The 225,651-nt window shown below is 57.0% G+C and carries 226 protein-coding genes, 5 tRNA genes, 1 other RNA gene and 10 pseudogenes (2 of these 242 only partly in view); 129 read left to right on the plus strand and 113 right to left on the minus strand.

Features of this window, described 5'->3' with window-relative positions:
- A protein-coding gene (locus tag MMW58_RS05785; RefSeq protein WP_241722891.1) for an MFS transporter crosses the window boundary here: on the minus strand, positions 1 to 293 show its beginning. The gene continues 922 nt to the left of window position 1, outside the view; 293 of the gene's 1,215 nt are visible here — the first part of the coding sequence; the start codon lies at positions 291 to 293; its stop codon lies off the left edge, out of view.
- Between the two features lie 109 nt (positions 294 to 402).
- Here MMW58_RS05785 and MMW58_RS05790 point away from each other — a divergent pair, with 109 nt between their 5' ends.
- Positions 403 to 1,290, plus strand: a complete 888-nt coding sequence (locus MMW58_RS05790) for a LysR family transcriptional regulator (RefSeq protein ID WP_241722892.1) — start codon at positions 403 to 405, stop codon at positions 1,288 to 1,290.
- An 84-nt stretch (positions 1,291 to 1,374) separates the two neighbouring features.
- On the opposite strand, the gene mutS is transcribed toward MMW58_RS05790, so the two are convergent.
- From mutS to MMW58_RS05820, 6 genes are all read right to left on the minus strand, one after another.
- The gene (mutS, locus tag MMW58_RS05795) at positions 1,375 to 3,936 is read right to left on the minus strand and encodes a DNA mismatch repair protein MutS (protein ID WP_159236153.1); all 2,562 of its coding nucleotides are present in this window, start codon (positions 3,934 to 3,936) and stop codon (positions 1,375 to 1,377) included.
- A 184-nt stretch (positions 3,937 to 4,120) separates the two neighbouring features.
- On the minus strand, positions 4,121 to 4,900 hold the full coding sequence (locus MMW58_RS05800; RefSeq protein ID WP_241722893.1) for a heme ABC transporter ATP-binding protein: 780 nt from the start codon (positions 4,898 to 4,900) through the stop codon (positions 4,121 to 4,123).
- Positions 4,893 to 5,888, minus strand: coding sequence for a FecCD family ABC transporter permease (locus MMW58_RS05805; protein WP_133600376.1), 996 nt, complete (start codon positions 5,886 to 5,888; stop codon positions 4,893 to 4,895). The genes MMW58_RS05800 and MMW58_RS05805 overlap by 8 nt, the downstream gene beginning before the upstream one ends.
- The gene (locus MMW58_RS05810) at positions 5,888 to 6,706 is read right to left on the minus strand and encodes a heme/hemin ABC transporter substrate-binding protein (RefSeq protein WP_241722894.1); all 819 of its coding nucleotides are present in this window, start codon (positions 6,704 to 6,706) and stop codon (positions 5,888 to 5,890) included. The genes MMW58_RS05805 and MMW58_RS05810 overlap by 1 nt, the downstream gene beginning before the upstream one ends.
- Positions 6,703 to 7,743, minus strand: coding sequence for a hemin-degrading factor (locus MMW58_RS05815; RefSeq protein WP_241722895.1), 1,041 nt, complete (start codon positions 7,741 to 7,743; stop codon positions 6,703 to 6,705). Before MMW58_RS05815 ends, MMW58_RS05810 begins: the two co-directional genes overlap by 4 nt.
- 72 nt (positions 7,744 to 7,815) lie before the next feature.
- On the minus strand, positions 7,816 to 10,188 hold the full coding sequence (locus tag MMW58_RS05820) for a TonB-dependent receptor domain-containing protein (RefSeq protein ID WP_241722896.1): 2,373 nt from the start codon (positions 10,186 to 10,188) through the stop codon (positions 7,816 to 7,818).
- A gap of 241 nt (positions 10,189 to 10,429) precedes the next feature.
- Between MMW58_RS05820 and MMW58_RS05825 the strand changes: the two genes are divergently transcribed.
- Positions 10,430 to 10,711, plus strand: a complete 282-nt coding sequence (locus MMW58_RS05825) for an Rdx family protein (RefSeq protein WP_133600372.1) — start codon at positions 10,430 to 10,432, stop codon at positions 10,709 to 10,711.
- 76 nt (positions 10,712 to 10,787) lie between these two features.
- Positions 10,788 to 11,132 (plus strand): nitrous oxide-stimulated promoter family protein, encoded by a 345-nt coding sequence (locus tag MMW58_RS05830; RefSeq protein ID WP_095098513.1) that lies wholly within the window; start codon positions 10,788 to 10,790, stop codon positions 11,130 to 11,132.
- A gap of 24 nt (positions 11,133 to 11,156) precedes the next feature.
- Here MMW58_RS05830 and sitD read toward each other — a convergent pair whose 3' ends face one another.
- The 11 genes from sitD to hypA all read right to left on the minus strand — a co-directional run bounded on the left by sitD (position 11,157) and on the right by hypA (position 21,302).
- On the minus strand, positions 11,157 to 12,011 hold the full coding sequence (gene sitD / locus MMW58_RS05835) for an iron/manganese ABC transporter permease subunit SitD (RefSeq protein ID WP_133600371.1): 855 nt from the start codon (positions 12,009 to 12,011) through the stop codon (positions 11,157 to 11,159).
- Positions 12,005 to 12,853 (minus strand): iron/manganese ABC transporter permease subunit SitC, encoded by an 849-nt coding sequence (gene sitC, locus MMW58_RS05840; RefSeq protein ID WP_133600370.1) that lies wholly within the window; start codon positions 12,851 to 12,853, stop codon positions 12,005 to 12,007. Before sitC ends, sitD begins: the two co-directional genes overlap by 7 nt.
- Positions 12,850 to 13,671: a manganese/iron ABC transporter ATP-binding protein gene (locus tag MMW58_RS05845; RefSeq protein ID WP_241722897.1), complete on the minus strand. Its 822-nt coding sequence runs from the start codon at positions 13,669 to 13,671 to the stop codon at positions 12,850 to 12,852. Before MMW58_RS05845 ends, sitC begins: the two co-directional genes overlap by 4 nt.
- Positions 13,668 to 14,585: a metal ABC transporter substrate-binding protein gene (locus tag MMW58_RS05850; protein WP_095098502.1), complete on the minus strand. Its 918-nt coding sequence runs from the start codon at positions 14,583 to 14,585 to the stop codon at positions 13,668 to 13,670. The genes MMW58_RS05845 and MMW58_RS05850 overlap by 4 nt, the downstream gene beginning before the upstream one ends.
- A gap of 220 nt (positions 14,586 to 14,805) precedes the next feature.
- Positions 14,806 to 15,234, minus strand: coding sequence for a TOBE domain-containing protein (locus tag MMW58_RS05855; RefSeq protein WP_095098499.1), 429 nt, complete (start codon positions 15,232 to 15,234; stop codon positions 14,806 to 14,808).
- 36 nt (positions 15,235 to 15,270) lie between these two features.
- On the minus strand, positions 15,271 to 17,343 hold the full coding sequence (gene flhA / locus MMW58_RS05860) for a formate hydrogenlyase transcriptional activator FlhA (RefSeq protein ID WP_241722898.1): 2,073 nt from the start codon (positions 17,341 to 17,343) through the stop codon (positions 15,271 to 15,273).
- A 257-nt stretch (positions 17,344 to 17,600) separates the two neighbouring features.
- Positions 17,601 to 18,611, minus strand: coding sequence for a hydrogenase expression/formation protein HypE (gene hypE, locus MMW58_RS05865; protein WP_159236145.1), 1,011 nt, complete (start codon positions 18,609 to 18,611; stop codon positions 17,601 to 17,603).
- Positions 18,608 to 19,729: a hydrogenase formation protein HypD gene (gene hypD, locus MMW58_RS05870; RefSeq protein ID WP_241722899.1), complete on the minus strand. Its 1,122-nt coding sequence runs from the start codon at positions 19,727 to 19,729 to the stop codon at positions 18,608 to 18,610. The genes hypE and hypD overlap by 4 nt, the downstream gene beginning before the upstream one ends.
- Entirely contained in the window at positions 19,729 to 20,001 is a 273-nt protein-coding gene (locus MMW58_RS05875) for a HypC/HybG/HupF family hydrogenase formation chaperone (protein ID WP_095098487.1), read from the minus strand. The genes hypD and MMW58_RS05875 overlap by 1 nt, the downstream gene beginning before the upstream one ends.
- Positions 19,992 to 20,864 (minus strand): hydrogenase nickel incorporation protein HypB, encoded by an 873-nt coding sequence (gene hypB / locus MMW58_RS05880; RefSeq protein ID WP_241722900.1) that lies wholly within the window; start codon positions 20,862 to 20,864, stop codon positions 19,992 to 19,994. The genes MMW58_RS05875 and hypB overlap by 10 nt, the downstream gene beginning before the upstream one ends.
- 87 nt (positions 20,865 to 20,951) lie before the next feature.
- Complete coding sequence (hypA, locus tag MMW58_RS05885; RefSeq protein ID WP_241722901.1) at positions 20,952 to 21,302, minus strand: hydrogenase maturation nickel metallochaperone HypA; 351 nt, start codon at positions 21,300 to 21,302, stop codon at positions 20,952 to 20,954.
- Between the two features lie 214 nt (positions 21,303 to 21,516).
- Between hypA and hycA the strand changes: the two genes are divergently transcribed.
- From hycA to hycI, 9 genes are all read left to right on the plus strand, one after another.
- The gene (gene hycA, locus MMW58_RS05890) at positions 21,517 to 21,966 is read left to right on the plus strand and encodes a formate hydrogenlyase regulator HycA (RefSeq protein ID WP_095098478.1); all 450 of its coding nucleotides are present in this window, start codon (positions 21,517 to 21,519) and stop codon (positions 21,964 to 21,966) included.
- Positions 21,967 to 22,048: 82 nt separating this feature from the next.
- A complete protein-coding gene (locus MMW58_RS05895) occupies positions 22,049 to 22,657 on the plus strand; it encodes a 4Fe-4S dicluster domain-containing protein (protein WP_095098475.1) in 609 nt (202 codons plus the stop codon).
- The gene (hycC, locus tag MMW58_RS05900) at positions 22,654 to 24,480 is read left to right on the plus strand and encodes a formate hydrogenlyase subunit 3 (protein WP_241722902.1); all 1,827 of its coding nucleotides are present in this window, start codon (positions 22,654 to 22,656) and stop codon (positions 24,478 to 24,480) included. Before MMW58_RS05895 ends, hycC begins: the two co-directional genes overlap by 4 nt.
- Positions 24,481 to 24,482: 2 nt before the next feature.
- Complete coding sequence (locus tag MMW58_RS05905) at positions 24,483 to 25,406, plus strand: respiratory chain complex I subunit 1 family protein (RefSeq protein ID WP_133600359.1); 924 nt, start codon at positions 24,483 to 24,485, stop codon at positions 25,404 to 25,406.
- An 18-nt stretch (positions 25,407 to 25,424) separates the two neighbouring features.
- Entirely contained in the window at positions 25,425 to 27,134 is a 1,710-nt protein-coding gene (gene hycE / locus MMW58_RS05910) for a formate hydrogenlyase subunit HycE (protein ID WP_133600358.1), read from the plus strand.
- A 9-nt stretch (positions 27,135 to 27,143) separates the two neighbouring features.
- Positions 27,144 to 27,686, plus strand: a complete 543-nt coding sequence (locus MMW58_RS05915; RefSeq protein WP_241722903.1) for a formate hydrogenlyase complex iron-sulfur subunit — start codon at positions 27,144 to 27,146, stop codon at positions 27,684 to 27,686.
- Positions 27,686 to 28,453, plus strand: coding sequence for an NADH-quinone oxidoreductase subunit B family protein (locus tag MMW58_RS05920; protein WP_241722904.1), 768 nt, complete (start codon positions 27,686 to 27,688; stop codon positions 28,451 to 28,453). The genes MMW58_RS05915 and MMW58_RS05920 overlap by 1 nt, the downstream gene beginning before the upstream one ends.
- Complete coding sequence (locus MMW58_RS05925) at positions 28,450 to 28,860, plus strand: formate hydrogenlyase maturation HycH family protein (protein ID WP_133600356.1); 411 nt, start codon at positions 28,450 to 28,452, stop codon at positions 28,858 to 28,860. Before MMW58_RS05920 ends, MMW58_RS05925 begins: the two co-directional genes overlap by 4 nt.
- Positions 28,853 to 29,323: a hydrogenase maturation peptidase HycI gene (hycI, locus tag MMW58_RS05930; RefSeq protein ID WP_095098452.1), complete on the plus strand. Its 471-nt coding sequence runs from the start codon at positions 28,853 to 28,855 to the stop codon at positions 29,321 to 29,323. The genes MMW58_RS05925 and hycI overlap by 8 nt, the downstream gene beginning before the upstream one ends.
- Positions 29,324 to 29,367: 44 nt before the next feature.
- Here hycI and MMW58_RS05935 read toward each other — a convergent pair whose 3' ends face one another.
- A complete protein-coding gene (locus tag MMW58_RS05935) occupies positions 29,368 to 30,792 on the minus strand; it encodes a 6-phospho-beta-glucosidase (RefSeq protein ID WP_241722905.1) in 1,425 nt (474 codons plus the stop codon).
- Between the two features lie 27 nt (positions 30,793 to 30,819).
- Positions 30,820 to 32,262 (minus strand): PTS cellobiose/arbutin/salicin transporter subunit IIBC, encoded by a 1,443-nt coding sequence (ascF, locus tag MMW58_RS05940; protein WP_241722906.1) that lies wholly within the window; start codon positions 32,260 to 32,262, stop codon positions 30,820 to 30,822.
- 265 nt (positions 32,263 to 32,527) lie between these two features.
- Here ascF and MMW58_RS05945 point away from each other — a divergent pair, with 265 nt between their 5' ends.
- The 5 genes and pseudogenes from MMW58_RS05945 to MMW58_RS05965 form a co-directional block, all read left to right on the plus strand.
- Complete coding sequence (locus MMW58_RS05945) at positions 32,528 to 33,541, plus strand: LacI family DNA-binding transcriptional regulator (protein WP_095098445.1); 1,014 nt, start codon at positions 32,528 to 32,530, stop codon at positions 33,539 to 33,541.
- Between the two features lie 134 nt (positions 33,542 to 33,675).
- Positions 33,676 to 34,203 carry an electron transport protein HydN gene (gene hydN / locus MMW58_RS05950; RefSeq protein WP_095098443.1) on the plus strand — a complete coding sequence of 176 codons (528 nt, stop codon included), beginning with the start codon at positions 33,676 to 33,678 and terminating at the stop codon, positions 34,201 to 34,203.
- A gap of 12 nt (positions 34,204 to 34,215) precedes the next feature.
- Positions 34,216 to 36,450, plus strand: a complete 2,235-nt coding sequence (hypF, locus tag MMW58_RS05955) for a carbamoyltransferase HypF (RefSeq protein WP_241722907.1) — start codon at positions 34,216 to 34,218, stop codon at positions 36,448 to 36,450.
- Entirely contained in the window at positions 36,447 to 37,460 is a 1,014-nt protein-coding gene (locus tag MMW58_RS05960) for a HoxN/HupN/NixA family nickel/cobalt transporter (RefSeq protein ID WP_241722908.1), read from the plus strand. The genes hypF and MMW58_RS05960 overlap by 4 nt, the downstream gene beginning before the upstream one ends.
- A 26-nt stretch (positions 37,461 to 37,486) precedes the next feature.
- Positions 37,487 to 37,721 (plus strand): annotated as a pseudogene (locus MMW58_RS05965) (IS630 family transposase); the annotation flags it as partial.
- A gap of 115 nt (positions 37,722 to 37,836) precedes the next feature.
- Here MMW58_RS05965 and MMW58_RS05970 read toward each other — a convergent pair.
- Positions 37,837 to 38,298: a SymE family type I addiction module toxin gene (locus tag MMW58_RS05970; protein ID WP_241722909.1), complete on the minus strand. Its 462-nt coding sequence runs from the start codon at positions 38,296 to 38,298 to the stop codon at positions 37,837 to 37,839.
- A gap of 556 nt (positions 38,299 to 38,854) precedes the next feature.
- Here MMW58_RS05970 and MMW58_RS05975 point away from each other — a divergent pair.
- Positions 38,855 to 39,610: a hypothetical protein gene (locus tag MMW58_RS05975; protein WP_241722910.1), complete on the plus strand. Its 756-nt coding sequence runs from the start codon at positions 38,855 to 38,857 to the stop codon at positions 39,608 to 39,610.
- A 588-nt stretch (positions 39,611 to 40,198) separates the two neighbouring features.
- Here the strand turns inward: MMW58_RS05975 and MMW58_RS05980 are convergent.
- From MMW58_RS05980 to norV, 5 genes are all read right to left on the minus strand, one after another.
- The gene (locus tag MMW58_RS05980) at positions 40,199 to 42,529 is read right to left on the minus strand and encodes a YecA family protein (protein WP_241722911.1); all 2,331 of its coding nucleotides are present in this window, start codon (positions 42,527 to 42,529) and stop codon (positions 40,199 to 40,201) included.
- 179 nt (positions 42,530 to 42,708) lie between these two features.
- Positions 42,709 to 43,737, minus strand: coding sequence for a DUF5677 domain-containing protein (locus MMW58_RS05985; RefSeq protein ID WP_241722912.1), 1,029 nt, complete (start codon positions 43,735 to 43,737; stop codon positions 42,709 to 42,711).
- A gap of 415 nt (positions 43,738 to 44,152) precedes the next feature.
- Positions 44,153 to 44,377 carry a hypothetical protein gene (locus MMW58_RS05990; protein WP_241722913.1) on the minus strand — a complete coding sequence of 75 codons (225 nt, stop codon included), beginning with the start codon at positions 44,375 to 44,377 and terminating at the stop codon, positions 44,153 to 44,155.
- Between the two features lie 601 nt (positions 44,378 to 44,978).
- Positions 44,979 to 46,112 (minus strand): NADH:flavorubredoxin reductase NorW, encoded by a 1,134-nt coding sequence (norW, locus tag MMW58_RS05995; protein ID WP_241722914.1) that lies wholly within the window; start codon positions 46,110 to 46,112, stop codon positions 44,979 to 44,981.
- The gene (gene norV / locus MMW58_RS06000; RefSeq protein ID WP_241722915.1) at positions 46,109 to 47,560 is read right to left on the minus strand and encodes an anaerobic nitric oxide reductase flavorubredoxin; all 1,452 of its coding nucleotides are present in this window, start codon (positions 47,558 to 47,560) and stop codon (positions 46,109 to 46,111) included. Before norV ends, norW begins: the two co-directional genes overlap by 4 nt.
- A 187-nt stretch (positions 47,561 to 47,747) precedes the next feature.
- On the opposite strand from norV, the gene norR reads away from it, so the two are divergent.
- Positions 47,748 to 49,292, plus strand: coding sequence for a nitric oxide reductase transcriptional regulator NorR (gene norR, locus MMW58_RS06005; RefSeq protein ID WP_241722916.1), 1,545 nt, complete (start codon positions 47,748 to 47,750; stop codon positions 49,290 to 49,292).
- Here the strand turns inward: norR and gutQ are convergent.
- From gutQ to srlA, 7 genes are all read right to left on the minus strand, one after another.
- A complete protein-coding gene (gene gutQ, locus MMW58_RS06010) occupies positions 49,255 to 50,220 on the minus strand; it encodes an arabinose-5-phosphate isomerase GutQ (protein ID WP_133600339.1) in 966 nt (321 codons plus the stop codon). The two genes, norR and gutQ, sit on opposite strands and share 38 nt — an antisense overlap.
- Positions 50,213 to 50,986, minus strand: coding sequence for a glucitol operon DNA-binding transcriptional repressor SrlR (gene srlR, locus MMW58_RS06015; RefSeq protein ID WP_095098414.1), 774 nt, complete (start codon positions 50,984 to 50,986; stop codon positions 50,213 to 50,215). The genes gutQ and srlR overlap by 8 nt, the downstream gene beginning before the upstream one ends.
- A gap of 68 nt (positions 50,987 to 51,054) precedes the next feature.
- The gene (gutM, locus tag MMW58_RS06020) at positions 51,055 to 51,414 is read right to left on the minus strand and encodes a transcriptional regulator GutM (protein ID WP_159874045.1); all 360 of its coding nucleotides are present in this window, start codon (positions 51,412 to 51,414) and stop codon (positions 51,055 to 51,057) included.
- 64 nt (positions 51,415 to 51,478) lie between these two features.
- Positions 51,479 to 52,258, minus strand: coding sequence for a sorbitol-6-phosphate dehydrogenase (gene srlD, locus MMW58_RS06025; RefSeq protein WP_095098409.1), 780 nt, complete (start codon positions 52,256 to 52,258; stop codon positions 51,479 to 51,481).
- A 17-nt stretch (positions 52,259 to 52,275) separates the two neighbouring features.
- Entirely contained in the window at positions 52,276 to 52,638 is a 363-nt protein-coding gene (srlB, locus tag MMW58_RS06030; RefSeq protein WP_241722917.1) for a PTS glucitol/sorbitol transporter subunit IIA, read from the minus strand.
- A 13-nt stretch (positions 52,639 to 52,651) separates the two neighbouring features.
- A complete protein-coding gene (gene srlE / locus MMW58_RS06035) occupies positions 52,652 to 53,623 on the minus strand; it encodes a PTS glucitol/sorbitol transporter subunit IIB (RefSeq protein WP_241722918.1) in 972 nt (323 codons plus the stop codon).
- On the minus strand, positions 53,620 to 54,183 hold the full coding sequence (gene srlA / locus MMW58_RS06040) for a PTS glucitol/sorbitol transporter subunit IIC (protein ID WP_076946057.1): 564 nt from the start codon (positions 54,181 to 54,183) through the stop codon (positions 53,620 to 53,622). The genes srlE and srlA overlap by 4 nt, the downstream gene beginning before the upstream one ends.
- Positions 54,184 to 54,481: 298 nt before the next feature.
- On the opposite strand from srlA, the gene mltB reads away from it, so the two are divergent.
- The 20 genes from mltB to MMW58_RS06140 all read left to right on the plus strand — a co-directional run bounded on the left by mltB (position 54,482) and on the right by MMW58_RS06140 (position 70,404).
- Positions 54,482 to 55,558, plus strand: coding sequence for a lytic murein transglycosylase B (gene mltB, locus MMW58_RS06045; RefSeq protein WP_241722919.1), 1,077 nt, complete (start codon positions 54,482 to 54,484; stop codon positions 55,556 to 55,558).
- 215 nt (positions 55,559 to 55,773) lie between these two features.
- Positions 55,774 to 56,472 carry a metal ABC transporter ATP-binding protein gene (locus tag MMW58_RS06050; RefSeq protein WP_370525550.1) on the plus strand — a complete coding sequence of 233 codons (699 nt, stop codon included), beginning with the start codon at positions 55,774 to 55,776 and terminating at the stop codon, positions 56,470 to 56,472.
- Positions 56,469 to 57,332, plus strand: a complete 864-nt coding sequence (locus tag MMW58_RS06055; protein WP_095098396.1) for a metal ABC transporter permease — start codon at positions 56,469 to 56,471, stop codon at positions 57,330 to 57,332. The genes MMW58_RS06050 and MMW58_RS06055 overlap by 4 nt, the downstream gene beginning before the upstream one ends.
- Before the next feature lie 10 nt (positions 57,333 to 57,342).
- Entirely contained in the window at positions 57,343 to 58,221 is an 879-nt protein-coding gene (locus tag MMW58_RS06060; protein WP_159236297.1) for a metal ABC transporter substrate-binding protein, read from the plus strand.
- Between the two features lie 136 nt (positions 58,222 to 58,357).
- Entirely contained in the window at positions 58,358 to 58,855 is a 498-nt protein-coding gene (gene pncC, locus MMW58_RS06065; RefSeq protein WP_241722920.1) for a nicotinamide-nucleotide amidase, read from the plus strand.
- Positions 58,856 to 58,935: 80 nt separating this feature from the next.
- A complete protein-coding gene (recA, locus tag MMW58_RS06070) occupies positions 58,936 to 59,994 on the plus strand; it encodes a recombinase RecA (RefSeq protein ID WP_095098387.1) in 1,059 nt (352 codons plus the stop codon).
- Between the two features lie 135 nt (positions 59,995 to 60,129).
- Complete coding sequence (gene recX, locus MMW58_RS06075) at positions 60,130 to 60,630, plus strand: recombination regulator RecX (RefSeq protein ID WP_241722921.1); 501 nt, start codon at positions 60,130 to 60,132, stop codon at positions 60,628 to 60,630.
- A 254-nt stretch (positions 60,631 to 60,884) separates the two neighbouring features.
- The gene (gene alaS, locus MMW58_RS06080; protein WP_241722922.1) at positions 60,885 to 63,512 is read left to right on the plus strand and encodes an alanine--tRNA ligase; all 2,628 of its coding nucleotides are present in this window, start codon (positions 60,885 to 60,887) and stop codon (positions 63,510 to 63,512) included.
- A 239-nt stretch (positions 63,513 to 63,751) separates the two neighbouring features.
- Complete coding sequence (csrA, locus tag MMW58_RS06085) at positions 63,752 to 63,937, plus strand: carbon storage regulator CsrA (protein ID WP_000906486.1); 186 nt, start codon at positions 63,752 to 63,754, stop codon at positions 63,935 to 63,937.
- A 323-nt stretch (positions 63,938 to 64,260) separates the two neighbouring features.
- Positions 64,261 to 64,353: transfer RNA gene (locus MMW58_RS06090), tRNA-Ser, on the plus strand.
- 4 nt (positions 64,354 to 64,357) lie between these two features.
- Positions 64,358 to 64,434, plus strand: a tRNA-Arg gene (locus MMW58_RS06095).
- A 194-nt stretch (positions 64,435 to 64,628) separates the two neighbouring features.
- Positions 64,629 to 64,705 (plus strand) — tRNA-Arg (locus MMW58_RS06100).
- 95 nt (positions 64,706 to 64,800) lie between these two features.
- Positions 64,801 to 64,877, plus strand: a tRNA-Arg gene (locus MMW58_RS06105).
- Between the two features lie 225 nt (positions 64,878 to 65,102).
- A tRNA-Arg gene (locus MMW58_RS06110) sits at positions 65,103 to 65,179 on the plus strand.
- Positions 65,180 to 65,804: 625 nt separating this feature from the next.
- Positions 65,805 to 66,119 carry a BON domain-containing protein gene (locus tag MMW58_RS06115; RefSeq protein WP_095098381.1) on the plus strand — a complete coding sequence of 105 codons (315 nt, stop codon included), beginning with the start codon at positions 65,805 to 65,807 and terminating at the stop codon, positions 66,117 to 66,119.
- A 126-nt stretch (positions 66,120 to 66,245) separates the two neighbouring features.
- Positions 66,246 to 66,812 (plus strand): fructose-1-phosphate/6-phosphogluconate phosphatase, encoded by a 567-nt coding sequence (yqaB, locus tag MMW58_RS06120; RefSeq protein ID WP_241722923.1) that lies wholly within the window; start codon positions 66,246 to 66,248, stop codon positions 66,810 to 66,812.
- Positions 66,809 to 67,237: a YqaA family protein gene (locus MMW58_RS06125; RefSeq protein ID WP_041146862.1), complete on the plus strand. Its 429-nt coding sequence runs from the start codon at positions 66,809 to 66,811 to the stop codon at positions 67,235 to 67,237. The genes yqaB and MMW58_RS06125 overlap by 4 nt, the downstream gene beginning before the upstream one ends.
- 115 nt (positions 67,238 to 67,352) lie before the next feature.
- Positions 67,353 to 68,909 carry a glutamate--cysteine ligase gene (gene gshA / locus MMW58_RS06130; protein ID WP_133600331.1) on the plus strand — a complete coding sequence of 519 codons (1,557 nt, stop codon included), beginning with the start codon at positions 67,353 to 67,355 and terminating at the stop codon, positions 68,907 to 68,909.
- A 163-nt stretch (positions 68,910 to 69,072) separates the two neighbouring features.
- On the plus strand, positions 69,073 to 69,588 hold the full coding sequence (gene luxS, locus MMW58_RS06135) for an S-ribosylhomocysteine lyase (protein ID WP_072051859.1): 516 nt from the start codon (positions 69,073 to 69,075) through the stop codon (positions 69,586 to 69,588).
- 51 nt (positions 69,589 to 69,639) lie between these two features.
- Positions 69,640 to 70,404 (plus strand): AraC family transcriptional regulator, encoded by a 765-nt coding sequence (locus MMW58_RS06140; RefSeq protein WP_241722924.1) that lies wholly within the window; start codon positions 69,640 to 69,642, stop codon positions 70,402 to 70,404.
- Here MMW58_RS06140 and leuA read toward each other — a convergent pair.
- The 12 genes from leuA to MMW58_RS06200 form a co-directional block, all read right to left on the minus strand.
- On the minus strand, positions 70,386 to 72,062 hold the full coding sequence (gene leuA / locus MMW58_RS06145) for a 2-isopropylmalate synthase (RefSeq protein WP_241722925.1): 1,677 nt from the start codon (positions 72,060 to 72,062) through the stop codon (positions 70,386 to 70,388). The two genes, MMW58_RS06140 and leuA, sit on opposite strands and share 19 nt — an antisense overlap.
- Before the next feature lie 147 nt (positions 72,063 to 72,209).
- A complete protein-coding gene (emrB, locus tag MMW58_RS06150) occupies positions 72,210 to 73,748 on the minus strand; it encodes a multidrug efflux MFS transporter permease subunit EmrB (protein ID WP_241722926.1) in 1,539 nt (512 codons plus the stop codon).
- 15 nt (positions 73,749 to 73,763) lie between these two features.
- Positions 73,764 to 74,936: a multidrug efflux MFS transporter periplasmic adaptor subunit EmrA gene (gene emrA, locus MMW58_RS06155; RefSeq protein WP_241722927.1), complete on the minus strand. Its 1,173-nt coding sequence runs from the start codon at positions 74,934 to 74,936 to the stop codon at positions 73,764 to 73,766.
- Between the two features lie 123 nt (positions 74,937 to 75,059).
- Positions 75,060 to 75,596 carry a transcriptional repressor MprA gene (gene mprA / locus MMW58_RS06160; protein ID WP_133600324.1) on the minus strand — a complete coding sequence of 179 codons (537 nt, stop codon included), beginning with the start codon at positions 75,594 to 75,596 and terminating at the stop codon, positions 75,060 to 75,062.
- A 293-nt stretch (positions 75,597 to 75,889) separates the two neighbouring features.
- Positions 75,890 to 76,885 carry a glycine betaine/L-proline ABC transporter substrate-binding protein ProX gene (proX, locus tag MMW58_RS06165; RefSeq protein ID WP_133600323.1) on the minus strand — a complete coding sequence of 332 codons (996 nt, stop codon included), beginning with the start codon at positions 76,883 to 76,885 and terminating at the stop codon, positions 75,890 to 75,892.
- Between the two features lie 71 nt (positions 76,886 to 76,956).
- Positions 76,957 to 78,021 carry a glycine betaine/L-proline ABC transporter permease ProW gene (gene proW / locus MMW58_RS06170; protein WP_076946065.1) on the minus strand — a complete coding sequence of 355 codons (1,065 nt, stop codon included), beginning with the start codon at positions 78,019 to 78,021 and terminating at the stop codon, positions 76,957 to 76,959.
- On the minus strand, positions 78,014 to 79,216 hold the full coding sequence (gene proV, locus MMW58_RS06175; RefSeq protein ID WP_133600321.1) for a glycine betaine/L-proline ABC transporter ATP-binding protein ProV: 1,203 nt from the start codon (positions 79,214 to 79,216) through the stop codon (positions 78,014 to 78,016). Before proV ends, proW begins: the two co-directional genes overlap by 8 nt.
- 355 nt (positions 79,217 to 79,571) lie before the next feature.
- Positions 79,572 to 80,534, minus strand: coding sequence for a class 1b ribonucleoside-diphosphate reductase subunit beta (gene nrdF, locus MMW58_RS06180; protein WP_123708537.1), 963 nt, complete (start codon positions 80,532 to 80,534; stop codon positions 79,572 to 79,574).
- A gap of 10 nt (positions 80,535 to 80,544) precedes the next feature.
- Positions 80,545 to 82,689: a class 1b ribonucleoside-diphosphate reductase subunit alpha gene (gene nrdE, locus MMW58_RS06185; RefSeq protein ID WP_241722928.1), complete on the minus strand. Its 2,145-nt coding sequence runs from the start codon at positions 82,687 to 82,689 to the stop codon at positions 80,545 to 80,547.
- Positions 82,662 to 83,072 (minus strand): class Ib ribonucleoside-diphosphate reductase assembly flavoprotein NrdI, encoded by a 411-nt coding sequence (nrdI, locus tag MMW58_RS06190; RefSeq protein WP_045857737.1) that lies wholly within the window; start codon positions 83,070 to 83,072, stop codon positions 82,662 to 82,664. Before nrdI ends, nrdE begins: the two co-directional genes overlap by 28 nt.
- Entirely contained in the window at positions 83,069 to 83,311 is a 243-nt protein-coding gene (gene nrdH / locus MMW58_RS06195) for a glutaredoxin-like protein NrdH (protein ID WP_045857739.1), read from the minus strand. Before nrdH ends, nrdI begins: the two co-directional genes overlap by 4 nt.
- A 184-nt stretch (positions 83,312 to 83,495) precedes the next feature.
- The gene (locus tag MMW58_RS06200) at positions 83,496 to 83,927 is read right to left on the minus strand and encodes a carboxymuconolactone decarboxylase family protein (RefSeq protein WP_133600318.1); all 432 of its coding nucleotides are present in this window, start codon (positions 83,925 to 83,927) and stop codon (positions 83,496 to 83,498) included.
- A 169-nt stretch (positions 83,928 to 84,096) separates the two neighbouring features.
- Between MMW58_RS06200 and pdxR the strand changes: the two genes are divergently transcribed.
- The gene (pdxR, locus tag MMW58_RS06205; RefSeq protein WP_159236122.1) at positions 84,097 to 85,458 is read left to right on the plus strand and encodes a MocR-like pyridoxine biosynthesis transcription factor PdxR; all 1,362 of its coding nucleotides are present in this window, start codon (positions 84,097 to 84,099) and stop codon (positions 85,456 to 85,458) included.
- 67 nt (positions 85,459 to 85,525) lie between these two features.
- Here the strand turns inward: pdxR and MMW58_RS06210 are convergent, their stop codons facing one another.
- A complete protein-coding gene (locus MMW58_RS06210) occupies positions 85,526 to 85,852 on the minus strand; it encodes a DUF883 family protein (RefSeq protein ID WP_041146846.1) in 327 nt (108 codons plus the stop codon).
- A gap of 215 nt (positions 85,853 to 86,067) precedes the next feature.
- Between MMW58_RS06210 and MMW58_RS06215 the strand changes: the two genes are divergently transcribed.
- Positions 86,068 to 86,430, plus strand: coding sequence for a DUF2002 family protein (locus MMW58_RS06215; RefSeq protein WP_041146845.1), 363 nt, complete (start codon positions 86,068 to 86,070; stop codon positions 86,428 to 86,430).
- A gap of 120 nt (positions 86,431 to 86,550) precedes the next feature.
- Here MMW58_RS06215 and alaE read toward each other — a convergent pair whose 3' ends face one another.
- The gene (gene alaE, locus MMW58_RS06220) at positions 86,551 to 87,000 is read right to left on the minus strand and encodes an L-alanine exporter AlaE (protein WP_041146844.1); all 450 of its coding nucleotides are present in this window, start codon (positions 86,998 to 87,000) and stop codon (positions 86,551 to 86,553) included.
- Positions 87,001 to 87,789: 789 nt separating this feature from the next.
- Between alaE and stpA the strand changes: the two genes are divergently transcribed.
- Positions 87,790 to 88,185 carry a DNA-binding protein StpA gene (gene stpA / locus MMW58_RS06225; protein WP_159236120.1) on the plus strand — a complete coding sequence of 132 codons (396 nt, stop codon included), beginning with the start codon at positions 87,790 to 87,792 and terminating at the stop codon, positions 88,183 to 88,185.
- Between the two features lie 67 nt (positions 88,186 to 88,252).
- On the opposite strand, the gene MMW58_RS06230 is transcribed toward stpA, so the two are convergent.
- The 4 genes from MMW58_RS06230 to MMW58_RS06245 form a co-directional block, all read right to left on the minus strand.
- Positions 88,253 to 88,432: a hypothetical protein gene (locus MMW58_RS06230; RefSeq protein WP_128877381.1), complete on the minus strand. Its 180-nt coding sequence runs from the start codon at positions 88,430 to 88,432 to the stop codon at positions 88,253 to 88,255.
- A gap of 129 nt (positions 88,433 to 88,561) precedes the next feature.
- Entirely contained in the window at positions 88,562 to 89,083 is a 522-nt protein-coding gene (locus MMW58_RS06235; RefSeq protein WP_133600315.1) for a rhodanese family protein, read from the minus strand.
- A gap of 9 nt (positions 89,084 to 89,092) precedes the next feature.
- On the minus strand, positions 89,093 to 89,392 hold the full coding sequence (locus MMW58_RS06240; protein WP_241722929.1) for an ArsR/SmtB family transcription factor: 300 nt from the start codon (positions 89,390 to 89,392) through the stop codon (positions 89,093 to 89,095).
- A gap of 114 nt (positions 89,393 to 89,506) precedes the next feature.
- Positions 89,507 to 91,288, minus strand: coding sequence for a sigma-54-dependent Fis family transcriptional regulator (locus tag MMW58_RS06245; protein ID WP_159236119.1), 1,782 nt, complete (start codon positions 91,286 to 91,288; stop codon positions 89,507 to 89,509).
- Between the two features lie 262 nt (positions 91,289 to 91,550).
- Here MMW58_RS06245 and exaC point away from each other — a divergent pair, with 262 nt between their 5' ends.
- Entirely contained in the window at positions 91,551 to 93,071 is a 1,521-nt protein-coding gene (gene exaC, locus MMW58_RS06250; protein WP_133600313.1) for an acetaldehyde dehydrogenase ExaC, read from the plus strand.
- A 72-nt stretch (positions 93,072 to 93,143) separates the two neighbouring features.
- Here the strand turns inward: exaC and MMW58_RS06255 are convergent, their stop codons facing one another.
- Genes MMW58_RS06255 through MMW58_RS06285 form a run of 7 tightly spaced genes read right to left on the minus strand, consistent with a single transcriptional unit; the run spans position 93,144 to position 100,111 of the window.
- Positions 93,144 to 94,106 (minus strand): oligopeptide/dipeptide ABC transporter ATP-binding protein, encoded by a 963-nt coding sequence (locus MMW58_RS06255; protein ID WP_241722930.1) that lies wholly within the window; start codon positions 94,104 to 94,106, stop codon positions 93,144 to 93,146.
- Positions 94,099 to 95,085, minus strand: a complete 987-nt coding sequence (locus MMW58_RS06260; RefSeq protein WP_133600311.1) for an ABC transporter ATP-binding protein — start codon at positions 95,083 to 95,085, stop codon at positions 94,099 to 94,101. The genes MMW58_RS06255 and MMW58_RS06260 overlap by 8 nt, the downstream gene beginning before the upstream one ends.
- Complete coding sequence (ddpC, locus tag MMW58_RS06265) at positions 95,085 to 95,978, minus strand: D,D-dipeptide ABC transporter permease (RefSeq protein WP_371822975.1); 894 nt, start codon at positions 95,976 to 95,978, stop codon at positions 95,085 to 95,087. Before ddpC ends, MMW58_RS06260 begins: the two co-directional genes overlap by 1 nt.
- Entirely contained in the window at positions 95,979 to 96,998 is a 1,020-nt protein-coding gene (locus MMW58_RS06270; protein WP_045857765.1) for an ABC transporter permease, read from the minus strand.
- Positions 96,999 to 97,057: 59 nt separating this feature from the next.
- Entirely contained in the window at positions 97,058 to 98,614 is a 1,557-nt protein-coding gene (locus tag MMW58_RS06275) for an ABC transporter substrate-binding protein (protein WP_241723696.1), read from the minus strand.
- A gap of 2 nt (positions 98,615 to 98,616) precedes the next feature.
- Positions 98,617 to 99,201 (minus strand): D-alanyl-D-alanine dipeptidase, encoded by a 585-nt coding sequence (ddpX, locus tag MMW58_RS06280; RefSeq protein ID WP_241722932.1) that lies wholly within the window; start codon positions 99,199 to 99,201, stop codon positions 98,617 to 98,619.
- Positions 99,202 to 99,238: 37 nt separating this feature from the next.
- Positions 99,239 to 100,111 (minus strand): MurR/RpiR family transcriptional regulator, encoded by an 873-nt coding sequence (locus MMW58_RS06285; RefSeq protein WP_133600309.1) that lies wholly within the window; start codon positions 100,109 to 100,111, stop codon positions 99,239 to 99,241.
- 315 nt (positions 100,112 to 100,426) lie between these two features.
- Between MMW58_RS06285 and MMW58_RS06290 the strand changes: the two genes are divergently transcribed.
- The gene (locus tag MMW58_RS06290; protein WP_241722933.1) at positions 100,427 to 101,188 is read left to right on the plus strand and encodes a transporter substrate-binding domain-containing protein; all 762 of its coding nucleotides are present in this window, start codon (positions 100,427 to 100,429) and stop codon (positions 101,186 to 101,188) included.
- 75 nt (positions 101,189 to 101,263) lie between these two features.
- Positions 101,264 to 102,448: an MFS transporter gene (locus MMW58_RS06295; RefSeq protein WP_241722934.1), complete on the plus strand. Its 1,185-nt coding sequence runs from the start codon at positions 101,264 to 101,266 to the stop codon at positions 102,446 to 102,448.
- Between the two features lie 5 nt (positions 102,449 to 102,453).
- Here the strand turns inward: MMW58_RS06295 and MMW58_RS06300 are convergent, their stop codons facing one another.
- Genes MMW58_RS06300 through MMW58_RS06315 form a run of 4 tightly spaced genes read right to left on the minus strand, consistent with a single transcriptional unit; the run spans position 102,454 to position 109,015 of the window.
- Complete coding sequence (locus MMW58_RS06300; protein WP_241722935.1) at positions 102,454 to 104,046, minus strand: cyclic peptide export ABC transporter; 1,593 nt, start codon at positions 104,044 to 104,046, stop codon at positions 102,454 to 102,456.
- A gap of 40 nt (positions 104,047 to 104,086) precedes the next feature.
- Entirely contained in the window at positions 104,087 to 106,063 is a 1,977-nt protein-coding gene (gene fhuB, locus MMW58_RS06305; protein ID WP_241722936.1) for a Fe(3+)-hydroxamate ABC transporter permease FhuB, read from the minus strand.
- Positions 106,056 to 106,913 carry an iron-siderophore ABC transporter substrate-binding protein gene (locus MMW58_RS06310; RefSeq protein ID WP_241722937.1) on the minus strand — a complete coding sequence of 286 codons (858 nt, stop codon included), beginning with the start codon at positions 106,911 to 106,913 and terminating at the stop codon, positions 106,056 to 106,058. The genes fhuB and MMW58_RS06310 overlap by 8 nt, the downstream gene beginning before the upstream one ends.
- A 2-nt stretch (positions 106,914 to 106,915) precedes the next feature.
- Positions 106,916 to 109,015: a TonB-dependent siderophore receptor gene (locus MMW58_RS06315; RefSeq protein ID WP_241722938.1), complete on the minus strand. Its 2,100-nt coding sequence runs from the start codon at positions 109,013 to 109,015 to the stop codon at positions 106,916 to 106,918.
- A gap of 214 nt (positions 109,016 to 109,229) precedes the next feature.
- Between MMW58_RS06315 and MMW58_RS06320 the strand changes: the two genes are divergently transcribed.
- The 5 genes from MMW58_RS06320 (at position 109,230) to MMW58_RS06340 (ending at position 112,612) form a co-directional block, all read left to right on the plus strand.
- The gene (locus MMW58_RS06320) at positions 109,230 to 109,982 is read left to right on the plus strand and encodes an AraC family transcriptional regulator (RefSeq protein ID WP_133600303.1); all 753 of its coding nucleotides are present in this window, start codon (positions 109,230 to 109,232) and stop codon (positions 109,980 to 109,982) included.
- Positions 109,983 to 110,133: 151 nt separating this feature from the next.
- On the plus strand, positions 110,134 to 110,415 hold the full coding sequence (locus MMW58_RS06325; RefSeq protein WP_241722939.1) for a PTS sugar transporter subunit IIB: 282 nt from the start codon (positions 110,134 to 110,136) through the stop codon (positions 110,413 to 110,415).
- Between the two features lie 3 nt (positions 110,416 to 110,418).
- Positions 110,419 to 111,783, plus strand: coding sequence for a PTS galactitol transporter subunit IIC (locus MMW58_RS06330; RefSeq protein WP_045857789.1), 1,365 nt, complete (start codon positions 110,419 to 110,421; stop codon positions 111,781 to 111,783).
- On the plus strand, positions 111,780 to 112,235 hold the full coding sequence (locus MMW58_RS06335; protein WP_241722940.1) for a PTS sugar transporter subunit IIA: 456 nt from the start codon (positions 111,780 to 111,782) through the stop codon (positions 112,233 to 112,235). The genes MMW58_RS06330 and MMW58_RS06335 overlap by 4 nt, the downstream gene beginning before the upstream one ends.
- Positions 112,236 to 112,285: 50 nt before the next feature.
- A complete protein-coding gene (locus MMW58_RS06340; RefSeq protein WP_133600300.1) occupies positions 112,286 to 112,612 on the plus strand; it encodes a MerR family transcriptional regulator in 327 nt (108 codons plus the stop codon).
- A 22-nt stretch (positions 112,613 to 112,634) separates the two neighbouring features.
- Here the strand turns inward: MMW58_RS06340 and MMW58_RS06345 are convergent, their stop codons facing one another.
- The 8 genes from MMW58_RS06345 to speB all read right to left on the minus strand — a co-directional run bounded on the left by MMW58_RS06345 (position 112,635) and on the right by speB (position 120,469).
- On the minus strand, positions 112,635 to 113,429 hold the full coding sequence (locus MMW58_RS06345; RefSeq protein WP_241722941.1) for an SDR family NAD(P)-dependent oxidoreductase: 795 nt from the start codon (positions 113,427 to 113,429) through the stop codon (positions 112,635 to 112,637).
- Positions 113,430 to 113,513: 84 nt separating this feature from the next.
- Positions 113,514 to 114,446, minus strand: a complete 933-nt coding sequence (locus MMW58_RS06350) for a 2-hydroxyacid dehydrogenase (protein WP_241722942.1) — start codon at positions 114,444 to 114,446, stop codon at positions 113,514 to 113,516.
- A 5-nt stretch (positions 114,447 to 114,451) separates the two neighbouring features.
- The gene (locus MMW58_RS06355) at positions 114,452 to 115,180 is read right to left on the minus strand and encodes a class II aldolase/adducin family protein (RefSeq protein ID WP_133600297.1); all 729 of its coding nucleotides are present in this window, start codon (positions 115,178 to 115,180) and stop codon (positions 114,452 to 114,454) included.
- Positions 115,181 to 116,701, minus strand: coding sequence for an amino acid ABC transporter permease/ATP-binding protein (locus MMW58_RS06360; RefSeq protein WP_133600296.1), 1,521 nt, complete (start codon positions 116,699 to 116,701; stop codon positions 115,181 to 115,183).
- A gap of 33 nt (positions 116,702 to 116,734) precedes the next feature.
- Positions 116,735 to 117,538, minus strand: a complete 804-nt coding sequence (locus MMW58_RS06365; RefSeq protein ID WP_133600295.1) for an ABC transporter substrate-binding protein — start codon at positions 117,536 to 117,538, stop codon at positions 116,735 to 116,737.
- Between the two features lie 9 nt (positions 117,539 to 117,547).
- On the minus strand, positions 117,548 to 118,624 hold the full coding sequence (locus tag MMW58_RS06370) for an isopenicillin N synthase family dioxygenase (protein WP_133600294.1): 1,077 nt from the start codon (positions 118,622 to 118,624) through the stop codon (positions 117,548 to 117,550).
- A complete protein-coding gene (locus MMW58_RS06375) occupies positions 118,621 to 119,484 on the minus strand; it encodes a sugar phosphate isomerase/epimerase family protein (RefSeq protein ID WP_241723697.1) in 864 nt (287 codons plus the stop codon). The genes MMW58_RS06370 and MMW58_RS06375 overlap by 4 nt, the downstream gene beginning before the upstream one ends.
- Positions 119,485 to 119,518: 34 nt before the next feature.
- The gene (gene speB / locus MMW58_RS06380; protein WP_132513215.1) at positions 119,519 to 120,469 is read right to left on the minus strand and encodes an agmatinase; all 951 of its coding nucleotides are present in this window, start codon (positions 120,467 to 120,469) and stop codon (positions 119,519 to 119,521) included.
- A 112-nt stretch (positions 120,470 to 120,581) separates the two neighbouring features.
- Between speB and MMW58_RS06385 the strand changes: the two genes are divergently transcribed.
- Entirely contained in the window at positions 120,582 to 121,493 is a 912-nt protein-coding gene (locus MMW58_RS06385) for a LysR family transcriptional regulator (RefSeq protein ID WP_095098241.1), read from the plus strand.
- Positions 121,494 to 121,523: 30 nt separating this feature from the next.
- On the opposite strand, the gene MMW58_RS06390 is transcribed toward MMW58_RS06385, so the two are convergent.
- Positions 121,524 to 122,144 (minus strand): transporter, encoded by a 621-nt coding sequence (locus MMW58_RS06390; protein ID WP_241722943.1) that lies wholly within the window; start codon positions 122,142 to 122,144, stop codon positions 121,524 to 121,526.
- 135 nt (positions 122,145 to 122,279) lie between these two features.
- Entirely contained in the window at positions 122,280 to 123,155 is an 876-nt protein-coding gene (gene surE, locus MMW58_RS06395; protein WP_241722944.1) for a 5'/3'-nucleotidase SurE, read from the minus strand.
- A 516-nt stretch (positions 123,156 to 123,671) separates the two neighbouring features.
- Here surE and MMW58_RS06400 point away from each other — a divergent pair.
- Positions 123,672 to 124,460, plus strand: a complete 789-nt coding sequence (locus MMW58_RS06400) for a histidine phosphatase family protein (protein ID WP_241722945.1) — start codon at positions 123,672 to 123,674, stop codon at positions 124,458 to 124,460.
- Positions 124,461 to 124,745: 285 nt separating this feature from the next.
- On the opposite strand, the gene MMW58_RS06405 is transcribed toward MMW58_RS06400, so the two are convergent.
- On the minus strand, positions 124,746 to 125,285 hold the full coding sequence (locus MMW58_RS06405; protein WP_241722946.1) for a helix-turn-helix domain-containing protein: 540 nt from the start codon (positions 125,283 to 125,285) through the stop codon (positions 124,746 to 124,748).
- Between the two features lie 164 nt (positions 125,286 to 125,449).
- On the opposite strand from MMW58_RS06405, the gene MMW58_RS06410 reads away from it, so the two are divergent.
- From MMW58_RS06410 to MMW58_RS06450, 9 genes and pseudogenes are all read left to right on the plus strand, one after another.
- The gene (locus MMW58_RS06410; RefSeq protein ID WP_016807483.1) at positions 125,450 to 125,698 is read left to right on the plus strand and encodes a helix-turn-helix domain-containing protein; all 249 of its coding nucleotides are present in this window, start codon (positions 125,450 to 125,452) and stop codon (positions 125,696 to 125,698) included.
- A 2-nt stretch (positions 125,699 to 125,700) separates the two neighbouring features.
- On the plus strand, positions 125,701 to 127,794 hold the full coding sequence (locus tag MMW58_RS06415) for a Mu transposase C-terminal domain-containing protein (RefSeq protein WP_241722947.1): 2,094 nt from the start codon (positions 125,701 to 125,703) through the stop codon (positions 127,792 to 127,794).
- Between the two features lie 36 nt (positions 127,795 to 127,830).
- Positions 127,831 to 128,778, plus strand: a complete 948-nt coding sequence (locus MMW58_RS06420; RefSeq protein WP_044348533.1) for an AAA family ATPase — start codon at positions 127,831 to 127,833, stop codon at positions 128,776 to 128,778.
- A gap of 4 nt (positions 128,779 to 128,782) precedes the next feature.
- Entirely contained in the window at positions 128,783 to 129,022 is a 240-nt protein-coding gene (locus tag MMW58_RS06425; protein WP_004114539.1) for a hypothetical protein, read from the plus strand.
- A 2-nt stretch (positions 129,023 to 129,024) separates the two neighbouring features.
- Positions 129,025 to 129,312: pseudogene (locus MMW58_RS06430) on the plus strand (hypothetical protein).
- Positions 129,313 to 129,327: 15 nt separating this feature from the next.
- Complete coding sequence (locus tag MMW58_RS06435) at positions 129,328 to 129,945, plus strand: DUF3164 family protein (protein WP_044348544.1); 618 nt, start codon at positions 129,328 to 129,330, stop codon at positions 129,943 to 129,945.
- 80 nt (positions 129,946 to 130,025) lie between these two features.
- Positions 130,026 to 130,514, plus strand: a complete 489-nt coding sequence (locus tag MMW58_RS06440) for a nucleoside triphosphate pyrophosphohydrolase family protein (RefSeq protein ID WP_241722948.1) — start codon at positions 130,026 to 130,028, stop codon at positions 130,512 to 130,514.
- A gap of 1 nt (position 130,515) precedes the next feature.
- Positions 130,516 to 130,827 carry a hypothetical protein gene (locus MMW58_RS06445; RefSeq protein WP_200143526.1) on the plus strand — a complete coding sequence of 104 codons (312 nt, stop codon included), beginning with the start codon at positions 130,516 to 130,518 and terminating at the stop codon, positions 130,825 to 130,827.
- The gene (locus tag MMW58_RS06450) at positions 130,820 to 131,125 is read left to right on the plus strand and encodes a hypothetical protein (RefSeq protein ID WP_185928566.1); all 306 of its coding nucleotides are present in this window, start codon (positions 130,820 to 130,822) and stop codon (positions 131,123 to 131,125) included. Before MMW58_RS06445 ends, MMW58_RS06450 begins: the two co-directional genes overlap by 8 nt.
- Here the strand turns inward: MMW58_RS06450 and MMW58_RS06455 are convergent.
- Positions 131,090 to 131,341, minus strand: a complete 252-nt coding sequence (locus tag MMW58_RS06455; protein WP_142515406.1) for a hypothetical protein — start codon at positions 131,339 to 131,341, stop codon at positions 131,090 to 131,092. The genes MMW58_RS06450 and MMW58_RS06455 overlap by 36 nt on opposite strands.
- A 66-nt stretch (positions 131,342 to 131,407) precedes the next feature.
- Between MMW58_RS06455 and MMW58_RS06460 the strand changes: the two genes are divergently transcribed.
- The 38 genes and pseudogenes from MMW58_RS06460 (at position 131,408) to MMW58_RS06645 (ending at position 159,517) form a co-directional block, all read left to right on the plus strand.
- A complete protein-coding gene (locus tag MMW58_RS06460; RefSeq protein ID WP_238971783.1) occupies positions 131,408 to 131,962 on the plus strand; it encodes a gp16 family protein in 555 nt (184 codons plus the stop codon).
- A complete protein-coding gene (locus tag MMW58_RS06465) occupies positions 131,959 to 132,351 on the plus strand; it encodes a Mor transcription activator family protein (RefSeq protein ID WP_064342233.1) in 393 nt (130 codons plus the stop codon). The genes MMW58_RS06460 and MMW58_RS06465 overlap by 4 nt, the downstream gene beginning before the upstream one ends.
- 5 nt (positions 132,352 to 132,356) lie before the next feature.
- Complete coding sequence (locus MMW58_RS06470; protein ID WP_064342234.1) at positions 132,357 to 132,680, plus strand: hypothetical protein; 324 nt, start codon at positions 132,357 to 132,359, stop codon at positions 132,678 to 132,680.
- Positions 132,681 to 132,783: 103 nt separating this feature from the next.
- A complete protein-coding gene (locus MMW58_RS06475) occupies positions 132,784 to 133,362 on the plus strand; it encodes a glycoside hydrolase family 108 protein (RefSeq protein ID WP_241722949.1) in 579 nt (192 codons plus the stop codon).
- Positions 133,363 to 133,364: 2 nt separating this feature from the next.
- The gene (locus MMW58_RS06480; protein WP_016807470.1) at positions 133,365 to 133,583 is read left to right on the plus strand and encodes a hypothetical protein; all 219 of its coding nucleotides are present in this window, start codon (positions 133,365 to 133,367) and stop codon (positions 133,581 to 133,583) included.
- Positions 133,576 to 133,980, plus strand: a complete 405-nt coding sequence (locus tag MMW58_RS06485) for a hypothetical protein (RefSeq protein WP_064342237.1) — start codon at positions 133,576 to 133,578, stop codon at positions 133,978 to 133,980. The genes MMW58_RS06480 and MMW58_RS06485 overlap by 8 nt, the downstream gene beginning before the upstream one ends.
- Complete coding sequence (locus tag MMW58_RS06490) at positions 133,968 to 134,579, plus strand: hypothetical protein (RefSeq protein WP_064342238.1); 612 nt, start codon at positions 133,968 to 133,970, stop codon at positions 134,577 to 134,579. Before MMW58_RS06485 ends, MMW58_RS06490 begins: the two co-directional genes overlap by 13 nt.
- A complete protein-coding gene (locus MMW58_RS06495; protein WP_071830635.1) occupies positions 134,576 to 134,806 on the plus strand; it encodes a TraR/DksA family transcriptional regulator in 231 nt (76 codons plus the stop codon). The genes MMW58_RS06490 and MMW58_RS06495 overlap by 4 nt, the downstream gene beginning before the upstream one ends.
- A complete protein-coding gene (locus MMW58_RS06500) occupies positions 134,787 to 135,089 on the plus strand; it encodes a DUF2730 domain-containing protein (protein ID WP_016807466.1) in 303 nt (100 codons plus the stop codon). The genes MMW58_RS06495 and MMW58_RS06500 overlap by 20 nt, the downstream gene beginning before the upstream one ends.
- Positions 135,090 to 135,098: 9 nt before the next feature.
- Positions 135,099 to 135,386 carry a VpaChn25_0724 family phage protein gene (locus MMW58_RS06505; RefSeq protein ID WP_064342239.1) on the plus strand — a complete coding sequence of 96 codons (288 nt, stop codon included), beginning with the start codon at positions 135,099 to 135,101 and terminating at the stop codon, positions 135,384 to 135,386.
- Positions 135,387 to 135,388: 2 nt separating this feature from the next.
- Positions 135,389 to 135,664: a hypothetical protein gene (locus MMW58_RS06510; protein ID WP_064342240.1), complete on the plus strand. Its 276-nt coding sequence runs from the start codon at positions 135,389 to 135,391 to the stop codon at positions 135,662 to 135,664.
- Complete coding sequence (locus MMW58_RS06515) at positions 135,654 to 136,232, plus strand: DUF3486 family protein (RefSeq protein WP_064342241.1); 579 nt, start codon at positions 135,654 to 135,656, stop codon at positions 136,230 to 136,232. The genes MMW58_RS06510 and MMW58_RS06515 overlap by 11 nt, the downstream gene beginning before the upstream one ends.
- Positions 136,229 to 137,818 (plus strand): terminase large subunit domain-containing protein, encoded by a 1,590-nt coding sequence (locus tag MMW58_RS06520; protein WP_064342242.1) that lies wholly within the window; start codon positions 136,229 to 136,231, stop codon positions 137,816 to 137,818. The genes MMW58_RS06515 and MMW58_RS06520 overlap by 4 nt, the downstream gene beginning before the upstream one ends.
- Entirely contained in the window at positions 137,818 to 139,389 is a 1,572-nt protein-coding gene (locus tag MMW58_RS06525; RefSeq protein WP_241722950.1) for a DUF935 domain-containing protein, read from the plus strand. The genes MMW58_RS06520 and MMW58_RS06525 overlap by 1 nt, the downstream gene beginning before the upstream one ends.
- Complete coding sequence (locus tag MMW58_RS06530) at positions 139,382 to 140,224, plus strand: phage head morphogenesis protein (RefSeq protein ID WP_064342244.1); 843 nt, start codon at positions 139,382 to 139,384, stop codon at positions 140,222 to 140,224. Before MMW58_RS06525 ends, MMW58_RS06530 begins: the two co-directional genes overlap by 8 nt.
- A 232-nt stretch (positions 140,225 to 140,456) precedes the next feature.
- Positions 140,457 to 141,428 (plus strand): phage protease, encoded by a 972-nt coding sequence (locus MMW58_RS06535; RefSeq protein WP_241722951.1) that lies wholly within the window; start codon positions 140,457 to 140,459, stop codon positions 141,426 to 141,428.
- 2 nt (positions 141,429 to 141,430) lie between these two features.
- A complete protein-coding gene (locus MMW58_RS06540; RefSeq protein WP_135716797.1) occupies positions 141,431 to 142,333 on the plus strand; it encodes a Mu-like prophage major head subunit gpT family protein in 903 nt (300 codons plus the stop codon).
- A 75-nt stretch (positions 142,334 to 142,408) separates the two neighbouring features.
- Positions 142,409 to 142,969 carry a hypothetical protein gene (locus MMW58_RS06545; RefSeq protein WP_241722952.1) on the plus strand — a complete coding sequence of 187 codons (561 nt, stop codon included), beginning with the start codon at positions 142,409 to 142,411 and terminating at the stop codon, positions 142,967 to 142,969.
- Positions 142,969 to 143,409: a gp436 family protein gene (locus tag MMW58_RS06550; RefSeq protein WP_064371164.1), complete on the plus strand. Its 441-nt coding sequence runs from the start codon at positions 142,969 to 142,971 to the stop codon at positions 143,407 to 143,409. Before MMW58_RS06545 ends, MMW58_RS06550 begins: the two co-directional genes overlap by 1 nt.
- Positions 143,409 to 143,951 (plus strand): phage virion morphogenesis protein, encoded by a 543-nt coding sequence (locus MMW58_RS06555; RefSeq protein ID WP_241722953.1) that lies wholly within the window; start codon positions 143,409 to 143,411, stop codon positions 143,949 to 143,951. Before MMW58_RS06550 ends, MMW58_RS06555 begins: the two co-directional genes overlap by 1 nt.
- Positions 143,948 to 144,559, plus strand: coding sequence for a hypothetical protein (locus tag MMW58_RS06560; RefSeq protein ID WP_112070392.1), 612 nt, complete (start codon positions 143,948 to 143,950; stop codon positions 144,557 to 144,559). The genes MMW58_RS06555 and MMW58_RS06560 overlap by 4 nt, the downstream gene beginning before the upstream one ends.
- A 2-nt stretch (positions 144,560 to 144,561) precedes the next feature.
- Positions 144,562 to 144,771, plus strand: coding sequence for a DUF2635 domain-containing protein (locus tag MMW58_RS06565; RefSeq protein ID WP_154964244.1), 210 nt, complete (start codon positions 144,562 to 144,564; stop codon positions 144,769 to 144,771).
- A 1-nt stretch (position 144,772) separates the two neighbouring features.
- Positions 144,773 to 146,254: a phage tail sheath subtilisin-like domain-containing protein gene (locus MMW58_RS06570; RefSeq protein ID WP_154964242.1), complete on the plus strand. Its 1,482-nt coding sequence runs from the start codon at positions 144,773 to 144,775 to the stop codon at positions 146,252 to 146,254.
- Positions 146,255 to 146,263: 9 nt separating this feature from the next.
- Positions 146,264 to 146,617: a phage tail tube protein gene (locus tag MMW58_RS06575; protein WP_154964240.1), complete on the plus strand. Its 354-nt coding sequence runs from the start codon at positions 146,264 to 146,266 to the stop codon at positions 146,615 to 146,617.
- Positions 146,618 to 146,620: 3 nt separating this feature from the next.
- Positions 146,621 to 147,004 (plus strand): phage tail assembly protein, encoded by a 384-nt coding sequence (locus tag MMW58_RS06580; protein ID WP_154964238.1) that lies wholly within the window; start codon positions 146,621 to 146,623, stop codon positions 147,002 to 147,004.
- Positions 147,005 to 147,102: 98 nt separating this feature from the next.
- Positions 147,103 to 148,896: a phage tail tape measure protein gene (locus MMW58_RS06585; RefSeq protein ID WP_154964236.1), complete on the plus strand. Its 1,794-nt coding sequence runs from the start codon at positions 147,103 to 147,105 to the stop codon at positions 148,894 to 148,896.
- Positions 148,896 to 150,152 (plus strand): DNA circularization protein, encoded by a 1,257-nt coding sequence (locus MMW58_RS06590; RefSeq protein ID WP_154964234.1) that lies wholly within the window; start codon positions 148,896 to 148,898, stop codon positions 150,150 to 150,152. The genes MMW58_RS06585 and MMW58_RS06590 overlap by 1 nt, the downstream gene beginning before the upstream one ends.
- Positions 150,145 to 151,224 (plus strand): phage baseplate assembly protein, encoded by a 1,080-nt coding sequence (locus MMW58_RS06595; protein WP_154964232.1) that lies wholly within the window; start codon positions 150,145 to 150,147, stop codon positions 151,222 to 151,224. The genes MMW58_RS06590 and MMW58_RS06595 overlap by 8 nt, the downstream gene beginning before the upstream one ends.
- Positions 151,215 to 151,754, plus strand: a complete 540-nt coding sequence (locus MMW58_RS06600; RefSeq protein ID WP_154964230.1) for a phage baseplate assembly protein V — start codon at positions 151,215 to 151,217, stop codon at positions 151,752 to 151,754. Before MMW58_RS06595 ends, MMW58_RS06600 begins: the two co-directional genes overlap by 10 nt.
- Positions 151,751 to 152,203 carry a phage GP46 family protein gene (locus MMW58_RS06605; protein ID WP_019704449.1) on the plus strand — a complete coding sequence of 151 codons (453 nt, stop codon included), beginning with the start codon at positions 151,751 to 151,753 and terminating at the stop codon, positions 152,201 to 152,203. Before MMW58_RS06600 ends, MMW58_RS06605 begins: the two co-directional genes overlap by 4 nt.
- Complete coding sequence (locus tag MMW58_RS06610) at positions 152,190 to 153,266, plus strand: baseplate J/gp47 family protein (RefSeq protein ID WP_241722954.1); 1,077 nt, start codon at positions 152,190 to 152,192, stop codon at positions 153,264 to 153,266. Before MMW58_RS06605 ends, MMW58_RS06610 begins: the two co-directional genes overlap by 14 nt.
- Positions 153,251 to 153,835, plus strand: coding sequence for a YmfQ family protein (locus MMW58_RS06615; RefSeq protein WP_044348627.1), 585 nt, complete (start codon positions 153,251 to 153,253; stop codon positions 153,833 to 153,835). The genes MMW58_RS06610 and MMW58_RS06615 overlap by 16 nt, the downstream gene beginning before the upstream one ends.
- 638 nt (positions 153,836 to 154,473) lie before the next feature.
- Positions 154,474 to 154,593: pseudogene (locus tag MMW58_RS30415) on the plus strand (phage tail protein); the annotation flags it as partial.
- Positions 154,593 to 155,468: a tail fiber assembly protein gene (locus tag MMW58_RS06625; protein WP_241722956.1), complete on the plus strand. Its 876-nt coding sequence runs from the start codon at positions 154,593 to 154,595 to the stop codon at positions 155,466 to 155,468. The pseudogene MMW58_RS30415 and the gene MMW58_RS06625, both read left to right, overlap by 1 nt.
- Before the next feature lie 9 nt (positions 155,469 to 155,477).
- Positions 155,478 to 157,106, plus strand: a complete 1,629-nt coding sequence (locus MMW58_RS06630) for a hypothetical protein (RefSeq protein WP_241722957.1) — start codon at positions 155,478 to 155,480, stop codon at positions 157,104 to 157,106.
- A 9-nt stretch (positions 157,107 to 157,115) separates the two neighbouring features.
- Positions 157,116 to 157,310, plus strand: coding sequence for a hypothetical protein (locus MMW58_RS06635; RefSeq protein ID WP_241722958.1), 195 nt, complete (start codon positions 157,116 to 157,118; stop codon positions 157,308 to 157,310).
- On the plus strand, positions 157,294 to 157,962 hold the full coding sequence (locus MMW58_RS06640; RefSeq protein WP_241722959.1) for a hypothetical protein: 669 nt from the start codon (positions 157,294 to 157,296) through the stop codon (positions 157,960 to 157,962). The genes MMW58_RS06635 and MMW58_RS06640 overlap by 17 nt, the downstream gene beginning before the upstream one ends.
- A gap of 211 nt (positions 157,963 to 158,173) precedes the next feature.
- On the plus strand, positions 158,174 to 159,517 hold the full coding sequence (locus MMW58_RS06645) for an OprD family outer membrane porin (RefSeq protein ID WP_241722960.1): 1,344 nt from the start codon (positions 158,174 to 158,176) through the stop codon (positions 159,515 to 159,517).
- 45 nt (positions 159,518 to 159,562) lie between these two features.
- On the opposite strand, the gene MMW58_RS06650 is transcribed toward MMW58_RS06645, so the two are convergent.
- The 3 genes from MMW58_RS06650 to MMW58_RS06660 form a co-directional block, all read right to left on the minus strand.
- Entirely contained in the window at positions 159,563 to 160,525 is a 963-nt protein-coding gene (locus tag MMW58_RS06650; protein ID WP_045857819.1) for a sugar-binding transcriptional regulator, read from the minus strand.
- A 136-nt stretch (positions 160,526 to 160,661) separates the two neighbouring features.
- Positions 160,662 to 161,441 (minus strand): triose-phosphate isomerase family protein, encoded by a 780-nt coding sequence (locus tag MMW58_RS06655; RefSeq protein WP_241722961.1) that lies wholly within the window; start codon positions 161,439 to 161,441, stop codon positions 160,662 to 160,664.
- Positions 161,432 to 163,192 (minus strand): dihydroxyacetone kinase family protein, encoded by a 1,761-nt coding sequence (locus tag MMW58_RS06660; protein WP_159236098.1) that lies wholly within the window; start codon positions 163,190 to 163,192, stop codon positions 161,432 to 161,434. Before MMW58_RS06660 ends, MMW58_RS06655 begins: the two co-directional genes overlap by 10 nt.
- A gap of 330 nt (positions 163,193 to 163,522) precedes the next feature.
- On the opposite strand from MMW58_RS06660, the gene MMW58_RS06665 reads away from it, so the two are divergent.
- The 6 genes from MMW58_RS06665 (at position 163,523) to MMW58_RS06690 (ending at position 170,600) form a co-directional block, all read left to right on the plus strand.
- Positions 163,523 to 164,002: an RpiB/LacA/LacB family sugar-phosphate isomerase gene (locus MMW58_RS06665; RefSeq protein ID WP_045857825.1), complete on the plus strand. Its 480-nt coding sequence runs from the start codon at positions 163,523 to 163,525 to the stop codon at positions 164,000 to 164,002.
- 13 nt (positions 164,003 to 164,015) lie between these two features.
- A complete protein-coding gene (gene tal / locus MMW58_RS06670) occupies positions 164,016 to 164,996 on the plus strand; it encodes a transaldolase (RefSeq protein ID WP_159236097.1) in 981 nt (326 codons plus the stop codon).
- The gene (gene tkt, locus MMW58_RS06675; RefSeq protein WP_241722962.1) at positions 164,983 to 166,977 is read left to right on the plus strand and encodes a transketolase; all 1,995 of its coding nucleotides are present in this window, start codon (positions 164,983 to 164,985) and stop codon (positions 166,975 to 166,977) included. Before tal ends, tkt begins: the two co-directional genes overlap by 14 nt.
- Before the next feature lie 107 nt (positions 166,978 to 167,084).
- A complete protein-coding gene (locus MMW58_RS06680) occupies positions 167,085 to 167,936 on the plus strand; it encodes a sugar phosphate isomerase/epimerase family protein (RefSeq protein WP_133601468.1) in 852 nt (283 codons plus the stop codon).
- Positions 167,937 to 168,291: 355 nt separating this feature from the next.
- On the plus strand, positions 168,292 to 169,614 hold the full coding sequence (locus MMW58_RS06685) for an MFS transporter (RefSeq protein WP_045857833.1): 1,323 nt from the start codon (positions 168,292 to 168,294) through the stop codon (positions 169,612 to 169,614).
- 50 nt (positions 169,615 to 169,664) lie between these two features.
- The gene (locus tag MMW58_RS06690; protein WP_241722963.1) at positions 169,665 to 170,600 is read left to right on the plus strand and encodes a 2-hydroxyacid dehydrogenase; all 936 of its coding nucleotides are present in this window, start codon (positions 169,665 to 169,667) and stop codon (positions 170,598 to 170,600) included.
- Positions 170,601 to 170,707: 107 nt separating this feature from the next.
- Here the strand turns inward: MMW58_RS06690 and MMW58_RS06695 are convergent, their stop codons facing one another.
- Together MMW58_RS06695 and MMW58_RS06700 are read right to left on the minus strand one after the other, a co-directional pair.
- A complete protein-coding gene (locus MMW58_RS06695) occupies positions 170,708 to 171,616 on the minus strand; it encodes a sugar phosphate isomerase/epimerase family protein (RefSeq protein ID WP_133601466.1) in 909 nt (302 codons plus the stop codon).
- A gap of 502 nt (positions 171,617 to 172,118) precedes the next feature.
- Complete coding sequence (locus tag MMW58_RS06700) at positions 172,119 to 172,973, minus strand: PA4780 family RIO1-like protein kinase (protein WP_045857838.1); 855 nt, start codon at positions 172,971 to 172,973, stop codon at positions 172,119 to 172,121.
- A gap of 549 nt (positions 172,974 to 173,522) precedes the next feature.
- Here MMW58_RS06700 and MMW58_RS06705 point away from each other — a divergent pair.
- Together MMW58_RS06705 and oqxB are read left to right on the plus strand one after the other, a co-directional pair.
- Positions 173,523 to 174,698, plus strand: coding sequence for an efflux RND transporter periplasmic adaptor subunit (locus MMW58_RS06705; protein ID WP_095098194.1), 1,176 nt, complete (start codon positions 173,523 to 173,525; stop codon positions 174,696 to 174,698).
- Positions 174,699 to 174,721: 23 nt separating this feature from the next.
- A complete protein-coding gene (gene oqxB, locus MMW58_RS06710; RefSeq protein WP_133601465.1) occupies positions 174,722 to 177,874 on the plus strand; it encodes a multidrug efflux RND transporter permease subunit OqxB in 3,153 nt (1,050 codons plus the stop codon).
- Positions 177,875 to 177,958: 84 nt separating this feature from the next.
- On the opposite strand, the gene MMW58_RS06715 is transcribed toward oqxB, so the two are convergent.
- The gene (locus tag MMW58_RS06715) at positions 177,959 to 178,438 is read right to left on the minus strand and encodes an RrF2 family transcriptional regulator (protein ID WP_241722964.1); all 480 of its coding nucleotides are present in this window, start codon (positions 178,436 to 178,438) and stop codon (positions 177,959 to 177,961) included.
- 587 nt (positions 178,439 to 179,025) lie between these two features.
- Positions 179,026 to 180,096, minus strand: a complete 1,071-nt coding sequence (gene uxuA / locus MMW58_RS06720) for a mannonate dehydratase (protein ID WP_241722965.1) — start codon at positions 180,094 to 180,096, stop codon at positions 179,026 to 179,028.
- A 474-nt stretch (positions 180,097 to 180,570) separates the two neighbouring features.
- On the opposite strand from uxuA, the gene uxaC reads away from it, so the two are divergent.
- The 3 genes from uxaC (at position 180,571) to MMW58_RS06735 (ending at position 185,076) form a co-directional block, all read left to right on the plus strand.
- Positions 180,571 to 181,986, plus strand: a complete 1,416-nt coding sequence (gene uxaC / locus MMW58_RS06725) for a glucuronate isomerase (RefSeq protein ID WP_241722966.1) — start codon at positions 180,571 to 180,573, stop codon at positions 181,984 to 181,986.
- A 14-nt stretch (positions 181,987 to 182,000) separates the two neighbouring features.
- Positions 182,001 to 183,548: an MFS transporter gene (locus MMW58_RS06730; RefSeq protein WP_241722967.1), complete on the plus strand. Its 1,548-nt coding sequence runs from the start codon at positions 182,001 to 182,003 to the stop codon at positions 183,546 to 183,548.
- Positions 183,549 to 183,612: 64 nt separating this feature from the next.
- A complete protein-coding gene (locus MMW58_RS06735; RefSeq protein WP_241722968.1) occupies positions 183,613 to 185,076 on the plus strand; it encodes a mannitol dehydrogenase family protein in 1,464 nt (487 codons plus the stop codon).
- Positions 185,077 to 185,237: 161 nt separating this feature from the next.
- Here the strand turns inward: MMW58_RS06735 and MMW58_RS06740 are convergent.
- From MMW58_RS06740 to MMW58_RS06775, 8 genes and pseudogenes are all read right to left on the minus strand, one after another.
- Positions 185,238 to 185,330 (minus strand): annotated as a pseudogene (locus MMW58_RS06740) (DUF932 domain-containing protein); the annotation flags it as partial.
- A 243-nt stretch (positions 185,331 to 185,573) separates the two neighbouring features.
- A pseudogene (locus MMW58_RS06745) lies at positions 185,574 to 185,669 on the minus strand (integrase arm-type DNA-binding domain-containing protein); the annotation flags it as partial.
- A gap of 523 nt (positions 185,670 to 186,192) precedes the next feature.
- Positions 186,193 to 186,993: a hypothetical protein gene (locus MMW58_RS06750; protein WP_064150707.1), complete on the minus strand. Its 801-nt coding sequence runs from the start codon at positions 186,991 to 186,993 to the stop codon at positions 186,193 to 186,195.
- A gap of 199 nt (positions 186,994 to 187,192) precedes the next feature.
- Entirely contained in the window at positions 187,193 to 189,526 is a 2,334-nt protein-coding gene (locus tag MMW58_RS06755) for a primase-helicase zinc-binding domain-containing protein (protein WP_241722969.1), read from the minus strand.
- An 11-nt stretch (positions 189,527 to 189,537) separates the two neighbouring features.
- A complete protein-coding gene (locus MMW58_RS06760) occupies positions 189,538 to 189,858 on the minus strand; it encodes a DUF5375 domain-containing protein (RefSeq protein ID WP_004185276.1) in 321 nt (106 codons plus the stop codon).
- Entirely contained in the window at positions 189,855 to 190,082 is a 228-nt protein-coding gene (locus tag MMW58_RS06765) for a hypothetical protein (protein ID WP_004098168.1), read from the minus strand. Before MMW58_RS06765 ends, MMW58_RS06760 begins: the two co-directional genes overlap by 4 nt.
- Complete coding sequence (locus MMW58_RS06770; protein ID WP_241722970.1) at positions 190,079 to 190,627, minus strand: host cell division inhibitor Icd-like protein; 549 nt, start codon at positions 190,625 to 190,627, stop codon at positions 190,079 to 190,081. Before MMW58_RS06770 ends, MMW58_RS06765 begins: the two co-directional genes overlap by 4 nt.
- On the minus strand, positions 190,624 to 190,890 hold the full coding sequence (locus tag MMW58_RS06775; RefSeq protein ID WP_064143418.1) for a helix-turn-helix transcriptional regulator: 267 nt from the start codon (positions 190,888 to 190,890) through the stop codon (positions 190,624 to 190,626). Before MMW58_RS06775 ends, MMW58_RS06770 begins: the two co-directional genes overlap by 4 nt.
- Before the next feature lie 550 nt (positions 190,891 to 191,440).
- Here MMW58_RS06775 and MMW58_RS06780 point away from each other — a divergent pair.
- From MMW58_RS06780 to MMW58_RS06800, 5 genes are all read left to right on the plus strand, one after another.
- Positions 191,441 to 192,178 carry a hypothetical protein gene (locus tag MMW58_RS06780; protein ID WP_064143419.1) on the plus strand — a complete coding sequence of 246 codons (738 nt, stop codon included), beginning with the start codon at positions 191,441 to 191,443 and terminating at the stop codon, positions 192,176 to 192,178.
- Positions 192,175 to 192,420 (plus strand): ogr/Delta-like zinc finger family protein, encoded by a 246-nt coding sequence (locus MMW58_RS06785; RefSeq protein WP_241722971.1) that lies wholly within the window; start codon positions 192,175 to 192,177, stop codon positions 192,418 to 192,420. Before MMW58_RS06780 ends, MMW58_RS06785 begins: the two co-directional genes overlap by 4 nt.
- A gap of 17 nt (positions 192,421 to 192,437) precedes the next feature.
- On the plus strand, positions 192,438 to 193,004 hold the full coding sequence (locus MMW58_RS06790; RefSeq protein ID WP_241722972.1) for a phage polarity suppression protein: 567 nt from the start codon (positions 192,438 to 192,440) through the stop codon (positions 193,002 to 193,004).
- Between the two features lie 258 nt (positions 193,005 to 193,262).
- Complete coding sequence (locus tag MMW58_RS06795; protein WP_241722973.1) at positions 193,263 to 194,450, plus strand: DUF262 domain-containing protein; 1,188 nt, start codon at positions 193,263 to 193,265, stop codon at positions 194,448 to 194,450.
- A 10-nt stretch (positions 194,451 to 194,460) separates the two neighbouring features.
- Entirely contained in the window at positions 194,461 to 194,994 is a 534-nt protein-coding gene (locus MMW58_RS06800) for a HEPN domain-containing protein (protein ID WP_080177293.1), read from the plus strand.
- Positions 194,995 to 195,019: 25 nt separating this feature from the next.
- On the opposite strand, the gene MMW58_RS06805 is transcribed toward MMW58_RS06800, so the two are convergent.
- The 3 genes from MMW58_RS06805 to smpB form a co-directional block, all read right to left on the minus strand.
- Positions 195,020 to 196,216 (minus strand): integrase domain-containing protein, encoded by a 1,197-nt coding sequence (locus MMW58_RS06805; protein WP_127719206.1) that lies wholly within the window; start codon positions 196,214 to 196,216, stop codon positions 195,020 to 195,022.
- Between the two features lie 184 nt (positions 196,217 to 196,400).
- Positions 196,401 to 196,764, minus strand: a transfer-messenger RNA (tmRNA) gene (ssrA, locus tag MMW58_RS06810).
- Positions 196,765 to 196,907: 143 nt separating this feature from the next.
- Entirely contained in the window at positions 196,908 to 197,390 is a 483-nt protein-coding gene (gene smpB, locus MMW58_RS06815; RefSeq protein ID WP_045855711.1) for an SsrA-binding protein SmpB, read from the minus strand.
- A gap of 153 nt (positions 197,391 to 197,543) precedes the next feature.
- Between smpB and MMW58_RS06820 the strand changes: the two genes are divergently transcribed.
- Entirely contained in the window at positions 197,544 to 197,981 is a 438-nt protein-coding gene (locus MMW58_RS06820; RefSeq protein WP_041146800.1) for a type II toxin-antitoxin system RatA family toxin, read from the plus strand.
- Positions 197,971 to 198,264: an RnfH family protein gene (locus MMW58_RS06825; protein ID WP_045855709.1), complete on the plus strand. Its 294-nt coding sequence runs from the start codon at positions 197,971 to 197,973 to the stop codon at positions 198,262 to 198,264. The genes MMW58_RS06820 and MMW58_RS06825 overlap by 11 nt, the downstream gene beginning before the upstream one ends.
- 80 nt (positions 198,265 to 198,344) lie before the next feature.
- Here the strand turns inward: MMW58_RS06825 and bamE are convergent, their stop codons facing one another.
- The 3 genes from bamE to nadK all read right to left on the minus strand — a co-directional run bounded on the left by bamE (position 198,345) and on the right by nadK (position 201,460).
- Positions 198,345 to 198,686: an outer membrane protein assembly factor BamE gene (gene bamE, locus MMW58_RS06830; RefSeq protein WP_041146798.1), complete on the minus strand. Its 342-nt coding sequence runs from the start codon at positions 198,684 to 198,686 to the stop codon at positions 198,345 to 198,347.
- 147 nt (positions 198,687 to 198,833) lie between these two features.
- Positions 198,834 to 200,495 (minus strand): DNA repair protein RecN, encoded by a 1,662-nt coding sequence (gene recN, locus MMW58_RS06835; RefSeq protein ID WP_241722974.1) that lies wholly within the window; start codon positions 200,493 to 200,495, stop codon positions 198,834 to 198,836.
- 86 nt (positions 200,496 to 200,581) lie between these two features.
- Entirely contained in the window at positions 200,582 to 201,460 is an 879-nt protein-coding gene (gene nadK, locus MMW58_RS06840; protein ID WP_041146796.1) for an NAD(+) kinase, read from the minus strand.
- A gap of 123 nt (positions 201,461 to 201,583) precedes the next feature.
- Between nadK and grpE the strand changes: the two genes are divergently transcribed.
- Entirely contained in the window at positions 201,584 to 202,174 is a 591-nt protein-coding gene (grpE, locus tag MMW58_RS06845; RefSeq protein ID WP_076948147.1) for a nucleotide exchange factor GrpE, read from the plus strand.
- Between the two features lie 124 nt (positions 202,175 to 202,298).
- On the opposite strand, the gene MMW58_RS06850 is transcribed toward grpE, so the two are convergent.
- Complete coding sequence (locus tag MMW58_RS06850; protein ID WP_159237987.1) at positions 202,299 to 203,585, minus strand: HlyC/CorC family transporter; 1,287 nt, start codon at positions 203,583 to 203,585, stop codon at positions 202,299 to 202,301.
- A 156-nt stretch (positions 203,586 to 203,741) separates the two neighbouring features.
- Complete coding sequence (locus MMW58_RS06855) at positions 203,742 to 204,533, minus strand: cytochrome C assembly family protein (RefSeq protein ID WP_133601454.1); 792 nt, start codon at positions 204,531 to 204,533, stop codon at positions 203,742 to 203,744.
- Positions 204,534 to 204,700: 167 nt separating this feature from the next.
- Between MMW58_RS06855 and ffh the strand changes: the two genes are divergently transcribed.
- The 6 genes from ffh (at position 204,701) to MMW58_RS06885 (ending at position 209,234) form a co-directional block, all read left to right on the plus strand.
- Positions 204,701 to 206,065, plus strand: a complete 1,365-nt coding sequence (gene ffh / locus MMW58_RS06860; protein ID WP_041146792.1) for a signal recognition particle protein — start codon at positions 204,701 to 204,703, stop codon at positions 206,063 to 206,065.
- A gap of 240 nt (positions 206,066 to 206,305) precedes the next feature.
- The gene (gene rpsP, locus MMW58_RS06865; RefSeq protein ID WP_041146791.1) at positions 206,306 to 206,554 is read left to right on the plus strand and encodes a 30S ribosomal protein S16; all 249 of its coding nucleotides are present in this window, start codon (positions 206,306 to 206,308) and stop codon (positions 206,552 to 206,554) included.
- Positions 206,555 to 206,572: 18 nt separating this feature from the next.
- A complete protein-coding gene (rimM, locus tag MMW58_RS06870; protein ID WP_045855721.1) occupies positions 206,573 to 207,121 on the plus strand; it encodes a ribosome maturation factor RimM in 549 nt (182 codons plus the stop codon).
- 31 nt (positions 207,122 to 207,152) lie between these two features.
- Positions 207,153 to 207,920 (plus strand): tRNA (guanosine(37)-N1)-methyltransferase TrmD, encoded by a 768-nt coding sequence (gene trmD / locus MMW58_RS06875; protein WP_045855697.1) that lies wholly within the window; start codon positions 207,153 to 207,155, stop codon positions 207,918 to 207,920.
- A 39-nt stretch (positions 207,921 to 207,959) separates the two neighbouring features.
- Positions 207,960 to 208,307, plus strand: coding sequence for a 50S ribosomal protein L19 (gene rplS, locus MMW58_RS06880; RefSeq protein WP_041146788.1), 348 nt, complete (start codon positions 207,960 to 207,962; stop codon positions 208,305 to 208,307).
- 204 nt (positions 208,308 to 208,511) lie between these two features.
- Positions 208,512 to 209,234, plus strand: coding sequence for a hypothetical protein (locus MMW58_RS06885; protein WP_241722975.1), 723 nt, complete (start codon positions 208,512 to 208,514; stop codon positions 209,232 to 209,234).
- Between the two features lie 122 nt (positions 209,235 to 209,356).
- Here MMW58_RS06885 and MMW58_RS06890 read toward each other — a convergent pair.
- From MMW58_RS06890 to MMW58_RS06900, 3 genes and pseudogenes are all read right to left on the minus strand, one after another.
- Positions 209,357 to 209,542: pseudogene (locus tag MMW58_RS06890) on the minus strand (IS3 family transposase); the annotation flags it as partial.
- A gap of 7 nt (positions 209,543 to 209,549) precedes the next feature.
- Positions 209,550 to 210,620 carry an IS110 family RNA-guided transposase gene (locus MMW58_RS06895; RefSeq protein WP_241722976.1) on the minus strand — a complete coding sequence of 357 codons (1,071 nt, stop codon included), beginning with the start codon at positions 210,618 to 210,620 and terminating at the stop codon, positions 209,550 to 209,552.
- 211 nt (positions 210,621 to 210,831) lie between these two features.
- Positions 210,832 to 211,182: pseudogene (locus MMW58_RS06900) on the minus strand (IS3 family transposase); the annotation flags it as partial.
- Positions 211,183 to 211,261: 79 nt separating this feature from the next.
- On the opposite strand from MMW58_RS06900, the gene MMW58_RS06905 reads away from it, so the two are divergent.
- Positions 211,262 to 212,373, plus strand: a protein-coding gene (locus tag MMW58_RS06905) for an IS3 family transposase (RefSeq protein WP_241722977.1) whose coding sequence is annotated in 2 segments (ribosomal slippage) — positions 211,262 to 211,523 and positions 211,523 to 212,373 — 1,113 coding nt in all. Because the reading frame shifts where the segments join, the coding sequence is not laid out codon by codon here.
- 17 nt (positions 212,374 to 212,390) lie between these two features.
- On the opposite strand, the pseudogene MMW58_RS06910 reads toward MMW58_RS06905, so the two are convergent.
- Together MMW58_RS06910 and MMW58_RS06915 are read right to left on the minus strand one after the other, a co-directional pair.
- Positions 212,391 to 212,492, minus strand: a pseudogene (locus MMW58_RS06910) (transposase); the annotation flags it as partial.
- A gap of 138 nt (positions 212,493 to 212,630) precedes the next feature.
- Positions 212,631 to 212,798 (minus strand): annotated as a pseudogene (locus MMW58_RS06915) (phage tail protein); the annotation flags it as partial.
- A gap of 106 nt (positions 212,799 to 212,904) precedes the next feature.
- On the opposite strand from MMW58_RS06915, the pseudogene MMW58_RS06920 reads away from it, so the two are divergent.
- The 3 genes and pseudogenes from MMW58_RS06920 to MMW58_RS06930 all read left to right on the plus strand — a co-directional run.
- A pseudogene (locus MMW58_RS06920) lies at positions 212,905 to 213,522 on the plus strand (phage portal protein); the annotation flags it as partial.
- A gap of 105 nt (positions 213,523 to 213,627) precedes the next feature.
- On the plus strand, positions 213,628 to 215,013 hold the full coding sequence (locus tag MMW58_RS06925) for an AAA family ATPase (RefSeq protein ID WP_241722978.1): 1,386 nt from the start codon (positions 213,628 to 213,630) through the stop codon (positions 215,011 to 215,013).
- The gene (locus tag MMW58_RS06930) at positions 215,013 to 215,906 is read left to right on the plus strand and encodes a DUF4435 domain-containing protein (protein ID WP_241722979.1); all 894 of its coding nucleotides are present in this window, start codon (positions 215,013 to 215,015) and stop codon (positions 215,904 to 215,906) included. Before MMW58_RS06925 ends, MMW58_RS06930 begins: the two co-directional genes overlap by 1 nt.
- A 435-nt stretch (positions 215,907 to 216,341) precedes the next feature.
- Here the strand turns inward: MMW58_RS06930 and MMW58_RS06935 are convergent, their stop codons facing one another.
- Together MMW58_RS06935 and MMW58_RS06940 are read right to left on the minus strand one after the other, a co-directional pair.
- Positions 216,342 to 216,524, minus strand: coding sequence for a hypothetical protein (locus tag MMW58_RS06935; protein WP_241722980.1), 183 nt, complete (start codon positions 216,522 to 216,524; stop codon positions 216,342 to 216,344).
- Positions 216,525 to 216,700: 176 nt separating this feature from the next.
- Positions 216,701 to 216,943 carry a hypothetical protein gene (locus MMW58_RS06940; protein WP_241722981.1) on the minus strand — a complete coding sequence of 81 codons (243 nt, stop codon included), beginning with the start codon at positions 216,941 to 216,943 and terminating at the stop codon, positions 216,701 to 216,703.
- Positions 216,944 to 217,006: 63 nt separating this feature from the next.
- Here MMW58_RS06940 and MMW58_RS06945 point away from each other — a divergent pair.
- A protein-coding gene (locus tag MMW58_RS06945; RefSeq protein WP_241722982.1) for an IS3 family transposase occupies positions 217,007 to 218,232 on the plus strand; the annotation gives its coding sequence in 2 pieces (ribosomal slippage) (positions 217,007 to 217,322 and positions 217,322 to 218,232; 1,227 coding nt in all).
- A 487-nt stretch (positions 218,233 to 218,719) separates the two neighbouring features.
- Here MMW58_RS06945 and MMW58_RS06950 read toward each other — a convergent pair.
- The 9 genes from MMW58_RS06950 to MMW58_RS06990 form a co-directional block, all read right to left on the minus strand.
- Positions 218,720 to 218,938: a DNA-binding transcriptional regulator gene (locus MMW58_RS06950; protein WP_019704610.1), complete on the minus strand. Its 219-nt coding sequence runs from the start codon at positions 218,936 to 218,938 to the stop codon at positions 218,720 to 218,722.
- Positions 218,939 to 219,014: 76 nt separating this feature from the next.
- Positions 219,015 to 220,172 carry a phage late control D family protein gene (locus MMW58_RS06955; RefSeq protein ID WP_025987643.1) on the minus strand — a complete coding sequence of 386 codons (1,158 nt, stop codon included), beginning with the start codon at positions 220,170 to 220,172 and terminating at the stop codon, positions 219,015 to 219,017.
- Positions 220,172 to 220,651 carry a phage tail protein gene (locus MMW58_RS06960; protein WP_019724795.1) on the minus strand — a complete coding sequence of 160 codons (480 nt, stop codon included), beginning with the start codon at positions 220,649 to 220,651 and terminating at the stop codon, positions 220,172 to 220,174. The genes MMW58_RS06955 and MMW58_RS06960 overlap by 1 nt, the downstream gene beginning before the upstream one ends.
- 11 nt (positions 220,652 to 220,662) lie before the next feature.
- A complete protein-coding gene (locus tag MMW58_RS06965; RefSeq protein ID WP_241722983.1) occupies positions 220,663 to 223,101 on the minus strand; it encodes a phage tail tape measure protein in 2,439 nt (812 codons plus the stop codon).
- Complete coding sequence (locus MMW58_RS06970; protein WP_014343413.1) at positions 223,094 to 223,213, minus strand: GpE family phage tail protein; 120 nt, start codon at positions 223,211 to 223,213, stop codon at positions 223,094 to 223,096. Before MMW58_RS06970 ends, MMW58_RS06965 begins: the two co-directional genes overlap by 8 nt.
- A 32-nt stretch (positions 223,214 to 223,245) precedes the next feature.
- A complete protein-coding gene (locus MMW58_RS06975) occupies positions 223,246 to 223,521 on the minus strand; it encodes a phage tail assembly protein (RefSeq protein WP_004195711.1) in 276 nt (91 codons plus the stop codon).
- A gap of 60 nt (positions 223,522 to 223,581) precedes the next feature.
- Positions 223,582 to 224,097 (minus strand): phage major tail tube protein, encoded by a 516-nt coding sequence (locus tag MMW58_RS06980; RefSeq protein WP_014343412.1) that lies wholly within the window; start codon positions 224,095 to 224,097, stop codon positions 223,582 to 223,584.
- 13 nt (positions 224,098 to 224,110) lie between these two features.
- Positions 224,111 to 225,292, minus strand: coding sequence for a phage tail sheath protein (locus MMW58_RS06985; RefSeq protein WP_241722984.1), 1,182 nt, complete (start codon positions 225,290 to 225,292; stop codon positions 224,111 to 224,113).
- Between the two features lie 110 nt (positions 225,293 to 225,402).
- Positions 225,403 to 225,651, minus strand: partial view of a phage tail protein gene (locus MMW58_RS06990; protein ID WP_241722985.1) — the end only. 915 nt of this gene lie beyond the right edge of the window; 249 of the gene's 1,164 nt are visible here — the last part of the coding sequence; the start codon falls outside the window, past its right edge — the gene reads right to left on this strand; its stop codon occupies positions 225,403 to 225,405.

Raw genomic sequence — 225,651 nt, forward strand, 5'->3', positions numbered from 1 at the left:
ACCAGCGCGCTCAGCGACTCCGCTATTCCGGATCCCAGCGCCGCCGCGCTGAACAGCAGCAGCGACAGCAGAAAAACGCGGCGGGTGCCAAACCGCTGCGCAAGCCAGGCGCTGAAGGGGATCACCAGCGTGAGCCCGGCAATATAGCCGTTGCTGACCCAGGTGAGTTCCCCCACGGAGGCGTTAAGCGCCCGGCTCATGTCGGGAAAGGCAACGCTGGCGATGAACATATTGATTAAGTCGAGAAAAAAACCGAGCAGAAAAACGGTGGCAACCTTGCTGCGATACGTCATGGCGATCTCCGGTAAAGAAGGTCGCTACTCTAAACCCCTGCGTCGGGGGGATAAACGCGGCGAAGCGGGATATACTGTCTGATAATTTTTGACAATAAGCTGAATTAGCATGCTGAATCTGCAACGTATGGCGATGTTTGTGGCGGTGGTGGACTGCGGAAGTTTTACCGCGGCGGCGGTCGCCCTGGCCCAGACCAAGGCGGTGGTGAGCTTTAACGTGCGGCAGCTGGAGAGCGAGCTTGGCGTGACGCTGCTTTTACGCTCCACGCGGCGGCTGACCCTGACGGACGCGGGGACGGTGTTCTATCAGCGCGGCGTCGGGCTGCTGAAGGCGGCGGAAAATCTCCAGGATGAGGTGCGGGCCAGCCACGCCGGGTTGAGCGGCGAGCTGCGCATCACCACCACTCCGGAGTACGGGACGCGGGCGATCGTTCCCGCCCTGGCCGAATTTAGCCAGCTGCATCCGGCGCTGCGCGTGCGCCACGTTTCATCCTCGCACCACGCCGATTTAATCTCCGAACGCTTTGATGTCGCCATTCGTCTCGGGACGCTGGCGGACTCGCGCTACCGCGCGGCGCTGATCTCGCGTTTCGCGATCCTGCCCGTTGCCGCACCCGCGTGGCTGGCGCAGCATCCGCTGACAACCCTTGAAGAGCTGGCCCAGGCCGAGTGGATTATTCACGAGCGTCTGCAAACCCCGCTGCGCTGGCAGCTCAGCGGTCGGGATCGCAAGGCTATCGACTTTGAAATTAAAAAGCCCCCGCGCCTGTCGGCGGATAGCGCCAGTGCGCTAATGGCCTTCGCCCTGGCAGGCAGCGGCGTGGCGCTGCTGCCGGAGTGGCTGGTGGCCTCAGCGCTGGCTCAGGGGCGTTTGGTTCATCTGCTGCCGGAGCTCAGCTTTCCGCCGCAGGGAGTCTATGCGGTCTACCCGGACGCGCGGCACGTGCCGACCCGGGTGCGGGCGTTTATCGATTTTTTACGTCAGCGGGCGGGGTAACATACCGGTTTCTGCGGCCATTTCTGCGGTTCACTCCCGGGCGAAGCATTGCCGCCCGGGAGTGACGTTCAGAGGATAAGAGGATTACGCCAGGCTTTTAAGCCGATAGATCCACTCCAGCGCCTGACGCGGCGTCAGCGTATCGGGGTCAAGATGCTCCAGCGCTTCGAGAGCCGGGGAGGTCTCTTCCGGAGCCGACAGCAGCGACATCTGCGTACCGTCAACCTGGGTCGCCGCGGCGTTGGGCGAAATGCTCTCGAGCTCGCGCAGCTTCTGCCGCGCGCGCTTGATCACCTCTTTCGGCACCCCCGCCAGCGCTGCGACCGCCAGGCCGTAGCTTTTGCTCGCCGCGCCGTCCTGAACGCTGTGCATAAAGGCGATGGTGTCGCCGTGCTCCAGCGCGTCCAGATGGACGTTAGCCACTCCTTCCATTTTCTCCGGCAGCTGGGTGAGCTCGAAGTAGTGGGTGGCAAACAGGGTCAGCGCTTTTATCTTATTCGCCAGGCTCTCGGCGCAGGCCCACGCCAGCGACAGGCCGTCGTAGGTTGAGGTGCCGCGGCCAATTTCGTCCATCAGCACCAGGCTGTGCTCGGTGGCGTTATGCAGAATATTGGCGGTTTCGGTCATCTCGACCATAAAGGTTGAGCGGCCGCTTGCCAGATCGTCCGCCGCGCCGACGCGGGTGAAGATGCGGTCGATAGGGCCGATGTCGACCTTTTGCGCCGGAACGTAGCTGCCGATCCAGGCCAGCAGCGCAATCAGCGCGGTCTGGCGCATATAGGTACTTTTACCGCCCATATTCGGACCGGTAATAATCAGCATCCGCCGCTGCGGCGACAGGGTGAGCGGGTTGGCGATAAACGGCTCTTTTAGCACCTGCTCTACCACCGGATGGCGGCCTTCGACAATGCGGATGCCCGGCTTATCGCTAAAGGTCGGGCAGCAGTAGTTAAGGGTTTCGGCCCGTTCGGCGAGGTTAATCAGCACGTCCAGCTCCGCCAGCGCGCTCGCGCTCTGCAGCAGGTCGGCAAGATGCGGCAACAGCATATCAAACAGGCGGTCGTAGAGCTGTTTCTCCAGCGCCAGCGCCTTGCCCTTCGAGGTCAGCACCTTATCTTCATACTCCTTGAGCTCAGGAATAATGTAGCGCTCGGCGTTTTTTAGCGTCTGGCGACGCACGTAGTGAATCGGCGCGTGCTGGCTCTGGCCGCGGCTGATCTGGATGTAGTAGCCGTGGACCGCGTTGTAGCCCACTTTAAGCGTATCCAGCCCCAGCCGTTCGCGTTCGCGAACCTCCAGCTTATCGAGATAGTCCGTGGCGCCATCGGCCAGCGCACGCCACTCGTCGAGCTCTTCGTTATAGCCCGGGGCAATCACGCCGCCGTCGCGCACCAGCACCGGAGGCGCGTCGATAATGGCCTTTTCCAGCAGCTCGCGCAGCTCGGCGAACTCGCCCATTTTATCGCGCAGCTGCTGCACCGGGGCGCAGGGGACGTCGGCCAGCATGTCGCGCAGCGCCGGCAGCTGCTGGAAGGCGTGACGCATGCGGGCTAAATCGCGCGGCCGCGCGGTGCGCAGCGCCAGGCGCGCCAGAATACGTTCGAGATCGCCGACCTGACGCAGCACCGGCTGCAGTTCGCTGTAGCGCTCCTGCAGGGCGCCGATGGTCTGCTGGCGCTCGATCAGCACCTCGCTGTTGCGGATTGGCATATGCAGCCAGCGCTTAAGCATCCGGCTGCCCATCGGGGTGACGGTGCAGTCGAGTACCGAGGCGAGGGTATTGTCGGTGCCGCCGGCCAGGTTCTGGGTGATCTCGAGGTTACGGCGGGTGGCGGCATCCATAATGATGCTGTCCTGCTCGCGCTCCATGGTAATCGAGCGGATATGCGGCAGGGAGGTGCGCTGGGTATCCTTGACGTACTGCAGCAGGCAGCCCGCCGCGCACAGGCCGCGCGGGGCGTTTTCGACCCCGAAGCCCACCAGGTCGCGGGTGCCAAACTGTAAATTCAGCTGCTGGCGCGCGGTGTCTATTTCAAATTCCCACAGCGGACGGCGGCGCAGGCCGCGGCGGCCTTCAATCAGCGCCGCTTCGGCAAAATCTTCGGCATACAGCAGCTCTGCCGGGTTGGTGCGCTGCAGCTCCGCCGCCATGGTTTCGCGATCCGCCGGCTCGCTGAGGCGAAAACGCCCGGAGCTGATATCCAGCGTCGCATAGCCGAAGCCCTTGCTGTCCTGCCAGATGGCGGCCAGCAGATTATCCTGACGCTCCTGCAGCAGCGCTTCATCGCTGATGGTGCCGGGCGTGACGATGCGCACGACCTTCCGTTCGACCGGTCCTTTGGTGGTGGCCGGATCGCCAATCTGTTCGCAAATCGCCACCGACTCGCCCTGATTCACCAGCTTCGCGAGGTAGTTTTCCACCGCATGGTGCGGGATCCCGGCCATCGGGATCGGCTCGCCCGCCGAGGCGCCGCGTTTGGTCAGCGAGATATCAAGCAGCTGCGAGGCGCGTTTAGCGTCGTCATAGAACAGCTCGTAAAAGTCGCCCATGCGGTAGAACAGCAGGATCTCCGGATGCTGCGCTTTCAGCTTCAGATACTGCTGCATCATCGGGGTGTGGGCGTCGAGATTGTCGATTGTACTCATAGAAAGTTATCCAGCTCCCTGGGTTTTAATGGGTTGCGATCTTTTTTGTTTTCGTTGGTATCACATGGGAGAGACATCATAACGGAGATACGACTTTCAGGGAAAGTGACGAAACAAGATGTAGCGATCCGCGTTCCAGTTGCTAAAGCGGGTAGCGCGGACGAGCGCGCTACCCACGGCGGAATTATGGCGCCAGATAGACCTGGGGGATCGGGTGATCGGGGTGCTGGCCGGTGCGCACGTCGGCGCCGTACCAGCGGCTGATGATCGGCTGCTGTATCACCTCATGCGGCGTGCCTTCCGCCACCAGCTTTCCCTGATGCATCAGCAGGATATGGTCGGCCCACAGCGCGGCGAGGTTAAGATCGTGCAGCACGATGCAGACGTGCAGCAGGCCGCTGCGGGTCAGCCGTTTCAGCAGGCGCAGCAGGTGCTGCTGATAGTAAAGATCCAGCGCCGAGGTCGGCTCATCAAGAAACAGCCAGCCCTGCGGAGCGTCGTCGTGCCACAGCTGGGCGAGACAGCGGGCCAGCTGCACCCGCTGCTGCTCGCCGCCGGAGAGCGAAGGGTAGCGCCTGCCGGCCAGATGGTCGCAGCCGGTCTCCGCCATCACCCTGCGGACCGCCTGGAGGTCCGGGGTTTTGCCCCACGGGGAGCGTCCCATAGCGATCACCGTCTCAACGGGCCAGTCGGCGTGAAGCTGGGTACGCTGCAGCATCACCGCCCGACGGCGGGAGAGCGCCTCCGGCGTCCAGCTTTCCAGCGGTCGGCCCTCTACGCGCCGTTCGCCGCTGTCCGGGGTTAAAAAGCCGGTCAGCAGGCGGAGCAGAGTCGATTTGCCCGCGCCGTTCGGGCCAATCAGCGCCGTCATTCCGGCCGCGCTCAGCTGGAGAGAAATGTCGTCAATCAGCAGGCGTTGGCCGACGCGCAGCGACAGCGAGCGGGCGATATAGCTGTTATCCATTGATCGTCCTTTGCTGGCGGAAAATAAGCCATAAAAACCACGGGGCGCCGAGCATGCTGGTCAGCAGGCCGACCGGCATTTCGGCGGGCGCGGCGACGGTGCGGGCGAGGGTATCGGCGAGGAGCAGTAAAATCGCGCCGGCGAGCAGCGAGCCGGGGACCAGGCCGCGATGGTCCGGCCCCAGCCACATCCGCATCAGATGCGGAACCACCAGGCCAATAAAGCCGATCACTCCGCTGATGGCGACCGATGCCGCCACCAGCAGCGCGCTGCACAGCAGCAGAAGCCGCTGCAGCGCCCGGACGTTGACCCCGAGATAGTGCGCTTCCTCATCGCCAAGCTGCAGCAGATTGAGGCGCGATGCCATCAGCCATACCGCCGCTGACGCCGGGACCATCAGCGTGGCCGCCACCAGCAGCGTAGACCACTCCGCCTGGCCGAGGCTGCCCATCCCCCACAGGGAGAGCTGGCGCAGTTGGGTATCGTTGCTTATCCACGCCAGCGCGCCCACCAGCGCGCTGCACAGCGCGTTGATGGCAATCCCCACCAGCAGCAGGCGCGACAGCGAGCCGTCGCCGGCCCGGCTGAGGATAAAAATCACCACCATCACCGCCATGCTGCCGATAAAGGCCGCCAGCATCGGCGCATACAGCGCCACCAGTACCGGCACCGACAGCGGCAGCACCAGCCAGCAGGCCACCGCCAGCGCCGCGCCGCTGCTGATCCCCAGCAGGCCCGGGTCGGCGAGCGGGTTGCGAAACAGCCCCTGCATCACGCAGCCGGAGAGCGCCAGCGCGGCGCCGACCAGCAGCGCCAGCAGCACGCGGGGCAGACGGATCGTCAGCCAGATATGGCGCAGCACCTCATCTCCTGACGGCCACAGGCTGGCGAGCGGCAGACGCATCGCCCCGAGGGTGGTGGCGAACAGCGTCAGCCCAGCCAGCAGCAACAGCATTAGCCACAGAGTACGGGCGGGAGCGGCACGCATCAGGGCAGCTGCTCCGCTTTTTGCCGCAGCGTGATGACCGCCTGCGGCGTGCGTGGGCCAAACCCGAGCAGCGCCATATCGTCAATCACCAGCACCTGCTTATGGCGGCCCGCCGGGGTTTGCGCCAGGCCGGGGAGTTTCCACAGTCCCGCTTCGCCCCCCATGCCCTTAAGCCCGTCGGCGGAGATGACCACCAGGTCCGGCAGGCTGGCGACCACGCCCTCCTGGGACATGCTGCGGTAGTGGTCGAAGCCCTGCATCGCGTTCTGCAGGCCGGCGGCGCGGATCGCGCCATCGGCCGCCGTCTGCTTCCCGGCAACCAGCGTGTTCATCCCGCCGTGGCTGAGAATAAACAGCACCCGCTTGTTAAGGGGCTGGGTGGGGATCTGCGCGATCTGCTGGTGCAGCTTCTGCAGCAGCGCATCGCCCTGTTCCTGTTTGCCTAAGGCATCGGCAATCGTGGCGACCTTTTTATCAATTGACGCCAGGCTGTAGCCCCCCGGTACGTCAATAACCTTCACGCTGCTTTCCTGCACCTTTTTTAGCACCAGCGAAGGCTGGGCCTGGGCGCTGGCCAGCACGAGGGTCGGACGCAGCGAGAGGATCCCTTCGGCGTTGAGCTGGCGCAGATAGCCCACGTCCGGCAGCGACTGCGCCTCGGCGGGCCAGGTGCTGGTGCTGTCCTTGGCGACCAGCTGCTGCTGGGCATTGAGAGCGTAAACCACTTCGGTGACGTCGCCGCCGAGAGAGATGATGCGTTCGGCGGCGGCGCTGGCAAACAGCGGCAAGACCGTCAGCAGTACGAGCCAGCGTTTCATGCGGTCTGTCCTTCCGTCGTCAGACGGTCAACCTGGCTGCGCCACTGCTCCTGCTCCGGGTGGCCTTCGCTGCGCTGGCCGAAGAGCTGGGCGATCTGCGTGCCGTCTTTGGCGAACAGCTCGACGCTGGTAACGTGACCGTCAGCGGTCGGCTTGCGGGTCACCCAAACCTCGTCAACGCTGTCTTCGCGCAGGTGCAGCGTAAAGGTGCTGTTGAAAATATTGAGCCAGCCGCGCATCGGCAGCAGCTTTTCGATCGCGCCGGTAAAAATTTGCACGCAGCCGCGGTTGCCGACGAAAATCATAATTTCGTTGCCCTCTTCGCGGACGGTGCCCAGCAGGCGCGGCAGGGCATCGTTTTCAATGCGGCAGGCGAGGTCGTCGCTCACCGCCCGGAAAGCCTGCTGGCGCGACAGGTTATGCTTTCTCAGCAGGACGAAGAACTGGTGCACGTCGGTCATCGCGCGCCACTCGCTCTCCAGCGCGGCGCCGTCGACGGTATCTGCATATTTTGCTGCCTCGACCGGACGGATCGCCAGCGGCGTCGGCGCGTTCTGGGTGTGCTCAGCAATCAGCGCGTCCCAGGCGGCCATATCGGTTTGTTCGGTGGCGTAGACCTTCAGCAGCGCGTCGCCGTGATGATCGAAGAACTGAATGCTCTGGCGATCGTTGTCGGTCAGGTGGAACGCGCTGGCCCACTGGCTGAGAAACAGGCGCAGGTCGAGAGCCCGCGGGTTGAGCACCAGCCCGGCGTGGCCGTTGAGGTGCTGGTGGGTAAATTCGCCGACCTGCTCGTGGACCGCGTATTCGTTGCGGCAGATACACTTCGTTTCGCCGACGGCTTCCAGCGCGGCCAGGATAGCGCGCGCGTCGTCCTGCAGGCGCACGGCATCGTAGCCGAGGCGGGCTTCGGTCAGTTCGGCTTCGCTAATCCCCATTTCGGCGGCGATATCGCGGGCGTATTTGGCGGAGGATTGCGCTTTAGTGGTCAGATAGCGCTGCCACAGCGGGGCAGGTTGATGTTGAGCGTCTCGCATAATTCACATCCTTCTCTACGATGAGTATCCCCGGCACGATGGCCGGGGGCAGGTTTCTTATTATTGGATCTATCAAAAATCGACGTTCACGCCCAGCTGCCAGGTACGGCCAGGCATCGTCGCCAGCGCTTTGTCATTGGCATCCTGGTTGGTCGATGTCTCGATATTACGGCTACTCAGGTAATCCCAGTATTTACGATCGGTAATGTTGTAAACCCCGCCGTTCAGGCGCACGTTCTTCGCCACCTGCCAGTAAGCGGTCCAGTCGAGCATGCCGTAGCCAGGCACGCGCATATATTCGCTGGTGGAATCGGTGATCGCCGAGCCGGTGTTGGTATAGCTTTCGCGGTTGGTGGTGCTGGCGCGTTTACCCTTAACAAAGGTCGCGGTCAGCGCGGTACCGTACACTTTTGCCGGGTCGTCCCAGGCCACGCCGACGATAGCCTTCATTGGCGCGACGCTATCGAGGTCGACGTACTTGTCGCCGTTATAGCTGGACTTCGATTTCCCTTCGCTATAGCCGTAGGCAAGGGTGGCGCTCAGGCCGTTAACCTCTTCAAACCAGGTGCCAAAGTTAAATTTGGCGCTGATTTCGCCGCCGTAGATATAGGCCTTATCGCGGTTTTCCGCCTGATAAATGGTATAGATATTCGACGGTACGTTGGTGAATTGGTCCGGGTTGCCGGAGCGCGTGTAGCGGCTATAGGCGATAAAGTTTTTATAGCTGTTGTAGAACAGCGCGGTACGCATGGTGATGCCTTCCGTCACCTCGCCCTTCATCCCCCACTCGAAGTTATCGCTGGTTTCGGTTTTCAGATCGGTATTGCCGATCAGCGCGTACTGCGCCCGTCCGGCATAGCTGGAGCCGAGGTTCCATGAGCCGTACAGCTGGCTGGCGTTCGGGAACTGCGCGCCGCGCTGGTACTGCAGGTAGGTCATCAGGCGCGGAGTCATATCGTACTGCAGGGTCAGCGACGGCAGCGCCTGGGTATCGGAGTTCTTACCGTACAGCGTCGAGACGGCGGAGCCGGTCAGCACGCTGCTGTTGGTGGTCAGATCCGAGAGGTTCTCAGGTTTGGTCGATTGGTGCACTACGCGAATGCCCGGGATCACGGCGAAGTTATGGCTGTCGAGATCGAAGTTAATCTTATCCTGCACGAAGCCGGCGATGACGTAGCCGCGGCTATCCGCTTCCGGCTGCATGATCGCGCTGTAGACGCTCGGTACCGGCGACTGGCTGAACGGACGCTGGGTTTTGGTGGTGCTGGCGTTGAGGCCACCGCTCAGGTCATGACGGCCCACGGATTTGGCCAGCGCGGTCTGGAACCCCCAGGTGTCGGTGTCAAAGTTCGAGTTCACGGTCTCCATGGAGAGGGCGGTGCTATCCGGCATCCAGGTCCAGTCGTGGGCCTCGGTATGCTGGTAGTAGACCTTAGTCGACACGCTATCGATATAGTCGTTCATCGGCGTCCAGTCGTCTTTCAGGCTCAGCCCCCAGCGGCGCGTCTGGCTGGTCTGGTTGGCGGTACCGATAACGCTGCCGCCGCTGGAGTCCCAGGCGTCGTAGTGCGTATGGTTGGTTTTATGGTAGTAATCAAAGGTGCCGGTCAGCTTATGCTCTTCATTTGGCTGCCAGATCCCGGAGGTCATGAAGGCGTCGGAGTGCCAGTTAGCCGGATATGAATCGACGGTTCCGCTGTTATTTTCCGTTTCCTGGCCGTCGCGACGGCTGTAGACGAAGATCCCGCGCAGGGTCTCGTCGCCGCCGGCGATGGTGACGCCGTTGTGCCAGCTGCGGTCGGCGGAGTCGTAGCCGCTCTGGTAGCCGAAGGCGCTGGTTTTGCCAGGACGCAGGTAGTCATCGGCAGATTTCGGACGGAAAGAGACGTTACCGCCGATGGAGCTGTTGGCCGTTTCGCTGGAGGTGGCGCCGGACTGAATATTGATGCTGCCGTACATGTACGGGTCAATGTAGTCGCGGCCGATGCCGAAGGTGTTGAGGCCCGCTCGGCTGACGTAACTGCGTCCGGTGGCGTTTGGCTGGGCGATGCCGTCGACGTCGATCCCGACGCGGTTGCTCTCCATGCCGCGAATGTTGTAGCCGGTGTAGCCGCCGCGGTCGAAGCCGCTTTTACCGTTGCCCGAACCGCCGCTGGCGCCGGTGGCGCCAATCAGCGGCTCATAGCGCATGATGGAGCCAAAATCTTTCGCGCCTTTATCCTGCAGATCCTGAGCGCTAATGGTGTGTTCGCTGCCTGCTTTCAGCTCGGGCGCGGGTGCGGTCACGGTCATCAGCTCCGAACTATCATCGGATGATGCATCGCTGGTGAGATTTTTATTGGTGCTGTCAGCCGCCCCGGCGGAGGTCTGATAAATTGCTGCGAGCAAAGAAGTCACCAGCAGGCTTTTTTTAAACCATGCTGTTGATTGAGTGGATTTGTACATAGTAGCCACGCCTTGATAATTATTAGTATCGGCTCACGCGTTACTTCCAGATTTGTCGATTCACCCCGTTATTTCCCTGCGCTGGCGAATTCATTCCCTGTAATTTTGCGAATACTAATGATAAGTATTACCATTTGCAACTAATTCATTATATCTCCACATTTTATTCATAAAGTTGCTTACAATTCGGCTTAACGATTAACGAACCTGATCATTCGGGTGGAAACTATTGAGGATAACAATGACTAAGCGCGCCATTACCATCACCTACTGCTCCCAGTGCAACTGGATGCTGCGTGCCAGCTGGATGGCGCAGGAGCTGCTGCACACCTTCAGCACCGACATCGGCTCGGTCACGCTGGTTCCGGGAACCGGGGGAATATTCACCATCACCGTAGACGATGTGCAAATCTGGGATCGCAAACAGGACGACGGTTTCCCCGATGCGGCGGAGCTTAAGCGTCGGGTACGCGACGTCTGCTTCCCGGAAAAACCGCTGGGGCACGTGGATAAGCCGGCCTAATCCTCAGGGAGTAACCGGCTGCACCGCGCCGCCTTAAGGTGTATTATAGGTGCATCTTTGTTGCCGGGGGCAGGCTATGGCGGGTAAACGTATCGATCGCGAAAAAGAGACCATCAGCAGGATGATTTCGCTCTATCGGCGCCGCTGCCCGGAGGCTACAGGCGACGCGGAGCACTATCAGGCGCTCAATGCCTATGCCGACAAGCGGCTGGATAAATGCGTGTTTGGTGAAGAAAAGCCGGCCTGCAAGCAGTGCCCGGTGCACTGCTATCAGCCGGCAAAACGCGAAGAGATGAAGCAGATCATGCGCTGGGCGGGGCCGCGAATGCTCTGGCGCCACCCGATATTAACCATTCGTCATCTGATTGATGACCGGCGCCCGGTACCCGAGCTGCCGGAAAAATACCGGCCAAAAAAATAGCCGGCGCTTTTCCGGGCCCTGGCGCTATCCGCGGCCCTCGACCTCTGCGGAGTCGGCCTGCGTCCGGCTATCGCGCATCGAAGTATAAACGAACGTAATGATGAACAGCGCGGTGAACAGCACCACGATGGTGGGTGCCGGGGCGCTATCGAGATAAAACGACAGCCAAACGCCGCCCAGCGAACAGCTCACGGCGAGCGCCACCGCCAGCAGCAGCGCGCTGATAAAGCGCCGCGTCAGCAGCAGCGCGATAGCGCCCGGCGCTATCAGCAGCGAAATCGACAGAATAATCCCCACCGCTTTCAGCGTCGCGACGATCGTCAGCGCAATCATACACAGCAGCCCGTAGTGCAGCAGCCCGCAGCGTAAACCGCTGGCCTTGGCCTGATGCGGGTCGAAGGCGTGCAGCAGAAAATCGCGCCACTTCAGCCCAATAATCAGCGCAATAGCCAAGGCGATCAGAGACGTTTGCGCGATATCGCTCGCGGAGATGCCCAGCATATCGCCGAACAGAATATGGTCGAGATGAATCTCGGACTGAATGGCGACGTATAGCACCAGTCCTGCACCAAACATGCCGGAAAAGACGATCCCCATGATCGTGTCGCGCTTGATGCGGCTATTGTCATCAAGATAGCCGGTGGCAATGGCGCAGAACAGCCCGGCAATAAAGGCGCCGATGGCGAATGGAATGCCGACGATGTACGCCACCACCACCCCCGGAAACACCGCGTGGCTCATGGCATCGCCCATCAGCGCCCAGCCTTTAAGCACCAAAAACACCGACAGCAGGGCGCAGGGGACGGCAACGATAGCCGCCACCAGCATGGCGTTAATCATAAAAGAGAACTGGAAGGGTTCGAGCAGAGCGGTCAGCATGAGGCCTCCCTGGCGCGACGGCGGCTGGCAAGCAGGCCGTGCTTTGGCGCGAAGATAAATGCCGCCAGAAACAGCAGCGTTTGGGCCACCACGATAATGCCGCCGGTGGCGCCGTCCAGATAGTAGCTCAGCCAGGCGCCGAAGAAGCTGGTCAGGCTGCCGATGGCGACGGCAATCGCCAGCAGGCGCGGAAAGCGGTCGGTGAGCAGCCAGGCGGTGGCGCCGGGGGTGACCACCAGGCAAATCACCAGAAACGCGCCCACGGTTTGCAGCGCCGCAACGGTACAGGCCGCCAGCAGGGTGAAGAACAGCAGCTTGAGTCCGGTGGTGTTCAGGCCGATGGAGCGAGCGTGGCTTTCATCGAAAAAGGTCACCATCAGATCTTTCCATTTCAGCAGCAGGATGATTATCGAAATAAAGCCAATCGCCGCCAGCTGGATAATATCCTCCGGGGCAATCGCCAGAATATTGCCAAGGATAATGGTCTGAATATTTACCGAGGTCGGGTTGAGCGACACCATAAACAGCCCGATACCGAAGAAGGAGGAGAAAATCAGCCCGATAATGGCATCCTCCTTGAGCTTTGAGCGCTGGTTGAGAAACAGCATGCTGCCCGCCGCCAGCCCGCCGGAGAGAAAGGCGCCCAGCGCAAAGGGCAGGCCGAGCATATAGGCTCCCGCCACGCCGGGGACGATCGAGTGGGAAAGGGCATCGCCAATCAGCGACCAGCCTTTAAGCATCAGGTAGCACGAGAGAAATGCGCACACGCCGCCGACCAGCGCGGAGACCCACATCGCGTTCAGCATATACTGATAGCCAAACGGCTCGATCAGCCAGTTCATCCTTCGCCTCCCGTCGCCCGGCGGCTGATAAACGGCCGTTCATCGTCGGTAATGATGCGATCCTCGCCGCCTTTCAGCACCACGTGGCGCAGCACGCCGCTAAAGGCAAGCTCCAGATTCTCGGCGGTAAAGGTGGTCTCGGTCGGGCCGCTCGCGAGAACGGTGCCTTTGACCATCACGGTGTAGTCGCAAAACTCGCTGACCGAACCGAGATTGTGGGTTGAGACCAGCATGGTGCAGCCTTCATCGCGCAGCTCCCGCAGCAGGGCGATGATCCGCGCTTCGGTCTGCACGTCGACGCCGGTAAAGGGTTCATCCAGCAGGATCACCTTGCCCTGCTGGGCGATGGCTCTGGCAAGGAATACGCGCTTCTTCTGCCCGCCGGAGAGTTCGCCGATCTGCCGCTGGCGGTATTCGCTCATCCCTACGCGCGCCAGCGCCGCGTCAACGATCTCGTGGTCGCGAGCCTTTGCCCGCCGCAGCCAGCCCATATGGCCGTAGCGTCCCATCATCACTACGTCCTCCACCAGCACCGGGAACGACCAGTCGACCTCTTCGGACTGTGGGACGTAGGCCACCAGATTTTGCCGCAGCGCCTGGTTGACCGGCCGGCCGAGAATCGCAATCTCGCCGCGCGCCAGGCGCACGAAGCCCATCAGCGCTTTAAACAGGGTCGATTTCCCCGAGCCGTTGACGCCAACCAGCGCGGCAATCGAACCCTGCGGGATGCTGAAGGAGGCATCCCGCAGCGCGGTATGGCCGTTGCGGTAGGTTACGCTGACCCGATCGATGACCAGCCCCACCGTCCCTGCGCTCATGGCTGTTTCCTCAGGCCATCATTGATGCCCTGGACGATGGTTTGCGTGGTCACCCGCAGCAGATCGAGATAGGTCGGTACCGGGCCGTCGGCGGTGCTCAGGGAGTCAACGTAGAGCACGCCGCCGTAGTGGGCGCCGGCTTCGCGCGCGACCTGGCGCGCCGGCTTATCGGAGATGGTGCTTTCGCTGAAGATGGTCGGGATATGCTCTTTTTTCATGGTGTCGATGGTTTTACGCACCTGCTGCGGCGTGCCCTGCTGGTCGGCGTTAATCGGCCATAAATAGCGCTCCTGCAGGCCGTTATCGCGGGCGAGGTAGGAGAATGCGCCTTCGCTGGTGACCAGCCAGCGCTTATCCTCCGGCAGTTTCGCCAGCTGCGCTTTCAGCGGCGCCATGGTCTGGCGGATTTTTTCCTTGTAGGCCTCAGCGTTGCGGCGATAGACGTCGGCGTTGTCCGGATCGTATTTCACCAGCGCGTCGCGGATGTTATCGACGTAGATTAAGGCGTTGTCCGCCGACATCCACGCATGCGGGTTGGGCTTGCCGTTATAGGGGCCGTCGCTGATGCCCATCGGCTGAATACCGTTGCTGACCACCACTTCCGGCACGCCGTTTAAATGCTGGTAGAAGCGGGCGAACCACAGTTCGAGATTCAGACCGTTGGCGAGAATGAGCTGCGCTCCCTGGGCGCGCTTGATATCACCGGGCGTGGGCTGATACTCATGGATCTCGGCCCCCGGTTTGGTAATTGAACTCACCTCGGCGGCATCGCCGGCCACGTTCTGCGCCATATCGGCGATCACCGTAAAGGTGGTGATGACCTTAAATTTATCTTTCGCCTGCGCGGGGGCGACGGCGAGGATCGCCAGAGTAGCGGCAAACATCAGGTGTTTCAGCGGTGGCAGGTGCAGCATAGGTTCCCTCACAACGTTGCGATTAATTAATCATCATTTATAGCCTGTGCTATGTTATATAGCACAAGCTATTGCTAAATGAAAATGATTATTATTTAGGTGATAGGGTAATAATGAGCGTGGGAAGGATAGATCGGTGCAGCGCCGCCGATTAGCGGGCGTTCTTAATGAATAACGCCGCTTCACGCAACGTAGAGTGAAGCGGCGCTTTGAGTCTGACTCAGGCGCGGGTTGCGAGGAGGATCGCCGATGCTTTGATCAGCGCAATCACGCGGCTGCCCTGCGCGAGCTTCATTTCCTGCTGGCTTTCGTTGGTGACGACAGCGACAATCTCAAAACCCGCATCGGTTTTAATATGTACGGTGTCGTTGACCGCGCCTTCCGTTACGCGGGTCACGCTGCCGGCAAACTGGTTGCGTGCGGAGAACTTCAGGCCGCAGTCTTCGGTCGCGAGGGTGACCCACGGCGCTTTAATTAGCGCAATGGCCTCTTTTCCTGCGACCAGGCCCAGCGCTTCCTTGCTGCTGTGGGTGACAATTGCCACCAGCTTTGCGCCGCCCGCGAGGGTTAATTCAACCTCATCGTTAACTGCGCCCGTGGCTACCGCGCTGACCGTGCCGGTGAGCTGATTACGTGCTGATACCGCCATAGAATCTCCTTGTACCTGGTTGAGTGCGTGTCGGACCTATACTAGCTCATCTTTGGTAATGCCCAATCTTTTCATCCGCGACAGCAGGGTCGTGCGCTTTAGGCCAAGACGCTGGGCGGCGCCTTTGGGGCCGGCAACCACGCCGTTGCTCTCTTTCAGCACGCGGACGATAAGCTGATACTCGTCTTCGCCCTCCTGCGGCAGAATTTCTGCCGCCATCGGTTCTGGATCGCAGTTCAGCTCGGGCATGGATAGCTGCAGCACGCTGCCGCGGGTCAGCAGCACCGCGCGCTCAATGACGTTTTCCAGCTCGCGGACGTTGCCCGGCCACTCCATGCGGCTTAGGGTGCGCAGGGTTTCAGCCGGAATGCTGTCGATATTGCGCCCAAGACGGCGGGCAATTTTAAAGGTGAAGGCTTTGACCAGCAGCGGAATATCATCCGGACGTTCGCGCAGCGGCGGGATATGGATCGGGAAAACGTTGAGCCGGTAGTAGAGATCGCTGCGGAACTCGCGATCGGCGACCATCTGCTTGAGATCGCGGTTGGTCGCGGCGATCAGCCGCACGTCGGTGCGGATCAGCTTATTGCTGCCGAGGCGCTCAAACTCCTGCTCCTGCAGCACGCGCAGCAGCTTCGGCTGGAGCTCAACCGGCATATCGCCGACCTCATCGAGAAACAGCGAGCTTTTGTCCGCCAGCTCAAAACGACCGATACGCTGGGCGCTGGCGCCGGTAAAGGCCCCGCGCTCGTGGCCGAAGAGGTCGCTTTCCAGCAGCCCGGCGGGCATCGCCGCGCAGTTCATTTTCACCATTCGCCGGGCGTTGCGGCCGCTGAGGTTATGGATCGCGCGGGCAATCAGCTCTTTACCGGTGCCGGTTTCGCCGAGGATCAGCACGGTGCTGTCGCTGTGCGCCACCATTTCGACCTGCTTGAGCACGCTGTGCATCGCTTCGCTGCGGCCGATTATCTCGCCAAACTCGCTCTCGACGTTGTTCAACTGCTCGGTCAGCGCGAGGTTCTCATCAACCAGCCGCTCTTTCAGGCGCTGGATCTCGCGATACGCCAGCGCGTTATCGACGGCGATTGATACGCGCTCGGCAATCTGGCGCAGCAGCTTGAGGTTGGTGGTGGTGAAGACCTTCTCATCGCACTGCGCCAGCTTCAGGACCCCAAGCAGGGTATTGCCGGACATCAGCGGCAGCAGGCACAGGGTCTGAATCTGGTTACCCCACATCTCGAAGAGCATTTTTTCGTACGGCGCCAGGGAGTCGTGTTCGTGCAAATTGAGCAGCAGCATCTCTTTGCTTTTAAACACCCGCTCGGTCAGCGTTCCGGCCTCGTTGACCTCGCTTTGGTCGTGCACCGGATGGCTGGCGTCGAGGTAGTGGGTCGAGTAGATATTCAGCTTGCCTTTGCGGCCGCTGCGCAGCACCACGCTAATGGCGTCGATGCGGAAATAGCGGTGGATCTCTTTGGCGACCTCGCTGACCAGCTCATCGATATCCAGCCGGGAGAGCACGGCGTTGGTGATGGCAACCAGAATGCGGAAGTTATCGCGCTCGTGGCACAGCAGATCGTAATCAACGTTATTGCTGACCCGGCTCTGGATCTGCTCGGTGACCACGGCGACGATCTGCGTGAAGGTGTGCAGGCGCTGATACTCTTTTTCCGTCCACGGACGGGCATCGTTGCGGATAAACTCGCAGCCGCCGAAGATGCGGCCTTCTGCCGCCAGCGGCAGCAGGCAGTAATGGCCGAACGACGGGTAGAGGCTGCTATCGGCCAGCTGCGGCCAGGCTTCGACAAAGGTGGCGCGGTCGCAGTGCAGCGCGTCGGGGCGCGAGAGCAGGCGCCGCACCGGCCCGTGGGCCAGCACGGTTTCATCTTCGTAGCTCACCGGCAGGCCCGCTTCGTCGCAGGCGTATCTGGCCGCGCGGTGGTTGCCGGCGTTCCAGAGAATAATAGCGGCGCGATCCGCCAGCGCAGATTGCCGGACCAGACGCGTCAGCGTTTCGCTCAGCGCGGCCAGATCGGGCTGCTGTAATAAAACACGGGTGATGTCGAACAGACCCTGCTGCCCGAAATCGCCCAACGGTGTATACGACATTGCTTACGTCCAAAAAGCGCCGACAAAGCAGCGCATAAGAAAGTGATGACATAAATATACCCGTCATACTTCAAGTTGCATTTGCGTGGGTTGCGTTCAGTCACCTGAATCACTTACCTGAGTAAGCTCATCGGGATCCCCTCGCTTGCCGCCTTCCTGCAACTCGAATTATTTAGGATGTAATAGTATGTTAATAAAGCATTTTTGCGCCAGTCGGGCGCTTTCCGCCGCAACGCTACCCCGGAGGCCAGAGGCGACTAGCAAATTCGCGGCAGCGGCTCGGCGTGAGGAAGATCGAGGGTGCGTTTCACGCCGTACAGGCCGACGGACCGCACGCCGCTGCGCTCAACCACTTCGCCGACTATCGCCGCGCGGCGGCCGAGCGGGTGCGCCCGCAGCCGGGTCAGCGCCGCTTCCGCCGCATCGCGAGCGACGGCGATAACCAGCTTGCCTTCATTGGCAAAGTTGAGGGCATCGAGCCCAAGCAGTTCGCAAACGCCGCGTACGGTATCGTTGACCGGCAGCTCTCGTTCGTGCAGCTCAATCCCGCAGCCGCTGGCCGCGGCAAATTCATGGGCCACCGCGTTAACGCCGCCGCGGGTGGCATCGCGCAGCGCTTTCACGCCGGGAAGGTCGCGCAGCGTCTGAATCAGCGGCGTTAATACCGCACAGTCGCTGGAGAGCGCGCCGTCCAGCCCGAGCCCTTCGCGCAAATTCAGAATGGTGGCCCCGTGATCTCCCAGCGTGCCGCTGACCAGCAGCACGTCGCCGGGCGTAATCTGCCGTGCTCCCCAGCGGATCTCGGGAGGAATCGCGCCAATCCCGGCGGTATTGATAAACAGCTTATCCGCCGCCCCGCGCGGCACGACTTTGGTATCACCGGTGACGATAGCGATATCCGCCGCCTGAGCGGTCTGCGCCATGCTGTTCACCACCTTCTCAAGGGTGGCTATCTCCAGCCCCTCTTCGAGGATAAAACCGCATGAGAGGTAGCGCGGCAGAGCGCCGCTTACCGCCACGTCGTTAGCGGTGCCGCATACCGCCAGCTTGCCGATATCGCCGCCGGGAAAAAACAGCGGATCGATAACGTAGCCGTCGGTGGAGAAGGCGAGGCGATCCCCCTGGGCGGCAAGCTGCGCCAGGTCAAGCCGCGCCTGATCCTCCTGCTCCGCCAGCCACGGATTGGCGAAGGCCTGCATAAACAGGGAGGCGATCAGCTGCTGCATCGCCTGACCGCCGCTACCGTGGGCTAACTGGATGCTTTTCATGCTTCGTTTTCCTGACTGCGATATTGATACCAGGCGGCGCAGGCGCCTTCTGATGAGACCATCAGCGCGCCGAACGCGCTTTGCGGATTACAGACCTGCCCGAATAACGGGCACTGATGCGGTTTGCAGCGGCCGGTCAGCACCTCGCCGCAGCGGGCTCGCGGGTCGTCACAAACGCGCTGGGGCGCCGGGCGAAAATGGGCTTCGGCGTCGAAACGCTGATACTCAGGCGTCAGCCCTACGCCGGAATCGCTGATGACCCCAAGCCCGCGCCATTCGCTGTCGCCGGAGAGACAGAACACGTCGGCAATCGCCTGCTGCGCCAGCGGATTACCTGCATCGGGTACCACGCGACGATACTGGTTCTCGACCCGGCTGCACCGCGCTATTGTCTGCTCAACCAGCATCACCGCGCCTTGCAGTAGATCAAGAGGTTCGAATCCAGCAACCACTAAAGGCCGGCGGTAGTCGCTGGCGATAAACCCATAGGCTTCGGTACCAATGACCATGCTGACGTGACCGGGGGCGAGGAAGGCGTCGATACCGTTGTCCGGAGTATCGAGCAGGCTGCGCAGGGTCGGGAGCAGGGTAATGTGCTGGCAGAAAAAGAAGAAGTTATCGACGCCGCGGTCGCGCGCCTGGCGTAGGGTCAGCGCGGTGGCGGGCATGGTCGTTTCAAAGCCCAGCCCGAAGAACACCACCTCGCGGTCGGGGTTTTGCTGCGCCAGCTTCAGGGCATCGACCGGCGAATAGACGATGCGCACGTCGGCTCCGCGCGATTTTGCCTGCAGCAAGGAGCCGTTTTTCCCCGGTACGCGCATCGCGTCGCCGAAGGTGCAGAAAATGACGCCCGGGCGGCCGGCAATTTCAATGCAGGCGTCAATGCGGCCCATCGGCAGGACGCAGACCGGGCACCCGGGGCCGTGGATAAATTCAATATTTTCCGGCAGCAGCTGGTCGAGGCCGAATTTAAAGATGGCGTGGGTATGACCGCCGCAAACCTCCATAATCCGCAGCGGACGGGCGGCGGTATGCGGTAGCAGGCGAGCGCGCTCCCGCAGGCGATCCACCAGCTGCAGCACCTGCTCCGGCGCGCGGTATTCATCAACGAAACGCATTATCGCTCCTCGCCGAACAGCAGGGCGCCGACGTCCGGCTCGACCTCAAACATATTTTGCAGCGCCGCGAGGGTATCGCGGGCTTCGGCTTCATTAATGATGCTCATGGCGAAGCCGACGTGCACCAGCACCCACTGGCCGAGCCGCGGCCGGCCCTGCTCATCGACGGCGCCCACCAGCGTTAAGTCGACCTCGCGCTGGATGCCGCAGATCTCGACCCTGGCCTGGTTGCCTTCAATGGCGCAAATTTGTCCCGGGACGCCTATGCACATTGCTGCGCCTCCAGCCAGTTAAGCCACTGCTCCATGCCCTCTCCGCTGGTGGCGGAAAGCAGGATGATTTCAATATCAGGGTTTACCTCCCGCGCGCAGGCGAGGCACTGCTCAACGTCAAAATTGAGGTACGGCAGGAGATCGATTTTGTTCAGCAGCATCAGGCTGGCGGCGGCGAACATATGCGGGTACTTCAGGGGCTTGTCTTCACCTTCGGTCACCGACAGGACCGCGACCTTGTGCCGCTCGCCGAGATCGAAGCCCGCCGGGCATACCAGGTTGCCGACGTTTTCAATAAACAGGATGCCGCTATCGGCAAGTTCCAGGCGTGGGGCGGCCTCGGCGATCATCTGCGCGTCGAGGTGACAGCCCTTGCCGGTGTTGACCTGAATGGCCGGCGTGCCGGTGGCGCGGATGCGCGCCGCATCGTTGACCGTTTGCTGGTCGCCTTCAATCACCGCGCAGGCGGTTTTCGCCTTCAGGCGCAGCAGGGTTTCGGTCAGCAGGGTGGTTTTGCCGGACCCGGGGCTGGAGACCAGGTTCAGCACCAGCTGGCCTTTGGCCGCAAAGCGGGCGCGGTTGCGGGCGGCCAGACGGTTGTTCTTCTCCAGCACGTCAATTTCAACGTCCAGCATTTTACGCTGGCTAATGCCCGGCGCATGGGTACCCGCCTCGCCGTGGCCGTAGTGCAGGTCGCCCTCAGCGGAGCGGCTGGGGATAAAGCCGTCGGTTTTGACGCCGGTAATGGTCATCGGCCGGCGCGTAGCCGGCGCGAAGGGGGCGCTGCGAAACGCCGAGTGGGGGTTACGTTCGTCACCTTCTATATAAAGGTTGCCTTCTCCACAGCCGCAGGTGGTACACATAATTTTACTCCTGGTCTATCCCGTCATACTGCGCGTTGTTTCTCTGCTGGCGGCGCTCGCGCGCCTGCCGCCGCGATCCCAGGCGCACTATGCGGGGATCACTTCTATTCTCTGAATCTGTAAGCCATCGTCCGCCACGATCTGCAGCCTGTCGCTCTGGCACTGCGGGCAGCGCCGCACGTGCTGAGAGATCAGGCGCACGTACTGCTGGCAGGACTCACACCAGCATTCGGCCTGCTGTTCGGCGATATGCAGCTCGCAGCCTTCGGCCAGCGTGCCGCGGCACACCAGTTCAAAGCAGAAGGTCAGCGCGCTGGCCTCCACGCAGGAAAAGGCCCCGACCTTGAGCCACACGCCGGTGACCCGACGCGCGCCGGCCTGCTGCGCCTGCTGTTCAATAATTTCCAACGCCCGCTGGCTAAGCGTGATTTCGTGCATGGTGGCCTCCACATCGCCGCAATGGGCCATATATGCAATAACGATGCCAGGGCATCGGTACTGTCGGAGAAACTGTCGATGACGATGGCCTGATGACGTCGTCGACATGTCGCTGAAGGCCCCGGCCTTTATTAATTTCAATAAATATCAATAAGATAAAATTTGGCATAGAAAATGCTAGTGCAGTGCATCTCATGCAACCGGGAGATCCGAGATGACTATTTGGGAAATAAGTGAAAAGGCGGACTACATCGCCGATCGTCACCGCCAGCATCAGGAGCAGTGGCATACCTACTGCAACTCGTTGGTTCAGGGCATCACCTTGTCGAAGGCGCGCCTGCATCATGCGATGAGCTGCGCGCCGGACAAAGAGCTGTGCTTCGTGCTGTTCGGCCACTTTCAGGTTTTTGTCGCGCTGGCGGAAGGCTTTAACAACCACACCATCGAATACTACGTACAAAGCAAAAATGGCGAAGATAAGCGCTTGATCGCGCAGGCGACGCTGGCTTCTGACGGCACCATCGACGGGCGCATCAGCAACCGCTCCCGCGAGCAGGTGCTGGAGCATTATCTGGCGATCGTGGCGACCGTATACGACCGCCTGTACGACGCCATGGAACAGGACCAGCCGGTGGATTTAAGCCATCTGCAGCTGGACGACTAAGCGCAAGGTGTCGACGGGTGTCGAAAATGACATCTGCACCACCTGATTTCGTCAAAAATGACTTTCACCCGAGGAAGACCCGGTGAACCGTTTTGTAATTGCTGACTCCACCGTCTGTATCGGCTGCCGCACCTGCGAAGCCGCATGCGCTGAGACGCATCGCCAGCAGGGCCTGCAGGCGATGCCGCGACTGCAGGTCATGCGTAATGAAAAAGAATCCGCGCCGCAGATGTGCCACCACTGCGAAGACGCCCCCTGCGCCGCAGTATGCCCGGTTAACGCGATTAACCGCATCGACGGCGCGGTCCAGCTAAACGAAAGCCTGTGCGTAAGCTGCAAGCTGTGCGGCATCGCCTGCCCGTTTGGCGCGATCGAATTTTCCGGCAGCCGGCCGTTGGATATTCCGGCAAATGCGAATACGCCGATGGCGCCCGCCGCGCCGCCCGCGCCCGCCCGCGTCAGCTCGCTGCTCGACTGGGTACCGGGCGTACGCGCCATCGCGGTGAAATGCGATCTGTGCCATTTCGATGAGCAGGGACCTGCCTGCGTGCGTACCTGCCCGACAAAAGCGCTGCTGCTGGTTGATATCCGCGACATCGCCCTGGCCAGCAGGCGTAAGCGCGAGCTGACTTTTAACACCGACCTCGGCGATTTGTCGCTGTTTCAGGCGCAACAAGGGGGCGTGAAGTGAACATTATCTCTTTAGTCAATCAGGCGGTGGTTTGGTACGCCGTCAGCGCCGTGCTGGCGCTGCTCTTTAGCCTGAGAAAACCGCTAAGCGGCGCGATCGCCGGGATCGGCGGGGCGGTTGCCAGCGCGATGCTGATCGTCGCCGGGATGGTGACGCTGCTGATGCCGGGTCGGGTGAGCACCGGCGTGCTGCAGATGATCTCGCTGCCCGTGCGGGTTAGCGGGGTTAACGCCCTGTGGCTGCTGGCCATCGGCCTCTCGGCATTACCGATTTCGCTATTTAATATCTCCTGGCACCGCCATCCGCAGGTAAAAGCTAACGGTCTGCTGGTCAACCTGCTGCTGGCGGCCGCCACCTGCGCCGTCGTGACGACCAGCTTTGGCAGCCTGGTGGTGATGGCGGAAATTATGGCCCTGTGCGGAGCCTTCCTTACCGGCTGCGCCCAGTCCGGCAAACTGTGGTTTGCGCTGGGCCGCTTCGGCACGCTGCTGCTGGCGTGGAGCTGCTGGCTGGTGTGGTCGTTTTACGGCACGCTCGATCTGACGCAGATTAGCCTGCTGGCCGCCGGAGCCCCGCAGCAGATGCTGCTGTGGCTCCCGGCGCTGGTCGGTTTTGCGCTGCTGGCGGGGATTATTCCGCTGCACGGCTGGGCGCCGCAGGCCCATGCCGGCGCCGGCGCGCCGGCCGCCGCGCTGTTCTCCACGGTGGTGATGAAGGTTGGCCTGTTCGGCATCCTGACGGTCTCCCTTGCCGGCGGCGTACCGCCGCTGTGGTGGGGCGTACTGCTGCTGGTGCTGGGGATGATCACCGCGTTTATCGGCGGGCTCTACGCGCTGATGGAGCACAATATCCAGCGCCTGCTGGCGTACCACACTCTGGAAAATATCGGCATCATCCTGCTGGGCCTCGGCGCGTTTGTCACCGGCGTGGCCCTCGATAACGCCAGCCTGATGGTGCTGGGATTTATCGGCGGGATGTATCACCTGATCAACCACAGTCTGTTTAAAACCACGCTGTTCCTTGGCGCCGGGGCGGTGTGGTTCCGCACCGGCCATCGCGATATCGAAAAGCTGGGCGGTATCGGCAAAAGAATGCCGCTGATTTCGCTCTCTATGCTGGTTGGCCTGATGGCTATGGCGGCGCTGCCGCCGCTGAACGGCTTTGCCGGCGAGTGGGTTATCTATCAGTCGTTCTTTAGGCTCAGCACCGGCGAGGCGTTTATCGGCCGCCTGCTCGGGCCGCTGCTGGCGGTAGGCCTGGCGATTACCGGCGCCCTGGCGGTGATGTGCATGGCTAAAGTCTACGGCGTCACCTTCCTCGGCGCGCCGCGGAGCCAGCAGGCGGAAAACGCCACCAGCGCCCCGTGGCTGATGACCTTCAGCGTGGTGTTTTCCGCGCTCTGCTGCGTGATTGGCGGCGTGGCAGCTCCGTGGCTTCTGCCGCTGGTGAGCGGCGTGGTCCCGGCCCAGGCTCAGGTATCGAGCGTGGTGTCGCAGCCGCTGATTGCCATTCTGCTGATCGCCTGTCCGCTGCTGCCGCTGCTGCTGATGATTTTCTACAAAGGCGACCGCCTGCCCGCGCGCTCCCGCGGCGCGGCCTGGGTCTGCGGCTACGACCATGAAAAATCGATGGTAGTGACCGCCCACGGCTTCGCGATGCCGGTCAAAGAGGCCTTTGCTCCGCTGCTCAAACTGCGCCACTGGCTGAACCCGGTACGCCTGATCCCCGGCTGGCAGAACGGCTCCGCGCCCGCGCTGCTGCGCAGCGTTGCGCTGATTGAGCTGGCGGTGCTGGTCGTTATTGTCATTTCACGAGGAGCCTGAAAATGAGCGTATTCGTTGCATTGTTGCAGGCGCTGGCGCTGTTTGCCGCCGCGCCGCTGCTGTCCGGCATCACCCGCGTCGCCCGCGCCCGTCTGCATAACCGCCGCGGGCCGGGCGTGCTGCAGGAGTATCGGGACATTATCAAGCTGCTGGGGCGCCAGAGTATCGGCCCCGACGCCTCCGGCTGGGTATTCCGCCTGATGCCGTACGTGATGGTCGGCGTGATGCTGACCATCGCCACCGCGCTGCCGGTGGTTACCGTTGACTCGCCGATGGCGGGGCTGGGCGACCTGATTACGCTGATCTATCTCTTCGCCATCGCCCGCTTCTTCTTTGCGATCGCCGGTCTGGATACCGGCAGCCCGTTTACCGCCATCGGCGCCAGCCGCGAAGCGATGCTCGGCGTGCTGGTTGAGCCGATTCTGCTGCTGGGACTGTGGGTGGCGGCGCAGGTTGCCGGCTCGACCCATATCAGCAGCATCACCGACACCATCTACCACTGGCCCGCCGCGCGCAGCATTCCGCTGATCCTCGCGCTGGCCGCCTGCGCTTTTGCCACCTTTATCGAAATGGGCAAGCTGCCGTTCGACCTCGCGGAGGCGGAGCAGGAGCTGCAGGAGGGGCCGCTGACCGAATACAGCGGCAGCGGTTTCGCGGTGCTGAAATGGGGGATTAGCCTCAAGCAGCTGGTGGTCCTGCAGATGTTTGTCGGCGTGTTTATGCCGTGGGGGCAGATGACCAGCTTTAGCGTCGGTGGGCTGCTGCTGGCGCTGGTGGTCGCCGTCGTCAAGCTGGTGGCCGGCGTCCTGATTATTGCCCTGTTTGAAAACAGCATGGCGCGCCTGCGCTTTTGTGCCACGTCCCGCGTTACCTGGGCCGGTTTTGGCTTTGCCTTTTTAGCCTTCGTCTCCTTGCTGGCGGCGTGATTTAAGAGAGTTTTATATATGAACGAAGAAAAACCGGGTCAACGCTATCTCGCCGCGCTGCATCAGACCTTCCCGGGCGTGGTGCTGGACGAGGCCTGGCAGACCAACGATCAGCTCACCGTCACGGTGAAGATCAACTATCTCCCGGAAGTGGTGGAGTTTCTCTACTACCAGCAGGGCGGCTGGCTGTCGGTGCTGTTCGGTAACGACGAACGCAAGCTCAACGGCCACTATGCCGTTTACTACGTGCTGTCGATGGAGCAGGGGACGAAGTGCTGGATAACCGTGCGCGTGGAAGTGGACGCCAATAAGCCGGAATATCCGTCGGTGACGCCGCGGGTGCCCGCTGCGGTATGGGGCGAGCGCGAAGTGCGCGATATGTACGGCCTGCTGCCGGTTGGCCTGCCGGATGAGCGCCGTCTGGTGCTGCCGGACGACTGGCCGGACGAACTCTATCCGCTGCGCAAAGACAGCATGGATTACCGTCAGCGTCCGGCGCCGACCACCGATGCGGAAACCTACGAGTTCATTAACGAGCTGGGCAGTAAGAAAAACAACGTGGTGCCGATTGGCCCGCTGCACGTCACCTCCGATGAACCCGGCCATTTCCGCCTGTTCGTTGACGGGGAGAATATTATCGACGCCGACTACCGTCTGTTCTACGTCCATCGCGGGATGGAGAAACTGGCGGAAACCCGGATGGGCTACAACGAAGTGACCTTCCTCTCCGATCGGGTGTGCGGCATCTGCGGCTTTGCCCACAGCACCGCCTATACCACCTCCGTAGAAAACGCGATGGGCATCGTGGTGCCGGAACGCGCGCAGATGATCCGCGCCATTCTGCTGGAGGTGGAGCGTCTGCATTCGCATCTGCTCAACCTCGGCCTCGCCTGCCACTTTACCGGCTTTGACTCCGGCTTCATGCAGTTCTTCCGCGTGCGCGAGACGTCGATGAAGATGGCGGAGATCCTCACCGGGGCGCGTAAAACCTACGGCCTGAACCTGATTGGCGGCATCCGTCGCGACCTGCTGAAAGAGGATATGATCCAGACCCGCCAGCTGGCGCAGCAGATGCGCCGCGACGTGCAGGAGCTGGTGGAGATGCTGCTCAGCACGCCGAACATGGCGCAGCGTACCGTCGGCATTGGCCGTCTCGATCCGCAAATCGCCCGCGACTTCAGCAACGTTGGCCCGATGGTGCGCGCCAGCGGCCACGCGCGCGATACCCGCGCCGACCATCCGTTTGTCGGCTACGGCCTGCTGCCGATGGAAGTGCACAGCGAGCAGGGCTGCGACGTGATTTCGCGCCTGAAGGTGCGCATCAACGAGGTCTACACCGCGCTAAATATGATCGACTTCGGCCTCGACAATCTGCCGGGCGGCCCGCTGATGGTGGACGGCTTCACCTATATTCCTCATCGTTTTGCGCTGGGCTTCTCGGAAGCGCCGCGCGGGGATGATATCCACTGGAGCATGACCGGTGACAATCAGAAGCTCTACCGCTGGCGCTGCCGGGCGGCGACCTACGCCAACTGGCCGACCCTGCGCTATATGCTGCGCGGCAATACCGTTTCCGATGCGCCGCTGATTATCGGCAGCCTCGATCCCTGCTACTCCTGTACCGACCGAATGACCGTGGTCGACGTGCGGAAGAAGAAAAGCAAAGTGGTGCCGTACAAAGAGCTGGAGCGCTACAGCATCGAGCGTAAAAACTCGCCGCTGAAATAAGGAGCCGCCATGTTTACCTTTATTAAAAAAGTTATTAATACCGGCACCGCGACGCACGCCTATCCGCTGGAGCCGATGCCGGTGGATAAAAACTTCCGCGGCAAGCCGGAACACACTCCCCAGCAGTGCATCGGCTGCGCGGCCTGCGTTAATGCCTGCCCGTCGAATGCCCTGACGGTGGAGACTGACCTCGCCGCTAACCAGCTGGCGTGGCAGTTCAACCTCGGGCGCTGCATCTTTTGCGGCCGCTGCGAAGAGGTGTGCCCGACGGCGGCGATTAAGCTCTCGCAGGAGTACGAGCTGGCGGTGTGGAAGAAAGAGGATTTCCTCCAGCAGTCGCGCTTTGATATGTGCCACTGCCGGGCGTGCGCGCGTCCCTTCGCCGTGCAGAAAGAGATCGATTACGCCATCGCGCTGCTGGAGCACAACGGCGATACCCGCGCCGGGATGCGCCGCGAAAGCTTCGAAACCTGCCCCGAGTGCAAGCGCCAGAAGTGTCTGGTGCCGTCCGATCGTATTGAACTGACTCGCCATATGAGAGAGGCCAGCTGATGAGTAATTTACTGGGCCCGCGCGATGAAAACGGTATTCCTGTGCCGATGACGGTAGACGAGTCTATCGCCAGCATGAAGGCATCGCTGCTGAAGAATATTAAGCGTTCCGCCTACGTGTACCGCGTGGACTGCGGCGGCTGCAACGGCTGCGAGATTGAGATTTTCGCCACGCTTTCGCCGCTGTTTGACGCCGAACGCTTTGGAATAAAGGTCGTTCCGTCGCCGCGTCACGCCGATATCCTGCTGTTCACCGGGGCGGTGACCCGCGCCATGCGCTCACCGGCGCTGCGCGCCTGGCACTCCGCGCCGGACCCGAAAATCTGTATCTCCTACGGCGCCTGCGGCAACAGCGGCGGCATCTTCCACGATCTGTACTGCGTATGGGGCGGCACCGATAAAATTGTGCCGGTCGACGTTTATATTCCCGGCTGCCCGCCGACGCCAGCCGCGACGCTGTACGGTTTTGCGATGGCGCTGGGCCTGCTGGAGCAGAAAATTCATGCCCGTCTGCCGGGCGAGCAGGATGATAAGGCGGCGGAAATTCTGCATCCGAATATGGTCCAGCCGCTGCGGGTGCGCGTCGACCGCGAAGCGCGCCGCCTGGCGGGCTATCGCTACGGTCGGCAGATTGCCGATGACTATATGCGCCTGCTCGGTCAGGGCGACAGCCAGGTCGTGCGCTGGCTGGAGGCGGAAAAAGATCCGCGTCTGACCGAGATCGTTACCCATCTCAATCAGGTGGTTGAGGAGGCGCGCATCCGATGAGTGAAACGGTGGTGTTCAGCCAGCTGAGCCGTAAATTTATTGATGAGAACGACGCCACGCCTGACCAGGCGCAGCAGGTTGTCTATTACAGCCTGGCGATTGGTCACCATCTTGGGGTTATCGACTGTCTGGAAACGGCGCTGAGCTGTCCGTGGGACCAGTACCTGGCGTGGATTGCGACCCTTGAAGCGGGCAGCACCGCCCGGCGTAAAATGGAAGGCGTGCCGAAATATGGCGAAATCGTTATCGACAGCAATCACGTGACGATGCTGGCCAACGCCTTTGATAACGCGCAGGTTGCGCAGACGCCGCAGCAGCAGGCGTGGAGCAGGCTGATGCTCAGCATGCTGCATGATATTCACCAGGAAAGCGCCATCTATCTGATGGTGAGGAGACTCCGTGACTGACGTTTTACTCTGCGTGGGCAACAGCATGATGGGCGACGACGGCGCGGGTCCGCTGCTGGCGGAAACGTGCGCGGCAAACCCGACGGGCCGCTGGGTGGTCATTGACGGCGGCAGCGCCCCGGAAAACGACATCGTCGCGATCCGCGAGCTGCGCCCCGATCGCCTGCTGATCGTCGACGCGACCGACATGGGGCTCAGTCCCGGCGCGATCCGCATCGTCGATCCTGACGATATCGCCGAAATGTTTATGATGACCACCCACAATATGCCGCTCAACTATCTGATCGATCAGCTGAAAGAGGACGTCGGCGAGGTGATTTTCTTAGGCATTCAGCCGGATATCGTCGGCTTCTACTATCCGATGACCCAGCCGATTAAAGACGCGGTGGCCGAGGTTTACCGGCGGCTGAACGGCTGGCAGGGCCTCGGCGGGTTTGCTCCGCTGGAAGCGGTGGCGGAGTGAGGTTTCCCCGGAGAGGCGTCAGCGCCGCTATCCGGGGATTGCCGTTACGCCAGGTCTTCGCCGTTGCTGGCAATGACCTTTTTATACCACCAGAACGACTTCTTGCGCTTACGGTCGAGAGTGCCGTTGCCGGCGTCATCGCGGTCAACGTAGATGAAGCCGTAGCGTTTGCTCATCTCGCCGGTGGAGGCGGCCACCAGGTCAATGCAGCCCCAGCTGGTATAGCCCATCACCGGAATACCGTCTTCGATAGCGTCGCCCATCGCTTTGATGTGCTCGCGCAGATAGCTGATGCGATAGTCGTCGTTAATCTCGCCGTTGGCGTCGATTTCGTCCCGCGCCCCGAGGCCGTTTTCCACGAGGAACAGCGGCTTCTGGTAGCGGTCATACATCATATTCATGGTGATGCGCAGGCCGAGGGGGTCGATTCCCCAGCCCCATTCGCTGGCCTGAATATGCGGATTTTTTAACGACTTCACGATATTGGCCGCGTTGGTGTTGCTGGCGTTCATCTCCGCCGAGGCGCAGCGCGAGGCGTAGTAGCTGAAGGAGACAAAATCGACGGTGTTGCGCAGGATCTCGTCGTCGCCCGGCTGTTTGACAATCGTCACGCCCTTCTCGCGGAGCACCCGCGCCGCCCATACCGGCCAGGCGCCGCGCGCCTGCACGTCGATGAAGAGCAGGTTTTCGCGATCTTTTTCCAGCGCCATCCACACATCTTCCGGCTTGCAGGAGTAAGGATAGAAGTTGCCGCCCGCCAGCATGCAGCCAACCTGATTTTGCGCGTTCACCTCGTGGGCGATTTTGGTCACCTGGGCGCTGGCAATCAGCTCATGGTGCGCGGCCTGGTACTTCACCTGCTCCTGATTCTCGCCCTCTTCGAACGCCAGGCCGGCGCCGGAGTAGGGACTATGGAGCATGATGTTGATTTCGTTAAAGGTCAGCCAGTATTTCACCAGCCCGTCAAAGGCTTCAAAGCAGGTGCGGGCGTAGTGGGTAAAGAATCCCACCATTTTGCGATTGCGCCAGGAGCCGTATTCGGTCACCAGATGCATCGGCACGTCGAAGTGGCACAGGGTCACCAGCGGCTCGATATTGTGTTTTTTACACTCTTCAAACAGCGAACGGTAGAAGGCGATCCCCTGCACATTCGGCTCCTGCTCGTCGCCGTTCGGGAACAGGCGGCTCCAGGAGATGGAAGTGCGAAATACGCTAAAGCCCATCTCCGCCATCAGGGAGATGTCTTCTTTATAGCGATGATAAAAGTCTATCGCTTCATGGCTTGGGTAGAACTCATCGTCACGCAGCTGAAAGCGTTTTTCCAGCCCCAGCTTGACCGGCAGGCGCCTGGCGCCGTGGGGAAGGGTATCGACGGTGGTCAGCCCTTTGCCGCCCTCCAGATATGCCCCTTCAGCCTGGTTGGCGGCCAGTGCGCCGCCCCATAAAAATCCGTGTGGAAAAGTCGCCATGCGTTACCTCTGTGTCAAAAATTATGTTCAGGCGTGCGATGCTTTGGCCGTCGCCTGGCGCTGTCGGGCATCGGCGGCGGCATTTTCCACCGGGATATCCTCAAAGCCGAGCAGCAGGGTCAGAACAAACGACAGCACCACCGCCAGCGCCATTACGCCGAAGACCCAGACGAGAGTCATGGGATTCGCCGGATCGAAGAACTGGACGCTGGTAAACAGGCCCGGCGCCGCCATGGAGTGGCTGGCAAGCCCGGCGATGCCGGCGACCGCGCCGCAGATAAAGCCGCTGATCAGGCTGGCGATCAGCGGGCGCTTGAGCCGTATCGCGACCCCGTACAGCGCCGGTTCGGAGATCCCGGCGAGAATAGCCGACGCGGCCGCCGCCAGCGCCGTCTGGCGCAGCTCCGGGTTTTTCGTTTTCCACGCCACCGCCAGCGAAGAGCCGCCCAGCGACAGGTTGGCGCCGATTTCCGACGGCATCACCATGCCCTCTTTGCCGGTTTCGGCAATGGTCTGAATGATCGTCGGCGTAAAGACGCGGTGCATCCCGGTCATCACCAGCAGCGGCCACAGGGCGCCCATAATCGCCACCGATAGCCAGCCCAGATAGTGATGAATGGTGTACACCAGCGTCGAGATGGCGCTACCGATCCAGATCCCGAGCGGGCCGATCAGCAGAATGGCCAGCGGCGCGGCGATCAGCACGATCAGCATCGGCTTGAGGAAGTTTTTCGTCACCGCCGGAGTGATTCTGTCGACCCAGCGCTCGATATAAGAGAGGCACCAGGTCATCACCAGCGCCGGGATCACGGTGTAGGTATATTTCACCGCGGTGACCGGAATAAAGGCGAACTCGACGTGCTCGCCCTGAGCGGCTTTGGCCATCAGCTCAATAAAGCTCGGATGCACCAGCACCCCGGCGAGGGCAATCGCCAGCGACATATTGGTTTTGAATTTTACCGCCGCAGAGGCGGCGACCATCAGCGGCAGGAAGAAGAATGCGCCGTCGCCGATCGTTGTCAGAATGGTGAGCGTCGGCGCGCCTTTCGCCAGGAGGCCGCTCATCTCGAGGATCATCGCCAGCAGCTTGACCATCGATCCGCCGATAATCGCCGGGATCAGCGGCGACATGGTGCCGATCAGCGCATCGAGGATCCCGGCGCCAACTCGCCTGAAGGTCAGCGGCGGTTTGCCCACGGGCTCCGCCGGGCGCATATCGCCCGGCAGCAGGCCAACGACTTCGCGATAGGCCTGGGAGACGGTATTGCCGACGATCACCTGGCACTGGTTATCGCTCCGCACGACGCCAAGTACGCCTTTCAGCCCTTTTAGGGTCGCGCTATCCACCTGCTCGTTGTCTTTGACCACGAAACGAAGGCGGGTCATGCAGTGGGTGACGGCGGTGACGTTTTCAACGCCGCCAATCGTCGAGACGATCTGCTGTGCCAGGGCTGCATAATTTTTAGACATCGGATTTTATCCTGTTTATCAATGGGGTACTGGCTTTTCACCGCGCCGTAAAGCTGCGTGGCGTCGTGCATATGTAGGAAACCGGTTCCACAAAATCATGATGAGTTTCATCGATTCATACAAGATCTAAAAAAATCAGTTTTCAAATTTGTGATTTTGATCGCTTTGTCGCGAAGAGGGAAAACAGGCCGTCAGCAACGTGAAGGCTGTAAAACGGCAGGGCGTGCAGTACACTGCGAGCATCTTTTGCAACAGGAAGAACAACATGGCAACGATGCTGGAGGTCGCTAAGCGCGCAGGGGTGTCGAAGGCGACGGTTTCGCGGGTGCTATCGGGCAACGGCTACGTCAGCCAGGAGACGAAAGATCGCGTGTTCCAGGCCGTTGCTGAAAGCGGCTACCGGCCGAATCTGCTGGCGCGCAACCTGGCCACCAAAAAGAGCCAGACCCTGGGGCTGGTCGTCACCAATACCCTCTATCACGGGGTTTACTTCAGCGAGCTGCTGTTTCAGGTGGCGCGGATGACCGAAGACAAGGGGCGTCAGCTGATTCTGGCCGACGGCAAGCACAGCGCCGACGAAGAGCGCGAGGCGATTCAGTACCTGCTAGACCTGCGCTGCGACGCGATTATTATTTACCCGCGCTTTCTTAGCGTCGATGAAATGGACGAGATCGTCGAGCAGCACGACCGGCCAATCATGGTGCTTAACCGCCGCCTGCGGCGCAACGCCAGCCACTGCGTCTGGTCCGATCAAAAAGCCTCGGCCTTTGCCGCGGTACAGCAGCTCATCGCCCGCGGCCACCGTGAGATTGCGTTTATCACCGGCTCGCTGGATTCACCTACCGGCATCGAACGTCTCGCCGGCTACAAAGATGCGCTGGCTCAGCACGACATTCCGCTCAATGAAGGGCTGATCGTTAAGGGAAAATGGACGCCGGAAACCGGTGCGGCCGGGGTTGAGACGTTGCGCCAGCGCAACGCCGGCTACAGCGCGCTGGTGGCGAGCAACGACGATATGGCGATTGGCGCGATGAAGCAGCTGCATCTGCACGGCGTGAAGGTGCCGGAGCAGGTCTCGGTGATTGGCTTCGATGATATCGTGCTGGCGCCCTATATGATCCCGGCGCTTTCCAGCGTCAAAATCCCGGTGACGGAGATGATCAAAGAGAGCATTAACCGGCTGATTTTCATGCTCGACGGCGGTGATTTAAAATTCCAGCAAACGTTCCCCGGCGAGCTGATTGAGCGCGATTCTCTTGGCGCAGGCCCCGGCGCCTGAGATCGTCACCTGTCATCGTCAGATGTGACGATGACAGAAATCACCCGATTAATTACCTTTACTATCAATTAGATAATAATTGGAACGTATTATGCATACTCCGGCGCGTAACCTTCTTACTGCTGGAGAAATGGATGAACCGTTTCATTATTGCCGACGCGAGCAAATGCATCGGCTGTCGTACCTGCGAAGTGGCCTGCGTGGTCTCTCATCAGGCCAATCAGGACTGCGCCGCGCTGACGCCAAAATCCTTTTTACCGCGTATCCATGTCATCAAGGGTGTCAACGTGTCGACGGCCACCGCCTGTCGTCAGTGTGAAGACGCGCCCTGCGCTAACGTCTGCCCGAACGGGGCCATCAGCCGCGATAAGGGCTTTGTCCACGTGATGCAGGAGCGCTGCATCGGCTGCAAAACCTGCGTGGTAGCCTGCCCGTATGGGGCGATGGAGGTGGTGGTGCGTCCGGTGATCCGCCATAGCGGCGCGGGCCTGAACGTGACGGCGGAAAAGGCCGAAGCCAATAAATGCGACCTTTGCCATCATCGCGAAGAGGGGCCCGCCTGTATGGACGCCTGCCCGACGCACGCGCTTATCTGCGTTGACCGCAATAAGCTTGAGCAGATGAACATTGAAAAACGTCGCCGTACGGCGCTGGCCTGGTAGGGCGATAGCGGCATGAACGGGGTGGAAATCCGCATCCGCGGTAAGGTGCAGGGGGTGGGATTTCGCCCCTTCGTCTGGCAGCTGGCGCAGCGCCTGGGACTCTTCGGCGACGTGTGCAACGACGGCGACGGCGTGCTGGTTCGCCTGCTGGGCGACGAGGCGGAGTTTGTCGCCGCGCTGGCCCGCCGCTGCCCGCCGCTGGCGCGTATCGATAGCGCGCAGGCCTCACCCTTTGCCTGGGAAGCCCTGCCGGAGGCGTTCACCATCCGCCGGAGCGGAGGCGGAACCATGCGCACGCAGATCGTTCCCGATGCTGCCACCTGTCCGGCGTGCCTGGCGGAAATGAACGATCCGCGGGAGCGCCGCTACCGCTATCCGTTTATCAACTGCACCCACTGCGGACCGCGCTTTACCATTATTCGCGCCATGCCCTACGACCGCCCGTTTACCGCGATGGCGCCGTTCCCGCTGTGCCCGTCCTGCGAAGCCGAATACCGCAATCCGGCCGACAGGCGCTTTCATGCCCAGCCGGTGGCCTGCGAATCGTGCGGGCCACGGCTTGAGTGGCGCTGCGGGGAGGAAAGATGCTACGGCGAGGCGGCGCTGCGGGCGGCAACAGACCGGCTTGCTGCCGGGCAGATTGTGGCGATTAAAGGGCTTGGCGGCTTCCATCTCGCCTGCGACGCCGGGAACCCACGCGCCGTGGCGATCCTGCGCCAGCGCAAGCATCGCCCGGCTAAGCCGCTGGCGGTGATGCTGCCGACGGCGGAGGGACTGCCGGCCGAGGCGCTGGCGCTGCTGTCGTCGCCCGCTGCGCCGGTGGTGCTGGTGGATAAAACGCGGATCGACGGCCTGTGCGACGATATCGCGCCGGGGCTGGCGGAGGCGGGCGTCATGCTGGCGTCGAACCCGCTCCAGCACCTGGTGCTGCAGGCGCTGGCGCGCCCGGTGGTGATGACTTCGGGCAATCTCAGCGGGCGCCCTCCGGCGCTGACTAACGAGCGGGCGCTGGCGGATTTGGCCGGGATTGCCGACGGATTTTTGCTGCATAACCGCGATATCGTGCAGAGGATGGATGATTCCGTGGTGCGGCAGAGCGGGGAGATGCTACGCCGTTCGCGCGGCTACGTGCCGGATGCGCTGCCGCTGCCGCCGGGGTTTCACGACGTCCCGCCGCTGCTGTGCCTCGGGGCGGATATGAAAAATACCTTCTGCCTGGCGCGCGGCGATGAAGCGGTGCTGAGCCAGCATTTTGGCGACCTCGGCGATGAGGGCGTGGAGGCGCAGTGGCGCGAGGCTCTGCGCCTGATGCAGGAGATTTACGCCTTCACCCCGCAGGGGATCGTGACCGATGCGCATCCGGGCTATCGTTCGACGCGGTGGGCGGCGTCGATGGCGCTGCCGATCGAGCGGGTGCTGCATCACCACGCCCATGCCGCCGCCTGTCTGGCGGAGCACGGCTGGCCGCTGGACGGCGGGGACGTCATCGCCCTGGTGCTGGACGGCATCGGCATGGGGGAGGGCGGCGCGCTGTGGGGCGGCGAATGCCTGCGGGTGAATTACCGCCAGTGTGAACATCTGGCGGGCCTGCCGGCGGTGGCGCTCCCCGGCGGCGATCTGGCGGCGCGCCAGCCGTGGCGCAACCTGCTGGCCCACTGTCTGGCCTTTGTGCCGGACTGGCAAAACTATCCTGAAACCAAGGTTCTGCTCCGGCAGGCGTGGCCGCTGGTCGCCCGCGCCGTCGAGCGGGAAATTAACGCGCCGAAAGCCACCTCCTGCGGGCGGCTGTTCGATGCCGTGGCCTGCGCGCTGGGCTGCGCGCCGACCACGCTGAGCTACGAAGGGGAAGCGGCCTGCCGGCTGGAGGCGCTGGCGGCGACCTGCGCCGGTATCGATCATCCGGTTAGCCTGCCGTGGCGCGACGGTCGGCTGGATCTCGCCACCTTCTGGCGCCGGTGGCTAGGCTGGCAGGCGCAGCCGGCGCACAAGGCCTGGGCCTTTCACGACGCGCTGGCCCGCGGTCTGTCGGCAATGGCGCGCGACCATGCCGTCAGGCGCGGCATCTCTACGCTGGTGTTTAGCGGCGGGGTGCTGCACAACCGGCTGCTGGTTTGCCGATTGACGTTTTATCTGGCGGATTTTACTCTGCTGTTTCCGCATCAGCTGCCTGCCGGTGATGGAGCGATAGCGTTTGGTCAGGCGGCGGTCGCCGCCGCCCGCCGGCAGGCCCACAGGATTCCATCATGATAGTGACGATTTTACGCCAGCAGCCGCGCGCCGCGGCGCTGGTGCTGGGGCTTATTGTGGCCAACCTGGTCGCCTGGGTCTGGGCGTGGCAGGCCTTTGGCGACAGCGGCGCGCTGATGGCCGCCAGCCTGCTGGCCTGGGGATACGGCCTGCGCCATGCGGTCGATGCCGATCATATTGCGGCGATTGATAGCGTGACGCGCAAGATGATGCAGCAGGGGCGGCGCCCGTTCGGCGTTGGCGCCTGGTTCTCGCTGGGGCACTCGTCGATTGTGGTGCTGGCCTCCGCCGCCATTGCCGCCACCGCGACGGCGTTCGGTCAGCAAATGAGCTGGTTTCACGATACCGGCAGCGCGATCGGCACCGCCGTTTCGGCGCTGTTTCTGCTGCTGATGGCCTTTATCAATCTGCTTATTCTGCGCAGCGTCTGGCGCAGCTTTCAGGCGTGGAAACGGGGGGAGAAGGTGAGCGATGAGGCGGCGACGGGAGGCGGGATGATGAGCTGGCTGTTCGGCAAAACCTTCCGCCTGATTAGCCACAGCTGGCAGATGTACCTGGTCGGCTTTCTGTTTGGCCTCGGTTTTGATACCGCGACCGAGATTGGCGTGCTGGGCATCTCCGCCGCCAGCGCCTCAAGCGGCATCTCTATCTGGTCGATTATGGTCTTCCCGGCGCTGTTTGCCAGCGGCATGGCGCTGGTGGATACCCTCGATAACGTGCTGATGGTCGGCGCCTACGGCTGGGCGTTCAGCAAGCCGCAGCGCAAGCTCTATTACAATATGACCATTACCGGGACTTCGGTGGTGGTGGCGCTGTTTATCGGCGGCATGGAGGCGCTGGGCCTGCTGATGGATAAATTTGCGCTCAGCGGCGGGCCGTGGCGCTGGGTGGGGGCGCTGAACGATAATCTTGGCAACGCCGGCTTCGTGGTTATCGGGCTGTTTGTCGCCTGCTGGGTGCTGTCGGTGATTAACTATCGCTGGCGCGGATACGATAATCTGGCGCAGTAGGTCGGGGATCTCGTCCCGGCTTGCGCATTATTCACCAGAGTCGGGAAACGCAGCGCTGGCTGACGCATAGCCCGAAGTTCGGGTTATTTATCAGCCGGTCTATTCGCCAATCATGTTGAACGCCTGTGGCAGGCATGACATGACGCTATCACCCGAAACCATCAGTGTCGCTCAATGTGACAACGGTTGAAAAAGGTTCGCCGCTTTATGAAAACGGTCAGTCCATTCCCCGGTGGTCAATACGGTCTGGCAAAAGTTTAGCGCTATCAGGCGCAGCTATTTAGGTGAGCGCAAAGCCCGTAAATTACCCCCCTTCAGATCCTGATTGGTCTTTATAACAACCCCGGCCGCCTGAGCCGGGATTTTACCTTAAGGGTCAGTCACGGCTTCGCTTCAGGCAATCATAGCCGGGCTTCTCCCGCCGGATGACCGGCAGGTCACCGGTATCGTTCAGCGCACCGGGAAACGTCTTGATCCACAAGTCCATTTTCTTCTTGCTGAAATGAGCCGCGCTTAGCCCTTCGGCACAACCGAACAGCTCCCGGCTGTTCTGGGCGGTGATCACAATGCAATCTGGCATCACTCTGATTTTTACCGGCATACCCGGCGTAAATCCGGCCTGCGAAAGCCAGTCCCCCTCGAGCGGGATATAGTCATGCCGCATACGGTCATAAAACTCCGTCCGGCTAAGCGGTTGCGGTGACTCCGCTGTGGATTTATTCTGCAAGTGCTTAACGGATTTTTTACGTTCCAGCTCGCAATTTTTACCACTCGTTTCTGATTCATCAGAATCTATTTTGGCAATAGCACTTTCTGGCTTAAAATTCTGCTCAGCCATATTCAACTCCTTGATAGTTGTCTGTGGTTAGCGGTGTGGAGGTGCTGGTAACACTTTCATACCGCGCTCTTTAAAAATCTTCCTGCTTATTCCATCCTTCCGTTATGACAGGTGAGGGGTTATCTGGGTTTATTTATTGTACTGTACTGAATAAAAACACAGTATATATTTCATGGGCAGTATTGATTATTGCGAAGGGGATTCAGGAAAGAATATAAAATCATGCAACGTTGCATTATTAATAGGAGTACACGGTTCTTTTGCCACGGGTAGCGGCATTGAGGGTATCTATCCCATGCCTTCTGTCAAGAATGGCGGGCTGATGAATACTTCCTTCCACCCTGGATACTGGGGCGAGTCAGATGGTAACGCTAAAGGGCAGCTATGAGTGAGGTGCGGACGTTCGCAGTTGCTTTCATTACTGAGGGGGTATTACTACCATCGTAATGTGTTGTTCAACTGGGAATATGCCAAAGCAATTGATTTTCACCTAAATGTATATAACTATTCTAAATGTTATTAAACGCTATTTTTAATATGTATATAAGGACAGACTATGGGTGATAAGTTTTCTCAAACTACAGTTACACAGTTAGCAAAGCGTGCGGGTTACATATGTAGTAACCCTAAATGTAATAGAATGACAATTGGACCTAGTAAAAATGTAGATGATTCCATTATTGCAGGTATAGCGTCACATATTCGAGCAGGTAGCGAAGGTGGGCCACGATATGACGCTAACCAAACTTCTCAACAACGGAAAAGTATCACTAATGGACTTTGGCTTTGTGGCACGTGTTCTTATATGATTGATAAAAATAATGGAGCCGATTATTCAGTCTCTCAATTGGAAGACTGGAAGAAACTTCATGAGGGAATGATTAAAGATGCACTTGAGGGTTCAAAGAGAATAATCTTTAGAATGCTACAGAGCACTCCTGGGGATTACCGTGCAGTTGAAGAAATTGTGACTATCCTTTCTGATAAAGGAATGCTTTTACTTCCTTATGACATGGAAAATCCTGAATACGTCTTACGCTCAGTAGAGGCGATGCGCAGAGATCTTGTAATTTTGGCAAGAGATTTAGATGCAAACTCGAAAGTGAAGATTATTACTGAATCTATGGCTAAGGCATGTCGTTCTTACATGAACCAAACATCCGTAAATAATGAGTTTATGAAAATAAATACTGCACTTGGAGCGTTCAGGAAGATTATTGGATTAAATCTAGGTGAGCTTTTAGATGTCTATGAAGTAGATCCAGTGAATGAAGAGTTGCTTAGTATTATTCCCAAGTTTTACACAAGCTAAGAATAGTAGATAGAAGCCCTTAGGGGCTTCAGATGGTATTTTAAAAATATTTAACGGTCACACTTACCCTTCTACTATATGAAATAATTGATTATTAACACGACATCAAAACACTTTTCTTTTACTACATTGTAAATTTTCACTCTCCTAATCAAGAGATTCTTATGCTTTGCTGGTGCGTTTTTGACACTGAGCGGACAAACTAGCGGAGCTGAGGGGAGACTGTGAGCGAAGAGCTGAAGTTTACATATCTGTCAAAGTGGCCAACTATTTCTATTCACTCAAGTTGTTGGTGGCTAGTCAGAGCTATGGGCAAACATTGCCGATGGTTACACAGTTGGCTGGTAATTAGAGGCTAGCTGGCTGATTTTTGTGATAATAGGAATAAATACAATATTTAACCAACTGATTTAAATGTGAATTTCCTGATTTCAAATTAAAGATACTTCCAAAAATATCCCCAAGCAGCTTACATTATAAAAAGAAGTCATAAAAGTTTAAACATTCAGCCATTAAAAATTAAATTCAACTTAAGGTTTGCGGTCAGAGAGACCATAATTTTGTCTCTCTGTAAGTAATTATTAAAATTCAACGGCCATGACACTTTTTATACTTTATTCCGCTTCCACAAGGACAGACTTCATTTCGGCCAACTTTACGGAAGGCTTCCTGTTTTATTGAAGCCATTATAAAATTTGAATCAGAACCTCTAGATTTCATTAATCGTTCAGAATCTTCGAAGATGTGAGAATTTTCATCAGTTTTCTCTTGAGGCACGAAAACGTTAATACCAAGTGCTTTGATGTATTTCCCTTCAGAATCTACTTCAACCATAACAAAATTATGCTTGGCACCTGCTTTAATATTCAGAGCCATAGCACTTGCTTTATCATTAATTTTTCCCCAGTTCATTTCATTCTCGGTATTTTGTATCCAAACAAACAAAGATTCGTCATCATTACCAATCAAAAAATAGCGTGCAGGATGTTTATCTAAACTATTACCTAGTTTCTGAAGCATCCTTGCGAGGATTGATCGCGTTTGTGCATCGTAGTTTCTAATGTGGCTGTCTACTGCAAGCCATCCCGGAGCACGAGTTGAATCAAGCGCTTCCAACAATTCTGTGACTTCCTTTGGAAAATCCTGTGTAGGTAACGGTTTGGTGTCCCAATCAAGCCCTTCAAAACTCGTATCAACGATACCACTCATACCATCCCAGAGAAGCATACTGCCTTTTTCTTTTTCCAGTTTTTCAATGCTATCCAAATCAAAGCGATTCTTAGTTATATATGAACCCAAGTGGTCAAATTCATCATAAAGAAATGCCTTGCTAACATTTGCGATCGCCTGCCTCACCTCCATGTAATGCAAAAATGCTCCAGGAGAAGGCAGAAAACGCTTCAGGACAAACAAATCGTCAATCGACATTGACACAAATCCATATTTATCAAGTAGAGGTTTGATTTGTGGTAATTGCTTGCAGAAAGATGAAAATGGAGAGAATGATTCAACAGTCAATCCGATAGGTAACATTACTCTATAATTCGAAGCTTTAACTCTACCACACTCTTTATGCTTACCATTTACTAACTGATAAATAATGACTTCATCTGCTGAGTTCAAATAGTTAAAGAACCGCTCACATTGTTTGTATGCTTTGATTACTAAATCCTGTACCGATTGGGCGTGTCGTTTGAAATCTGTAGCAGGTGAAGCAATCGTTGCTGCCGCACCAGCTTTAGCCTCTATAAGAAAAAGCACATCATCCATTAGTATTAATGTGTCATTTTCAGACCATTGATTTGTCTCTGGATCCTTATAATAGATCTCTTGATAAACATTAGCGGTAGGGAATTGTGCTCTCAAAATGTCATAGAATGCACCTTCACTCATTGTTTTCTGACGCTCTTCAAATTCCTTTTTATATTCAGGCTTTCGCTGCAAAAGATTATGTAGAAGAGCCCGATATCCAGCATCACGCATGAAGCACGGATCTACGGCATAATACCCGGCATCAAGTTTTATCAGAGGTTTTTTCCTTGCAGGAAGAGTTCTATAAGGAGTTCCAGAAAAATCACCTGCGGCAAAAAAATCCGTATCTTCCCCTCGTTCATAGGCCAAATCCGCTAGTAATTTGTCAGGTAAATTAGTATGAAGACTAACGTTGGTAATACCACCCCGGAACATATCACTAGCAGCTTGGCTAACAGATTTTAATTTTTCTCCGTTCTCATCCCTCCATGAATCCATAACCTGTTCTATAGTTTTTTTTTGTTGCGAAGCAATTTCTTGTACTGCTATAAATTGCTTCATCATTTCTTCTAAAGCATTTGTATGGCCTGTACGAATAGCATTGGCCATGGATTGAATGCCGTGAGCTATAACACTTCCACTTACCCCGTAGACTTCTTTTAAAACATCATCATGCACCGAAAGCACGTATCTATAAAATTCTTCTTCTAAAACTTGATAGCGGTTTCCTCTAAGCATTACCCATGCTGTTTTTGCATGAAACTCTATAGTCGACGTATCAGGCCCAAAAAAGCTATCTTTTGCTTCAAGTGAAGATGTTATCGCGTATTTCATAGCCTCATCACGTAACTCTCTACTCAGGCTAAACAAATAACTACATTTTTTCTCATCAAAACTCATTTCTTTAGGAGCAATGTCCGTCGCGAGCACGGCGTGCACATACTCAAGAAGGAATTGATTATCGATGAGAAAATCTTTGGTGCCAGAAGTATTTTTATCCTGACTATCTGAAGCCGCATCCTTCATGAACTGAGCATATATATATCCGATTAGGTCTTCAGGCGGCATACTTACAATAATAGCTCGCATTTCACATGCTAATATTTCCATTTTCTTCAGGAGTTTAACACCTGACTCTGCAACTTTTTTTTTACTTTCTGCAAACATTATGGGCATTCCCTCTCTATATAAGAAGATAACTGAATTCTACTACCATTTCACATATGCAACCCTGTGTGAGATCTAACTACAATAAGTTTTATTTTTTTAAGAACCAATAAACAGTGGATTACATGCTAAAAAAGAAAACATTAAATCCTCCACCAAGCTAAACACTTTACTGTTTTTTATCCACCACCGTTGTCAATTTTCAAAAATGCAGCCCCAATATCATCTGTATAATATTGAATTATTTTGGTCACTACAACATGATCGAGAGTGGGCTCAAGAGATAATAAAGTGGTGGTTATCTGCATTAAACTAATTGCAGTAGCATGGGCAGGATCAGTCATACCAGCATCACTATGGCCAACCAATAATATATCTTCAGACGAATGAGAAAGACCGAGTCTGTTTCTCATTGCTTTGGAACCAGTGTGTATATTTTGACTTGCCCACTTGTAATAGGGACGCATATGTTCTAATTGAACATCTTTTTCTATTGCACCGAAGCCTAATTTATTATGATGAGGAAAAATATAGGAGGCCCATCCATAATTATCTGAAAATTTCTTGCCGTATTTTTGTATTAATGAATCCAACTGCGCTTTACACCTATCAATATCTTCATTTTTAGGCCCCTTCGCTTGAAGTCTATGTTCATATTTTTTATGCTCAACCATCCCATGATAAGAATCTACTACATCATGGAGATAAAAACGCTTGGCGCATTCCTCACCATGTTTTGAAATAAACATAGCAGTTACATTGACTTCATGTAGGGCTCTCCATCTAGCATGTGCAGCATCTGCGAATCCGTGTTTCATAAGACATAGTATTTCTTGAGAAATCTGACAGGCTCTTGCGTGGTGTCTAACAACTATATCAAAGATTAAATTGTTATTTAAAGCAGCCTTTGGTCTGTAAAAATTATTGAATTCGGAACCAGATTCCGTGCATATAACTATCAATGTCTCTAACAAATCAAACCCCTCAGCCCATTTCACGAGATTTTTGTCCACGAAATCCTTCGAAAACGCATGATTTCTATTTAATATTTCTTCTGTTGACCCAATTAAAGAAGACCTAATAAGACCTGCCACTTGAGGTATTATATTATTTATCTTTCCTTCTAGATCGAAGTCATCTATTAATTCTGGCTGTGCCTCTAACAGTTCACCTATATTTTTTAAAAACATATTATGAAAAATTTCCATTTTGCACCAAATTTATATAAACAATTATGTTTAAATGAAAAAGATCACACAGTCTATCAAGAAAAAGTCATGACAATCATGCCTTGTAACCATAAATACGACCAAAAAAAATAATATCAAAAATCATCATGATTTTTACAAAGAATAAAATTGTACATCTGGTTTGTAAAAACTAACAGACTGAAGTCTGTAACTTAGAGGGCGTACAGTCAAGAATCCTAGCTGACGGAGATAGTGGGCGACAACTTTTGATAACTCACTACCTTCACCACCTTACTGACCTGTTCGCGGTTGATTAACGCATCGTTATGTAGCAATGTCCGCCCTTGACACTCATGTCACCTACACAACGGCACCCACCGAGGCCCACCTGGACCGTAAAATGTGTCTGTCCAGCTGTACCTGCCTGCGGCGTCTATCTCAGCAATACCTGAATCAGCTGAACGACGATATACACCGTCGCTGCCGCTTGTACTGCCCGGAACCCCCATCTGAGATAGCGCCATTGATGGCGTTCCCTGGCATCAGCGGCTTCAATAGCGGGGTCAGCGGTTTTTCTTTTCCTGGTCCGGAATTCATCGATGACCCACAGGATGAAAATAAAGATGATGAGGGTTTTCTGAAGAATGGGATTATCCACAAAGAGGGACTCCGGCCTACTCGCTGATAAAGGCAGAATAGATGAACCTCCTTCACGTAGCCACCACTAAATATAGGGGTAAAACTAATTCTCGTCCTGAAGGATTTTGCAGTGATTCTGTCCGTGGCAGGGCTGGCATCCAGGCGAGCGTAAGTCTGAGGGTACTCTTAATCTTTCACACACGTCTTTTGGCGTTAGCCCATTCACTTTGCGAAACCAGGCAGCAATGGACGCAATTGGTTGAACATTGTTACCAGATAAACATTTCTCATAATAAGCGGGCCGCAGTCGTCGTTGGTTCTGACACACCCTACGGGCTGTTAAACCAGGATTACAGTGATGAGAAAACAGCTTTTAAGCTGTTAAAGGAGGCTCGGATAATAAGCTGGTCTGGCTGAAGGCGCTCTGATAAACAAGCCGATAGCCCGAAGGGAAGCAGTGGCGCAGATAGCATCCTGGCCGTATACGATGGTGATGGTGTTGAGAGAGGGGCCGGATATACGAACGCAATATACCCCCGTTACACAACTGAAAAGATGGGTTGTATAACAGGGGTATCCATACGCGGGCAAGGCGTTGACGTCGCGACCCGGGAAAGCGCTTAGCTCACCAGCTGCTTCAGCAGCGCAAAGGCCTCTTTCATCCGGTCTTCGCTGACCACAAAGGCGCGCAGTCGGTTTTCCGCATCCATGCCTTTGGCTACCAGGCCGTCGTTGGCGGCCACGATATTCCACGTCAGGTCTTCGCGCCGCGTATCTCCGGCCAGATGCAGCGGGAGATCCGGGGTTTTCACCTTCACCAGCATCGGCGGCAGCTTCAGCTCGCCCGGCTGCTCCAGCAGATTTTTGCTCAGGCACATGGCGCTGAGCAAAATAGGCTGCAGGAACGGCAGCACCATGCCGTTAATTTCGGCGCAGTCGCCGAGGGCGAAGATTGCCGGATGGCTGCTGCGCAGGCGGCTATCGACCACCACGCCGCGGTTAATTTCAAGGCCTGCGCGACGCGCCAGGGCGGTTTCCGGGCGCAGGCCGGCGGCGGCAACCACCGCGTCAACGGTCACGCTGCGCTGACGATCGACGCTTACGCGGATGCCGTCAGCGGTTTGCTCCAGCCCTTCGAGCTGGGTTTTCAGCATCAGGTGCACGCCCATGTCGGTTAACCGATGCTGCAGGCGGCTGCTGGCTTCCGGCGGCATCAGCGTCGACAGCACGCTGGCGGAATTGTCGACCACCGTCACCGCTTTGCCGGCGCGGCAGAAATCCATCGCCAGCTCGCAGCCGATCAGCCCGCCGCCGACGATCAGCACGCGCCGCGCGTCGTGGAGCCGGGTTTGGGCGGCGCCGTATTCCCGCTGGCTGTTGAGGGTGAGCATCAGCTCGCGGCCCGGCACCGGCGGAATAAACGGCGCGGCGCCGGTCGCCAGCACCAGCTTGTCGTAGCGCCACTCGCGATCCTGGCTTTTGACCACTTTGCCCTCGGCGTCGATATCGCTCACCCGGACGTGGGGGAACAGGCGCAGATTATACTGCTCGGCAAACTCCCCGGCGGTTTGCAGGGTCAGATCCTCGGCGCTCTGACCGCGGCTGATGACGTGGCTGAGATCCGGTTTGTTGTACTCATCCATGCTGTCGGCGGCGATCAGCGTCAGCGGGATCTGCGGGTCCTGCTTACGAATATTTTTTACCAGCTGGCGGGCCGCGAAGCCCGAGCCGATGATGACGATGCCATCGCTCATACTGCCTCCGTTGCCAGAACGTCAAAGACATCTTTGCCGAGAGAGCACTCCGGGCACAGGAAGTTATCCGGCACGTCGCTCCACGGGGTGCCAGGCTGGACGTCCTGGTTCGGTTCGCCTTTCGCCGGATCGTAGATCCACTGGCACACGCTGCACTGCATTGACGGGCCGAGGTCGGCTGCAGCGGCGGTGGCGCAGGCGCAATCGCTCTGCTCAGCCGACGCTTTTTTATCGGCGCTGGCCGGCAGCGGGGAGAGGGCCCACTGGCGGGCGATTTCGCGGCCGTGCTCGCGGCAAATTTCCAGCGCATCCAGATCCGGGCGCCATTTCGCCTTCAGGCTCAGGGACATTTCAAAGCCGGCGTCCTGCAGGCGGGTAGAGAGGCGGTCAACCGCGCCGCCGCTCCAGCCGTGGGAGCCAAAGGCGCTGGCGTGTTTATTGCGAAAACGCAGGCCGGTCATCTCCTCCACCAGGCCGGCGATTTTCGGCATCATGACGTTGTTCATGGTCGAGGTGCCCACCAGCACGCCTTTTGAGCGGAAGACGTTGGTGAGAATTTCGTTTTTGTCGCTGCGGGCAACGTTAAAGATTTTTACCGCCACGCGCGGGTCGATGTCGGTGATGCCCTGAGCGATAGCGTCGGCCATCATGCGGGTGTTGTTGGACATGGTGTCGTAGAAAATGGTGATGCGGTCTTCCTGATAATCCGCCGCCCATTTCAGGTACAGCTCGACGATTTGCGTCGGGTTGTCGCGCCACACCACGCCGTGGGAGGTGGCGATCATATCCACCGGCAGGTTGAATCCGAGGATCTCGGTAATTTTCGGCGTCACCAGGCGGCTGAACGGCGTCAGGATATTGGCGTAGTAGCGCTGGCACTGTTCGAAGAGCTCGGTCTGATCCACTTCGTCGTTGAACAGGTGTTCGTCGCAGTAGTGCTGGCCGAAGGCGTCGTTGCTGAACAGCACCGCGTCGCCGGTCATATAGGTCATCATGCTGTCCGGCCAGTGTAGCATCGGGGTTTCCACGAAGATCAGCTGCTTACCGTTGCCGAGATCGAGGCTGTCGCCGGTTTTCACCACGTTGAAGTTCCACTCCGGGTGATGGTGGTGCCCGGTGATGGAGTCGATGGCGTTGGCGGTGCAGTAAATCGGGGTGTCCGGGATCGAGTTCATCAGCTCGGTCAGCGCCCCGGCGTGGTCCTCTTCCGCATGGTTAATCACGATGTAGTCGATATCGGCGAGGTCGATTTCGCTGCGCAGGTTCTGTACGAACTCGCGGCTGAATTTATGATCCACGGTATCGATCAGGACGTTCTTTTCTTCGCGGATGAGATAGCTGTTGTAGCTGCTGCCGCGCAGCGTTTTATATTCAGTTCCGTGGAAATCACGCACTTCCCAGTCGCGTTGGCCAACCCAATGAATGTTATTTTTAACCAGAATAGACATAGCAACCTCAATTAATTCAGCGTTTTCAAAATAAGATGTTTTGCTTATATCAAGCTGCGTGCCAACTTTTTAATATATTGATTTTGTTTGATTTATTATTTTTTACTAAAAGCGTTGATGTCAAAATGACAATGGTTAAAATAGTCGTTATGACTATTGTGATTGTCAAAATGACAGTGAGGCAGCGATGAGCTTTTCCGTAGAGGCGCTGGCGAAAATCGCCATTGATTTGCAAAGCGATATCGGCCATGCCGACCGCTTCCCGCGCCTGATTACCACCCTGCGGCAGATCCTCGGCTGCGATGCCTCGGCGCTGCTGCGCTATGAGGCGCATCAGTTTGTGCCGCTGGCCATCGACGGCCTCGCCCAGGACGTGCTGGGGCGGCGCTTTTCCCTCGAAGGGCATCCGCGCCTGGAGGCGATCGCCCGCGCCGGCGACGTGGTGCGCTTCCCGGCGGATAGCGACCTGCCGGACCCGTATGACGGGCTGATCCCCGGCCAGGAAAGCCTCAAGGTTCACGCCTGCGTTGGGCTGCCGCTGTTTGCCGGGCAGACGCTGATCGGCGCGCTGACCCTCGACGGCATGGACGCCGACCGCTTTGACAGCTTCAGCGATGAGGAGCTGCGGCTGATTGCCGCGCTGGTGGCGGGGGCGCTCAACAATGCGCTGCTGATCGCCCGCCTGGAGAACCAGAACGTGTTGCCGGAGCCGAGCGCGAGCTACCCGGCCGCCGACCGCCAGGAGATTATTGGCCTTTCGGCACCGATGCTGCAGCTGAAAAAGGAGATTGATATCGTCGCGGCATCGGATCTCAACGTGCTGATAGACGGTGAAACCGGCACCGGCAAGGAGCTGGTGGCGAAAGCCGTGCATCAGGGCTCGCCGCGCGCCGCCAATCCGCTGGTCTATCTTAACTGCGCGGCGCTGCCGGAAAGCGTGGCCGAGAGCGAGCTGTTTGGTCACGTCAAAGGGGCGTTTACCGGGGCTATCAGCAACCGCAGCGGCAAGTTTGAAATGGCCGATAACGGCACGCTGTTCCTCGATGAGATTGGCGAGCTGTCGCTGGCGCTGCAGGCGAAGCTGCTGCGCGTGCTGCAGTATGGCGACATTCAGCGCGTCGGGGACGATCGCAGCCTGCGGGTGGACGTGCGGGTGCTGGCGGCTACCAACCGCGACCTGCGCCAGGAGGTGGTCGAAGGGCGCTTTCGCGCCGATCTCTATCACCGGCTGAGCGTCTTTCCGCTGTCGGTGCCGGCGCTGCGCGAGCGGGATCAGGACGTGGTGCTGCTGGCGGGCTATTTCTGCGAGCAGTGCCGCCTGCGGATGGGGCTGGGGCAGGTGGTGTTAAGCAACGCCGCGCGGGCAAGGCTGGGCGCCTGGCCGTGGCCCGGCAACGTTCGCGAGCTGGAGCATGCGATTCATCGCGCGGTGGTGCTGGCGCGGGCGACCCAGGCGGGGGATGAAATCGTGCTGGAACCGCAGCACTTTCAGTTTGCCGGCGACGCACCGAACCTGCCGAGCGCCGCGCCGCCGGCGCCGACGCAGGCGCTAAACCTGCGCGAGGCGACGGAGTCATTCCAGCGCGAGGCGATCGCCCGGGCGCTGGCGGAGAATAACCGCAGCTGGGCGGCGGCGGCCCGCGCGCTGGAGCTGGACGTCGCCAACCTGCATCGGCTGGCGAAGCGTCTGGGGCTTAAAGAATCCCGGCCTGATAAAAGTTCTGCAGGTTAATCGCGCCGACCAGCTGGCCGCGCTCATCCACTACCGGGGCGGCGCTGATTTTGTGCTTCATCAGGCGCTCTTTGGCTTCAACCGCGCGGCTCTCGGCCTGCAGCGTCACGCCGCTGCGGGTCATCGCCCGGCTGACGGTATCCTCAAGGGTGCCGCCGCCCACCAGCCAGCGGCGCAGGTCGCCGTCGGTGAATACGCCCTCGACGCGGTTTTGCGCATCGCATACCGCCACCAGGCCGAGCCCGGTGCGGCTGAGTTCAAGCATGGCGGCCATCACGCTGGCGGTGACGTCAACGCGCGGCACCTCCTCGTCGCGACGCATCAGATGGTGGACTTTATTCAGCAGCCGCGCGCCGAGCGCGCCGGCCGGATGCGAGCGGGCAAAATCTTCTTCATTGAAGCCGCGGGCCTGCATCACCGCCATCGCCAGCGCGTCGCCGAGCATCAGCGTGTTGACGGTGCTGGAGGTCGGGGCGAGGTGCATCGGACAGGCTTCGCGCTCTACGGCAATATCCAGCACCGCCCTGGACGCCAGCGCCAGCGGGGATTTCGATTTACCGGTCATCGCCAGCAGGGGAATCGATTTTTCTTCCAGCCGGGGCACGATCAGGTCGAGTTCCTTCGCCCCGCCGGAATAAGAGATAAAGAGCATCACGTCGCGGCCGTCGAGCATCCCCAGATCGCCGTGCAGCGCCTCCGCCGGGTGGACAAAAAACGCCGGCGTGCCGGTGCTGGCAAAGGTGGCGGCCAGCTTTTTGCCGATATGACCTGATTTACCGATGCCGGAAACAATCAGTTTACCCTCGCAGTGGATGATGGTTTCCGCCGCGCGGATGAAGTCGTCGCCCAGGCGTTCAGGCAGGCGGCTCGCCTCCTGGAGCTCCAGCAGCAGGGTCTGGCGTCCGGCTTCTAACAGAAAGTTACTCATGATCTTCTCCAGTAATAATCACTTTGATGCCTTGCTCTTCCAGCGCCCGCTGGAACGTCGGGTCGATACCGGCATCGGTAATCAGCATATCCACGCTTTCAAGGCCGCAGACGATGTTTGGGCTCTTACGGCCAAACTTCGATGAGTCGGCCATCAGGATCACTTCCCTGGCGGCATTGCACATCGCTTTGCTGACGGTATAAACCTCGTTGAAGGTGGTAACGCCGGCGTTCAGATCGATGCCGTCGGTACCCATAAACAGCTTATCGAAGCTGAACTGCTCGAAGGCATTCTCCGCCAGCTGCCCGTGAAAGGAAGCTGATTTTTTGCGAAAGGTGCCGCCGGGCATCAGAATCGTTTGTTCATTGTCGAGCTCAGAGAGGGCGTTAACGATATGCAGGCTGTTGGTCATTACCGTGATGTTATTGAAGCGGCTGAGCAGGGGCACCATCTGTAGCACCGTACTGCCGGCATCGAGGATGATCGAGTCGCCATCGTGAATAAAGCGCACGGCGGCTTCGGCGATGCGCGCTTTCTTCGCGGTATTGATCAGCGTCTTATGATCGATAGGCGGGTCGCTTTCGTCTTTATTCAACACCACTCCGCCGTAGGTGCGAATGACGGTTCCGGCATGTTCGAGGGTCACCAGATCCTTGCGGATCGTCGTGCCGGTGGTATCGAAGTGTTGCGCCAGCTCTTCGACCGAGCATTTACCCTGCGACTGCAGATGCTCAAGAATAGCGGCCTGTCGCTGACGTGGTTTCATAGCGGTTACATCCTGCGTTTAAAGTTTCGATATGATAATTTCGCAAGATATTTACTTTTACAACGAAATTATACATGTTTCGGTTTAAGCGCTAATGATAGTGCATTCCGACAGAGCGGATCATGGGGAAAGATCATATCCGGCTGCAATTCCTGCAAAAGTTTGCCGTCAAGCGCCGGGATTTTTTGCGGACGCGCGAAGACGGTCAGGCCCTTCATCAGCAGCGTGCCGCTGATGCGGTCGTGTTCATCAACCGCAATGGCGACGATGGCCCGCGGCTTGAAGCGGCCCGCTGAGCGTCCCACGCCGACGCGGCCCTGCTGACAGAGTTTATCGAACTCGCGGTTAAAGCGGCGGATCTGCCAGCCGCCGAAGGCGAGCTGGGCGATCCAGGCGATGGCGGCGACGGTGATTAATGCGCTAACCATAAAATCTCCTTAAGGCGTGGCGTCGGGAAGAACCCGGATCGCGGCGCGACCCGGGAACCGGCGGTTAAAACATCACCTGCCCGCCGGTGACGTTGATGGACTGCCCGGTGCAGTAAGAGGCCTGCGGGCTGGCGTAAAACATCAGTACGTTGAGCACGTCCTGATAATCGCAGCCGCGCTTCAGCGGAACCTTGTCGACGTAGTACTGCTCGACCTGATCTTCGGCAATACCCAGCTTGTGGGCATACTGCGGCAGCAGAGACTGGAACATCGGCGACTTCAGCAGGTTGCCGAGCATCAGCGCGTGCACGGTAATACCGTACTCCGCCAGATCCAGCGCCAGCGACTGGGTCAGCCCCACGCCGCCAAACTTCGCCGCGCTGTAGCCGGAATTATGCTTGCTGCCCACTTTGCCGGATTTGGAGTTGATCTGAATGATGCGTCCCTGAATGCCGTCGCGGATCATCAGCCGTGAAAACTCGCGGGCGCAGAGGAAGTAGCCCACCAGATTGACCTGCAGCGAGCGGTCGAAGTCGCCCAACGCAAAATCGCTGATAAAGGCCGCTTTGGCGATCCCGGCACTGTAAACCAGCAGGTCCACGCGGGCGAATATCTCGTCCACGCCGCGGGCGAGCGCGACGACGCTGGCCTCGCTGGTCGCATCGGCGCCAAAACCGTACGCCGTCCCTTCGCCATACTCGGCGTTAATCGCCTGCGCCACGCGGGTGGCCTTATCGCTTTGAATATCAACCACCGCCACGCGATATCCTTGCGCGGCGAGGCCACGACACAGAAACTCACCTAAGGTTTGTCCTCCGCCGATGACAACAGCAACCTGACTCATAGTTCTCTCCTTACAGCTTAAGCAAAAAATTTCAGTACACAGCCGGGGGCGATTGCCTCCGGTACCGGGCCGGCCACGTGAACCGTCCCCGGAAACTCCGCCACGCGGTGGCCGTCGAAACGCAGCGTGATATGGCCCAGTTCGCGCAGATTCTGTTCCGCCACGTCGCCCACCGCAGTGACCGGGTAGCGCCGATCGCCCAGCTGGAGCTCCGCCCCCGGCGCCAGCGAGCCGACGAGCTCGCCGTGGTTGTGAATAAAGCAGTACTCTTCGATATCCGCCGACGCGCCCTCGCGGAAGGTAATCAGCATCCGATCCTCAAGCGCCATCGTCGCGCTGGCGCCGATATGCGTAATGGTGGTCTGGTAAATCACGGTCATCTTCAGGAACCTCTTATTGGTAAATAAATCCGGAAACGAACCAGGCGATTAGCACCGTTGGCGCGCCGGTCAGGAAGCGGCTGACCAGCACCGAAGGCACCCCGACGCGCACCGTCTCCTGACGGGCTTCGGCGAGCGACAGGCCGACCGGGATAAAGTCGCAGGCCGCCTGGGCGTTAATCGCAAACAGGGCGGGGAGGGCGAGATGCGGCGGAATATTACCGAGGCCAATCTGCACGCCGATCAGCACGCCGATAACCTGGGCGATAACCGCGCCAGGGCCGAGGAACGGCGACAGCAGCGGGAAGGAGCAGATCAGCGCCAGCGTCACCAGCCCCAGCGGATGGCTGGCGAGCGGCGCCAGGCCGTGGGCAATCCAGTCGCCAATGCCCGAGGCCATGATGATGCCGATCAGCGCCGAGACGAAGGCCATAAACGGCAGGATCGTTTTCAGCACCGTGTCGATGGTGTCGCGCCCGGCCTGGAACAGCACCGCCACGACGGAGCCCATTCCCATACCGACCCTGGCCAGCAGGCCGTCGCTCTGCTCGGTGATTTTTTTACTGGCATCGTAATCGCGACCCGCGGGCTGAAGCGGGGCCGGTTCGTCGGCGCCGGCATCGGCGACGGGGTGGATATTCTCTTCCTTAACGCCTGAGACGTAGATGTCCTCAAGGATATATTGCGCCAGCGGCCCGGACTTGCCGGTGGCGTGGATATTGATGGTCGGAATACGCCGCTTCGGGTAGATGCCGCAGCGCAGGGTGCCGCCGCAGTCAATAATCGCCACGCCGATCTCAGCTTCCGGCGGTTCCCCCTCTTTAAAGCCGTCCACGGCCTGCCAGCCGGTGAGCCGGGCGATCTTGTCGACGATGGCCGGGCGGGTTCCGGCGGTGATATAGACTATTTTTTTGCCTTCGACGGCGTCCAGCTCAAGCGGGCCGCCCCAGCCGCTGGCCCCTTTTTCAATACGAATACGCGTCATGATGCAGCTCCGGACAGATGCACTTTTTGTGCAAGCTGGATGGCCATTTTTTTCTCAAAAATGGAGGTTGTCAGATCGGTCACCCAGCCGCGGAAGAAGTTGGTCACCAGGCCAACCAGCAGATAGCTCACCGCCAGCGGCCCCAGCGGCAGGCCGAGGGTGGTTAAGCCGTTGGCGATCCCGAGATAGACAAACAGCTCGCCGGGGTTGATATGGGGAAACAGGCCGTTCATGGAGTGGCAGCTGTAGGAGGCCGCCGCGTAGTAGCTGGGCTTGTACTTCTCGGGCATAAAGCGCCCCAGGCTCAGGGTCATCGGGTTACAGAAAACGAACGTTCCGATACAGGGCAGCAGCAGGTAGCGGGAGACGGGATTCCCGGCGCAGCGCTGCGCCAGCTTTTCGATCCGCTGCTGGCCGATAAAGTTGATCAGCGCGTTCATGATAACCAGCAGACTGATCAGCAGAGGGAGGATCCCGGTAACCATACCGGTAAAGACCTCGCCCCCCTTCTGAAACAGGCCGATAAACCATTCGGCGCCGTGGGTAATAACTTCAATCATCATTCTCTCCTTTATAGCGTTATTTTTCTTGCTAACTGGCAGCTGATTTTAATCATTTTGAAAGGTTTAAAAGTGTTAAATTGATCGCAAAATGAAAGATAAATATTTTAATTTGAAAGTTTATTGCCGAGGGGATGAAAATCTCACCCTGCAAATTGGCCGGGAAGAGGAGCTTCGGGCGGGGAGAGAGGTGGGACCGGCAGGACTATTTTGTCCGCGAATAGATTGCCGCTTCCTTGTTGACGGCCGCATGCTTTACCATAATTACCCTTTGCCGAATTTGTTAAATGGAAGCCCCATGTTGAAGCGTCGCTATCTGGCACTACTCCCGCTGTGCGTACTCCTCGCTGCCTGTAGCAGCAAACCTAAAGCCACCGCAGCAACGGAGACCACGGGAGGATCCGGTGGCTTCCTGCTGGAGCCGCAGCATAACGTTATGAATATGGGGGGAGATTTCGCCAACAATCCTGCTGCGGAGCAGTTCATCGACAAAATGGTGAGCAAGCACGGATTTGACCGGCAGCAGCTGCACGAAATTCTCTCCCAGGCTAAGCGTCTGGATTACGTCCTGCGCCTGATGGACCGCCAGGCGCCGAGCGGACTGCCGCCGTCCGGGCCGAACGGCGCGTGGCTGCGCTACAAAAAACAGTTCATCACCCCGGATAATGTGCAAAACGGCGTGGCGTTCTGGAATCAGTATCAGGATGCGCTGAACCGCGCCTGGCAGGTCTACGGCGTACCGCCGGAAATCATTGTCGGTATTATTGGCGTGGAAACCCGCTGGGGGCGCGTGATGGGGAAAACCCGCATTCTTGACGCCCTGGCGACGCTCTCCTTCAGCTATCCGCGACGCGCTGAGTACTTCTCCGGCGAGCTGGAAACCTTCCTGCTGATGGCGCGTAGCGAAAGCGACGATCCGCTGAACCTTAAAGGCTCCTTCGCCGGCGCCATGGGCTACGGCCAGTTTATGCCCTCCTCGTACCGCCAGTATGCGGTGGATTTCAACGGCGACGGGCATATCAACCTGTGGGACCCGGTGGATGCGATCGGCAGCGTGGCCAACTACTTCAAGCAGCACGGCTGGGTGAGCGGCGATCTGGTCGCGGTACCGGCAATGGGTCAGGCCCCGGGTCTGGAGAACGGCTTTAAGACCAATTACAGCGTATCGCAGCTGACGGCGGCCGGCCTGACGCCAACGCAGCCGCTGGGTAACCATCAGCAGGCGAGCCTGCTGCGCCTCGATATTGGTACCGGCTACCAGTACTGGTACGGGCTGCCGAACTTCTACACCATCACCCGCTATAACCACAGCACCCACTACGCGATGGCCGTCTGGCAGCTCGGCCTGGCCGTTTCTCAGGCCCGCGGACAGTAAGCCTGCCCCGAGACTTCCCTCTGCCCGGAGGGGAGTCTGTTACATTTTGCAGCATTTCCCTTCGTTGACGCTGATTTACATTATTCCGCCGATCCAATAGTGTTATGTTATAACATATTGACTGAGGCAAAGATGTTCACTTCTCTTTTTTCAAGCTCCGCCGCGCTGCGCGTGGGCTTCGCCTGCGTCCTGCTGGCGCTGCTGTGGCTGGCGACATGGTGGGCGGTAACCTTGCCATGATTGAACTGGAAAACCTGGTTGCCGGGTATGACGAGCTGGCGATTACCCCGGCGCTGAGCGGCGTTATCGCCGCGGGCAGCCTGATGGCTATTGTCGGTCTGAACGGCTGCGGTAAATCGACTTTATTAAAAACGCTGGCCGGGTTTATTCCCCCGGTGAGCGGCCGCCTGCACTGGCGCGCGTCGCGCCCGGTTATCGGCTGGCTGGCGCAGCGGCATTCGCTGGAATCACAGTTTCCCCTCGTGGTTCGGGACGTGGTGAGCCAGGGCGCCTGGCCGCAGGTCTCGCTTCTGAGCGGACTGCGCGGTGAGCTTCGCCGGCGCATTGACGCGGCGCTGGATCGCGTCGGCCTGGCGTCAATGGCGAAAACGCCGATTGAAGCGCTTTCCGGCGGGCAGTTTCAACGCATGCTGTTTGCCAGGGTGATGGTCCAGCAGGCTCCGCTGGTGATGCTCGATGAACCCTTTACCGGGATCGATGAGTCGACCAGCCGCGAGCTGATGACGCTGATCCTTGAGATGCACCGGCAGGGACAGACCGTGCTGGCGGTGCTGCACGATAATCAGCGCGTCGCCGAATATTTCCCGGAAACCCTGCTGCTGGAGCCGAGGAATGCCCGCTGGGGCGAGACCGGCGATGTGCTTCCCGCCTTCGATTCCGCGAGGCTGGCATGATCTGGCACACCTTCTTTCAACCTTTTATCGAATTCGGCTTTATGCGCCGGGCGCTGGTGGTGTGCCTGGCGCTCTCGCTGAGCACCACCATGCTCGGGGTTTTCCTGCTGCTGCGACGCATGAGCCTGATGGGCGATGCCCTGTCGCATGCGATTTTGCCCGGCGTCGCGGTGGGCTATCTGCTTAACGGCATGTCGCTGCTGGCGATGTCGGTGGGCGGTTTTATCGCCGGCATTGCGGTAGCGCTGGTGGCGGGGTGGGTCAGCCGCCGCACGCCGCTTAAAGAAGATGCCAGCTTCGCCGGGTTTTATCTGGGCTCGCTGGCGCTGGGGGTGACGCTGGTTTCGCTGCGTGGCTCCAGCGTCGATCTGCTGCATTTGCTGTTTGGTTCGATTCTGGCGGTGGATAACGACGCGGCGCTGTTCGTCGCCGGGGTTGCCAGCCTGACGCTGATTTGCATCGCGCTGCTCTATCGCGGGCTGGTGAGCGAGGCCTTTGACAGCGCGTGGCTGCAGGTGAATAACCGCCGGCTGCCCGCGCTACTGCACGGCCTGTTTCTGGCGCTGCTGGTGCTGAACCTGGTGGCGGGTTTTCAGGTGCTGGGCACCCTGATGGCGGTGGGGGTGATGATGCTCCCGGCGGTGGCCGCCTGCTGCTGGGCGCGAACGCTGCCCGCCATCCTGCTGCTGGCGGCGCTGATCGGCAGCGCCTGCGCCTGGATGGGGCTCAGCCTGTCGTGGGCGGCGAATTTGCCCGCCGGCCCCGCCATCGTGCTGACCGCCAGCGGGATCTTTTTTATTTCGGTGTTTTTTGGCACGCGCAGCCGGCTGGTGGTCGGCTGGCGCAAATTAATGGGGTAAGGAAAATATGATGAAACGTACCGGGGTAGTTTTAGCGCTGGCGCTGGGCCTGGCGGCGCAGGGGGCGATGGCGAAAACGCTCAACGTGGTCAGCAGCTTTTCGGTGCTGGGCGATATCGTGCAGCAGGTTGGCGGCGAGCATGTTCATGTCGATACGCTGGTTGGTCCCGACGGCGACCCGCACACCTTTGAGCCATCGCCGCAGGACAGCGCTTTACTCAGCAAGGCCGACGTGGTGGTGGTTAATGGCCTCGGGCTGGAGGGGTGGGTCGATCGGCTGATTAAAGCATCGGGATTCAAAGGCGAGCTGGTGGTGGCATCGACGGGCGTAAAAACGCATACCCTCGATGAGGACGGGAAAACGGTGACCGATCCGCACGCCTGGAACAGCGCCGCCAACGGCGCGCTTTACGCGCAAAATATCCTCAGCGGGCTGGTCAAAGCCGACCCTGAGGATAAAGCGGCGCTTGAGGTCTCCGGCAAGCGCTATATCGGCCAGCTCAACGAGATTCACGGCTGGGCGAAGAACCAGTTCAGCGCCATTCCGCAGGCGAAACGTAAGGTTTTGACCAGCCATGACGCGTTTGGCTACTTTGGGCGCGCCTACGGGGTGACCTTCCTTGCGCCGCAGGGGCTGTCATCGGAAAGCGAAGCCAGCGCCGCGCAGGTTGCGGCGCTGATTAAACAGATTAAAGCCGATAACGTGCACACCTGGTTTATGGAAAACCAGCTCGACCCGCGGCTGGTGAAGCAGATTGCCAACGCGACGGGCGCGCAGCCGGGCGGCGAGCTCTATCCGGAGGCGTTGTCAAAACCGGGCGGCGTGGCGGACAGCTACGTGAAAATGATGCGTCATAACGTCGAGCTGATTTCCGGCAGCATGAAGTAAAGCACTATTTTACGGTCCCGGCCCTCGGGACCGTCCTTTTTCGGAAGCCCCCTCGTAAATTCATCTCCCGATCCCCACATCTGTGCTGAAAGTGCTATCTTTGATGGCCTCTTTATCTGGCTTAAACGGGGCGACGATGACAGATTCGGAATTAATGCAGCTGAGTGAGCGGGTTGGGCAGGCGCTGAAGGCGCAGGGCGCGACGGTGAGCACGGCTGAATCCTGTACCGGCGGCTGGATTGCTAAAGTGCTTACCGATATCGCCGGCAGCTCGGCGTGGTTTGAGCGCGGTTTTGTCACCTACAGCAATGAAGCTAAATCACAGATGATTGGCGTCAGCGAAGCGACGTTAGCTGAGCACGGCGCGGTGAGCGAACCGGTGGTGGTGGAGATGGCTGTTGGCGCACTGCGCGCCGCGCGCGCCACCTACGCGATCTCGGTGAGCGGCATTGCCGGGCCGGATGGCGGCAGCGCAGAAAAGCCCGTCGGAACGGTGTGGTTTGGCGTCGCCTGCGCCAACGGGCAGGGGATCACGCAGCGCGAATGTTTCGCCGGAGACCGTGAGTCGGTGCGCCGTCAGGCCACGGCCTACGCCCTGCAGCTCCTCTGGCAACAATTTCTACAAAACACTTGATACTGTATGAGCATACAGTATAATTGCCTCAACAGAACAGAATTCACTACCCGGTTCCACCCGGCATGACAGGAGTAATAATGGCTATCGACGAAAACAAACAGAAAGCGTTGGCGGCAGCACTGGGCCAGATCGAAAAACAGTTCGGTAAAGGCTCCATCATGCGCCTGGGTGAAGACCGTTCCATGGACGTGGAAACTATCTCCACCGGCTCGCTTTCACTGGATATCGCCCTGGGCGCCGGCGGTCTGCCAATGGGCCGTATCGTCGAGATCTACGGGCCAGAATCTTCCGGTAAAACGACGCTGACTCTGCAGGTTATCGCCGCCGCGCAGCGTGAAGGTAAAACCTGTGCCTTTATCGATGCAGAGCACGCGCTGGATCCGGTGTATGCCCGCAAGCTGGGCGTAGATATCGACAACCTGCTGTGTTCTCAGCCGGATACCGGCGAACAGGCGCTTGAGATCTGTGACGCGCTGGCGCGCTCTGGCGCGGTAGACGTGCTGGTGGTCGACTCCGTTGCGGCGCTGACGCCGAAAGCGGAAATCGAAGGCGAGATCGGCGACTCTCACATGGGCCTCGCGGCGCGTATGATGAGCCAGGCAATGCGTAAGCTGGCCGGTAACCTGAAGCAGTCCAACACGCTGCTGATCTTCATCAACCAGATCCGTATGAAAATCGGCGTGATGTTCGGTAACCCGGAAACCACCACCGGCGGTAACGCGCTGAAATTCTACGCCTCCGTGCGTCTGGATATCCGCCGTATCGGTGCGGTAAAAGATGGCGATAACGTCATTGGCAGCGAAACCCGCGTGAAGGTCGTGAAGAACAAAATCGCCGCGCCGTTCAAGCAGGCGGAGTTCCAGATCCTTTACGGCGAAGGCATCAACTTCTTCGGCGAGCTGGTCGATCTGGGCGTGAAAGAGAAGCTGATTGAAAAAGCGGGCGCCTGGTACAGCTATAACGGCGACAAAATTGGTCAGGGTAAAGCGAACGCTATCTCCTGGCTGAAAGAGAACCCGGCTGCGGCGAAAGAGATCGAGAAGAAAGTTCGTGAGCTGCTGCTGAACAACCAGGACTCCACGCCGGACTTCGCGGTTGACGGTAAAAGCGAAGAAGCAAGCGAACAGGATTTCTGATACCTTCAGGTAATGGTCTCCTGAATAGTTCAGGTTGCAGGGCTGGCAGGGCCAGCGTGCATGCGATTTGAAATAAGACGGGAAAACAAGGGGCTGCTTATGCGGCCCTTTTGCTTTTTGATTATCGAGGTGCTCGTGACTGAATCTTCATCCCGCCGTTCCGGCTACGCCCGCCTGCTGGATCGCGCGATTCGTATTCTGGCAATGCGCGACCATAGCGAACAGGAGCTGCGGCGCAAGCTGGCCGCGCCGGTCATGGGGAAAAATGGCCCCGAGGCGCTGGACGTTACGCCGGAAGAGGTCGATCGCGTTGTGGGCTGGTGCATCGAAAACCGCTACCTCGATGACCAGCGCTTTGTCCGCCAGTTTATTGCCAGCCGGAGCCGCAAAGGCTACGGTCCGGCGCGCATCCGCCAGGAGCTGAACCAGAAAGGTATCGCCCGCGAAGAGAGCGAGCGCGCAATGCGCGAGTGCGAAATCGACTGGGCGCTGCTGGCGAAAGAGCAGGCGCAGAGAAAGTATGGCGATCCGCTCCCCACCGTATTTGCAGAAAAAGTTAAAATACAGCGCTTTTTGCTGTACCGCGGCTACTTAATGGAAGATATCCAGGAAATCTGGCGAAATTTTGCAGATTGACCCATCGGGGATTTTACTTCCCCGTAAAGAAAACTTATCTTATTCCCACTTTATTCCGTCCGGCCGCTGGCTGTTTAAAAGGCAATCAGCGCCCAGGACGATTATTCCTTATACACAAAATCATTCACGCCGCATCAAGGCGGCAACGGAGTGAGTCCCTGGGGCGTACGCAGGTACGTGACGGAGGTGAACGCGCGCAGCCAGCGTCGAGGCGGCGTGAAGGATGAAGTGTATAGCTTGATTTCAGGATAATTATGAGCAAGAGCACTGCTGAGATCCGTCAGGCGTTTCTCGATTTTTTCCATAGTAAGGGACATCAGGTAGTTGCCAGCAGCTCCCTGGTGCCGCACAACGACCCGACCCTGCTGTTTACCAACGCCGGGATGAACCAGTTCAAGGATGTGTTCCTTGGCCTCGACAAGCGTAATTATTCCCGTGCGACCACCTCGCAGCGCTGCGTTCGTGCGGGTGGCAAACACAACGATCTGGAAAACGTCGGCTATACCGCGCGCCACCACACCTTCTTTGAAATGCTGGGCAACTTCAGCTTCGGCGACTACTTTAAGCAGGATGCCATCAAGTACGCATGGGAGCTGTTAACAGGCGAAAGCTGGTTCGCTCTGCCGAAAGAAAAGCTGTGGGTAACCGTTTACGAAACCGATGACGAAGCTTTCGACATCTGGGCCAACGAGGTTGGCGTTCCGCGTGAGCGCATTATTCGCATTGGCGACAATAAAGGCGGCGCGTTTGCCTCCGATAACTTCTGGCAGATGGGCGATACCGGCCCTTGTGGCCCGTGCACCGAAATCTTCTTTGACCACGGCGACCACATCTGGGGCGGCCCTCCGGGAAGCGCGGAAGAGGACGGCGATCGCTACATTGAGATCTGGAACATCGTCTTCATGCAGTTTAACCGCCAGGCCGACGGTACCATGGAGCCGCTGCCGAAGCCGTCCGTTGATACCGGTATGGGCCTTGAGCGTATCGCCGCCGTTCTGCAGCACGTGAACTCCAACTATGATATCGACCTGTTCCGTCAACTGATCGAGAGCGTGGCAAAAGTGACCGGCGCCACCGATCTGACCAACAAGTCGCTGCGCGTGATTGCCGATCATATTCGCTCCTGTGCGTTTCTGATCGCTGATGGCGTGATCCCGTCGAATGAGAACCGCGGCTACGTGCTGCGTCGTATCATTCGTCGTGCCGTCCGCCACGGCAATATGGTCGGTGCAAAGGATACCTTCTTCTGGAAGCTGGTTGCGCCGCTGATTGAGGTCATGGGCTCCGCTGGCGAAGAGCTGAAGCAGCAGCAGGCTCAGGTTGAGCAGGTTCTGAAAACGGAAGAAGAGCAGTTTGCCCGCACTCTGGAACGCGGCCTGGCGCTGCTGGACGAAGAGCTGGCTAAGCTGAAAGGCGACACCCTGGACGGCGAAACGGCCTTCCGTCTGTACGATACCTACGGCTTCCCGGTTGACCTGACTGCGGACGTGTGCCGCGAGCGCAATATCAAAGTTGACGAAGCGGGCTTCGAAGCGGCAATGGAAGAGCAGCGCCGTCGCGCGCGTGAGTCCAGCGGTTTCGGCGCCGACTACAACGCGATGATTCGCGTTGAGGGCGCTTCTGAGTTTAAAGGCTACGATAGCCTGGAGCTGAACGGCAAGGTCACCGCGCTGTTCATCGACGGCAAAGCGGTTGATACCGTCAGCGCCGGTCAGGAAGCGGTTGTTATTCTGGATCAGACGCCGTTCTATGCCGAGTCCGGCGGCCAGGTCGGCGATAAGGGCGAGCTGAAAGGCGCGGGCTTCTCGTTCACCGTCAGCGATGCGCAGAAGTACGGCCAGGCGATTGGTCATATCGGTAAAGTGGCCGGCGGTACCCTGAAAGTGGGGGACGCGGTGCAGGCCGATGTCGATCGCGCTCGCCGCCAGCGTATCCGTCTGAACCACTCCGCGACCCACCTGATGCATGCCGCGCTGCGCCAGGTTCTCGGTACGCACGTGGCTCAGAAAGGCTCTCTGGTAAATGACAAGGCGCTGCGCTTTGACTTCTCGCATTTTGAAGCGATGAAGCCGGAAGAGATCCGCGCGGTTGAAGATTTGGTCAATGCGCAAATTCGCCGCAACCTGCCTATCGAAACCAACATCATGGATATCGATGCGGCTCGCGAATCTGGCGCCATGGCGCTGTTCGGCGAGAAGTATGATGATCGCGTTCGCGTCCTGAAAATGGGTGATTTCTCCACCGAGCTGTGCGGCGGGACTCACGCTGCGCGGACCGGCGATATCGGCCTGTTCCGCATCACCTCCGAATCCGGGACCGCCGCGGGCGTGCGCCGTATTGAGGCGGTGACCGGTGAGGGCGCGATTGCGAGCCTGCATTCCCAAAGCGATCTGCTGGGCGATATCGCACAGCTGCTGAAGGGCGATAGCCATAACCTCGGCGACAAGGTACGCTCCGCGCTGGAACGTACCCGCCAGCTGGAAAAAGAGCTGCAGCAGCTGAAAGAGCAGGCGGCAGCGCAGGAGAGCGCAAACCTCTCCAGCAAAGCGGAAGAGATTAACGGCGTTAAGCTGCTGGTCAGCGAGCTGGTCGGCGTTGAGCCAAAAATGCTGCGTACCATGGTTGACGATCTGAAGAACCAGCTGGGTTCAACGGTTGTAGTGTTAGCCACGGTTGCGGATGGTAAGGTTTCTCTGATTGCCGGTGTGTCTAAGGATGTGACAGATCGCGTGAAGGCAGGGGAGCTGGTTGGTATGGTCGCTCAGCAGGTGGGCGGTAAAGGGGGCGGTCGTCCGGATATGGCTCAGGCCGGTGGTACCGATGCGTCTGCTCTCCCTGCTGCGTTAGCCAGTGTGAAAGGCTGGGTAAGCGCAAAACTGTAATAACTATAAACGCATAGGTGCCGTGATCTTCGGATTACGGTATCTTGCAAGAGAAGCACTGATAACGATAAAGTCGGGTTGAAGTTGTGTATATCGGCTAAACTTAGGTTTAACAGAATGTGATGCCATGACTGCGGTACGCCGTGAGGCGTTTGTCATCGCTTACTTTTTGGCGTTATATGATGGATAATGCCGGGATACGAGAGACCCGACTCTTTTAATCTTTCAAGGAGCAAAGAATGCTGATTCTGACTCGTCGAGTTGGTGAGACCCTCATGATTGGAGATGAGGTCACTGTGACAGTTTTAGGGGTTAAGGGTAACCAGGTACGTATTGGCGTTAATGCCCCTAAAGAAGTCTCCGTGCATCGTGAAGAGATCTACCAGCGTATCCAGGCTGAAAAATCCCAGCAGTCCAGTTACTAAGGTTTTCGCGCCTCGCGATTTCGTGAGGCGCATCCCATCGCCAGCCGATTTATCTCTCTTTTCTACTCCCGACGCCTCTCTTTTCCGTTACTTGTCCATCGTCCGTTGCGTTTATCTTTTGCTTTTAGCTGGTCCTAACCCCTGAATTTCTGTTGATTAAACGCTCTTTTTGCCGTTTTTGCAGGCTGATTGCGCGGTAAGTGTGCAAACGGAAAAAGGTCTCGAAAAATTGTTTGACTTATAAGTACCAGAAAGTAATATGTGCGCCATCGCAGCGACGAAGAGCAGAAACAAGTTCTTCGAAGCACTCGAAAGAGGCGTGTGGTGAGGTGGCCGAGAGGCTGAAGGCGCTCCCCTGCTAAGGGAGTATGCGGTCAAAAGCTGCATCCGGGGTTCGAATCCCCGCCTCACCGCCATTTTGCATCCGTAGCTCAGCTGGATAGAGTACTCGGCTACGAACCGAGCGGTCGGAGGTTCGAATCCTCCCGGATGCACCATCTTCTCTGAGATAACAGCAATCCTGTTGTTTCATGGTCTGCGAGATAGCCGCAAGCACCAGGGAAGATAACGCTGCATCAGCAGCGGCCCGTAGGGCGAGCACAGTGAGTCATCCTCCCGGATGCACCATCTTGTGAAGCGTGGCAATGGTTAATTTGCGGCGCTTGCTGGTAGTAAAGAAGTTCTCCCTGATGCATCCGTAGCTCAGCTGGATAGAGTACTCGGCTACGAACCGAGCGGTCGGAGGTTCGAATCCTCCCGGATGCACCATCTTCTTCGAGATAACAGCACTTTTGTTGTTTCATGGTCTGCGAGATAATCGCCAGTGCCAGGGAAGTTAACGTAGTAAAGAAGTTCTCCCTGATGCATCCGTAGCTCAGCTGGATAGAGTACTCGGCTACGAACCGAGCGGTCGGAGGTTCGAATCCTCCCGGATGCACCATCTTCTTCGAGATAACAGCTATTCTGTTGTTTCATGGTCTGCGAGATAATCGCCAGTACCAGGGAGGATAACGTCGCATAAGCGACGGCCCGTAGGGCGAACCCAGTGAGTCATCCTCCCGGATGCACCATCTTCTCCGAGATAACAGCCATTCTGTTGTTTCAAGGTCTGCGAGATAGTCGCCAGCGCCAGGGAAGTTAACGTAGTAAAGAAGTTCCCCCTGATGCATCCGTAGCTCAGCTGGATAGAGTACTCGGCTACGAACCGAGCGGTCGGAGGTTCGAATCCTCCCGGATGCACCATCTTCTTCGAGATAACAGCTATTCTGTTGTTTCAAGGTCTGCGAGATAATCGCCAGTACCAGGGAGGATAACGTCGCATAAGCGACGGCCCGTAGGGCGAACCCAGTGAGTCATCCTCCCGGATGCACCATCTTCTCCTGAACTAATCCCAACATTATTGCTTCATGGTCTGCGAAAAAACCTCCAACACCAGGGAGGATAACGTCGCATAAGCGACGGCCCGTAGGGCGAACCCAGTGAGTCATCCTCCCGGATGCACCATCTTCTCCTGAACTAATCCCAACATTATTGCTTCATGGTCTGCGAAAAAACCTCCAACACCAGGGAGGATAACGTCGCATAAGCGACGGCCCGCAGGGCGAACCCAGTGAGTCACCCTCTCGGATGCACCATCTTCTCCGAGATAACAGCAATCCTGTTGCCTCATGGTCTGCGAGACAATCGGCAGCATCATCTCCTCCCGGTTAGCCAATTTTCTTACCCAAAAAACCTCTTAGCCGCTGTCTTTTAGCTGTTTCTGCACGCTCTTGCGCACTTTTTAATATTGGCAAGTTGCTCTTTCCACTATAATTTACCCCTGTATATCGACCTGATTCGGGTGAGATGAGTGCAAGGAGAGAAATCCATGAAATGGTTCAAAGCAATACCTGCCTTTTGCGCGACGCTTCTGGTTGCCGTATCTCTGGCTGGCTGTGCCGGATCGGCCACGAAGGAAAGTACCGGCGGCTATATCGACGACACCGTCGTGACCACCAAAGTCAAAACCGCGCTGTTTAACGAAAAAGAGATTAAATCCACTGAAATTAGCGTGCAGACCTTCAAAGGCCGCGTTCAGCTGAGCGGCTTTGTTTCGTCGCAGAAGGATGCTAATCGCGCCGTAGAGGTGACCCGCAGAGTGCAGGGCGTTCGTTTGGTTGAGAATGATTTGAAAATCAAATAAGCCGGTGCACCGCTATGATAAAGGCGCCCCGTGGCGCCTTTGCTGCTTTTGCCCCCGCCTCCGCCCGCGACAATATGCGCCTTTTGCGATAAAGTAATCTTTCCCTAACCGGTTTGTGAGAACACGATGTACGAACGCTACGCAGGACTTATCTTTGATATGGATGGCACTATCCTTGATACCGAGCCGACGCATCGTAAGGCCTGGCACGAGGTTCTGGGTCGTTGCGGAATGCGTTTCGACGAGCAGGCGATGGTCGCGCTCAACGGTTCTCCGACCTGGCGTATTGCCCAGGTGATTATCGAAATGAACCAGGCGGATTTAGACCCCCATCGCCTGGCTTTGGAGAAAACCAACGCCGTCAAGGCGATGCTGCTGGATAGCGTGCGCCCCTTACCGCTGATTGAGGTGGTAAAAGAGTGGCACGGCCGCCGGCCGATGTCGGTTGGCACCGGCAGCGAAAGCGCCGTTGCGGAGGCTCTGCTGGCCCATCTCGGCCTGCGTCACTACTTCTCAGCGGTGATTGCCGCCGATCACGTCACCAACCACAAGCCTGCTCCCGATACCTTCCTGCTGTGCGCCGAGCGCATGGGCGTTGCGCCGGAAAAATGCGTGGTGTTTGAAGACGCTGACTTTGGTCTGCAGGCCGCACGGCGCGCGGGGATGGATGCTGTCGACGTTCGGCTGCTGTGAGCGACGCGCTATCGCTGATATCGCTGTTTGCCAGTAGCTTTCTCAGCGCCACGCTGCTTCCCGGTAACTCGGAAGTTGTGCTGGTTGCTATGCTGCTTACGGGAGCGAGCCAACCGTGGGCGCTGGTATTAATAGCAACAATCGGCAATAGCCTTGGAGGGGTAACTAACGTTATTCTGGGGCGCCTGTTTCCGCTGCGCAAAACGTCGCGCTGGCAGGAGAGGGCATCCGGCTGGCTAAAGCGCTACGGCGCGGTCACATTATTATTAAGCTGGACGCCGGTGATCGGCGATTTGCTGTGTTTACTGGCGGGATGGATGCGCATTTCCTGGGGACCAGTGCTCTTTTTTTTATGCCTTGGTAAAGCGCTACGCTATATCGTCATTGCGCTGGTCACGCTTCAGGGCATGACATGGTGGCACTAATTGTGGAGCTGAGGCACTCCCGGCAGGCGGTAACAATAACCTTTGCTGGAATAACCTGGATGGTCACCATTACAATTATGCTTATTCAAATGATTTCGACAGGCGGGAGGTCAAATTGATCCCGGACGTATCACAGGCGCTGGCCTGGCTGGAAAAAAATCCGCAGGCGCTAAAGGGCATTCATCGCGGCCTTGAGCGCGAAACGCTGCGCGTTAACGCCGATGGCTCGCTGGCCACTACCGGCCATCCTCAGGCATTGGGTTCGGCGCTGACCCATAAATGGATTACCACCGATTTCGCTGAAGCTTTGCTGGAGTTTATTACGCCGGTTGATGGCGATATTCAGCACATGCTGACTTTTATGCGCGATGTTCATCGCTATACCGCCCGCCATATCGGCGATGAGCGGATGTGGCCGCTGAGCATGCCCTGCTATATTGCTCCGGGCCAGGACATCGAACTGGCGCAGTACGGCACCTCGAATATTGGCCGTCTGAAAACGCTGTACCGAGAAGGGCTGAAAAACCGCTACGGCGCGCTGATGCAAACCATCTCCGGCGTGCACTATAACTTCTCTCTGCCGATGGCGTTCTGGCAGGCGAAGTGCGGCGTTGAGGACGAGGAAAGCGGGAAAGAGGCCATTTCGGCGGGCTATTTCCGCTCAATCCGCAACTACTACCGCTTTGGCTGGGTGATCCCGTATCTGTTCGGCGCTTCCCCGGCGATTTGCTCCTCTTTCCTGCAGGGGAAACCGACCACGCTGCCGTTTGAGAAAGCGGAAAACGGCATGTATTACCTGCCGTACGCAACCTCCCTGCGCCTGAGCGACCTCGGCTATACCAATAAGTCGCAAAGCAATCTCGGAATTACGTTTAACGATCTGCAGGAGTATGTGGCAGGATTGAAGCGGGCGATTAAAACCCCGTCGCAGGAGTATGCGGAAATTGGCCTAGAGAAAGACGGCAAGTACCTGCAAATTAACAGTAATATTCTGCAGATTGAAAACGAGCTCTATGCGCCAATCCGCCCGAAACGCGTGACCCGCAGCGGCGAGACGCCGTCTGACGCGCTGCTGCGCGGCGGAATCGAATATATCGAAGTTCGTTCACTGGATATCAACCCGTTCTCGCCGATTGGCGTTGACGAGCAGCAGGTGCGCTTCCTCGATCTGTTTATGGTCTGGTGCGTGCTGGCCGATGCGCCAGAAATGAGCAGCGACGAGCTGCTGTGTACGCGCACTAACTGGAATCGGGTGATTCTTGAAGGGCGTAAGCCGGGCCTGACGCTGGGAATTGGCTGCGAAAGCGCGCAGTTCCCGCTGGCTAAGGTGGGTAAAGACCTGTTCCGTGATTTGCGCCGCGTTGCGCAGATTCTGGACGGCATTCACGGCGGCGACGCCTATCAGCAGGTGTGCGATGAGCTGGTTGCCAGCTTCGACGATCCGGAATTAACTTTCTCGGCGCGCATTCTGCGTTCTATGCTTGAAGAAGGGATTGGCGGCACCGGTAAGGAGCTGGCCGATCGGTATCGTACGATGCTGCGGGAAGAGCCGCTGGAGATTTTACGCGAAGAGGATTTCATTACCGAGCGTGAAGCGTCAGCCGTGCGTCAGCAGAAGGTAGAAGCGGAAGATAGCGAACCGTTTAGCGCTCTGTTAGCGAGACACGCGTAGCAAAAAGCGGTACAAAAGAAAAAGGCCACATCAATGTGGCCAAACTTTCATCTCTGATTCAGGGATGATGATGATAATAAATGCGCGTCTTTCACATACTCAGACTAGCGGGTGTAAAAAGAGTTCATTTTATTTTAAAAAAAATCACTATCGGAGGTGAAGAATGCCGTTGTTAGATAGTTTCACAGTCGACCATACCCGAATGGAAGCCCCTGCGGTGCGCGTCGCGAAGAAAATGAACACGCCGCACGGCGATGAAATTACCGTTTTCGATCTGCGTTTTTGCATACCGAATCAGGAAGTGATGCCGGAAAGAGGCATTCACACGCTTGAGCACCTGTTCGCGGGCTTTATGCGCGACCATCTCAACGGTAAGGGTGTGGAAATTATCGATATCTCTCCGATGGGCTGCCGCACGGGCTTCTATATGAGCCTGATCGGTACGCCGGACGAGCAGCGCGTAGCGGATGCCTGGAAAGCGGCAATGGCCGACGTGCTGAAGGTAAAAGAGCAGAGCCAGATCCCTGAGCTCAACGTTTACCAGTGCGGTACCTACACCATGCACTCGCTGGAAGAAGCTCAGGACATCGCGCGTCATATTCTTGAGCGCGACGTACGCATCAACAGCAATGACGAGCTGGCGCTGCCGAAAGAAACGCTGCAAGAACTGCATATCTAGTTCTTCTGCCACGGCCCGGCGATAGCGTCGGGCCGATATCCTCACGCCGCGATGTCGACGACTTCCCGCTTCTCCTTTCAGCATCGCTCCCTGGTGCCCTTTGCCCATGATTACGCCCATGGCGATAGCGAGCCGTGGCATCAGCACGACTGCGTCCAGCTGCTGCATATCCTGAGCGGCGTGGTGCGGGTTGAGACGCCGGCTGGCTACTGGGTCGTCCCGCCGGGGCGCGGCGTTTGGCTGCCGGCGGGTACGCCCCACGCGCTGCGGATCACCGGCGCAGTTGCGGCGCGCACGCTGTTTATCGATCCCCTTGCCCGCGCCGATCTGCCGTCATCGTGCCAGATCGTGCAGATCTCCCCGCTGCTGCGCGAGCTGATCGTCACCTCGCTGACGCTGGCCGAACGCTACGATCCCGGCAGCCGCGACGAGCGCGTCTATGAATTAATTCTTGATGAGATCCGCGGCATGGCCGTGCTGCCCTTTGGCCTGATCGAACCGCAAAGCGAGGCGCTGCGCCGGCTATGTCAAAAGGTCCGCGAAACGCCGGGCGACGCCTGGAGCTGCGTCCAGGCGGCAAAAGAGAGCAATATGAGCGAGCGGACGCTCAACCGCCACTTCCAGCAGCAGACAACGCTGACCTGGAGCGAATGGGTGCGCCGGGCGAAACTAATGGAAGCGCTGGTGCGCCTGGCGCAGGGGCAGTCTGTCCTGCGGGTGGCGCTGGACCTTGGCTACGGCAGCCACAGCGCCTTCAGCGCCATGTTCCGCCGGGTGATGGGGATGGCCCCCAGCGATTACTTCCGCTCGCCGTAGCGATCGCCGCCGCTGAGCGCATTGCACAGCGCCTGCAGCGAGGCGCGGGCGACATCGTTATCGATCCCGACCCCCCAGCGGCTGTCGCCATTCGGGAAGACACAGCGGATATAGGCCACCGAACGGCTGTCGCTGCGCTCGCCGAGGGTATGCTCGTGATAATCCTTAATCACAAACTGTTGCTTAAGCAGCGCGCTCAGCCCGCTTGCCGCGGCAGAGAGCAGCCCGTTGCCGTTCCCCTGCAGCCTGCGGCTCTCTCCGCAGGCCCTGAGCGTCGCCTGCAGCGAGAGCTGGCCGTCCTGCTGGCTGTCGCTTTTATAATCCAGCAGCGCCAGCGGCGGTGCCGCCACCAGGCCGTAGCGCTCGCGGAACAGCTGCCACAGGGCGTTTTGCGTCATCTCCTTGCCGTGGCTATCGGTTTCGCGCTGCACGTGCAGGCTGAAATCCTGCTGCAGCATGCGGGGCAGCTTTAAGCCGTGATTCTGCTCAATCAGCCATGCGCTGCCGCTCTTACCCGACTGGCTGTTGACGCGGATAACCGCCTCATAGCTGCAGCCAATATCCTGCGGGTCGACGGGCAGGTAGGGCATCTGCCAAACTTCACCGGGCCGGCGGGCGTCGAAACCTTTCTTAATCGCATCCTGATGCGAGCCGGAAAATGCGGTATAGGCGAGGCTTCCCGCCCACGGATGGCGCGGGTGAACCGGCAGCTGGTTGCAGCTCTCGACAATCTCCACGACCCGCTTCATCTCCGGGAAGGTGAGCTGAGGATCGACGCCCTGGCTGTAGAGATTCATGGCGAGGGTGACCAGACAGACGTTGCCGGTGCGCTCGCCGTTACCAAACAGGCAGCCTTCAACGCGATCGGCGCCGGCCATCACCGCCAGCTCGGCGCTGGCAACGCCGGTTCCGCGGTCGTTATGCGGGTGGACGCTGATGCAGACGTCGGCGCGTCGCGAGAAGTGACGGCAAAAATACTCAATTTGATCGGCATAGACGTTGGGGGTGTTGACCTCCACGGTGGCGGGCAGGTTGATGATCATCGGGCGTTCGGCGCAGGGCTGCCAGATGTCCGCCACCGCTTCGCAGATCTCCAGCGCAAACTCAGGTTCGGTAAAGCAGAAGGTTTCCGGCGAATACTCATACTGCCAGCGCGTTTGCGGCTGCCGTTCGCACTGCTGGCGGATCAGCCGGGTGGCGCGGGTCGCCAGCTCAACCACCTGCGCTTTTTCCATACCGAAGACCAGCCGGCGAAACAGCGGCGCGGTGGCGTTATACAGATGCACGGTGGCGCTGTGGGCGTCGCGCAGCGATTCGAAGGTGCGCAGGATTAAATCCTCCCGCGCCTGGGTCAGCACCTGAATGGTGACGTCCTCGGGGATACGCTGCTCCTCAATCAGCTGGCGAACGAAGTTGAAATCAGTCTGCGATGCGGACGGGAAGGCGACTTCAATCTCTTTGAATCCACACTCCAGCAGCAGGTTCCAGAACTGCAGCTTGCGCGCGCCGTCCATCGGCTCCGCCAGCGCCTGGTTGCCGTCGCGCAGGTCGGTAGAGAGCCAGCGCGGCGCGTGGGCAATTTGCCGGTCCGGCCAGCGGCGGTCGGGCAAGGATATCACCGGCGAGGGGCGATACTTTTGGTGAGGATTTTTCAGCATGATGAGCTCCTTGAGTTGGATCTCTATCCTGCACGACAAGGAGAGCGGGGCGCTTTAGCGCAGTGGACAGAAGCTAGCGCAAACTGGACAGGCAGGCGTTTTTATCGGCCAATAAAAAAGGGATCCGCAGATCCCTTAGTATTAACGCTAGTGCGCACCGCCTCCGCCGCCGCCCGCGCTGAACGGCGGTCGGGCAAACCACACCAGGCCTAACAGCAGGATAAAGATCCCCGCCGAGACCCAGAATATTTCGTTGGCGGAAATAATCAGCCCCTGGTTGGTTATCTGCTGGGCTATCCAGCCGGACGCCTGCTGCTGGGTCATCCCCAGCCCCTGCAGCTGGTCATACATCTGCTGGGCGTTAGGGTTGTAGGGCGTGACCGACTCGGTGAGCTGCGCGTGGTGCAGCGCCTCGCGGTTGGTCCACATGGTGGTGGTTATCGAGGTCCCGATAGAGCCCGCCAGCGTACGGGTGAAGTTCGACAGGCTCGAGGCCGCCGCCAGCCGCTCCGCCGGCAGGCCGGACAGGGTGATGGTGGTCAGCGGCATAAAGAAGCAGGCCACCGCGAAGCCCTGGATAAACTGCGGCCATGCCGAGGCGCCGAAGTCCATCCCCGGTTCGAAGGTCCATGCGCGCCAGTAGAAGCACACCGCATACATGATAAAGCTGAAGGTCACCAGCCGACGCATATCGAGCTTATGGGCAAAGCGGCCGATGATCGGCGAGAGAATGACCGGGATCACCCCCACCGGCGCCGACGCCAGACCCGCCCAGGTCGCGGTGTAGCCATAGACCTCCTGCAGCAGCTGCGGCAGCAGAACGATAGCGCCGAAGTAGAGCATATAGGCGAGGCTGATGCACAGGCAGCCGATGGTGAAGTTTCGCGACTTAAATAGCGAAAGGTCGACTATCGGGTTCTCATCGGTAAGCTCCCAGACGATAAGGAAGCTGATGGCCACCACCGCCACCACCGTCAGGACGATAATCTCCGTGGAGGCGAACCAGTCCAGCTCCTTACCGCGATCGAGCATCACCTGCAGGCTGCCGATGCCAACCACCAGCAGCGCCAGCCCGACGCCGTCGATGCGCCTCTGCTCGGTGCGGGTTTCCCGGCTGCGCAGGGTTTGCAGCGTCATGATCACCACCGCAACGCCGATCGGGACGTTGATAAAGAATATCCAGCCCCAGTGGTAGTTGTCGCTGATATAGCCGCCGAGGATCGGCCCGCAGATGGGCGCCACGATCACCGTCATCGACCACAGCGCCAGGGCGATGGAGCGTTTTGCCGGCGGGTAGTTGTTGAGCAGCAGGCTCTGCGATAGCGGGATCAGCGGACCGGCGACGATCCCCTGAATCACGCGGAAGAAAATCAGCATCGTCAGGCTGTTGGACATGCCGCAGGCCCAGGAGGCGATGGCAAATGCCACCGTCGACCACAGGAACAGCTTCACTTCACCCACGCGTTTTGCCAGCCAGCCGGTTATCGGAATGGAGATGGCGTTGGCCACCCCAAACGAGGTAATCACCCAGGTGCCCTGGCTCAGGGACGAGCCAAGGTTACCGGCGATGGTTGGGATAGCCACGTTGGCGATAGTGGAGTCCAGCACCTGCATGAAGGTCGCAAGCGACAGCGCGATGGTCATGATGACCAGCTGCGCGCCCTCCAGCGGTTTTTGCTGTTGCATTACGCTCACCCCGAATTATCCGGCGTTAGCCTGGATGATGCCGTCGATCAGTTTATTCACCGGCTCAAGGGCGATTTCGCGGGCATTGCTTTCATAAGCCGGGTCTTTACGCGTCTGGTTAGCCAGCACCTCGCCGTCGCGGTTGGTGGTATCCACCTCAACCAGCGTGGAGAGGCCAATACGCAGCGGGTGCGCCGCCAGCTGCTTCTCATCGAGCTCGATACGCACCGGCAGACGCTGGACGACTTTAATCCAGTTCCCGGTGGCGTTCTGCGCCGGCAGCAGGGAGAAGGCGCTGCCGGTCCCCATATCCAGCCCTACGACCTTACCGGTGTATTTCACCTCGTCGCCGTAGATATCGCTGATTACGGTGGCCGGCTGGCCGATGCGCATATGCGCCAGCTGGGTCTCTTTAAAGTTGGCGTCGACCCACAGATTGGTTGCCGGCACGACCGCCATCAGCGGGGTGGTCGGGCTTATCTGCGCGCCGGGCTGCACCGCACGACGGGAAACGTAGCCGCTAATCGGGCTGACGATCTGCGTACGCTGCAGGGCCAGCCAGGCGTTACGGACGTCGGTGGCCGCCTGCAGAACGGCAGGCTGCTGCTCGAGGCGGGTCCCCAGAACGATGGCCTGGTTGGCGTTAAACTGCTGCACCGCCACGTCGAGCTCGGCCTGGGCACTGGCGACGGTATCACGAGCGTGCTGGAGCTCCTCGCGGCCGATCAGGTTAGCGGCGCCCAGAGGAATGCGGCGGTTGAGGTCGGTTTGCGCCTGCGAGAGCGCGGTTTTTTTGACGTCGATATTGGCCTGCAGCTGCTTGCTGTTGATCATCGACTGACGGGTTTGACGCACGCTGGCGGCCAGCTGGGTCTGCGCTTTCTCAAACGCCTGCTGGGCATCAGTCCGGTCGAGGGTGACCAGAGGATCGCCTTTCTGCACAAAATCGGTGTTGTCGGCCCAGACTTTCGTCACGCTGCCGGACACCTGCGCCATGATTTGAACCTGATTCCCTGCCACATAGGCGTCATCGGTCTCTTCATAATGACGCAGTACCAAAAACCAATAAATCCCGTATGCCACGGCAACAATAATAAAGAGCAATGTCAGCAGCAGAAGGGCACCCTTGCGCTTCCCTTTCTTGCTGCCCGGTTGCTGCGGGATTTGGCTCTCCGCATTTGCGCTCATGTTATTCTCCACGATCTTATTATTTCACATCGGCTGGGCCGACCTGTTTATCAGAAAGGCCAGCAGAAGATCTGCTGGCCTGGTCTGTTTTTCCTTGTCAATTCAGAAAGATTTCGAGCGGTGCTACGCCTGGCGCAGCGACTCCGCAAGCACGCCGTTTTCTTCCATCTGGTCAAGACGACCAAGCAGTTTACGGGTGATGTGCTCGAGCTGATCTTTTTCGCTGGTGCTTAAAGAAGACCAGAGCTGATGCAGGCAGTTATGCTGCGGAGGCAGAACCTCGCGCAAAAACTGATGACCTTTATCGGTAAGCTGCAGATGCAGACAGCGGCGATCGTTATCGCTTTCACGGCGTTCAATCCAGCCGCGTTTTTCCAGCTCGTCGGCAATGCGGGTGGCGTTGGTACGTGACGACCCCAGGGCGCAGCTCAGCTCGGAGGGCTGAATGCTGTGGTTTTCCTGAGATTCCAGGGTGATTAGCGCCATAAATAATGTCTCGTTAATTCCCTGCGCTTTCAGCATTTTATTGCGATTTTCCAGTAGCTTACCTTGCATGTGCATGCAGAGGCGAGTTAACAGAATCTCCTGGAAAGGGAAATCTTCGTGACGGCTGGCGCGGAATTTGAGCATTTGCTCAATGGGAGTAAACGAACTATCCATTTGGGTATGACCTCATTAATTACAGCCGATATAATAACTATTGTGACAAATAAATCAAATGAATTATTGACTACAATTGATACGTTAAACCTCTAGCCAGGAATAAAATCTCTTTGCCGGTTCGTAGGTTAGCGCACATGCGTGACGGGAGATAGTGAGGCGGCAGGAGCGGAGGTGGTTTTGTGGAATAGCGAAAGAGAAGCGGTGCCCGGGCAGGGCGCAGAAGGCGAAACCCGGGAACCTCCGGCGGCGTGATGCGCGCCGGAGCTGCATGGCAATCTGACGAAGGCGGATTATTTCTGCGCCGCCAGCGCCTCTTTCAGCCAGCCGTCAAACTGCTGCTGGTGGGCTTTGATCCAGCCGTCAACGTGGCCCTGGATATCCGCTTCTGAAGCGTGACCTTCGTGCATCATCGCATTCTCGGCGTTAATGTCGGCAATCGGCAGCTTCATGATGCTGAACAGCTTCGCCGCCGCCGGGTTTTTCTCGGCCCAGGCTTTGTTGGCCACAATGTGCATGGTGCTCACCGGGAAGCCGTAGTTGGCGCCGTTAGCCAGTTTGGTATCGATGTTCTTCTGCACGCCCGGCAGGGAGGAGAACGGTACCTGCAGCCAGACCACGTCTTTACCCGGCTTCAGCACGTCGCTGACCCAGTACGGCGTCCAGGTGTAATAAATCACCGGCTTGCCTTCTTTATAGCGAGCGATGGTATCGGCCATCATCGCGGCATAGTTACCCTGGTTGTGCACCACGGTGTTGCTCAGGCCATAGGCATCAAGCTGGTGGTTAATCACCGCTTCACAGCCCCAGCCCGGCGTACAGCCGGTGAGATCGGCCTTACCGTCGCCGTTGGTATCAAACAGTTTGGCGATTTTCGGGTCTTTCAGCTGATCGATAGATTTAATGTGATACTGCTCGGCGGTTTTCTTATCAATCAGGTAGCCCTGCGCCGCGCCGTTCACAAAAACGCCTTCGCGGTAGAAGCTCTTGTCCCCGCCTGCCGCGGCGTACATGTCGTCATGCAGCGGCTGCCAGTTAACGGCGGTAAAGGTGGCGTCGCCGGAGGCGAGCGAGGTGTAGCCGACGTTGTAGTCAACTTCGCTCGGCTTATCGACGGTGTAGCCCAGCTTCTCCAGCGCGCGGCTGACCAGCAGGGTCTGGAAGGTCTCTTCGGTGATGGTGCTCTGAATCGGTTTGACGGTGATGCCTTTACCCGGCAGGTCGGCGGCAACGGCGCCGGTAGAAAGGAGAGCGGTGAACGCTGTGGCAAGAATCGCTGTATGTCGCATCGTTGTTCCTCATAAATAAGAAAGGATGACTGCTGGCCCGGCAGGCGCAATGCCGCCGGGCGATGAGATGATTATTTACTGAAGGGACGGGTGATTAGCCCCAGCGGGCCGGTGGTGTACCAGCGGCGGCTGCCGCGGCTGCGCGAATCGCGCCCAACGGCCTGAGTCAGGCGGTCAAGAATGATGGCGAGGATAACAATCCCGACGCCGCCGACGCTTGCCAGGCCCATATCCAGGCGGCCGATCCCGCGCAGCACCATCTGGCCGAGGCCGCCGACGGCGATCATCGAGGCGATAACCACCATCGACAGCGCCAGCATCAGCGTCTGGTTGACCCCGGCCATAATGGTCGGCATCGCCAGCGGCAGCTGAACTTTAAACAGCAGCTGGCGCGGGCTGGCGCCGAAGGAGCGCGAGGCTTCAATCAGATCCGCCGGCACCTGGTTAATACCCAGAATGGTCAGACGCACGATGGGCGGCAGGGCAAAGATAATGGTCACCACCACGCCTGGAACGTTACCAATCCCGAACAGCATAACGATGGGCACCAGGTAGACGAACGCCGGCGTGGTCTGCATGGCATCGAGCAGCGGGCGAATAATTTTGGCCGCGCGCGGGCTGCGCGCCAGCCAGATCCCCAGCGGCAGGCCGATCAGCATACAGAACAGCAGGGCGGTCAGCACCAGCGCCAGGGTGACCATCGCCTGCGACCAGGCGCCGATAGCGCCGATGGCCACCAGCGAGATCAGCGTGGCGACGCCCATGCCGACGCTGGAGATCTGCCAGGCGATCAGGGCGAATATCACAATCGCCACCGGCGCGGGCATCCCTAACAGCAACTGCTGGAAGGCGCTGAGTATGTAGTCAACCGGCACGCGGATCCCCTGGAACAGCGGGCGGAAGTGCATCACTATCCAGTCGATACCGTGCGTCACCCAGCTGTCGAGCGGGATCAGCGTTTTATGGAACGGGTCCATAATGTTGAAATGTTCCGGCTGCGGCGCCGGGGCGCTGGTCAGCCAGTCGGCACCGCCGCCATCGGCCGGCGCGGCGGCCGGCGTGCCCCAGGCATCGGCAGATTGTGCGGCGCTATCCGCCGCCGGTGCGGTATCCCACGGGTTAGATTGATCAGCCATTGTTTGCCCCCTCGCGATCTAAAGCCTGCAGCAGCATTCGTTTAGAAATGATGCCGATATACTGTTGCCCTTCATCCACAACCGGCACCGCGCACGGTGCCTGGCCTACGTGGGAGAGCAGGTCGCTCAGCGACGTTTGCGCATCCACCGCCAGCGGGGAGTCGAGTAACGCCGCGTCAATTCCCTGACCTTCGCTCAGCGCGGATTTCAGCGAATCAATGGAGACAATGCCGACAAACTTATTACCGCGCTCAATCACATAGCCATATTCGCGGTCTTCATCCTGGAGTAATTTCAGCGCCGAACGGGGGCCAAAGCCCGGCGTTTTACGAATTAAGCCTACCGGGCTACGGCGGGCAATATCCTTGGCGCTGAATACCTGGCTAATATCGACGCCGCGGAAGAAGGTTTTCACATAATCATTGGCCGGATTATTGAGGATTTCATCCGGAGTACCAACCTGAATAACTTCGCCATTTTGCATGATGGCAATCCGGTCACCGATGCGCATGGCTTCATCAAGATCGTGGGAAATAAAGACCACGGTGCGCTGATGTTTGGCCTGTAATTTGGTCAGCTCATCCTGCATTTCGGTGCGAATTAAGGGATCGAGGGCCGAGAAGGCTTCATCCATTAACAGAATATCGGGGTCAATCGCCAGCGCGCGGGCGAGGCCGACGCGTTGACGCATCCCGCCGGAGAGTTCATCCGGATAAGCGTGAGCGTAGTTTTCCAGACCGACCTGGCGCAGCGCCTCCAGCGCTTTCTCCTGGCGCTGCTGGGCGGACATGCCCGCCAGCTCCATGCCGAAGGCGGCGTTGTCCAGCACGGTCATGTGCGGCATGAGCGCAAATGATTGAAAAACCATTGCGATCTTTTTTCTGCGCACCTCGCGCAGCTCGGATTCTGAAATTTTGGCGATATCGACGCCGTCAATCAGCACCTGTCCGCGGGTGGGTTCAATCAGGCGATTGAGAAGGCGAACCATGGTGGATTTTCCCGATCCGGAAAGCCCCATGATGACGAATATCTCGCCTTCTTCAATGGTCAGACTGGCGTCTTTTACGCCAAGTGAAAGCCCCGTTTTTTCCAGCAGTTGTTCTTTAGTAAATCCTTTTTCAATATATTTGAACGCTCGCTGCGGATGCTCGCCAAATATCTTATAGAGATTCTTTATTTCTAATTTAATTGCCATGCAATAGAGAGTTTCCCGTTATTTGTATTATGTCGATATAGTACCTGGTGGAGATATTTACCTGTTTACACCCTAACATACTCAGATTCTGTGACAACCCTCAATGTCCGCGGCGGGAGGATATGGCGCGGCAGCAATGCCGCGCATTCCCCGTGATATAAGGGCTGAGCGTTGATTTCGCACCGGTAATATTTTTAATATTCTCCTGGTAATTATTGGCAAAACTGCGGAGTTTGGGCTGAATATGACAGGAAGATTTCGCGAGAATAGCAGAACGGATAATGGTGTGATGAATAGAAATAATGTGAAATAGATCACCAGGAATCGAGTGAATATATTCCTGGTGAAAGTAAGGTTAAAAGTCCCAGTCGGCGTCGGCGGTTTCTTCCGTTTTACCCATCACGTAGGACGATCCTGAGCCAGAGAAAAAGTCGTGGTTTTCATCGGCGTTTGGCGAGAGCGCGGCGAGGATCGCCGGATTGACCGCGGCCATTTCCGCCGGGAACAGCGCCTCATAGCCCAGGTTCATCAGCGCCTTGTTGGCGTTGTAGCACAGGAAGGCCGTGACCTCCTCAGCCCAGCCGCTTTCGGCGTACAGCTGCTGGGTGTAGGCCAGCTCGTTATCGTAGAGATCCATCAGCAGGTCGAGGGCGAAATTCTTCAGCTCCTCCCGCTTTTCGGCGCTGACTTTTTCCAGCCCCTTTTGATATTTGTAGCCGATGTAATAGCCGTGCACCGCCTCGTCGCGGATGATCAGGCGAATCAGATCGGCGGTGTTGGTCAGCTTGCCGCGGCTGGAGAAGTACATCGGCAGCCAGAATCCGGAATAGAAGAGGAAGGATTCGAGGAAGACGCTGGCGATTTTCTTCTTCAGCGGCTCGTCCGCCCGGTAATACTCCAGCATCAGCTCGGCTTTGCGCTGAAGCGGGGCGTTCTCTTCGCTCCAGGCGTAGGCGGCGTCGACGTCCCTGGTCTGGCACAGGGTGGAGAAAATCGAGCTGTAGGAGCGGGCGTGCACCGCCTCCATAAAGCTGATATTCGACATCACCGCCTCCTCGTGCGGGGTGAGGGCGTCGTTCATCAGCGCCGGCGCGCCGGCGGTATTCTGAATGGTATCGAGCAGCGTCAGGCCGGTGAAAACGCGGATGGTCAGCTGCTGCTCCATCGGGCTGAGGGCCTGCCACGCGGGGATATCGTTGGACAGCGGCACCTTCTCCGGCAGCCAGAAGTTGCTGGTCAGGCGGTTCCACACCTCCAGGTCCTTGTCGTCCTGAATCTTATTCCAGTTAATGGCGCTAATGCGCGATAGATGGGTCATCGGGTTCTCCTTACAGCGCGCAGGACACGCAGCCCTCAATTTCAGTACCTTCCAGCGCCAGCTGGCGCAGGCGGATGTAGTAGAGCGTCTTAATGCCTTTTTTCCACGCGTAAATTTGCGCCCGGTTGATATCGCGGGTGGTGGCGGTATCGGGGAAAAAGAGCGTTAAAGAGAGCCCCTGATCGACATGTCGCGTGGCCTCGGCGTAGGTGTCGATAATTTTTTGCGGGCCAATCTCATACGCGTCCTGGTACAGGGCCAGGTTGTCGTTGGTCATAAACGGGGCCGGATAGTAAACCCGCCCGGTCTTGCCCTCTTTGCGGATCTCTATCTTCGAGACGATCGGATGGATGCTCGAGGTCGCGTGGTTGATATAGGAGATCGAGCCGGTGGGCGGCACCGCCTGCAGATTGCGGTTATAGATCCCGTAACGCATCACGTCCTCGCGCAGCTGCTGCCACATTTGGCGATCGGGCAGGGCAATACCGGCGCGGGCGAACAGCTCGCGGACTTTCGTCGTTTTCGGCTGCCAGTCGCCCTGCAGATACTGCTGGAAATACTCCCCGCTGGCGTAGCGCGATTGCGAGAAGCCGGCGAAACGCTGGCCGCGCTCGCGCGCCATCAGCATCGAGGTGTGCAGCGCATGCCAGGTCACGGTGTAAAAATAGAGGTTGGTGAAGTCCAGCCCCTCCGGGCTGCCGTAGGCGATGCCCTCCCGCGCCAGATAGCCGTGCAGATTCATCTGCCCCAGCCCGATGGCGTGAGAGGCCGCGTTACCCGCCGCCACCGAAGGCACCGAACGAATGTCGCTCATATCGGATACCGCCGTCAGGCCGCGAATGGCGACTTCAACCGTGCGGGCAAAGTCGGGCGAATCCATGGTATGGGCGATATTTAACGAGCCGAGATTGCAGGAGATATCCTGGCCGACGCTGGCGTAATCGAGGTTTTCGTCAAAGGTCGAGGGGGTGTTGACCTGCAAAATTTCCGAGCACAGGTTGCTCATGTTGACCCGTCCGGCAATCGGGTTGGCGCGGTTGACGGTATCTTCAAACATGATGTACGGATAGCCGGACTCAAACTGAATCTCCGCCAGCCGCTGGAACAGATCGCGGGCGCGGATCCAGCGCTTGCTGACCTGCTCGTCGGCGACCAGCTGCGGGTACATCTCGCTGACGGCGATATCGCCAAACGCTTTACCGTACAGCCGCTCGACGTCGTAGGGCGAGAACAGCGCCATCTGCGCGTCGTCTTTCGCCAGCTGGAAGGTGACGTCCGGGATAACGACGCCGAGCGACAGGGTTTTGATGCGGATTTTCTCATCGGCGTTTTCGCGCTTGGTGTCGAGGAAGCGCAGGATATCCGGATGATGCGCGTGCAGATAGACCGCCCCGGCGCCCTGGCGCGCGCCGAGCTGGTTGGCGTAGGAGAAGGCATCTTCCAGCATTTTCATCACCGGGATCACCCCCGAGGACTGGTTCTCGATGCGCTTAATCGGCGCCCCGGCTTCGCGCAGGTTCGACAGCAAAAACGCCACGCCGCCGCCGCGCTTTGAGAGCTGCAGCGCCGAGTTCACCGCCCGGCCAATCGACTCCATGTTGTCTTCGATACGCAGCAGGAAGCAGGAAACCAGCTCCCCGCGCTGCTGCTTGCCGGCGTTAAGGAAGGTGGGGGTCGCCGGTTGGAAGCGCCCGCTCAGGATCTCATCGGTCAGCTGGCGGGCCAGGGTTTCGTCGCCCTGCGCCAGGCTCAGCGCCACCATGCAGGTGCGATCGGCGAAATGTTCAAGGTAGCGTTTGCCGTCGAAGGTTTTCAGCGTATAGCTGGTGTAGAACTTCCAGGCGCCGAGAAAGGTCTGGAAGCGAAAATTATGGCGCTCGGCGTGGGCAAAGAGCGCCAGCACAAAGCTGCGGTCGTAGCTCTCCAGCACGCCGGCGTCGTAGTAGCCTTCGGCCACCAGCCACTCCAGCTTATCGTTCTGGCTGGCGAAAGAGACGGTGTTAGCCTCGACGTGGGTTGCCATAAAGGCGTCCACCGCCTGGCGGTCCTTGTCAAACGGGATCCGCCCGCTGCTGTCGTACAGATTCAGCATGGCGTTGAGGGCGTGGAAATCCGGCGCCTCTATGGTTAGACGTTCTGCGGTTGTTGTTGCCAAAATTCGCTTACTCCTTTACGCACGTTGTCGACATCTTGTGGGGTGCCCATCAGCTCAAAGCGATAGAGGTACGGCACGCTGCATTTCTGCGCGACAACGTCGCCGGCCCGGCCGTAGGCGTCGCCAAAGTTGCGGTTGCCTGCGGCGATGACGCCACGAATTAACTGACGATTGTGGGGATCGTTTAAAAAGCGGATCGCCTGGCGCGGCACGGCGCCTGCGGTTCCGCCGCCGCCGTAGCTGGGGACGATGAGGATATAGGGTTCGTCTACCTGGATCCGCTCCCGCTCGTTAAGCGGAATGCGCACCGCGGGCAGCCCCAGACGCTGGACGAACCGATGCGTATTTTCGGAGCTGCTGGAGAAGTAGACGATGAGGCTCATGCGCTCGCCGCCGCGACGGGACGCAGGCGATTAATCATATCCGGACGGAAGCCGGACCAGCGGGTCTCGCCGGCAATCACCACCGGCAGCTGGCGAAAGCCCTGCTCGCGCAGCATCTCTGCGGCGTCGGGATGGTGCTCGATGTTGACCATCTCGAAGGCAAACCCGCGGCTCTCCATGGCGCGCTTGGTCGCATGGCACTGAACGCAGTCATTTTTAGTGTAAATAGTAATGCGCATGATTCGTATTTCCATTTAAGATAACAGAACGGCGCCAAAAAGCGCAGCGGTTGGTATCGGTTAACTGTTCAGGAAATACTAGATGTAGTTGTCAAAAAGTTCAACCACGCAATATATAGCGTTTTAAAATAAGAAAAACCCCCAGGGAGCGATCCCGTGAGGGCGGGGGCGGTCGGGCGTAAAACTACAGGCGCATGCTGACGGCAAGGCGATTAAAGGCGTTCATCAGGCTGATGGCGAAGGTTAAATCGCTTATTTGACGCGGGCTAAAATGATCCAGCAGCGGCAGATAAACCTCATCTTCCGCATGGCTGCTGGCGATGTGGGTTACCGATTCGGCCCACGCCAGCGCTGCGCGCTCCGCGGCATCAAAGTGGGCGCTTACCCGCCAGCCGGCCAGCGCGTCGAGGCGGCCCTGGGCGACGCCGGATTTTCTCAGCGCTTTACTGTGCATCTCGAGGCAGAAGGCGCAGCCGTTTATCTGCGAAACGCGCAGGTAAACCAGCTCCAGCAGCGTGCCGTCGAGCGCGCTTTTTTCCAGCGCAACTTTCGCCTGTACCAGCGCGTTATAGACTTCCGGACTCAGTTCGTTATAGGGCTGACGCAGTGTGTTCATTTTTCTCTCCACATGAAGAGCTATCCCTTAGGCTGCACGGGATCCCGCGGCGGGCCCGGGCGGACGTCAACGGCGACGTCGGGCGAGATAGTCTCTAAGACGGCAGCCAAAATAGCACTATAATGGACTGCAAAAGATAGCCATATTTTAATGAAAAAAGCAGACCATAATGGAAGCCAAAAAAGCGCCACACTATCAGCGTATCGCCCGGCAGCTGAAATCCGCCATTGAGCGCGGCGAGCTGCCGCCGGGCAGCCGTCTGCCCGCCAGCCGGGTCTACGCTCAGGAGCTCGGCGTATCCCGGGCAACGGTGGAAAATGCCTGGGGTGAGCTGGTGGCTCAGGGATGGCTTGAGCGGCGTGGCCAGGCGGGAACCTTCGTCAGCGAGCGCCTCAGCCCGCAGCAGGCGGCGCCGACGCGTCTGGCGGCCGGCAGCGAGCCGACAGCGCCCCTGCCGTTTAAAATGGGCCTGCCGGCGCTGGATCTTTTCCCGCGCGGCCTGTGGGCGCGGGTGATGGGCCGACGGCTGCGCACGCAAACCCGTTTCGATCTGGCGCCGGGAGAGCCCTGCGGTGAACCGATCCTTCGCCGGGCGATTGTCGATTATCTCCGCCTCTCGCGCAGCATTGAGTGCCAGCCGGAGCAGGTGCTGGTGACCGGCAGCTATGCCGCATCGATGACGCTGATCCTGCGCACCCTGGCGCGGCCCGGGCAGGCCATGTGGATGGAAGACCCCGGCTTTCCGCTGATCCGTCCGGTGGTCACGGGGCAAAATGTGGTCATTAATCCGGTCCCGGTCGATGATGAAGGAATGGATGTAGCGCACGCGCTGCGCTGCTTTCCAAAGGCGCACTTCGCGCTGCTGACGCCCGCTCACCAAAGCCCGACCGGCGTTGCGCTCTCGCTTGAGAGGCGCAGGCAGCTGCTGGCCTGGGCGGCGCAAAACGACGGCTGGATTATCGAAGATGATTACGATAGCGAATTTCGCTATCGGGGCAAGCCGCTGCCGCCGCTGAAAAGCCTCGATGCCCCGCAGCGCGTGATCTACTGCGGAACGTTCAGCAAATCACTCTTTCCCGCGCTGCGCGCCGCGTGGCTGGTGGTTCCCCCGCCGCAGGTTGCCGCATTTCGTCGCCAGGCGGAGCTGATGAGCTGCAGCGTTCCGACGCTGTGGCAGCAGACGCTGGCCGATTTTATTCAGGAAGGTCATTTCTGGCGCCATCTGAAAAAAATGCGCGCCAGCTACGCCCTGCGCCGTCAGTGGCTGGAGTCGGCGCTGGCGGCCGCCGGCTTTGCGGTGGTTCCGCAGCTGGGCGGCATTCAGCTGGTGATTGCGACGCGCGGCGACGACCGGCTGCTGGCGCGGCGGGCAAGAGAGGCCGGGCTGGACGTTCAGGCGCTGAGCGACTGGCGGATGCAGAGCCGCGGTGAGGGAGGGCTGCTGGTGAGTTTTACCAATCTGACCTCCCCGGAGATGGCCGCTGATCTCGTGCGCCAGCTCGGGCAGGCCGTACGCGGCGGTGAGAAATAAAAAACCCCTGCATACCGACGGCATACAGGGGTTGACGCGTATTTGTTATCTTCGTCGTACGTTTATATTATCGACGTAAATTCAGCAATACGCCAATAAATAGCCCAACGGCGGCGGCGGCGCCGACGCTCTGCCAGGGTTTGTCACGCACGTAGGTATCGGCGCAGCCGGCGGCGTCACGCGCGGCCTGCTGTACGCGGTTGTTACCGTTAATGCGTGCGCGGGTCTCTTTCAGCAATGCCTGCGCCTTTTTGCGCGCAGCGTCCGCTTCGTCTTTTGCATCGCTGCCCCAGGATTTCAGCACTTCTTCCAGCGTATCCGCTAATTGGCTGACATCGTTATGAATATCCTCAGCGCTTTCATCTACATTGTTGCGATTCACACGGTTGGCCATTGATTTCTCCCTTAATATCATCGATACCCGCCATACTTGAGGTTGTGCCTACGCTGCTGTCGTATTGCAACCAGAATTATTTAGGGTAGAGCAATTAAGTGTAGGACAAGATTTTGAATTATGCTTTAAATCGTGGTTTCTGGAATTTTCCGAAAGCCCTGCCAATCAAGAATAAGGTAAGGTAAATGTGCGGTAAAAGATAACGAGGAATGAGTATGTATTTAAGACCCGATGAGGTGGCGCGTGTTCTTGAAAAAGCCGGCTTCACCATGGATGTTGTGACGCAAAAAGCGTACGGCTATCGCCGTGGCGATAATTATGTTTATGTGAACCGCGAAGCGCGCATGGGGCGTACCGCTTTAATTATTCATCCGGCGCTGAAAGAGCGCAGCAATACGCTGGCGGACCCCGCTTCGGATATCAAGACCTGCGATCATTACGAGCAGTTCCCGCTCTATTTAGCCGGTGATGCGCAGCAGCATTATGGTATTCCACACGGATTCAGCTCACGTATTGCGCTTGAGCGCTTTCTGAGTGGCTTATTTGGCGAAGCGCAGCCGACGATGTCCCATAGTTGACCCACAGTTAACCGGCGGATTTGCGCATTAACGTGCGGGCAAATTGCCGCTGGGGGATGATAACAAGGAAGTGGATGCAGTGAGCGACTGGCGCGGGCCAGTCGCTGGTTGGTCATCGGCTCAGGCTTTGGCCTGGCGGTAGGCGCTGACGCGGAACAGGCGGCGGCAGTAATCAAGAAAGTAGCCATACGCCGCGCCCATCAGCATTGAAACGACGATATTCGAACTCACCGCCGCGGCAATCTGATGCCAGTCGGCACCCACCACAAACAGAATCGCGACGTACACCGGCGACTGGAAGGTCACATAGGCGACAACGTCGGCAACATTCTTCATCCAGCCCGAGGGGCTGATATGGCGCGCCAGGCGCATCGCGCGGTCGCGGTAAAAACCGTAGGGCACCGCAATAATAATGTTTACCGGAATAGCGACCAGACGTGACGATAACGACTGCTCAAAAGTCATTCCGGAGAGGAAAATCTCGATCATCATGTTTACGACGGTGCAGTACACGACCATCGCAAAGGTGTCTGCTACCGCATGACGCAAGCGGGACTGCGCAGAGAACATCGGTATGCTCCTCGAAAATAAAGTCTGTTACGCCAAAAAATGCGCGCTGTTATAGCGTTTTTGGGCTGCCTGTAATGATGTGAGTAGGTTATATCTCTGGCTTGAAGGTGGCAACTAGCTGCAAATTTTTATTTAATGGCTTTTTGTCTATAAAATACTCTGTGGAAGGCTGTTCGCTGAGCGTTTCGTTAGTTTTATGCTGGATATCATTTTTATTGTTAATTATCAATGTGTTGGTGTTGTTATGGTTGTGTTGCGGAAAAGATAATGCCGATGGGGGACTCCTTAGTCAGCGCGATCTTCGCAGAGAAGCGTGACGCTCATCACTTTTAGATTTATTTGGCGTATAATGGCGTATAACTCAGCATAATATACTGTTATGGTTATTTTTTTTCATTCGTCTTTAATGAATGCTTATGCAGGCACCGGTCAACGTAGCGCGCTTCGCCGCTGGCGATATTATGCTAAGGCTTTACGCATCCCCGCTATATGCGCATGACGGAGCAGGCGTGCGGCTCAGGGATATTCCTGTTGCGCATCGACGCGCCCTGAAGAGTAATGTCAGCGGGCGGTTTGCCGTTACGCTAATCTGAATAACTCGCAGCGGCTGGCGCTATATTGAACCCGGCCCGTAAAAGCCTGCCGCCTGGGTTGTGTATAAATGAATTCACAACAGGGTTATCTTTCTATATTTATACGGGGATATTAAAGGTGGTAATAAATAATCTCAGATATTAATATGGCTACGTAATTTTGTTTTATTTATTATCCGGAGTTTTTTGAAAATTTATGTCTTTAATGTTACAGAAACTGAATAATATCCGCTCGCTGCGGGCCATGACGCGTGAATTCTCCATTGAGGCTCTTGACGATATGCTGGAAAAGCTCAGGATCGTCACTGAAGAAAAACGTACCCGGCAGCAGGCTGACCATGCGCAGAGAGCTGAATATCAGGAAAAAATTAGCACCTGGCTGGAGCTGATGATGGCCGATGGCATTACGCCTGATGAGCTGCTGGGCCAGAAGACCTCGCCGGGAACGAAAGCGCGGCGGCCGCGCCCGGCAAAATATCGTTTTATCGATTTTAACGGTCTGGAAAAAACCTGGACCGGCCAGGGTCGTATGCCGAAGCCGATCGCCCGGGCCATCTCCGCGGGTAAAACTCTCGAGAGCTTCCTGATTTAATATTTATCCCGCAGCAGCAGGCTCTCTGCGGCAGGGGAAATAACGGTGGGGTGACCCACCGTAAATATCAGCAAACGCCGAAATCGCCGTCTTCGGTATAGGGCGTAACGTCGACCGCTTTGAGGGTAAATTTCTCGCCCTGCTCGTTGCTGGCCTGCACGGCGACAATTTGATCGTCGTTGACGGCCACCACTTTAAGCTTTGGACCGCCCGTTCGCGGCTGTACCAGATCGCCAGGTGAATACATTCTCTCTCTCCTCTGTATGAATAATCCGACGCCTCATCCTGCTACCTGCCGTGACCCTGCGTCGCGATTGCGGATATTAACCATAGCTCAGCCGAACGGCATGCGACAACTGACCTGAGGGGGTAGATATCAGCGTCGGTTCCACGGCATCACCGCCAGCAGCCGCGCCATGCCGCAAAAGCCGGTGATACCGGCGAAGGTCAGCCCGGCGCCAACCAATGCGCTCAGCAGGAAAAAGCCGCTGCCGAAGCCGTATCCCAGCACCACGCCGAGAAGTATTAGCCCGCCGGCGGCGATCTGCACCTGACGCATCAGCGGCAGCGGCTGCGATTTATCTTCTGCGACCGGCAGGCCCGCCGCCTTCCAGGCCTGAATGCCGCCGGCCAGCAGCCTGACCTGCGCCGGAGCGGCGGCCGCCAGCAGGCGAATGGCGTTGTTTTGCGTCCGCGAGCCGGCCTGGCAGTGGAAAATAATCGTCTCATCGGCGGTGGCGTGCAGCGTCGCACCGCCGTTCAGGGCGCTGAGCGGGACCAGCTCGGCGTCGGGAATGTGCTCGCGGGCATACTCATCGGCGTCGCGGATATCAATTAATCTGGCGCCCCGGGCGATTTGCGTCCGGGCTTCTTCGGGAGAAAGGGCGGTGATAGTCATGACGGCTCCTTAAGGGCAATAGATGGCCTTCAGCGTGGCGATAATCTGCTGTACGGCAGGATCGGTGATGAAGTAATGGACGCGCTGCGCCTCGCGCCTGCTGTCGATGAGGCCTTCGTCGCGCATACGCGCCAGATGCTGTGAGGTGGCGGAGGGGCTCAGGCCGGTGATCCGCGCCAGCTCGCCGGCGCTGGCGTGCGGCGCGTCGCAAAGCATGCACAGAATCATCAGCCTGTTGGGGTTGCTCATTGCTTTTAACAGGGCCGCGGCTTCCCCGGCGCTGACCTGCAGCTCTTGTGGCGTGTTCATCTCTTTATTTTAGTATTGTCTAAATTTAGCTTATTCTAAAATAAAGGGGCGCATGATGCCAGCGCGGATGGCGGTATGTTGCGTCGTTGGCGGGGCGCGGGGCCCCGCAGAGGATTAATTTCGTCCCGACCGCGCGGCCCGGCGATAGAGCGTGCTGCGCGCCACGCCCAGCGCCTGCGCCGCCTTACTGACGTTACCGTTGTAGGTGGTCAGGGTATCGGCAATCAGCTGGCTATCGTGCTGCTGCAGCCCGCGCGGCGCGGCGGGTGCCGGCGCTGCCCGGTACTCTGCGGGCAAATCGTCAACCTCGAGGCGGGCACCGTCGTCGGCCAGCGCCAGCAGGACCTTCATCAGGCTTTGCAGCTGGCGCACGTTGCCCGGCCAGGGCTGGCGGGCGAGGTTGTCCAGCAGCTCCGGCGACAGCTGCACCCGACGCTGCCCCGCGCCGAGCGCCTGCCATAGCCGCTGGATAAACGCCGGCAGCGCCGGCCAGCCGCGCAGCGGCGGAATGGCGAGGGCAAATTCCCGCAGGCGATAGAACAGATCCTCGCGAAACTCACCGTCGGCGACGCGCTGGGCCAGATTACGGTGGGTCGCGCAGATCACCGCGAAGTTAACCGGGGTGCTTTGGCTGGCGCCGAGCGGAGTGACCTCTTTTTCCTGCAGCACCCGCAGCAGCCGCGTCTGCAGCAGCATCGGCATATCGCCAATCTCATCCAGGAACAGCACGCCGCCGTCGGCCTCGCGGATTTTACCGATATAGCCGTTTTTACTGGCGCCGGTGAAGGCCCCCGGCTGATAGCCAAAGAGCTCTGACTCAATCAGCGATTCGGGAATGGCGGCGCAGTTGATGGCCACAAACTTACCGCTGCGCCAGCGGCTATGCTGGTGCAGGGTACGGCTGACGTACTCTTTCCCACACCCCGTTTCACCTTCAATACACAGCGCGATGCCGGCGTTGAGCAGGCGCACCATTTTTTCCCCTTCGCGCGGTCCGGCGAAGGGAAGGTCGACGGCGGGCGGGGCCGACACCGCCACGGCGCTGCGGGTGGGGGCGCGTAGCCGGTAGTAATAGCCCTGCCGGCGCACGGTGAGCGGCAGCGGAACGCTGACCGCGGTTTGCGTCAGCAGCGGAAAGAGCTGCTGGAAGGTGATGTGGCCCAGCTGCTCGCTGCCGAGCCCCAGCTCGCGCATCGCCAGCCGGTTGCCGGCGGTGAGAACGTTATCGGAAAAGACCAGCAGCAGCTCCTCAACGCTGTCGAGCTTCTGCGGCTGCGAGTGCAGGCTCATCAGCCACTGCTGCGGGTGCAGGCTCTGTTTTACCCATAAATACTCGATCTGTTTAGCCGCCTCTTTCACCCATCCCAGGGTATGCGGATGGGGGAAATGCGCCGGCCCGGAAATATCCAGCACGCCGGCAATTTGCCCATCAGGGCTCTGAATGGGGATGGCCGCGCAGTAGAGATCCTGGTTGCTGGTAAGAAAATGCTGGCGGCCGTCAATTTCGCAGCTGTCGTCAATCGCCAGCGCGGTGCCGATGGCGTTAGTCCCGCGGCCGCTCTCGCTCCATAAATTTCCCGGCGCGAGGGCAAAGCTCTGCGCCTTCTGCATGGCGTGCATATTGCCGAAGGTTTGCAGCACCAGGCCGCTGGCATCGGAGAGGATCACCACCGACTGCAGGTCGGCGACTTTACGCGACAGGGCGCCAACCACCGGCTGCGTGAGCTGCTGCAGCCCGCTATGGCTGGCCAGCAGATCCGCCAGCTCGCCGGAGCGCAGGCGCGGGAAGTCATCCGTCGTGGGCTGCAGGCCATACAGCTGGCTGCGAAACCACGAATCGCTGAGCAGCGGATTAGCTGTTTCCTCCGGGGCGAGGGTAAACGGGTTTCCTTGCACGGAGCACCTCATGGTCGGCTGAGTTATGTTGCAACATTGTAGCTTTACGGTTTCTTATGTGTTGCGATTTGCGACACAGAAGCAAACATCGCTGCCGCAGAATGTGAGACGTCGACCAGGGGTGAAAGTTAATTGGCTGATTTTATTTGCTATTTTAAAGTGCGATAAAACTGGCATAACCCCTGCAATAGCCTTGCTGCAGCAGGCAACAGCAAAAAACCAATACGCCGCTGCGCCTCAACCCTACAAGAAGGAGATTGCAATGCGTTATGCTCATCCTGGCACCCCGGGCGCGTTAGTGACACTTAAATCCGCCTACGGCAACTATATTGACGGCAAGTTTGTCGAGCCGCTCGGCGGCGAATTCTTTATGAATACCTCCCCCGTGGACGGGAGCGACATTGCGCAATTTCCCCGCTCCGATGCCAAAGATATCGATTTTGCCCTCGATGCCGCGCACCGCGCCGCAGAGGCATGGGGAAAAACGTCGGTCCAGCAGCGCTCTAATCTGCTGCTGGAGGTTGCCGATCGCATCCAGAAAAACCTCGAGTACCTGGCGGTAGCGGAGAGCTGGGATAACGGGAAGCCGATTCGCGAAACCCTCAACGCCGATCTGCCGCTGGCGGTCGATCACTTCCGCTATTTTGCCGGCTGCCTGCGCGCGCAGGAGGGCAGCACCGCCGAGATCGACGAAACCACCGTGGCCTATCACTTCCACGAGCCGCTGGGCGTGGTAGGGCAGATCATCCCGTGGAACTTCCCGCTGCTGATGGCGGCGTGGAAGCTGGCGCCGGCGCTGGCGGCAGGCAACTGCGTGGTGCTCAAGCCGGCAGAGCAGACGCCGCTCAGCATTACGCTGCTGATGGAAATTATCGGCGATATCTTCCCGCCGGGCGTGCTGAACGTGGTGCAGGGATTCGGCAAGGAGGCCGGCGAAGCGCTGGCGACCAGCAAGCGGATCGCGAAAATCGCCTTCACCGGCTCGACGCCGGTAGGCCGACATATTATGGCCTGCGCCGCGGAGAATATTATTCCCTGCACCGTTGAGCTCGGCGGCAAGTCGCCAAACATCTACTTTGCCGACGTGATGGACGGCGAAGACGAGTTTATTGAGAAGGCGGTGGAGGGGCTGGTGCTGGGCTTCTTCAACCAGGGCGAAGTCTGCACCTGCCCATCGCGGGCGCTTATTCATGAATCGATCTACGAGCCGTTTATGGAGCGGGTGATGGCGAAAGTGGCGCAGATTCGCCGCGGCGACCCGTTTGATACCGATACGATGATCGGCGCCCAGGCCTCGCGCCAGCAGTTCGACAAGATCCTGTCGTACATTAAAATTGCCCGCGACGAAGGCGGCCAGATCCTCACCGGCGGCGAGCGCGCCAGCATCACCGCGGAGCTGGATAACGGTTACTATATTCAGCCCACCCTGATCAAGGGGCGCAACGATATGCGCAGCTTCCAGGAGGAGATTTTCGGCCCGGTCATTGGCATCACCACCTTTAAAGATGAAGCGGAAGCGCTGGCGATTGCCAATGAGACCCAGTTTGGCCTCGGGGCCGGCGTCTGGACGCGCGATACTAACCTGGCCTATCGCATGGGGCGCGGGATTAAAGCCGGCCGCGTGTGGACAAACTGCTACCACGTCTACCCGGCCCACGCGGCGTTTGGCGGCTACAAGCAGTCCGGCGTCGGGCGCGAAACCCACAAAATGGCGCTGAACGCCTACCAGCAGACGAAAAACCTGCTGGTGAGCTACGGTACCGCGCCGTTAGGACTGTTTTAACTGAATATCTGCCGCGCCGCCCTGTGACCGGCAGATAAAAACCGCCACCTTGTGTTCAGGTGGCGGTTTTTTTTAGTTTACGCCGCTGCAGGCAAGGCTTTCCGCCTTCCAGCAGCGGGCGGCGCTGCCGTTGGCCAGCGGGCGCAGCGGCTGCGGCTTTTCACAGCCGGCGCTGGCGAAGGGGCAGCGCTCGCGAAAATAGCAGCCCTCCGGCAGATGCCGGTTGCCGGGCAGCTCGGTGTTGCGCGGGGCGTCACCCAGCGGCATGCCAATGCGCGGCACCGAATCCATCAGCAGACGGGTATAGGGATGAGACGGCGCGTCGAGGACCCGGCGCGCTTCGCCCATCTCGACGATTTGCCCGAGATACATCACCGCCACGCGGTCGCTCATATGACGCACCACCGAGACGTTATGCGAGATCAGCACGAAGGTCAGGTTCTGCTGTTTTTGCAGCTCAACCAGCAGATTGAGGATCTGCGCCTGCACCGAAATATCCAGCGCCGAGGTGGGCTCATCCAGCACGATAATATCCGGCTTCGCCGACAGCGCGCGGGCGATCGCAATGCGCTGGCGCTGGCCGCCGGAAAAGGCGTGCGGCAGGCGGTCGAGATACTCCGGACGTAGCCCAACCTGCAGCGCCAGCCGCTCGGCGAGCGCGCGCCGCGCCTTCTCGCCGGGCCGGGACTGGATCCACACCGGCTCGGTGATGGTCCGCCAGACGGGCAGGCGCGGATCCAGCGAGGAGAGCGGATCCTGGAAGACCATCTGCATGCTGCCGGCGTCGCGCCCGGTGGCGGAGTCCCCACCGCGATCGAAGCGGCCGGAAGAGGGTTTGAGCATGCCCATCAGCAGCCTGGCGAGGGTGCTTTTGCCGCAGCCGGATTCGCCAACGATACCCAGGGTTTCGCCGCGATAGGCCGTCATATCGAGGCCGTTTAGCGCATAGACGCGCTCGACGACCTTACCGCGCCAGTTCTTGCGTGCCGGAAAGTTAAGATGAACATCGCTCAGCGTTAATAGTCTGTCAGACATGGGCGTTCTCCCGTTGCGGATACCAGCAGGCCGCCTGCTGTTCGGTGTGTTCTATCGGTCGCAGCAGCGGGACCGTCCCGCAGCCCTCGCCGGCGGCGAAGCAGCGTTCGCGAAAGGCGCAGCCCCCCGGCAGGCGCGCGAGGTTGGGCACCGTGCCGGGAATCGATTGCAGCAGCGATCGTGGCTCGCCGTTATCCGGGGCGCTGTTCAGCAGGCCAACGGAGTAGGGATGCAGCGGATGATGCAGCACCTGCGGGGTCGAACCGCTTTCGATAACCGCCCCGGCGTACATCACGTACAGCCGATCGCAGACCTGGGAAACCACCGCCATATCGTGGCTGATAAACAGCACCGCGGTTCCCGTGGCCTGTGCCTTCTGTTTTAGCAGGCGCAGAACCTGGCGCTGGACGGTCACGTCCAGGGCGGTGGTCGGCTCATCGGCAATCAGCAGATCGGGCTCGCAGGAGAAGGCGATGGCGATCATCACCCGCTGGCGCATCCCGCCGGAGAGCTCAAACGGGTAGCGCTCCATCACCCGCTGCGGGTCGGCGATCTGCATATCCGCCAGCAGCGCCGCCGCCCTGGCGCGCGCCTCGCGGGCGGAGAGCGGACGGTGCTGGCGGATAACGTCCACCATCTGCTTGCCAATCCGCCGCGTCGGGTTCAGGGCGGTCATCGGCTCCTGGAAAATCATCGCCACCCTGCGGCCGCGAATAGCGCGCATCTCTTTTTCCGTTGCGCCGAGGATATCGTTACCCATCAGGGTCACCTGACCGCTGTGGATCTGATAGCTCTCCGGCGGCAGCAGGCGCATCGCCAGCATTGCGGTAACGGATTTCCCCGAACCCGACTCGCCTACCACGCCAACGATTTCGCCGCGGTCGATATGCAGGGAAACGGCGTTCAGGACGTGCACCGCGCCCTGATAGACGGGGAAGCTTAAGCGGACGTTATCGATAGTTAAAACCCGATTATTCATTAGCTGCGTCCTCCGGACTTCGGATCCAGTAAGTCCTGAATCCCGTCACCAAACAGATTAAAACCGACGGCGGTGATCAGGATGGCGGCGCCGGGGAAGGCGCAGTACCACCACTGGTCGAGAACATAGTTGCGACCGTTGGCCACCATCGCCCCCCATTCGGCGGTGGGCTGTTGGGCGCCGAGGCCGATAAAGCCTAACGTCGCCGCCATCAGAATAGCGCTGCCGATATCCAGCGAAGCCTGCACCACCAGCGGCGGCAGCGCATTGCGCAGGATATGCCAGCTAATCAGGTGCCAGCGGGAGGCGCCGAAGGTGACGGAGGCCTCCACGAAGCTGTGCTGGCGCACCACCAGCGTTTGCCCGCGCGCCAGGCGCACGTAAAAGGGGATCCGCACGATAGCGATCGCCAGCATGGCGTTGAACAGGCTGGGGCCTAACGCCGCGGCCAGCGCCATCGTCAGCACCAGCGAAGGGATCGACAGCATGATATCCATCAGCCGCATGATCAGCGCGTCGCTGCGTCCGCCCAGCACGCCGGAGAGGCAGCCCAGCAGCGAGCCGCCGATCCCGGCGATCAGCACCACCGCCAGCCCGGCGGCGATCGACTGCTGGCTGCCGATCAGCACCCGGCTGAACAGATCCCGGCCCACTTCGTCGGTGCCAAACCAGTGGATCGCCGACGGCGCCTGCAGGCGGGCGGTGAGATCGATGGCGTTAGGATCGTGCGGCACCAGCCAGGGGGAGAAGATCATCAGGAACAGCATGATCAGCATAATGCCGCCGCCGATCAGCGTCAGCGGGCTTTTACGTACCAGCCACAGGCGGCGTTTCCACGCGTGGCTGCGGCTGATTTTCACGCCGACGCCGGGGCTTTCCTGGGTCATCATCACTTAGCTTTCTCCCCGACCCATACGCGGGTCTATCCACAAATAGAGCAGGTCAACGAGCAGGTTGACCAGCACGTAGGCAAACGACACCACCACGGCGAACCCCATCACCGCCGGGAAATCGAGCGCCTGAATGGAGGAGACCACGTAGGCGCCCATCCCGGGCCAGGCGAAGACGGTTTCGGTCAGCACCGCGCCGTACAGCAGGTCCCCCAGCGCCAGCCCGAGCACGGTGACCGAGGGGATCAGCGCATTGGGCAGCGCGTAGCGCATCACGATGGTCCACTTCGGCAGGCCGCTGGCCAGCGCGGTGCGGATGTAATCTTCGCTGAGCTGCTCCAGCATCGCCGAGCGAATCTGGCGGGCAACAATTCCCAGGTGGACGAAAGCCAGGGTGGTGGCCGGCAGAATCAGATGCTGAAGGGCGTTAAAGAACACCTCGAGGTTGCCTTCCAGCAGCGAGTCGATCAGGTAGAAACCGGTCACGTGGGTCGGCGGGTCAAACCAGTCGTCAAGTCGTCCGCTGCCCGGCAGCCAGTTCAGCTTGCCGTAAAACAGAACGATCACCCCCAGCCCCAGCCAGAACGCCGGGGTGGAAATCCCGGTCAGCGCCATCAGGCGCACCAGATGATCGGTCCAGCGGTTGCGGTACACCGCCGAGAGCACGCCGAGCGGAATGCCGACCACCAGGGCGATAAACAGCGCGCATATCGCCAGCTCCAGCGTTGCGGGGAAAAAGGTTTTCAGATCCTCTAGCACCGGGCGCCCGGTACGGATAGAGGTGCCGAGGTCGCCGTGCAGCAGGGCGTTGACGTAGTGCAAAAACTGCTGCCAGAGCGGTAAATCCAGCCCCAGCTGCTGGCGAATATGGCGCACGATCTCGTCGCTCGCGCGATCGCCCGCCAGCAGCCGCGCCGGGTCGCCGGGAATAAGGTGCGAAATAATAAAGGTGATCGCGCATACGCCGGCGACGACGAGGATCAGCCCCCAGCTGCGTTGTCGTAGTAAACCCCAGAAACTCATCATGACGTCCTCTGCCGGGCCGATGGCTGCCCGGCATCACAAGGTTAAGGTGCGGCCCGCTATTTGTGCATCTCGGCAATATTGAAGATCTGCTCGAGCATCGGGTTAAAGACGAAGCCTTTGACCTCTTTGTTCATCGCCACCTGATAGTTTTTCTGGAACAGATAGACGTAGGCGGCCTCATCGATCACCGTTTTCTGCGCCGCCTGATAATCCGCGGTTCGCTGCGCCTGATCGGCGGTGGAGACCGCCTTCTTGAGCAGGGCGTCAACCTGCGGGTTCTCGTAGAATGAACGGTTGCCCGGGAGCCCTTTCTTATCCGACTCAAACCAGTAGTTCATGAACATATAGGGGTCGGCGAAATCCGGGCTCCAGTTGCCGATGGCGATGTCGTAATCCCCTTTGCCAATCCGCTCGCGCATGGTGGCGTTAGCCAGCTTTTCGAGCTTCACCGGGATACCGAGCGCCTGCAGGTTCGCCTGGGTGGAGAGGGCGATAGGCTCCCAGTTAGGGTCATTATCGGAGTAGAGGAACGACAGGGTTTTGGGCTTATCCGCCACTTTTTCCAGCGCGGCTTTGGCTTTGTCCATATCGAGGGAGTACTGCATAGCGCTGGCGTCATAGCCCCACATGCCGTCCGGGATCGGGCCGCGCATCTGCTTGCCGTTGCCGCCGAGAATGCCGTTGACCATCCCTTTATAGTCGGTGGCCCAGGAGACGGCGCGGCGGAGATCGACCTGATTCATCGGCGCCTTGCCGTTGTTGAGGTACAGGTAGGTGACGCGCAGCGCCGGATAGTCATACACCGCAACCTTATCCTCTTTTTTCAGCGCCGCGAACTGGTCTACCGGCAGCGCGTCGGCAATATCCAGATCGCCCTTGGTCAGCTGCAGGCGGCGGGCGGAGCTTTCGCCGATAATCTTCACCGTGACCCGCTTAAAGACCGGCTTAATGCCGGCGTAGTGCGGGTTGGGCACCAGCACCAGCTGCTGGCCTTTCTGCCAGCGCTGCAGCATATAGGCGCCGGAGCCGGCGGTGTGCTCCGCCAGCCAGCCGCGGGCGTCGTCGGCGGCGTTGGCCTTCAGCACCGCCGGGTTGACGATCGACGCGCCGTCGTTGGCGAGGGTGTGCAGGAACGGGGCGAATGGCTCCGGCAGGGTGAAGCGGACCGTGGTGGGATCGACGGCATCAATTTTCAACCCGCTCGGGAAGGCTTCCGAAGGACCTTGCTTAATGCGCATCAGGCGTTCGAACGAGAGCTTGACCGCCTCGGCGGTCACCGGCGAGCCGTCATCAAACTGCATGCTTTTGTGCAGCGTAAAGGTCCAGGTTTTACCGTCATCGGAGACCTGCCAGCTCTCCGCCAGCTCGCCCTCGACGTCCGTCGAACCTTTCCCGTCATCGGTTTTGTATTTCACCAGCCGCTGATAGGCCGGGTAGGTGACCGTCCAGTCGTTGTTATCGATGGTCACGGCCGGATCGAGAGTCTGCGGGTCGGCGGCTTTACCGATCACCAGCATATCTTTGGGGACCGCGGCATAGGCCGGCGCAACGGCGGCGGCCAGCGCGACGGCCAGCAGCAGCGGACGAAAACCGGTTAAGGGGGTACGAATCATTTTCATGGAATTACTCCGTCAGTCTTAGCGGGAGCCAGGCAGGCAAAAACATCATCAAGGAGCGGATAACCGGCCGCGTCCGGTAGTTCGAAATGCCACCATTCCGTGGAAATACCCTTAAAGCCGCCGCCAAACATCACGGCGTTCAGCAGCAGGCGGTTACGCTGAGCGGCGGGGGGAACCGCCGGGTGGTAAGGGTGAGAGAGATCGTCCATCTCGTCGAAGGCGGTGCCCATATCCAGCGGCTGGCCGTTTTCGTCGATTAATGTCACATCAATAGCGGTACCGCGGCTGTGGTTCGACCCCAGCGCAATCGGCACCACATAGTCCTGGTTCGGACAGGCGTTCCACAGCAGCTGCTGAGCCTGCTGCGGACGATAGGCATCGAGAACCTGCAGATGCAGGCCCGCCAGGCGGGCGATGCTCAGAGACTTCTCCAGCGCCGCCGCCGCGTCCGGGTGCAGCAGGCAGCGGGCTTCGGCATAGATAGGCTGGCCGGTAATGTTATCGGCGCTGGCGTACTTGAGATCGATAGCCAGCGCCGGAAACCGCGCGCGGATATCGACCAGGGTGACTTGCTGATTCATCTGTTATTTCCTGTCCTGGAGCCTGGCGAGCAGGCGCTTATTCACGTTCAAATTGACCAAACTCCTGCTGCAGCGCCCGGTTCTCGGCCAGCCGCTGCGACAGCGACGGGCCGAGCCGCTCGACCACCGCCGAGAGCAGCAGGTTGAAAAGGCAGCCGATCGGCGCGAGCGAATCCCAAAAGTGGCCGGTATCGGTTTTGACCTGCAGCAGATCGAGCGGATAGTCGCGGGCCCACGGGCACCAGATATCGGTCACCAGCGCGGTGGCGATGCGCCGCTCTGCGGCCACCCGGCAGAACTGGCGGGCGGTGCTGGAGTAGGCGCGGGTATCGGTGATCACCACGTAGGGATGCTCATATTCGGAGTTCAGCGCCTCCAGCCAGCTGCCGGAGCTGCCGTCGGCGTAGGTCACCCGCGGGCGCAGATATTCGAGGTGGCTAAAAAAAGTGTTGGCAAGACCGCGCGTGGACTGAATGCCGATCACAATCACCGCGTCGGCTCGCGCAATCCGCTCGCTGATGCGGGCGAAGGTCTCCTCCTGCGCCAGCTGGTAGACGTAGCGGATAGCGTCGAGCTCCATCTGCAGCGACAGGCTGGCGCGGTCGGGCTGCGCCTGCTGCTGCGCCCAGGAGTCGAGGCGATCGATGACGCCCCAGTGTCTATAGGGCACCGGCGCGCGATCCTTCAGGCTGTTTTTAACATCATCGAGGTTGCGGTAGCCCAGCTTGCGCAGGTAGCGTCCGACGGTGATCCCGCTGGTGCCGGTTGCCTGGGCAATGCTGTCCGCGGTCTCAAAGGGGATATGCTGACGATGGCTCAGCAGCCAGCTGCCGATGCGCTTCTCGCTAGGCGTCAGCTGGCTGAAGGTCGCTTCAATGGTGCGAAACAGCTCGTCGCTACTCTCGTTCATCCTCACTCCCGGTGATATTGGGTTCTCATAAATCATTGCGCTGTTACTCAGATAACAAAGCACGATGCATGCCATCTATTACGGAACACCGTCGTTTGCGGTATGACGGGGAAAAGAGTGGAGGCAGGCGAACTATGAGCGTAGATTTTCAGCAAAATATGCACAAAGAAGGTGCAACATTTCCTGGTTGTGCATCACAAAAAGAAAACATATGGTTAACAAAGCTGTCATTAATGCCCGCGAACGAATAGAGAAAAACGGCGGGCAACGGGCGCGCACAATTAACATAACTGACTAATTAATAAGGATGATGGTATGAAGGTTAAGGTTTGTATTGCCCTGGCGCTGGCGAGCATTGCCTGCAGCAGCCTGGCACGTGATATGCAAACAATTCAGCAAAGCGGCGAGCTGAAGGTCGGCGTGCCGGGAGATTACGCCCCGCTGGCGTTTCAGAACGGCGTCGGCGAGCTGCTCGGCTATGACGTTGATATGGCCAAAGATCTTGGCGAGAAGCTGGGGCTTAAGGTGACGTTCGTGCAGACCAGCTGGCCGACGCTGTCGGGCGATCTGCAGGCCGATAAGTTTGATATCGCCATGGGCGGCGTCACCGAGACGCCGGAGCGGGCGAAAGATTTCGCCCTCAGCCATCCGGTGGTTGCCAACGGCAAAATTGCCCTCGCCAGCTGCATGGCGGCGCCGGCGCTGGGGAGCCTCGAAAAAATCGATCGGCCGAACGTGAAGGTGATTGTGAACCCCGGCGGTACCAACCAAAGCTACGTCGATGCGCATATTAAACATGCGCAGATCATCCGGGTGAAAAACAACGTCGATAACCTTGAAGCGCTGCGGCAGAAAACCGCCGACATGATGGTGACCGACCTGATTGAGGGCATCTATTACCAGAACAAAGAGCCCGGGGTCTTTTGCGTCGCCAACGAGCAGCCCTTCCCGGGAACCGCCAGCTTTAAGGTCTACATGATGAAAAAGGATAATCAGCCGCTGCTGGAGAAGGTCAACCGCTGGCTGGATAGCCAGGATAAAAATGTGCTCAAGCAGAAGTGGAAAATTCACGAATAGGCGGTGGCGATTGTCTCGTTGCCGGGTAAAGTGGCTGTTTACACGCTGCGCAGCGAAACCGGATAACGAGAATTGATGAACGCTGAGATAACCCTGCCCGTCAGGCAACAGAACAACAATATCATCCGCCTGGCGACCGCCCAGGCGCTGGCGGGGGCCAACTCGGTGGTCTTTTACGCCACCGGGGCGATTGTCGGCAACGCCATTGCCCCGGATCGCGCCCTTGCCACGCTGCCGATCGCCATTTTCGTCCTTGGGATGGCGGCCTGCATTTTACCCTTTGGCTTTCTTGCCAGAAAGCGCGGGCGCCAGGCGGTATTTATGCTGGGCACCGGCGCCGGGGTTCTGACCGGCCTGCTGGCCGCTCTGGCGGTGGTGACCGGCTCCTTCTGGCTCTTCTGCGTGGCGGCATTTTTGGGCGGCGCCTACGCGGCGGTGGCGGTCTCGTTTCGCTTTGCCGCCACCGACGGCGTCGGCGTCGAGCGCCGCGCCCGGGCGCTGTCGCTGGTGATGGGCGGCGGCGTGGCCGCCGGGGTGATTGGCCCGATGCTGGTGACCGGGACGATGAACCTGTGGCCGGCGCATACCTTCGCCATGACCTTTCTTGCCCAGGGCGCGGTGGCGGCGGTGTCGGCGCTGGTGCTGCTGGGGGTCAAGTCCGCAGAGCCGGTAGCCCAGGCGAAGAGCGGCGGCCGTCCGCTCGGGGAGATCGTGCGCCAGCCGGGGTTTGCCCGCACGGTATTCAGCGGGGCGGTGGCCTATATGGTGATGAACTTCCTGATGACCGCCGCGCCGCTCTCCATGCACCTGCACGGGATTTCACAGCAGGCGTCGAACCTCGGCATTCAGTGGCACGTGGTGGCGATGTACGGTCCCGGCTTTTTTACCGGCAGGCTTATCGCCCGCTTCGGCGCCGGGCGCATTAACGCGGCGGGGCTGGCGCTTCTCGCGCTGTCGGTGCTGGTTGGGCTGGCCGGCACCGAGGTAATGCACTACTGGGTATCGCTCATTCTGCTGGGCATCGGCTGGAACTTCGGCTTCACCGGCGCCTCGACGCAGATTATGGATTTCCATCGTCCGGAAGAGAAAACCCAGGTGCAGTCGCTGAACGACTTTATCGTCTTCGGCGTGATGATGGTGGGGGCCTTCGCCTCCGGCGCGCTAATGAACCTTTTCGGCTGGAACGCCGTACTCTGGGGCTCGCTGGTTCCGGTGATGGCGGCGCTGCTGTTCGGCGCGCGCGCCAGGCGCCAGCCCTGAGGCACCTATACGATCCGCCCCGACTCCAGCTTGATGATGCGGTCCGCGAGGTGGAAGTAGCGATCGTCGTGGGTGATGGCGACGATGGTTTTGCCCTCGGCCTTCAGCATCGGCAGGAGCTCAAGATAAAATACCGCCTTAAACTCCGGGTCCTGATCGGCCGCCCACTCGTCGAACAGGTACAGCGGGCGCTCCTCAAGCCACGCCTGCAGCAGCGCCAGCCGCTTGCGCTGCCCCTGCGACAGGGCGGTGGTTGAGAAGCGTCCCCCGGCAAAGCGGACCTTGTGCTGCAGCTTCAGGAGCCGCAGCAGATGGTTAACCTGCTCCGCCGTGCGCTCGTGGACAAACGCCACGTCGTCGAAGAGGAAAAAGTCGTTAAATACCGCCGAGAATAGCTGACGATACCCCTCCTGCTGGTCGCCGGCGACGGCGCGGCCGTTAAGCACGATCGCGCCGCTATCCGGCGGATAGAGCCCCACCAGCAGGTTGGCGAGGGTAGTTTTACCGCTGCCGTTGCCGCCGACGATAAACACCAGCTCCCCCGGGGTGAAGCGCATATCGAGCGGGCCGAGGGTGAAGCTTTCCCCGTCTTCCCCCCGGTATTGATAGCGAATGGCTTCCAGCGCCAGGGAGCGAAAAGGCTCCGCGGGCAGGGGGCGCTGCGGCTGCTCCGGCGGCAGATCCTCGCGCAGCTGCTGCACCCGCTGCAGCGCGACCCTGGCGCTGGCGAGGGTCGGCAGCGACGACAGCACGCCCTCCACCGGCACAATCATATACAGAAATATCATCACGTAGCCGGTGATGGTCGCCGGCTCCAGCGTCAGCAGGTCGCGCAGGCCGAACAGCACCAGGCCGATAAAGGCGAAGAACAAAATGCTGCCCCAGCTGGTGGCGAGCCCGTACAGCACGTAGCCGCGGGTGCGCTGCTGGCGCACGGCCTCGATGTTATCGGCCAGCTCGCCGGCGACGAAGCGGCGGCGACGGTCGGCGTTAAGCCGATATTCGCGTCCGCCGTCGAACAGCTTTTTGCACTGCTGAATCAGGGTATCCTCCCGCAGCCGCGACTGGCGCAGCAGCCCCATCGCCCGGCCGTGCGCGGCGCGGTAGCCGAGGCTGCCGAGGGCGATGGCCGCCAGCGCCAGCCCGAGAACGCTGACGGAGAGGGTGGCGAGATAAATCAGGCAGCCGGCGATCACCGCGCCGTAGATGAACAGGTTGGGCAGGCTGACGAAAAACACCACCAGGGTGTCGAGGTCCTGGGTGAGCACCGATATCGTTTTGCTCATCCCGGACTTCTCCAGCTGCAGCCAGCGGGTTTCGCTGACCTGGCGGGTCAGCTCGCCGCGCAGGCGGGCCTTCACCTTCTGGCCGAGGTACATAAAGGTGGTCTGCGAGATGACGCGGGTGGCCAGCATCAGCAGCGCCAGCAGCGCAAACTGGACGCCGGGCCCGAGCCAGCGGTCGGTCTGCGGCAGCGTCAGGCTGTGGTTAATCATCGCCAGCAGCGAAGCGTTGCTAAAGCCGCTAATCAGCCCGGCGACCACCGCCAGCAGCAGCCAGCCGCCGACCATTCGAAACAAAACCAACAACACCGACATGTGAAATTCCTTATTCATTACTCACAACGCGTTATGCGAATTAACGATGGGCCCCGGGGCGGATCAGCGGCCAGACCAGCAGCGGAACGCCGATAAGCGATGCCACCAGCCCAACCGGCAGCTGGCGCGGATAGAGCGCGTTGCGCCCCAGCCAGTCGGCGACCGTCATAATGACCGCCGACAGCAGCGCCGCGGCGTACAGCTGCGCCAGCGGCCCCCTGACGCCGAGCCGGCGCGCCAGATGCGGCCCCAGCAGGCCAATAAACGACACCGGGCCCACCAGCAGGGTCGCCAGCCCGGTCATCACCGCCGCCAGCGCCAGCACGCCCAGCCGGGCGCGGGGCAGGGAAACGCCCAGCGAGCCGGCGACGCCGCCCAGCGGCAGCAGCACCAGCCAACGGCGAAACAGCGGTGCCAGCGCCAGCAGGAGCAGGGTGGCGATAAACAGCGCCTGCGCCAGCGGGGCGCTGATGTAGTAGGTGCTGCCGGTCATCAGCGGCAGCAGCACCGCGCTGGCGGCAAGGTTATTGAGCATCACGATGCTCACCGCCGCCTGACAAAGGGCGTTCAGCGCCAGACCGTTGAGCAATACCCGCTGCGGATTAAAGGCGCTGCGGCGGCTGTTCCACATCGTCAGCAGCAGGCTGATAAGCGCTCCGGCGAGGCTGCTGAGCAGCAAAAAAGCGCTGCCCTGGGCGGGAAACAGCAGAATATAGGCCGTCACCCCCATCGCCGCGCCGCCGCCGATGCCCAGCACTTCCGGGCTGGCCAGCGGGTTGCCGCTGACCCGCTGCATCAGGACTCCCGCTGCGGCCAGCAGGGCGCCGGCGCTGATGGCCGCCAGCAGCCGGGGGATCCGCAGCGGCAGCAGCTGCGCCAGCTCGCCGCGGGTCGCCCAGTGCCAGTGGCTTATTCCGTGGCCGAGGAACAGCGAAATCACGACGGCCGCCGCCAGGGTCAGGGCCGCCGCCCACGGGATCCAGCGACCGGCGGGCTGCGCCGGAGCCAGCGGCGGCGGGGAGGTATCAATCCCGTGCTGGCGGGCGTGGCGCGCCAGCAGGATCAGCAGCGGCCCGCCGGTTAGCGCGGTCAGCATCCCCACCGGCAGCAGCTGGCCGTTGAACAGAGAAACCTTTGACACGCAGAGGTCGGTAAACCACAGCAGGCCGGCGCCGGTCAGCGCGCTGTGCAGCATCAGCTGGCGCGACGTGCGGGCGCCGCCAAAGCGCGCAAGGTGCGGCGCGGCGAGGCCGAGAAAGCCAATCACCCCGACGGCGTTGATAATCAGCGCGCTCATCGCCAGCGCCAGCGCGACCGCGGCGCCGCGAATGCGCAGCGGCGAGGCGCCGAGGCCGCTGACCATCGTTTCCGGCAGCTGCAGCAGCTCCAGCGGGCGCAGCAGCAGGGCCAGCAGGAGTGCGCAGAGCGCCAGCCACGGCAGCAGCGCCAGCAGCAGATGACCATCTTCCTGCGCCAGCGAGCCGCCGCCCCACATCAGGACGGTCAGCAGAAAGCGGTCGTTGACGATCGCGATCAGCATCGTCAGCGCCCCGCACCACAGGTTGATCATCATGCCGGCCTGAATCATCACCAGCGGGGAGAGACGCTGGCGCCAGCTCAGGAGCAGTACCAGCAGCAGCGCCGCCAGCTCGCCGCCGATAATCACCGCCATTCGCGGCCCGCCGGTCAGCGCCGGCAGCCACAGCGACGCCAGCCCCATCGCCAGGGTCGCGCCTGAGGTCAGGCCGAGGGTCATCGGCTCCGCCAGCGGATTGCGCAGCGCGCGCTGCATCAGCCAGCCGCACAGCCCGAGCGTTGCGCCGCTGACGATGGCCATTCCCTGGCGCGGAAGCCACATGCCGTGCAGGATAATTGCCTGCGGCCGCGCGTTTTGCGCGCTGAATAGCGCATGAAATCCGCCCTGATGCAGCACGTCGCTGACCGCCAGCAGCAGGGAAGTCAGCCACAGCGCGGCGATAACGCCCCACGACAGGCGCCGGGAAAAGGGTTCAGGCATCGCGCCACCCCGCCATCAGCTGGCTGAAAATATCGGCAAAGCGCCCGGCGGTTACGAGCGCCCCGGCGTCGCTGATGGGCTGCTCGATCAGCCCGATCGGGTAGCGTGAGGTCAGAGGCAGGCGCTGCCAGAGCGGGCTTTGCCGCCAGCGGGCCACCGCGTCGCGCCGATCTTCGGCCACCAGCAGGATCAGCCGCGCGTCGAGGGTGGCGATGCGGGTTAGCTCCATCAGCACGCTGCCCTCTGCTCCGCCGCCGCCGGGCCAGCCGTTGCGCATGCCGCAGGCTGCCAGCACGTCGCCCGGCAGGCTGCCGCCGGTATAGAGCTGCAGGTGCAGGGCGTCGACCGGGGTGGCGAATATCACCGGCTGGCGCAGGGTTTGCGCGCAGCCGCGGGCGCGGGCGATTTGCTGATGCAGGCGGGCGAGCAGGCTCTGTGCCTGCGCCCGGCGCTGCAGCGTGGCGCCGAGCCGGCGCGTGGAGTCGATAAACGCGCTCAGCCCGTGGGCGGGAAGGGTCAGGGTAGGGGCGATTTTTTCCAGCGCTGGCTTGAGCAGGGCGTGCTGGGGGGTAATCACGATGGCGTCCGGCTTCAACGCGTAGAGCGTTTCCAGATTGGGTTGAAACAGCAGCCCCAGGTCCTGCACCGTCTGCGGCAGGGCGGGGGTGGGGATCAGCTTGCGATACCACGCCGGCGCCGAAACGCCGGCCGGCGTCACGCCGAGGGCGAGGATCGTCTCCGCCAGCCCCCAGTCCAGCACCGCCAGCCGTTGCGGCACCGGCGTACCGCTGGCCCACGACAGGGCGGGGGCCAGCAGGGCGGCAGTTAACAACCTGCGTCGTGAAAGCATGGTTACCACTTGTAGTTCAGGGTGGCGACCAGCTGACGTTTCATCGCATATTCGCAGCCGTTATCCTGGCAGGAGGCGAGATAGGTTTTGTTGGTCAGGTTGGCGGCGTTAAGCGCCACGCCCCACTCGCGCCACTGGTAGCCCAATCGCGCATCGTACACCGTGGCGGCCGGGACCTTCAGGCTGTTATCGGTGGTGGCGTAGCTGCTGCCGACGTAGCGCACGCCGCCGCCGATGGAGAAGCCGTCCAGCGGGCCGCTGAGCGCATATTGCGTCCACAGCTTAGCGCTGTTGCGGGCAATCCCCACCGGATGCTTGCCTTCGCTGCCGTCGTTGGCGCTGATCACCTGCGGATCGGTTAAGGCCCAGGAGGCCAGCACCGACCAGGACGGGGTGATGTTGATCTTCCCGTCCAGCTCGATCCCCCGGGAGCGGATCTCGCCGGTTTGCACGCTGTAGTTGGCGTGATCGGGGTCCGGAGTGGCGACGTTGGTTTCGCGCAGGTTAAACAGCGCGAGGGTAAACAGGGCGTCGAGGCCGACCGGATCGTACTTCAGGCCAATCTCCGACTGCTTACCTTCGGTGGGCTTAAAGGCGCGGCCGTAGAAATCGCTGCTGCTGCTCGGCACGAACGACGTGGAGTAGCTGACGTAGGGCGCGAGGCCGTTATCGAAGTGGTAGAGCAGCCCGGCGCGTCCGGTGGTAGCGTAGTCGTTACGCTCGCTGCGGGCGTCGGTAAGCAGGTCGGTGCTTTTGGTTTTCGCCGCGTCGTAGCGCCCGGCGAGGTTGAGGATCCAGCGATTCCACTCCAGCTGATCCTGCAGATAGAGGCCGGTCTGATCCATCGTCGAGTGGGTGCTGCTGTCGAACGGCGGCTTTTCCACCGGGGTGCTGTAATCCGGATCGCGATAGTTGATCGGGCTGGCGTCGCCGTAGCCGGACTGGCTGCGCACCGAGCTGTGCATCCGGTCAATGCCGGCCAGCAGGGTGTGCTTCAGCGGGCCGGTTTGCAGATGGAACTCCGCCTGGTTATCCACCGCGAAGTTGACCATCGTCTCCTTCAGGTTCATCGAATAGCGGTCGATCAGCGGCGCGTCGGCGTGCACGCCCCACGGATAGACCATCAGGTAGTCGCCGGTGCTGCTGATATAGCGCAGGTTCTGGCGGAAGGTGACCGTATCGTTAAAGTCGTGGCGGAACTGGTAGCCGATGCTGCCCTGCTTGCGCTCGTACTTATCGAAGCCGGGCTGACCGCCGTAGAAGCTGGAGGAGATCTGGCCGTTCGGGTTATGCGTCAGCGTGCCGGAGACCGGCATCTGGTTGTAGAAGCCGCTGTCCGGGTCCTTGCGCAGCTGCGCCAGGAGCGTCAGGCTGGTGCGGTCGCTCGGCTGCCAGGTTAGCGACGGAGCGATGGCATAGTGCTGATAGCGGGTGTGATCGACCTGGGTTTCGGTATCGAAAAAGGTGCCCGCGACGCGGCCCAGCAGGGTTTTATCATCGTTCAGCGGGCCGGTGGCGTCGAAGCCGGTACCAAACTGGCTGTGGTTGCCGGTGGTGACGTACACCTCGCCGCCGGGCTCGGCCTGCGGGGTCTTGCTGACCATGTTGACGATCCCGCCGGGGTTAGCCTGGCCGTAGAGCACCGAGGCCGGGCCCTTGACGACCTCAATGCGCGACAGCAGGAACGGGTCCCACGCCGGCCGGCTCCACCAGGCTTCGCGCGGCAGGCGCAGGCCGTCGAGATACTCGTCGGCCTCAAATCCGCGCACCATAATGGTGTCGAAACGGGTATCCGGTCCGGAGCTTTCCGACGAGACGCCGGAGACGTAGCGCAGCGCTTCCGGGATCGTTTTCGCCGCCTGGGCTTCAATTTGCGCCTGGGTGACGACCGCAATACTCTGCGCGGTGCGGCTAATCAGCTGGCTGGATTTGCTGGCCGCCGTCGCGCTATGGGTGACGATGTTGCTTTCGTCATCCTGCCCCTGGGCGTCGGGAGCGGCGGTGACCACCATCGTCTGTTCTTTTGTGCTATCCTGCCCGTTATCCGCAGTAAAGGCCTGCCCGCTGTATCCTGCGATGATCGTACATGCCAGTACTTTCAACGGATTATCCCTGAAAAACTTGCCAGGCTGTCTCATATCATTTCCGACTGTTTTTAGAATTGGATGGAAATGATAATTATTCAACTATAAAAGAGAAGCCCGTCCGTGGCAGAATAGCGCCATTGGTCACCTGGATGTCGCCATTCGGACAAAAGTTGTCTCTAAACGCAGCAGTACGCACAAATGGTGAGAATCAGACAAAGGGCAGGTGAAGATGATAACCCAGCACGCGATCGAAGGGCTGCGCCAGCTGAAGTACACCCCGGGCAGCGAAGAGCCGGTTCATCAACATGAACAGGGGCAGCTGATCTACGCCCTGCGCGGCGTGGCGAAAATTGTTACCCCTCAGCATATCTGGCTGCTGTCGCCGGGGCGCGCCGTCTGGCTGCCCGGCGGCATGCCGCACGGCCTGCAGGCGGTTGACCACGTGGTCACGCAAAATCTCTACTTAACGCCCCCGGCGTCCCGACGGTTCGGCGACCGCTGCCGCGGCCTGTCCGCCACGCCGCTGCTGCACGCGCTTATCGCCGCCGGTCTTGAAGAGGGGCTGGCGGCGGAGCGGCAGGCGCTGGTTTACGCCCTGCTGAGCGATGAGCTTGCGCGCCTCTCTGCCTGCGCCCTGTGCCACGTGACGCTGCCCAGCGACCGCCGGGTGCGTCAGGTGTGCGATACGCTATGCCGCGAGCTCGATCATGCGGCGACCCTGGCCTGGTGGGGGCAAAAGGTGGGGGCCAGCGAGCGAACCCTGGCGCGGCTGTTTCGCGAAGAGACGCAGCTGAGCTTTTCCGAATGGCGCCAGCAGATCCGCCTGCTGGAGGCGGTGTGTAATCTTGCCCGCGGGGTGGCGGTGAGCACCCTGGCAAACGAGCTGGGCTACGCCAGCGCCAGCGCCTTTATCGCCATGTTTCGCAAAAAGCTGGGCGTTTCGCCCCAGCGCTATATCCAGGCCACCGGCGTGAAGGGGTAAAAAGCCGAATAACTAAATGTTATTTATTATCAATGTGTTATTTGTTTAACGGCGTTCTGTGTGTACTCAGTGTGTAAAATTACACATCGATCACAATTCTTAACCCGCCGTCATGATTTAATCCTCTCAACCAAAATGGAGAGGAATACTCATGAAACACATGATGATTTGTTGTGGCGCTGGCGTAGCAACCAGCACCGTTGCCTTAAATAAGCTGCAGGATTTCCTGAAAAAAGAAAACCTCCTCGCTAAGGTGCGTATTACCCAGGGCACCGTGGCGGAAGCGAAAACGCGCGATGACGTTGATTTTATCGTTTCGACTTCACCGGTTGCGCTTTCCGTTCCGGTAATTAACGCTCTGCCGCTGTTGACCGGCATGGGCACCGATAAAGTTTTCAGCAGCGTGAAAGAATTAATTCTCGCCGAGGGTTAAGCCATGTTTATTGTTGATTATATCGTGGGCCTGGGCGCCTCGGTAATGATGCCGCTGATATTTATGATCCTCGGACTGATATTACGCCTGTCGCTCAGCAAAGCCCTTAAAGCTGGTTTAATGGTGGGGATTGGTTTTATCGGCTTAAGCATTACCGTTAACCTGATGATCGACTCCCTGACGCCGGTCAGCCACGCGCTGGTGGAGCGCTTCGGCCTGAACCTCACCGTGCTGGACGTGGGCTGGCCCGCGGCGGCGGCGGTGGCCATGGGGACACGGGTTGGCGCGCTGGTCATTCCGGTGTGCGTGGCCATTAACGTGCTGATGCTGTACAGCAAAACCACCCGGGTGCTGAACGTCGATATCTGGAACCTGTGGCACCACGCGTTTACCGGTTCGCTGGTCACCATTATTACCGATAGCCTCTGGCTGGGTATTTTTGCGGCCGCGATTAACTGTATTATCACGATGGTTATTGCCGATCGAACCAGCGGCGATGTTGAGAAATACCTGAACCTGCCGTCTATTTCGGTCCCGCATGGTTTCTCCGCCTCATTTGTTCCGGCGGCATGGCTGGTGAACGCCATTGTCGATCGTATCCCGGTTATTCGCGATATTAAAATTGATACCGAGGTGATTCAGAAAAGGCTCTCTATTCTCGGCGATCCGGCGTCGCTTGGCGCAATTATCGGGGCGCTGCTGGGTATTATTGCCGGTATCGAAGTGAAGGCCATATTACAAACGGCGATTACCATGGCGGCGGTGATGACCATTATTCCGCGCATGGCCAAAATGCTGATGGAAGGGGTTTACCCGATCAGCGAGCGTATTCAGGAGATTGCCCAGTCGCGCGCCGGCTCCTTTGGTAAAATTGCTATCGGCCTCGATTCGGCGGTCAGCGTCGGCCATCCGGTGACGCTGTCGGTGTCGATGCTGATGATCCCGGTGATGCTGGTGCTGGCAGCGATTATTCCGGGCAACCAGTTCCTGCCCTTCGCTTCGTTAACCGGCCTGCCGTTTGCCTTTGTGCTGGTTACCGCGGTATGCCGGGGCGATATGTTCCGTACGCTGCTTACCGGCCTGCTGACGCTCAGCCTGGCGCTGCTGATAGGCACCAACCTGGCGCCGATTGTCACCAGCACGGCGGTGAGCACCGGCTTCTCCCTGCCGCAGGGCACCACCAGCATCAGCAGCGTCGACTACGCCGGAGCCATGCTGCCGTGGGCCATCATTCAAAGCTTCCATCTAAAAGAGATTGGGGTCGGCATTTTAACCCTGTGCACCCTCGCCCTGGTGCTGTGGAACCGGCGCAAGCTGGCGCAGGAAAACGAGCAGTTAGCTGAAGCAAATGCGGAGGTGGGCAAATGATGTTTAGCGCACAGCGGGTGGTGAAGTTCACCGAGGCCGTCAGCCGGACGGACCTGCTGACCCGCCTGGCGGCAGGCCTGCAGGCGGACGGCCTGGTCAAGCCGAGCTTTAGCGAAGGAGTGCTGGAGCGGGAAAAGGTCTATCCGACGGGAATTTTTATGGAGACCCACAGCGTCGCCATCCCGCATACCGAGTTTGAACACGTCAACCGCACCGGTTTTGCCATCGGCATCAACCTCGCGGGCGTCGAGTTCCAGCGTACCGATGAGCCCGAGGAGGCGGTAGTTCCGCAGATCGTGGTGATGATGGCAATTGATAAAACCTGCGAAAAGGTGGCAATTATTCAATCCTTGTTCGCCCTGCTGGCCGATAGCGATCGCGTTAACGAAATCGTTAAAATGGCGCCAGAGGAGATTGCAAAAGTGTTCACCGATGCCATCGTCACGCAGTAAGATAAAATGATGGGCTCAATACGGTGATGCCGGAAGCGAAGAGGGACAAGATGTTACGAATCAGCGACGTCATAGAGTTAGCGATGGTGAGTCGTAAAACTATCTATAACGCGATCAACAGCGGCCGGCTGAAGTACCAGCTGGTCAACGTTGATAATCGTCAGGTTCGTATGTTTTTCGAAGAGGACGTCTTCGAAGCGTTCCCCAAAACCAGCCGGGGTACCACTCAGGAACAGGAAGTGCAGGCGCTGCGAGAGGAGGTGGCCTCCCTCAAGTTTGCGCTGGCGGAGCTGCAAAAAGCGGTCAACGCCATGGATCCTGAGGGTAAGTACGAAATGACCAGCGTAAAAGAGTCGTCAAAAACGCCCGACCGCTAGCCGGCGGACGGGCGTCGCGTCATCAGACGATATCGTCCACCACGCCGCCGTCAACGCGCAGCGCCGCACCCGAGGTCGCCGAGGCCTGGGTCGAGCAGACGTACACCACCATATTCGCCACCTCTTCCACCGACGCCGCGCGCTGAATCACCGACGCGGGGCGATGGGCCATGACAAACTCTTTCGCCAGCTGCTCCAGCGGTTTCCCGGTCCTGGCGACTTCCTCTTTCATCATGTCGGCAAAGCCGTCGGAAAGGGTGGGGCCCGGCAGCACGCTGTTGACGGTGACGCCGCTGCCGGCGACATATTTCGCCAGCCCGCGCGCCAGCGACAGCTGGGCGGTTTTGGTCACCCCGTAGTGAATCATGTCCGCCGGAATGTTGCGCGCCGATTCCGAAGAGATAAATACCACCCGTCCCCAGCCTTTTTGCACCATCCCCGGCAGCAGGGCGCGCGCCAGGCGCACGCCGGACATCACGTTGGTCTGCCAGTAGTTTTGCCAGGTTTCGTCATCGGTTGCATAGAAATCCTGCGGGCCATAGATGCCGGCGTTGTTGACCAGAATATCGATGCCAACCAGCGCCTGCAGCAGCTGATTCACGCCCTGGGCATTGCTCAGGTCGGCGACCGCCGGACGCGCGCTGGCGCCCGGAACTTCGTTTTGCAAACGGGCGATGGCCTCGTTAACGCTGCGCTCGCTGCGTCCGTTAATCACCACCTCCGCGCCGCTCTCCGCCAGCCCTTTGGCGATGGCAAAGCCGATCCCCGCGGTTGATGCGGTCACTAGCGCGACCTTCCCCGATAAATCAATCTTCATAACCCTGGCCTTATTGTGTAAGCAACGGACCATTAAGCGTAGCAGCTGATGTCGGCGCAGGGCGGGGAGAGAGGTTGCAAGGTGTTAATAGCCCGTTTGCTTATCGACCAGATTTTTCAGCGGCAGCGCCTGCTGCTGGCGCTGAATATTTTCCAGCAGCTGGCGGGCGATCACCTGCGCCGGGGCGATGGAGGCGATATGCGGGGTGATGACCACCTGCGGATGCGACCACAGCGGATCGGCGTCCGGCAGCGGTTCGACCGGGAAGACGTCCAGCAGCGCGCCCGCCAGCCGGCCGCTGTCCAGCGCCTGCAGCACGTCGAGATTCACCATATGCTCGCCGCGCCCGCAGTTGATCAGCACCGCTCCGGCCGGGAGCTGGTCGAGCAGAGGCTGCGCGAGGATGCCGCGGGTCTGCTCGGTGAGCGGCAGCACGTTGATCAGCGCGTCCAGTTCGCCCAGGAAATCAGCGGCCTGCGCATCGCCGTGGTAGCAGCGCACGCCCGCCAGGCGCTTTTCGCTTCGCGCCCAGCCGGAGACGCGGTACCCCAGCCCGGCAAGACGGGTGGCGATGTAGCCGCCGATTTCACCGAGCCCCATCACCCCGACGCGAAAATCGCCGGCGGCCCGCTGCGGGTAGGCCTGCCACACCCGCTCGCGCTGATGCGCCAGCGCGCGGTCAAAGTGGCGCTGAAACCACAGCACGCCCCACAGCGCGTATTCGAACATCCCGTGACGAAAATCTTCATCCACCACCCGGCATAGCGGAACCTGGCTGGCGAACACCTCTGCGGGAAGATGGTCGACCCCGGCCGAAGCGGCCTGGATAAGCTTTAGCTCCGGCGAGCGGGCCAGCAGCTGAGGGTCGGGAAACCAGCAGCTGGCATACTCCGCGCGACCTGCCGCCGGATGGTCGGGCAGGACCGCCGTCACGTGGGGAAAAAGGCGCAGCGCGTCGCAAATCTCGCGGGCGTAGTTTGGGTCATTGCAGTCGACAACGATAGTCAGGTTCGGCATAGGCATTACTCTTTATAAGCGGTGTCGAGGCGGTTAAGGCGGCGCAGCCACGCCTGCCAGACCTGCTGGCGCTCGTGCTCCACGCCCATCAGCTGTTCGCAGGCGTGCTGGCTCAGGTGCGCCGGGATGAGGTGAATCGGGCTGAGCGGGGCGAGCTGGGCGGCGGCCAGCTGAATTTCGCAGGCGCGGTTGAGGTAGTACATGATGTAAAACGCATCGGCGACGGTGCGCCCGACCGACAGCAGCCCGTGGCTCTGCAAAATCATGGCGATATTATCCCCGAGCGAGCGCTGAATACGCTCGCGTTCGTCGAGGTCAAACGCCACCCCTTCATACGGGTGATAGCCGACGCGCTGATAAAACTCGGTGCTGATCTGGTTAAGCTGCAGCAGACCGTCCTGGCAGGCGGCGACCGCCATCCCCGGCAGCGTATGGGTGTGGATCACGCAGTGGGCATCCTCCCGCGCCATATGCACCGCGCTGTGGATGGTAAAACCGGCCGAGTTCGCCGGGGCGTGACCCTCCACCACCTTGCCCTGCATATCGACGACAATCAGATTGCTGGCGGTCACCTCGTCGAACATCATGCCGAACGGGTTAATCAGAAACCGCGGTTCACCGTCGCCCGGCAGGCGCACGGAAAAGTGGGTATAGAGCGTATCTTCCCAGCCAAACAGCGCCGCCAGGCGGTAGGCGGCGGCCAGATCCTGGCGCAGTTCACGTTCAGTAGCCATTTATTGTACTCCCATAAATTCACGGATGCGGGTCAGTGTCGGATCGCTGGCGCCGTCGCGGATGCGCCGGGGCGGCACATTGCTCACCACCACGCCGTTCTCCATCATCACCACCCGGTCGGAAATGGATAACGCGAAGTCCATCTCATGGGTGACGATCAGCATCGTCATCCCTTCGCGGGCGAGAGACTGAATCACCTTCAGCACCTCACCAACCAGCTCCGGGTCGAGCGCCGAGGTGGGTTCGTCAAACAGCATGATGTCCGGTTTCAAGGCCAGCGCCCTGGCGATGGCAACGCGCTGCTGCTGGCCGCCGGAGAGCTGCCAGGGGTATTTTTCTCCATGGGCCAGCAGCCCGACGCGATCCAGCAGGTAGAGGGCCTGCTCCTTTGCCACGCGGCGATCGGCGAGCTTGTGATACAGCGGGGCCAGCATCACGTTGTCGAGCACCGTGCGGTGAGGAAAGAGGTTGAAGCTCTGGAAAACCATGCCGATGCGGCGTACGCCGGCGCGCATCTGCGGCTTATCGACGATCGCTGCGCCTTTCAGGTAATCTTCGCCGTAGAGAATAATTTCCCCGCCATCGATGCTTTCCAGGGCGTTGATGGTGCGGATCAGGGTGGTTTTGCCCGACCCGGACGGCCCGATAATGCTGATGACCTCGCCGTTATCGACCTTCAGATCGATGCCTTTCAGCACCTGATGCTGGCCCCAGGATTTTGCGATCGCCCGCAGATCGAGAGCCGGCGGACTGCCGCTGGCGGGTTCGGCTTTCGCCGCCTGCGGCGGCGCTTTCAGGCTCTGGCGCAGGGTCTCGCATTCGGCGTCGTTGAAGGTTTGCGGGCGCTTTTGCTGAATATCAAGCCGGTTTTCCAGCGCCCGGAACAGCCAGGTAAACAGCGTTACCACCATTACGTAGTACACCGCCACCGCCAGCAGCGTCTCCATCACGAGGAAGTTCTGCGCGTAGAGGCGCTGGCCGGTGAGCAGCAGTTCCGGTAGCGAGATCACCGATAAAATCGAGCTGAGCTTAATGATGGTGATGTATTCATTGATCATCGTCGGCAGCGAGATGCGAAACGCCTGCGGGATAATAATCAGGCGCTGAATGCCGATAAAGCTGAAGCTTAAGGCGTGGCCGGCTTCGCTTTGTCCCTTCGCCACCGAGATTAAACCGCCGCGATGAATCTCAGCCATATAGGCCGCCTCGGTGACGGTCATCGAGACCAGGCCGGCAATAAACGGCACCCCGAGCAGCGGCTGGGTGGCCGGAAACAGCTGCGGCAGGTTATAGACAAACACCAGCAGCACCATTAGCGGCACGCTGCGGAAAAACCAAATATAGAGTTCGACGGGAACCTTCAGCCAGCGCGGGCCGGAGAGCTTCGCGCAGGCTAAAAGAAAACCTAATACCAGGCCAATAAACCACGACAATGAACTGACGACGATGACGGTAACGCACGCCTGCCAGAATGCCCCAATGCTAAATAACGAGAAAAAGTATCCCCAATCGAACTCCATACCGACTCCTGTTGCGCATTGGCGTGATCGTATTTAATCGATGCGTTCTAAGTTGTATTTCTTGATGATGGCGTCATATTTGCCGTTGGCTTTTAAGGTGGCTAACGTCGATTTAATCGCCTCCACCAGTTCGCTATTGCCTTTGCTGACGTAAATCCCCAGCGGCAGGGGGTAGACCAGCCGCGTGGAGCTAATCGCCAGCCGTCCGCGGCTCTTATCGACAAGAATTTGCGCCGCCGGAGCGATCTCTAACTGCGCGCTAATATTTTTCGATATCAGGGCCTGGGAGACTTCCGGCGCGGTCGGGAACTCCTGAATGCTGATGGCCGGTTTGCCGTTTTTCAGGCAGTACTCGTCGGAGTGATTTTTCAGGCTGGCGACCCAGCTGGTGCCCTGCTGCAGCCCCACCTTGACGCCGCACAGGTCGTCTTCCGTTTTCGGCTGAATCTCGCCGCTCTTGAGGGCGATAATTGACGCGCCGGAGAGGGCGTAAGGCACCGCGTCGGCCTGTTTAAGGCGCTCCGGCGTGATGTACATTCCGGAGATCACCGCGTCGTATTTCTTGCCAATCCCTAAGATCAGGCTGGTGAATTTGGTATCGATCAGCTGCGGTTTGGCCTTCAGCTGCTCGGCAATCAGCGCGGCGAATTCCGGGTCGAGGCCGACGATGTTGTTATTGCTGTCGTAAGATTCAAACGGCGGATAGGTCACCTCCATCCCGACCTTAAAGACGCCGTCCGTCAGCAGCTCTGCGGCCTGGGTCAGCGGAGAAAAGCAGGCGGCGACGGCAATGCCCACCGCCACACGGCGCGAGAGCTTATGGAGCGTTTTTTTCATCATGTATCCTCACGGGTTAGTAACGGTTTTTTGCTGGGCTTGTTTTTTCAGATGACCAAAGGTGTTGGTGCCTCGGGCGCGTTCCGGGAGCTGCAGCTCGCCTTTGTTGACCTTCTCGCGCAGGTAGCGATAGGTCTGCAGCGCCTGGCTCCACATATGCTCGCCAATGCTCAGTTCCTGATAGTCGCTGGCCTCTCCGGCGGTTAAAAAGTTGGGCAGCGGGCGGATCAGGGTGTGGTAATCGCAGGCGAAGAACAGCGGGAAGGAGTAGCGCTCCTGCGGCACCTTGCGGACACGGTGGGCTGTAGCAACAAACGTGCCAGCGCTTAGCACTTCCAGCATGTCGCCGATATTGATCACGAAAGCCTCTTCTCCGGCGGCGCTCTTCGCCGGCGGCGCGTCGATCCAGGCGCTATCTTCATTCAGCACCTCAAGGCCCGGCTGGTCGGCGAGCAGCAGTGTGAAGCACTCGTAATCGGTGTGTGCACCAATACCGGGAACGTCTTCGGCGCTGGCGTCAAAGGGGTAGTGGATCAGGCGCAGCTTCGACGGCGGGCAGGTCACCATCGCCTTGAAATAGCCCTCCGGCAGGCCAAGGGCGAGGGCGAAGGCGTCAAACAGGCGATGGCCGAGGGCAAATACCGCTTCATAGTAGGCCAGCACCCGGGACTGAAACTCGGGCAGCTGCGGCCACTCGTTGGCGCCAATCAGCGGCGTGCCGGCCAGCACAAACGGGTGGTCATCCGCGGCCTGAAAGCCAATATCAAACGCTTCTTTGTGGTCCGGTTTACCGGAGCCGTAGATCTCTTCCCCTTCCGGGACGTAGCCTTTGTGGCTGCGGGAGTGGCCGATGTAGTACTGCATCTTTTGATCCATCGGCAGGGCGAAGAGCCGTTTGGCCGCCGTGCGGATCCCGGCGATCAGCTCAGGGGCAATGCCGTGGCCGGTGATGTAGAAAAAGCCGACTTCCCGCGCCGCTTTGCCGATGGCGTCGGCGACGGCCTGGCGCTTTGCCAGACTGTCGCTGGCCAGATCGCTGATATCGATGGTCGGTAACTCGGTGAAAGAACTTTTTGCGACGTTCATGGCTGCGGATCCTTTTCGGTTAGCGATAAAAACTCGGCAAAATGCTGCTGTTCATGTTCCGCCATCCACGCATTCAGCGACCACAGATCGGCCACCGGGACGTTGGTGAACGGCAGGTGGTGCAGATAGCCGTCAGGGCCAAACTCGGGCGTCAACGTGGTTTGCTGATACCCGCGCCGGCGCTGCGACTGCCAGACCTGCTGCCAGAAGCGCTGCTGAAACTGCAGCGCGGCCTGATATTCCGGCGCCGCCGGGTGCGGCACCTGCGGCCCCTGGTCGTAGCCGGCGCGGGCCTGGACGTGGTGCACGCGGTCGATAAAGGCGCTGAAATCATCGCAGGGGTCATCCAGCAGACGCTCGCTCACCACCAGCCAGTGGCTGATATCGGCGGTAAAGCGCAGCTGCGGCAGCTGCTGGATAATTTCCAGGGTCAGCCACGGGCTATACAGCGAGGTGGCGCGATGGGTTTCAAAGCTGCAGATCAGTTCGCTGGCGGCGGCCAGCTCGTGGGCCCGGCCGAGAAAATCCACCTGCTGCGCCAGCGGCCAGCGGTCGTTGCCGGCCAGCAGATTGACAAAGCGCGGATTCAGCGTCTTTGCCTCGGCAAAGCGGCTTTTTAAGCGCTCCAGATGCTGGAGCGGCGTTTCGGCCTGCGCCGGGATCACGCCGCCGCCGCTGAAGACGATGGCGATATACTCCAGTTCGGACTCCTGCAGGCGCCGGGCCAGCGTCTGCCGCTCGTCGGCGCTTAGCGGGACCCGCGCCTCGATGCCGCAGCAGCCGACGCTTTTTAGCTCGCTGAGGGTTTGTTGCCACGGGGTCGTCACGCCCCAGAGGGTGCGAAAAACCTTGAGCTGCAGGGTGGGCTGGGCGGTTGGCTGCATTCTGAATCTCCTATGGATATTTCACGCCCGGCAGGACGCAGAGCATTTCATACAGCAGGTTGGCCGCCAGCTGGGAGGTGTTGCCGCTGACATCGTAGGGCGGGGAGACCTCAACCAGGTCGCAGCCAATCAGGTCCAGGCCGCGGCAGCCGCGGACGATCTCCAGCGCCTGAATGGAGGTCAGGCCGCCGACTTCCGGCGTGCCGGTGCCGGGCGCCCAGATGGGGTCGAGGCTGTCGATATCGAAGCTGAGATAGACCGGGCCATCGCCCATCTGCTGGCGAACCTCCGCCATTAGCGGCGCCAGCGACCGGTGCCAGCACTGCTCCGCCTGCACCAGACGAAAGCCCTGGTCGACGCCCCACTGGAAGTCGCCGGCGGCGTAGCCCTGGGCGCGCTGGCCAATCTGTACCACCCGTTTGAGATCCAGCAGCCCCTCTTCGACGGCGCGGCGGAAGGTGGTGCCGTGGGCGATTTTCTCGCCGAACATCTCATCGTTGGTGTCGGTGTGGGCATCAACGTGAATCAGCCCCACCGGGCCGTGCTTTTTGGTCAGGGCGCGCAGGATCGGCAGGGTGATGGTGTGGTCTCCCCCGAGGGTCAGCGGGATGAGCGGGAAACTATTTAAAGCGGTGTAGTAATCCTCGATGATCTGCACCGATTTGAGCAGGCTGTAGGTATTTATCGGCACGTCGCCGATATCGGCCACCGACAGCGACTCAAAAGGCGCCGCGCCGGTTGCCATGTTGTAGGGGCGAATCATCACCGATTCGGCGCGGATATAGCGCGGCCCGTAGCGGGTACCGGAGCGCTGGGAGGTGCCGATATCCAGCGGGATGCCAACGAAAGCCGCATCAAGCCCCTGTAAATCTTCGATAAAAGGCAGGCGCATCATCGTTGCGCGGCCGCCGAAACGCGGCATCTCGTTGCCACCCTGCGGTTGATGAAAGACGTTATCCATTTCAGCTCCTGAATCTGACACACAAATGCTCGATAAGGTGATAGTGCGAAAGATGTGCTGGACTTTAAATCGTCTGCTGTAAATACTTAGTTCATTTAATGGTGAACTAATCATGCTCAACGACGGCAGCCTTAACATTCGCCAACTGCAGATTTTTGAGGCGGTGGCCCGCCTTGAAAGCTACGGTAGAGCCCAGCAGGAGCTGGGGATTTCCGTGTCGGCGATCAGCAACGCGATGTCTCAGCTGGAAGGCCAGCTGGGGTTTAGCCTGTGCCAGCGCGGGCGCGGCGGCTTTGCGCTGACCGAGAAAGGGCAGCAGTTTTTACAGCAGGCGATTCGGGTGCTAAGCGAGCTGAACGAGCTGGAACGCCAGTCGGCGCTGCTGAAGGGCGAGCACAGCGGCACGATTTGCATCTCGACGCTCGACTCGATTGAAACCGAAACCGCGCTGTCGCTGCCGGTGGTGCTGCGCAGCTTCAGCGATAAGTTTCCCCACGTGCATATCAAACTGATTATCCGCACTCCGGCGGAGCAGCTGAACGGCGTGCTCAACAACCATATCGATCTGGCTATCGGCAGCTACAACTCCCAGGTGCATAACATCATCAGTGAGCCGCTCTATCGCGAGCAGCACTGGCTCTACTGCAGCGACCTGCACCCGATGTTCTTCAGCCGCCAGCTCGATAAAGAGCACATCAGCCAGTGCCCGCTGGTGACCCGCAGCTACTGGAATACCAGCGATCTGCGGCGGCGCGGTTTCAGTAAAGGCAGCGCCACCGTGGAGACGGTCGATGCGCAGCTGCTGCTGATCCTGTCGGGGAAATATATCGGCTATCTCCCGGAACACTACGCCTGGCCGTGGATCAAGGAGAACCGGCTGCGGGTGCTGCTGCCCAACGAGTTCGGCTTCCAGTCGCCGTTCTCGGCGATTTGCAAACGCGGGCGCAGCAACGAGCCCTATCTGAAAGAGTTTCGTAATTTACTCAAGAAGAATACCGTCGCCAGGCCGAAGTGGAACTACTAGAGGCCGCCGGGTCATTGCGGCACCGCGCTATCAGGCGCTGGCCGCGGCCGAAGTGCGGGCGAGGTAGCGAAAATAGCAGTAGTAGCCGATCGATGCCGTCAGGCACAGCATGTAGCCAAACGACTCGCTGCCCTCTTCGACGGCGTTTTTCACCGCCCGGGCGTAATCTTCCGCCAGGATGGCGAACCACAGGCCGTGCATGCCGAACAGGCGCGAGAAGACCAGCACCGCCAGCAGCCCGCTGAGCATCATCCCGTAGTATGGCGTGCGGGTATACTGCGCCAGCTGCGCAAGGGTTTGACGGTAATGGATGAGCGGATAAATAAGCGTACACAGCGTGGAGAGCAGGGCAAACCAGACCCAGCTGCCGTGGGAGAGCAGATCGAAGACCGCGTCCAGCTCGCGGATCAGCATCGCGAGGAAAAATCCGCCGACGAGAAGATTGCAGGAGCGCAGCAGCGCATATCTCTTTGCCAGGCAGAAGTGGATCAGCACGATTGCCGCCAGCACCAGCTCCTGCATGATTTCGGTAAGCGAGATTTCCGCAATGTTGTTATCGAATACCCGTACGTCAATCCATAGACAGAGTACCGCGACGGCGGAGGCGAAGGCCGCGCCAAGGAAAAAGAGAAGGCTTCTGAGTACAGACATTGGCACCACGTTATATATTGAAAAACAATATGGTAAGTGCCGTATTTATAACTTCCTCTTCACTTCGTGCGCCTTTGCCGCCGTTTTTTAACCTATTGAGCTTTTTCCGCCCAGGGCGGGCGGTGATGGCGGCCGTCACTGGCCTAACAGCGCCTTGTACTGGTCGGTAAACTGCGGGGCATTCCACGCGCCGTCAAAAAGGGTATAGGTGATATAGCCCCTGTTCAGCCAGCCGGAGTCAGTGTCGTCAAGCGTGGGCGCGAGCGCCGCCGGGTTGAGGGTCTGCTTCGCCTTGCCGTCGGCCGTCAGCTCATAGCCGATCTGCGGCGTCGGGAACGCTTCGTTATCGACGTAGCGCACGCCTTTGATCTCGGCTTTTGCCAGCGGCGGATAGTTAATGCTCAGCCCGGACCCTTTGGGTAAGACGGGCGCGCCCGGGGTTCGTTTGGCGCTGAGGGTATCGACTACGCCGACGACGTAATCAACCGACTCCGGCCAGTATTGATGCGTGGCCGGCCAGCCGTTTTTCATCTCCTCATCGCTAAAGATATAGCCGATGCTGGCGGCTATCGCCGGGATGCCGTAGCGCACGGCGCGGGCGGCGGCGCTGACGGTACCGGAATTGACCTGCGCCATGCCGGTGTTGGGGCCGTCGTTCACGCCGGAGATAACCAGGTCCGGCGGCGCGTCCTTCAGCAGGCCATTAAGCCCAAAGTCAACGGCGTCCGCCGGGGTGCCGGGGAAGCAGTAGCGCCTGTCGGCGACCTTTTGTACGTCGAAGATCTTGCCGGGTTTAAAGGTGATGGCGGAACCTATGCCGCTTTGGTTGGTGGCGGGGGCGACCATCCAGACGTCGTAGCCTTTGGCTGCCAGTTTGTCCTGCAGCGAGGTGCTGCCCGGCGAGGCGCAGCCGTCGTCGTTGACGATCAGTATTTTCAGCGCGGGCCGGGCCGCCCCGGCGGCGAAGGCGACGGCGGAGAGCAGCGCGGCGGTGAGGATGATTTTTTTCACTTTGGATCCTTATGTTGATAGAAGGGCTGAATCGGACGCAAAAAAAAACCTAAGACTCCTGCCTGCAGCGCTGCTGCGACAAGTATCTTAGGTTTTGCCTGCGTTCAGTAACAATCCCGGATAGCCACGAAAATACGCCAGGCTGCGGCCATCGTCCAGGCAAAGACTATTTTTTGTGAGCGGCTTCAATAAATAAAGCTGTTATTAATGATGTTCGCCGCAGGGGGTTTTCTGCGCAGGTTATGTTTCTGTATGGGGCTTATTAGTCGATGTATGAATATTGGATTAAATATATTGCGTTAAGCCTGCTGGATATGCGTGCGATCACATTTATTAATTTGCCCCATAAAAGAGAGTGGCGTTACTCCGCATTGATGATATTGTCGCCATAATTGGATTGTTACTGTGTATACAGGCAAAACCTACGTCAGATAGCGAAAACGGTGGTTATCACTTTCGTTATTGAGCGTGGGTTTTTTGTTTTTATTACAGGTGTGAATAACGCAAGGATATAACATGAAAAAATGGCTGTTAGCTTTAGTCGTGGTGACCAGCAGCGTAGCCTGGTCTGCGGAAAATAAAACGCCGGTCGCCGATAGCGATACGGTAAATATCTATTTTGCCCGTCATGGGAAAACGCTGCTTAATACCTTTGACCGCGTTCAGGGATGGGCCGACTCCCCGCTGACCGAGGATGGACGGCGGGTGGCGCGCTATTTAGGTGCCGGGCTTAAGGGGATTAAATTCGACAGTTTCTACACCAGCGATGCCGGGCGGCAGCGCGAAACGATGGCGGTTATTATGGCGCAGGCGGGGATCGCCGACTCTCGGCCGACCGAGCTGGCGGGCCTTCGCGAAGCGTTCTTCGGCGGGTTCGAGGGCGGCCTGAATCGGGATATGGCCGCCGCGGGAGCCCGTCAGCTGGGGCTGGCCGACGCGGCGGCGCTGTACCGGGAGATGAAGGCCGGAACGCTGTCGGTGCGCGATAGCCAGAACGCGCTTGCCAGCGCCGACCCCAGGAGGATGACGGAGAGCTACGACCAGGTGAAGCAGCGCGTTCAGGCGGCGCTGGCGACCATGCTTGCGCAGGCGAAAGCCGACGGCGATAAAAATATTCTGGCGATTTCATCCGGTACGGCGATGCAGATAATGATCTCCGATCTCACCGACGACCCGGCGAAAAATAAGCCGTTAGCCAACGCGGCGGTGGTCAAAATCAGCTATCACAACGGCCGCTATCGGGTAGATGAGATCGGCTCGTTAAAATACGTTGAGGCAGGAAAGCAGGCGCTCGGCGAAAAATAAAATAACGCTTACTGCACTCTTTTTGGGCCGCATGTTATGAAGGAAATCATTTGATATTACCGGGAAGAGAAGGAAATAAACGGGAATCCGCGGGATTACTGGCTTCGCCCTGTTTAGGCATTTGATACCAGTCAAAGAGAAAGTGAGCCGAACGGCAAAACTTTTGATACTTCTACAAACGCGCCTTTAAAAGGCAAAGTATTACGTTCAAAATCAATTCTAACATACTTCAAGAATCAAGACCGGCAAACAATCGGTGTAGGTCTCGGAAACAACATCCAATGATTAACCGGCCTTCTTGCTGGCTTCAGACTGGCTAGGTTCGGCTACATCCTCACTAAGCGCAGATGCCCCTTTTTTCTCTTCGAAAATGGCGAGCATGCGATCCTTATCTTGATCGCCATATCTCAACAACTTGATATTTTTTTCGTCAAGGAGATAGAGAACTGTTTCCACCCCTTTTCTTCCTAAAACCTCAGTAAGACCTCTCCTCTCATCTTCAGTCAGAAAAGAAAGCATAGCTATGAGCTTATCTAACTCAGTAGTCTTATTGGCTTTTTCTTGGCTCTTTGGTGGTTCTCCCTCTCCAGTTGTTAACCATTCCAGCGAAACACCTTCCACCTCTGCGATTTTGATGAGTTGACTCTGGCGCGGAGTTGGTTCTATGTCCTGTCTCCGATAATAATTCTTCAGCGTATTGACGTTGATCCCCCAAGCCCTTGCTGCTGCGCTACGTGATGGATATCTTTCGACAAGCTTGAAGATTCGCTCGATTACAGGTTCTTTGCTTTGTGTAGGAAAAACACTATTTAGTTCTTTTTTCATTCCACGTTTCTTTATTTATAAGGCATTGATAAATAAGGTGATAAATAAACACACCATAAATAACCCAAAAACACCTTGATCTGGTTCTTTTGGTGTCTTAGAGTTTATCCATACGGATACCCGCGCAGTTATCCGCGCGGATAACTTTTTAGGATAGAGGAATCATGAGCCGAAATGAAGATCTGAATGCTGACTGGCATCCCGAGACCATAAAAGCCGAAATCCACAAACGTGGTTTGTCCCTCCGGACGCTCTCCCTTCAGGCTGGTTACAGCAAGGATTCCCTGAAGAGTGTGTTGCGTACTCCCTGTAAGCCTTATCAGCAGATCGTCGCTGATGCTCTGGGTGTTTCCCCCGAAATAATCTGGCCAAGTCGTTACAGAACCAGTAGCTACGTCAATAAGGCGGTCTGAGTATGTTCTATGTTGCTAAGGAATTAGTTGGCATACCAGGCCTGCCAAAAACAGCAAAAGGTATCAGAGAGGCGCTTTGCCGGTTGTCCGCTGGTTCAGAAGAGCTTGTTCGTAAACGCACTGGAAGCAAAGCCTTTGAATATCATATTGACTGCCTTCCTGAGGCAGCTCAGAAAGCGCTACGTGCTCGTCAGATAAAAGAACTGATGAACGGTTCACCTAAAGAGCAGCCTGTCGTTTCTGCTACCGCATCGGCTACGCCACGTGCCAAAGGTGCCGAGGAGAGCAAAATCACGGTGTACCGCAAATGCCCGGCGCTGATGGAACAGAAGCTGAACGGTCTGACAGCGGCACAGCGCAAGACTGCTGATGCGCGTATAGCTCTGGTCGTTGAAGTGCTGCGTCTGGGTGAACTGCCGGGTTATAGCCGCGCAAAAGCTATCCGGGAAATTGTGCGTCAGGCTCAGAGTGGCGAACTGCCTGAGCGACTGGCCGCTGCCGTCTCTCTGGCTAACGCCAAAAAAGGCGCGTCACGGTCGCTGAGTGAAATATCACTCAAGCGCTGGGTGGCTGATTTCAATAAAACCCGCTCTGCCGCTGAACGTCTTCTTTTGCTTGCTCCGGGTAAACGTCAGGTCGTTAAGCCTGAAGAAATCAGATGGTTGCCAGAGTTCCTGAGTTTTTATCGTCGCCCTGACGGTCGCGGTATTCAGGAAGCCTACGATGATTTTGCAGCTGAATGGGCTGAGCGTTACCAGGATAATTCGATGATGGCCGCAGCCATCCCTTCTTACGATCAGGTGTGCTATGCCATGAATAAATTACCCGTTGTTGTTAAGCAGAAAGGCCGCATCACAGGTAGCGAGTTCCGTCAGTATGAGGGCTTTGTTCGCCGTGACTGGGAGTCATTACCGGTTAATTACGTCTGGATTGGTGACGGCCACGGCATGAAGATGAAGGTCGCCCATCCTGACCACGGCAACCCGTTCTCCCCAGAGGTGACGTTTATCCTGGATGGCAGCTGCCGCTACATTGTTGGGTGGAGCCTGGCGCTGTCTGAAACCGTGATAGCCGTTGCGGATGCGTTGCGTCACGGGATTAAAAATCACGGTAAACCGTTCCTGTACTACTCCGATAACGGCGGTGGCGAGACCAACAATACCTTTGATGCGGAACTGACCGGTATTCTGCCCCGTCTCGGTATCGATCACCGTCTGGGTATCCCTGAGAACCCGCAAGGGCGCGGTATTATCGAACGTCTAAACCGCTCTCTGGCCATGCGTATTTCACGCCAGTTCGCCACCTATTACGGCACCGGCGCAGACCGTAGCACTGTTCGTCGTATGACAAAAGCGCTGCAGTCCGCGACGAATGCGGCCAATAAGGGTAAAGAGCTGACAGTAAAGCAGCAGCAGACTATGCGTGATCTGCCCTCATGGGAATCGCTGATTGAGCACATCGAGGCGGGTGTGGAGTGGTACAACAACCGCCCGCATGAGTCCCTGCCACTTCGCGGTGACGGTGAGCACTTCACCCCGGCGCAGTTCCGGCGCTACAAGCTGGAAAAAGAAGCGACAGAAATAGAATGGCTGTCGGATCTGGAACTGCGTGAAATGTTCATGCCGCAGATAGAGCGTACCGTCAATCGGTGTGAGGTCCGTTTATTCAATAACCTGTATTACTCTGCTGAGCTGAACAACGAGCACGGTAATAAAGTGCTGGTTAATTACGATATTCACGATGCAACAAAGGTCGTTATTCGTCGTCTGGATGGTTCCTTTATTTGTGAGGCTGTCTGGGATGGTAATAAACAGCAGGCATTCCCGGTCACTGCCGAATATCACCAACGTCAGCAACGCATCAAAGGGATGCGCCAACGCGGCGAGGAGAAAGTCCGTCTGGCCGAGGCAGAGAACGTCCACACCCTGCCAGCTCCGGCAGAGCAGGAATGGCTGCACGGCAACGTCTATCGCCCCTCTCGTGGTGCTGCACCTGTAGCGCTGGCGGAAATGGAGGAAGAAGAATACAGCGAGGATGAGTATCTGAATAACTCGCTGGATATGCTGGAATCAAATAAACGTAAAAACGCTATTTAAGGCCGTTTAAATACCCTTCAAATAATGGAGAGAATTATGTCTGAGGTGAATATTTCCGATATTCGCGAGGTTCTGCGCAACCTTGTTGATGGTAACCGATTTACTTTTGCTCAGGTTGCCCGTGAAACCGGCTTATCAACCGGTGTGGTCAGCGGCTTCATGAACAATAAATATGCCGGTGATAACGACCGCGTCGAGAAAGCTCTGCAGCGCTGGGTCAATAAACAGCATTCTGCTGCAGAACTGCCGGAGCCCCCGCGCTTTATTGAGACCCCGACCGTCAAACAGATCTGGACAGCCTTTCGCTATGCCCACCTGACGGAGTGCATCGGCGTGGTCTGCGGCAACCCCGGCGTAGGTAAGTCAGAGGCGGCACGTGAATATCGCCGCAGTAACGATAACGTCTGGCTGATAACGATCACCCCGTCCTGCGCCAGTGTGCTGGAGTGCCTGACCGAACTGGCCTATGAGCTGGGGATGAATGATGCGCCGCGCCGTAAGGGGCCACTGGCCCGCGCCCTGCGACGCCGTCTTGATGGTACTCAGGGCCTTGTCATTATTGATGAAGCTGACCATCTGGGCGCGGAAACGCTCGAAGAGCTTCGCCTGCTGCAGGAGGCCACCCGCGTCGGGCTGGTGCTGATGGGTAACCACCGCGTCTACAGCAACATGACCGGCGGTAACCGCACCGTCGAGTTCGCCCGCCTGTTCTCACGTATTGCCAAACGTGTGGCGATTAACAAGACCAAAAAGGCGGATGTGGAAGCGATTGCTGATGCCTGGCATATCGACGGTGAAAAAGAGCGTGAACTGCTTCAGAAGATTGCGCAGAAACCCGGCGCACTGCGCATCCTCAGTCATTCCCTGCGGCTTGCAGCGATGACGGCTCACGGCGCAGGTCAGGCTGTCAGCGAGAGCTACATCCTCAAGGCGCTGCGCGATCTGGATCTGGATGTTGATGTTTCGACGTTATTAAGGGGTTAACACCATGATTACTGAACGTATTGCTGAACATGTTGGTATGGCCACCGCTGCGCAGGCATGGCTGCAGGCGCGCGGTAGTCGTGTTACGGAGATGCGGGTGTGGATGCGCCGCCCGTGTCTGGAAATCACCTGTCCGCCGACTGAACTGGTGAACAGGGCTAATCATCTGATTGAACGCTGCCCCACCGGGACCCGCTCCGTGTGGATGGCCACTCTCGAAGGTTGTCATGTTATCTGGAGGTAGTTATGCAAAAGCGCCGTAAGTGGACCAAGTCCGAAATTCAGTTTGTCTGTGAGAATGCCGGGAAAATGACGGCAGCGGAGATGGGCGAGAAACTTAACCGCACCCGTCAGGCCATTCAGTCTTAGGCTAACCGCTGGGGCTTGTCCGTTCTGGTTAAACCATCGGATGATCATGATATCTACCTTTGCCGTGAGCTTTATAAAGAGGGCCTGACCATTCCTGTTATTGCCGAAAAAATGGAATTAAGTCGCCGTGTTGTTTCGAATATTGTTTATTCAGATTGCTATTAATTCAGTGAGGACTTTATGAATACTGCAAATACCATCCCGGACGGTTACCGGATTAACGCTCAGGGTCATTTAGTTCCTGAGTCACAGATTAAACCGCTGGATAAGCTGCGTGATGAGCTGGTTATCAGCGTTGTTGAAGCTGGCCGTCTGCAGCGTCAGTCGCTGGTCGAGTTCAAGCTTGGATCTATGGCAAAAGTCGATGATTTTGTTGACCTGTCAGCAGCAGAGTTTGGCGTCGAATATGGCGGCGCTAAGGGTAACGTCACGTTACCCAGTTTTGATGGCCGCTATAAGTTGGTTCGTGCCGTGGGCGAGCATCGTATCTTTGATGAACGCATCCAGGCGGCAAAAAAGCTGATTGATGACTGCATTCATGAATGGTCTGCCGGGGCTGACGAAAAGATTATGGCGATGGTCGATCATGCCTTTCGCGTCAACAAACAGGGCCGGATTGATATCAATCAGGTGCTCAGCCTGCGTTCACTGAATATTGACGATGCCAAATGGAATGAAGCAATGGACGCTGTGGCCGATGCTATTCAGGTCACAGGAACCAGTCAGTACCTGCGTTTATATGAGCGTCAGGATAATGGCACTTATAAGCAGATATCGCTGGATTTAGCCAAACTCTGAATATTCGTTAATTAACTTTTTTTAATTTCCGGCGTCAGCGCCGTGGGGTTGCTCACGCCGAAATCCAGTAAGGGCATATTATGAATTCGAAAACAAAAGGTATTTTTGAGGCTGCATTCGCCAAATGGGGATTTGAATCTCAGGTGCTGGTGCTTTCCGAAGAAGCCAGCGAATTATCAGCTGCCTGCTCGCGTTTTCTTAACCATAAAACCGACAGCAGCAAAGTGGCCGAAGAAGCAGCAGATGTCGAGATCATGATTGAGCAACTGCGTCATAACGGGATGGGCCCGATGATTGACCATGAAAAGAACCGCAAGATGGCGCGTCTGGCTCAGGTCGTTGGTGTTGAGTCACAACCTGTCAGCCCCTTTGGTCCGTCCGTTATGGGGCTTCTGGAGGAAGCGACCGAACAGATGGGGCTGGCAGAAACCCTCTATCGCGACACCAAAACCAGCAATCGCTATGCCGCCGCCCGCGCTCGTATGGCCGTCAGTCTGCTGATGCAGGCTGCTCAGAAGATGATGCGCGAGCAGCAGTATGCCGAACGTATGCAGGCGGAGGTGAAATAAGATGGTGATAGATGAGCGTACTTACCTGCGGGCCTGCCTGATCGCCGGTGGCCGCAAAGAACAGGAAGTTGATGCAGAACTGGAGGAAATCTTCGGACCTGGACTGTTCGATTCAGAGCAGTTCAAGGAACTGTCCCTCAGTATGCGTCGGGATATCCTGGAAAGAACATCCCTGCCAGAAGTGGTTGAGGGGTTGAACCGGATTATTTCCGGCGCAAGTCATAGCGGGGAGTATCTGGCCGCAGCGATAGCAGCCAGTGCACTGGTCAATCTGATTACTTCCACACAGAAAGAGCGAGATGAAAATGTCTGATACCAATAAATACTCTGTAATTGAACTTGATGATGCACTTCACCAGCACGGGATGCTTGAGCGAATTCGCCTTATCGTCAATACAGGCATTGAAAAAGGCTGGTCCGTCACTGATGTCATGAACGTTATTAAACGTGAAATATCGGTCATTGAAGCCGAAGTTAATTACCTGAATAAAAAAGCCCAGGATGAGTTAGTTCATCGTGAGCTTGGCGTGGATGGTCAGGCCATCATTCTGAAACCAGATTATGATAAGGCGTTATTACTTGCCTACTGCATCAGGTCTGGACGTCCATAGTTTATTGAAGAGAGTGTCCAGATATGCTTCAGCGTCATTACCAATACTCTCATCTTTGTATGAGTCACGTAATTGATACGCAGCGCGAGTCCTGGCGATGATGTCGTTAGCATCATGCATATCGATAACTCCTTTTTCAACGAGCTTAAGCATGATATTGCCTGCGAGCAAAAAACCAGCGATATCAAAGTTATTATCATTAGGGGCATTGGACATAAAAGTTCCTTTTCTCATAACAATTGTGGCGGTGTTGCAGCACCGCCATTCTTCGAAGGTACGAGCATGAGCCGCACATCCATGATTAAGGTAATCCATATCGCGAGGCGTGATCTACACCTTGACGATGACACTTACCGCTCCCTGCTGGGGGCGGTAGTTCCCGGCAAGTCGAGCTGTCGCGAGATGACCATCATTGAGCTGCAGAATGTTATCCAGGCGCTGGAGGCTAAGGGGTTCAAAAGCAAACCCCTGCGCCGCTCTAAGCGCCGCATGTCTGCCCCGTCAGATGTGAGTCTGAAAATCCGCGCAATATGGAAAACGATGTTTAACGAGGGTTTTATCCAGGATGGTAGTGATATTGCGCTCGACCATTTTGTCCAGCGCCAGACTCGCATCCGTAATGGCGGTGCTGGCGTATCCAGCCTTGAGTGGTTACGAGCCGACGCCGAGGACAACCTGCTAGAGAGCCTGAAGCAATGGCATATCCGGGAGATGAAAAAAGCCATGCTGGCACACCATGCCCGACTCCCCGAAAACCCGGTCACCGGTGACGAAAGCCGGGACTATGACACAATCTGCAGCGCTTACGCTGTCGCAGCCAGAAGGTGGAAAAAATGAGTGACGATCTCTTTGGTGACGTACAGGACGACAGCATTCTGGACCATATTGATGATGAGATGGAGAGTTCCCGCTTTCCGTCGTTGTTGGCAGAACTGAATGCTTTATTGCGTAAGGAGCTTGAGCGCCTTGGCTATGACCCGCGCCACTCCATTGAACTGGTCGCAGCCATCAGCAGTAAAATCGGTGGGATGCAGATTTATTTTCCTCGCGGTCAAGTGCTGGAACAGCTCATCAGGGATATGCGCATCTGGCGTGATTTCAAGGGGAATAACATTCCAGAGCTGGTTGAACGCTACCAGGTCACCTACAAAACAGTGTATAAAGCTATCAGGCGTATGCGCAGGCTGGAACTAAGTAAACGTCAGTATTCTCTGGACATGGAGTGATAACAATGATTGGTGGTGTTTTTATAAATTTAGTGATTGTTGTATGTTGCTTCTGGGTGTTTTTTGATGCAGCAAACAATCATATTGGAATGCATACTGTTAAAGACGGTGTTAACAAAGGGTACAGAAGCGGTTTGTCTCCTATCGTTTGGGGTGCTAGTTCTTTATTCATTTTTCCATTCTTTATCTATTTATACAGGAGAAAAGCACTGCTTTCTATTGCTAAGGAATACCCTGTACAAACGGATAAAAGCACTGGCTTTATAATTGTTTTTTTGATTGTATCTGCGGTGATGATTTACTCATTCAAAGATTTTCTATTTATCTAGTCGAATCAAACTTAAAGGAAGCCGGTTAATCCGGCTTTTTTTATGCCTGCCACAAAATGAGAAGGAACCCACATTTACCTTCTTCCTTGTAAAAGGTGCAGGCATGACAACAGCATTCTCCCCCGCGTTTTTACACGCACTCTCTTTCATTCGCGCCCGCGAAGGTGGTTACGTTAATGACCCCACCGACAAAGGCGGCAAAACCAAATACGGTATTTCCGATAAGCGCGACGGTCTTGCCGATGGCAAAACCGACGTCGATGGCGACGGCAAGCCCGATACCCGAATTAAGGACCTGACCGAAGAACAGGCCGGGCAGATTTATTTCCGCGATTACTGGTATCCAGCTTACTGCACCGACTGGCCGGACGGCATCTCGCTTTTTGTCTTTGATTCCGCCGTACAACACAATCCTAAAAAAGCGGTCCAGCTCCTGCAGGATGCGGTCGGCGTCACCGCTGATGGCATTATCGGCCCAAAAACCCGCACCGCAGTAGCCTCTGCAGATGCCGAATGGCTCCTGACTCGCTGCTTCCTGCGCCGCTCCCGCTATTACGCCGACATCATCAAATCAAATGCCTCTCAGGGTAAGTACCTCAATGGCTGGTTTAACCGACTGGATTTACTGGCGAACGCCTGTCAGGAGGTCATTGGCGGTCAGGTCTCGGTTCCCCGGAGCTGAGCATGGGTAAAGGCTGGGATTCATCGTTACGTGCGGGGCGGCGCGATCGCCTCCGTCAGGAGGTGCTTCACCGGGTTGCCGGTGGCCCTCCACCCGTTCCACGCGATTACAAAGGCTGCGACGGTACTCATGCCAGTTATTACCGCAGGGGCTGGGACTCCGTCGATACACGAGACATCGTCTGGCAGTGCCAGCGATATAAGGAAAAGCATAATGTTTAAATTAAATACCGACGGGCTGATTCAGGCCTTGATCCGGGTATTTCAGTCCGGCTGGTCTGTGGTCGCTCTCGTCGGGTTATCGCTGCTGGTCAGTTGTTTCTATGGCCGTCAGGCATTTGTTGTCTGGTGGCTGACGTTCTCCGGTGCCCTGTTAATAGCGGCAAGTATCTGGCTCGGCAACCTGCCTTATCGTTTACGCCAGCCTGACCGCCCGGCCCGAAAGTGGGTACGTTGTGTCTCGTGGCTGATCTGGGCTTTCGGCGCTTTTCTGCTGGCCTTTTCCCCCGTCTTTGCAACCAGTCCGGTCGTCATGCTGCTTAACCCTCTCGCCGGTCTGACCGTGGTCATTCTGTATGCCTGGCTGGTTCGTAAGGAGGTAATAAATTGGATCCTGTAACGCTTTCCACTATTGCCTCCGTCCTGCTGAAGGCCGGACCTTCTCTGGTTCGTACCGTCGGCGGCTGGTTCGGCAGCGACAGTACCACGGCGAAAGCCGCTGATTCGGTGGCCAGCATTGTCGAGACTGTCAACGGTGCGATTAATCCCGCCGACCAGCAGCGCGTGCTGGAGCAGAAGCTGGCGCAGCTGCCGCCCGAGCAGCTAGTCCAGTTGGAGGGCCTCAAGGTACAGCTGCAGCAGTTCCAGCTGGAGCGGGACAAGGCGCAGATGGCCGACCAGCAGGCCGCGCACCACGAACAGCAGGAAACCATCCGCAACGGCGACAACGCCACGGACGAATATGTCCGCCAGACCCGCCCGCTGATGGCCCGCTTATCCCTCTACAGCAGCATTGCTTACGTGATGATCATGTCTCTGGGCCAGCAGGCTGGTGCGGTGGCAGGTGCCTTTGGTCATGCGTTTTCCATGCCTGCACCGGACTGGGATATTTCGCTGATGCTGGCGACCCCGGCGCTGGGTTATCTGGGTTTCAGGACGCTGGACGGGTTCGCCCGGTACAGCAAATCCAGCAAACACAAGGTCATGGTGGGTAAATGACGAGAGCATTTGATCGCGCCAGCGACCTTGAAATGGAAGAGCGCGAACGGGCTTTAAACAACCATTTAAACCGGGTTAAAGAGCTGCCGGAGAATTACGGATTTTGTAACGACTGCGGTGCGGCTATTCCCGTAGCCCGACTTCAGGCGCTGCCGTATGTCGCGACCTGTTTCACCTGTCAGTCCATCAGAGATATCAGGGGGGCGCATGGGCTGGGAAATTATTAAGGGAAACTGGGCGATCATCTGGGCGTTGTTTATGTCTGCCGTGAACGTCATTCAGCTCCTCCTGGCCAAAACCTATGTCAAACGCGAGGAACTGGAGCTGATGCGCACCCGACTGCAGAGCATTGAGAACACTATCGCCGGGCTACCTAGTCAGAAAGACCTGCACCAGCTGCAGCTGGAAATGAGTAATTTGCGGGGTGACCTCCGCGAACTGGGCCCGGCGATACGCCAGGTGAAACATGTCAGCGACCTGCTTCTGGAAAATGAGCTGAAGGAAAAATAAGAGGTGACTATGCGTGACATTCTCGACCAGGACCAGCGCCTGGTTATTCTGCGATCCCTTGTCGAATGCGGCGACAGTGCCAACGAGTCGATTCTGCAGACCTGCCTGCAGACGTATGGCCATCGCGCTTCCCGCGATACGGTGCGCACGCATCTGGCGTGGCTGCGTGAGCAGGGTCTGGTCAGTCTGACGGATGTTTCCGGCTGTTATGTGGCAGAAATCACCGGTCGCGGTGACGACGTCGCCAGCGGTCTGGCCACGGTTCCGGGGGTGAAAAAGCCCCGCGCGAGGGGGTAATCATGGCGAAGAAAAAACCGTTACCTGCTGCAGCGCGTAGTGCCATCAGACGGCTCGCTGCCGCGTTTGTCTGCGCTGAACTTGAGCTGCAGGTTGTGGCGAAGTTCGTCGAAGAAAAAACGGGCAAGCCCTATGACCGCAACGCTTCTGACAGTTATCTCAATTCGTTTCTGAATTCCGATCCAGAAGTCCGCCGTGTGTGGGAACTGATGCAGAAAGATATTGTATCCACCCGCAAAGACTTTGCCGACCGGCTGGGGAGAGACCGTGACTGCTGAACAACGCCCGACCCGTGGTCGCCCCTCCAAAATCGATCTGCTGCCGGATGGCGTTCGCGACCAGCTGCACCAGATGCTGCGCGAGAAACGTCATACACAGGAAGAGATCCGCGAGGCCATCAACGAACTCATCGACGGCCACAACCTGCCGGAAGACATGAAGCTCAGCCGTACGGGCCTGAACCGTTACGCCAGCCGTATGGAAGAGTTCGGGGCCAAAATTCGCGCCTCCCGCGAAATGGCCGAAATCTGGGCCGCGAAGCTGGGTTCTGCGCCGACGTCTGACGTCGGCAAATTGTTGATGGAGTTTGTGAAAACGCTGGCATTCGAAACGTCGATGTCACTCGCTGAAGAAGAGGGCCCGGTTGAGCCGAAGGCTCTTGGTCAGCTCGCGCTGGTTGCCCAGCGTCTGGAAGCGGCAGCGATGGCCAGCCACAAACGTGAGAAAGAAATCCGCCGGGTATTCGCCGAAGAAGCCGCCGCGCAGGCGGAGAAAATCACTAAAAGCGCCGGTCTGTCTGCGGAAACCGCCGCTGATATCCGTCGCCAGATTCTGGGGATTGCATGATGGCCGGGCCTCTGTCAGCACAGGAACAGTTACGTAATCAGTCCGCCAGTGCCATTCTGGCGGGCGAGTTCGACGCGGATCAGGTGTTGCTGCCTTATCAGCGCCGGTGGATTGCGGACACGTCCCAGCTCAAGATTGCCGAGAAATCCCGCCGTACCGGTCTGACGTGGGCGGAAGCCGCCGAGGCCGCGCTCAGCGGGTCAATGTCGCCGGAAGCCGGGGGAACCGACACCTTCTATGTCGGCACCACCAAAGACATGGCGCGTGAGTTTATTGACGCCTGCGCCATGTGGGCGAAGGCATATAACCTCGCGGCCTCCGCGATTGGCGAGGAAGCGCTGGAGGATGACGACAAGGACATTCTGGTTTACGTCATCAACTTTGCCAGCGGCTTCAAAATCAAGGCGCTGTCGTCCAACCCCTCTAACCTGCGCGGTATGCAGGGTAATGTCATCATCGACGAAGCGGCATTCCAGAAAGACCTTGCTGCCGTGCTGAAAGCGGCGCTGGCACTGACTATGTGGGGTTCAAAGGTCCGTTTGATCTCCACTCACAACGGCATTGAAAACCTGTTCAATACCATCATCACCGACAGCCGCGCGGGCAAGAAACGTTATTCCGTTCACCGTATTGATATTGAGCTGGCCATCAGCGAGGGGCTGTATCGTCGTATCTGCCAGGTGACGAAAAAGCCGTGGTCACCCGATGCCGAGACGGAGTGGCTGGCGAACCTCCTGAGCGATACTGCCACCGAAGAAGATGCCCGCGAGGAATACTACTGCGAGCCGAAGAACGGCGGCGGCACCTATCTGGCCCGCTCCATCCGTGAGCGAGCTGCGCGGGGCACCGGTCCCGTTCTGCGCTTCACCGGCACGGCTGCGTTCAATGCCATGCCGGAAATTATCCGTGCGCTGGATATGCAGGAATGGCTGGATAAGGTGGTACTGCCCGTGCTGAACACGCTCCCGCAAAACCTTCGCCACTGCCTCGGCGAGGACTTTGCGCGGTCTGGCCACCTGACGGTCTTTGCGCCGATGACCGTCAACGACGACACCACACGTACCGTACCGTTCCTTGTTGAGCTGGCCAACGTTCCCTATAAGCAGCAGGAGCAGGCGCTGTTCTTTATCTGCGACAGGCTACCGCGCCGCGACGGTGTCAAGCTCGATGGCCGTGGGAACGGTAACTACCTGGCCGAACAGGCGGCGGAGAAGTACGGCGCAGAGGTGGAGGTGGTCATGCCTTCCGTCGCCCACTACCGCGAGAACATGCCGCGCTTCAAGGCGGCGTTTGAGGATGATGAACTGGTGTTGCCTAAACACGAGGACGTTATCAGCGACCTCGGACAGATTGTCGTTCAGCGTGGGGTGCCAGGAATTGATGACCGGGAGAATACCGGCAGCGATGGCCACAAGCGTCACGGCGACAGCGCGTATGCGATCTTCCTCGCCTTTCTCGCCAGCAAAGAAGACTGCCAGCGCTACGAACTGCACCGTCTCAACAAACCACAACAGCAGCGCAACAGCGACAGTCGCCGTCAGTTGCGCATTACCCGTGGCCTTAAAAATCAGCGAGGACTGCTCTGATGGCAAAGAAAAAGAAGCGTACCGCCCGTAATCTTATGAATACCCAGACGGGCGAGCGGGTGGCGGTTGATGCCGTAAAAATGACTCAGCCAGAAGCCCGCGCCGGGAGCGTCAGCGTCCGGCGACCCTCTCCGGGTATCAGCGTGGCGAGTACCTTATCCCCGGCCAGACTGGCCGGGGTGTTACGTAATGTGACCGAAGGCAATGCCAGCGACTACTTCATCCTCGCCGAAGAGATGGAAGAACGCGACCTGCACTATTCCAGTGTGTTACGTACCCGCAAGCTGACCGTCGCCGGTATCCCTCCGGCAGTGGAAGCGGCAAGTGACGATGAGCATGATGTGATGCTGGCCGATGCTGTTCGCGATCTTGTCGAGCAGCCGCAAATCCCTGAACTACTGTTCGATCTGCTTGATGGTCTGGGTAAAGGCGTGGGTGTCTGCGAAATCCTCTGGGATACAGCGGAAGTCTGGAAGCCGCGCGACTATGAATGGGTTGACCCTCGTTTCCTCAAACCTGACCGCGAGACCCAGCGCCAGTTTCGTCTGCTGACCGATGAACAGCCGGTTGATGGTATCCCGCTGACGCCGGGTAAATATGTCATTCACTTCCCCCGCCTCAAGTCCGGCCTGCCGCTGCGTAATGGTCTGGCCCGTCTGGTCGCGGTGATGTATATGCTCAAGTCCTTTACCGTCCGTGACTGGTGGGCGTTTGCCGAGAAGTTTGGCATACCCATCGTCGTCGGTAAGTACGGGAATAATGCCACCGATGAACAGATTAAGACCCTCATCGATGCGATCGCCTCCATTGCATCGGATGCAGGCTGCGCCATCCCGCAAAGTATGCAGCTGGAAATGCAGGAAACTGCCAGCCGCAACGGAGGCGGCGCACTCTTCAAAGAGATGGCCGAGTGGTGCGACGCCCAGACCAGTAAGGCCGTACTGGGGCAGACCATGACCACCGACGACGGCAGCTCGCGATCTCAGGCCGACGTGCATGACCGGGTGCGCATGGATATTGCCCGCTGGGATGCCCGTCAACTGGAGAACACTCTAAATGAGTTTCTGGTACGCCCGTTTATCCAGTTCAACTATGGGCCGCAGGAAAAGTACCCGCGTGTGAAGCTGACTATCAGCGAACCGGAGGACCTCAAAGCCTTTGTCGATGCGCTTATCCCCCTGGTCGATCGTGGTCTGCGGGTGCAGGAATCGGAGGTGCGGGACAGGTTCGGTCTGGCTGAGCCGGAGAACGGCGCGACGGTACTCTCACCGTCCAATAGCTTCTCCGCCTTCAGCCCTGCACCGGCACTCAACCGTGCGCAACTGGCGCTTAACCGTTCGCAGGACGATGAGATTGACGTGATGGCCAGCGAGGCGCTGGCGGACTGGGAGCAAACCGGCGATGCGTTCACCAGTCCGGTGCTGCAGCTGGCGAAAGACGTCTGGAGCTTTGAGGAGTTTCTGGCGCGTCTGCCGGACCTGCAGAAGACGCTGGAGCCTGCCGCATTCGTCGAGCAGTTGGCGATGCTGAGCTTTAAGGCGCGGACGCTGGGAGATGCGAACGATGGCTAAGGCCCCCGATATTATCCCCAAAGAGGCGCTGGCCTGGCTGAAGTCGAAAAAGCTGGCGCCGGGCTTCGATTACCGTGATGTGTGGCGGCAGGAGCACAGCATCGGTTTCACCGTGGCGAAGATGACGCAGCTCGACCTGCTCTCTGACGTCAAAGCATTGGTCGAAGACGCAATGGCCAGCGGCCAGTCGTTCTCCGAGTTCCGTGAGGTGCTGAAGCCCCTGCTGGTGAAGCGTGGATGGTGGGGTCAGCAGCTGATGGATGACCCGCTGACAGGTGAGACGAAGCCGGTACAGCTCGGCAGCGATCGTCGTCTGCGCACTATCTACGATACCAACATGCGCACTGCCCGCAGCGCCGGTCAGTGGGACCGCATCCAGCGCACTAAGCGCGCGATGCCCTATCTGCTCTATACGCTGGGCCCGTCACGCGAGCACCGCGCCGAGCACCTGAAATGGGCGGACCTCTGCCTGCCCGTTGACGACCCGTTCTGGCAGACTCACATCGGTCCCAACGGCTGGGGCTGTAAATGCGGGGTTCGCCAGGTCAGTAAATACGAGTACGATCAACTGCAGAAAAATGGCGTCCCGCGCAACGTGCAGCAGCTCGACGACAACGGCCAGCCTACCGGTCACGTTATCCGACAGACTGTACCGGTCCGTACCGAAGCCCCGCCAGTCAAACGGGTGAAGTGGGTTAACAAGCGCACCGGCGAAGAAGAGATGGTGCCGGAGGGGATTGATCCGGGCTGGGACTACAATCCGGGCACGCGCCGACAGGCTGAGCTTGAGCGCCAACTGGCCGCGAAGCAAAGCGCCTTCGACAGTGATAACTAACCGAGGCGGTAATCCGCCTCAAACGCGCTCAGGGACTTTACCGGCATTTGTGGTACGATGATTCTCTGAAAAATTCTTAAACGCGCCACGGCGTTTTTGAACGGGGTTTAAACGCGGTTCCCCGCTACGTTTCCCGAACATCTTCTTAATAAGCATGGAAGCCGGTAAATCCGGTTTCCTCTCGTTTTTCTCCGACACTGTCCGTCAGTTACCTTTAACGACGGACAGCACCATGTCAAAGCCTGCAACACAACTCGAATTTCTGGCCCTGTGCTTCGAGCTTCCCGACCTGTCGGATGTCAGCACACCGCTGCCGGAATGGTTGCCGATGATCCCTGCGGGCACCTTCACCGGACGTGATGGTCGCTCCTGGGTTAACGACAATCCGCAGGCGTTCATTGCCACGTCTTTCCGTTACCCGACGCTGCCGTTTGATGCTGAGCATTCCACCGAGCTGCTTGGTCCTAAAGGTGAAGAAGCTCCGGCCTATGCCTGGATTGATGCCATGCGCGTCAACGCCGACGGCAGCATTGATGGTCATATCGAGTGGACGCCTGACGGCGAAGCGCTCGTTCGCGGTAAGAAGTACCGCTATTACAGCCCGGCTTTCCGTCATTTCCCTACCGGTCAGGTCTCGCATCTTTCCAGCGCTGGCCTGACAAACAAACCCAACCTGTATTTACCCGCACTTAACTCGGAGAACACCATGCCTGTACCTGTGCAGATTGCCACGGCTCTGGGGCTGGCTGAGACCGCGTCGGTTGACGATGCCGTATCAGCGATCCAGACCATCAAAAACAGTGAATCGATCGCGCTGAACCGTGCTCAAAACCCGGACCTGTCGAAGTTTATTCCGCAGGAAACGTACCAGTTGGCGCTGAACCGCGCTCAGACAGCGGAAGAACGCCTGAAGACGCTGGATGAGAAAACGGCTACCACGCTGGTTGACGATGCCGTGACCGCCGGGAAAGTCGCGCCCGCTAACCGCGATATGTATCTGGCCCTTTGCCGCAGTGAAGAAGGCCGTCAGCAGTTTGCCGAGTTCGTGAAAACCGCGCAGCCGCTGGTCAATCAGGACCCGTCAAAAGGCAAAGAGAACAAGGGTCAGCAGACCACGCTTAACGAAACTGAGCTGGCGATGTGCCGAAGCATGGGTATCTCGCAGGAAGAGTTTCTCGCCGCTAAACCGAAACAGGAGCAATAACAATGCCAGCACCGTCAGCTGAAATTCTGCACGCGCTCACCACGTCCCTGAGTGCGGCCTTTACCAAAGGTCTTGCGGGCGTCAAGCCGCAGTACCTGCGCATCGCTACTGAAGTGCCGAGCGGCTCTGCGTCCAATACGTATGGCTGGCTCTCGGATCTGCCGACTATCAAAGAGTGGGTCAGCGCCCGCCAGTTCGCGCAGTTGTCTCAGTACGGCTACACCATCGCCAACAAGACCTGGGAAAACTCGATCAAGGTCAAGCGTGAAAACATCGAAGACGACCAGATTGGTCAGTACAGCGTGATTGCGCAGGCATTCGGTCAGCAGGTCGCCGAGTTCCCGGACACGCTGAGCTTCCCGCTGCTGGTTGCTGGTTTCAGCACCCTGTGCTTTGACGGCCAGAACTTCTTTGATACCGACCATCCGATGGCGGGCGGCACCTACAGCAACGTTGTGGGCGATATCGCGACCGACACCGGCGAGCCGTGGTTCCTGATTGATGAGAGCCAGGTACTCAAGCCGATCCTTTATCAGAACCGCCGTCCCTTCAATTTCCAGGCACTGGATGACCTCAGCAGTGACCACACCTTCAAGAACAATGAGTTCCTGTATGGCGTGGATGGCCGCTGCAACGTGGGATTTGGCTTCTGGCAAACCGCCTGCGGGTCCCGCGCACCGCTGACTGTCGCTAACTATGAGGCAGCGGTGAAGGTGCTGCAGGGCATGAAGCGTGATTCCGGTAACCCTCTGGGTATCCGTCCGACCACACTGGTCGTCGGTCCGAACAACCGCGCAGCCGCGAAGAAGATCATCGACGCGATGCTGGTCGATGGCGGTAACTCCAACATCTATTACAAGGATGTGGAAATCGTCGACAGCCCGTTCATCACCACCCCGGCGTAATCGTCAGTCTCCGTTTTAATACCGTTACAGCGGGCTTTAAACCCGCTGTGACCCACCTTTAAAGAGGATGGAACAGTGAGTGGAACGAAAGAAAAAACAACGGGTAAGCAAAGCGCTAAAGGTCGCGCTGGCAAGGTTTCAGCGCAGGAAGTGGCACAGGCTGATGCATCTGACCTGCCGGGAGCTGAACGGTCAGTCACATTGCCAGGGCATTACGTTGCGGTGGGTGCGTCCCCCGTCAGCGTGACGTCTGCCAATGCTGGCATTACCGCTGCGCCAACTTTTCCTTCAGCTGACTGGCTTAACGGCGTTCAGGGTGAGTTAAGCGCTGTCCTGGAGGCTGCGGGTCAGGCCAGCACTGTCGCTCAAACGGTGCCAGCAACCGACGACATCGAGGTACTGGAGGTTCGCGCCCGGTCTGGGCGTGGGTTTTGGCGCTGCGGTCGCTTCTGGCCGCGCGAGCCCGTCCATGTGTTTGTCAGCGACGATCCCGATGGCGATAACGAGGCCAATGCGCTGGAGGGTGATGTGGTGGTGGAATCTTTCATCAGCCACGAAACCGCACAGCGCCTGAAGGCTGAGTCTCATCTGGTGGTGGCGGTAGTGCCGGTTCTGCAGGTGGCGGAGAAAGACTGATGGGAATTTACGTTACCCGTGATGACCTGCTGGCTGCGGACGGGTCGCTGGTCTGGACGATGGCCATCGACAAAGCGACTAACCAGCTCGACGAGACGAAGATAGCCACGGCCATCGAGGATGCCGACGCGGAGATCAACTCGTTTCTGTCAAAGCGCTATCAGCTGCCGCTGAACATCACCACCGTTCCGCGACCGCTGCACCGGGTAGCCGTATCCATCGCCATTTACTGGCTGTCCGAGCGTGACAATCAGATCACCGACCTGATTCAGAAGCGCTACGACAGTGCCGTCCAGACCCTGAAGGAGATGTCGAACGGCACCCGCGACCTCGGCCTGCCGACCGACACACCAGCCCCGGAGACCGATAACGGCAGGATGATTGTTGTCAGCGATAACAAACGCCTGTTCACCCGCAACAACCTCAAAGGGGTGCTGTGATGGGGATTTCGGTTGAGGTTATCGGCGCTGAGAAGCTGCAGCAGATGCGCATGGCCATCGAGAAACTGTCCGACAGTTCGCTGCAGCAGGAGCTGCTGGAGAGCATCGGGGCTGTCGTGGAATCGCAGACCCGCCGCCGCATCAGCAACGAGAAAACCTCACCGGCTGGCGAGCGCTGGGAGGAATGGTCTGAGGGTTACCGTAAGACCCGCAGCGGCAATCAGAGCCTGCTGCAGGGCAACGGCGATCTGCTCGACAGCATCCAGTACATCGTCGAGCGTGGCCGCGTTCGCGTGGGTTCGCCGCTCAGCTACAGCGGCGTCCACCAGGACGGTTTTGCAGGCAGTGTCCCGGTCAGCGCCCATAAGCGTCTCATTCATCAGGCGTTTGGCCGGGCGCTGAAGCATCCGGTCTGGCAGACCGTCGGCTCCCATAATCGCATGATGGATATTCCACAGCGCGAGTATCTCGGGCTGTCCACCGCAAACAGTGATGAGCTGATGCACGTCATCGGCGACTTCTGGAAAGAGGTATTACCGTGAGTAATGAACGTCCGTCCCTGCTGACCACCGGCTCCACGGTCTCCGCCGCTGAGAACATCGTGGCGTGGCTGAAGCCGGAGCTGCTGAACGAACCTCAGCAAAACAAACCTGACCGCGTCAGCGTTATCGAGCGCCATATCGGCCAGTTCAGCACCCCGGCAGAGGTCAAAACCTACCTGACGGATCGTGATGGCTGCATCCGTCTGGCCGCGCTGCGCGTGCGCAATGTCCGCGCTCAGGCTGGCGGTACTGTCGGCGATATCACCTGGGCGGCATACGTCATGGCCACCGATGCATGGGGCTATACGCGCGATACCCGCTGCGAGGTGCTGGTCGGAAAGCTGGTGCGCCGTATTGTCCAGCGCGGAGCCGCTAACGGCATGAAGGCCGAGCGTCTGGCCACCTCTGTCAGCGCCGACAATATCTATTCCGGCGGGCTTAACGATCTGGGTCTGACCATGTGGGCCGTGACGTGGGAGCAGGAGTTTCGCCTGGATGATGAAATTGACCTTGCCACCCTCCCGGACTTCCTGCGACTGGGAGCCACGCTGCAGGTCGGCGATGGCACCGCCCCGATTGAAGGCGTTATTAACGTAAGAGAGCCATAACGATGAAGAAACATATTAAGCCCGCCCGCGCGGGACTGCAGGTGCGTAAAGCCGATGGCCAGCGCCTGAATCCCGAAGGGGAAGAACTGCCAGTAAGTGCGTGGTGGCTGCGTCGCGAAGCCGAAGGTGATGTTGTTATCACCGGTATTGAGGCTGAATCCGTAACTGAACCGGCGGAAGCCCGCCAGACCCGAACCGTAAAGGAGAAGTGATATGTCGTCACTGGGTAATATTCCTGCTGATATCCGCGTCCCGCTGGTGTACATCGATATCGATAATTCTCAGGCGCTCGACAGCGCCCCGGCGCAGTCGCGCAAAATTATCGTCATTGGCCAGCAGAGTGCGACCGGCACTGCAGCCGTTTTGACGCAAAACCGCATCACCAGCGACGGCACCGCTGACCAGCTCTACGGCAAAGGCTCCATGCTGGCCGGAATGCTCAAGATCCTGCGTAAGGCCAACAGCTATACCGAAGTGTGGGCGATGGGCCTGGCTGATATCGCTGCCGGTGCTGCTGCAAAATCAGAGCTGACTGTCACCGGCCCGGCCTCCGCTGCAGGTACGCTGGCCCTGTTGGTGAACGGAGTCTCGGTGCAGGTGGGCGTCAGTGCTGACGATACCGCCGACACTATCGCGACAGCCATTATCGCCGCCGTGAACAAACTCCCGGACACACAGGTCATCGCCGCGCTGAAAGCCGCATCAACAACGTCAGTCACCCTGACCTCCAACTGGAAAGGCGTGACCGGCAATGCGATGGACGTTCGTCTCAACTACTACACCGGCGAGCAGACACCGGCAGGCGTTGCCGTGACTGTGACTGCGTTCACCGGCGGCACCGGCACCCCGGATATTGCGGCTGTCGTCGCGGCGCTGGGCGATGACTGGTACACCGATATCGTGTTCCCGTTCAACGATACGCAGAGCCTGAACACCATCCGGGATGAGCTGCTGGAACGCTGGGGACCGCTCAAGATGATTGAGGCGCAGCTGTGGACCGCATTCCGGGGCACCCATGCCGAAAGCGGCACCTTTGGCGAAACCCGCAATGACTGGCTGATTTCCTGCATCGGGACCAACATAGCCCCGCAACCGCACTGGCTGTGGGCGGCATCCTACGGCGGCATCGCCTCCTACTATCTGGCCAACGACCCGGCCCGTCCGCTGCAGACGCTGGTGCTGCCTGGCATCCTGCCGCCGGTGAAAACGGTGCGCTGGGATATGCCGGAGCGCAACCTGCTGCTGCATGACGGCATCGCCACCCATTACGTGGACGCCAGCGACAACGTCTGCATCGAGCGTGAAATCACGATGTACCGCGTCAACCAGTACGGCGATACCGATACCTCGTACCTCGACGTGCAGTCACCGGCGACGCTGGGGCGTATCCGCTACGTCATCAAAAACCGCTTCACCAACCGCTACCCGCGTCACAAGCTGGCCGAGGATGATGTGCTCGACCTGCTGGATCCGGGTCAGCCGGTGATGACACCGAAGATTGCCCGCGCCGAGCTGCTGGATATCGCGCTGACTGAGCTGATCCCGGCAGGTCTGGTTGAGGACTTCGACGACTACAAAGACACGCTGGATGTGTATCTCGACGGCGACGATAAAAACCGCCTGAACTTCATCTGCCACCCGAACCTTGTCAACCAGCTGCGTGTGCTGGCCGGTCTCGTCCAGTACAAACTTTAAGGAGCATTTATGAGCATTCTGGGTATAGCGGCCATTCGCGCTAACGGCCGTGAAATCAAAAGCACGGGAAAATCCACCCTCAATCCGGGGGGCTATGCCCGTACCCAGCATATGGGGGGCGGCAAAGTCTGGGGGTACTCCCGCAAGATGGCGGGTCCCTCGATCCAGATGACCCTCGCTGCGGCGGAGGATATGGACGTTGTCGAAATCAGTAGCTGGGAGAACGTGACCATCATGTTTGAGGGTGATAACGGCCTGACTTACATGATGACTGGCGCGGCGACTGCTGAACCGGCCACGCTGGATGAAGATGCAGGCACTATCAGCGCTAACTTTATCGGCACCAAACTGGTGAAGGTGTAAGTCATGGCTGAGATGAAAATCACCTTAAAACACGGTTACATCGCCGGTAAAGGCACTGATGATGAGATCCGCTATAAAGAAGTCACCTTCCGCGAGCTGACGTCAAAAGACGTTATCGACGCCCAGCTGGAGGCGGAACGCGTGGTCATCGGGGAGAACGGCAAGGCCGTGGCGTACTGCTCTGAGGTGCTGATGGGTTTGGGGATGCTGCGTCGACAGATTGCCTCGGTAGGCGAGATTCCGGGGCCATTGTCGCTGAAGCAAATCTACGCCTTTCACCCGGAAGACCTGGAATTACTCAGCAGTAAGGCCGCTGCAGTTGATGACCTGCTTTCGGAGACCGCGTCGCGGGGGCGATCTGGTGCCGCTGGCGACGGCGCTCAGTAACCTTATCGTCAATTTGTCCCAACGTTTTGATATGTCCTACCTGCAGCAGTTGCCTCTCCGGCAGCTGCTGCGCCTGACAGAGCAGCTGAGGAAGCAACATGGCAAACCGCCTCACCACTGAAATACTCATTAATCTGGCAGGCAACCTGACAGCCAAAGCCCGTCAGTATGGAGCTAACATGTCCGAGTTCGCCCGCACCAATCAGCGGGCGATGTCGGTTGTTAAAGCGACATCAGCTGCTGCAGGTCGCGGCCTTGATGCGCTGGGAAATCGATACACCACTATGATTGCAGGGTTTGCCGGTGGTGCAATATTGCGGGAGTTCGCAACAACTGACAGAGCGTTGACTGAACTCGGGATTGCAGCTGGGAAAACACGTGAGGAGATGCGACAGATTTTTTCTGACACCCAGGATGCGGCTATTAAATTCCGTGTGGACGATGCTGAAGTGATGAAGGCTTTGGCAAACGTAAATAAAATGACTGGCGACCTGGATTTTGGTGTCAAAAATAAGGAGATGATGGCAGCGTCAATAGCAGCATCCGGCTCTGATGGCGATTCTATCGGTGGATTGTTTGCAACTTTTCAGAAATTCAAAACTAAATCTGACCAGGAAAATCTTCTGGCAATGGATTTTCTAAATCAATTGGGTAAAGAAGGAGGCTTTGAATTAAAGGATTTTGCGCAAAGTGGTACTAAAATTTTCTCGGCCTACGCAGGGACTGGAAGAACCGGGCCGGAAGCGCTCAAGGAAATGGGTGCGGTAATGGAATCAGCAATGGATGCGGTGGGTGACAGAGATCTGGCGGCTACAGCATCTTTTAACTTACTCAACGATCTACGTAATCCCAAAATCGCCAAAATTCTGGAAGCCAGCGGTGTAAAGCTGCGTGATAAAAGCGGAGGAATGCTGGCTATTAATGAGATTGTTAAAAATATCGCGCAACTTTCAGGTAAAGATGGGCCTAAACGTCAGGACGAACGTCTGGCAAAAGCAGGACTTACCGATTACAGCCGGTTGGTTATTTCCAGCGTCACCACAGGTAAAGGTGCAGAAAACTTTGCCCGTTACAACGCTGTAGTGGCAGACGGTTCAGGCATTATGGCGGATGCTAAATATGCAGCTCAGGACTTCACTTCCGCCATGACCAGCCTGAACGTTACGTGGAAGAAATTCGCGAACAGCAATCTTGCAAAACCAGTACAGGAACTGGCCGACGCTATTAACTCCGTTGACCAGGAAACCGTCCAGCACTGGCTGGAGATTGGTAAAAATATCGCCATCGCAGTCGGGGGGGTTATTGCAGCCCGCAAAGCGTTTCAATTTGGTAAAGGTGTCTGGGATGTGCTGAATCCAAATAAGGGCAAGGGTATACCAAATGGTGTCTCTGATGTGTTCGGTTCCGGTGTAATGCCAGTTTATGTGACCAACTGGCCAGCAGGTGGGCTGGGCGGAACAGGTGAAGATAAGGTTAACGATCTTCTTGATACTGCCGCCGACCTTCCTGGTTGGCCTGGAATGCTTGCCCGAGGCGGGTTAATTGCCAGTAAGTTGATGGGGTTAACTGATATGGACCCTTTTTCGGACGAGGGTCGCGAAGAACTCCTTAAAAGGGTTCAGCAGAACAATGAGCGTTCAACGATGTGGGAGGATATCAAAAACTTTTTCACGTCTCCCTCGTCGTCACCTGCGGGTTACCAAGACCCGTCGCCGTGGGCTTCAATGCAGCCCCAGAACCAGTCTGGCTACCCGTTCCTGCCCCAGCAGCTGAAAGGCAGTATCGAGGTTTCTGTTAAAGATGATCGGGTTCAGGTGACCAGCGTCAAGGTCAATGCCCCCGGCGTTACCATGAGTGCGTCCAGTGGTGTTCGCAACATGGAGCAGCAGTAATGGCCACTAAATGGGAAGACCTCCGCGATGCCTCGTTCCGGGGCGCTCCTTTCTTTTTCCGCGACGTCGAGGGGACTGGCGGTCGCCGCGCTATCCCTCACGCTTACCCCAAAAAAGAGGTGGGCTGGACGGAAGACCACGGCGCGGTACTGACTCAGCAGCAGATTAACGCGATCCTGCTCGGCAGTGACTACATCGACCAGATGAACCGCCTGCTGGCCGCACTCAATACCGCCGGTCCCGGCGAGCTGGTGCATCCGTGGTTTGGTGTGCAGAAGGTTCAGGCAGGCCGCGTCACACATCGCCTTTCCACCGAGGAAGGTGGGATTGCCTACGTATCCTTTGAGGTGTATGAAGCTGGCGAGCAGCTGTTTCCGTCCGGCACCGAAGACACCAGCGCCACCACGCTCAGCGCGGCGGACAAGGTCAAGGAAGCGCTGGCCAGCGGCGATTATTTTGCAGCACTCGATGGCGTCGGCAGCATGGTGGACACCCTGCTGGAGGATATGGAGGGCTTTGTCACCAGCCTGCCGACTCTGCCGGATGCACTCAGTGAGTGGATGGACCGCCTCAATCGGTTTAAGGACCTCGCCGGCATTGTGGCCGCCGCTCCGGGTGAAATGATCCGCGATATCACCGGCCTCATCAGCGATATGAAGGACCTGGTCTCTGAGCCGCCGTTCGCCCTGCGGGTCTATGACCAGCTGCGCGACAAATGGGAAGGCGACCGGGCCGCGCAGTCTGCGACCAAATCCCTTGTCGATAACATCAGCGTGAACACCGATACCGGTTTTGCCAGTAGCGTCACCCCGGCATCGACGCCGGAGACCACGGCGGCGATGGAGACCAATATCGTTGACTTCCGGCGGCTGGTCATTATCTCCACGCTGGTCGCTCAGGCTGAAGCGGTGGCCACCGCGACCTTCGAGACCGGCCAGGATGCACAGAACACCGGCGACCAGCTGGCTGAGCGTCTCGGCGAGACCGCAGCGGAAGCTGTCGAAAGCGGCCTCCGAGAGCTGTGGCGCTCCCTTCGCGAGCTGCGGTTCGCTGTGGTCAATGACGTGCGTATCCGCAGTATCCAACTGCCGGAGCTGCGCCGCGTCACGCCTGCCCGGACTGTACCGGTGATGTTGCTGGCCTACCGCGAGACCGGCGACGCTGAGAACCGGGATGAGCTGGTGACCCGCAACCGCCTGCGTTATCCCGCCTTTATTACGCCTTCACAGACGATTGAGATCATCAGCAATGACTGAAGAGTTAACCCTGAACGTTGACGGCAAGGTCTGGGGCGGCTGGACGGATATGACCATCAACCGCTCGCTGGAGTCCGTGGCGGGCGAGTTTGATCTGACCGTCACCGCCCGCTGGTCTGCTGCCGCGCCGCGCTCCATCAAGCCCGGCCAGTCCTGCACGGTCTCCATCGGCAGCGACCGCGTCATGACCGGCTACATCGACGACTTCATTCCCAGCTATGACTCGGAGAATGTCTCCCTGCGCGTCATGGGGCGCGACAAGACCGGCGATCTGGTGGACAGCTCGGTGGTCGATAAGTCCGGCCAGTGGAAAGGCCTGAAGCTGGAGAAACTGGCCGCCACCATCTGCAAGCCCTACGGCATCGAGGTGGTTAACGAGACCGATACCGGCGATAGCTTTGGCAGCATCACCCTGGAACAGGGTGAAACCGGCTTTGAACTGCTCGACCGTCTGGCCAAACAGCGCGGCGTTCTGGTGACCTCAGACGCTTACGGGCGGCTGGTCATCACCCGCGCCTCCACCCAACGGGCCGGAGTGTCGCTCACCCTCGGCGACAATATTCTGGCCGCCCGCGGCCGCTTCAGCTGGCGTGAGCGTGCCAGCCAGTACATCGTCAAAGGCTCTGCCAGTGCGGGCGGTGCGACGTGGGACGACCAGCCGGTAAAGATGGTCGGCGGACGCCAGACGGTGGTCAGTGACCCGGAGATCACCCGCTATCGTCCGAAGATTCTGGTCAATGAGGACAGCCTGACGGTCGGTGGGGCCAGCGCCCGTGGGGAGTGGCATAAGGCTTACGTGTTGGGCGAATCCAACACCACCGAAATCACTGTGGCGGGCTGGCGTGAAAACGGTGCTACCGGGCCGCTGTGGGATACTAACCGACTGGTGCCGGTGACCGATGAAATCCAGCAACTCGACGTTACCTGGCTGATTAAATCCGTGTCATTTATGGAAAGTGACAGCGGCCGTCTGACTGTACTGACACTGGCACCTCCTGAGTCGCTGGATATGCCCTCGCAGAAGGCGAAGAAAAAAGGCAAAAAAACATCCGTGGGGGTCACGTGGGACTGAAAGAAGCGAATTTCGGGCGTTCCTTTGCTGAGCTGGGCCGCCGCCTGCGCCTGATGGTGGACCGTGCGCTGGTACGCATCGTGACGGATAGCCTCGGTCGGCAGAACCTGCAGGTGCAGTCGCTGGCCGATGAGACCAATGACGACGTCGAGCGCTTCCAGAACTATGGCTTTACCAGCGTCCCGCCTGCGGGCTCCGAGGCGATTGTCGTTGCTGTCGGTGGCCGTCGCGGCGGGATGGTGGCCATCGCCGTCGAGGATAAAGGGAGTCGCCCCCGTAGCGGCGAAGAAGGTGACGTTGTTATTTATCATCAGGAAGGCCATATTATTCGTCTGAAAAAGAATGGCGTGATTGAAATAACAGGGAAGACGGTAAATGTGGTTGCCGAAGAAAGCTGTGACATTATCGGTAAACAGATAAATATCACCGGCCCCACTTCTTTCAGTGAAGATATTCAGGTTCAGGGGAAAAGTTTCCTTGACCATATTCATAAGGATGGTGACGGTGAAAACACGACTAAACCCTTATGACCATCAGAATAAACTGGCACCTGCCCGCTGGCGGCGATATCGAGATTGAACACAATGGCCTTTCGTTTGACGAGGGCCTTGTTTCTTTGGTGTATATCTGCCTGTTTACTGATGCGCGGGCAGATACCAGCGACGAAATACCCGACGGCACCGATGACCGTCGCGGCTGGTGCGGTAATTCCTTCAGCGATTTTGAATGGGGCTCAAAGCTCTGGCTGATTGACCGTGAAAAGCTGACCGAAGAGGTCAGACTCCGGGCGGAGAATTACGCCCGTCTGGCCATGCAGCCTTTATTACGTTACGGCTATGCGCGAAATGCGCAGGTGATTGCCACTATTCCCCGTATTAACTGGCTGGCATTAACCATTATTCTCACCCGCCCGGATAAAACCGAGTTAACCGTCGAAATAAAGAAACGCTGGGAGGCGGTAGAAAATGGCTACATTTAATGTCCCGACGCTCCGCCAGCTTATTCGTGCCGGTATTCAGGATTTAGAGATTGAACTCGACCAGGAATTACCGATTGTCGGCGTTGAACGCGCGTTAAATACTGCTTTCAGTGGCGCTTTACGCGACGTCTACGATTATCAGACGTGGATAAAAAACCAGATAATCCCGTCAGAGCAGTCCGCCGACGAAACCATTATTGATACCGCCCGCTACGAGGGAGTGATACGTAAGGCCGCATCCTATGCCAGCGGCCCGGTCACCTTCACCGGCACAAAGCCGCTGGTGCTCGATACCGAAATGCAGACGCAGGACGGCGTACGCTACCACGTCACCGCCACCAGTGACCCGTCAGCGGGCAAAATCACCGTCACCGTGCAGGCTGACGAGACGGGCCTCAGCGGCAATCTGACGGCGGGCGACGTCCTGACTCTGATTTCCCCGGTGGCCGGAGTGAACAGTGATGGCGTGGTGGCGGATGCGGGTATTTCCGGCGGTGCGGACGTCGAGTCTGTGGCCGAACTGCTGACCCGCCTGCTGTACCGCAAACGTAACCCGCCCACCGGCGGCGCTCTGCATGATTACGTTATCTGGGCCACCGAACTGCCGGGCATCAGCCGGGCATGGGCCTTTGACTGCTGGCACGGGCTGGGTACGGTCGGCCTTGCATGGGTCTACGACCAGCGCACTGACATTATCCCGACCGGGACCGACCGCGAAGCAATGCAGGCGTACCTGTTCCGCCATCAGGACCCGGCGACCGGGACGTACGTCGGCAAGCCCGGCGGTATCGAGGTCTGGCCCATCCCGCTGACGCTTAAGCCGGTACCGCTGACCATCCGCGTTATCCCCGACACTGCGGCCATTCGTTCTGCGGTCACCCTGAGCCTGCAGGCGCTGTTCCGTTCGGTCTCGCCGGGCGACACGCTGCTGCTCTCCGCTATCCGCACGGCCATCGGCTCCTCGACGGGCGTCACCGACTACGAGCTGGACCTCACCACCAATCAGGCCAGCGAGAACTATGAGCTGCTGACGCTGGGGGCAATCACATGGCGCATCGTGTAGAAGACTGGCAGGACGTCCTGCAGCAGCTGATGCCGCGCGGTAAAGCGTGGCCTCGCGACCAGACGGCGGCGCTGACGTCACTGCTCCGGGGCTTCAGCTCCCGCCTGCAGCTGGCGGAGGCGAACGCGGATTTGCTGGTCACCGAGATGCGCCCGGAGACCACTGACCTGCTGCTGGCTGACTGGGAGGACTATCTCGGTCTGCCGGACTGCAACGCCATCCCGGACGGCTTCGACCGCCGTCGTGATGCCGTGGTGGAGAAGTATCACCGCAAGGGCGGACTGGCCACCTGGCAGATTGAGCAGGCCGTGCAGGATGCGCTGGGCTTCACTATTCAGGTGACCGAAATCCTGCCGCACCACGTCATGCGCGACATCATGTATCCGATTTATTCGCATAAATACCGCTACCTGCTGCAGGTGACGGTCACGGATATGCCGATGATCCGCTTTCGCAGTATCAGCAACGTCCTGACGCCGTTAATCAGTCTGCAGGCGCAGATACTGGAATGTTTTTTACGTCGTTACCGGCTCGCCGGGCACGATTATGATTTTCTTTACGAGGTTTAATTATGTATCACCTGGATAATGCCTCTTCCGTTCCTGATATGCCCGCCATTAAGCCGGTATTATTTACCGAGCGCCGCTGGTTTACCGAAGGCGGCGACGGTATTCAGCCGAGTTATCCGGGCGCTGACTGGTTTAATGCCATTCAGACGGAAATGCTGAACGTGCTGGCGCTGGCAAATATCACGCCGGATAAAACGCAGCTGGATCAGTTTGCGCAGGCCATCCGTATTTTCTCCTCGGACTATATGCTGCCGCCGGGTATTCCGTTTGCGTGGCCGGGGGCGACAGCGCCGACCGGCTTTATGCTGATGCTGGGTCAGAGCTTCGATAAAACAGCGTATCCGCGCCTTGCTGTGGCGTATCCTTCCGGTGTTCTGCCGGACATGCGCGGCCAGACCATCAAGTTTTTGCCTGCCTCCGGGCGTACACTGCTGTCCTTAGAAGCCGATGGCGTGAAGCTTCACGCCCACGATGCGACGATCAACAGTACCGACCTCGGCACGAAACAGACGAGCGACGATAACGAGCACTTTCACCAGGGCGGAATGCTCGCACCGGGTGACGTGTGGGATGATAATTATGTTGTCGGCTCAGACAACGACTCCCGTCGTACCCGTAACAACACCAGTACCGCCCCGGCTCACCATCACACGGTCTACATCGGTCCACATGCGCACACGGCCACGGTGGCCAGCACCGGGAATACCGAAAATACCGTCAAGAATATCGCCTTTAACGCCATCGTGAGGTTAGCGTAATGTCATTTGAATTCTCTCAGAGCCCGCAGGCCATCTGGCTTTATCAGTACGATGTCGATGGTGTTTATATCGGCTCCGTTTTTATGACTATTCCGGCAGGTACGGGCCTGCCCGTTAATACAACGCATATTCCCTGTGAGCCGGGTAAAGGCCAGACCGGCATATTTAAAAATGACGTATGGGAATATGTGGACGATATTCGCGGGACCCGTTACTGGAATATTCACGGCACCGGATTTGTTATTTCCGCGCTGAGTGAATCTCTTCCTGAATGGGCCGTTACCACTGAACCACCGATCGTTGATGCCGGTTACGTTCTGCTGTTCACCAATGGCCAGTGGTCACAGGTTGAAGATAAGACCGGTCAGCTTTATTACGAGAGCAACGGGACGAAGCACGTCGTTTCTGACGCGTGGTTCACCCTGCCGGAGGGCTGCACGTTCGTGGCCCCGCCAGAGGTCAAACCGACGTTCGTCACCCGCTGGAATGGCACAGAATGGATTTACCTCAAAGACCTGCGCGGCCAGCTTGCCTGGAATACCGAAACCCGCGAGACGATCACCATTCTTGAAGTGGGTCCTGTTCCTGACGGCTACACACTCAAAATGCCGGGCCAGTTTGATGAGTGGGATGGCTCAGCCTGGGTGAAAAATGAAGAGGCCGAGCGGGCTTACCTTATCGCTCAGGCTGACCGCCAGAAGGCTAAGCTGCTGTCTGCTGCATCCGAGCAGATCTCACTGCTGAGCTACGCCGTCAGCAGTGGTCAGGCCACCGACGATGAAGCCGCTCAGCTTGCCAGGTGGGAAGAGTACCGTCTCGCTGTGAGTCGGGTAGATACCACTGCAACCGATATCATCTGGCCAGAGAAGCCGTAAGGAGCCGCTATGTATCATCTCGACAATACCAGCGGCGTCCCGGAGATGCCGGAGCCGAAAGAACAACAATCCATGACCCCACGTTGGTTTGGTGAAAGTCAGGAGCAAGGCGGGATAAGCTGGCCGGGCGCAGACTGGTTTAACGTGGTACAGGCCGAATTACTGAACCTGCTGGCGGCAGCAGGTATCGAGCCTGAAAAGCACGCCTATGACCAGTTATCTAAAGCGATCCCCGTACTGGGCGATGCAGTAATACGTAAAGACCTTAACGAGAGCGGTGATGGCTTTGGGGCCTGGCTGGTCAGAGCAAACGAGAAATTCAGCGTCCACGAAGTTCTCGGTCGCATGAAGACCCTGGCAGATAAAAATGCTCCCCTCCCATATCTTGGCTACGATCCGACAAACGACGCTGAACTGTACGATGAGATGGGCTCTGCGGCAGACCGTAAATTACTGCTTCATGGTGGGCTGCATATTGCTGGCCTTTGCGGTAATGGTATTCGACGAAATGCGGGCCTTTTTTCTGTTCGCGCAGGGCAGCCCGTTCCGGGTCAGGGCTTTAATATCCCGTTAATGGGGGTGGCGAGCGCACAGGAGCTGCGCGCATATGATATTTATGAATCGGTGCCGGTTTACCTGGATAACACCAGCCCGGAACGGCAGAGCTATCACAATGTCGCCAGCGCAAATTATACCGCCACAACGGCGCAGATTGACCCCGTTGTCTATGCCATGACGCTCGCAAAATTAGAGGTGGGTTACTATATCAGAACGATGCATGCACCGTATTGCATCGGTCTGGTTCAGGATGTTAATGCGGTCACCGGTATTATTACTGTCGATATGTGGGCCGACTCTAAAACATCAACAACCACACCGGCGAGCGGAGTGGGTCTTTATACGGAATACATCACCAAAATTTACGTAGCGAACCTCAACCTTTTTGTTACCGAAAACTCTGATATCACCAATGCTACCGGTATCGAGATGGGGCTCTCGTCGAAAAAGGCCGTAACGGGCAGTATCGTGGGTTACGATACCGTGACCCTGCCGAACTCCACCCAGAACATCACAGCGGCGTATTTTGCAAGAAGCTCCAACCTGAACGGTTTCGGATTTACCTACGGTTTCAGGGCTCAGGATTCGCAGATTAACTTTCACTCTGCCAGCACGGAACTGTACGGGCGCACGCCTAGAATTGGCTTCAGTGAAAACTCTGATGCAATCGTTGGCTCCCGCTTTGGTACAAAAAATATCTATTCCATGCTCTGGAGTTCCAGTGACGATTTAACTGATGTAACCCTGGCTAACTCAACTATGGCTATTGGGCCAAACGGTCAGAATTACAGGAGGTTTAATCGCACATTAATCATTTCTGCCGATGTGTCCCTTAGTGGATGGTATCCGGATATATGGGTAACCGCTGCAGGAGTGACTATCACAATGCCTCCGGCGGCATCTCATCGTGTCGGACATGGTTATGAGATGGTATTAGTCAGTCCAGGGACATATAAAATAACCGGTGATGTAAACGTTAACGGGAATACGCCTTATACATTTACCACCACCATCGCCAGAAAAACGATTAAGGTCAAATTCGATGGTTCAACATGGCAGGTATTTGACCATGTATCGTAAGGGGGAATTATGCCGACATTCACCTATGAAATAACAGGTGATTTACTTAATGGAATTTACACAAATGAATACGGACTGCCCTTCCAGTCACAGGTAAAACCGTCAGATTACGATTCTGAACTGATGGCAGCAGCAGCTGCGCAGGCACTGGGCGAGCAATACAGCGAACAATATGAGGATACGATGAATGACAAACAAGACTGAACAACAGCCGGCAGAACAAAAATCGCCTGACCGCAACCTACAGCTTGAGCTCTGTGTTGCCAGAATGGAAGCCTGCGTCGTGCGTAATGAGCTTTTTGAAGCAACATCTCAGCTCCTGAAATACCAGATGCAGGACAACAAGCAGCTTTATGAAAATCTCCGCAAGATTCACGCGGAGCTGGCCCCTCAGGCAGGAGCCGCACCGGGGGCGGAGGTTCCGCAGGGTGAACCAGGGCAGCCTGACCCGCTGCGCAAATTCACCCGCGAGCAGGCTGTAATCATTGCGGGCTACACTGGTGCTGCGGTCTGTAAGCCCCATGAGCTGAGGAATGATGTGGGCGCACGCAAAGGAGTAAAAATCACCAATGCAGCCATGAAAAAGCTGACTCGCTCACATCTGGAAGACATGTACAAAGCTGACTTCCTGATGTTGTGTCCGGTGAGATTTCCCCGGTCAGAAACCAGGCTTACCCCAGAGCAGGCCATCATCGTTGCCGGCTATACGGGAAAAATGCTGGGGGATATGAATACATTTCTGGCTGACCTTGAGAAGCGGATGGGGCGCAAAATCGTCGCTTCTGAAATATCAGAGATTGGCCAGGATAAAATCAGCGACTTATATCGCGACGACTTACTGGTGCTGGCACCTTAAGCCCTTCGTGTTGGCCACGGACTGGCCTCAGTCGGTTTTTATACCCTCAGCTAAAGCCGATGTATTCGGTATCAAAAATCTTTCTTAAATGGCAGTGTCGTACGTATCAAATCTTTTTTAAATCAGTATCAAATTTTTTCGCGCGCTATACGCATCTCATTATTACCCGCCGTTGGTAAGGATGCGGTTCGGCCCGACTCTGGGGGATACTATGAATCTGACTCACGTTACCGCAGCGCTTATCGCCCTTAGCGCTTCGACAGCCGCCTGGGGCGGTAATAATAATGAAGCTAAGCAGCCTTCTTCGCTAATGAACGACATTGTTAGTGAGCCTTTTTTCCACGATTCGCACATGACCTTATCGTTAAAAAACTACTGGAAATATCTTAAGGAAGAGAACGCCAATCCTAAGCGTGTGCATAATGCGTGGGGGCAGGGGATCGCCGTGGATTATCAGTCGGGTTATTTTAACGATATATTCGGCGCCGATATTATCTATTATGGCGCCGTTAAGCTGGGCGCCAGCGATTACTTTAACTCTCGCGGCGTGCTCTACAATAACGGTCCCGGTAATAGTAAAAATAATGCCGAAGGCTTCTCTAAATTTGGCCAGCGTAATCTTAAGCTGAAGTACCGCGTCGCGGATATGCAGCTTAACGCCCGCTGGGGCTGGCAGGTGCTGAAAAACTATGGCGTCATCTCGACCTCGACGCGGCTGTCGCCGACCACCTACTCCGGCTGGAGCGGTGCTCTGAGCTATGGCGACCTGACGCTGCGCGGCGCGTACGTGGAAAACTCGATGGATCGCAATTCGCCGGACAAGAAGCATTTCCAGACCAACGCCGGGCGCGAAATTAACCACCTGGCCAGCGGCGAGCTGCTGTGGAAAGGCCGCTATCTGGATCTGCAGTATGGCTATGGCGAAAGCGATAACTATCTGCGCCGCCACCTGCTGTTTGCCAATCTCAGACCGATAGCGCCGCTGAATATCGGCATGCAGATATACGCGACCCGCGCGCTTGATGAGTATCGCGCGATGCCCGCGAACAGGCGCGACTTCGATGATAGCGCCCGCCATTTCGCCCTTGATGCCAGCTGGAAAGCGCAGCGCTGGAGCAGCAGGTGGGGCATCGGCTATACCGAGGCTAAAAAAGCAAACGAGGTGGGTTTCTACCCGCGGCATATGAGCAAAAACTCGCGCGGCACGTTTATCTCAATGGCCTATGCGGGCGATGACTACATGCGCGACCGGGAGCTGATACTGGCGAATATCTCTGACTACCAGCTGACTCCGCAGCTGGCGATCGGCCTGGCCGGCAATATTGCCCAGTTTAGCTACCGGGGCAATCACGTGCGCAGCGGTGAAATTAGCGCCTTCAGCCGCTGGATTCCTTCCGACCCGCGCTTTAAGAATCTGACGGTATGGCTGATGTTTGGTCCGGGCTGGTCGTACAAAAGCAGCGGAAAAACGCCGGTGCTGACCGACGGCCGCTACACCCGAACCTACACCCTGGCCTCAGAAGCGATCGTTGAATACCGCTTCCGCCTGTTCTGATTAACTGAGGGGGCAATTTGTCGGGCTAAAAATCAGCCCGGCGGATTACTGGCTCATGCTTAAAATCGTGCGAATGTTGCGGGCGCTGGTGGCGATGATGTCGACGGCCCCGGTGCGCAGGGCGCCCATAATTGCCATTGCTTTGGTATTTTCAGACGCAATCGCAATCACGCAGGGGATCTGCTTGAGCTCTTCAACGCTCAGGCCAATCACCCGGTTGTCCATCACCGTGTTGACGTGCTCGCCGCGGGAGTTGAAGAAGTCGTAACCGGCTACGTCGCCGATAACGCCCTGGTTAATGCTGGCGTCGTTGATCTCCTGCGGCGTGAACCAGCCCAGCTTCACCATGTAGCTCTCTTCGTTCATATCGCCGATGCCAACCAGGGCAATATCGGCCTTGCGCGCGCGGTCGAGCGTCTCTTTGATGGTGCCGTTCTGCAGCAGCAGCTCTTTTAGCTGCATATTTTCGACGTAGGCCGGCGCGTACAGCGACTCGCTGCTGCCGCCAAATTTTTTCGCCAGCAGACGGCTGATATGATCGGCGTTGATGATATCACCCGGCCGATGGGTGCCGCCGATGCCGCAAATAAAGCGACAGTCGCGCGCCTGGATGGTGCCGGAGAATTCCGCGACCGCCGCCACGTTGCGACCCTGACCCACCGCCACCACCACGTTATCTTTCAGCATATTGTTGAGGTGGCTGGAGACCAGGGTGGCAACCTGGCGACGCTGCTCCTCTTCATCGTTATGGTCGAGGGCGATCAGCGCGCGGGTGATGGGGAAACGATCTTTGAGCTGCTTCTCCAGCTGGGTGCTGAAGATCGGGTGGTAGCGGACGTTGATCTCGACGATCCCTTCTTCTTTTGCCCGTTTTAGCAGACGTCCGACCTTAATACGCGAGAAGCCAAATTTGTTGGCAATCTCTTCCTGCGTTATTTCATCACAGTAGTAGGCTACGGCAATCTCGGTGAGTAGCTCATACTCCTGGGACGCGCTCGATTTTTCCATTCGGCTGCTTTCTCCACGCGATAGATTAATGTTTAGGGGGTGAACATTTGCTGAAAGTATATCAGAAACGTTTTTACCTCAAGCAGGGTAAGCGCGACGGTTCTCTGCAAACCCCGTCGCGCTTCGGGAAGGGCGGCTAGCTCTCCGGGCGGTCGGCCGCTATCTGCTGCGCTTCGGCAAGAATTGACGCAAAGTCCTCGGGCCGGTGGGCAAAACGGCCGAGGAAAATGCCGTCAACGTCGGGCCACAGGCGGCTGAGCAGGCCGGGGCCCGCGCTTCCGCCGTAGATAACCTGAAGCTGCGGGCCGTAATTTTGCTGCAAATGCGCGCGCAGCTCCCGGCAGACGTGGCGGATATAGTCGTCGCTGGCGGGCTTTGGCGCGCCGATGGCCCACTGCGGCTCCCAGGCAAAAATCGTCGGCGGCAGCGCGCCGTCTCCGCGGTGTGCCAGCAGCGCCTGTACCTGGCCGATGGCGTAAGCGGCGGCCTCTTCGGCGCTCATCTGCTGGTCTTCACCAATACAAACGACCGGCGTGAGATGCGTGGCGTAGGCCATATCGATCTTCTGGTTGATGACGTCGGTGCTTTCGCCGAAGTGGCGCCGCCGTTCGGCATGGCCCAGCTCGACGTAGCGGCAGCCCATCTCCTGCAGCATGGCGGCGCTGCTCTCGCCGGTCCAGGCGCCGGGCGGGGCGGCGCAGATGTTCTGCGCTCCCGTGGCCATCGCCGTTCCTTCAAAGCAGCGCAGCGCCGCGGCGACCGCCGGCATCGCCGGGAAGGTAAACAGCTGCAGCCGCGCCGTCAGCTCTGCCGGCTGCTGGCGCAGCAGATCGGCAACCTGCTGGCACCACGCCTGGGTTTGGCCATAGCCAAAATAGGTTTTATGGCTGGTGCCGACGATGGGGCTTAGGGGCATACGTTCTCCCGATGTTCTTCAGTTTCAGGGTTGTCGCTCATGCAGGCGCCTACCGCGGCGATGATCATCGCCAGCGAGACCGCGCCGGCGTCCGGCGTGCCGAGGCTGCGTTCCGCCAGCGGGCGGGCGCGGCCGATTTTTGGCAGCAGCTGGGCGGTATCCTGCGCGCTCTGGCGGGCGACGCGCTCGGCTTTGTTCCAGGCCTCTGCGAGAGAGAGACCCTCGTCCGTTGCCGCGCTCAGCGCCTGGCTAAACGGCAGCAGCACGTCGACCAGGGTTTTATCGCCGGGTTTGGCTTTGCCAAAATGCATCACCCCGGCGTTGGCCTGGGAGATGGCCAGCGCCACCCGCGCGGCGTCAGGCTTTTCCTGATTGCCGATGGTGATGCCCAGCGTATTGAGGATCACGCCCCAGATGGCACCAGAGGTGCCGCCGGCCTCGTCTGCCCAGGCGTCAGCGGCGAATTGTAGCAGGGTACCGGCTCCGGCACCCCGTTCCAGCACCTTTTTCGCCGCGCTGCGGGCGGCTACGACGCCGCGCTCCATACCGATGCCGTGGTCGCCGTCGCCGGCGATCGCGTCGATACGACCAAACTCTTCGGCGTTATCAATCACCGTTTGCGCGACGGCGTCAATCATCCCCATCACCTTGACGGCGACCTCTTTCGATTCCGCGCTGCCCTGGGGAATGGTGACCTCGCCGCTCTGCGCCAGCTGCTGCGGATCGAGGGGAACGTGCGGCAGAACGGAGCCGCGGCTAAAGGCCGGAGCGGTGGCGGGGGCAAGCCACAGGGCCTCCAGCTCGTCATCAAACCAGACGAAGGTCATCGACATTCCAGCCATATCAAAGCTGGTGACAAACTCGCCAATCTGGATATCGGTCACTTCGACGCCGGCTTCCTGCAGCAGCGGCTGCACGTCGTGCCAGAACACGAACAGCTCTTCATACTTCACCGAGCCGAGACCGTTAATAATGACGCCCAGGCGCGCGCCTTTAGTCTGCGCGATCGCCTGCGGACGCTCTTCCAGCAGAGTGCGGGTGAGCATCTGCGCCAGTTCGTTCGACGATACGGTGTCCAGTTCGCTAATGCCCGGTTCGCCGTGGATCCCCATACCAAAGCCCATCTTCCCTTCCGGAATGGTAAACAGCGGGTGCTCGGCGCCGGGGAAGGTGCAGCCGCTGAAGGCCAGGCCTAGCGAGCGCGTTTGCTCGTTGGCGCGACGGGAGATAGCCAGCACCTCGGCCAGCGAATCGCCGCGCTCTGCGGCGGCGGCGGCGGCTTTAAACACCACCAGATCGCCGGCTACGCCGCGGCGCTTCTCTTTTTCAGCCAGCGGTGCGCTGGAGATATCGTCGGTGATAGCCATGGTTTCACAGGGGATCCCTTCGGCGCGCAGCCGTTCGCAGGCGAGGCCGAAATGCAGCACGTCGCCGGCGTAGTTGCCGAACATCAGCAGCACGCCGCCGCCGTTGTTGGCCGCCCGCGCGACGGAGCAGATTTGCTGCGCGGAAGGGGAGGCGAAAAGGTTGCCCATGGCCGCGCCGTGGGCCAGGCCCTGGCCCACCAGCCCGGCGAAGGCGGGGTAGTGCCCGGATCCGCCGCCGACCACGATAGCCACGCCGCCCGGCCGGCTTTGGGTGTTGCGCACGACCCCGCCGGGAACCTGGCGCACCATTGACGCGTGCGCGCTGACGAAGCCCGCCACCATTTCTTTTGCAAAGTCTGACGGTCGGTTAAAAATCCAGCTCATTTTGTCTTCTCCAGATGATTTGTATTTAGTTTCCCAGCCGCCAGTTTCTGGCTATTTGTACCATCACAAATGAACGCTATCAGATCACATGATTCAATCAAATGTTCAGTAGGTGGATATGTGATCGCGGTCGTGATTTGCTTAATAAAGCTATTTTTTGTGCGATTCCCCCTTTTTTAGCCGTCGTTTTCTTGCTAAACCTTATTACATACGAACAACTAGTGAACTTTAGTTCAGTTAAGCGGCCGGGAATTCCAGCCTGAATCCATCACACGAGCGGCTTCTGAACATAAGTTTGATACTAACGCTGTCATTGATGAGGTAAGAAAAATGTTGAAAGTCGCAATCGGTGCGGATGATGCTGCGACCGGACTGAAAAATCTGGTAAAGGAACATCTTCAGCAGCGGGACATCGAGGTCGTTGATTTCAGCCACGACGTGGCGGGAAATGAGCAGATCTACCCGGATATCGCCTTTAACCTGGCTTCGGCTATCCGCCAGGGCACCTTTGAGCGCGGGCTGCTGTTTTGCGGCACCGGCATCGGGATGGCGATTGTGGCGAATAAGGTACCCGGCATTCGCGCCGCGCAGTGTCATGACGTTTACTCGGCCGATCGCGCCCGCAAAAGCAATAATGCACAAATTATGACCCTCGGGGCGCGGGTGGTGGGCAGCGAGCTGGCGCTGATGCTGGTCGATACCTGGCTTGCCGCCGAGTTTGAAGCCGGGCGCTCCGGGCCGAAGGTGCAGCGTATCGATTACTACGAAACGCTGGTTCACCCGGACGGTGCGGCCCGCGCTGAAGAATAAAGGAGTCATCACGATGACCATTCTGGAAAAACTGAAAGAAGTGACCACCGTCGTTGCGGACAGCGGCGATATCACCGCTATCCGTGAATACCATCCGCAGGATGCCACGACCAACCCGTCGCTGATCCTGAAGGCCGCCGCGCAGCCGCTCTACCGGCCGCTGATCGAGCAGGCTATCGCCTGGGCCTGCGAGCAGGGCGGCACGGCGCAAACGCGGCTGATTAACGCCGGCGATAAGCTGGCGGTAAATATTGGCCTCGAGCTGCTGGGCCAGGTGCCGGGCAAGGTGTCGACGGAGGTGGACGCCCGCCTCTCTTACGACCGCGGGCTGTGCGTGGCAAAAGCGCGCAAGCTGATCCGCCTGTACGAGCAGGCCGGAATCGACCGCTCCCGCGTGCTGATCAAGCTGGCGGCGACGTGGCAGGGGATTAAGGCGGCGGAGGAGCTGGAGCGCGAAGGCATTCACTGCAACCTGACGCTGCTCTTTTCGTTTGCCCAGGCGCGCGCCTGCGCCGAAGCGGGAGTGTGGCTGATTTCACCCTTCGTCGGGCGAATTTACGACTGGTATCGCGAACGTAATCTGCTGGAAGACGACGTGGCGGAGAACGATCCGGGCGTGGTCTCGGTGCGCAATATTTACGATTACTATAAGAAGCACCGCTACCCGACGGTGATCATGGGCGCAAGCTTCCGTAAAACGGCGCAGGTGATGGCGCTGGCCGGCTGCGATCGCCTGACCATCGCCCCCGCGCTGCTGGAGGAGCTCAGCCGAATGGAGGGCGATCTTCGCGTTGCGCTGGTGCCTCCGCAGGCCGGCGAGGTGCCGCCGTCGCCGCTGACCGAGTCCGAGTTCTACTGGCTGCACAATCAGGACCCGATGGCGGTTGATAAGCTGGCGGAGGGCATTCGCCTGTTTGCCCAGGACCAGCAAAAGCTGGAGACGATGCTCAGCGAGCTGCTGGAAAAACAGGAGGCGGACGATGTCATCGCGTAAAGAGCTGGCGAACGCTATTCGTGCGCTGAGCATGGACGCGGTACAGAAAGCCAAATCTGGCCACCCGGGTGCCCCGATGGGTATGGCTGACATTGCCGAAGTCCTGTGGCGTGATTTCCTGAATCATAACCCGAACAACCCGGCCTGGGCCGATCGCGACCGTTTCGTGCTCTCCAACGGCCACGGCTCAATGCTGATTTACAGCCTGCTGCATCTCACCGGTTATGATCTGCCGATTGAAGAACTGAAAAACTTCCGTCAGCTGCACTCCAGAACCCCGGGCCACCCGGAAGTCGGCTACACCGCCGGCGTTGAAACCACCACCGGCCCGCTGGGCCAGGGGATTGCCAACGCGGTCGGCATGGCGATTGCTGAAAAAACCCTGGCGGCGCAGTTCAACCGTCCGGGCCACGATATCGTTGACCACTTCACCTACGCCTTCATGGGCGACGGCTGCATGATGGAAGGCATTTCTCACGAAGTGTGCTCCCTGGCCGGTACTCTGAAGCTGGGCAAGCTGGTGGCGTTCTATGACGACAACGGCATCTCCATCGACGGTCACGTTGAAGGCTGGTTCACCGACGATACCGCTAAACGTTTCGAAGCCTACGGCTGGCACGTGGTGCGCGGCGTTGACGGCCACGACGCCGACGCCATCAAGCGCGCGGTGGAAGAAGCGCGCGCGGTGACCGACAAGCCGTCCCTGCTGATGTGCAAAACCATCATCGGCTTCGGTTCGCCGAACAAAGCCGGTACCCACGACTCCCACGGCGCGCCGCTGGGCGACGCGGAAATCGCGCTGACCCGCGAGGCCCTGGGCTGGAAACACCCGGCGTTTGAAATCCCGTCTGACATCTACGCGCAGTGGGATGCGAAAGAAGCCGGCCAGGCAAAAGAAGCGGCGTGGAACGAGAAGTTTGCCGCCTACGCCAGCGCCTTCCCGCAGGAAGCCGCCGAGTATACCCGCCGTATGAAAGGCGAGATGCCGGCCGACTTCGACGCGAAAGCGAACGAGTTCATTGCGAAGCTGCAGGCTAACCCGGCGAAAATCGCCAGCCGTAAAGCGTCGCAGAATGCGATTGAAGCCTTTGGCCCGCTGCTGCCTGAATTCCTCGGCGGCTCAGCTGACCTGGCGCCGTCGAACCTGACTATCTGGTCCGGTTCGAAAGCCATCAACGAAGACACCGCCGGGAACTACATCCACTACGGCGTGCGCGAGTTCGGGATGACCGCGATTGCCAACGGTATCTCCCTGCACGGCGGCTTCCTGCCGTACACCTCCACCTTCCTGATGTTCGTGGAGTACGCGCGTAACGCGGTACGTATGGCGGCGCTGATGAAGCAGCGCCAGGTGATGGTCTACACCCACGACTCCATCGGTCTGGGCGAAGACGGCCCGACGCACCAGCCGGTCGAGCAGGTGGCTTCCCTGCGCGTGACGCCGAATATGAGCACATGGCGTCCGTGCGACCAGGTGGAATCGGCGATTGCGTGGAAATACGGCGTGGAGCGTCACGACGGCCCGACGGCGCTGATCCTGTCGCGTCAGAACCTGGCGCAGCAGGAACGTACGGAAGAGCAGCTGGCGAACGTTGCCCGCGGCGGCTACGTGCTGAAAGATTGCGCCGGCCAGCCGGAGCTGATCTTCATCGCCACGGGTTCAGAAGTTGAGCTGGCGGTTGCCGCGTGGGACCAGCTGTCTGCGGAAGGGGTGAAGGCGCGGGTGGTATCCATGCCGTCCACCGACGCGTTCGACAAGCAGGATGCGGCGTACCGTGAATCGGTGCTGCCGAAAGCGGTTTCGGCTCGCGTGGCGGTGGAAGCGGGTATCGCCGACTACTGGTTCAAATACGTGGGGCTGAACGGCGCCATCGTCGGCATGACCAGCTTCGGCGAGTCCGCGCCGGCTGAGCTGCTGTTCGAAGAGTTCGGTTTCACCGTTGAGAACGTGGTCGCTAAGGCGAAAGCGCTGCTGGCGTAGGTTCGGGTCTGCTATCACCGGGGTGTTTGATAAACGCGGGGCTGGCTTATCGGCTATTCTGGCAACAACAACGCTGGCAGCTCTGCAACATAAAGGAAGGGATCGTCATGAGTAAACTTGTGATTGGCGTAAATACCGCGATGTTCGACGGCCTTGATACCGACGTCGCCTTTAGCACCATTAAAAAAGCCGGGTTTCATTACGTTGAGCTGGCCTATAACCAGGGCTACGTTGGCGATATGCCGCCCGAGCTCTTTGGCGCGGAAAACGCGGCGCATATTCGCGAGCTGCTGGAAAAACACCAGCTGGGTACGCATTCGCTGGGGGCGACGATGAATATGGGCGCCGCGGATGCCGTGGAGCAGTTCAGCCAGCGTATCCGCTTTGCCAGCATGATTGGCGCAAAATGGATCAACGTCTGCGTCGGCAGAAGCGCCGATCGCGCGCGTATTATCGATAACCTGCGCGAGCTGGCGGCGGTTGCCACCGAGCACGGCTGCACGATCTGTCTGGAAAACGGCGGCGATCCGAATTATGACGTCTTCCGCCTGGCCGACGACGGCTTTGCGCTGCTGGAGGCTATCGATAGTCCGGCGGTGGCCTTCAACGTTGATGCCGGCAATATTGTTTCGCTGTGCCCGGACGTCGATCCGGTTGCGGCGGCGATCGCCATGCTGCCGGGGGCTCAGCACTGCCACCTGAAGGATCTGCAGGTCCGCGACGGGGAGGTGCACTTCACGCCGATGGGCTACGGCCAGCTGAACTATGTGCCAATGCTGAAAGAGCTGGAGGCGCGCGCGATTCCCTGTAGCCTGGAGATTCCGCTGCGCATGCATCGCCAGCGCGACAGCTATCCGCTGCGAGGGGATTCACCTATCGATCCGGCGTATAGCCTCGAGGTGCTGATCCAGTCCCGGCAGATGCTGGAAAAATGGTTGGGCTACCCTGTCGGCGCCTGAGAAATAAAAATGCGCCGCCGCTGAAATTCCAGGTAAGGGGTATAAGCCGCTGGCGCAATTTATTTTATTTTTAACTCCACAGTTTATTCTTATTTATCGATGAGAATGAACTTAACGTCATGGCCGGTATTTTTATCCGGGATTATAAAAATGATTATAAGCACATTTCCATGTTCTGTGATTAAGGTCGCACACGGTTTTTGACGTATATGTTGTTATGTCTGTAACATAAGTTCATCAATCGCTCTTTTGTTCATCTTAAGAAAAAAGAGTAACTAATGTTCACCGGGTACTTAACGCTCATAGATTAATTTCGTTTTATTTTTTTAACGACTTTTAACATCGAAGGTTAATTATGTCTGACTCTACACTCACTCCATTACCAAATACAAAGAAACCCACTAACTACCGCTGGGTTATCTTTGCCACGATGTTCTTCTTATTAGCCGTTAACCTGATGGATCGTATTACCTTATCGATCGGGATGCCGTATATAAAAGAAGAGTTCGATCTTTCACCGACCACTCAGGGTTTGATTCTTAGCAGCTTCTTCTGGTCCTATGCTCTGCTGCAGGTGCCGGGAGGCTGGCTGCTCGACCGCTACGGCCCGCGTAAAGTGATCACCGGCGCGCTGTTTGGCTGGGGGTTCTTCCAGGCCATTATCGGCCTGGCGAGCGGCGGAATTAGCCTGATCCTTTCCCGTATCGGTTTAGGGGTCATGGAAGCGCCGGTTTCACCCAGCGGCGCGAAGCTGAGCTCAACCTGGCTGACGCAATCTGAAAGGGGCCGCGGGGCGGTTATCATGGACTCCGGCAGCCCGCTTGGCGTGGCGATCGGCGGGATTATCGTGGCCCATTTAATCGTGCTGCTGGACTCATGGCGCGTCACCTTCGTGGTGGTCGGCCTCTTCACCATGCTGCTGGGCTTTGTGGCATGGCGAATTCTGCGCGACCGCCCGTCTGAACACCCGAAAGTAGACCCGCAGGAGGTGGCGTATATTGCCGCCGGCAACGTCAGCAGCGCGACCGGTGAGGAGAATACCGCGCCGACTAAGGGGCTGGGGATCAGCTGGTTTACGATGGCGGCGATCATGATTGGCCGCGCCTCATGGGGCATGGTGTACTGGGGACTGCTGACCTGGGGACCGAGCTATCTGGCGCAGGCGCAGGGTCTGCAGCTGGCCTCTATCGGTAACTCAACGTTTATCATCTTTATCATGGGGACGCTGGGATGCCTGTTTAGCGGCTTCTTCGTCGACTTCCTGGTGAAAAAAGGCGTCAGCCATAACGTCTCGCTGAAAAGCCTGCTCTCTATCTCCGGTATCGTCGGGCTGAGCGTGCTGTACGCGCTGTCGACAGTGACCGATCCGGACCTCGCCGTTGGCCTGCTCTCCGTCGCCGCCTTCTTCATGATGTTCGGCAGCCTCTACTGGAGCTTCCCGGCCATTCTGGCGCCGAAAGACCGCGTAGGTCTGGTTGGCGGGCTGATGAATATGGCTAACAGCTGCGCCGGGATTCTGGTGCCGATTCTGGTGGGCGTTATTTTACAGGCCACCGGGAGCTTTGAAAGCGTGCTGGTCTATTTCGCCGTCTGCGCCGGGTTCTACACCGTTGGAACGCTGTGCATTAACTTCAATAAATTACCGCTGAAAAACGGCCAGCTCTCGTACCAGAAATAAATAGCCGCAGGATTATGTGGCCGAATCACTATTAAATACAGGATGCTGATATGTCAGTTATATTACGAGTGGATAAAGTACCGCAGGTGTTAGCGGATGAGTTAGCGCTCGCCCACACGTTGTATGAATACAGTAAATTGTCCGCTGAACAATTGCATGCCATTGCCGGGGAAGTCCAGGTCATATTAGCCAGCGGGGAGTCGAAGGTTGAAGCTGCGCTGATTAATCAATTGCCACAATTAAAACTAATCGCCGTATTTGGCGTCGGCTATGACGGCGTGGATATTCGCGCCGCTGCGCAAAAAGGCGTCCAGGTGACCAATACGCCGGATATTTTGACCGATGACGTTGCCGACCTTGGGATCGCCCTGATGCTGAACGTATCAAGGCGCATTACCGGCGCGCAGAAGTTTATTGAGCGCGGTGGCTGGCAGTCCGGCGCCTACCCGCAGTCAACCAAAGTCAGCGGCGGGCGGCTGGGCATCGTGGGCTTCGGCCGCATTGGCCGGGCGGTCGCTAAAAGGGCGCAGGGCTTTGCGATGCGCATTGCCTGCTTCGATCGCAATCCCGTGGAAAGCAGCGAGGTGACCTACTATCCCGATTTGCTGGAGCTGGCGAAAAATAGCGATGTGCTGATGGTATGCGCCAGCGCGGGGAAGGAGAGCCAGAAGCTGATTAATCACGACGTGCTCGCCGCCCTTGGGCCGCAGGGGATTTTAATCAACATTGCCCGCGGCAGCGTGGTGGATGAGGAGGCGCTGGCGGAGGCTCTCACCCTCGGTACCATCGGCGGTGCGGGTCTGGACGTTTTCGCCAACGAGCCCCAGGTTCCGCAGGCGCTGTTGAACCGTGATGACGTGGTGGTGACGCCGCATATCGGCAGCGCCACCCGCGCAACCCGTGCGGCGATGGCGCAGCTGGTTATCGATAATATTACGGCGTTTTATGCCGGCAAGCCGCTGCTGACGCCGGTCCGATTGGCGTGACGTCAGCCTAATGCCTGCGGGCGCAATGGGGTTAATAAAAAGGGGCCTTTATGGCCCCTTTGCTATTCAGGTGTTGCTATTCAGGTATTGCTATTCAGGCGTCGCTATCAGCGCTGCGCCTCGCGCCAGGCGCTCTGCAGAAACTCGCGGCACTGGCGTTCGTTATCCCACAGGTCGTCCTGCTCGGTGGTGCGCATTTCGACGGCAAGGGAGATAGGGCCGAGCTCCTTCGGCAGCGCAAGGCTCATTGCGGTGCGGATGATGTGCGCCGCTGACGCGGTGGTGAGGAACCCCGGTTCGCCAAACTTCATATGATAATCACCGTAGCCCTCGGCCTGCGGGTCGAGGATGGCGTTTGCCAGATGCAGCTGCGAAATCAGCGGCGCGGCGAGCGTCAGCGATTCCGCCAGATCTTCCTGATTCAGCGAGACGTGGGCGCTGTCCCAGGCGAGATAGAGCTTCGGACAGTCGGGGCGCAGCGCTTTCATCCACTCCACGGTCTCGTCCGTTGGGCCAATCAGCTGGCATTTATGCGCAAAGCGGTCGAGCGGCTCCACCTGTAAAAGCATGTTGTCATACTGGCCAACGACTTCGCCAATGCGTACCAGCGCTTCGCCAAACCCCTTTTTAGCCTCTTCCCGGCGCGCGTCGCCGGGATCGCCGCCGCTCACCAGCGACAGCTTGCTGGTGCCGCATTCGGCCGCCAGGTGCACCAGCTCGCAGGCGCGACGGATGGATTTCTCCCGCAGCTCCGGGTCGAGGCTGCTGAGGTTGAGATGATCCTTGAGCAGTTCGAAGGTCAGCCACTGGGTGACGTTCAGGCGCTGCCGTTCGGCGAGATGGCGAATGTTCGCCGCTATCTCCGGGCGATGGATAATGCCGGTTTCAAATCCCCGGTAATAGCCGATGTCGGCGATTTTGTGGATGACCTGTAAAACGGCGTTTTCATCGCCGGCCAGCGGGAAGAAAAGTTCGGCGATGTGCGCCGAAGGATACAATTCGGTCGTTGCTGTCATATCACTGCCTCCTCAAAGAGCGGGGGTTAAGGTGTGGGCTAAGCGGTTACGCCAGGTGCAGGAAGCGCTTTATTGGCTGTGAACATTTTAATGGTATCTGAACATATGAACAAACATAGAACAGGCGTAATGTCATAACCTTGACGCCGATCGCACTTTGCTTTAAACGACGCTTATGCGCATATTGCTATTGATTATAATGAGGATAATGTTTCGCAATCATGGGCAAGGCAGGCGCGTTGGCGGCGAGGTTCGGCGAGATAAGCAGCATTCAGGCGTTACTATACTGTTCAAAAGTATGCAGGGAGCGGAAAGGGAAGGCGTATCTTAGGGGCGGTATTTAATCTGCGGTGTTGTCAGGGATTTTGCGGCGGGTGGATTGCCGCCGGCATTGTAGGGCCAGACGGACCCTGTTGCCGGGCCCGCCTGCGAGGAGATGCGCGGCTAAGCGCCTGTCTGCCCCTTAGCCTGGGCTGCCGTGCGGCAGCGCAAAGGCCTACAACTATTCGTCGTCGCGTTCTTTGGCGGCGCGCTGGCGGTCGTAGAACTCATCTTCCGCGGCGATGATTTCATCCATCAGCGAGTCCATATCGACCGCGTGGACCTCTTCAACAAAGAGGCCGGTTAGCGGCGTTTCCGGCGTTAATTTTCCGTCTTCGTACAGCATCCAGATCTCTTTCGCATAGCGCGTCTTCAGGAGCTGCGGGGCGAACTGGCCGTAGTAGGCGGTGATGTTATTCACGTCGCGTTCGAACATGGACTGCGCGTGGTTGTTTGCCGCGGCATCTACCGCCTGCGGCAGGTCGATAATCACCGGCCCTTGCGCATCGAGCAGGACGTTGAACTCCGACAAATCACCGTGAACAAGACCGGCGCACAGCATGCGCACGATATTGCGGATCATGGTCGCGAAGTCGGCAACGGCTTCCTCTTCCGTCAGGGCGACATCGCTCAGGCGCGGGGCCACCGCGCCCTCGGCGTCAGTGATAAGCTCCATCAATAATACGCCGTCAATGCAGATATAGGGCTGAGGTACGCGAACCCCGGCGTTAGCCAGGCGGAACAGGGCGTCGACCTCGGCCATTTGCCAGGTTTCCTCCTGCTGCTTGCGGCCGAACTTTGAGCCTTTTTGCATCGCGCGGTTATTGCGCGAGTTGCGGACCTTACGCCCTTCCTGATACTGCACGGCCTGCTTAAAGCTGCGCTGTGCCGCCTCTTTGTAGACTTTGGCGCACTGGATCTTATCACCGCATAAAACAGTGTAAACGTCGGCTTCTTTACCGCTTTTCAGCCGCTGAAGCACTTCGTCTATCAGGCCGTCATCGACCAGAGGTTGGATTCTGTTTGGGATTTTCATGCGGCTTTATACCTTATTTCAGACGCTTTTCGTACTGATAATACGGGACAGTCATCGTGTTCCCTCCTGGTCAAAATCATGACATTGCTCAGTAAGTGCGATGTTTTTGCAATGGGTCACAAGGTTAACTGGAATCAGGGAAATTGTCCCGCAGGAATGCAGGTACAAAATGGCTGCAGGGCATACGCGGTGGGGCTCTTAGGGTTTCATCTCATGCCGTCGGCCCTCTCCGATGGCGGATTTCGGGCGGGCTGGCGCAGCGAAGCGGCCCTGACGGCGCCGAGCGGTTGCGGTAAAGCCAGAAAAAACAACGGGCCTTAACAAATGGTCATACTTCACTCCGGCGAATAGCACATAAAGTGCAACAATTATTCTTGCACTTAATTTAGCGCCTCCCTACAATCGCCGCGATAGTGTACTCGTAATTGATACATATTTTGTGGCGATGAGCGACACAAATGGCCTTCAGCCAGCCCGAACAAAGGAAGTGGCGCTGCGTCCCCCGCGGCGTCTTGTTCGGCGGCAACAACAACCAGCGGAATAAAAATAATGAGCCTGCAAAAACCTTGGGTTAACTTTCATCGGCGTTTATTGGGGACGGCGCTGCTCGCGGCGCTGCTTGCCGGATGTGATAACGGCATTGCGCAAAATGCCGCGCCGCAGGCGCCTGCCGTCAGCGCCGCCGACGTCGTGGTTAAGCCCGTCAGCCAGTGGGACAGCTTCAACGGCCGCATCGAAGCGGTAGAGAGCGTCCAGCTGCGCCCGCGCGTCTCCGGCTATATCGACAAGGTGAACTACACCGACGGCCAGGAAGTGAAAAAGGGCGAGGTGCTGTTCACCATCGACGACAGAACCTACCGCGCCGCGCTCGAGCAGGCGCAGGCGGAGCTCTCGCGCAGCAAAACCCAGGCCAGCCTGGCGCGCAGCGAAGCCGGCCGTACCGACAAGCTGGTGAACACCAACGTGGTCTCCCGCGAAGAGTGGGAGCAGCGGCGCTCGGCCGCCGTCCAGGCGCAGGCCGATATGCGGGCGGCGCAGGCGGCGGTTGACGCGGCGCAGCTGAACCTTGATTTTACCAAAGTGACCGCGCCTATCGACGGCCGCGCCAGCCGCGCGCTGATCACCAGCGGCAACCTCGTTACCGCGGGCGACAGCGCCAGCGTGCTCACCACCCTGGTGTCGCAGAAGACGGTGTACGTCTACTTTGACGTGGATGAATCAACCTATCTTCACTATCAAAACCTTGCCCGCAGCGGGCAGGGGGCGTCCAGCAGCCATCTGGCCCTGCCGGTAGAAATTGGCCTGGTCGGAGAGGAGGGCTATCCCCACCAGGGCAAAGTGGATTTCCTCGACAATCAGCTCACGCCGAGTACCGGCACGATCCGCATGCGCGCGGTGCTGGATAACGCCCAGCGCCTGTTTACGCCGGGACTCTTCGCCCGCGTGCGCCTGCCGGGCAGCGCCGAGTTCAACGCCATGCTGATTGACGACAAGGCGGTATTAACCGATCAGGATCGCAAATACGTTTATATCGTTGATAAAGATGGTAAAGCGCAGCGTCGTGATATCACGCCTGGCCGCCTGGCGGCGGGCCTGCGCATCGTGCAGCAGGGGCTCAACCCCGGCGATAAAGTCATCGTAGACGGCTTACAAAAAGTGTTTATGCCGGGCATGCCGGTTAACGCGAAAACCGTGGCCATGACCGCCAGCACCGCCCTTAACTGATCCCTTACCAGAGAATCCGTCGTATGGACTTTTCCCGCTTTTTTATCGACAGGCCGATTTTTGCCGCGGTGCTGTCGATTTTGATTTTCGTCACCGGGCTGATCGCGATTCCGCTGCTGCCGGTCAGCGAATATCCTGACGTCGTGCCGCCGAGCGTGCAGGTGCGCGCGGAGTATCCGGGCGCCAACCCGAAGGTTATCGCGGAAACCGTGGCGACGCCGCTGGAGGAAGCGATCAACGGCGTTGAAAACATGATGTACATGAAATCCGTGGCCGGCTCCGACGGCGTGCTGGTGACCACCGTGACCTTCCGCCCGGGTACCGATCCCGACCAGGCGCAGGTTCAGGTGCAAAACCGGGTATCGCAGGCCGAAGCCCGCCTGCCTGAGGACGTTCGCCGCCTCGGGATCACCACCCAGAAGCAGTCCCCCACGCTCACCCTGGTGGTGCATCTGTTCTCGCCGAATGGCAAGTACGATTCGCTCTATATGCGCAACTACGCCACGCTGAAGGTCAAAGATGAGCTGGCGCGCCTGCCGGGCGTCGGCCAGATTCAGATTTTTGGCTCCGGCGAGTACGCGATGCGCGTCTGGCTGGACCCTAATAAGGTGGCGGCGCGCGGCCTGACCGCCTCTGACGTCGTTGCGGCGATGCAGGAGCAAAACGTGCAGGTTTCCGCCGGCCAGCTCGGCGCCGAGCCGCTGCCGAAAGAGAGCGATTTCCTGATCTCGATTAACGCCCAGGGGCGCCTGCATACCGAGGAGGAGTTCGGCAATATCATCCTCAAAACGGCCCAGGACGGATCGGTGGTGCGCCTGCACGACGTGGCGCGCGTTGAGATGGGCTCCGGCAGCTACGCCCTGCGCTCGCAGCTGAATAATAAAGACGCGGTCGGGATTGGTATCTTCCAGTCGCCGGGGGCGAACGCCATCGACCTCTCTAACGCCGTGCGCGCCAAGATGAGCGAGCTGTCGACGCGCTTCCCGGAGGATATGAAGTGGGCGGCGCCGTACGACCCAACGGTATTCGTGCGCGACTCCATCCGCGCGGTGGTGCAAACCCTGCTGGAAGCGGTGGTGCTGGTGGTGCTGGTGGTGATTCTGTTCCTGCAAACCTGGCGCGCGTCGATCATCCCGCTGATTGCCGTGCCGGTGTCGGTGGTGGGGACCTTCAGCATTCTCTATCTGCTTGGCTTCTCGCTGAATACCCTGAGCCTGTTCGGGCTGGTGCTCGCCATCGGGATCGTGGTGGATGACGCCATCGTGGTGGTGGAGAACGTCGAGCGTAATATTGAAGAGGGGCTGGCGCCGCTGCAGGCGGCGCACCAGGCGATGCGCGAGGTGTCCGGGCCGATTATTGCTATCGCCCTGGTGCTGTGCGCGGTATTCGTGCCGATGGCCTTCCTCTCCGGCGTAACCGGGCAGTTCTACAAGCAGTTTGCGGTGACCATCGCGATTTCGACGGTGATCTCGGCGATTAACTCGCTGACGCTCTCCCCGGCGCTGGCGGCGCTGCTGCTCAAGCCGCACGGCGCGCCGAAGGATATGCCGACCCGGCTTATCGACCGGCTGTTCGGCTGGCTGTTCCGGCCGTTTAACCGCTTCTTCAACCGCAGCTCTAACGGCTATCAGGGGCTGGTGGCGAAAACCCTTGGCCGCCGCGGCTCGGTGTTCGTGGTTTATCTCCTGCTGCTTTGCGCCGCCGGCGTGATGTTTAAAGCCGTGCCCGGCGGATTTATTCCGACCCAGGATAAGCTGTACCTGATTGGCGGCGTGAAGATGCCGGAAGGCGCTTCGCTGGCGCGAACCGATGCGATGATCCGCAAAATGAGCGAAATCGGCATGAACACCGAAGGCGTGGATTATGCGGTGGCGTTCCCGGGGCTCAACGCGCTGCAGTTTACCAATACGCCGAACACCGGGACGGTCTTCTTCGGCCTGAAGCCGTTCGATCAGCGTACGCACACCGCGGCGGAAATTAACGCCGAGATTAACGCGAAGATCGCGCAGCTGCAGCAGGGGTTCGGCTTCTCGATCCTGCCGCCGCCGATTCTGGGGCTGGGCCAGGGTTCCGGCTACTCGCTCTATATTCAGGACCGGGCCGGGCTGGGCTACGGCGCGCTGCAAACCGCGGTTAACACCATGTCGGGTGCGATTATGCAGACGCCGGGAATGCACTTCCCGATCTCCACCTATCAGGCCAACGTTCCGCAGCTGGATGTGCAGGTAGATCGCGATAAGGCCAAGGCCCAGGGCGTGTCGCTGACCGACCTGTTCGGGACGCTACAGACCTATCTGGGATCGTCCTACGTGAACGATTTCAACCAGTTTGGCCGCACCTGGCGCGTGATGGCCCAGGCCGACGGGCCGTTCCGCGACAGCGTGGAGGATATCGGTAATCTGCGCACCCGCAACAGCCAGGGCGAGATGGTGCCGATTGGCAGCATGGTGAATATCACTACCACCTACGGGCCTGACCCGGTGATCCGCTACAACGGCTACCCGGCGGCGGACCTGATCGGCGATGCCGATCCCCGCGTGCTGTCGTCCGCGCAGGCGATGACGACGCTGGCCGGGATGTCTAAGCAGGTGCTGCCGAACGGGATGAATATTGAATGGACGGATCTCAGCTACCAGCAGGCCACTCAGGGCAATACGGCTATGATCGTCTTCCCGGTCGCGGTGCTGCTGGCGTTCCTGGTGCTGGCGGCGCTGTATGAGAGCTGGACGCTGCCGCTGGCGGTGATCCTGATCGTCCCGATGACCCTGCTCTCGGCGCTGTTCGGCGTCTGGCTAACCGGCGGGGATAATAACGTGTTCGTGCAGGTGGGGCTGGTGGTGCTGATGGGGCTGGCCTGTAAGAACGCCATCCTGATCGTCGAGTTCGCCCGCGAGCTGGAGATGCAGGGGAAAGGGATCGTCGAGGCCGCGCTGGAGGCCTGCCGCCTGCGTCTGCGCCCGATTGTGATGACCTCGATTGCCTTTATCGCCGGGACCATTCCGCTGATTCTGGGCCACGGTGCGGGGGCGGAGGTTCGCGGCGTCACCGGGATCACGGTGTTCTCCGGGATGCTGGGGGTGACGCTGTTCGGTCTGTTCCTGACGCCGGTGTTCTACGTCACGCTGCGTAAGTTCGTGGCGCGCGGCAAGCCGGCAGAGGAAGTTCAGCCCTCCTGACGCTGTGAGCAGCCTTTGGAGCATAAAAAAACCGCCTTCAGTGAAGGCGGTTTTTTACTATTTAAGGGGGCCGGAGCGGCGGATTTAGTGCGCTTTTTTGGCGATATCGTCTGCTTCGAACAGCGGCAGGCAGCCGCTGATATCGCCTTTTTTGACCTTTTCCAGCGCGCTCGCCACGGTATGGTGGGCCAGCACGTTCAGCGATGCCTGCTCGGCTTCGTCGGCGATGGACTTGAAGTACCAGCAGGCGTTGGCGCTGACCACGCAGCGGGCCGGGACGTCAGGACGCGAAGCCCACAGCTTTTTGTCTTCAATAACGGAGACGTAGATATCGCGCAGGGTGATTTTATCAGCCGGGCGGCCGAGGTGGATGGAGCCGTTGCGCCCCAGCGTCGAGACGATAATGCCGTCGCGCGTGAGGGGGACCATCAGTTTACGGATAAAGCTCGGATTGGCTTCCAGGCCATAGGCGAGGATCGCGCTGGTCGAACGTTCACCCAACTGCTCCGCCATCGCTACGCTGAGAACCATCTGCAAAGCTGTCGGGAAGCGGTAATCTAGCATTTCATCTTCCTGGGTCGCGGTGAATATTATTCTTTTTGGCACCGCAGAGGTGAGTGATCAATAAGCACAATATAACAAATAAGGCGACTTTTTAGAAGGAATCCCCGTCGGGGAGGGCACGTAAAGTCCATTTTCACCGTGGGCCTTTAGCGGGTGGGGGGCTGGCGAGGGGCATTGGGTTCGCGGCTACGTCTAAGCGATTCGGATTCAGTCGCGTTCATGCCGCGGGGTAGCGTCTTAGCGGCAGCGCGTCGTTACAGAACTCTGTAGCCATCCGCGATATCTACGTGGAACCACGCTTCAATCTTTATAAAAAGTACGGCCGTCCGGTGTCGCCAAAAACCATCGCTCAGAGGGTGAAATAACACCTACGCGCAGTAAGTACCGGTTCGCCTCAGAAAAGCTGAATTTATGCATTTTCTGCGTCGGGGCGTCGACGGCGCTGAGAGCGACCTCTTTCATCGGATGACTCTGGTAATCACCGATGGAGACGATTGGTGGGCTGGTAGAGTCGGAGTTGGTTATTTAATCTATTGATTTTATTGAATATATAATTACCGGGGAACATTATTCCCCGGCCCAGGGGATTATTGTTTTGTCTTTTCCAGTGCTTCCCATAACCCCATCAGATAAGTAACACCTAATGCGCGGTCGTAAAGGCCATAGCCCGGACGCCCGGTTTCACCCCAGATAAAGCGACCATGATCCGGGCGAATATAGCCGTCGAAGCCGTTATCATGCAGAGCCTGCATCACACGATACATATCCAGAGAACCATACTGTGAAGGATGAGCAGATTCGTAGAAATCTTTATCCTTAATCAGTTTGATATTACGGACATGAGCAAAATGGAGACGCTTACGACGGGTAAATTCTGCCAGAATCTCATACACATTATTATCGGGATCTTCAGCAATCGATCCGGTACATAGAGTAATACCATTGGCGGGTGAATCAACCGCATCGCAAATCATTGCCAGATCGGCATGGTTTTTCACAACGCGCGGTAGCCCAAAAATAGAGTACGGTGGATCGTCCGGGTGGATTGCCATTTTCACACCCACTTCTTCGCAAACCGGAATAATTTCACGTAGGAAATAAAACAGATTTTCACGCAGCTTGTCATCATCAACGCCGCCGTAACGGGAAAATAATTCTTGTACTTTTGCCAGACGCTCTGGTTCCCATCCTGGTAAGGCGAAACCGTTAGAATTATCCAGGACTTCTTTCACCACCTCTTCCAGCGTTTTATCAATACCATGCTTTTCGAAAGCCATAGTCAATGAACCATCTGGAAGGACATAGTTCATGTCGGTTTTCATCCAGTCAAAGACGGGCATGAAGTTATAGCAGATAACTTTTACGCCAAAACCGGCCAGATTACGGATGGTTTGTTTGTAGTTTTCAATATAGCGGTCACGCTCTGGAGTACCGATTTTGATGTCATCATGTATGTTGACGCTTTCAATGACTTCCATCGTCAGGCCCGCAGCATGCGCCTGCTCCACCAGCGCCTTAATTTTATCAACCGGCCAGACTTCTCCAGGTGCAACGTCATACAGAGCACCTACCACACCTTCCACTCCAGGCACCTGTCGAATATATTCCAGAGGGATTTTATCTTCCTCTGGCCCAAACCATCGCATTGTCATCTGCATTCTTACATCCGCCTTTACCGTTGCATTTTCGCTTTTTGAATTAGTACCATACTAGTATCAAAAAGCATATTCAGTAATTTTCCTGAGATCAACCCTCCGTTACAAAAATAAGTTTCAGCCCTCTGTCCGTGTCACTCTGTAATGCTCTGCTTGGAACACTCAAACCGGAAATAGAGCTTCCGTTATGTGTTGTTTTTTTGTGAATTAAGTAAATAAGGAGAACCTTATGTAACAATATGGCATGAAATTCACACTGAAATGATCGGAATAAATACATTTCATGATGGTTTTAACGAATGGAAATAAGATCTAAATAATATGAATCAAGTCACAATTTGTTTATTTATACTTGTATGGTAGTAGACTGCTGAGCCGGGAGAGGTTTAATGTTTATGCCATCAACCCTGCGTTAGAGACCTGTTCTTGCCAACAAGACGGTGTTTAGCCTACGACAAATGCTTTCGTGGAGAATGTATGCCGCTAATAAATAATAGTTTTATGATCAATAGCATAACGGGTGAAAAACTCTATTCTGAACTGGCTAAAACGTTACCCATTATTGATTATCATTGCCACCTTGATGCAAAGGCTATCTGGGAAAATAAACCATTTGCTGATATCAGCCAGCTATGGCTGGAAGGCGATCATTACAAATGGCGTGCGATGCGTGCGAATGGTATTCCTGAACGGAAAATTACCGGTGATGCCTGTGCAGAAGAAAAATTCGAAGCCTGGGCGCAAACCGTTGAAGCCAGTTTTGGCAACCCGCTCTACCACTGGACCCATCTCGAGCTTAAACATTACTTTGATATCGACGACACGCTAAATAGCAAAAACTGGCGTGAAATTATGCAGCGTTGTAATGAACAATTACACGGGAGTGATTTTTTACCTCAAGCATTAATCCGTCGTTCAAATGTTGAAGCGCTGTGCACCACCGATGGCCCGCTCGACGATCTGCACTTCCATCTGCAACTGGCAGCAAACCATGACTTTTCCACCCTCGTTTTGCCAACCTTCCGCCCGGATGAACTGTTCGATACAGATCCGGAGCGCTTCCTGACCTTTGTCTCACGACTGGCTCAAAAAACCGAAACGCCGATCGTGTCGCTGGAACAGTTCCTGGCAGCTCTGGAATCACGCATCGATTTCTTCCACAGCGCAGGCTGCCGTATTTCCGATCACGGGCCGCTGGCGGTACGTTATTGCCACATTGATGCAACCGCGCAGGCTGTACTATTCCAACGCCGACTGGCCGGTGAAGCGCTGGCCGAAGATGAACTCCAGGCGTGGGATAGCCTTATTTTTGTTGCCCTCGCCAGGATGTATAAGCAGCGTGACTGGGCGATGCAGATTCACTTTGGTGCGATCCGCAACAACAACACAGCAATGTTCCACAAGGTGGGCATCAACTGCGGTTTTGATTCAATTGGCGATCAGACGCATCTTGCGGAAAGCCTGAATGCCCTGCTCAACGCCATGTCTGAAACCGACGGTTTGCCAAAAACCATCCTCTATAACCTTAACGCCACCTACAACGATGTGGTTGCGTCTACCATCGCCAATTTCCAGAGTGGTGAAGAGGGCGTGAAATCCCCGCTGCAATTTGGTTCCGGCTGGTGGTTTAACGATACCCGTCGCGGCATGGTCAACCAGCTTAACGCGCTGGCCGATCAGGGTTTACTGGCCAACTTTATTGGCATGCTCACCGATTCCCGCAGCTTCGTATCCTATACCCGTCACGATTACTTCCGCCGGATCCTCTGCGATCTGCTTGGCGGTTGGGTAGAAAAAGGCGAAGTCCCGAATGACGAAGAGATCCTTGCCACGATGATCCGTGGCATCTGTGTAGACAACGCACGTCGTTATTTCCGTTTTGCTCAGGCCTGATACAGGGATAAACCATGTCGCTTAAAAAGAGAAAAGTCACCATTCCTGTCAGTATCGGCTACGGTCTGACAGATATTATGGGTGGCGGAGCCTTTACCGTTATCGGTGCATGGCTGCTTTTTTACTACACCACATTTGTGGGTCTGTCACCGATTGAAGCCGCTTCAATCGTCGCTATCGCCCGTATTGTCGATGCTATCGTCAGCCTGTTTATGGGCAGCTTTACGGATCATTTCTATAAAAATAAACTGGGTAAGAAATTTGGTCGTCGCCGCTTCTTCCTGTTGATCGGTGCACCGCTGATGCTGGTTTACATCATGCTGTGGCTGAACGGGATGAATTTTTGGTTCTATCTTGCGGTTTATCTGGCCTTTGAGGTTATCGCCGCAATGGTACTGATCCCGTGGGAAACGCTGCCTTCCGAGATGACCAAAGACTTCAACGAGCGAACTAAACTGTCCACCTGCCGCATGTTCCTGTCGGCGTCCGGAACGTTCCTTGCGACCTTTATTCCGGGCCTGTTGATTGGCTGGCTGGGCGAAAACAATGCCGATGCTTATCTGATCAACGGTGTGGTGTTTGCCGTGATGTTCACCGTCTGCGTATTTATCTCCTGGAAAGTGACCTGGGAACGTGAGCTAACGCCGGAAATGCTGGCGGAGATTGAGCAAGAGCCACAGGTAAAAACTACCGCTGAGAAACTGGCCGCCTTTGGCAATCTGTTTAAGGAGTATGCCTCAACGCTGAAGGTTCGCGCGTTCCGTAAACACCTGGCAATCTATCTTTTCTCCTTTACCGCCAAGGACGTTTACAACACCGTTTTCGTATTTTTCTGCGTCTACTGCCTGAATGTTTCCTCCTCACTGGCGGGTACGCTGCTGTCGATGAGTATTGTCGGGCTGCCGGTCACACTGGCGGCAGGGATGGCGATCATTAAATACGGCCCGTCCCGTCTTTATGTCTTCGCTTACACTCTGATGATGCTGTGTCTCGGCGGGTTCTTCCTGGTCTATCAGTTCCCGACAGACAATAAGGTGATGCTGCTGGTGATCCTCGCCGGGATCTATCAGGTAGGTCGCTGCGTCCTGGAGTTTACCCCGTGGAACGTATTCCCGTTTATCCCGGATATCGACGAAATGATTACGCGTCAGCGTCGCGAAGGGCTGTTTGCTGCGGTAATGACCTTCTCTCGTAAGACAACGGTCGCGATTGCTACCTTTGCGGTGGGCCTGCTTCTGCAAAGTGGCGGTTTCGTGAAAGGGAGCCAGGTTCAGCCGCAGGAAGCCATCGACACCATCGCCATGCTGCTATTCGTGGGCACTGCCGCGCTGCTGATGATCGCCCTGTGGCAGGCGCTGACCTTCCATCTGAACAAGCGCACGCACAAGATTTTTGTCGATGAAATTGAGCGCCTCAAAGCAAATGGCCATAAGCAAAATGTGACGCCAGAGGCCCGACATGTGGTGGAAGATCTTACCGGTTATTCCTATGACGAACTGTGGAATCCGGCACCGGCTCAGCACGTAAAGTCGAATAACCCAGGCTCCGTGTTAAACGAATAACCCTCATCGGCAGCAGATCGTAATCCGCCTGCTGTCGACCCTCTTTTTATTTAGCGAGTAGAACATGCAAAATACGCTTTTAACGGCAAACGCCACCGTTCCAGCCTGGGATCGCGACAAACTGGTTTCGCGTATCGTTCATCTGGGATTTGGCGCTTTTCATCGCGCACATCAGGCGGTTTACGCCGATATTCTGGCTGCGGAACATGGCAGTGACTGGGGCTACACCGAAGTTAATCTGATTGGTGGCGAGCAGCAGATTGCCGATCTGAATAACCAGCATCATCTCTTCACGGTTGCAGAAATGTCGGCAGACGCCTGGACTGCCCGCGTGGTTGGCGTGGTTAAACGTGCGCTTCATGCGCAGGTGGACGGTCTGGAGACGGTGCTGGCAGCCATGTGCGAGCCGCAGGTAGCCATTGTCTCAATGACGATCACCGAAAAAGGCTATTGTCATTCGCCCGCTACGGGTCAGTTAATGCTGGATCACCCGTTTATTAGCGCCGATCTGCAAAACCCGCATCAGCCAAAATCCGCACCGGGTGTCATTGTGGAAGCCCTGGCGCGCCGTAAAGCGGCCGGTCTGCCACCCTTTACCGTCATGTCCTGCGACAATATGCCGGAAAACGGGCACGTCACACGTAACGTTATTGGTACTTATGCCCGCGCGCTTGATGCGGAGCTGGCGGCCTGGATTGAACAAAACGTGACATTCCCTTCCACGATGGTAGATCGTATCGTACCGGCCATTACCCCGGATACGCTGGACAAGATTGAACAGATCACCGGCGTGCGCGATCCGGCAGGCGTAGCCTGTGAACCTTTCCGCCAGTGGGTAATTGAAGATAACTTTGTGGCAGGCCGCCCGGAGTGGGAAAAAGCAGGCGCCGAATTGGTTTCCGACGTGCTTCCATTTGAAGAGATGAAGCTGCGCATGCTGAACGGTAGCCACTCTTTCCTGGCGTACCTGGGCTATCTGGCGGGCTATCAGCACATCAATGAATGCATGGATGATGAGAACTTCCGCCTTGCCGCACACGCGCTGATGTTGAACGAGCAGGCTCCAACGCTGAACGTTAAAGGCGTCGATTTGACACGCTATGCTGATCTGCTGATTGAGCGCTACAGCAACACGGGGCTGCGTCACCGTACCTGGCAGATCGCGATGGATGGTAGCCAGAAACTTCCGCAGCGTATGCTGGATTCCGTTCGCTGGCACCTGGCGCACCACAGTCGTTTCGATCTGCTGGCGATGGGCATTGCGGGCTGGATGCGCTATGTCGGCGGCGTAGATGAACGAGGAAACAGTATTGACGTTAGCGACCCACTGCTTCCTGTGCTTAGAGAGGCGGTATCCCGCAGTGAGCAAGGCGAAGCTCGCGTGAAAGCACTCCTTGGCATTGAGGCTATTTTTGGCAAAGAATTGCCGCATGTAGCAGAGTTTGTCGGGCAAATCACCCAGGCCTATTTATCGTTACTGGAAAACGGGGCGAAAAACACAGTCGCTCAATGCATAGTTACTAAATAATATCATGCAGATACAGGCCTGCGGTTTCGCGCTGGTTTGATCAGGAGGAGGAGGCCGATGCCTCCTCTTTTTTTGCCAGACGTACTGAGTGCCGATGAGTTTTTATGATTACCCATACAAATATCTACAGGTAATTTTTGAACCATATTTGACTAGTTTAATACACTGGGTACATGGGTCATCAGCTCTTCGTTTGTCAGTGGACGGTCGCGGCGAATTTGGTTAATCCGCCCGCAGGGGCTGGCTAATTTTATTATGAATACTCCTTTGTGGTTTACGGCATAAATGCAGACAGGCCGCAATTCCGGTAAGAAGTGCGGCCTGTCTGCATGGATGTGTTAATTGTTAGGGTAAGAGAAAAATGTTCCGTCGTTGAAGGGCGTAGCATCTAACTCATGGTACGCAAGACATTAGACCTTGAACGCCAGAAGCGGCGTTCAAGGTCTAATGGCTGATTTCTTGGCAAATTACTACCTGGCTATTTGCATCTCTGAGGCTGTCACTCCGTCATCATCATACTGCTGGTAATCGGTATCTTTAGGTTTGGCGGCTTTGATTTCCGTATCGGTTAACGGCTTGGTTTTTCTTGCCATGGGGGTCTCCATGCGTTAAGCCCAACGAAAATAATAGAGCTTTTCGTTAGGCCTATCAATGGGCCTAAAAGGTTCGGATTTAATTAGCTCTCTTCGGACTTTGCGGGACAAATTGAGGGCACAAAAAAGCCCGCAGGGCTTGCGCCGTGCGGGCTCTTAGGACTTCATCGGATGACTCTGGTAATCACCGATGGAGAATTTTGGTGGGCTGGCGGAGTCTGAATAATTCACGTAACTATATGTTATTAGTTGGCTTTAACCAATTCAGCTTTCTTTGGTATACCTAAGCGTATACCAATGGCGATTTGTTGCAGCGCTTCCTGTGATTAAGAGAACCTGTTTTTGGATAGATCACATCAAGAAAAAACTTTTTTTTAGAAAAACTGTTCACACTGTTCACTGTGCATTTTTATTTATAAAATTCATGATATTACGTGGTGAATGGTTGGTGAACAGTGAACACTTTACTGTTCATTTTACTGGCTCACAGAGGATTACCATACGAATCCTTAAGGACTTGCGGTCATTTTCGCCATTCTCTTGTTCCACTAATGTTAGACATCACATCGTCGAAGTTGAATCTTGGATCTGTATCTGGATTAAATTGGCCATTTTTACTTTCATAAATGAAATTTTGACAATCACAATTGCTGTCACTTTCGCCGCAGTCCATGCATTCAGCATTACAGTAATCTATCATCCTATCAATGGCATCCCAGGGTTCATAATCGTAGTCGAAATGTCCATAACCACTACTGCCATAAATTCTTCCATTTATGAAGTCGTCAATGTCACTAATATTTCTTAACTGGCAGTTGAAAATATTTGATATAGGTCTAAGGACTACCCTCGCATAATCAAATTTGTATAGTGGCATTTCAAAGAAAACCTTACCATTATCAGCTTTAAGACTGTGAAAAGATAAATCTCCATATTTTTCTATAAGTCCCTTATATCTTTTTTTATCCAGTTCAACATGCTTGAATGAGTTGTTAATCGCATCCAAAAGAGAAAACTTATTGCTAATGTGCTTACTCCCATCCACTTCATATCGTTCATCGAAGCTTTTAATAAAATTAGCTCTGGTTATTTCAGTTTTCTTATTTGCAATAAATAACATGTAATCAACAACATGGGCCAAGATTGCGTTAAATGAAAATACATGATGTAGCTTCAGTGTATTGTTGTTTAGTATTGTGAAAAACTCTTCAGATGCTGGGGTTAAAACATCATCCAAATAAGAAAGGAGATAACTTGCATCTTTTTCATCGGAGCTGCCTGTGTATAGTCCCGTTGCGTTTCCTTGATGATTGAGATTTATCATTAATAACCGCCAGTAAGTTCTATTAATCTGGGAAAATTAACCGTGATAAATGAAGTATAGCGACTTCCTTCATTGCTATGCAATCATATGATTGTTTCATTACATTGAATCAATTCTCACTCAGAGCTGTATCTTAAATTGTGCATAATGTCTGGACTGAGAGTGCAAAAAAAGACCGGCGATTGCCGGTCAGAGTAGGTTATTTCGCTATGGGTTCATCACATTTCGGCAGCCAGTCGGCGTTGCTTTCCTCTCTTAGCGCGAGATTGGTTTGTATGCCCTGATTTTTTCGGCGCTTCTCATAACTCAGCCCGTACTCTTTCAACATGGCTGGCAGCCCCTTACCGAACATGGTGAGGCTGAGTGTATTCCTGTAGCCGTGGGCTTCCATATACGCCAGATAGGCATGATACAGATACAGGCGCGGCTGACGGGGAATGATGTTGGCATTGCCAATATACATCCCCTCAGGCTCCGGCAGGGCTTCCAGATAGCCGCAAAAATCAAACGTCGGGTCAGCATCGCGCTTGATGCTGAGAGCCTCGTCGGAGTTCTGCTGCGACTGGAGCAGAGCGCGGGCGCTCATCGGGTCGCTGAACTGCTGCATTAACTGGCGGACAATCACGGCCAGCTCGCGGGCGATTTTATCCCTGAGCTGCGGGTCGCGCTCCTCCGGGGCTATCTGCTCCGGGAAGTGGATAATCACCCGGCGGCGTGACACGCCGCCGCTGCGGTCGGTGAAGCGCATCGGGTTATTGTTCACGGCCAGAATCACCGCCGGAATGTGCGTCGAGTAGGGATTCTGGTATTTCGGGTCAACGGAGACCGCATCGCCGCCGGTAATGGCCTTAAGTCCGGCACCGTCACCGCTCCATTTCTCCTGGTCTGGCAGACGAATAAGTGAGAAGCCTATCAGGGAGGCACGCTTGCGCGGGTCTTCCAGCGTGTCGATGTCCGCTGACGTGGCGTTATCCTCTCCGGCCAGCATCGTGGCGATTTCGGCGAGAATACTTTTCCCGCTGCCGCCCGGCCCGGTGACTTCGAGAAAGAGCTGCCAGTCATAGCGGTTCGCCAGCACCATAAACAGCGCGGCCAGAATCACGTTACGTTTTGTCGGGTTGCCACTGGCCGCCCGGTCGAGCCAGCGCCAGAAGTTAGGCGCATGGGTTTCCAGCGTTTCGCCCTCCACCGGCGGTGTAAAATCCACGTCGCACAGGGTGCGCAGCCAGTGCGATTTGCTGTGCGGGCTGAACAGGCCGCTTTGGGTATCGAGTACCCCGTTGCGAAAACCAATCAGACGGCGTGCCGGTGCCTCCTGCTGGGGAATAATCAGTTTCAGGGTTTCCACCACCGACGCAATTCTCCCCGATGAGAACGGGGCGCGCAGGCGCTGGAACAGCCCGGCCACATCGCGGGCAAAATCAGACGGCGTTATCACCTTCCAGATGCCGTTTTCATACCGGGACAGAAGCTGGCCGTTGGCATCCACGGCCAGCGCTTCGCCGTAATGCTCATGCACCCGCACCGCCTTATCACTGGCGCCCATGGCGGTAAATTCCGCCTCGCTCATGGTGTCGAAGGGGCTTTGTGCCGCTGGCCGGATGACGGCATAAATGGCTTTCCTTGTGGCGTCCTCCCCCTTCAGCATCATCGCATCATTCCAGTCACCAAATACCGGCGGCAGGGCGACAATGCCCTCACAGGCCTGAGCGGCTGCGGTGGCTTTGTTCTGGCCGGTGCCGTTCAGGTCACGGTCAGCGGCGAGGATAATCTGACAGGCCGGGTGCTTGCTGCGGGCCAGGCTCGCCAGAGAAAGAAGGTTCACGGACGACAGCGCCACCATGACGGTTTCGCCGGTCAGGTGATGCACGGTAAGGGCGGTCGCATAACCCTCCGCTATCCACAGGCGTTTCCCGGCCTGTTTCTGCCCGTCGATGAGATGGCATGCCCCTTTGACCTGCCCGCCCTTCAGGGTGCGCTTGAGCCCCTCAGCATTAATAAGCTGGAGGTTAACCAGCGCGCCAGTCCCGTCATACAGCGGCACCACCACATCACCGGCGCGGTAGGCCACGCCGCCGGTTTTGTGCGACGTGGTCAGCGTCAGACACTCACGACCGGCAAAGCCCTTGCGGGTCAGGTAGGCGTTGCCGGTGGCCGGGCGCGTTTTCTCCAGCAGTCTGACGGCCAGCGCGGCCGCTGCTTTACGGTCGGCCTCCGTTCCGGCGTCTGCGGCTGCAATCACCTCCGGGGCCACCGGCGGCAGATTCCCGGTGACGGCGTTCACCTTCCCGGCAGCCTCGGATGCCGATATGCCGAACACCTTCTCAACCAGTTTCAGGCCGTCACCGGCGCCGCACTGGTTACAGAACCATGTGCCGCGCCCCTCTTTATCGTCAAAGCGGAACCGGTCAGCGCCGCCACACACCGGGCAGGCCTGATGGCGGTTTTTTATCACCTTCATTCCCAGCGCCGGGAGAATGCGCGGCCAGTGGCCGCACGCCTGTTTTACGGTGTCCGTTACGTTCATTTTCATGGTTTTCTCCCTCAGTGCAGTACAGGCGATGTGATATGGCGGGCGCAGAGCTCATCCATCACGGCGAGCCCGAGGAAGGACAGCGACGGGGCGGCTTTCAGCGGCCCGGCCTGCATCAAATCTTCCAGTAATGCACAGGCAATCAGACGGCCTTTTTCCTCGCCGTGCTGGCGCAGGTAGAACCCCTCCAGCTCGGCAGCGATGGCGCTTTCCAGCGCGTCGAGGGTGAGGTGAGGATAGCGGTGCTGACGTTCGCACAGGGTCAGCCAGGCACAGGCCACGGCGCGGCGATACAGGGCGGCACGCAATACGGGCGGCAGAGGCGTTTTCATACGTTGCCCTCCCCGGTGAACCAGCGGTGATTACAGCGCTCGACCACGCCGTCGAGCTGGGCGGTCATCAGGTAAATCACGGAGGTGAGCTGTAACTGCTGAGTCGGGTCACGACGCAGCGAGGTGCAGTCCTGCACCTGCATCAGCTCGCCGACGAACTGGCCGACATTACGCAGGTGCTCCAGGCATTCGAGGTCTTTGACGGTGATAGCGGGCTGTTTCATGCGCGCACCTCCGCCACCGGCAGACGACCGGCAAACGAGAGGACGTAATCGCGGACGAGGGAAAGGCGTGCGGCGTGTTCATCCCCGGCGACGGCGCGGAGCATACAGATACGGGGTTGACGGTCTGCGCGGCGAACGGCGGCAAACACAAAGACAAACTGCGGGTGTGACGGGGTGAGGGTCGTAGCCATAGGGGCAACCTCCTTGAAGTAGCGGTTATCGCCACCACCGGAGTTCTCACGCTCGGGTGGTAGCCCAGACGGGGGTGAGAAACCGGCCTTCAAGGGAACCGGCCAGCCCGAAGGCTGCCCCGCCTGAGCCACCATTACGCAGATACAGCAACGGCTTAAGAACCGATGCGTAAACAACAGGTGCACATAGGCATAGACACAAAAAAAGACGCATGGCGCGTCTGGTGTCGCCTTGAAGTAACTCGGGTTCTCACGCCCGGCTGCCGATTTTGCGACAGCGGCAAAACTATACCTGGAAACGGCGAAGGGAAGCAAGCCAGAAAAAGGGGCTTTTTGCAGAACGGGCATCATCATGCGTCATAGCCCCGGTTGCGTTCGGCGATACGGTCTGCCATCCACCCGGTGATTTCCGACTGCGCCCACGCCACGTTTTTTCCGCCAAGCGAGATTTGTTTCGGGAAAGCCTCCCGGCTGATGAGGTCGTAAATCGTGGAGCGGGACAGCCCGCACAGATGCATCACTTCGGGCAGACGAATAAAGCGTTCCTGAACGGTGTCAGAGACCGGCATCAGCGGCGCGGCAAGGGCAGAAGACGGGGAAGAAAAAGCGGTGTGCATCGGGCTACCTCATAAAGTCCATACAGTGCCGGTCGTGTCCGTCCGGCCTCGGGTAGCTCTCTATTTTGTGAATATTTTCCCCGAGGGCAACAAGTCATTTTGCAGCGAAATACCACACAACAAACTGTTAACAAGCAAATGGCAAACAGTGGCAATCCCTGACAATCGTTGGCAATCCCTGATAATTCTTTGGCAAACCGATGATTACTTTTATCTATATAAATTTATTTTTTAATCTCTAAAAAATCTAAGCAAGCAGAGCATCGTAAAAACAGAAAGGTGAACAGTGGTGAACAGTGGGTGAACAGTCAATCCCTCAACTGTTCACCCTTTATCTTACTGTATTACTTATATTTTATCTTATGGTGAACAGTGGTGAATAGTTAATAGTAAAAAAACAAACGGTGAGTAGGCTTTTCCTGAGACCTTTCTCTGGCAAGCCGGGTTTTAAAGTCCTGTTTGTGCCAGAACTGCCACAACTGTAACAGGTCGTGTTGTTGTGTGTGCCCCGGCAGAATCACCTCAAGTTGAAACCACGAGGAAATCTGCCATGACCGACACCCCCTTTATTCCTGATTACCTGAAACCGGCGCTGGAGCGACTGGCCGCAGCCAGAACGGCACATCTTGAACAGGCCCGCCGGATGGAGGACACCCTGACGGCCATTACCCGCGCGGAGGAGCAGAAAGCAGAGCTGGAGCAGGACAACGGCAGCGACACCCGCACATGGCGCGCCGCTTTCCGTGCCGGGGGTGCCATGCTGACCGATGAGCTGAAAAGCGGCCATATCGAACGCGTGGCCCGCCGGGAGCTGGCGCAGGAATGTGACAATCTGACCGAAGTGCTGGCCTTTGAGCGTGACCAGTTAAAAGTCGCCTGCAACAGCACCGCGCGTGCATTCCGCCAGGCGCATCATGCTGTACTGTCTGAATATGCGAAGGAAGAACTCGACCGCGCGCTGAATGACACCCTCGGGCCACTGGTCCGGGCGATGGTGCTGAAAGCGGATGTGATGGCAAACCCGCTCGCCAACACCATCGGCCATCAGGGGTACATCGAGCCGGAGAAAGAGGTCATGCATCAGGTGGTGACCTTCCTGACCAGGAAAGTGAGCGCCTTCTCCGTCACGCCAGCCGATGAGCCGGTGCTCTCCCTGACCGGCTTCCCGGCCGTCGCGCTTGCGCATATGGACCACGACGCCGCCAGCACGCCCGGCGAGCGTAAGGTCTGGCAGGAGAAAATGCGTCAGCGCGAGGCTGACCTGAAAGCGCGGGGGTTGCTGCCATGATGCACTGTCCGTTCTGCAAAAAGTCGGCGCATGCCCGCACCTCCCGCTATCTGTCGGAGAACGTCAAACAGCGCTATCACCAGTGCACCAATATTGAGTGCTCGGCGACGTTCCGCACCACTGAAGCCATCGACGAGGTTATCCGGCCCCAGGCGGAGAAAACGCCGCCTGTCGCGGAGCCGGTCACACCCCCGGCACCCCGTAAAGTGCAGGGCTGCTACAGCTCGCCATACCGTCATTAATCAGGGGAGAACTGACCATGACCACCCTTACGCTACAGCAGGCCTTTGAAGCCTGTCAGAAGAACGAAACCGACTGGCTGAACCGTAAAGCCGAACTCGTGACCGCAGAGCAGGAATACCGCGAGCAGGTGCTGGCCGGGGATGAGCGTATACCGGGCAGAATGCAGACACTGCGCGACATTATCGATGTCAAAAAATGGGAGATAAATCAGGCCGCCGGGCGCTATATCCGCTCCCATGAAGCGGTACAGCGCATCAGTATCCGCAACCGGCTGAATGACTTTATGCAGGCGCACGGGACAGAGCTCGCCGCCACGCTTGCCCCGGAGCTGATGGGACTCAGTCAGCAGCCCGCACTCCTGACCGGCCATGCGCTCGACCGTTCGGCACATTACCTGCGCAAAGCGCTGTCCGTGTGGCTGAGTACCGGTGAAGAAATTAATTATGCCGCAGAAGACAGCGATATTTTAACGGCCATCGGATTCAGGCCTGACGCGGCTTCGCGGGTGGATAATCAGGAAAAATACACCCCCGCACAGAGTCTGATTTATGCCCGCCGGCGCGCGGAACTGGCCAGTAAGTAGCCCCCGCAAAAATCCCCGAAAATACCGCTATTTTCCCGAATTAAGCCATGCATCCACAGGGTGCATGGTTTTGCATGCGCTTTCCCGTCCCGTCACTCCCTTCGCAGCCCTGTCCCGGCGCGGCCTGAGCCCCCCGATGCACCTGCATGAAAACCGACCCACGAAGCGGGCAGGCGTGGCGGGGAGAGCATTGCGCGCTCATGATTGTTTAATGTAAGCTATAAATTCCTTAACAAAAAAGATATTACGAGGCTATAAATGTCCACTGAGTATGGCGAAATTGCGAATGATGAAACTTGGTTTGATGATTATGCAGATGAGTTGGATCAATTCCAAATTTCAGAATATGATATAACTTCTACTCCCAATGATTTTAATGTAATGACATTGCATAGTTTTATTGAATCTGGTGCGGTAAAAATACCAGGTTTTCAAAGGAACTTTGTATGGGACATGGCCCGGTCATCTAAATTGATTGAATCCCTTATTTTAGGGTTGCCGGTTCCTCAGCTATTTTTATATGAGCAAGCAAGGAATAGTTTTTTAGTTATTGATGGGCAGCAAAGGCTCATGTCTATTTATTATTTCATTAAAAAACGTTTTCCTAAGAAAGAGATGAGGGTTCAGCTAAGAGAGATTTTTGATAAGGAGGGGCAAATACCTGAAGAGATTCTTCATGATGACACCTATTTCCAAAACTTCAATTTAAAATTACAAGAGAAGGTGCCTGGGGTTAAAAATATATTTAAAGGGCTGAATTATTCAACTCTTGGTGAATATAAAACGCAGTTTGATCTTCGTCCGCTTCGGAATATAATTGTGAAGCAAAATACTCCAGATGGAGATGATTCATCTATGTATGAAATCTTCAATAGATTGAATACTGGGGGGATTAACTTAAGGCCACAGGAAATCAGAACGAGCATGTATCATTCTGATTTTTACGCAATGCTTTATAAGATTAATATTCATCCTGGGACAAGACGGATTCTTGCTACTACTGAACCTGACTTACATGTAAAAGATGTAGAGATTATTCTCCGCGGATTTGCAATGTTGATTGATTTCGATAACTATATTCCTTCCATGGTTAAGTTTTTAAATCAGTTTTCTAAAAAGAGTAAGACAAATACTAAAGAAAAAAATGAATATTTGCAGGATTTATATTTGAGTTTTATTGATAGCTGTTCTGAACTTCCTGATGATGCGTTTGTTAATAAAAGCAATAAAAGGTTTAATATTGCTCTCTATGAGGCAGTGTTTACCGCTGCATGTGAGCCTTCATTTTTAAAACATGAGTTGATTCGTGGAAAAATACAATGTGAAAGTATTGAGCTAATTAAGTCGAATTCGGATTTTACAGCAGCAGCTAACGAGGGTACGACAAAGGTTGCCAATGTTGAGCTAAGAATTTCTATCGCTAAGCGTGATTTAGTTATTGTATAAGAGAGTCGCAATGTCAACGAACATAGTAGAAAGACTACATGCAGAGTTTGGCGAGCTAACCCGTATACTAAGTGAGTCAGGGGAGATATCGCTGCTAAACGTAGCTGAGGATAATTTCAGAAAATCATTATTATTAGCTGCAGCTAGTTACTTCGAAAAAAGAATGACCGAAAATGTGTTGCAATTTGCGTATGAAATAGCTGGTGAAAATCATATTCTCGCAGCGCTCATACAGCAAAAAGCAATAAATAGACAATATCATACATGGTTTAACTGGGAGCAGACGTCCGCAAACTCCTTTTTTTCATTGTTTGGTGGTTCTTTTTCTACGATCGCCAAAGAAGAGGTACGTAGAAACTCTACATTGGAAGTATCTATACGTGCTTTTTTATCGTTAGGTTCAGAAAGGAATAGACTTGTCCATCAGGACTATGGAAATTTCACCTTAGAGAAAACCACTGAGGAAATATTTTCACTTTTCAATAATTCATTGTTTTTTGTTAATTGGATTCCGCAATTTTTACGTGATAACTGCAGATGTTGAATATTAAAAGCAAGGCCATTTAAGATCAGGCCTTGCTTTTGACTATATATTCCCCCCACCAGTTCATTAGGTTTATTCTCTGGAATATATAATTTGAGCGGTTATAAGCTCTGCGCACTTCGTTTTTATCAGCATGTGCTAATGCTGACTCGATAACGTCCGCATTCATTCCAGCTTCATTCATTGCAGTACTTGCGATAGAGCGGAGGCCATGAGCAACTAATTTCCCACCATAACCAATACGCTTAAGTGCGGCATTAGCAGTCTGACTATTCATTGGCTGTTTCGGGTTATTTCTGCTGGGAAAAACATGTTCACGGTGAGCGCTGATTGGTTTCATCACTTCCAGAATATCTAACGCTTGAGGAGATAGTGGGACTATGTGCTCACGCTTAGCTTTCATCCGTTCGGCAGGAATTGTCCAGAGCTTTGCATCAAGATCGATCTCTGCCCACCGGGTACTGGAAGCCTCAGAAGGACGCACAAGCGTCAGGAGTTGCCATTCAATTAAACAGCGAGTCGAAACAGAAAGATTCGACATCACCAGAGAACGCATGAGTTTTGGCAATTCTTCTGGCCGTAGTGTCGGCATGTTTTGCTTTTTAGGCTTCTCAAAGGCCATTCCAATACCTGATGCTGGATTTGCATCAATCAGGCCAGTGTTTACGGCATAAATCATTATCTCGTTAATGCGCTGTACCAGTCGACGTACAGTCTCAAGCGCCCCACGAGCTTTGATTGGCTCAAGAGCTTCAACTAGTGTCCGGGCTTTGATTTGCTGAACTGGGATCTCACCGATGGTAGGGAATACATCTTTTTCCAGTGAGCGCCAAATGTCTTTTGCGTACTCAGGGGTAACGCTTTTGCTTTTGAGCTGGAACCAGTTAGCGGCGACCGTTGAAAAAATACTGTCTAGTGCGATTTGCTGCTGTTCCTCTGCAACTTCAGCTTGAATTTGCGGGTCGATTCCGTTGGCTAATAAGGCAAGGTAATCCGCTCTTAAACCTCGGGCATCAGCAAGCGAAAGGGCAGGGAAGGCACCAAGCCCCATCATTGTTCGCTGCTTTGTTGCCGGACGTTGATAACGGAAACGCCAGAGCTTTTTCCCGCTGGTTTTTACGATCAGGAAAAGCCCATCGCCATCATGCAGCGTTAGATCCTTCTCTAACGCCTTAGCGCGCAGAACTTCGGTGTTGGTCAGGGGGCGTGTTGTCCGTGCCACTGTGGCCGCTCCTTCATGAATTGGTATACGCTTTTAGGTATACATCCTACCGTATACCTAAACGTATACCAATAATCATCGGATTTAGCCGGATGTTCTCGGACAACGACAGACACAAAAAAGCCCGCAGGGCTTGTGCCATGCGGGCTTTCTGTACTTCACCGGACGTATCCGGATCATTATTTGGTGGAGCTGGCGGGAGTTGAACCCGCGTCCGAAATTCCTACATCCTCGGCACTACATGCTTAGTCAGTCTTTACATTCGCCTGGCACCTGCGGACAGACACGCCACTACCAGACTAGCCTGATTAGTTTTAACGCTTCAACCCCAGGCAGGGTATTCACGCGATCTCTTTTGGGTTTGACCTCTCTTTGATCCCCGTCTTAAGAGCGGAAGCTAGGGAGAGAGGGCTCAGAGCAGGTTATTAAGCTGCTAAAGCGTAGTTTTCGTCGTTTGCGACTATTTTTTTGCGGCTTTTTACGAGGCCAACCGCCCCTCGGCATGCACCTTGGGTTTCGCGAATCCCGTCGAATCCAGAATCAGCCCCAATGTGTTAGGACAAGTATAGCAGATTTATGAACAGGCTTACCAGCCCCCGTGCGGTGGTTTATGGCGCCAGGTTGGGCAAAAAAGCAGCATCAACAACGATATAGCACAAGGGCCAGCTTAGCTGGCCCTTAGAGGAGGAGATTAGCGTCCGGCGTGTTTCATAATGCGCGCTTTATCGACCGCCCATTCGCGGTCTTTCAGATCGGTACGCTTGTCGTGCTGTTTCTTACCTTTCGCTACGCCGATTTTGACTTTGCACCAGGCGTTTTTCCAGTACAGCGACAGGGCAACGACGGTATAACCTTCCCGGTTAATACGACCGTACAGCGCATCGAGCTCGCGCTGATTCAGCAGCAGCTTACGGGTGCGCGTCGGGTCGCAGACGTAGTGGGTCGAAGCCACGGCCATTGGCGTAAAGTTGGCACCAAACAGATAGGCTTCGCCGTCCTTCAGGATCACGTAGCTATCGCCGATGTTGGCTTTGCCGGCGCGCAGAGATTTGACTTCCCACCCTTGCAGGGCAAGACCCGCCTCGTATTCATCTTCGATAAAGTATTCATGACGGGCGCGTTTATTCAGCGCAATGGTGGCTGATCCAGGTTTGTGTGCTTTTTTCTTAGTCATAGTGTCCTGAAGTCATCGCTTATCTTATACATAGTTACCTCAATCCATCCTGCGAGGTGTAACGCGTTATCTTAGCACGAGTTGTGGCACAGCGTTTTTTTTAGCAGCAGATAAATGATATTATTTGCGCCGTGTTTAAATGTGGAACTTGCTATGCCTCAGATTAGCCGTACCGCGCTGGTGCCGTTCAGCGTGGAGCAGATGTATCAACTCGTAAACGATGTGAAGTCCTACCCTGATTTTTTGCCAGGCTGCACCGGTAGCCGCGTGCTGGAGTCCGGACCGACGCAGATGATGGCGGCGGTTGATGTGTCCAAGGCAGGGATTAGCAAGACTTTCACAACGCGAAATACGCTAACCAGCAACCAGAGCATCCTGATGAGTCTGGTCGATGGCCCGTTTAAATCGCTTATTGGCGGCTGGCGGTTTATTCCGCTGAGCCCGGAGGCGTGCAAAATCGAATTCCACCTCGATTTTGAGTTCACCAATAAGCTGATTGAAATGGCGTTTGGCCGCATCTTTAAAGAGCTGGCGCTCAATATGGTGCAGGCGTTTACCACCCGGGCGAAAGAGGTTTATCGTGTCGGCTAAAATCGTCGTTGAAGTCGCCTATGCCTTGCCGGAAAAGCAGTATTTGCAAAGCGTAAAGCTGGAGGAGGGGGCGACCGTCGAACAGGCGATTATTGCCAGCGGGCTTCTGGCGCTACGCGACGATATCGACCTTGCGAAAAACAAGCTGGGAATTTATAGCCGCCCGGCTAAGCTGCACGATGAGGTTCATGATGGCGATCGGGTGGAGATTTACCGGCCGCTGATTGCAGACCCGAAAGAGCTGCGGCGCCAGCGGGCAGAAAAAAAGAACGACGAGAAGTAGTGTCGGTTGGCATAAAAAAAGCGCTCAATGAGCGCTTTTTGCGTTTCCGGAGCGGTATGACTACTGCCGCGGTCCGCGCATTAGTCTTTGGTCAGAGCCGGTTTGTTATCAATGTTGGTTAACACACCGCTGCTGTTAAAGGTCAGAGTGAGGGTCTGCTGGGTAATTTTTTCATGCCCAGGCTGCTGACGGAAAACGTAGAACCAGGTGTTAGTGCCAAACGGATCCGACATCATTGGGGTACCCAGAGCATAAGCAACCTGCTGTTGCGTCATGCCGACACGAATTTTTGCTACATCGTTAGGTGCCAGATAGTTACCCTGGTTGATGTCAGGACGGTAAACCACTCGTTCCAGAGTGGAACAGCCTGCGGTCAACATAAGAAGAACCGCTGCGGCAGCAGTCAGCGTTTTACAGCGCATAGTGATTTTATTCCTTTTCGGGCCCGAGCAGTACGTGGCTCATCTGTAATATGCCGATAATAATAGACCTTTGCCCAGTTGGAAACCTTCGACTGCAGGTCTTGCGGCAATTTGCTGTTCACTATGACTCTGCGGAAATCAAAAAGTTTACGCCGCGAGCAACTCTTTCGCGTTCGCCAGCGTGTTGCGCGTGACTTCGCTCCCGCCCAGCAGGCGAGCCAGCTCCTGCAGACGCGCGCGTTTATCCAGCGGATGCATGTGAGTTTCGGTCATCTCACCGTCGGTCTCTTTGCAGACGATAAAGTGATGGTGACCGCAGCCAGCCACCTGCGGCAGGTGGGTGACGCACATTACCTGAGTCGATTCTCCCAGCTGGCGCAGCAGCTTGCCGACCACGGCGGCCGTTGGGCCGCTGATGCCGACATCAACCTCATCGAAAATCAGCGCCGGCGTTTCCATCTTCCGTGCGGTAATGACCTGAATCGCCAGCGCAATACGGGATAGCTCGCCGCCGGAGGCGACTTTAGCGATAGGCTGCAGCGGCTGGCCGGGGTTGGTGGTCACGCGAAACTCGATGCGATCCGCGCCTTCGGCGGTCAGATGACGCTCATCAAAGGCGATATCGATAGCAAAGACCCCGTGAGGCATGGAAAGTGAGTGCATACTTTCAGTGATCAGTCGGGTCAGCTCATCGGCGCTGCGCTGACGCGCGGCGTGCAGCTGGCGGGCCGTTTCCAGCGCCAGCTGGTGATGCTCAACCACCGTCTGGCTGAGCGACTCCAGAGAGCCCGCGCTGTCGTCCAGCAGGCGCTGCTCTTCTAACAGCGCCTGATAGAACGCAGGCAGTTCTTCCGGCGTAATTTGATGCTTGCGCGCGAGGGAAATCTGCCGCGAGATGCGCTGCTCCAGTTCGAACAGGCGGTTCGGGTCGAGATCCAGGCGGTCGTTGTAATGGCGCAGCTCGTCGGTTGCCTCGCTAAGCTGAATTGAGGCTTCCTCCAGCATATCCAGCACGCTTGAGAGCTTGTCGTCCATGCCGACCAGCCCGCCCACCAGCTGCTTAGCGGCGTAGAGCTGGCTCTGCAGGTTCGCCTCTTCGCCGTCCGCCATCACCGTCAGCGCATGCTGGCAGGTGCTCAGCAGCTGGCCGCTGTTGGCAAGGCGCCTGTACTCTTCGTCGATTTGTTCGAATTCACCCTGCTGAGGGCAGAACTCGTTCAGCTCTTTTAGCTGATACTGCAGCAGGTCGGCGCGGGCGGCGCGTTCCTGGCTCTGCTGCTGATGCTGCGCCAGCTCGCGGCAGCTCTGGTGCCACTGGCGATAATGCCCGGCCATGAGCTGAGTAAGCGCGTACTCACCGGTATAACCATCGAGCAGCGTTTTTTGATGTTCTGGCTTGGTTAGCAGCTGGTGCGCGTGCTGGCCGTGGATCTGGATAAGCAGCTGGCCGAGCTCGCGAAGCTGGGAGAGAGGAACGGCGGTACCGTTAATGAAGCCGCGCGAGCGGCCGTCGGTGCTGATGACGCGGCGAAGTAAACACTCACGTCCGCTTTCCAGCTGGTTCTCTTCCAGCCAGCGCTGCGCTGCGGGCGTATCCTTTAGCGCGAAGCGAGCGCACAGGTCCGCGCGGCTGGCGCCTCTTCGCACCATGTCTGCTTCCGCTCTGCCGCCAAGGCACAGGCCAAGCGCATCGATGGCTATCGATTTCCCCGCACCGGTTTCCCCGGTGATGGCGGTCATGCCGCTGTGGAAATCGATCTCCAGTTCACGAACGATAGCAAAATTACTGATGGTGAGTTGCGCCAACATAGCTGCCTTCCTGTATGAAAAACCATTACTGTGTTTTCGTACAGTATAGACTGGTTTTTTATCCAGTAAAGAGGCAGCTTATAAAATCAGAATAATTTTTTCGACCAGCCGAGCTTGGTGCTCAATGTATTGAAATAGCTGTAATCTTTCGGGTGAATAAGATTCAGGTGGTAGTCGCAGCGGTGGATTAAGACATCTTCGCCGTCCTGAATCGGCAGGGCTATCTGGCTGTCGCAGCTGATCTCAAGGTCGCTGCAGCGCTGGGAGAAGCGCAGGCGAATGGTGCTGTCGCCGTTAATAACCAGCGGGCGGGCCGAAAGCGTATGCGGGAACATCGGCACCAGGGTGATGGCATCGAGTGAAGGCGTCAGAATAGGGCCACCGGCGGAGAGCGAATAGGCGGTGGAGCCCGTCGGGGTGGAGATAATCAGGCCGTCGGAGCGCTGGGAGAAGGCAAAAACCTCGTCGATATAGACCTCGAACTCGATCATGTGCGCGACCTTGCCCGGATGCAGAACCACTTCATTAATCGCCGTGCTAATGCGCTTCTGGCAATCCTGCTGGCAGACCTGGGCCTCCAGCAGAAAGCGTTTTTCGGCGATATAGTGGCCTTCAAGCACGTCGGCAAGCTGCTGCAGCGCGTTATCCGGGTCGAGGTCGGTCAGGAAACCAAGATTGCCGCGGTTGATGCCGATGACCTGAATATCGTACCGCGCCAGGGTGCGCGCGGCGCCGAGCATGTTGCCATCACCGCCAACGACGACCGCCAGATCCGCCTGCTGGCCAATTTCCGCCAGCGTTCCCGTTTTGACGTTGCTAAGCTGTAGCTCATGGGCGATCTGTTGTTCAACCAGAACTTCATAGCCTTTGCTGCACAGCCAGCGCCAGAGCATTTCATGTGTGGTCAGCGCGGTCGGGTGACGAGGGTGCCCCACAATGCCTATACACTTGAAATGGTTCTTCATGTTCTGGATGTCCTTGCGTTAAATGAATGATGACAATCTGACTGCTTCCCTTGAAACCCGGAAACTGATCCCCATAATAAGCGAAGTTAGCGAGATGAATGCGAAAAAAACGCGGAGAAATTCATGAGTAGTAAAGAACAGAAAACGCCTGACGGGCAAGCCCCGGAAGAAATTATCACGGAACAGCACGACAACGTTGAGGCGGTTGAGCCTGAGGTTTCTGCTGACCAGGTGGATCCGCGCGATGAAAAAATTGCGAATCTGGAAGCGCAGCTGGTTGAAGCCCAGACTCGTGAACGCGAAGGTGTCCTGCGCGTAAAAGCGGAAATGGAAAACCTGCGTCGTCGCACCGAGCTTGACGTGGAAAAGGCGCATAAATTCGCTCTGGAGAAGTTCGTTAACGAACTGCTGCCGGTGATCGATAGCCTGGACCGCGCGCTGGAAGTGGCCGATAAAGCTAATCCGGATATGGCTTCTATGGTTGAAGGTATTGAGCTGACGCTGAAATCGATGCTGGACGTTGTCCATAAATTCGGCGTGGAAGTGATTGCCGAGACCAACGTGCCGCTGGATCCTAACGTCCACCAGGCCATCGCGATGGTTGAGTCTGAAGACGTGGCGGCGGGCAACGTGCTGGGCGTGATGCAAAAAGGCTACACCCTGAACGGTCGTACTATTCGCGCAGCGATGGTGACCGTGGCGAAGGCGAAGTAATTCGCTGTAAAACGGCCGCCTGCGGGTGGCCGTTTTTTTATGCTTTATTTCCCTGAGCTGGCGCCGCTTTGGCGGCAAAAAAACGGCGAACCGAGGTTCACCGCTTCACTGAGTTAATGCCCGATTATTCCGCCGCGCTTTCACGAATAGGCTTCACCGGCATCACCTTCACCTGCTTAATCATATTGTCCTGAACGTCGAGAATATCGATATCGTACTGCTCGATGCGCACGCGGGTGCCGGGAACGGGGATCTCTTCCAGCGCTTCGAGAATAATGCCGTTAATCGTTCGGGCTTCGTCTTCCGGCAGGTGCCAGTTAAACGCCTTATTGATTTCGCGAACGTTGGCGCTGCCGTCAATAATCACCGAGCCGTCGTTGAGCGGGGTCACTTCCTCCGCCAGGGTGGGTGACATCGAGGTCGTAAAGTCGCCGACAATCTCTTCCAGAATATCTTCAACGGTCACCAGGCCCTGGATATCGCCATACTCATCGACTACCAGCCCCACCTTCTTCTTATTGCGCTGAAACTTCACCAGCTGCGTGCTCAGCGGCGTGCCTTCCGGCACGAAGTAAATCTCGTCCGCGGCGCGGAGCATCACCTCTTTGGTGAACTCCTTTTTCTCGGTCATCAGGCGGTAGGCCTCCCTGACGCGCAGCATGCTGATTGCGTCATCCAGCGAACCGCGGTAGAGCACAATGCGGCCGTGCGGCGAGTGGGTGAGCTGGCGGACGATAGACTTCCAGTCATCGTTAATATCGATGCCGATAATCTCATTACGCGGAACCATAATGTCGTCCACGCTGACCTTCTCGAGGTCCAGCACCGACAGCAGCATGTCTTGATTGCGGCGGGAGATTTGCGTGCGCGATTCATTCACGATGGTGCGCAGCTCGTCTTTGCTCAGCGCCCCGCTGATAATGATATCGGTCTTGATGCCCATCATTCGCATCAGAAGGCGGGTGATGGTGTTCAGCAGCCACACCAGCGGCATCATCAGCACCTGCAGCGGCGCCAGCAGGAAGCTGCTCGGATAGGCGACCTTCTCCGGATACAGCGCGGCGATAGTCTTGGGCAGGACCTCGGCAAAGACCAGCACCACGAAGGTCAGAACACCGGTGGCGATCGCCACCCCGGCATCGCCGTACAGGCGCATACCCACGATAGTCCCCAGCGCAGAGGCGAGGATATTAACCAGATTGTTGCCGATCAGCACCAGGCTGATTAGGCGATCGGGTTTGCGCAGCAGCTTTTCGACGCGCTTCGCCTGGCGGTTACCCTGTTTCGCCATATGACGCAGGCGGTAGCGGTTCAGCGTCATCATGCCGGTCTCAGAACCGGAGAAATAGGCTGAGATGATCACCATGATAATCAACGTCACGATTAGCGTGGTGGTAGAGATGTGTTCCAGGAGGGACTCCTTAAAGCCTGTCCCACCGGGCGATTACCGGCCCGAGCCGCCAGAGCCTGGAGCCTTCGCGTACTGAGGGTACGCGGGGGGTCGGCGCTAACGGCGTTCAGATGACCTGTTGTAATGCTGCCCGGTGGAGTTGCTCGTAGTCTGGATTTAGCTAATAAACTGCTGAAGGACGCGGCTGCCAAAATAAGCCAGCGTCAGTAGGCCTGCGCCGGTGACGTTAAACCAGACGACCCGGCGACCGCGCCAGCCTTCATGGTAGTGTCCCCATAGCAGGACGATATAAACGAACCACGCCACGATCGACAGCACGGCTTTATCAATGTTTTCCGTGCTGAACAGGTTATGCATGTAGAACAGCCCGGTGCACAGCGTCAGCGTCAGCAGCACCACGCCGACCTGGGTGATATGAAACATTTTACGCTCAATGCTCATCAGCGGCGGCATTTCGTGACTAAAAGCCAGCTTTTTGTTTTTCAGCTGGTAGTCAATCCAGGCCAGCTGCAGGGCATACAGGGCGGCAATGATCAGCGTCGCGTAAGAGAAGAGCGACAGGCCAATATGTACCAGCATGCCCGGGGTTGTTTCCAGGTGCGTGATGTATTCGTTTGGAACGAAGGTGGCGAAGGCCAGATTAATCAGCGCAAAAGCGTAGACGATGGGCAGCAGCAGCCAGCCTCGATTGCGCGACGCGACGATGGTCATCACCGTACAGATCATCAGGCTGACCAGCGAGCCGACGTTGAGCAAGCTGAGATTTTGCCCGCTATCGCCGCCGGGGAAAATGCGTGACTCCAGCGCAAAAGCATGACAAATCAGCGCAATAGTTGCTGAAAGTATCGCCATCCGCCGCCAGCTGCTGTTCTTTTGCAGTAGGCCGGGGACGATCAGCGCCAGGCTGACGGAATAGGCGACAAGCGCGAGTAGAGCAAAAACAGGCATATGGGCGTCGACTGTTGACTAAATAAGAAAGAGAAGCAGTATAGCGTTACGCGACGTCTGCTCCAACCGTTGCATCACATCCCGGTACATGTCGTGTTATACTGCCGCAAATTTGTATTTGTGGTGTCGCTGCGGCGACCGACAGTTTCCACCTCAGGCGAGAGACAATGTTTGATAATTTAACCGATCGTTTGTCGCGTTCGCTGCGCAACATCAGCGGCCGCGGACGCCTTACCGAAGACAACATTAAAGAAACCCTGCGCGAAGTGCGCATGGCGCTGCTCGAGGCGGACGTCGCGCTGCCCGTCGTGCGTGATTTCATCAGCCGCGTAAAAGAGAGCGCGGTGGGTCATGAAGTTAACAAAAGCCTGACGCCGGGCCAGGAATTCGTCAAGATCGTGCGCAACGAGCTGGTTGCGGCGATGGGCGAAGAGAACCAGGCGCTGGACTTAGCCGCTCAGCCGCCGGCCGTAGTGCTGATGGCGGGCCTGCAGGGCGCCGGTAAAACCACCAGCGTCGCGAAGCTGGGTAAATTCCTCCGTGAGAAGCACAAGAAGAAAGTGCTGGTTGTCTCCGCGGACGTTTATCGCCCGGCGGCGATTAAACAGCTGGAAACGCTGGCCGAGCAGGTGAGCGTTGATTTCTTCCCGTCCGACGTCGGCCAGAAGCCGATCGACATCGTAAACGCCGCGCTGAAAGAAGCGAAGCTGAAGTTCTACGACGTGCTGCTGGTGGATACCGCCGGTCGTCTGCACGTTGACGAAGCGATGATGGACGAAATCAAGCAGGTTCACGCTGCCCTTAACCCGGTAGAGACCCTGTTTGTCGTTGATGCGATGACCGGCCAGGATGCGGCGAACACGGCGAAAGCGTTTAATGAAGCGCTGCCGCTGACCGGCGTTGTGCTGACTAAAGTGGACGGCGACGCCCGCGGCGGTGCGGCCCTGTCGATTCGTCATATCACCGGTAAGCCGATTAAATTCCTCGGCGTCGGCGAAAAAACCGAAGCCCTGGAGCCGTTCCATCCGGATCGTATTGCCTCCCGTATCCTCGGCATGGGCGACGTGCTGTCGCTGATCGAAGATATCGAGAGCAAGGTTGACCGCGCGCAGGCCGAAAAGCTGGCCTCCAAGCTGAAGAAGGGCGATGGCTTTGACCTCACCGACTTCCTCGAGCAGCTGCGTCAGATGAAGAACATGGGCGGCATGGCCAGCCTGATGGGCAAGCTGCCGGGCATGGGGCAGATCCCGGACAACGTTAAGTCGCAGATGGACGATAAAGTGCTGGTGCGGATGGAAGCCATCATCAACTCGATGACGCTGAAAGAGCGCGCCAAGCCTGAGATCATCAAAGGTTCGCGCAAGCGCCGCATCGCCGCGGGCTGCGGGATGCAGGTGCAGGACGTTAACCGTCTGCTCAAGCAGTTCGACGATATGCAGCGCATGATGAAGAAGATGAAGTCGAAAGGCGGCATGATGAAGATGATGCGCGGCATGAAAGGCATGATGCCGCCGGGCTTCCCCGGTCGTTAATACGCGTCATCATTCAAGCCGCTGATGCGTTGGCTGCGTTCGCTCACCCCGGTCACGTACTTGTGTACGCTCCCGGGGATTTACTCGCTTGCCGCCTGCCTGCAACTCGAATTATTTAGCGTATTGCAGTTTTGAATTGATTTTTTCACAGAAATCAGTAAAATTTTCGAGCTTTTAATATGACACCCGGGCCCCGTTCCTCGATGGGGCCCGGTTGTTCTATTCACACAAGAGGATGTTATGGTAACTATTCGTTTAGCTCGTCACGGCGCTAAAAAGCGTCCGTTCTACCAGGTTGTTGTCACCGACAGCCGTAATGCACGCAACGGTCGCTTCATCGAGCGCGTTGGTTTCTTCAACCCGATCGCTTCCGCGAAAGAAGAAGAAACTCGTCTGGATCTGGATCGTATCGCTCACTGGGTTGGCCAGGGCGCTACCGTTTCCGATCGCGTAGCTACGCTGATCAAAGCAGCGAACAAAGCAGCTTAATCTGTCACGGTGGTCATGATGAGCAAGCAACACACCGCACAAGCACCTGTTGATCCGATCGTATTGGGCAAAATGGGTTCTTCCTACGGTATCCGTGGTTGGCTCAGAGTGTTTTCCTCCACCGAAGACGCCGAAAGCATTTTTGACTATCAGCCCTGGTTAATCCAGAAGGCGGGTCAGTGGCAGGTTGTTGAGCTGGAAAGCTGGCGCCACCACAATCAGGATATCGTCATCAAGCTGAAGGGCATTGACGATCGCGATGCTGCGAATCTGCTGACTAATTGCGAAATTATCGTGGATTCCTCGCAGCTGCCGAAGCTCGGAGAGGGCGACTATTACTGGAAAGACCTGATGGGCTGCCAGGTAGTCACCACCGAAGGCTATGGCCTGGGTAAAGTCATCGATATGATGGAAACCGGGTCAAATGACGTTCTCGTCATTAAGGCAAACCTGAAAGATGCGTTTGGCATCAAGGAGCGGCTGGTTCCGTTCCTCGATGGGCAGGTTATCAAGAAAGTCGATCTCGCTACTCGTACAATCGAAGTAGATTGGGATCCTGGTTTTTAAATTCTCCGGATAAACGGTAAAAGACGGCGCTATGTGGATTGGCATAATTAGCCTGTTTCCTGAAATGTTCCGCGCAATTACCGATTACGGGGTAACTGGCCGGGCAGTAAAAAATGGCCTGCTGAGCATCCAGAGCTGGAGTCCTCGCGACTTCGCGCATGACCGGCACCGTACCGTGGACGATCGTCCTTACGGCGGCGGACCGGGGATGTTAATGATGGTGCAACCCTTGCGGGACGCCATCCATACAGCAAAAGCCGCGGCAGGTGAAGGCGCTAAGGTGATATATCTGTCGCCTCAGGGACGCAAGCTTGATCAAGCGGGCGTCAGCGAACTGGCAACGAATCAGAAGCTGATTTTGGTGTGCGGTCGCTACGAAGGGATAGACGAGCGCGTAATTCAGACCGAAATTGATGAAGAATGGTCAATCGGCGATTACGTACTCAGCGGTGGTGAGTTACCAGCAATGACGCTGATTGATTCCGTTTCCCGGTTCATTCCGGGGGTTCTGGGTCATGAAGCTTCGGCAACGGAAGATTCCTTTGCCGATGGTTTGCTGGACTGCCCACACTATACCCGCCCTGAAGTGTTAGAAGAGATGGAGGTACCGCCAGTATTGCTGTCGGGAAACCATGCTGAGATACGTCGCTGGCGTTTGAAACAGTCGCTGGGCCGCACCTGGCTTAGAAGACCTGAACTTTTGGAAAACCTGGCTCTGACTGAAGAGCAAGCAAAGTTGCTGGCGCAGTTCAAAACTGAACACGCACAACAGCAGCATAAACATGATGGGATGGCGTAAGCCCCCAATATCAGTTTACCCAGGATAAGAGATTAAATTATGAGCAACATTATTAAGCAAATTGAACAAGAACAGATGAAGCAGGACGTACCTTCCTTCCGCCCGGGTGATTCCGTGGAAGTGAAAGTATGGGTTGTTGAAGGTTCCAAAAAACGTCTGCAGGCATTCGAGGGCGTGGTTATCGCTATTCGTAACCGCGGTCTGCACTCTGCATTCACTGTTCGTAAAATTTCCAACGGCGAAGGCGTTGAGCGTGTCTTCCAGACTCACTCTCCGGTAGTTGACAGCATTGCTGTTAAACGTCGTGGTGCTGTACGTAAAGCTAAACTGTACTACCTGCGTGAGCGTACCGGTAAGTCTGCTCGTATCAAAGAGCGTCTGAACTAAGAACGCATCTCACGCGACATCCAAAGCGTGTTATAGAACAAGGGGTTAGCGTAATGCTGACCCCTTTTTTTGTTTCAGTGTCCACAGAGTGTCACGTAGATAGAGTTATCGTTAGCTTTACTTACCACTACTATCTACAACTGTTTGTTTCGTACATTTGGGTTACACTGAAATTTCTTCAATGTGCGTATTAAGGATAAAAGGATGCTTTCCCACTCTTTTGAAGATCTTGCACAGGCCTTCCGGGTTTTATTAGAGTCTAATTGGTCTCTGCAGCGCTTGTTGGCTATTGATCGTGCTGAAGCAATTGGCAATTTAGAGTCGGGCCTGAACACACAACTCAATGCTTTTCATAATTTGTATGACAATATGCAAAGTAATGGGTTAGCGCCTGATTGGTATTTGAAACCAGAATTGTTAATGATGCTTGTTATTAGAAATGCTCGGCATCATAACAAGGCAAACCGTATAAGAAGTATTTATAATTTTCACCGCCAGGCCACGAGTGATCCTACACAGCAAAAAAACTATTTTTATGTGAATTTTCCTGCGCCTCCAGAAGAAGAAGGTGGGGGTTACTTTGAGGTTCCTATTTCATGGGGCGATATTGATGAGATGCTCTCTCTACCGCGTCAAGAATCTCGACTTCGGCCAGAGGCTAAAGAACGTATCCGTAATTATTTAGATGCTGATTCATTTGAAGCTAAAGCAAGCCAACTAGGGTTTGCAAAAGAAGATATATTTATAAATTATGTGCCGTTATCGATGTGTGCTGGAATCGTACTTTACCCTTTCATCAAAGATAATATTTCGTTGAACGAGGATTCGGTTGAAGCTAGAAGTTTTTTATCACTTTTTAAAACAACACATCCTGCTTTAACAAGACAGCACATCTGTAAGCCGATAGCTTTTTTATTACCAATTTAGAATATGTAAGACAAGGTCTGTAACTCAGGCCTTCATCCTAAAGCCAGAGTTGCTGTTGCTTGTTTGTGGACGGGTGAGGAGGCATGGTGGACTGACCCCACCACCGTAGACAAATTCTGTCCTCACGACGAGGCCTGTTCAAAGGCCTCCGGACTGACGCCGCCGAGATGACTGTGGCGCCGGGACCGATTATAGAAGACTTCAATGTAATCGAAGATATCGGCCCGGGCCAGATCCCGGGTTTTATAGATGTGTTTTCTGATCCTTTCTTTTTTCAGTGAACTGAAGAACGATTCGGCCACCGCGTTGACGCTCCTATGTCAAGAGCGGGCGATTGGCATAGCCGAGGTCCGATAAAATCAATGGATACAGTTCTCGGACGATATAGCGTTTTAGGCATCTCAGGATCTCCTTAGTCGATAGTCCTTCACCAGTTCGTCTGTCAACATAGATTCTGGTGCGCAGATCACTACGCATACGCACAAGAGCGATTGTCCACAGAGCATTGTTTGCTTCACGTGAGCCGCCGCGGTTTAATCTGTGTCTGACTGTTTTTCCTGATGATGCTGGTAACGGATTTACGCCACAAAGTGATGCCAGTGCCGCTTCATTTTTTAAGCGTTCAGGATTATCACCTGCAACGGCCAGCAGTGTGGCAGCCGTCTGTGGTCCAACACCAAACTGGCTACGAAGGTTACCGGCATATTTGCGGGTCAGTTTATCCAGTGATTCGTCCAGTTCATTCAGCTCTTCAGTCAGAGCCATCCATCGTTTTGCAAGGCTTCGAAGCGTGCTACACAGGGCTATACGCAATGGAGAGACCTCTGTTACTTCGCTGTTAATGCAGGCGGCTACGCAGTCGTGTGGTTTAGATTTCCAGAGCTTGTCACGAACATCCTGCGGGGCACTGACCAGCAACGCGCGAAGCTGGTTAATCGCCTGCGTGCGGGCTTTTACTGCACTACGTCGGGCAACGCTAATAATCCGAAGAGCTTCACACGCACCGGACTGCATTTTTGGTATGGCCTTACTGCCTCCTGACAGTACTGTGCGTGCTGCATTCTCTGCATCCAGTGGATCTGACTTCCCTTTAAGGCGTCGTGTAGAGCGGTCTGGCCGATTAACTTCAACAACATAAACACCATTTTTAATGAGAAAACGTGTTAACGCAGCACCATAAGTCCCGGTTCCTTCGACGTCTGCTCGTTCGAGCCCCCCAAAAGACTTAGCCCAATCAAAGAGTTCCAGATAACCAGTTTGAGTTGTTTGAATAATGCGAGTACCAAGCAGTTTACCTGCCTGACTGATAACAGCACCGATATGAATATCAAGATGGGTATCAACCCCCAGGATAACGGTTTCAGAAGATTGAATGTCATTTTGCATGGTTTGCCTCCATATTACTGGTAGCACAACCATCCCCATTGCAGGACAGGACACTCGGGATGCAGTACAAAGCTCCTATCAGGTCACAAACGCTGGGCCCGGCTATGCCCGGGAAATACCAGAAGCGGACGACAGGTCAACACAAAGGCATCTGAGCCAATCCCAGCACGGGTCAGTCCGATCCGGTATTTGAAAGTATATTAGAACGAGTATCCCAACAGTTGCCACGCCGGCTCATACTGGGCGCCAGGTTATTGGCCCGACAGAAGCGCTGCCAGTCGTCGCTGCCGTACTGGCTGCCCTGGTCTGAGTGCACGACAACCTCGCCGTCCGGTTTACGTCGCCAGACCGCCATCATCAGCGCATCCAGTGCCAGTTCGCGTGAGAGGGTGGGTTTCATCGACCAGCCCACCACGTTACGGGCAAAGAGGTCGATAACCACCGCCAGATACAACCATCCCTGCCAGGTCCGGATATAAGTGATGTCGGTGACCCAGACCTGATTGGCCCGGACAACGGTAAACTGCCGCTGCACGCGATTAGGGGCTACCACTGAAGGTCGTGTAAGTATCCCGCATAATCGTGCCATTCATATTTAGAGATCATCCGGCATAATCAATCTGCCAACGAAGGAGATCGCTATGCGTAAAGCCCGTTTTACTGAGCATCAGATCATCGCTGTGATTAAGTCGGTTGAAGCCGGACGAACCGTTAAAGATGTCTGCCGGGAGGCCGGTATCTCTGAAGCCACCTACTATAACTGGAAGTCCAGATACGGTGGCATGGAAGCTTCTGATATTAAAAAAATCAAGGATCTTGAAGACGAGAACCGCCGTCTCAAACAGATGTTTGCCGACCTTAGCCTGGAGAACCGGGCGCTGAAAGACGTTATCGAAAAAAAACTTTAAAACCAGCCTTTAAGCGTGAGCTGGTCACTCATCTGATAACGACATTTGGGCTCAGTATCCGTCAGGCCTGCCGGAGTCTCAATCTGAGCAGAACGGTTTACCATTACCGCCCGGATACCACACGTGATGAGCCCGTTATTGCCGCATTGCAGGCGGTGACAGAACGATACCCACGATATGGTTTTCCGAAGCTTTACCAGGTTCTGCGACGGCAGGGATATCCGTGGAATCACAAAAGGCTCCACCGTATTTACTGTCTACTGAAACTGAATTTTCGCCGTAAGGGCAAACAACGGCTGCCGGTACGCAATCCCTCACCACTGGCCACGCCGGAAGCGCTGAACCAGAGCTGGTCTGTCGATTTTATGCATGATGCGCTGGCCTGTGGCCGTCGTTTTCGCACGTTCAATGTCGTTGATGACTTTAACCGTGAGGCGTTGTCGATTGAAATAGATCTGAATCTGCCAGCTCCGCGAGTGGTCCGTGTACTCGACAGGATCGCGGCAAACCGCGGTTATCCGGTCATGCTGCGCATGGATAATGGTCCGGAATTTATCTCTCTGGCGCTGGCTGAATGGGCAGAGAAGCATGCAGTAAAGCTGGAGTTTATCCAGCCGGGTAAGCCGACACAGAACGCTTTCATTGAGCGTTTTAACAGGACATACCGCACAGAAATACTCGATTTTTATCTGTTCAGAACGCTGAATGAAGTACGTGAAATCACGGAAAAATGGTTATCAGAATATAACTGTGAATGTCCGCATGAATCGCTGAACAATATGACACCGGAGGAATACCGACAGCACCATTATCTGGCCGGGAACTCAAAAAATGCATGGAACTAAAACGGGTCTATTTACAAAACGCCCAGCCGGTCAGAAACTTCGGCGACGGAATAACCGCGTTCCGTTATCTGACGGACGGCTTCTTCCTTAAATTCAGGTGTAAATCGTGGTGTGCCCATACGCTCCTCCTATGCTCAAACTATAGGGCAGGATCGTCTACCGGGGCTGGGTCAGTCCAAACTATAGGGCAGGATCGTCTACCGGGGCGGGGTCAGTCCAACTATAGGGCAGGATCGTCTACCGGGGTGGGGTCAGTCCAGAGTACCCGACAGGGTGCGCGAGGTTTCCCCCTCCCCGAGAAACTGATACGCCGGTGGCTTGCCGATGTGGTCGTTTGACGCCCAGCCATACTCTTTCGAATACTGCATCGATTGATACGGCAGGGTCCGCCGTTCAAACACAAAAAAGCCCAGCACCATTAGCATGCTTTCTCTCCCCTTAATCGTTTCTCATACTTGATAGCTGGCGCGCACGTTTTTCACGTTCGACTTTTTCGACGGCGACGCGAAACTGGTGGTCGAGGTCACTCCCCGGCGAGGAGTAGAGGATGACACCTATTGGTATATGCAATCCGATTCGTAGCCGCACCAGTTTGCTCCGGGTACGGTGTTTCACTTGCTCGAACCCGATATTAACCAGGAGGTGTACTGCCTGCCGGAGTATCTGAGCGTACTCAATTCTGCCTGGCTGAATGAGTACGCGACGCTGTTTAGTCGCAAGTATTATCAGAATGGGGCGCCCGCTGGGTATATCATGTACGTCACTGATGCAGCTCAAAGTAGCACCGACGTCGAAGCACTGCGCAAGGCAATGCGCGATTCAAAGGGGCTTGGGAATTTTAAGAATCTTTTTTTCTATACCCCGAACGGCAAAGCTGACGGCATTAAAATTGTGCCGTTGAGTGAAGTCGCGACGAAGGATGATTTTTTTAACATCAAGAAGGTGAGTGCGGAAGACCTGATGAGCGCACATCGTGTACCTCCTCAGATGATGGGGATGATGCCTAATAATACTGGTGGGTTTGGTGATGTGGTGAAGGTTGCAGAAGTGTTCGTACGAAATGAGTTGTTACTGTTGCAAGAAAGGATGATGGAAATTAATATGTGGGTAGGCTTCCCAGTCATTAAGTTTAGGACTTATAGTCTTTGAGGGCTGCACGTACTAGGTATGAGTGAATGTCAAAGACGATGTATAAGTTCTGCGTTTAAAATATTAACATTCAGCAGTGTGTTTAAATTGAATTGGAGGCGTTTGATGAAGATATTATCAATTGAAGTTGGGAATCTTTTTGGGATATTTAACCATAGAATCTCGCTAATGAGTGAAAGTAACATCACTATTGTTATTGGTGAGAATGGGTTAGGCAAAACAATAATATTGGAAGCAATTGATTCTTTTTTTAATAAGAGGTTTAATTATTTTAAAAGTATAGAGTTTGATTTTTTCACTATAACATTTGATAATGATGAGTTTTGGAGGATAGATAAAAAAGTAGAAAGTGGCAATATTTATCTCAATGTGAATAAATTTGATCAAAATATAAAGAAAAAACCTGAGCTTGGTTCAAGGGCAAAGAATAATGCAGCCAACAAGACTGCAAAGATAAAGATTGATGAAAATGTATCACCTCGAAAAAGAGCAGCATTTGAAAGGAAGCGTATCGAAGAACTTGAGTTAATTAATTATCTAAATCATGAGAAAAACAGAGATTATGAGAGTGTTCAACTTGAAATGGAATTAATGAATCTGCGTCGGCTTGAGTTGAAGTATGGTAAGCACTTAGGTTTTTTCAACTCAAGTGAAAGTGATGACAGTCAACCGAAATGGTTTACGGATGCTCTGGAGAAAATAAATGTTAGATTAATAGAGACTCAGCGAATAATTACTGCAAAAGAAATAGGTGGGGATTCCTATGTTAATAGCGTTCAAAAGTGTTCGGCAGAGCTTTTAAAAATGATTACAGATGCTGTTAAATTATCATCTGATATTACCTCAGGTTTAGATAGTACTTATCCAAATAGATTAATTAATAAATTAAAACAAGGAACAAAAGATACATTTGAAGAGCTGAATATTGCACTCAAAACTCTTGACGATAGAAGAAAGGTACTTTCGTCCGTAGGGTTGGGTGTAGACACTAAAGATTCTGATATTTTGCAGATTGATGATACACAATCTGATTTAATTAAACTGTTGAAGCTTTATATTGACGATAGTCACGAAAAAATAAAGCCTTTCGATGAATTATCGATCAAGCTTAAATTATTTCAAGATATTATCAATAAGAGGTTTAAACATAAAATACTACAAATAAATAGAGTTAGTGGGCTTAATTTTAAGTCTACAGTCAAAAAAGACAAAAAAAATAATTTAGAGGCAATCCCCGCTTCTAAATTATCTTCTGGTGAACAGAATGAGTTAATACTATTCTATAAGTTAATCTTCAATTCTCATAAAGGCGACATGATACTTATAGATGAACCAGAATTATCACTTCATATTTCATGGCAAAATGAGTTCATCGCTGATCTAAAAGAAGTGACTGAAATTAATGATGTCACCGTTATAATAGCAACGCATTCACCTGACATCATAAATGATAATTGGGGGTTGAAGGTTGAGTTAAGAGGTGTTGAGTGATGGAGCAAGATATTAAACCTGCAAGAATAGCAAACTCCATCATGCAGGACACAAGATTTACCGGGCATTATGTGCTTGTTGAAGGTGCTCAGGATATAAAAATATTCAAGTCATTCTTTCTCAATGATATAGCTGTGCTAAAAGTAATGCACGGAAAGCATAATATGCGAGAGGTTTATGAAATATTATTTAAAAGAGGATTTGATAAAATGATTGGCATTCGAGATGCTGATTTTCTTAGAATTCCTAATAATGAGAAATTCTCAGTTGATTATGCGTTGCCTATTTTTCCTACAGATTATCATGATGCAGAAGGAATGGTTTTTAATAGCCCGGCGTTAATGGATTTCATAGAAAGTGTAACGTCATCCGAAAAATTGAAAGTATTTGAAGCTAAAAATGGGTCTATTATAGATTTGGCTTATAATTTAGTTTATCCGTTAGCTTGCCTTAGGTTAGCAAACAAAAAAAACGATTTGGGGCTCTCTTTTAAGCCAAAAGAAAAAGACGGGAATAGATTAAAGTTTAAAAAATTTATATGTGAGAGTAATATTAAATATCTTGGCGATGATCTTTTGGTGAATACTGTTTGGGAGTTCTCTCAAAACAGGGGGCGAGATATTCCTTCCAGAGATGATATGAAGAGATTTATGAATGAAATAATTGATTTGAAAAATGATATAAAAGAAATGGCTAATGGACACGATCTTGCAGAGGCTTTATTCATAATCTGTAAAAAGGGGCTTGGAAGCCAAAGTAAACTGTTGGTTGATGCAGGTTGTATTGAAGATTTGCTATTTTTAGCATATGAGACAAATTATTTTAAAGGAACAGAGTTGTTCGAGCATATAAATGAATGGGAAAATAAAAATGGTCTTAGATTAGTTATATGAAATGAGTTCAATTGATTTTAATAATCATACTATTATGACCGCTTTCTAATTGACCCTGTATATTTTTGCAGGGTTAATTATTTTTCTATTCAAAATGAGCCTGATTGTTTAAATAGTAATGTCAGTTCAATACTGGCGCGCAATGCTTTCCCCCCCACGCCTGCCCGATTTATGGGGCGTTTTTAATGCAACTGCCACAATCCTCTCGCCCCGTACGTGGTGGCCGGTGAGGGGAGCGTAGGGCGATCAAAAGAACATGCGGATCCATGCACCTGATAGATGCGTGGCTAAATTAATTGAATATTCTTGATCCGGGGAGGATTTTCTAGCGCCTCGCGGAGCGAGTTGTTCAACCCTGTCAGCGCAAACAGCGAGTCTTCGCGCCAACAAGGTTTACAGGGGTTAAGCGGTGTTGAGTATCACATCTGCTAAATGCTACTCGACCTCATAAAAGACATTTTCCTCTGGTTCGCAGTTTTCGCTGTGCGCCAGGTCAGCAATGAGATTGAGCGCGAGCTTGATATCTAATGGTTTGCAGTTCGCGATCAACGAGACCCTCGCGACGAATTGCACACATGCCCATTTTTGTTGCGTTCGGCTGAGTTGCTCGCCAACCATGAATTCCCTCCCAAAGGATTCTCTGTGTATTTGTACAGTATTATGTTTATATTGAAAATGTGAAGTAAAAGGTCGTGTTTATTTTTGATTATGTACATGATATATATGAAAATTATTGTTTACTTTTGCCTCATTTTTTGCGAGAGCGTCGACGCGTCTAAGAATTATATCTGCTTTTACACCGTAAGATGGGCTTGCAGAGAATAGTTCGCCTTTAGCCGTTCCTCGACGCCAGTGGCCGTTAATGACGCTAGTTCCACCGGCAGGTGCAAAGCTTTACCCCGGCTGATGGTCATGCCAGTGGTCAGATGTACATCCTCGGTTATCCTCTCTATTGCTTCATTCTGTTCAGTTCTACCGTGAGTAAATTTTCGATTTTGAACTGGCTTTTTAGACTGGCCCCATAGATCACCAGACACTTCGCCTCCCTTAAAATAAGAGATAGTCTTAGAACTATGTTTAACACCAGTCAGAATAATAAGATGGTTGAAGTGTTATCAGGACCTGAACGGCGTCGGCGTCGTACACCGCAGGAAAAAATTGCCATTATTCAGCAGACTATGGAACCTGGCATGACCGTGTCTCATGTCGCTCGCCTGCATGGCATCAATGCTAACCAGATCTTTAAATGGCGAAAACAGTATGAAGAAGGCTCGCTGACTGCTGTAACCGCCGGTGAGGAAGTGGTCCCGTTCTCTGAACTGGCTGCCGCCAATAAGCAGATCCGTGAGCTTCAGCGTCTTCTGGGTAAAAAGACAATGGAAGCTGAAATACTGAAAGAGGCTGTGGAGTTCGGCGGGGCAAAAAAATGGATTGCGTATGCGCCCTTGTTGCCCGGGGACGACGAGTAACCGATGTCTGCCGGAGTATTGGTGTGTCGCGTGCGCAACTGAACATCAGGATTCACCGACTGCCTGGCTGGCAGGATCGCAGGCGGCAGCCCCGTTCTGACGATAGCGCGGTGTTATCCCGGATAAACACGGCGGTGGCTGACCTACCGACGTATGGTTATCGCCGCGTGTGGGCGCTGCTGCGACGGGAGTCAGAGCGGGATGGTCTGTCTGTGGTTAATGCGAAGCGGGTGTATCGCATTATGAAAGCTCACCATCTGCTTCTTGAACGTAAGCCTGCTGATAACGATCGTAAGCGGGCCCATAAAGGACGCGTAGCGGTGGCAGAGAGTAACCGGCGCTGGTGCTCAGATGGCTTCGAGTTCCGCTGTGATAATGGTGAAAAATTGCGGGTGACCTTCGCGCAGGACTGCTGCGACAGGGAGATCATTGACTGGGCAGCAAGCACCGGAGGCTATGACAAAGAAACGGTGCAGGATGTCATGTTGGGAGCGGTGGAAAAACGCTTCGGAAGACAGTTGCCCATAGAGTCGCTGGAATGGCTGACGGATAACGGTTCAGCCTACAGAGCGCATGAAACAAGGGCATTCGCCCGGATGCTGGGACTGGAACCCTGCACAACAGCAGTCCGTAGTCCGGAAAGCAACGGCATTGCAGAAAGCTTCTTGAAAACGATAAAACGGGATTACATCGGCATCATGCCAAAACCGGACAGCCAGGCAGCGGTGATGAACCCGGCGGTAGCGTTCAGTCATTACAACGAACATCATCCGCACAGCGCACTGGGATATCGCTCCCCACGGGAATATATACGCAGAAAGTTATCGCAACCGTATGGACTGACCCCACCCCGGTAGACGGTCCTGCCCTATAGTTGAACTTAGACCATCGGCGAATACAAAAATTTTTAAAACCCGAGATGGGGGCAGTTTGGGGTGCTGAAAACCTTTCCGAGACAGAACTTATTGAAGGGCAAAGAGTTACTGGAGTGCAAGTTGTGTTGGTATGGAAGAGTTACTTTTAGAAGGGCAATTAGTGCTAGTGAATGTTTTTTAAGGCCTTTATGGTGTCCATATGCTGCCCACGCAGCATGTTTTTGACCGCATTTGGCTGCACCAGTGATTCATATAACTAACTGTTTATAATAAAAAATGTATATTTATCAATATGGTTGGTTAAAAGCGTCTTAACTGATAAGCGTTTCACGCTGCATCCTAAGCGTGTTATAAAACAAGGGGTTAGCCATGTGCTGACCCCTTTTTTATTGGCGATGGCGGCAAATTGGCGGCAGAGAATTACCTAATGGCGATGGGCATAAAAAAACCTGCTTTCGCAGGTCTTTTTTTACAGCCATAGCTGATGCTGGGCGTAACGTGTCGGATGTGGTGGGGCCGGGTCAATTTCTCCAGGTTTAACAATAAATCTAGCAAGCGTTTCGTGAGTAACAAAGGTGCATCCGCAGTTTATATTTTGACACTGATGATATCTCTCTTTTGTCTCTGTGCTTAGATATCGACTTGACCGAGCGTGCGCAGCATCTTGACATAATGGACAGTGCATCATTTTTTAATCCCCCCAGGCGTTAATGAGCATAATAGTCTTGTGATTTGCAAATGCAAATTAAAGTTGATTTTGCAATCTATTCGGTTGACTCGTATTCAACATCCGTAAGCCTCACCTCAAGCTCTAGGCTCGTCGTGAATCCATTATTGCTCAGAGAGTGCATAACCTTAGTAATTGTCCACGATTGCTCGTCTATGACGCGCTTAAAGCCCGCAACCTGTACCGGCGTCTCAGGGTAAAGGTCTGCTCGCCCCGTCGCCAGCCTGATAGAAAACTCAGCAACCCCACGTTGCAGTTTGTCCCATTTGGCCTGGGCGGCTCGCATGGCCTGCGCTTTGGTTGAAAAAATTGTCGTTAGGGCAAACACGTTTTCATCCTCACCGACCATGTATTCACCCTCCCTGGCTTCCGGCGTCTTCACCGTTTTTTTCTTCGTTACCGGTTTGGCTTTGGGGTGCTGTAGCGCGCGTAAATGCTGCTCTTTGGGTTTGCGTTTTAACGCAACCTTTTGCTTTTGTGGTTTTGGGTCTTTGGTGTGCAACCATTTTGCCGTAACGCCGGTATATGCCCCACGGTCAGCAATGGAAAACTGATGGCGGTCGCCATCACTGCGGGTGATCGTGACCTGCGGAATGGCCTTTCCGCTGGCTGTAACCCCGCGACCGGCTTTGAGTAACAGCAACTTTCCCGCTTTTACCGAAACCTCACCGCCGTTTCGCTCGGCGAGCCGTGTCAAAAATTTGGCGTCCGATTCCTGTGACTGGTCGATATGCGGAATTTTTATCCCGGCCAGCTCCGGTATAACGCTCGGCGTCAGTTTGTTACGTGTCGCTATCGCTGCCACGATCTCGCCGAGCGTCTTGTCATGCCAGGACTCTTCCCGACGTGAGTTCAGCGTCCCCCGAAAATCGGCGCTACGGGCGCGGATTGTCACCGTGTCCGGCGCGCCATGATGTTCAACCTCATCGACGGTAAAACTTCCCTTACCAATCAACGCAAAGCCTTTCCACCCGAGGTAAAGCGTCAGTACGGCACCGCGTAACGGCAGCTCGACCAGCCCGTCAGCATCATCAAGCTCAATGTCGAGCTGGTCAGCTTCGAATCCGCGATTGTCTGTCATGGTCAGGCTCATCAACCGATTACTGATGTTGCCGGTAATATCTTTGCTGTCGAGCATCAGCATAAAATCGGGCGTCAGTACGCCACCCGCATTCAGATTCAGCATATCGAGCATCAGCTAATCCCCACCATGCCAGCCACTGACGAGGCCATATTTCCCGCCTTGCCAATCAGTGATTTTGCCTGTTCGCCGATATCGCCATACAGCGCCGCAAGGGATTCATCCACGCGGGTGAGCGTCAGCGTAAAATCAATTTTGCGCGGCGTTCCGTCAGCAAAAAACAGGCTTCCTGTCTCGCTGATATTATTGATGACGTACATACCGTAAATTGTGCCGGTGCCATCCAGTAACGGCCAGGCGCGCCCCTGGTCAGCCATCAGGCGGATAGCCGTCATCGTCAGCTTTCCGCCGGTGAGCTCCGGGTAAAGCGTCCCGGCCAGGGTGATTTTCTCCTCACCCGGCCCTAAAAACTGAAACGAATCCCGTTTCCCGACGCGTGAATTTGACGGCCATCGATATTCGGCATCGCGTTGTAGCGTCTGGTGGGGCAGCGTCTGACGCATAAAAACAAACATTCCAAGAGCAAGCATCATAATCCGCCTCCTTAATCGTGCATCATGCTGGCGCGGGCTTTGGCTCGCTTGTCGCGTTCATATTTTTCTAACGCGTCCTGCAACTGATTTCCGAGTTGACCGCCCGGTGCGCCACCCGGCATGTTGATTTGATAGGTTGGGCTGCTCTGGTCAATGTAGTTACGACCGACGGGAGCCGTAACAGGCTGATAAGCCTGATACCCGCCAAGTGAGCTTGTCGCCGGGATATAGCCACCGCCCTGACCAACCGACTGCGCTTTTGATGTTTCTGCATCAACGCTGCTCGACTCCTTTTTCACAAGGCCGAGCTTTTCGAGAATGACATCGAGGCCACCGCGCAGCTTATTGAAAATATTCAGAGGCAACATCAGTGCATCGGCCAGAGCCTGACCGAAAACGATACCAACATTTTTGCAGCTATCGAGCGTCTCCTGCGTGGCCTTGACTGGCGCAATCAGGTCTTTAAACCACTGCCAGACTTTGTGCAATTTCTCGCCGAGGCCGTCAAAAATGGGGGCCAGTGGAGCGAACATTTCCCCGACCGGTGCAAAGGCGCTGATGATGCCTTCAATCACCCCCGAGAAAAATGCGCTGATAGGTTCCCAATATTTACGGATAAGCAGCGCCCCGGCCACAATCGCCGCACCGACGGCCACAATCGGCCATGTGATCGCACCGAGCGCGGTCGCAATGGCACTACCAGCGACAGTAAAGACGGTACCCATCACGCCAGCGGCAGCAATAATGGCGTTAATCCCCATGACAACCGGCCACGCTACGAGACCAATGCCGCCGATAATGCCAATCAGAGCCAGTGCGCCACCGGCAATGATGCCAATAGTTTCCGCTAACTCCTTGTTGTTTTTGATCCAGTCATCGAGCTTTAACACGTATCGCGTTGCTGTCTGAGTGAGCTGACGCAACGAGCTATCTTGCTGGTCGTAGAGGTCAGTACCCACAGCCTCATAAGCAGACTGAAACTCTTTGAAGTCACCGCCGAGGTTATCCTGCATAACCTTGACCAACTCCTCGGTTTTACCATCTGAGGCCTTTATCGTAGCGGTGAGTTTATCGAGCTTTCCACTGGCTGCCGCCGCCATCAGTACACTGGCAGACTTCATTGCCTCCTCGCCGAATATCGTTTTAACGTATTCTGCTTTCTGACCAGTGCCGAGCTTGTTCCGCTCAAAGCTGGCCTGCATTTCTTTCAGAATGGTAAATAACGGGCGCGTATTGCCTTTTCTATCGGAGGTTTTGACACCCAGCTCCTTGAGGGCATCGTATGCCTTGCCTGTTGGCGCCTGTAATCTCGTAATAACAGCCGCACCGCCGGTACCAGCCATTGACCCCCTGATGTTGTTATCATGAAGTGTGCCAGTAATCGCCGCGGCTTGCTCAAGACTCACCCCGGCATTTTTCGCCACAGGGGCAAGGTAACTTAATGAGTCACTCAACCCCTGAAAATCAGCGGTGGTTTTGTTCATCGTGGCTGAAAGAACATCACCAATATGCGCGGCCGCGTCATTAGAGAGCTGAAAAGCGGCTTTTGTCCCCATTAGCAGCTGCGCGTTTTCCTCCATTGTTTTTCTGTTCGAAAGTGACAGATTCAATGTTACTGGCGTCATGGCTGCTATAGCTGCGGCATCACCGCCACCTTTCGCGATAATAATCTGCGCACTGGCGGCATCATCAGCAGAGGCGGCAGTATTGTCGCCGAGCTGTCGGGCCTGTTTTTTCAAAGCCGTCATTTCTGCGGAATCTTTCGCCACGCCGAGTACTGCCTGCAACTCAGAATTTTTTAATGCGAAATCATAGCCCGGCACCATCAGCTTAACCCCGGCCATTGTTCCCGCTGTCGCGATACCAACCCCGGCAGCACCCGCACCGGCCATTTTACCGGCCATCTCTTTACCGGCCTGATATCGCTGCTTAACCGCGTTGAGCTTTGCCTGTTGCGCGCTGACGCGCGCCAGTGCTTCACGCTGGCGATTGAGCTGCGTCGTCGTTTCGCTGATGCTGGTTTTTAACCGACGCTCGTCTGCCGCCAGGGTGCGGGTATTAATTCCTGCCTGGCTGAGTTCCTGCCGCTGGCGCTGTACGGCCTGCCGCAAGCTGTTGTGTTTTTGCTGGAGCGCGGCGGCACTTTTTCGGGCGGCATCCATTGCCTGCGCCTGCGCGCGCGTCGGCTGTTCCGTATTTCTAAACTGGATCGCCAGTGCGGCGGCTTCCTGTTTCGCTTTCTTCAGCTCCTGACCGGTAACGGCAAGTTGCGCACTGGCCTTGCGAAACCCGTCAATGCGGGATGCCTGGCCGTTCAGTTCACGCAGTGATTTTTGAGTGTCCCGGATATCACCAGACAGCGTTTTGCTCGCTGTCTGGATGGATTTAAACGGGCGGGTCGCCTGGTCAACAGCCTTGAGTAATACCTGCAATTTAACGTCGTTACTCATTCGTGTTTCCGCTTCGCTGTAGCGCTTTTTCGCGCCAGGTGGTGAGCTCGGTCAGGCTCATGGGATATAACTCTGATGGCGGCCAGTGAAAAATCACCGCGATATCCGCCATCAGGTCATCGACCGACATGTCTTTCGGGAAATTTAATCCGCCAAATTCGGAGACAAAAAACCGATCACCTTTGTTGCCAGCGCCATCAAATCGGGTAAATCCATCATGACGACATCCGACTCGGTGAGTGACGGGCTGGTCATACGCGGCAGCACTTTAATCAGGGCATCCACTTCAGAGCGGGCGACGTCCGCCAGGCTAACGCCGCGCAGGGTTCCGGCGTTGGGCTTCATCAGGGTGATTTTTTCGATGACCTGCTCGCCGCGTTTGATGGGGTTTTCAAGGGTGACGATGTTTTCTTTGCTCATGAGTTTCTCGCTGTTTACGGATTCGGGGTTAACCGGCCAGACGTGCTGGCCGGGAAAAAATTACAGGCCGATATTGCGGCGGTGCTGGTCGAGTCGGTCGACGCCGTTCACCTTCTCAATCATGTTGAGGACGTCGATTTCTACCAGCTCTTTACCGTTCATGGTCAGCTTGTAGTACGTACAGACCAGCGATAATTTGCTGCTGGTATCCTCGCCCTGTTTGCTCTCGCCGTTATCGACTTCCTTCACCTTGAAACGGGTCTCAACTTCCACCGCCACGGTTTCACCGGTATCGTCCCGCTGGTAAGAGCCTGCATAGCGCAGTAGCGTCCCGGTACCGACGGCACCATAAAGCGACCAGATCGCATCATCAGGGAAGCCGCCGAGGGAAATCTCCATCGCCAGCGCGTCATCGTCGAGGCCGAAATCGACAGGGGCCGAGCCTGACATCCCGCCGCCCCGGTAGTTTTCCAGCTTACGGGTCAGCTTTGGCAGGGTGACGGACTCGATAACGCCGAGATAGCTGACGCCATCCAGAAACGTGTTCAGGTATTTGAGCTTGCGCGGCATTGCCATTGGTCAGGGCTCCTTAATTGCTGTTAACCGATGACACCAGATTCGCCAGGTATTTATCGGTAATGCGCTGGCGTAGTGTCAGGTTTTCGAGAGGGGGAACCGGCGTATAGTCGTAATCGATATACAGTTTCCCGGCTTTGAGGGTCGCCGCGTCGTTGGCCGATTCATCAAACCAGCAGGTCGCATCAACGATGTATCCCGCCGTTTTCATCTCGCGGAATTTCGCATTGATACCCGCAACGATGTCTTTAATCAGCGTGGCAGTGATCGGCTTGTCGACCGCCCACATGTGACCAGCGGCCATTGTGTCGGCGATAACCTGCGCGGTGCGGGTGTAGTTCTCAAACAGGAACAGCGGGTCATCGGAGCAGCAGCGGTTACCCCAAAAGCGGAAACCGTCTTTGCGAATGAGCGTGGTGACGCCAGCCTCGTTAAGCAGGTCGGCATCGGTGCCGGATTCCTGCAAATCCCAGAAGACCGACGCGCTGATGCCGGTGACGCCATTTACGCCAACGTTTGACAGGGTTTTATGCCAGCCGGTGTCCTGGTCGATTTTGGCGCGCAGGCCCAGCGCGCGGGCGGTCGCCCAGGCTGTTTCGGTCGCGTTCGCCGTGGTATCCCATGCCAGAAAATCCGGCCAGATAACCATCAGCTCACGTTGGCTGAAATTCTCACGATAGAGCATCGCCTCGGAAATGTTCTGGCAATCCCAGGCGCTGATATAGCCAAATGCGCGGAGCTTCTGACAAATCGGCGCGAGCGCGGTCGCCACTTCGAGGGAATCGAGGCCTGGCACACCGAGGATGCGCGGTTTAACGCCGGTAACAGCCTCCGCCGTGAGCAGCGCTTTCAGCCCGGTGTAATGGCCGCTTTCGTCGGTGCCGCCGATGATGTTGGAAATAGTCTGCGCTTCGGCGTCGTCGCCGGTACCTTCGGCAACGCGCACAACGACAATGACCGGTTTCGACTGGTCGGCGATTGCCTGGAGGGATGCGGCCAGGGTACCTTTTGTACCCGCTTTGGCAATGGCGCTTTGCACGCTGGTAATCAGTACGGGCTTATTGAGTGGGAAGGTGGCGGCATCGGCATCGCTGGCCGTACAGACCATGCCGATAATCGCCGTTGATACGGTGGAAATGACGCGGGTTCCGTCGTTAATCTCGACAACCTGGACGCCGTGATGAAAATCGCTCATCCGTTTAACTCCGTGGTTAAGGGTGAGCATTATTTTCAATCGTGGGAGAGGGGGTGACGAGTCATCCCCGCTGTAACAGGGACAGTACAACAGGAATGACCGTCACAGGGTCAGGCGACGCGGCTCCAGCACATCAGCAGGGTGTGCGCTTCCACCACGCTGAACGAATTGCCTTCGCCGAGGTTGGCGGTTTTACCGGTGGTCGTGTGTTTGTGCGGCGGTACCGTGACTTTGTGCTCGTGCTCTCCGGCGTCATCGGTCACGCCCAGCTCTTTCGGGTTAAAGAGCTGCCGCACATCACCGCCAATTTCCCACGGATCATCTTTACCGGCCACACCACCATGATTGTGAATACCGCC

Source organism: Klebsiella sp. HC6 (assembly GCF_022605325.1).
Taxonomy (GTDB): domain Bacteria; phylum Pseudomonadota; class Gammaproteobacteria; order Enterobacterales; family Enterobacteriaceae; genus Klebsiella; species Klebsiella terrigena.

Coding starts and splice junctions, on each gene's coding strand:
- MMW58_RS05790 (WP_241722892.1), top strand. CDS start 403: ATGCTGAATCTGCAACGTATGGCGATGTTTGTGGCGGTGGTGGACTGC.
- mutS (WP_159236153.1), bottom strand. CDS start 3,936: ATGAGTACAATCGACAATCTCGACGCCCACACCCCGATGATGCAGCAG.
- MMW58_RS05800 (WP_241722893.1), bottom strand. CDS start 4,900: ATGGATAACAGCTATATCGCCCGCTCGCTGTCGCTGCGCGTCGGCCAA.
- MMW58_RS05805 (WP_133600376.1), bottom strand. CDS start 5,888: ATGCGTGCCGCTCCCGCCCGTACTCTGTGGCTAATGCTGTTGCTGCTG.
- MMW58_RS05810 (WP_241722894.1), bottom strand. CDS start 6,706: ATGAAACGCTGGCTCGTACTGCTGACGGTCTTGCCGCTGTTTGCCAGC.
- MMW58_RS05815 (WP_241722895.1), bottom strand. CDS start 7,743: ATGCGAGACGCTCAACATCAACCTGCCCCGCTGTGGCAGCGCTATCTG.
- MMW58_RS05820 (WP_241722896.1), bottom strand. CDS start 10,188: ATGTACAAATCCACTCAATCAACAGCATGGTTTAAAAAAAGCCTGCTG.
- MMW58_RS05825 (WP_133600372.1), top strand. CDS start 10,430: ATGACTAAGCGCGCCATTACCATCACCTACTGCTCCCAGTGCAACTGG.
- MMW58_RS05830 (WP_095098513.1), top strand. CDS start 10,788: ATGGCGGGTAAACGTATCGATCGCGAAAAAGAGACCATCAGCAGGATG.
- sitD (WP_133600371.1), bottom strand. CDS start 12,011: ATGCTGACCGCTCTGCTCGAACCCTTCCAGTTCTCTTTTATGATTAAC.
- sitC (WP_133600370.1), bottom strand. CDS start 12,853: ATGAACTGGCTGATCGAGCCGTTTGGCTATCAGTATATGCTGAACGCG.
- MMW58_RS05845 (WP_241722897.1), bottom strand. CDS start 13,671: ATGAGCGCAGGGACGGTGGGGCTGGTCATCGATCGGGTCAGCGTAACC.
- MMW58_RS05850 (WP_095098502.1), bottom strand. CDS start 14,585: ATGCTGCACCTGCCACCGCTGAAACACCTGATGTTTGCCGCTACTCTG.
- MMW58_RS05855 (WP_095098499.1), bottom strand. CDS start 15,234: ATGGCGGTATCAGCACGTAATCAGCTCACCGGCACGGTCAGCGCGGTA.
- flhA (WP_241722898.1), bottom strand. CDS start 17,343: ATGTCGTATACACCGTTGGGCGATTTCGGGCAGCAGGGTCTGTTCGAC.
- hypE (WP_159236145.1), bottom strand. CDS start 18,611: ATGAAAAGCATCCAGTTAGCCCACGGTAGCGGCGGTCAGGCGATGCAG.
- hypD (WP_241722899.1), bottom strand. CDS start 19,729: ATGCGTTTCGTTGATGAATACCGCGCGCCGGAGCAGGTGCTGCAGCTG.
- MMW58_RS05875 (WP_095098487.1), bottom strand. CDS start 20,001: ATGTGCATAGGCGTCCCGGGACAAATTTGCGCCATTGAAGGCAACCAG.
- hypB (WP_241722900.1), bottom strand. CDS start 20,864: ATGTGTACCACCTGCGGCTGTGGAGAAGGCAACCTTTATATAGAAGGT.
- hypA (WP_241722901.1), bottom strand. CDS start 21,302: ATGCACGAAATCACGCTTAGCCAGCGGGCGTTGGAAATTATTGAACAG.
- hycA (WP_095098478.1), top strand. CDS start 21,517: ATGACTATTTGGGAAATAAGTGAAAAGGCGGACTACATCGCCGATCGT.
- MMW58_RS05905 (WP_133600359.1), top strand. CDS start 24,483: ATGAGCGTATTCGTTGCATTGTTGCAGGCGCTGGCGCTGTTTGCCGCC.
- hycE (WP_133600358.1), top strand. CDS start 25,425: ATGAACGAAGAAAAACCGGGTCAACGCTATCTCGCCGCGCTGCATCAG.
- MMW58_RS05915 (WP_241722903.1), top strand. CDS start 27,144: ATGTTTACCTTTATTAAAAAAGTTATTAATACCGGCACCGCGACGCAC.
- MMW58_RS05920 (WP_241722904.1), top strand. CDS start 27,686: ATGAGTAATTTACTGGGCCCGCGCGATGAAAACGGTATTCCTGTGCCG.
- MMW58_RS05925 (WP_133600356.1), top strand. CDS start 28,450: ATGAGTGAAACGGTGGTGTTCAGCCAGCTGAGCCGTAAATTTATTGAT.
- MMW58_RS05935 (WP_241722905.1), bottom strand. CDS start 30,792: ATGGCGACTTTTCCACACGGATTTTTATGGGGCGGCGCACTGGCCGCC.
- ascF (WP_241722906.1), bottom strand. CDS start 32,262: ATGTCTAAAAATTATGCAGCCCTGGCACAGCAGATCGTCTCGACGATT.
- MMW58_RS05945 (WP_095098445.1), top strand. CDS start 32,528: ATGGCAACGATGCTGGAGGTCGCTAAGCGCGCAGGGGTGTCGAAGGCG.
- hydN (WP_095098443.1), top strand. CDS start 33,676: ATGAACCGTTTCATTATTGCCGACGCGAGCAAATGCATCGGCTGTCGT.
- hypF (WP_241722907.1), top strand. CDS start 34,216: ATGAACGGGGTGGAAATCCGCATCCGCGGTAAGGTGCAGGGGGTGGGA.
- MMW58_RS05960 (WP_241722908.1), top strand. CDS start 36,447: ATGATAGTGACGATTTTACGCCAGCAGCCGCGCGCCGCGGCGCTGGTG.
- MMW58_RS05970 (WP_241722909.1), bottom strand. CDS start 38,298: ATGGCTGAGCAGAATTTTAAGCCAGAAAGTGCTATTGCCAAAATAGAT.
- MMW58_RS05975 (WP_241722910.1), top strand. CDS start 38,855: ATGGGTGATAAGTTTTCTCAAACTACAGTTACACAGTTAGCAAAGCGT.
- MMW58_RS05980 (WP_241722911.1), bottom strand. CDS start 42,529: ATGTTTGCAGAAAGTAAAAAAAAAGTTGCAGAGTCAGGTGTTAAACTC.
- MMW58_RS05985 (WP_241722912.1), bottom strand. CDS start 43,737: ATGGAAATTTTTCATAATATGTTTTTAAAAAATATAGGTGAACTGTTA.
- norW (WP_241722914.1), bottom strand. CDS start 46,112: ATGAGCGATGGCATCGTCATCATCGGCTCGGGCTTCGCGGCCCGCCAG.
- norV (WP_241722915.1), bottom strand. CDS start 47,560: ATGTCTATTCTGGTTAAAAATAACATTCATTGGGTTGGCCAACGCGAC.
- norR (WP_241722916.1), top strand. CDS start 47,748: ATGAGCTTTTCCGTAGAGGCGCTGGCGAAAATCGCCATTGATTTGCAA.
- gutQ (WP_133600339.1), bottom strand. CDS start 50,220: ATGAGTAACTTTCTGTTAGAAGCCGGACGCCAGACCCTGCTGCTGGAG.
- srlR (WP_095098414.1), bottom strand. CDS start 50,986: ATGAAACCACGTCAGCGACAGGCCGCTATTCTTGAGCATCTGCAGTCG.
- gutM (WP_159874045.1), bottom strand. CDS start 51,414: ATGGTTAGCGCATTAATCACCGTCGCCGCCATCGCCTGGATCGCCCAG.
- srlD (WP_095098409.1), bottom strand. CDS start 52,258: ATGAGTCAGGTTGCTGTTGTCATCGGCGGAGGACAAACCTTAGGTGAG.
- srlB (WP_241722917.1), bottom strand. CDS start 52,638: ATGACCGTGATTTACCAGACCACCATTACGCATATCGGCGCCAGCGCG.
- srlE (WP_241722918.1), bottom strand. CDS start 53,623: ATGACGCGTATTCGTATTGAAAAAGGGGCCAGCGGCTGGGGCGGCCCG.
- srlA (WP_076946057.1), bottom strand. CDS start 54,183: ATGATTGAAGTTATTACCCACGGCGCCGAATGGTTTATCGGCCTGTTT.
- mltB (WP_241722919.1), top strand. CDS start 54,482: ATGTTGAAGCGTCGCTATCTGGCACTACTCCCGCTGTGCGTACTCCTC.
- MMW58_RS06050 (WP_370525550.1), top strand. CDS start 55,774: ATGGTGGGCGGTAACCTTGCCATGATTGAACTGGAAAACCTGGTTGCC.
- MMW58_RS06055 (WP_095098396.1), top strand. CDS start 56,469: ATGATCTGGCACACCTTCTTTCAACCTTTTATCGAATTCGGCTTTATG.
- MMW58_RS06060 (WP_159236297.1), top strand. CDS start 57,343: ATGAAACGTACCGGGGTAGTTTTAGCGCTGGCGCTGGGCCTGGCGGCG.
- pncC (WP_241722920.1), top strand. CDS start 58,358: ATGACAGATTCGGAATTAATGCAGCTGAGTGAGCGGGTTGGGCAGGCG.
- recA (WP_095098387.1), top strand. CDS start 58,936: ATGGCTATCGACGAAAACAAACAGAAAGCGTTGGCGGCAGCACTGGGC.
- alaS (WP_241722922.1), top strand. CDS start 60,885: ATGAGCAAGAGCACTGCTGAGATCCGTCAGGCGTTTCTCGATTTTTTC.
- csrA (WP_000906486.1), top strand. CDS start 63,752: ATGCTGATTCTGACTCGTCGAGTTGGTGAGACCCTCATGATTGGAGAT.
- MMW58_RS06115 (WP_095098381.1), top strand. CDS start 65,805: ATGAAATGGTTCAAAGCAATACCTGCCTTTTGCGCGACGCTTCTGGTT.
- yqaB (WP_241722923.1), top strand. CDS start 66,246: ATGTACGAACGCTACGCAGGACTTATCTTTGATATGGATGGCACTATC.
- luxS (WP_072051859.1), top strand. CDS start 69,073: ATGCCGTTGTTAGATAGTTTCACAGTCGACCATACCCGAATGGAAGCC.
- MMW58_RS06140 (WP_241722924.1), top strand. CDS start 69,640: ATGTCGACGACTTCCCGCTTCTCCTTTCAGCATCGCTCCCTGGTGCCC.
- leuA (WP_241722925.1), bottom strand. CDS start 72,062: ATGCTGAAAAATCCTCACCAAAAGTATCGCCCCTCGCCGGTGATATCC.
- emrB (WP_241722926.1), bottom strand. CDS start 73,748: ATGCAACAGCAAAAACCGCTGGAGGGCGCGCAGCTGGTCATCATGACC.
- emrA (WP_241722927.1), bottom strand. CDS start 74,936: ATGAGCGCAAATGCGGAGAGCCAAATCCCGCAGCAACCGGGCAGCAAG.
- mprA (WP_133600324.1), bottom strand. CDS start 75,596: ATGGATAGTTCGTTTACTCCCATTGAGCAAATGCTCAAATTCCGCGCC.
- proX (WP_133600323.1), bottom strand. CDS start 76,885: ATGCGACATACAGCGATTCTTGCCACAGCGTTCACCGCTCTCCTTTCT.
- proW (WP_076946065.1), bottom strand. CDS start 78,021: ATGGCTGATCAATCTAACCCGTGGGATACCGCACCGGCGGCGGATAGC.
- proV (WP_133600321.1), bottom strand. CDS start 79,216: ATGGCAATTAAATTAGAAATAAAGAATCTCTATAAGATATTTGGCGAG.
- nrdF (WP_123708537.1), bottom strand. CDS start 80,534: ATGACCCATCTATCGCGCATTAGCGCCATTAACTGGAATAAGATTCAG.
- nrdI (WP_045857737.1), bottom strand. CDS start 83,072: ATGAGCCTCATCGTCTACTTCTCCAGCAGCTCCGAAAATACGCATCGG.
- nrdH (WP_045857739.1), bottom strand. CDS start 83,311: ATGCGCATTACTATTTACACTAAAAATGACTGCGTTCAGTGCCATGCG.
- MMW58_RS06200 (WP_133600318.1), bottom strand. CDS start 83,927: ATGAACACACTGCGTCAGCCCTATAACGAACTGAGTCCGGAAGTCTAT.
- pdxR (WP_159236122.1), top strand. CDS start 84,097: ATGGAAGCCAAAAAAGCGCCACACTATCAGCGTATCGCCCGGCAGCTG.
- MMW58_RS06210 (WP_041146846.1), bottom strand. CDS start 85,852: ATGGCCAACCGTGTGAATCGCAACAATGTAGATGAAAGCGCTGAGGAT.
- MMW58_RS06215 (WP_041146845.1), top strand. CDS start 86,068: ATGTATTTAAGACCCGATGAGGTGGCGCGTGTTCTTGAAAAAGCCGGC.
- alaE (WP_041146844.1), bottom strand. CDS start 87,000: ATGTTCTCTGCGCAGTCCCGCTTGCGTCATGCGGTAGCAGACACCTTT.
- stpA (WP_159236120.1), top strand. CDS start 87,790: ATGTCTTTAATGTTACAGAAACTGAATAATATCCGCTCGCTGCGGGCC.
- MMW58_RS06230 (WP_128877381.1), bottom strand. CDS start 88,432: ATGTATTCACCTGGCGATCTGGTACAGCCGCGAACGGGCGGTCCAAAG.
- MMW58_RS06235 (WP_133600315.1), bottom strand. CDS start 89,083: ATGACTATCACCGCCCTTTCTCCCGAAGAAGCCCGGACGCAAATCGCC.
- MMW58_RS06240 (WP_241722929.1), bottom strand. CDS start 89,392: ATGAACACGCCACAAGAGCTGCAGGTCAGCGCCGGGGAAGCCGCGGCC.
- exaC (WP_133600313.1), top strand. CDS start 91,551: ATGCGTTATGCTCATCCTGGCACCCCGGGCGCGTTAGTGACACTTAAA.
- MMW58_RS06255 (WP_241722930.1), bottom strand. CDS start 94,106: ATGTCTGACAGACTATTAACGCTGAGCGATGTTCATCTTAACTTTCCG.
- MMW58_RS06260 (WP_133600311.1), bottom strand. CDS start 95,085: ATGAATAATCGGGTTTTAACTATCGATAACGTCCGCTTAAGCTTCCCC.
- MMW58_RS06270 (WP_045857765.1), bottom strand. CDS start 96,998: ATGAGTTTCTGGGGTTTACTACGACAACGCAGCTGGGGGCTGATCCTC.
- MMW58_RS06275 (WP_241723696.1), bottom strand. CDS start 98,614: ATGATTCGTACCCCCTTAACCGGTTTTCGTCCGCTGCTGCTGGCCGTC.
- ddpX (WP_241722932.1), bottom strand. CDS start 99,201: ATGAATCAGCAAGTCACCCTGGTCGATATCCGCGCGCGGTTTCCGGCG.
- MMW58_RS06285 (WP_133600309.1), bottom strand. CDS start 100,111: ATGAACGAGAGTAGCGACGAGCTGTTTCGCACCATTGAAGCGACCTTC.
- MMW58_RS06290 (WP_241722933.1), top strand. CDS start 100,427: ATGAAGGTTAAGGTTTGTATTGCCCTGGCGCTGGCGAGCATTGCCTGC.
- MMW58_RS06295 (WP_241722934.1), top strand. CDS start 101,264: ATGAACGCTGAGATAACCCTGCCCGTCAGGCAACAGAACAACAATATC.
- MMW58_RS06300 (WP_241722935.1), bottom strand. CDS start 104,046: ATGTCGGTGTTGTTGGTTTTGTTTCGAATGGTCGGCGGCTGGCTGCTG.
- fhuB (WP_241722936.1), bottom strand. CDS start 106,063: ATGCCTGAACCCTTTTCCCGGCGCCTGTCGTGGGGCGTTATCGCCGCG.
- MMW58_RS06310 (WP_241722937.1), bottom strand. CDS start 106,913: ATGCTTTCACGACGCAGGTTGTTAACTGCCGCCCTGCTGGCCCCCGCC.
- MMW58_RS06320 (WP_133600303.1), top strand. CDS start 109,230: ATGATAACCCAGCACGCGATCGAAGGGCTGCGCCAGCTGAAGTACACC.
- MMW58_RS06325 (WP_241722939.1), top strand. CDS start 110,134: ATGAAACACATGATGATTTGTTGTGGCGCTGGCGTAGCAACCAGCACC.
- MMW58_RS06330 (WP_045857789.1), top strand. CDS start 110,419: ATGTTTATTGTTGATTATATCGTGGGCCTGGGCGCCTCGGTAATGATG.
- MMW58_RS06335 (WP_241722940.1), top strand. CDS start 111,780: ATGATGTTTAGCGCACAGCGGGTGGTGAAGTTCACCGAGGCCGTCAGC.
- MMW58_RS06340 (WP_133600300.1), top strand. CDS start 112,286: ATGTTACGAATCAGCGACGTCATAGAGTTAGCGATGGTGAGTCGTAAA.
- MMW58_RS06345 (WP_241722941.1), bottom strand. CDS start 113,429: ATGAAGATTGATTTATCGGGGAAGGTCGCGCTAGTGACCGCATCAACC.
- MMW58_RS06350 (WP_241722942.1), bottom strand. CDS start 114,446: ATGCCGAACCTGACTATCGTTGTCGACTGCAATGACCCAAACTACGCC.
- MMW58_RS06355 (WP_133600297.1), bottom strand. CDS start 115,180: ATGGCTACTGAACGTGAACTGCGCCAGGATCTGGCCGCCGCCTACCGC.
- MMW58_RS06360 (WP_133600296.1), bottom strand. CDS start 116,701: ATGGAGTTCGATTGGGGATACTTTTTCTCGTTATTTAGCATTGGGGCA.
- MMW58_RS06365 (WP_133600295.1), bottom strand. CDS start 117,538: ATGAAAAAAACGCTCCATAAGCTCTCGCGCCGTGTGGCGGTGGGCATT.
- MMW58_RS06370 (WP_133600294.1), bottom strand. CDS start 118,624: ATGAACGTCGCAAAAAGTTCTTTCACCGAGTTACCGACCATCGATATC.
- speB (WP_132513215.1), bottom strand. CDS start 120,469: ATGGATAACGTCTTTCATCAACCGCAGGGTGGCAACGAGATGCCGCGT.
- MMW58_RS06385 (WP_095098241.1), top strand. CDS start 120,582: ATGCTCAACGACGGCAGCCTTAACATTCGCCAACTGCAGATTTTTGAG.
- MMW58_RS06390 (WP_241722943.1), bottom strand. CDS start 122,144: ATGTCTGTACTCAGAAGCCTTCTCTTTTTCCTTGGCGCGGCCTTCGCC.
- MMW58_RS06400 (WP_241722945.1), top strand. CDS start 123,672: ATGAAAAAATGGCTGTTAGCTTTAGTCGTGGTGACCAGCAGCGTAGCC.
- MMW58_RS06405 (WP_241722946.1), bottom strand. CDS start 125,285: ATGAAAAAAGAACTAAATAGTGTTTTTCCTACACAAAGCAAAGAACCT.
- MMW58_RS06410 (WP_016807483.1), top strand. CDS start 125,450: ATGAGCCGAAATGAAGATCTGAATGCTGACTGGCATCCCGAGACCATA.
- MMW58_RS06415 (WP_241722947.1), top strand. CDS start 125,701: ATGTTCTATGTTGCTAAGGAATTAGTTGGCATACCAGGCCTGCCAAAA.
- MMW58_RS06420 (WP_044348533.1), top strand. CDS start 127,831: ATGTCTGAGGTGAATATTTCCGATATTCGCGAGGTTCTGCGCAACCTT.
- MMW58_RS06425 (WP_004114539.1), top strand. CDS start 128,783: ATGATTACTGAACGTATTGCTGAACATGTTGGTATGGCCACCGCTGCG.
- MMW58_RS06435 (WP_044348544.1), top strand. CDS start 129,328: ATGAATACTGCAAATACCATCCCGGACGGTTACCGGATTAACGCTCAG.
- MMW58_RS06440 (WP_241722948.1), top strand. CDS start 130,026: ATGAATTCGAAAACAAAAGGTATTTTTGAGGCTGCATTCGCCAAATGG.
- MMW58_RS06445 (WP_200143526.1), top strand. CDS start 130,516: ATGGTGATAGATGAGCGTACTTACCTGCGGGCCTGCCTGATCGCCGGT.
- MMW58_RS06450 (WP_185928566.1), top strand. CDS start 130,820: ATGTCTGATACCAATAAATACTCTGTAATTGAACTTGATGATGCACTT.
- MMW58_RS06455 (WP_142515406.1), bottom strand. CDS start 131,341: ATGTCCAATGCCCCTAATGATAATAACTTTGATATCGCTGGTTTTTTG.
- MMW58_RS06460 (WP_238971783.1), top strand. CDS start 131,408: ATGAGCCGCACATCCATGATTAAGGTAATCCATATCGCGAGGCGTGAT.
- MMW58_RS06465 (WP_064342233.1), top strand. CDS start 131,959: ATGAGTGACGATCTCTTTGGTGACGTACAGGACGACAGCATTCTGGAC.
- MMW58_RS06470 (WP_064342234.1), top strand. CDS start 132,357: ATGATTGGTGGTGTTTTTATAAATTTAGTGATTGTTGTATGTTGCTTC.
- MMW58_RS06475 (WP_241722949.1), top strand. CDS start 132,784: ATGACAACAGCATTCTCCCCCGCGTTTTTACACGCACTCTCTTTCATT.
- MMW58_RS06480 (WP_016807470.1), top strand. CDS start 133,365: ATGGGTAAAGGCTGGGATTCATCGTTACGTGCGGGGCGGCGCGATCGC.
- MMW58_RS06485 (WP_064342237.1), top strand. CDS start 133,576: ATGTTTAAATTAAATACCGACGGGCTGATTCAGGCCTTGATCCGGGTA.
- MMW58_RS06495 (WP_071830635.1), top strand. CDS start 134,576: ATGACGAGAGCATTTGATCGCGCCAGCGACCTTGAAATGGAAGAGCGC.
- MMW58_RS06500 (WP_016807466.1), top strand. CDS start 134,787: ATGGGCTGGGAAATTATTAAGGGAAACTGGGCGATCATCTGGGCGTTG.
- MMW58_RS06505 (WP_064342239.1), top strand. CDS start 135,099: ATGCGTGACATTCTCGACCAGGACCAGCGCCTGGTTATTCTGCGATCC.
- MMW58_RS06510 (WP_064342240.1), top strand. CDS start 135,389: ATGGCGAAGAAAAAACCGTTACCTGCTGCAGCGCGTAGTGCCATCAGA.
- MMW58_RS06520 (WP_064342242.1), top strand. CDS start 136,229: ATGATGGCCGGGCCTCTGTCAGCACAGGAACAGTTACGTAATCAGTCC.
- MMW58_RS06525 (WP_241722950.1), top strand. CDS start 137,818: ATGGCAAAGAAAAAGAAGCGTACCGCCCGTAATCTTATGAATACCCAG.
- MMW58_RS06530 (WP_064342244.1), top strand. CDS start 139,382: ATGGCTAAGGCCCCCGATATTATCCCCAAAGAGGCGCTGGCCTGGCTG.
- MMW58_RS06535 (WP_241722951.1), top strand. CDS start 140,457: ATGTCAAAGCCTGCAACACAACTCGAATTTCTGGCCCTGTGCTTCGAG.
- MMW58_RS06540 (WP_135716797.1), top strand. CDS start 141,431: ATGCCAGCACCGTCAGCTGAAATTCTGCACGCGCTCACCACGTCCCTG.
- MMW58_RS06550 (WP_064371164.1), top strand. CDS start 142,969: ATGGGAATTTACGTTACCCGTGATGACCTGCTGGCTGCGGACGGGTCG.
- MMW58_RS06555 (WP_241722953.1), top strand. CDS start 143,409: ATGGGGATTTCGGTTGAGGTTATCGGCGCTGAGAAGCTGCAGCAGATG.
- MMW58_RS06565 (WP_154964244.1), top strand. CDS start 144,562: ATGAAGAAACATATTAAGCCCGCCCGCGCGGGACTGCAGGTGCGTAAA.
- MMW58_RS06570 (WP_154964242.1), top strand. CDS start 144,773: ATGTCGTCACTGGGTAATATTCCTGCTGATATCCGCGTCCCGCTGGTG.
- MMW58_RS06575 (WP_154964240.1), top strand. CDS start 146,264: ATGAGCATTCTGGGTATAGCGGCCATTCGCGCTAACGGCCGTGAAATC.
- MMW58_RS06580 (WP_154964238.1), top strand. CDS start 146,621: ATGGCTGAGATGAAAATCACCTTAAAACACGGTTACATCGCCGGTAAA.
- MMW58_RS06585 (WP_154964236.1), top strand. CDS start 147,103: ATGGCAAACCGCCTCACCACTGAAATACTCATTAATCTGGCAGGCAAC.
- MMW58_RS06590 (WP_154964234.1), top strand. CDS start 148,896: ATGGCCACTAAATGGGAAGACCTCCGCGATGCCTCGTTCCGGGGCGCT.
- MMW58_RS06595 (WP_154964232.1), top strand. CDS start 150,145: ATGACTGAAGAGTTAACCCTGAACGTTGACGGCAAGGTCTGGGGCGGC.
- MMW58_RS06605 (WP_019704449.1), top strand. CDS start 151,751: ATGACCATCAGAATAAACTGGCACCTGCCCGCTGGCGGCGATATCGAG.
- MMW58_RS06610 (WP_241722954.1), top strand. CDS start 152,190: ATGGCTACATTTAATGTCCCGACGCTCCGCCAGCTTATTCGTGCCGGT.
- MMW58_RS06615 (WP_044348627.1), top strand. CDS start 153,251: ATGGCGCATCGTGTAGAAGACTGGCAGGACGTCCTGCAGCAGCTGATG.
- MMW58_RS06625 (WP_241722956.1), top strand. CDS start 154,593: ATGTCATTTGAATTCTCTCAGAGCCCGCAGGCCATCTGGCTTTATCAG.
- MMW58_RS06630 (WP_241722957.1), top strand. CDS start 155,478: ATGTATCATCTCGACAATACCAGCGGCGTCCCGGAGATGCCGGAGCCG.
- MMW58_RS06635 (WP_241722958.1), top strand. CDS start 157,116: ATGCCGACATTCACCTATGAAATAACAGGTGATTTACTTAATGGAATT.
- MMW58_RS06640 (WP_241722959.1), top strand. CDS start 157,294: ATGACAAACAAGACTGAACAACAGCCGGCAGAACAAAAATCGCCTGAC.
- MMW58_RS06645 (WP_241722960.1), top strand. CDS start 158,174: ATGAATCTGACTCACGTTACCGCAGCGCTTATCGCCCTTAGCGCTTCG.
- MMW58_RS06650 (WP_045857819.1), bottom strand. CDS start 160,525: ATGGAAAAATCGAGCGCGTCCCAGGAGTATGAGCTACTCACCGAGATT.
- MMW58_RS06655 (WP_241722961.1), bottom strand. CDS start 161,441: ATGCCCCTAAGCCCCATCGTCGGCACCAGCCATAAAACCTATTTTGGC.
- MMW58_RS06660 (WP_159236098.1), bottom strand. CDS start 163,192: ATGAGCTGGATTTTTAACCGACCGTCAGACTTTGCAAAAGAAATGGTG.
- MMW58_RS06665 (WP_045857825.1), top strand. CDS start 163,523: ATGTTGAAAGTCGCAATCGGTGCGGATGATGCTGCGACCGGACTGAAA.
- tal (WP_159236097.1), top strand. CDS start 164,016: ATGACCATTCTGGAAAAACTGAAAGAAGTGACCACCGTCGTTGCGGAC.
- tkt (WP_241722962.1), top strand. CDS start 164,983: ATGTCATCGCGTAAAGAGCTGGCGAACGCTATTCGTGCGCTGAGCATG.
- MMW58_RS06680 (WP_133601468.1), top strand. CDS start 167,085: ATGAGTAAACTTGTGATTGGCGTAAATACCGCGATGTTCGACGGCCTT.
- MMW58_RS06685 (WP_045857833.1), top strand. CDS start 168,292: ATGTCTGACTCTACACTCACTCCATTACCAAATACAAAGAAACCCACT.
- MMW58_RS06690 (WP_241722963.1), top strand. CDS start 169,665: ATGTCAGTTATATTACGAGTGGATAAAGTACCGCAGGTGTTAGCGGAT.
- MMW58_RS06695 (WP_133601466.1), bottom strand. CDS start 171,616: ATGACAGCAACGACCGAATTGTATCCTTCGGCGCACATCGCCGAACTT.
- MMW58_RS06700 (WP_045857838.1), bottom strand. CDS start 172,973: ATGAAAATCCCAAACAGAATCCAACCTCTGGTCGATGACGGCCTGATA.
- MMW58_RS06705 (WP_095098194.1), top strand. CDS start 173,523: ATGAGCCTGCAAAAACCTTGGGTTAACTTTCATCGGCGTTTATTGGGG.
- oqxB (WP_133601465.1), top strand. CDS start 174,722: ATGGACTTTTCCCGCTTTTTTATCGACAGGCCGATTTTTGCCGCGGTG.
- MMW58_RS06715 (WP_241722964.1), bottom strand. CDS start 178,438: ATGCTAGATTACCGCTTCCCGACAGCTTTGCAGATGGTTCTCAGCGTA.
- uxuA (WP_241722965.1), bottom strand. CDS start 180,096: ATGCAGATGACAATGCGATGGTTTGGGCCAGAGGAAGATAAAATCCCT.
- uxaC (WP_241722966.1), top strand. CDS start 180,571: ATGCCGCTAATAAATAATAGTTTTATGATCAATAGCATAACGGGTGAA.
- MMW58_RS06730 (WP_241722967.1), top strand. CDS start 182,001: ATGTCGCTTAAAAAGAGAAAAGTCACCATTCCTGTCAGTATCGGCTAC.
- MMW58_RS06735 (WP_241722968.1), top strand. CDS start 183,613: ATGCAAAATACGCTTTTAACGGCAAACGCCACCGTTCCAGCCTGGGAT.
- MMW58_RS06750 (WP_064150707.1), bottom strand. CDS start 186,993: ATGATAAATCTCAATCATCAAGGAAACGCAACGGGACTATACACAGGC.
- MMW58_RS06755 (WP_241722969.1), bottom strand. CDS start 189,526: ATGAAAATGAACGTAACGGACACCGTAAAACAGGCGTGCGGCCACTGG.
- MMW58_RS06760 (WP_004185276.1), bottom strand. CDS start 189,858: ATGAAAACGCCTCTGCCGCCCGTATTGCGTGCCGCCCTGTATCGCCGC.
- MMW58_RS06765 (WP_004098168.1), bottom strand. CDS start 190,082: ATGAAACAGCCCGCTATCACCGTCAAAGACCTCGAATGCCTGGAGCAC.
- MMW58_RS06770 (WP_241722970.1), bottom strand. CDS start 190,627: ATGATGATGCCCGTTCTGCAAAAAGCCCCTTTTTCTGGCTTGCTTCCC.
- MMW58_RS06775 (WP_064143418.1), bottom strand. CDS start 190,890: ATGCACACCGCTTTTTCTTCCCCGTCTTCTGCCCTTGCCGCGCCGCTG.
- MMW58_RS06780 (WP_064143419.1), top strand. CDS start 191,441: ATGACCGACACCCCCTTTATTCCTGATTACCTGAAACCGGCGCTGGAG.
- MMW58_RS06785 (WP_241722971.1), top strand. CDS start 192,175: ATGATGCACTGTCCGTTCTGCAAAAAGTCGGCGCATGCCCGCACCTCC.
- MMW58_RS06790 (WP_241722972.1), top strand. CDS start 192,438: ATGACCACCCTTACGCTACAGCAGGCCTTTGAAGCCTGTCAGAAGAAC.
- MMW58_RS06795 (WP_241722973.1), top strand. CDS start 193,263: ATGTCCACTGAGTATGGCGAAATTGCGAATGATGAAACTTGGTTTGAT.
- MMW58_RS06800 (WP_080177293.1), top strand. CDS start 194,461: ATGTCAACGAACATAGTAGAAAGACTACATGCAGAGTTTGGCGAGCTA.
- smpB (WP_045855711.1), bottom strand. CDS start 197,390: ATGACTAAGAAAAAAGCACACAAACCTGGATCAGCCACCATTGCGCTG.
- MMW58_RS06820 (WP_041146800.1), top strand. CDS start 197,544: ATGCCTCAGATTAGCCGTACCGCGCTGGTGCCGTTCAGCGTGGAGCAG.
- bamE (WP_041146798.1), bottom strand. CDS start 198,686: ATGCGCTGTAAAACGCTGACTGCTGCCGCAGCGGTTCTTCTTATGTTG.
- recN (WP_241722974.1), bottom strand. CDS start 200,495: ATGTTGGCGCAACTCACCATCAGTAATTTTGCTATCGTTCGTGAACTG.
- nadK (WP_041146796.1), bottom strand. CDS start 201,460: ATGAAGAACCATTTCAAGTGTATAGGCATTGTGGGGCACCCTCGTCAC.
- grpE (WP_076948147.1), top strand. CDS start 201,584: ATGAGTAGTAAAGAACAGAAAACGCCTGACGGGCAAGCCCCGGAAGAA.
- MMW58_RS06855 (WP_133601454.1), bottom strand. CDS start 204,533: ATGCCTGTTTTTGCTCTACTCGCGCTTGTCGCCTATTCCGTCAGCCTG.
- ffh (WP_041146792.1), top strand. CDS start 204,701: ATGTTTGATAATTTAACCGATCGTTTGTCGCGTTCGCTGCGCAACATC.
- rpsP (WP_041146791.1), top strand. CDS start 206,306: ATGGTAACTATTCGTTTAGCTCGTCACGGCGCTAAAAAGCGTCCGTTC.
- rimM (WP_045855721.1), top strand. CDS start 206,573: ATGAGCAAGCAACACACCGCACAAGCACCTGTTGATCCGATCGTATTG.
- trmD (WP_045855697.1), top strand. CDS start 207,153: ATGTGGATTGGCATAATTAGCCTGTTTCCTGAAATGTTCCGCGCAATT.
- rplS (WP_041146788.1), top strand. CDS start 207,960: ATGAGCAACATTATTAAGCAAATTGAACAAGAACAGATGAAGCAGGAC.
- MMW58_RS06885 (WP_241722975.1), top strand. CDS start 208,512: ATGCTTTCCCACTCTTTTGAAGATCTTGCACAGGCCTTCCGGGTTTTA.
- MMW58_RS06895 (WP_241722976.1), bottom strand. CDS start 210,620: ATGCAAAATGACATTCAATCTTCTGAAACCGTTATCCTGGGGGTTGAT.
- MMW58_RS06925 (WP_241722978.1), top strand. CDS start 213,628: ATGAAGATATTATCAATTGAAGTTGGGAATCTTTTTGGGATATTTAAC.
- MMW58_RS06930 (WP_241722979.1), top strand. CDS start 215,013: ATGGAGCAAGATATTAAACCTGCAAGAATAGCAAACTCCATCATGCAG.
- MMW58_RS06935 (WP_241722980.1), bottom strand. CDS start 216,524: ATGGTTGGCGAGCAACTCAGCCGAACGCAACAAAAATGGGCATGTGTG.
- MMW58_RS06950 (WP_019704610.1), bottom strand. CDS start 218,938: ATGATGCACTGTCCATTATGTCAAGATGCTGCGCACGCTCGGTCAAGT.
- MMW58_RS06955 (WP_025987643.1), bottom strand. CDS start 220,172: ATGCTCGATATGCTGAATCTGAATGCGGGTGGCGTACTGACGCCCGAT.
- MMW58_RS06960 (WP_019724795.1), bottom strand. CDS start 220,651: ATGATGCTTGCTCTTGGAATGTTTGTTTTTATGCGTCAGACGCTGCCC.
- MMW58_RS06965 (WP_241722983.1), bottom strand. CDS start 223,101: ATGAGTAACGACGTTAAATTGCAGGTATTACTCAAGGCTGTTGACCAG.
- MMW58_RS06970 (WP_014343413.1), bottom strand. CDS start 223,213: ATGGCGGATATCGCGGTGATTTTTCACTGGCCGCCATCAGAGTTATAT.
- MMW58_RS06975 (WP_004195711.1), bottom strand. CDS start 223,521: ATGAGCAAAGAAAACATCGTCACCCTTGAAAACCCCATCAAACGCGGC.
- MMW58_RS06980 (WP_014343412.1), bottom strand. CDS start 224,097: ATGGCAATGCCGCGCAAGCTCAAATACCTGAACACGTTTCTGGATGGC.
- MMW58_RS06985 (WP_241722984.1), bottom strand. CDS start 225,292: ATGAGCGATTTTCATCACGGCGTCCAGGTTGTCGAGATTAACGACGGA.